The organism is Hydrogenophaga soli, assembly GCF_054777695.1.
Map to the genome: position 1 here is coordinate 226693 of NZ_BAAHAK010000003.1, position 224006 is coordinate 450698.

218 protein-coding genes, 2 tRNA genes and 1 other RNA gene (2 of these 221 only partly in view) are annotated in these 224006 nt (G+C 66.0%); 100 read left to right on the plus strand and 121 right to left on the minus strand.

The window, feature by feature from the left end; all coding sequences use genetic code 11:
• A protein-coding gene (locus tag ACYVB7_RS06890) for a glycosyl hydrolase 2 galactose-binding domain-containing protein (protein WP_460505966.1) crosses the window boundary here: on the plus strand, window positions 1-1609 show its 3' portion. 944 nt of this gene lie to the left of the window's left edge; 1609 of the gene's 2553 nt are visible here — the last part of the coding sequence; the start codon falls outside the window, past its left edge; its stop codon occupies window positions 1607-1609.
• The gene (locus ACYVB7_RS06895; RefSeq protein ID WP_460505968.1) at window positions 1606-3399 is read left to right on the plus strand and encodes an alpha/beta hydrolase family protein; all 1794 of its coding nucleotides are present in this window, start codon (window positions 1606-1608) and stop codon (window positions 3397-3399) included. Before ACYVB7_RS06890 ends, ACYVB7_RS06895 begins: the two co-directional genes overlap by 4 nt.
• 25 nt (window positions 3400-3424) lie before the next feature.
• On the opposite strand, the gene ACYVB7_RS06900 is transcribed toward ACYVB7_RS06895, so the two are convergent.
• The 8 genes from ACYVB7_RS06900 to ACYVB7_RS06935 form a co-directional block, all read right to left on the minus strand.
• The gene (locus ACYVB7_RS06900) at window positions 3425-3922 is read right to left on the minus strand and encodes a cupin domain-containing protein (protein WP_460505969.1); all 498 of its coding nucleotides are present in this window, start codon (window positions 3920-3922) and stop codon (window positions 3425-3427) included.
• Between the two features lie 425 nt (window positions 3923-4347).
• On the minus strand, window positions 4348-5163 hold the full coding sequence (locus tag ACYVB7_RS06905) for a DUF7281 domain-containing protein (RefSeq protein ID WP_460505970.1): 816 nt from the start codon (window positions 5161-5163) through the stop codon (window positions 4348-4350).
• Entirely contained in the window at window positions 5160-6425 is a 1266-nt protein-coding gene (locus tag ACYVB7_RS06910; RefSeq protein ID WP_460505971.1) for a hypothetical protein, read from the minus strand. Before ACYVB7_RS06910 ends, ACYVB7_RS06905 begins: the two co-directional genes overlap by 4 nt.
• The gene (locus ACYVB7_RS06915) at window positions 6422-7111 is read right to left on the minus strand and encodes a condensin complex protein MksE (RefSeq protein WP_460505972.1); all 690 of its coding nucleotides are present in this window, start codon (window positions 7109-7111) and stop codon (window positions 6422-6424) included. Before ACYVB7_RS06915 ends, ACYVB7_RS06910 begins: the two co-directional genes overlap by 4 nt.
• Window positions 7101-10811, minus strand: a complete 3711-nt coding sequence (locus ACYVB7_RS06920; RefSeq protein ID WP_460505974.1) for an ATP-binding protein — start codon at window positions 10809-10811, stop codon at window positions 7101-7103. Before ACYVB7_RS06920 ends, ACYVB7_RS06915 begins: the two co-directional genes overlap by 11 nt.
• 666 nt (window positions 10812-11477) lie before the next feature.
• Window positions 11478-13436, minus strand: coding sequence for an Hsp90 family chaperone protein (gene htpG, locus ACYVB7_RS06925; RefSeq protein WP_460505975.1), 1959 nt, complete (start codon window positions 13434-13436; stop codon window positions 11478-11480).
• Window positions 13437-13550: 114 nt separating this feature from the next.
• Window positions 13551-14705: a PGAP1-like alpha/beta domain-containing protein gene (locus ACYVB7_RS06930; RefSeq protein ID WP_460505976.1), complete on the minus strand. Its 1155-nt coding sequence runs from the start codon at window positions 14703-14705 to the stop codon at window positions 13551-13553.
• Entirely contained in the window at window positions 14692-15873 is a 1182-nt protein-coding gene (locus ACYVB7_RS06935) for a pseudouridine synthase (protein ID WP_460505977.1), read from the minus strand. The genes ACYVB7_RS06930 and ACYVB7_RS06935 overlap by 14 nt, the downstream gene beginning before the upstream one ends.
• Before the next feature lie 89 nt (window positions 15874-15962).
• Here ACYVB7_RS06935 and ACYVB7_RS06940 point away from each other — a divergent pair, with 89 nt between their 5' ends.
• Genes ACYVB7_RS06940 through ACYVB7_RS06950 form a run of 3 tightly spaced genes read left to right on the plus strand, consistent with a single transcriptional unit; the run spans window position 15963 to window position 19090 of the window.
• Complete coding sequence (locus ACYVB7_RS06940) at window positions 15963-17120, plus strand: GNAT family N-acetyltransferase (protein ID WP_460505979.1); 1158 nt, start codon at window positions 15963-15965, stop codon at window positions 17118-17120.
• A gap of 18 nt (window positions 17121-17138) precedes the next feature.
• Window positions 17139-18248, plus strand: a complete 1110-nt coding sequence (locus ACYVB7_RS06945; protein ID WP_460505980.1) for a GNAT family N-acetyltransferase — start codon at window positions 17139-17141, stop codon at window positions 18246-18248.
• Window positions 18245-19090 (plus strand): proline dehydrogenase family protein, encoded by an 846-nt coding sequence (locus tag ACYVB7_RS06950; protein ID WP_460505981.1) that lies wholly within the window; start codon window positions 18245-18247, stop codon window positions 19088-19090. The genes ACYVB7_RS06945 and ACYVB7_RS06950 overlap by 4 nt, the downstream gene beginning before the upstream one ends.
• Window positions 19091-19115: 25 nt before the next feature.
• On the opposite strand, the gene ACYVB7_RS06955 is transcribed toward ACYVB7_RS06950, so the two are convergent.
• Window positions 19116-19832 carry a Crp/Fnr family transcriptional regulator gene (locus ACYVB7_RS06955; RefSeq protein WP_460505983.1) on the minus strand — a complete coding sequence of 239 codons (717 nt, stop codon included), beginning with the start codon at window positions 19830-19832 and terminating at the stop codon, window positions 19116-19118.
• 155 nt (window positions 19833-19987) lie between these two features.
• On the opposite strand from ACYVB7_RS06955, the gene ACYVB7_RS06960 reads away from it, so the two are divergent.
• From ACYVB7_RS06960 to ACYVB7_RS07000, 9 genes are all read left to right on the plus strand, one after another.
• Window positions 19988-21934 (plus strand): AMP-dependent synthetase/ligase, encoded by a 1947-nt coding sequence (locus tag ACYVB7_RS06960; RefSeq protein WP_460505985.1) that lies wholly within the window; start codon window positions 19988-19990, stop codon window positions 21932-21934.
• Window positions 21931-22713, plus strand: a complete 783-nt coding sequence (locus tag ACYVB7_RS06965; protein WP_460505986.1) for an ABC transporter ATP-binding protein — start codon at window positions 21931-21933, stop codon at window positions 22711-22713. Before ACYVB7_RS06960 ends, ACYVB7_RS06965 begins: the two co-directional genes overlap by 4 nt.
• A gap of 14 nt (window positions 22714-22727) precedes the next feature.
• Window positions 22728-23657: a branched-chain amino acid ABC transporter permease gene (locus tag ACYVB7_RS06970; RefSeq protein WP_460505988.1), complete on the plus strand. Its 930-nt coding sequence runs from the start codon at window positions 22728-22730 to the stop codon at window positions 23655-23657.
• A 22-nt stretch (window positions 23658-23679) separates the two neighbouring features.
• Entirely contained in the window at window positions 23680-24756 is a 1077-nt protein-coding gene (locus ACYVB7_RS06975) for a branched-chain amino acid ABC transporter permease (protein WP_460505989.1), read from the plus strand.
• Between the two features lie 105 nt (window positions 24757-24861).
• The gene (locus ACYVB7_RS06980; protein ID WP_460505991.1) at window positions 24862-26199 is read left to right on the plus strand and encodes an ABC transporter substrate-binding protein; all 1338 of its coding nucleotides are present in this window, start codon (window positions 24862-24864) and stop codon (window positions 26197-26199) included.
• A 59-nt stretch (window positions 26200-26258) separates the two neighbouring features.
• The gene (locus ACYVB7_RS06985) at window positions 26259-27068 is read left to right on the plus strand and encodes an ABC transporter ATP-binding protein (protein WP_460505992.1); all 810 of its coding nucleotides are present in this window, start codon (window positions 26259-26261) and stop codon (window positions 27066-27068) included.
• 93 nt (window positions 27069-27161) lie between these two features.
• Window positions 27162-28409 carry a phenylacetate--CoA ligase family protein gene (locus tag ACYVB7_RS06990; RefSeq protein WP_460505993.1) on the plus strand — a complete coding sequence of 416 codons (1248 nt, stop codon included), beginning with the start codon at window positions 27162-27164 and terminating at the stop codon, window positions 28407-28409.
• A gap of 109 nt (window positions 28410-28518) precedes the next feature.
• Window positions 28519-29514, plus strand: a complete 996-nt coding sequence (locus tag ACYVB7_RS06995; RefSeq protein ID WP_460505994.1) for a type 2 periplasmic-binding domain-containing protein — start codon at window positions 28519-28521, stop codon at window positions 29512-29514.
• A 130-nt stretch (window positions 29515-29644) separates the two neighbouring features.
• A complete protein-coding gene (locus ACYVB7_RS07000; RefSeq protein ID WP_460505995.1) occupies window positions 29645-31195 on the plus strand; it encodes a methyl-accepting chemotaxis protein in 1551 nt (516 codons plus the stop codon).
• Between the two features lie 28 nt (window positions 31196-31223).
• Here ACYVB7_RS07000 and hisD read toward each other — a convergent pair whose 3' ends face one another.
• From hisD to aroB, 21 genes are all read right to left on the minus strand, one after another.
• Entirely contained in the window at window positions 31224-32561 is a 1338-nt protein-coding gene (hisD, locus tag ACYVB7_RS07005) for a histidinol dehydrogenase (protein ID WP_460505997.1), read from the minus strand.
• A 15-nt stretch (window positions 32562-32576) separates the two neighbouring features.
• Window positions 32577-33233 carry an ATP phosphoribosyltransferase gene (gene hisG / locus ACYVB7_RS07010; RefSeq protein WP_460505998.1) on the minus strand — a complete coding sequence of 219 codons (657 nt, stop codon included), beginning with the start codon at window positions 33231-33233 and terminating at the stop codon, window positions 32577-32579.
• A gap of 6 nt (window positions 33234-33239) precedes the next feature.
• The gene (locus tag ACYVB7_RS07015; protein WP_460505999.1) at window positions 33240-33563 is read right to left on the minus strand and encodes an NIPSNAP family protein; all 324 of its coding nucleotides are present in this window, start codon (window positions 33561-33563) and stop codon (window positions 33240-33242) included.
• A gap of 18 nt (window positions 33564-33581) precedes the next feature.
• Window positions 33582-34880: a UDP-N-acetylglucosamine 1-carboxyvinyltransferase gene (murA, locus tag ACYVB7_RS07020; protein WP_460506000.1), complete on the minus strand. Its 1299-nt coding sequence runs from the start codon at window positions 34878-34880 to the stop codon at window positions 33582-33584.
• 4 nt (window positions 34881-34884) lie between these two features.
• The gene (locus ACYVB7_RS07025; RefSeq protein WP_460506001.1) at window positions 34885-35133 is read right to left on the minus strand and encodes a BolA family protein; all 249 of its coding nucleotides are present in this window, start codon (window positions 35131-35133) and stop codon (window positions 34885-34887) included.
• Window positions 35134-35199: 66 nt separating this feature from the next.
• Window positions 35200-35955 (minus strand): ABC-2 transporter permease, encoded by a 756-nt coding sequence (locus tag ACYVB7_RS07030; protein WP_460506002.1) that lies wholly within the window; start codon window positions 35953-35955, stop codon window positions 35200-35202.
• A complete protein-coding gene (locus ACYVB7_RS07035; protein WP_460506003.1) occupies window positions 35952-36983 on the minus strand; it encodes an ABC transporter ATP-binding protein in 1032 nt (343 codons plus the stop codon). The genes ACYVB7_RS07030 and ACYVB7_RS07035 overlap by 4 nt, the downstream gene beginning before the upstream one ends.
• A 42-nt stretch (window positions 36984-37025) precedes the next feature.
• A complete protein-coding gene (locus tag ACYVB7_RS07040; protein WP_460506004.1) occupies window positions 37026-37298 on the minus strand; it encodes an STAS domain-containing protein in 273 nt (90 codons plus the stop codon).
• 17 nt (window positions 37299-37315) lie between these two features.
• Window positions 37316-37975, minus strand: coding sequence for an MlaC/ttg2D family ABC transporter substrate-binding protein (locus ACYVB7_RS07045; RefSeq protein ID WP_460506005.1), 660 nt, complete (start codon window positions 37973-37975; stop codon window positions 37316-37318).
• A gap of 44 nt (window positions 37976-38019) precedes the next feature.
• Complete coding sequence (locus ACYVB7_RS07050; protein WP_460506006.1) at window positions 38020-38757, minus strand: MlaA family lipoprotein; 738 nt, start codon at window positions 38755-38757, stop codon at window positions 38020-38022.
• Window positions 38758-38792: 35 nt separating this feature from the next.
• Complete coding sequence (gene mlaD, locus ACYVB7_RS07055; protein WP_460506008.1) at window positions 38793-39320, minus strand: outer membrane lipid asymmetry maintenance protein MlaD; 528 nt, start codon at window positions 39318-39320, stop codon at window positions 38793-38795.
• Window positions 39321-39365: 45 nt separating this feature from the next.
• On the minus strand, window positions 39366-40139 hold the full coding sequence (mlaE, locus tag ACYVB7_RS07060; protein ID WP_460506009.1) for a lipid asymmetry maintenance ABC transporter permease subunit MlaE: 774 nt from the start codon (window positions 40137-40139) through the stop codon (window positions 39366-39368).
• Complete coding sequence (locus ACYVB7_RS07065; protein ID WP_460506011.1) at window positions 40136-40966, minus strand: ABC transporter ATP-binding protein; 831 nt, start codon at window positions 40964-40966, stop codon at window positions 40136-40138. Before ACYVB7_RS07065 ends, mlaE begins: the two co-directional genes overlap by 4 nt.
• A gap of 138 nt (window positions 40967-41104) precedes the next feature.
• Window positions 41105-42598 carry a glutamate synthase subunit beta gene (locus ACYVB7_RS07070; RefSeq protein ID WP_460506012.1) on the minus strand — a complete coding sequence of 498 codons (1494 nt, stop codon included), beginning with the start codon at window positions 42596-42598 and terminating at the stop codon, window positions 41105-41107.
• Between the two features lie 37 nt (window positions 42599-42635).
• The gene (locus ACYVB7_RS07075) at window positions 42636-47363 is read right to left on the minus strand and encodes a glutamate synthase-related protein (protein ID WP_460506266.1); all 4728 of its coding nucleotides are present in this window, start codon (window positions 47361-47363) and stop codon (window positions 42636-42638) included.
• Between the two features lie 206 nt (window positions 47364-47569).
• The gene (locus ACYVB7_RS07080; protein ID WP_460506014.1) at window positions 47570-48274 is read right to left on the minus strand and encodes a transposase; all 705 of its coding nucleotides are present in this window, start codon (window positions 48272-48274) and stop codon (window positions 47570-47572) included.
• Window positions 48275-48280: 6 nt separating this feature from the next.
• Window positions 48281-48931, minus strand: a complete 651-nt coding sequence (locus tag ACYVB7_RS07085; protein WP_460506015.1) for a hypothetical protein — start codon at window positions 48929-48931, stop codon at window positions 48281-48283.
• An 11-nt stretch (window positions 48932-48942) separates the two neighbouring features.
• On the minus strand, window positions 48943-50082 hold the full coding sequence (locus tag ACYVB7_RS07090; protein ID WP_460506017.1) for a deoxyguanosinetriphosphate triphosphohydrolase family protein: 1140 nt from the start codon (window positions 50080-50082) through the stop codon (window positions 48943-48945).
• A 2-nt stretch (window positions 50083-50084) separates the two neighbouring features.
• Window positions 50085-52691: an EAL domain-containing protein gene (locus ACYVB7_RS07095; protein WP_460506019.1), complete on the minus strand. Its 2607-nt coding sequence runs from the start codon at window positions 52689-52691 to the stop codon at window positions 50085-50087.
• A gap of 238 nt (window positions 52692-52929) precedes the next feature.
• Window positions 52930-55326, minus strand: a complete 2397-nt coding sequence (locus ACYVB7_RS07100) for a Lon protease family protein (protein ID WP_460506020.1) — start codon at window positions 55324-55326, stop codon at window positions 52930-52932.
• Window positions 55327-55401: 75 nt separating this feature from the next.
• Complete coding sequence (aroB, locus tag ACYVB7_RS07105; protein WP_460506267.1) at window positions 55402-56613, minus strand: 3-dehydroquinate synthase family protein; 1212 nt, start codon at window positions 56611-56613, stop codon at window positions 55402-55404.
• A 104-nt stretch (window positions 56614-56717) separates the two neighbouring features.
• Here aroB and ACYVB7_RS07110 point away from each other — a divergent pair, with 104 nt between their 5' ends.
• The 8 genes from ACYVB7_RS07110 to ACYVB7_RS07145 all read left to right on the plus strand — a co-directional run bounded on the left by ACYVB7_RS07110 (window position 56718) and on the right by ACYVB7_RS07145 (window position 63972).
• Window positions 56718-57164, plus strand: a complete 447-nt coding sequence (locus ACYVB7_RS07110; RefSeq protein ID WP_460506021.1) for an RNA-binding S4 domain-containing protein — start codon at window positions 56718-56720, stop codon at window positions 57162-57164.
• A 36-nt stretch (window positions 57165-57200) separates the two neighbouring features.
• Window positions 57201-58382: an HDOD domain-containing protein gene (locus ACYVB7_RS07115; RefSeq protein WP_460506022.1), complete on the plus strand. Its 1182-nt coding sequence runs from the start codon at window positions 57201-57203 to the stop codon at window positions 58380-58382.
• Between the two features lie 11 nt (window positions 58383-58393).
• Window positions 58394-59200, plus strand: coding sequence for a type 1 glutamine amidotransferase family protein (locus tag ACYVB7_RS07120; protein WP_460506023.1), 807 nt, complete (start codon window positions 58394-58396; stop codon window positions 59198-59200).
• 55 nt (window positions 59201-59255) lie between these two features.
• Window positions 59256-60455 carry a DNA polymerase IV gene (gene dinB / locus ACYVB7_RS07125; protein ID WP_460506268.1) on the plus strand — a complete coding sequence of 400 codons (1200 nt, stop codon included), beginning with the start codon at window positions 59256-59258 and terminating at the stop codon, window positions 60453-60455.
• A gap of 101 nt (window positions 60456-60556) precedes the next feature.
• A complete protein-coding gene (locus ACYVB7_RS07130) occupies window positions 60557-61807 on the plus strand; it encodes an RES domain-containing protein (RefSeq protein ID WP_460506024.1) in 1251 nt (416 codons plus the stop codon).
• A 72-nt stretch (window positions 61808-61879) separates the two neighbouring features.
• Complete coding sequence (locus ACYVB7_RS07135; protein ID WP_460506025.1) at window positions 61880-63166, plus strand: AAA family ATPase; 1287 nt, start codon at window positions 61880-61882, stop codon at window positions 63164-63166.
• A gap of 88 nt (window positions 63167-63254) precedes the next feature.
• The gene (locus tag ACYVB7_RS07140; protein WP_460506269.1) at window positions 63255-63842 is read left to right on the plus strand and encodes an RloB family protein; all 588 of its coding nucleotides are present in this window, start codon (window positions 63255-63257) and stop codon (window positions 63840-63842) included.
• On the plus strand, window positions 63820-63972 hold the full coding sequence (locus ACYVB7_RS07145) for a hypothetical protein (RefSeq protein ID WP_460506027.1): 153 nt from the start codon (window positions 63820-63822) through the stop codon (window positions 63970-63972). Before ACYVB7_RS07140 ends, ACYVB7_RS07145 begins: the two co-directional genes overlap by 23 nt.
• Before the next feature lie 16 nt (window positions 63973-63988).
• On the opposite strand, the gene ACYVB7_RS07150 is transcribed toward ACYVB7_RS07145, so the two are convergent.
• The 9 genes from ACYVB7_RS07150 to nifV all read right to left on the minus strand — a co-directional run bounded on the left by ACYVB7_RS07150 (window position 63989) and on the right by nifV (window position 70823).
• The gene (locus ACYVB7_RS07150) at window positions 63989-64402 is read right to left on the minus strand and encodes a hypothetical protein (protein ID WP_460506028.1); all 414 of its coding nucleotides are present in this window, start codon (window positions 64400-64402) and stop codon (window positions 63989-63991) included.
• A gap of 74 nt (window positions 64403-64476) precedes the next feature.
• Window positions 64477-64800: a (2Fe-2S) ferredoxin domain-containing protein gene (locus tag ACYVB7_RS07155; protein WP_460506029.1), complete on the minus strand. Its 324-nt coding sequence runs from the start codon at window positions 64798-64800 to the stop codon at window positions 64477-64479.
• Window positions 64801-64813: 13 nt separating this feature from the next.
• Complete coding sequence (locus ACYVB7_RS07160) at window positions 64814-65107, minus strand: ferredoxin family protein (protein ID WP_460506030.1); 294 nt, start codon at window positions 65105-65107, stop codon at window positions 64814-64816.
• Window positions 65104-66414, minus strand: coding sequence for an FAD-dependent monooxygenase (locus ACYVB7_RS07165; protein WP_460506031.1), 1311 nt, complete (start codon window positions 66412-66414; stop codon window positions 65104-65106). The genes ACYVB7_RS07160 and ACYVB7_RS07165 overlap by 4 nt, the downstream gene beginning before the upstream one ends.
• 25 nt (window positions 66415-66439) lie before the next feature.
• Entirely contained in the window at window positions 66440-67585 is a 1146-nt protein-coding gene (locus tag ACYVB7_RS07170; RefSeq protein ID WP_460506032.1) for an electron transfer flavoprotein subunit alpha/FixB family protein, read from the minus strand.
• Window positions 67582-68430, minus strand: coding sequence for an electron transfer flavoprotein subunit beta/FixA family protein (locus ACYVB7_RS07175; protein WP_460506033.1), 849 nt, complete (start codon window positions 68428-68430; stop codon window positions 67582-67584). The genes ACYVB7_RS07170 and ACYVB7_RS07175 overlap by 4 nt, the downstream gene beginning before the upstream one ends.
• Before the next feature lie 52 nt (window positions 68431-68482).
• Entirely contained in the window at window positions 68483-68821 is a 339-nt protein-coding gene (gene nifW / locus ACYVB7_RS07180; protein ID WP_460506035.1) for a nitrogenase-stabilizing/protective protein NifW, read from the minus strand.
• Window positions 68821-69621: a serine O-acetyltransferase gene (cysE, locus tag ACYVB7_RS07185; protein ID WP_460506037.1), complete on the minus strand. Its 801-nt coding sequence runs from the start codon at window positions 69619-69621 to the stop codon at window positions 68821-68823. The genes nifW and cysE overlap by 1 nt, the downstream gene beginning before the upstream one ends.
• Window positions 69622-69638: 17 nt before the next feature.
• Complete coding sequence (nifV, locus tag ACYVB7_RS07190; RefSeq protein WP_460506039.1) at window positions 69639-70823, minus strand: homocitrate synthase; 1185 nt, start codon at window positions 70821-70823, stop codon at window positions 69639-69641.
• A gap of 868 nt (window positions 70824-71691) precedes the next feature.
• On the opposite strand from nifV, the gene ACYVB7_RS07195 reads away from it, so the two are divergent.
• Window positions 71692-72738, plus strand: a complete 1047-nt coding sequence (locus ACYVB7_RS07195; RefSeq protein ID WP_460506040.1) for a hypothetical protein — start codon at window positions 71692-71694, stop codon at window positions 72736-72738.
• Window positions 72739-73019: 281 nt separating this feature from the next.
• Here ACYVB7_RS07195 and fdx read toward each other — a convergent pair whose 3' ends face one another.
• From fdx to ACYVB7_RS07225, 6 genes are read right to left on the minus strand one after another with little or no spacing between them, the layout of a single operon-like run.
• The gene (gene fdx, locus ACYVB7_RS07200; protein ID WP_460506042.1) at window positions 73020-73355 is read right to left on the minus strand and encodes a 2Fe-2S iron-sulfur cluster-binding family protein; all 336 of its coding nucleotides are present in this window, start codon (window positions 73353-73355) and stop codon (window positions 73020-73022) included.
• 24 nt (window positions 73356-73379) lie between these two features.
• On the minus strand, window positions 73380-75254 hold the full coding sequence (gene hscA / locus ACYVB7_RS07205; protein ID WP_460506043.1) for a molecular chaperone HscA: 1875 nt from the start codon (window positions 75252-75254) through the stop codon (window positions 73380-73382).
• 2 nt (window positions 75255-75256) lie between these two features.
• Window positions 75257-75580 (minus strand): HesB/IscA family protein, encoded by a 324-nt coding sequence (gene iscA, locus ACYVB7_RS07210; RefSeq protein ID WP_460506044.1) that lies wholly within the window; start codon window positions 75578-75580, stop codon window positions 75257-75259.
• 27 nt (window positions 75581-75607) lie between these two features.
• Window positions 75608-75994, minus strand: a complete 387-nt coding sequence (erpA, locus tag ACYVB7_RS07215) for an iron-sulfur cluster insertion protein ErpA (RefSeq protein WP_460506045.1) — start codon at window positions 75992-75994, stop codon at window positions 75608-75610.
• Window positions 75995-76046: 52 nt separating this feature from the next.
• The gene (gene iscU / locus ACYVB7_RS07220) at window positions 76047-76481 is read right to left on the minus strand and encodes an iron-sulfur cluster assembly scaffold protein (protein WP_460506046.1); all 435 of its coding nucleotides are present in this window, start codon (window positions 76479-76481) and stop codon (window positions 76047-76049) included.
• A gap of 46 nt (window positions 76482-76527) precedes the next feature.
• Window positions 76528-77772 carry an IscS subfamily cysteine desulfurase gene (locus tag ACYVB7_RS07225; protein ID WP_460506047.1) on the minus strand — a complete coding sequence of 415 codons (1245 nt, stop codon included), beginning with the start codon at window positions 77770-77772 and terminating at the stop codon, window positions 76528-76530.
• Between the two features lie 1038 nt (window positions 77773-78810).
• Between ACYVB7_RS07225 and nifA the strand changes: the two genes are divergently transcribed.
• On the plus strand, window positions 78811-80529 hold the full coding sequence (gene nifA, locus ACYVB7_RS07230) for a nif-specific transcriptional activator NifA (RefSeq protein WP_460506049.1): 1719 nt from the start codon (window positions 78811-78813) through the stop codon (window positions 80527-80529).
• Between the two features lie 29 nt (window positions 80530-80558).
• Here the strand turns inward: nifA and ACYVB7_RS07235 are convergent, their stop codons facing one another.
• A complete protein-coding gene (locus ACYVB7_RS07235; RefSeq protein WP_460506050.1) occupies window positions 80559-81671 on the minus strand; it encodes an SMP-30/gluconolactonase/LRE family protein in 1113 nt (370 codons plus the stop codon).
• 86 nt (window positions 81672-81757) lie between these two features.
• Complete coding sequence (locus tag ACYVB7_RS07240) at window positions 81758-83692, minus strand: trypsin-like peptidase domain-containing protein (RefSeq protein ID WP_460506051.1); 1935 nt, start codon at window positions 83690-83692, stop codon at window positions 81758-81760.
• Window positions 83693-83982: 290 nt separating this feature from the next.
• Between ACYVB7_RS07240 and nifB the strand changes: the two genes are divergently transcribed.
• From nifB to ACYVB7_RS07315, 15 genes are all read left to right on the plus strand, one after another.
• Window positions 83983-85593: a nitrogenase cofactor biosynthesis protein NifB gene (gene nifB / locus ACYVB7_RS07245; RefSeq protein ID WP_460506052.1), complete on the plus strand. Its 1611-nt coding sequence runs from the start codon at window positions 83983-83985 to the stop codon at window positions 85591-85593.
• A 60-nt stretch (window positions 85594-85653) separates the two neighbouring features.
• Complete coding sequence (locus tag ACYVB7_RS07250) at window positions 85654-85848, plus strand: 4Fe-4S binding protein (protein ID WP_291489219.1); 195 nt, start codon at window positions 85654-85656, stop codon at window positions 85846-85848.
• Between the two features lie 11 nt (window positions 85849-85859).
• Window positions 85860-86273, plus strand: a complete 414-nt coding sequence (locus ACYVB7_RS07255) for a HesB/IscA family protein (protein WP_460506053.1) — start codon at window positions 85860-85862, stop codon at window positions 86271-86273.
• 13 nt (window positions 86274-86286) lie between these two features.
• Window positions 86287-87012 (plus strand): 4Fe4S-binding leucine-rich repeat protein, encoded by a 726-nt coding sequence (locus ACYVB7_RS07260; RefSeq protein ID WP_460506054.1) that lies wholly within the window; start codon window positions 86287-86289, stop codon window positions 87010-87012.
• A 3-nt stretch (window positions 87013-87015) separates the two neighbouring features.
• Window positions 87016-87387 carry a nitrogen fixation protein NifZ gene (locus ACYVB7_RS07265; protein ID WP_460506055.1) on the plus strand — a complete coding sequence of 124 codons (372 nt, stop codon included), beginning with the start codon at window positions 87016-87018 and terminating at the stop codon, window positions 87385-87387.
• A complete protein-coding gene (locus ACYVB7_RS07270; RefSeq protein ID WP_460506057.1) occupies window positions 87384-87659 on the plus strand; it encodes a nitrogen fixation protein NifZ in 276 nt (91 codons plus the stop codon). The genes ACYVB7_RS07265 and ACYVB7_RS07270 overlap by 4 nt, the downstream gene beginning before the upstream one ends.
• Window positions 87656-88033: a DUF3024 domain-containing protein gene (locus ACYVB7_RS07275; RefSeq protein WP_460506058.1), complete on the plus strand. Its 378-nt coding sequence runs from the start codon at window positions 87656-87658 to the stop codon at window positions 88031-88033. The genes ACYVB7_RS07270 and ACYVB7_RS07275 overlap by 4 nt, the downstream gene beginning before the upstream one ends.
• Window positions 88030-89208 (plus strand): cysteine desulfurase family protein, encoded by a 1179-nt coding sequence (locus tag ACYVB7_RS07280; RefSeq protein WP_460506060.1) that lies wholly within the window; start codon window positions 88030-88032, stop codon window positions 89206-89208. The genes ACYVB7_RS07275 and ACYVB7_RS07280 overlap by 4 nt, the downstream gene beginning before the upstream one ends.
• A gap of 24 nt (window positions 89209-89232) precedes the next feature.
• A complete protein-coding gene (gene nifT, locus ACYVB7_RS07285; protein ID WP_460506062.1) occupies window positions 89233-89445 on the plus strand; it encodes a NifT/FixU family protein in 213 nt (70 codons plus the stop codon).
• Window positions 89446-89460: 15 nt separating this feature from the next.
• The gene (locus ACYVB7_RS07290) at window positions 89461-89721 is read left to right on the plus strand and encodes a hypothetical protein (RefSeq protein ID WP_460506063.1); all 261 of its coding nucleotides are present in this window, start codon (window positions 89461-89463) and stop codon (window positions 89719-89721) included.
• Between the two features lie 5 nt (window positions 89722-89726).
• Entirely contained in the window at window positions 89727-90890 is a 1164-nt protein-coding gene (locus ACYVB7_RS07295) for a DegT/DnrJ/EryC1/StrS family aminotransferase (RefSeq protein WP_460506064.1), read from the plus strand.
• Window positions 90891-90892: 2 nt separating this feature from the next.
• Window positions 90893-91747, plus strand: a complete 855-nt coding sequence (locus ACYVB7_RS07300; RefSeq protein WP_460506066.1) for an SIR2 family NAD-dependent protein deacylase — start codon at window positions 90893-90895, stop codon at window positions 91745-91747.
• Between the two features lie 40 nt (window positions 91748-91787).
• Window positions 91788-92084 carry a 2Fe-2S iron-sulfur cluster-binding protein gene (locus ACYVB7_RS07305; RefSeq protein ID WP_460506067.1) on the plus strand — a complete coding sequence of 99 codons (297 nt, stop codon included), beginning with the start codon at window positions 91788-91790 and terminating at the stop codon, window positions 92082-92084.
• Window positions 92085-92632: 548 nt separating this feature from the next.
• A complete protein-coding gene (locus tag ACYVB7_RS07310; protein ID WP_460506068.1) occupies window positions 92633-92932 on the plus strand; it encodes a helix-turn-helix domain-containing protein in 300 nt (99 codons plus the stop codon).
• Window positions 92933-94243: a type II toxin-antitoxin system HipA family toxin gene (locus ACYVB7_RS07315; protein ID WP_460506069.1), complete on the plus strand. Its 1311-nt coding sequence runs from the start codon at window positions 92933-92935 to the stop codon at window positions 94241-94243.
• Window positions 94244-94701: 458 nt separating this feature from the next.
• Here ACYVB7_RS07315 and ACYVB7_RS07320 read toward each other — a convergent pair whose 3' ends face one another.
• The 15 genes from ACYVB7_RS07320 to ACYVB7_RS07390 all read right to left on the minus strand — a co-directional run bounded on the left by ACYVB7_RS07320 (window position 94702) and on the right by ACYVB7_RS07390 (window position 106923).
• On the minus strand, window positions 94702-94956 hold the full coding sequence (locus ACYVB7_RS07320; RefSeq protein WP_460506070.1) for a hypothetical protein: 255 nt from the start codon (window positions 94954-94956) through the stop codon (window positions 94702-94704).
• Window positions 94957-95109: 153 nt separating this feature from the next.
• Entirely contained in the window at window positions 95110-95856 is a 747-nt protein-coding gene (locus ACYVB7_RS07325; protein WP_460506071.1) for an AAA family ATPase, read from the minus strand.
• A gap of 541 nt (window positions 95857-96397) precedes the next feature.
• On the minus strand, window positions 96398-96973 hold the full coding sequence (locus ACYVB7_RS07330) for a GNAT family N-acetyltransferase (protein ID WP_460506072.1): 576 nt from the start codon (window positions 96971-96973) through the stop codon (window positions 96398-96400).
• A complete protein-coding gene (locus ACYVB7_RS07335) occupies window positions 96966-97328 on the minus strand; it encodes a DUF6404 family protein (RefSeq protein ID WP_460506074.1) in 363 nt (120 codons plus the stop codon). Before ACYVB7_RS07335 ends, ACYVB7_RS07330 begins: the two co-directional genes overlap by 8 nt.
• Before the next feature lie 135 nt (window positions 97329-97463).
• Window positions 97464-97685 (minus strand): type IV pilus assembly protein FimV, encoded by a 222-nt coding sequence (locus tag ACYVB7_RS07340; RefSeq protein WP_460506075.1) that lies wholly within the window; start codon window positions 97683-97685, stop codon window positions 97464-97466.
• A 121-nt stretch (window positions 97686-97806) separates the two neighbouring features.
• Window positions 97807-98667 (minus strand): toll/interleukin-1 receptor domain-containing protein, encoded by an 861-nt coding sequence (locus ACYVB7_RS07345; RefSeq protein ID WP_460506076.1) that lies wholly within the window; start codon window positions 98665-98667, stop codon window positions 97807-97809.
• Between the two features lie 956 nt (window positions 98668-99623).
• Window positions 99624-100415, minus strand: a complete 792-nt coding sequence (locus ACYVB7_RS07350) for a TOBE domain-containing protein (protein ID WP_460506077.1) — start codon at window positions 100413-100415, stop codon at window positions 99624-99626.
• Window positions 100408-101514 (minus strand): molybdenum ABC transporter ATP-binding protein, encoded by a 1107-nt coding sequence (gene modC / locus ACYVB7_RS07355; RefSeq protein WP_460506079.1) that lies wholly within the window; start codon window positions 101512-101514, stop codon window positions 100408-100410. Before modC ends, ACYVB7_RS07350 begins: the two co-directional genes overlap by 8 nt.
• Entirely contained in the window at window positions 101511-102194 is a 684-nt protein-coding gene (modB, locus tag ACYVB7_RS07360; protein ID WP_460506081.1) for a molybdate ABC transporter permease subunit, read from the minus strand. Before modB ends, modC begins: the two co-directional genes overlap by 4 nt.
• Before the next feature lie 15 nt (window positions 102195-102209).
• Window positions 102210-102992, minus strand: a complete 783-nt coding sequence (gene modA / locus ACYVB7_RS07365) for a molybdate ABC transporter substrate-binding protein (protein WP_460506082.1) — start codon at window positions 102990-102992, stop codon at window positions 102210-102212.
• 836 nt (window positions 102993-103828) lie between these two features.
• Window positions 103829-104080: an FmdB family zinc ribbon protein gene (locus tag ACYVB7_RS07370; protein WP_460506083.1), complete on the minus strand. Its 252-nt coding sequence runs from the start codon at window positions 104078-104080 to the stop codon at window positions 103829-103831.
• Window positions 104081-104097: 17 nt separating this feature from the next.
• Window positions 104098-104529, minus strand: coding sequence for a thioredoxin domain-containing protein (locus tag ACYVB7_RS07375; RefSeq protein WP_460506084.1), 432 nt, complete (start codon window positions 104527-104529; stop codon window positions 104098-104100).
• Complete coding sequence (gene draG, locus ACYVB7_RS07380) at window positions 104526-105455, minus strand: ADP-ribosyl-[dinitrogen reductase] hydrolase (RefSeq protein WP_460506086.1); 930 nt, start codon at window positions 105453-105455, stop codon at window positions 104526-104528. The genes ACYVB7_RS07375 and draG overlap by 4 nt, the downstream gene beginning before the upstream one ends.
• Window positions 105448-106299 carry an NAD(+)--dinitrogen-reductase ADP-D-ribosyltransferase gene (locus ACYVB7_RS07385; protein WP_460506088.1) on the minus strand — a complete coding sequence of 284 codons (852 nt, stop codon included), beginning with the start codon at window positions 106297-106299 and terminating at the stop codon, window positions 105448-105450. Before ACYVB7_RS07385 ends, draG begins: the two co-directional genes overlap by 8 nt.
• Window positions 106300-106314: 15 nt before the next feature.
• A complete protein-coding gene (locus ACYVB7_RS07390; protein ID WP_460506089.1) occupies window positions 106315-106923 on the minus strand; it encodes a hypothetical protein in 609 nt (202 codons plus the stop codon).
• Window positions 106924-107328: 405 nt separating this feature from the next.
• On the opposite strand from ACYVB7_RS07390, the gene nifH reads away from it, so the two are divergent.
• The 5 genes from nifH to ACYVB7_RS07415 all read left to right on the plus strand — a co-directional run bounded on the left by nifH (window position 107329) and on the right by ACYVB7_RS07415 (window position 112097).
• Complete coding sequence (gene nifH / locus ACYVB7_RS07395; RefSeq protein WP_460506090.1) at window positions 107329-108210, plus strand: nitrogenase iron protein; 882 nt, start codon at window positions 107329-107331, stop codon at window positions 108208-108210.
• 90 nt (window positions 108211-108300) lie between these two features.
• Entirely contained in the window at window positions 108301-109761 is a 1461-nt protein-coding gene (gene nifD / locus ACYVB7_RS07400) for a nitrogenase molybdenum-iron protein alpha chain (RefSeq protein WP_460506091.1), read from the plus strand.
• 44 nt (window positions 109762-109805) lie between these two features.
• Window positions 109806-111362 (plus strand): nitrogenase molybdenum-iron protein subunit beta, encoded by a 1557-nt coding sequence (nifK, locus tag ACYVB7_RS07405; protein WP_460506092.1) that lies wholly within the window; start codon window positions 109806-109808, stop codon window positions 111360-111362.
• 49 nt (window positions 111363-111411) lie between these two features.
• Window positions 111412-111771 carry a ribonuclease HepT family protein gene (locus tag ACYVB7_RS07410; protein WP_460506093.1) on the plus strand — a complete coding sequence of 120 codons (360 nt, stop codon included), beginning with the start codon at window positions 111412-111414 and terminating at the stop codon, window positions 111769-111771.
• A gap of 14 nt (window positions 111772-111785) precedes the next feature.
• Window positions 111786-112097, plus strand: coding sequence for a 2Fe-2S iron-sulfur cluster-binding protein (locus ACYVB7_RS07415; RefSeq protein ID WP_460506095.1), 312 nt, complete (start codon window positions 111786-111788; stop codon window positions 112095-112097).
• On the opposite strand, the gene ACYVB7_RS07420 is transcribed toward ACYVB7_RS07415, so the two are convergent.
• Window positions 112052-112573, minus strand: coding sequence for a group II truncated hemoglobin (locus tag ACYVB7_RS07420; RefSeq protein WP_460506096.1), 522 nt, complete (start codon window positions 112571-112573; stop codon window positions 112052-112054). The two genes, ACYVB7_RS07415 and ACYVB7_RS07420, sit on opposite strands and share 46 nt — an antisense overlap.
• A gap of 952 nt (window positions 112574-113525) precedes the next feature.
• On the opposite strand from ACYVB7_RS07420, the gene nifE reads away from it, so the two are divergent.
• The 11 genes from nifE (at window position 113526) to ACYVB7_RS07475 (ending at window position 122259) form a co-directional block, all read left to right on the plus strand.
• Window positions 113526-115004, plus strand: a complete 1479-nt coding sequence (nifE, locus tag ACYVB7_RS07425) for a nitrogenase iron-molybdenum cofactor biosynthesis protein NifE (RefSeq protein ID WP_460506097.1) — start codon at window positions 113526-113528, stop codon at window positions 115002-115004.
• A 37-nt stretch (window positions 115005-115041) separates the two neighbouring features.
• Window positions 115042-116439 carry a nitrogenase component 1 family protein gene (gene nifN, locus ACYVB7_RS07430; protein WP_460506098.1) on the plus strand — a complete coding sequence of 466 codons (1398 nt, stop codon included), beginning with the start codon at window positions 115042-115044 and terminating at the stop codon, window positions 116437-116439.
• Between the two features lie 25 nt (window positions 116440-116464).
• Entirely contained in the window at window positions 116465-116881 is a 417-nt protein-coding gene (gene nifX, locus ACYVB7_RS07435) for a nitrogen fixation protein NifX (protein WP_460506099.1), read from the plus strand.
• A complete protein-coding gene (locus ACYVB7_RS07440) occupies window positions 116874-117371 on the plus strand; it encodes a NifX-associated nitrogen fixation protein (RefSeq protein WP_460506100.1) in 498 nt (165 codons plus the stop codon). Before nifX ends, ACYVB7_RS07440 begins: the two co-directional genes overlap by 8 nt.
• Before the next feature lie 3 nt (window positions 117372-117374).
• A complete protein-coding gene (locus tag ACYVB7_RS07445; protein WP_460506101.1) occupies window positions 117375-117584 on the plus strand; it encodes a CCE_0567 family metalloprotein in 210 nt (69 codons plus the stop codon).
• An 18-nt stretch (window positions 117585-117602) separates the two neighbouring features.
• Window positions 117603-117911, plus strand: a complete 309-nt coding sequence (gene fdxB / locus ACYVB7_RS07450; protein ID WP_460506102.1) for a nif-specific ferredoxin III — start codon at window positions 117603-117605, stop codon at window positions 117909-117911.
• Window positions 117881-118567, plus strand: a complete 687-nt coding sequence (locus tag ACYVB7_RS07455) for a nitrogen fixation protein NifQ (RefSeq protein WP_460506103.1) — start codon at window positions 117881-117883, stop codon at window positions 118565-118567. Before fdxB ends, ACYVB7_RS07455 begins: the two co-directional genes overlap by 31 nt.
• Window positions 118557-119279: a YkgJ family cysteine cluster protein gene (locus ACYVB7_RS07460; protein WP_460506104.1), complete on the plus strand. Its 723-nt coding sequence runs from the start codon at window positions 118557-118559 to the stop codon at window positions 119277-119279. Before ACYVB7_RS07455 ends, ACYVB7_RS07460 begins: the two co-directional genes overlap by 11 nt.
• A gap of 16 nt (window positions 119280-119295) precedes the next feature.
• Window positions 119296-119529 (plus strand): FmdB family zinc ribbon protein, encoded by a 234-nt coding sequence (locus tag ACYVB7_RS07465; protein ID WP_460506105.1) that lies wholly within the window; start codon window positions 119296-119298, stop codon window positions 119527-119529.
• A 755-nt stretch (window positions 119530-120284) separates the two neighbouring features.
• The gene (locus tag ACYVB7_RS07470; protein WP_460506106.1) at window positions 120285-121145 is read left to right on the plus strand and encodes a Clp protease/crotonase-like domain-containing protein; all 861 of its coding nucleotides are present in this window, start codon (window positions 120285-120287) and stop codon (window positions 121143-121145) included.
• A gap of 16 nt (window positions 121146-121161) precedes the next feature.
• Complete coding sequence (locus ACYVB7_RS07475; RefSeq protein WP_460506107.1) at window positions 121162-122259, plus strand: histone deacetylase family protein; 1098 nt, start codon at window positions 121162-121164, stop codon at window positions 122257-122259.
• Here ACYVB7_RS07475 and ACYVB7_RS07480 read toward each other — a convergent pair.
• Window positions 122246-123487 carry a GGDEF domain-containing protein gene (locus ACYVB7_RS07480; protein ID WP_460506108.1) on the minus strand — a complete coding sequence of 414 codons (1242 nt, stop codon included), beginning with the start codon at window positions 123485-123487 and terminating at the stop codon, window positions 122246-122248. The genes ACYVB7_RS07475 and ACYVB7_RS07480 overlap by 14 nt on opposite strands.
• A 322-nt stretch (window positions 123488-123809) precedes the next feature.
• Here ACYVB7_RS07480 and ACYVB7_RS07485 point away from each other — a divergent pair, with 322 nt between their 5' ends.
• From ACYVB7_RS07485 to ACYVB7_RS07495, 3 genes are all read left to right on the plus strand, one after another.
• Window positions 123810-124055: a helix-turn-helix domain-containing protein gene (locus tag ACYVB7_RS07485; protein WP_460506109.1), complete on the plus strand. Its 246-nt coding sequence runs from the start codon at window positions 123810-123812 to the stop codon at window positions 124053-124055.
• Window positions 124056-124163: 108 nt separating this feature from the next.
• Window positions 124164-125705: a methyl-accepting chemotaxis protein gene (locus tag ACYVB7_RS07490; RefSeq protein WP_460506110.1), complete on the plus strand. Its 1542-nt coding sequence runs from the start codon at window positions 124164-124166 to the stop codon at window positions 125703-125705.
• A 193-nt stretch (window positions 125706-125898) separates the two neighbouring features.
• Entirely contained in the window at window positions 125899-127440 is a 1542-nt protein-coding gene (locus ACYVB7_RS07495) for a methyl-accepting chemotaxis protein (protein WP_460506111.1), read from the plus strand.
• Window positions 127441-127513: 73 nt separating this feature from the next.
• Here ACYVB7_RS07495 and queF read toward each other — a convergent pair whose 3' ends face one another.
• From queF to yaaA, 4 genes are read right to left on the minus strand one after another with little or no spacing between them, the layout of a single operon-like run.
• On the minus strand, window positions 127514-128368 hold the full coding sequence (gene queF, locus ACYVB7_RS07500) for an NADPH-dependent 7-cyano-7-deazaguanine reductase QueF (protein WP_460506113.1): 855 nt from the start codon (window positions 128366-128368) through the stop codon (window positions 127514-127516).
• Between the two features lie 7 nt (window positions 128369-128375).
• The gene (locus ACYVB7_RS07505; protein ID WP_460506114.1) at window positions 128376-129278 is read right to left on the minus strand and encodes an alpha/beta fold hydrolase; all 903 of its coding nucleotides are present in this window, start codon (window positions 129276-129278) and stop codon (window positions 128376-128378) included.
• 52 nt (window positions 129279-129330) lie between these two features.
• Complete coding sequence (locus tag ACYVB7_RS07510) at window positions 129331-130293, minus strand: prolyl 4-hydroxylase family protein (RefSeq protein ID WP_460506115.1); 963 nt, start codon at window positions 130291-130293, stop codon at window positions 129331-129333.
• 42 nt (window positions 130294-130335) lie between these two features.
• Entirely contained in the window at window positions 130336-131118 is a 783-nt protein-coding gene (yaaA, locus tag ACYVB7_RS07515; RefSeq protein WP_460506116.1) for a YaaA family protein, read from the minus strand.
• Window positions 131119-131217: 99 nt separating this feature from the next.
• On the opposite strand from yaaA, the gene ACYVB7_RS07520 reads away from it, so the two are divergent.
• Genes ACYVB7_RS07520 through ACYVB7_RS07535 form a run of 4 tightly spaced genes read left to right on the plus strand, consistent with a single transcriptional unit; the run spans window position 131218 to window position 133519 of the window.
• On the plus strand, window positions 131218-131706 hold the full coding sequence (locus tag ACYVB7_RS07520) for a MarR family winged helix-turn-helix transcriptional regulator (RefSeq protein ID WP_460506117.1): 489 nt from the start codon (window positions 131218-131220) through the stop codon (window positions 131704-131706).
• Window positions 131703-132059: a DUF1304 domain-containing protein gene (locus ACYVB7_RS07525; RefSeq protein WP_460506118.1), complete on the plus strand. Its 357-nt coding sequence runs from the start codon at window positions 131703-131705 to the stop codon at window positions 132057-132059. Before ACYVB7_RS07520 ends, ACYVB7_RS07525 begins: the two co-directional genes overlap by 4 nt.
• Window positions 132060-132094: 35 nt before the next feature.
• Complete coding sequence (locus ACYVB7_RS07530) at window positions 132095-132523, plus strand: organic hydroperoxide resistance protein (RefSeq protein ID WP_460506119.1); 429 nt, start codon at window positions 132095-132097, stop codon at window positions 132521-132523.
• A 12-nt stretch (window positions 132524-132535) separates the two neighbouring features.
• Window positions 132536-133519, plus strand: coding sequence for a catalase family protein (locus tag ACYVB7_RS07535; RefSeq protein WP_460506120.1), 984 nt, complete (start codon window positions 132536-132538; stop codon window positions 133517-133519).
• Window positions 133520-133531: 12 nt separating this feature from the next.
• On the opposite strand, the gene ACYVB7_RS07540 is transcribed toward ACYVB7_RS07535, so the two are convergent.
• The 5 genes from ACYVB7_RS07540 to ACYVB7_RS07560 all read right to left on the minus strand — a co-directional run bounded on the left by ACYVB7_RS07540 (window position 133532) and on the right by ACYVB7_RS07560 (window position 137456).
• Complete coding sequence (locus tag ACYVB7_RS07540) at window positions 133532-134788, minus strand: RNA polymerase sigma factor (RefSeq protein WP_460506121.1); 1257 nt, start codon at window positions 134786-134788, stop codon at window positions 133532-133534.
• Complete coding sequence (locus tag ACYVB7_RS07545) at window positions 134785-135138, minus strand: YciI family protein (protein WP_460506122.1); 354 nt, start codon at window positions 135136-135138, stop codon at window positions 134785-134787. Before ACYVB7_RS07545 ends, ACYVB7_RS07540 begins: the two co-directional genes overlap by 4 nt.
• A 103-nt stretch (window positions 135139-135241) precedes the next feature.
• On the minus strand, window positions 135242-135724 hold the full coding sequence (locus ACYVB7_RS07550) for an SRPBCC family protein (protein WP_460506123.1): 483 nt from the start codon (window positions 135722-135724) through the stop codon (window positions 135242-135244).
• 9 nt (window positions 135725-135733) lie between these two features.
• Entirely contained in the window at window positions 135734-136066 is a 333-nt protein-coding gene (locus ACYVB7_RS07555; RefSeq protein WP_460506124.1) for an ArsR/SmtB family transcription factor, read from the minus strand.
• A gap of 256 nt (window positions 136067-136322) precedes the next feature.
• Entirely contained in the window at window positions 136323-137456 is a 1134-nt protein-coding gene (locus ACYVB7_RS07560) for an SMP-30/gluconolactonase/LRE family protein (RefSeq protein ID WP_460506125.1), read from the minus strand.
• 178 nt (window positions 137457-137634) lie between these two features.
• Between ACYVB7_RS07560 and ACYVB7_RS07565 the strand changes: the two genes are divergently transcribed.
• Entirely contained in the window at window positions 137635-140628 is a 2994-nt protein-coding gene (locus ACYVB7_RS07565) for a valine--tRNA ligase (protein ID WP_460506126.1), read from the plus strand.
• A 55-nt stretch (window positions 140629-140683) separates the two neighbouring features.
• Here ACYVB7_RS07565 and ACYVB7_RS07570 read toward each other — a convergent pair whose 3' ends face one another.
• From ACYVB7_RS07570 to cysM, 3 genes are read right to left on the minus strand one after another with little or no spacing between them, the layout of a single operon-like run.
• Entirely contained in the window at window positions 140684-140911 is a 228-nt protein-coding gene (locus ACYVB7_RS07570) for a sulfurtransferase TusA family protein (RefSeq protein WP_460506127.1), read from the minus strand.
• Between the two features lie 40 nt (window positions 140912-140951).
• Entirely contained in the window at window positions 140952-141482 is a 531-nt protein-coding gene (locus tag ACYVB7_RS07575) for an NUDIX domain-containing protein (protein WP_460506128.1), read from the minus strand.
• Window positions 141479-142399: a cysteine synthase CysM gene (cysM, locus tag ACYVB7_RS07580; protein WP_460506129.1), complete on the minus strand. Its 921-nt coding sequence runs from the start codon at window positions 142397-142399 to the stop codon at window positions 141479-141481. Before cysM ends, ACYVB7_RS07575 begins: the two co-directional genes overlap by 4 nt.
• A 63-nt stretch (window positions 142400-142462) precedes the next feature.
• On the opposite strand from cysM, the gene ACYVB7_RS07585 reads away from it, so the two are divergent.
• Together ACYVB7_RS07585 and dmeF are read left to right on the plus strand one after the other, a co-directional pair.
• Window positions 142463-142550: transfer RNA gene (locus ACYVB7_RS07585), tRNA-Leu, on the plus strand.
• Window positions 142551-142613: 63 nt separating this feature from the next.
• On the plus strand, window positions 142614-143597 hold the full coding sequence (gene dmeF / locus ACYVB7_RS07590; protein WP_460506130.1) for a cation diffusion facilitator family transporter: 984 nt from the start codon (window positions 142614-142616) through the stop codon (window positions 143595-143597).
• A gap of 12 nt (window positions 143598-143609) precedes the next feature.
• On the opposite strand, the gene ACYVB7_RS07595 is transcribed toward dmeF, so the two are convergent.
• On the minus strand, window positions 143610-144530 hold the full coding sequence (locus ACYVB7_RS07595) for an SDR family oxidoreductase (RefSeq protein WP_460506131.1): 921 nt from the start codon (window positions 144528-144530) through the stop codon (window positions 143610-143612).
• 55 nt (window positions 144531-144585) lie between these two features.
• On the opposite strand from ACYVB7_RS07595, the gene ACYVB7_RS07600 reads away from it, so the two are divergent.
• Entirely contained in the window at window positions 144586-145626 is a 1041-nt protein-coding gene (locus ACYVB7_RS07600) for a CDP-6-deoxy-delta-3,4-glucoseen reductase (RefSeq protein WP_460506133.1), read from the plus strand.
• On the plus strand, window positions 145623-146618 hold the full coding sequence (locus ACYVB7_RS07605; RefSeq protein ID WP_460506134.1) for a Bug family tripartite tricarboxylate transporter substrate binding protein: 996 nt from the start codon (window positions 145623-145625) through the stop codon (window positions 146616-146618). The genes ACYVB7_RS07600 and ACYVB7_RS07605 overlap by 4 nt, the downstream gene beginning before the upstream one ends.
• A 10-nt stretch (window positions 146619-146628) precedes the next feature.
• On the opposite strand, the gene ACYVB7_RS07610 is transcribed toward ACYVB7_RS07605, so the two are convergent.
• Genes ACYVB7_RS07610 through ACYVB7_RS07630 form a run of 5 tightly spaced genes read right to left on the minus strand, consistent with a single transcriptional unit; the run spans window position 146629 to window position 150770 of the window.
• Window positions 146629-147240 carry an SCO family protein gene (locus ACYVB7_RS07610; RefSeq protein ID WP_460506135.1) on the minus strand — a complete coding sequence of 204 codons (612 nt, stop codon included), beginning with the start codon at window positions 147238-147240 and terminating at the stop codon, window positions 146629-146631.
• Window positions 147241-147261: 21 nt separating this feature from the next.
• Window positions 147262-148182 carry a protoheme IX farnesyltransferase gene (gene cyoE / locus ACYVB7_RS07615; protein WP_460506136.1) on the minus strand — a complete coding sequence of 307 codons (921 nt, stop codon included), beginning with the start codon at window positions 148180-148182 and terminating at the stop codon, window positions 147262-147264.
• Window positions 148179-149315, minus strand: coding sequence for a COX15/CtaA family protein (locus ACYVB7_RS07620; protein ID WP_460506138.1), 1137 nt, complete (start codon window positions 149313-149315; stop codon window positions 148179-148181). Before ACYVB7_RS07620 ends, cyoE begins: the two co-directional genes overlap by 4 nt.
• Window positions 149312-150037: an SCO family protein gene (locus ACYVB7_RS07625; protein ID WP_460506139.1), complete on the minus strand. Its 726-nt coding sequence runs from the start codon at window positions 150035-150037 to the stop codon at window positions 149312-149314. The genes ACYVB7_RS07620 and ACYVB7_RS07625 overlap by 4 nt, the downstream gene beginning before the upstream one ends.
• Window positions 149994-150770, minus strand: a complete 777-nt coding sequence (locus ACYVB7_RS07630) for an SURF1 family protein (RefSeq protein ID WP_460506140.1) — start codon at window positions 150768-150770, stop codon at window positions 149994-149996. The genes ACYVB7_RS07625 and ACYVB7_RS07630 overlap by 44 nt, the downstream gene beginning before the upstream one ends.
• A gap of 18 nt (window positions 150771-150788) precedes the next feature.
• Here ACYVB7_RS07630 and ACYVB7_RS07635 point away from each other — a divergent pair, with 18 nt between their 5' ends.
• Entirely contained in the window at window positions 150789-151049 is a 261-nt protein-coding gene (locus tag ACYVB7_RS07635; protein ID WP_460506141.1) for a DUF2909 domain-containing protein, read from the plus strand.
• 89 nt (window positions 151050-151138) lie between these two features.
• Here ACYVB7_RS07635 and ACYVB7_RS07640 read toward each other — a convergent pair whose 3' ends face one another.
• From ACYVB7_RS07640 to ACYVB7_RS07670, 7 genes are all read right to left on the minus strand, one after another.
• A complete protein-coding gene (locus ACYVB7_RS07640) occupies window positions 151139-152017 on the minus strand; it encodes a cytochrome c oxidase subunit 3 (protein WP_460506142.1) in 879 nt (292 codons plus the stop codon).
• Window positions 152018-152063: 46 nt separating this feature from the next.
• On the minus strand, window positions 152064-152273 hold the full coding sequence (locus ACYVB7_RS07645) for a DUF2970 domain-containing protein (protein ID WP_460506143.1): 210 nt from the start codon (window positions 152271-152273) through the stop codon (window positions 152064-152066).
• Window positions 152270-152857, minus strand: a complete 588-nt coding sequence (locus tag ACYVB7_RS07650; RefSeq protein WP_460506270.1) for a cytochrome c oxidase assembly protein — start codon at window positions 152855-152857, stop codon at window positions 152270-152272. Before ACYVB7_RS07650 ends, ACYVB7_RS07645 begins: the two co-directional genes overlap by 4 nt.
• Window positions 152858-152896: 39 nt before the next feature.
• Window positions 152897-153010 carry a cytochrome oxidase small assembly protein gene (locus ACYVB7_RS07655; RefSeq protein ID WP_460506144.1) on the minus strand — a complete coding sequence of 38 codons (114 nt, stop codon included), beginning with the start codon at window positions 153008-153010 and terminating at the stop codon, window positions 152897-152899.
• A 29-nt stretch (window positions 153011-153039) separates the two neighbouring features.
• A complete protein-coding gene (ctaD, locus tag ACYVB7_RS07660) occupies window positions 153040-154662 on the minus strand; it encodes a cytochrome c oxidase subunit I (protein WP_460506145.1) in 1623 nt (540 codons plus the stop codon).
• Window positions 154663-154707: 45 nt separating this feature from the next.
• Window positions 154708-155901 (minus strand): cytochrome c oxidase subunit II, encoded by a 1194-nt coding sequence (gene coxB, locus ACYVB7_RS07665; RefSeq protein WP_460506271.1) that lies wholly within the window; start codon window positions 155899-155901, stop codon window positions 154708-154710.
• A gap of 350 nt (window positions 155902-156251) precedes the next feature.
• On the minus strand, window positions 156252-157187 hold the full coding sequence (locus tag ACYVB7_RS07670; protein ID WP_460506146.1) for a biotin synthase: 936 nt from the start codon (window positions 157185-157187) through the stop codon (window positions 156252-156254).
• Between the two features lie 74 nt (window positions 157188-157261).
• Here ACYVB7_RS07670 and ACYVB7_RS07675 point away from each other — a divergent pair, with 74 nt between their 5' ends.
• Both ACYVB7_RS07675 and trmL read left to right on the plus strand, forming a co-directional pair.
• Complete coding sequence (locus ACYVB7_RS07675; protein WP_460506147.1) at window positions 157262-158035, plus strand: ComF family protein; 774 nt, start codon at window positions 157262-157264, stop codon at window positions 158033-158035.
• A 53-nt stretch (window positions 158036-158088) separates the two neighbouring features.
• Entirely contained in the window at window positions 158089-158583 is a 495-nt protein-coding gene (gene trmL, locus ACYVB7_RS07680) for a tRNA (cytidine(34)-2'-O)-methyltransferase (protein WP_460506148.1), read from the plus strand.
• Here trmL and ACYVB7_RS07685 read toward each other — a convergent pair.
• Both ACYVB7_RS07685 and ACYVB7_RS07690 read right to left on the minus strand, forming a co-directional pair.
• A complete protein-coding gene (locus ACYVB7_RS07685) occupies window positions 158574-159029 on the minus strand; it encodes a MaoC family dehydratase (protein ID WP_460506149.1) in 456 nt (151 codons plus the stop codon). The genes trmL and ACYVB7_RS07685 overlap by 10 nt on opposite strands.
• Complete coding sequence (locus tag ACYVB7_RS07690; protein WP_460506151.1) at window positions 159026-159655, minus strand: nucleotide-binding protein; 630 nt, start codon at window positions 159653-159655, stop codon at window positions 159026-159028. Before ACYVB7_RS07690 ends, ACYVB7_RS07685 begins: the two co-directional genes overlap by 4 nt.
• Before the next feature lie 186 nt (window positions 159656-159841).
• Here ACYVB7_RS07690 and ACYVB7_RS07695 point away from each other — a divergent pair, with 186 nt between their 5' ends.
• Window positions 159842-160279 (plus strand): DUF1841 family protein, encoded by a 438-nt coding sequence (locus ACYVB7_RS07695; RefSeq protein WP_460506152.1) that lies wholly within the window; start codon window positions 159842-159844, stop codon window positions 160277-160279.
• Between the two features lie 12 nt (window positions 160280-160291).
• On the opposite strand, the gene ACYVB7_RS07700 is transcribed toward ACYVB7_RS07695, so the two are convergent.
• The 7 genes from ACYVB7_RS07700 to ACYVB7_RS07730 form a co-directional block, all read right to left on the minus strand.
• Entirely contained in the window at window positions 160292-160732 is a 441-nt protein-coding gene (locus tag ACYVB7_RS07700) for a DsrE family protein (RefSeq protein WP_460506153.1), read from the minus strand.
• 110 nt (window positions 160733-160842) lie between these two features.
• On the minus strand, window positions 160843-161919 hold the full coding sequence (locus ACYVB7_RS07705) for a tyrosine recombinase XerC (RefSeq protein WP_460506155.1): 1077 nt from the start codon (window positions 161917-161919) through the stop codon (window positions 160843-160845).
• Window positions 161920-161941: 22 nt separating this feature from the next.
• The gene (locus ACYVB7_RS07710; RefSeq protein ID WP_460506156.1) at window positions 161942-162628 is read right to left on the minus strand and encodes a DUF484 family protein; all 687 of its coding nucleotides are present in this window, start codon (window positions 162626-162628) and stop codon (window positions 161942-161944) included.
• A complete protein-coding gene (dapF, locus tag ACYVB7_RS07715; protein WP_460506157.1) occupies window positions 162625-163509 on the minus strand; it encodes a diaminopimelate epimerase in 885 nt (294 codons plus the stop codon). Before dapF ends, ACYVB7_RS07710 begins: the two co-directional genes overlap by 4 nt.
• A 13-nt stretch (window positions 163510-163522) precedes the next feature.
• Window positions 163523-164539, minus strand: a complete 1017-nt coding sequence (locus tag ACYVB7_RS07720; RefSeq protein ID WP_460506159.1) for a sensor domain-containing diguanylate cyclase — start codon at window positions 164537-164539, stop codon at window positions 163523-163525.
• Entirely contained in the window at window positions 164536-165138 is a 603-nt protein-coding gene (locus tag ACYVB7_RS07725; RefSeq protein ID WP_460506161.1) for a chemotaxis protein CheC, read from the minus strand. Before ACYVB7_RS07725 ends, ACYVB7_RS07720 begins: the two co-directional genes overlap by 4 nt.
• Window positions 165135-165503, minus strand: coding sequence for a response regulator (locus tag ACYVB7_RS07730; protein WP_460506162.1), 369 nt, complete (start codon window positions 165501-165503; stop codon window positions 165135-165137). Before ACYVB7_RS07730 ends, ACYVB7_RS07725 begins: the two co-directional genes overlap by 4 nt.
• Window positions 165504-165569: 66 nt before the next feature.
• On the opposite strand from ACYVB7_RS07730, the gene ACYVB7_RS07735 reads away from it, so the two are divergent.
• Genes ACYVB7_RS07735 through ACYVB7_RS07745 form a run of 3 tightly spaced genes read left to right on the plus strand, consistent with a single transcriptional unit; the run spans window position 165570 to window position 170015 of the window.
• Complete coding sequence (locus ACYVB7_RS07735) at window positions 165570-167225, plus strand: MBL fold metallo-hydrolase (RefSeq protein WP_460506272.1); 1656 nt, start codon at window positions 165570-165572, stop codon at window positions 167223-167225.
• Window positions 167222-168115, plus strand: coding sequence for an RNA pseudouridine synthase (locus ACYVB7_RS07740; protein ID WP_460506163.1), 894 nt, complete (start codon window positions 167222-167224; stop codon window positions 168113-168115). The genes ACYVB7_RS07735 and ACYVB7_RS07740 overlap by 4 nt, the downstream gene beginning before the upstream one ends.
• 16 nt (window positions 168116-168131) lie before the next feature.
• Complete coding sequence (locus tag ACYVB7_RS07745) at window positions 168132-170015, plus strand: M48 family metalloprotease (protein ID WP_460506164.1); 1884 nt, start codon at window positions 168132-168134, stop codon at window positions 170013-170015.
• A 4-nt stretch (window positions 170016-170019) separates the two neighbouring features.
• Here the strand turns inward: ACYVB7_RS07745 and ACYVB7_RS07750 are convergent, their stop codons facing one another.
• The 5 genes from ACYVB7_RS07750 to eat all read right to left on the minus strand — a co-directional run bounded on the left by ACYVB7_RS07750 (window position 170020) and on the right by eat (window position 174605).
• A complete protein-coding gene (locus ACYVB7_RS07750; RefSeq protein WP_460506165.1) occupies window positions 170020-170487 on the minus strand; it encodes a GNAT family N-acetyltransferase in 468 nt (155 codons plus the stop codon).
• 21 nt (window positions 170488-170508) lie between these two features.
• An RNA gene (rnpB, locus tag ACYVB7_RS07755) (RNase P RNA component class A) lies at window positions 170509-170890 on the minus strand.
• Window positions 170891-170900: 10 nt separating this feature from the next.
• The gene (eutC, locus tag ACYVB7_RS07760) at window positions 170901-171791 is read right to left on the minus strand and encodes an ethanolamine ammonia-lyase subunit EutC (RefSeq protein ID WP_460506166.1); all 891 of its coding nucleotides are present in this window, start codon (window positions 171789-171791) and stop codon (window positions 170901-170903) included.
• A 10-nt stretch (window positions 171792-171801) separates the two neighbouring features.
• Window positions 171802-173202: an ethanolamine ammonia-lyase subunit EutB gene (locus ACYVB7_RS07765; RefSeq protein ID WP_460506168.1), complete on the minus strand. Its 1401-nt coding sequence runs from the start codon at window positions 173200-173202 to the stop codon at window positions 171802-171804.
• Between the two features lie 35 nt (window positions 173203-173237).
• The gene (gene eat / locus ACYVB7_RS07770) at window positions 173238-174605 is read right to left on the minus strand and encodes a permease (protein ID WP_460506273.1); all 1368 of its coding nucleotides are present in this window, start codon (window positions 174603-174605) and stop codon (window positions 173238-173240) included.
• A 184-nt stretch (window positions 174606-174789) separates the two neighbouring features.
• Between eat and ACYVB7_RS07775 the strand changes: the two genes are divergently transcribed.
• The 3 genes from ACYVB7_RS07775 (at window position 174790) to ACYVB7_RS07785 (ending at window position 178548) form a co-directional block, all read left to right on the plus strand.
• Window positions 174790-175809 carry a helix-turn-helix domain-containing protein gene (locus ACYVB7_RS07775; RefSeq protein ID WP_460506169.1) on the plus strand — a complete coding sequence of 340 codons (1020 nt, stop codon included), beginning with the start codon at window positions 174790-174792 and terminating at the stop codon, window positions 175807-175809.
• A gap of 86 nt (window positions 175810-175895) precedes the next feature.
• Window positions 175896-177812, plus strand: a complete 1917-nt coding sequence (locus ACYVB7_RS07780; RefSeq protein WP_460506170.1) for an NAD(P)/FAD-dependent oxidoreductase — start codon at window positions 175896-175898, stop codon at window positions 177810-177812.
• Window positions 177813-177834: 22 nt separating this feature from the next.
• Window positions 177835-178548 (plus strand): glycine zipper 2TM domain-containing protein, encoded by a 714-nt coding sequence (locus ACYVB7_RS07785; protein WP_460506171.1) that lies wholly within the window; start codon window positions 177835-177837, stop codon window positions 178546-178548.
• A 12-nt stretch (window positions 178549-178560) separates the two neighbouring features.
• On the opposite strand, the gene ACYVB7_RS07790 is transcribed toward ACYVB7_RS07785, so the two are convergent.
• The 3 genes from ACYVB7_RS07790 to ACYVB7_RS07800 form a co-directional block, all read right to left on the minus strand.
• Entirely contained in the window at window positions 178561-179151 is a 591-nt protein-coding gene (locus ACYVB7_RS07790) for an AidA/PixA family protein (RefSeq protein ID WP_460506172.1), read from the minus strand.
• A gap of 79 nt (window positions 179152-179230) precedes the next feature.
• Window positions 179231-179782: an inclusion body family protein gene (locus tag ACYVB7_RS07795; protein ID WP_460506173.1), complete on the minus strand. Its 552-nt coding sequence runs from the start codon at window positions 179780-179782 to the stop codon at window positions 179231-179233.
• A 227-nt stretch (window positions 179783-180009) separates the two neighbouring features.
• A complete protein-coding gene (locus tag ACYVB7_RS07800) occupies window positions 180010-180780 on the minus strand; it encodes a hypothetical protein (RefSeq protein ID WP_460506174.1) in 771 nt (256 codons plus the stop codon).
• Window positions 180781-181029: 249 nt separating this feature from the next.
• Here ACYVB7_RS07800 and ACYVB7_RS07805 point away from each other — a divergent pair, with 249 nt between their 5' ends.
• Together ACYVB7_RS07805 and ACYVB7_RS07810 are read left to right on the plus strand one after the other, a co-directional pair.
• A complete protein-coding gene (locus ACYVB7_RS07805; protein WP_460506175.1) occupies window positions 181030-182004 on the plus strand; it encodes a fatty acid desaturase family protein in 975 nt (324 codons plus the stop codon).
• A 2-nt stretch (window positions 182005-182006) separates the two neighbouring features.
• On the plus strand, window positions 182007-183302 hold the full coding sequence (locus ACYVB7_RS07810) for an SLC5/6 family protein (protein WP_460506176.1): 1296 nt from the start codon (window positions 182007-182009) through the stop codon (window positions 183300-183302).
• On the opposite strand, the gene argP is transcribed toward ACYVB7_RS07810, so the two are convergent.
• From argP to ACYVB7_RS07840, 6 genes are all read right to left on the minus strand, one after another.
• A complete protein-coding gene (gene argP, locus ACYVB7_RS07815) occupies window positions 183262-184161 on the minus strand; it encodes an HTH-type transcriptional regulator ArgP (protein ID WP_460506177.1) in 900 nt (299 codons plus the stop codon). The two genes, ACYVB7_RS07810 and argP, sit on opposite strands and share 41 nt — an antisense overlap.
• Window positions 184162-184166: 5 nt before the next feature.
• Window positions 184167-185042, minus strand: coding sequence for a heat shock protein HtpX (htpX, locus tag ACYVB7_RS07820; protein WP_460506179.1), 876 nt, complete (start codon window positions 185040-185042; stop codon window positions 184167-184169).
• A gap of 122 nt (window positions 185043-185164) precedes the next feature.
• A complete protein-coding gene (locus ACYVB7_RS07825) occupies window positions 185165-185959 on the minus strand; it encodes a DUF3025 domain-containing protein (protein ID WP_460506180.1) in 795 nt (264 codons plus the stop codon).
• Window positions 185960-185978: 19 nt separating this feature from the next.
• Window positions 185979-187031: a dihydroorotase gene (gene pyrC, locus ACYVB7_RS07830; RefSeq protein ID WP_460506181.1), complete on the minus strand. Its 1053-nt coding sequence runs from the start codon at window positions 187029-187031 to the stop codon at window positions 185979-185981.
• A 49-nt stretch (window positions 187032-187080) separates the two neighbouring features.
• The gene (locus tag ACYVB7_RS07835) at window positions 187081-187971 is read right to left on the minus strand and encodes an amino acid ABC transporter substrate-binding protein (RefSeq protein ID WP_460506182.1); all 891 of its coding nucleotides are present in this window, start codon (window positions 187969-187971) and stop codon (window positions 187081-187083) included.
• A 30-nt stretch (window positions 187972-188001) separates the two neighbouring features.
• The gene (locus tag ACYVB7_RS07840; RefSeq protein WP_460506183.1) at window positions 188002-188928 is read right to left on the minus strand and encodes a LysR substrate-binding domain-containing protein; all 927 of its coding nucleotides are present in this window, start codon (window positions 188926-188928) and stop codon (window positions 188002-188004) included.
• Between the two features lie 135 nt (window positions 188929-189063).
• Between ACYVB7_RS07840 and ACYVB7_RS07845 the strand changes: the two genes are divergently transcribed.
• Together ACYVB7_RS07845 and ACYVB7_RS07850 are read left to right on the plus strand one after the other, a co-directional pair.
• Window positions 189064-191271: a carotenoid biosynthesis protein gene (locus ACYVB7_RS07845; RefSeq protein WP_460506184.1), complete on the plus strand. Its 2208-nt coding sequence runs from the start codon at window positions 189064-189066 to the stop codon at window positions 191269-191271.
• 37 nt (window positions 191272-191308) lie between these two features.
• Window positions 191309-193075 (plus strand): diguanylate cyclase domain-containing protein, encoded by a 1767-nt coding sequence (locus tag ACYVB7_RS07850; RefSeq protein WP_460506185.1) that lies wholly within the window; start codon window positions 191309-191311, stop codon window positions 193073-193075.
• On the opposite strand, the gene ACYVB7_RS07855 is transcribed toward ACYVB7_RS07850, so the two are convergent.
• On the minus strand, window positions 193033-194976 hold the full coding sequence (locus tag ACYVB7_RS07855; protein ID WP_460506186.1) for an ABCB family ABC transporter ATP-binding protein/permease: 1944 nt from the start codon (window positions 194974-194976) through the stop codon (window positions 193033-193035). The two genes, ACYVB7_RS07850 and ACYVB7_RS07855, sit on opposite strands and share 43 nt — an antisense overlap.
• Window positions 194977-195018: 42 nt before the next feature.
• Here ACYVB7_RS07855 and ACYVB7_RS07860 point away from each other — a divergent pair, with 42 nt between their 5' ends.
• Window positions 195019-195483 carry an acyl-CoA thioesterase gene (locus ACYVB7_RS07860; protein ID WP_460506187.1) on the plus strand — a complete coding sequence of 155 codons (465 nt, stop codon included), beginning with the start codon at window positions 195019-195021 and terminating at the stop codon, window positions 195481-195483.
• 27 nt (window positions 195484-195510) lie between these two features.
• Here the strand turns inward: ACYVB7_RS07860 and ACYVB7_RS07865 are convergent, their stop codons facing one another.
• The 4 genes from ACYVB7_RS07865 to ACYVB7_RS07880 all read right to left on the minus strand — a co-directional run bounded on the left by ACYVB7_RS07865 (window position 195511) and on the right by ACYVB7_RS07880 (window position 198972).
• Window positions 195511-196257, minus strand: a complete 747-nt coding sequence (locus ACYVB7_RS07865) for a DUF3047 domain-containing protein (protein WP_460506188.1) — start codon at window positions 196255-196257, stop codon at window positions 195511-195513.
• A 95-nt stretch (window positions 196258-196352) separates the two neighbouring features.
• On the minus strand, window positions 196353-197615 hold the full coding sequence (gene ubiM, locus ACYVB7_RS07870; RefSeq protein ID WP_460506189.1) for a UbiH/UbiF/VisC/COQ6 family ubiquinone biosynthesis hydroxylase: 1263 nt from the start codon (window positions 197613-197615) through the stop codon (window positions 196353-196355).
• Between the two features lie 78 nt (window positions 197616-197693).
• Complete coding sequence (locus tag ACYVB7_RS07875) at window positions 197694-198188, minus strand: thioesterase family protein (RefSeq protein ID WP_460506191.1); 495 nt, start codon at window positions 198186-198188, stop codon at window positions 197694-197696.
• Between the two features lie 19 nt (window positions 198189-198207).
• Window positions 198208-198972 carry an enoyl-CoA hydratase gene (locus ACYVB7_RS07880; RefSeq protein ID WP_460506192.1) on the minus strand — a complete coding sequence of 255 codons (765 nt, stop codon included), beginning with the start codon at window positions 198970-198972 and terminating at the stop codon, window positions 198208-198210.
• A gap of 133 nt (window positions 198973-199105) precedes the next feature.
• Here ACYVB7_RS07880 and ACYVB7_RS07885 point away from each other — a divergent pair, with 133 nt between their 5' ends.
• A complete protein-coding gene (locus ACYVB7_RS07885; RefSeq protein WP_460506193.1) occupies window positions 199106-201433 on the plus strand; it encodes a patatin-like phospholipase family protein in 2328 nt (775 codons plus the stop codon).
• A 25-nt stretch (window positions 201434-201458) separates the two neighbouring features.
• Here the strand turns inward: ACYVB7_RS07885 and ACYVB7_RS07890 are convergent, their stop codons facing one another.
• Window positions 201459-202133: a c-type cytochrome gene (locus ACYVB7_RS07890; RefSeq protein WP_460506194.1), complete on the minus strand. Its 675-nt coding sequence runs from the start codon at window positions 202131-202133 to the stop codon at window positions 201459-201461.
• Between the two features lie 118 nt (window positions 202134-202251).
• Here ACYVB7_RS07890 and ACYVB7_RS07895 point away from each other — a divergent pair, with 118 nt between their 5' ends.
• The 11 genes from ACYVB7_RS07895 to ACYVB7_RS07945 all read left to right on the plus strand — a co-directional run bounded on the left by ACYVB7_RS07895 (window position 202252) and on the right by ACYVB7_RS07945 (window position 213740).
• Entirely contained in the window at window positions 202252-203094 is an 843-nt protein-coding gene (locus ACYVB7_RS07895; protein WP_460506195.1) for an AAA family ATPase, read from the plus strand.
• A 10-nt stretch (window positions 203095-203104) separates the two neighbouring features.
• A complete protein-coding gene (locus ACYVB7_RS07900; protein ID WP_460506196.1) occupies window positions 203105-203341 on the plus strand; it encodes a hypothetical protein in 237 nt (78 codons plus the stop codon).
• Window positions 203342-203348: 7 nt separating this feature from the next.
• Entirely contained in the window at window positions 203349-203951 is a 603-nt protein-coding gene (locus ACYVB7_RS07905) for a GNAT family N-acetyltransferase (protein WP_460506197.1), read from the plus strand.
• A gap of 31 nt (window positions 203952-203982) precedes the next feature.
• Window positions 203983-204507, plus strand: coding sequence for a DinB family protein (locus tag ACYVB7_RS07910; RefSeq protein WP_460506198.1), 525 nt, complete (start codon window positions 203983-203985; stop codon window positions 204505-204507).
• Window positions 204508-204675: 168 nt separating this feature from the next.
• Window positions 204676-204906, plus strand: coding sequence for an antitoxin (locus tag ACYVB7_RS07915; RefSeq protein ID WP_460506199.1), 231 nt, complete (start codon window positions 204676-204678; stop codon window positions 204904-204906).
• Between the two features lie 5 nt (window positions 204907-204911).
• The gene (locus ACYVB7_RS07920) at window positions 204912-205313 is read left to right on the plus strand and encodes a PIN domain-containing protein (protein WP_460506200.1); all 402 of its coding nucleotides are present in this window, start codon (window positions 204912-204914) and stop codon (window positions 205311-205313) included.
• Window positions 205310-206206 (plus strand): putative phage abortive infection protein, encoded by an 897-nt coding sequence (locus tag ACYVB7_RS07925; protein ID WP_460506201.1) that lies wholly within the window; start codon window positions 205310-205312, stop codon window positions 206204-206206. The genes ACYVB7_RS07920 and ACYVB7_RS07925 overlap by 4 nt, the downstream gene beginning before the upstream one ends.
• A gap of 116 nt (window positions 206207-206322) precedes the next feature.
• Entirely contained in the window at window positions 206323-206622 is a 300-nt protein-coding gene (locus ACYVB7_RS07930) for a Fic family protein (RefSeq protein WP_460506202.1), read from the plus strand.
• A gap of 67 nt (window positions 206623-206689) precedes the next feature.
• A complete protein-coding gene (locus tag ACYVB7_RS07935) occupies window positions 206690-207877 on the plus strand; it encodes a vWA domain-containing protein (RefSeq protein ID WP_460506203.1) in 1188 nt (395 codons plus the stop codon).
• 38 nt (window positions 207878-207915) lie between these two features.
• Window positions 207916-209772: an autotransporter assembly complex protein TamA gene (locus ACYVB7_RS07940; protein ID WP_460506205.1), complete on the plus strand. Its 1857-nt coding sequence runs from the start codon at window positions 207916-207918 to the stop codon at window positions 209770-209772.
• A complete protein-coding gene (locus ACYVB7_RS07945) occupies window positions 209769-213740 on the plus strand; it encodes a translocation/assembly module TamB domain-containing protein (RefSeq protein ID WP_460506206.1) in 3972 nt (1323 codons plus the stop codon). Before ACYVB7_RS07940 ends, ACYVB7_RS07945 begins: the two co-directional genes overlap by 4 nt.
• Here ACYVB7_RS07945 and ACYVB7_RS07950 read toward each other — a convergent pair.
• Window positions 213663-214337, minus strand: a complete 675-nt coding sequence (locus ACYVB7_RS07950; RefSeq protein ID WP_460506207.1) for a TetR/AcrR family transcriptional regulator — start codon at window positions 214335-214337, stop codon at window positions 213663-213665. The two genes, ACYVB7_RS07945 and ACYVB7_RS07950, sit on opposite strands and share 78 nt — an antisense overlap.
• Before the next feature lie 190 nt (window positions 214338-214527).
• On the opposite strand from ACYVB7_RS07950, the gene ACYVB7_RS07955 reads away from it, so the two are divergent.
• The gene (locus ACYVB7_RS07955) at window positions 214528-214953 is read left to right on the plus strand and encodes a hypothetical protein (RefSeq protein WP_460506208.1); all 426 of its coding nucleotides are present in this window, start codon (window positions 214528-214530) and stop codon (window positions 214951-214953) included.
• A gap of 43 nt (window positions 214954-214996) precedes the next feature.
• Window positions 214997-215071, plus strand: a tRNA-Arg gene (locus ACYVB7_RS07960).
• Between the two features lie 21 nt (window positions 215072-215092).
• Here ACYVB7_RS07960 and ACYVB7_RS07965 read toward each other — a convergent pair.
• Both ACYVB7_RS07965 and ACYVB7_RS07970 read right to left on the minus strand, forming a co-directional pair.
• Entirely contained in the window at window positions 215093-217426 is a 2334-nt protein-coding gene (locus tag ACYVB7_RS07965; RefSeq protein ID WP_460506209.1) for a methyl-accepting chemotaxis protein, read from the minus strand.
• Window positions 217427-217551: 125 nt separating this feature from the next.
• Window positions 217552-219177 carry an ABC transporter permease gene (locus tag ACYVB7_RS07970; RefSeq protein ID WP_460506210.1) on the minus strand — a complete coding sequence of 542 codons (1626 nt, stop codon included), beginning with the start codon at window positions 219175-219177 and terminating at the stop codon, window positions 217552-217554.
• Between the two features lie 110 nt (window positions 219178-219287).
• On the opposite strand from ACYVB7_RS07970, the gene ACYVB7_RS07975 reads away from it, so the two are divergent.
• The 4 genes from ACYVB7_RS07975 to ACYVB7_RS07990 form a co-directional block, all read left to right on the plus strand.
• The gene (locus ACYVB7_RS07975) at window positions 219288-220379 is read left to right on the plus strand and encodes an ABC transporter ATP-binding protein (protein ID WP_460506211.1); all 1092 of its coding nucleotides are present in this window, start codon (window positions 219288-219290) and stop codon (window positions 220377-220379) included.
• Window positions 220380-220593: 214 nt separating this feature from the next.
• On the plus strand, window positions 220594-222597 hold the full coding sequence (locus tag ACYVB7_RS07980) for a proton-conducting transporter transmembrane domain-containing protein (protein WP_460506212.1): 2004 nt from the start codon (window positions 220594-220596) through the stop codon (window positions 222595-222597).
• Complete coding sequence (locus tag ACYVB7_RS07985) at window positions 222594-223562, plus strand: respiratory chain complex I subunit 1 family protein (protein ID WP_460506213.1); 969 nt, start codon at window positions 222594-222596, stop codon at window positions 223560-223562. Before ACYVB7_RS07980 ends, ACYVB7_RS07985 begins: the two co-directional genes overlap by 4 nt.
• Window positions 223559-224006, plus strand: the 5' portion of a protein-coding gene (locus tag ACYVB7_RS07990; protein ID WP_460506214.1) for a hypothetical protein. Its footprint extends 140 nt past the window's final position; 448 of the gene's 588 nt are visible here — the first part of the coding sequence; it begins with the start codon at window positions 223559-223561; its stop codon lies off the right edge, out of view. Before ACYVB7_RS07985 ends, ACYVB7_RS07990 begins: the two co-directional genes overlap by 4 nt.

A 224006-nucleotide genomic window follows, 5' to 3' on the forward strand; every position in this document is an offset into this window, starting at 1 on the left:
GGACCGCCAGGCCGATGGCAAAGGTTTTCAGCTTCGGGTCAACGGCGTGGCGGTGTTTGCCCGCGGCGCGGTGTTCACCCCCGCCCACCTGCTGGACCCCGCCCACGACGCCGCCAACCAGGCGCAGTTGCACACCCTGGCCCACCTGGGGGTGAACATGGTGCGCCTGCCCGGGCCGCTGAGCTACATGGGGCCGGGCTTTTTCGACACCTGCGACACCCTGGGCCTGATGGTCTGGCAAGACCTGATGCTGGCCAACTTCGACTACCCCTGGGCCGACCCCGGCTTTGCCGCCGACCTGCTGCAGGAACTGGACGCCCAGGTGGCCACCCGGGCCGGACACCCCAGCCTGGTGGTGGTGTGCGGCGGCAGCGAGATTCACCAACAGGCCGCCATGCTGGGCCTGCCCGAGGCCAAGCGCCGCATCCCCTTTTTGGAAGACACCCTGCCCGCCTGGTGCGCCACCCACTGCCCGGGCCGCGTGGTGCTGCCCAGCACCCCGTGGGGCGGCGCGTTGCCGTTCTCGGTGCGCGAAGGCGTGTCGCACTGCTTTGGCGTGGGCGCCTACGAGCGCGACCTGGGCGACGCCCGCCGCACCGCCCCCCGCTTTGCCGCCGAATGCCTGGCCCTGGCCCACGTGCCCGAACCCGTGTCGCTGCACGCCCTGGGCGTGCCCGCCGTGCACCACCCCGACTGGAAGGCCGGCGTGCCCCGCGACCGCCACGCCAGCTGGGACTTTGAAGACACCCGCGACCACTACCTGCAACGCCTGTTCCAGGTGGACCCCCAGGCACTGCGCCGCACCGACGCGCAGCGCTACCTGGCGCTGTCGCGCGCCGTGTCGGCCCACGTGCTGCACCAAACGCTGGCCGAATGGCGGCACCCCGGCTCGCCCACCGCAGGGGCGCTGGTGTTCACCTCCACCGACCTGCGCACCGGCGCAGGCTGGGGCCTGCTGGCCGTGGACGGCGAACCCAAGGCCGCGGCCCAGGGTTTTGCCCAGGCCGCCCAGCCCCTGGCCCTGCTGCTGACCGACGAGGGCAACGACGGGCTGGACATCCACCTCGTCAACGACCACCCCCACGCCCACGCCTTCACCCTGCACGTGGCGCTGCTGCGCCAGGGCCGTCAGCCGGTGGCCGAAGGCAGCCTGCCCGTGCAGGTGCCTGCGCATGGGCACCTCAGCCTCAACGCCACCGAGGTGCTGGGCGCGTTTGCCGACGTGACCTACGCTTACCGCTTCGGCCCGCCCGCGCACGACGCCGTGGTGGTGACCGCCACCCCCGAGGCTTCCGAACCCTCCGAGCCCCTGCAGGCCGTGCACTTCCCCCTGGGGCTGAACACCGACCGCACCGAGCTGGGCCTGAGCGCCCACCTGGTGTCCACCCCCCAAGGCTGGTGCCTGGAACTCAGCACCACCACGCTGGCCCGGTTTGTCCACATCCAGGACGACAGCCACCGCCCGCGGCACAACCACTTCCACCTGGTGCCCGGCCACCCGCGCCGGGTGCCCCTGCACCCCCGCCCCGGCAGTACCCCCACCCCGCCCCAAGGCACCGTGCACGCGCTCAACGGCCTTCAGGCCGTGGCCTATGGTGGCGCGCCATGACGCCCACCACCCTGCACGCCGTGGCCTGGGGCCGCAGCCGGGGCTGGCTGCACCGCCCCGCGGCTGAAACCCCACGGCAAGAACCGGTGCTGATGTTCGGCCCCCACGGGGCTGAAGACCTGTGCGCCCGCCACAGCCTGGCCTGCCTGGCCGACCAACTGGCCCACCAAGGCCACTGGGTGCTGCGCGTGGACCTGCCAGGCACGACAGACGCCCTGGGCAGCCTCACCGACCCCGCGCTGTGGCCCGAGTGGATAGACGCGGGCGTGGACGCCCTGCGCCTGCTGCTGGCCCAGGCCCAAACCCCCACCGCCTGTGTGCTGGGCCACCGCCTGGGTGCCCTGGTGGCCCTGGCCTGCGTGGAACAGGCCAGCCAGCAAGGCTTGACCGTGCCCCGCCTGGCCCTGCTGGCCCCGGTGCTCCAAGGCCGCCAACACCTGCGCGAGCTGCGCACCCTGGCCGACCCGGGCGCCACCGGCCTGCAAGTGACCGGCATCGCCTGGGGCGACGAGCTGCAAAGTGCCCTGTCTGCGGTGGACGCCACCACCCGCCCGCCCCCACCCGGCGTGGCCCAGGTGCTGGTGGGCCTGGCCCAACGCTCCAAGGCCTGGACCCAGTTTGAAGCCCTGTGGGCCCCCGCCACCCAGCTCACCACCGTGCCCTACGACGACCTGGACCAGCACATCGGCAACCCCTTGTTCAGCCGCCCGCCCGTGGCGCTGTGGCAGGCCTTGGCCGAGTGGCTGCACCAGCCCCACCCGGCCCTCGACGCGCCCGCCAACACCCATGGCACCTGCGCAACGGCACCGCCCCTGCCCCTGCCCAGCGCCCGCTTGGCCGACACCGGCTTTGTGGAAACCGGCCTGCTCATCCCGGGCGAAGCGCCCATGGCCGCGGTGCTGTGCGAAGCCACGGCCAGCCCCGCCCACCCGGCGGCAGGGCCGCGCCCCGTGGTCATCCTGTGCAACACCGGGCGCAACCCCCACCACGGGTGGTCGCGCAGCTGGGTGGACCTGGCCCGCACCCTGGCGCAGAACGGCTGCCACAGCCTGCGCTTTGACCTGCCCGGCGTGGGCGACAGCCTGCCGCTGCCCCAGCCCCCGCAAGAGCTGCTGTACAACGACCAGATGCTGCCCCACCTCCAGCGCGTGGTGGACCACCTCAGCCACACCCACCCCAGCCACCCGCTGGTGCTGGTGGGCACGTGCAGCGGGGGTTACCTGGCCTTTCACCACGCCCGCACCGACCCGCGCATCCGCCACCTGCTGCTGGTCAACGTGCAAAAGTTCGTGTGGGTGCCGGGCACCTCGCTCGAAGCGGTGATGCGCAGCACCACCCGCTCGGCCCACGCCTACGGCCAACTGGCCTTGCAAGCCGACACCTGGAAACGGCTGCTCCAGGGGCAGGTGAACTGGCAAGGCATTGCCGCCAAATTCGGCCACATGGCCTGGGCACGGCTGCAAACCCTGGGCCGCCGCCTGCGCCGTGCCACCCTGCGGTGGCTGCACGCCCCCCAGGCCGACACCTGGCCCACCGACCCCCACGAACGGGTGCTGGAAGGCTTTGCCCGCATGGCCCAACGCGGCACCCGGGTCACCGTGGTTTACAGCGAAGACGACGGCGGGCGTGACGAATTCGCCCACTACTTCGGCCCGCAGGGCCAGCGCTTCACCCGCCTGCCCCACACCCGAATGACCCTGGTAGCGGGGGCCGACCACCTGCTCACCGCCCCCGACGCCCGGCGGGTGATGCACGCCGAGGTGCTGCAAGCCTGCCGTGCGCTGATGTGAGGCGGCCCCCCCGCCGCTCAGCCGCTCAGCCCACCCAGCGCCGCCACAGGCGCACCAGCAGCGGCGGGTGGTGCAGGGTGTACGACTTTTTCACACGCTCGGGCACATGCCACACCGCGCTGTTGCCCTGGTGGAACACCGCCGTTTCCCCGGGGTGGATGGTGAACTGCTGGCCGCGGTAGGTCACCTGCACCTCGCCCTCCAGCAGGTAGACCACCTCGTCGGCCTCGAAATGCCATTCGAAGGTGCTGGGGCCGTCACACGCCCAGATGCCGCTGCCGGAATGCCGCCCCGGCGAATCGGTGTAATGCGCCGCCCGAAACGCAGGCCGCCCCGCCTGCACCGTGGCCGGGGCATCGGCCAGCGGCTGCAAAGGCATGGGCTGGGCCACCGCAGGCGTTTGCAGGGGCAAGGCCCGCACATAACGCGCCGCATCCAACACCTGCGTGCCCGCCACGGTGAGCACGCCGCCCACAGCCATGGCCATCACCCAGCGCCCCATAGACCCGATTTGATTTGACATGTGTTGGTATCCAATCAATAGCAAACTTTTCTTATACAGAAAGCGGTAGGTAGCAAAAAAGTATCAAAAACTAAGCACACCAGTGGGCTTGCACTGTGCGCTGAGAAAACACGGGAAAACACCGCCGTCTGCCCGCCGCCCCCCGATTCCATGGACCCATCTACCGCAGCTCAACGCCTCACCTCAGACCGCCTGGGCCTGCCCCATGAAAGGATCGGATGGCGGCTTTGCACGATCTCACCTGACTCGTTAGGAAGGTGATTCATAAACTTCGGCTTCCTCGCCAAATTCCAAAACTGCCGCCGTTCGAACAAGTGCAGGATATGCGAACCAGTACTGAACCGCCCCGAGGCGGTTCAAGCACTGACCTGCCGCCCATCTGATTACATGGTTAACTCCTTGCCTGCAATTGCACAAAAGCGGCCTCAGAGCAAGTCCATGAGCTCCTGCGCCAATCCAACCCTCAGCTTTCGCAGAAGAGCCCAAGGGCGTTGAATCTTCGAGCGACCGTCTGACGAGAGGACGCTTCCCCATTGGTCGAGTTGGTCGGCATACAGATGGACCTGATTCGCCTTGCGCACCGCGCTCACAAGCACCACTTCGTCGGGCAAGAGGACTCGCTGCAGCCGTGGCAGCTTGGCAGCCATGCCCAGTCCTGCGGGGTCGAAGTCGAAGTAGGCCCAAACCGGTGCGCTGCTAGCTTCCAGCAGACGTGACACTAGATCTGCCCTGAAGACCCCATCACCCCGAAAGATGGCCAGCACATCCAGCTCCTGGTATTCGATCCAGAGGTTGCGCTCCAAAAACCGAAGGCTCTCGAGGTTCTCGACCACGAGAAGTACGTCGGCGCGAATCTCGCATACCTGTTCCAGGGTGAGCACTTGGTAGCCCACTGACGGCACGGGGTCGCCCTTGTATTCACAGCGACCGTGGGCTGCTTTGACGGCGATAGAGTCTTGGTGGGGTGGTAGGGTGCCAGCTTTCTCCTGCGACGGGTTGTTCAATCCCGCCTGCGATCGCCGTAGCGCCTGCGCAGCAGGCTCAATGGCAATGCCGGCAATCGTCAACATCTGACGCGCACGATCGGCATCAGCTTGGCAGAACTCGAAACGGCTCCCAATGTGCTGGCCCATGCCAAAGTGACGACAGAAGTGCTGAGACGCCTGGGAAGCTCCCTTTTGTCCGGCCCCCTTGGCTACCAAGTCTTGCAGAAATGCAATATCGCGTGAAGAAAGGCTCATGAGTTCAATCCATCCGATCGAGAGTCCTGTCGACAAGCGTGGGCATCCGTAAACATGTCGTTGTACTCCCCTGGTGTACGCGGACGGGCCACCACCTCAACTTGTAGTCCGGTAGAGGCCATCTGAGCGCAGGCGTAGAGCAGCCACTCCTCGTCTGTGACAGTTCGCTCCAAGCCGAAGGTTTCTCCAAAACGTTCTCGCCACTCCAGTAATGATGCGGGTTGTTCGTTGTCGTGATGATCGAGGCTTCGGATGTGCACAACGTAAGCATCGATGAGTTCGTCTATCGGATCGACCTCAGGCTCGACAACTGCCTGGGTAGTGTTGAGCACCTCTGGTGACTCGATAGGATCAGGTTTGGGCGTGATGGTGATGGGCGGAAGGCGCTTGGCCCCAGCAAGGATCCCTTGAGTGACAGCAATGTCGTTGTCGGAGACATCCACGTTCCAGGTGGCCACCAGCCCGACCGGTGTGACCATGCGCTCTGCAGCTTCGGGCGTGACGTCCAGCTCAAAGCCGTCGCTCATCCTGTTCTTCGACAGCCATAGCGCCACGTTGGCAAGGTTGCGCTGGCGCTGCTCGATCTGGCGCAGCGCGAACAGGTTCTTGGAGACAACGCGCTGGATGTCACCAATGCGGGCGGTCCAGTCGGTCAGGCGGGAGAGGATTCGGACATTGAGCAGTCGGCGCACCTCGGGCAGTTGCAGTCCGACAGCCTCTTGCTCCATTTCCTGGACCTTCGCGTTCAGACTCACGATCTGACGGCTGAAGCGGCGCACCTCCGCGACGTAAAACTTGTTTTCGCGAATCTTGCCCGCCACGGAATCCACGTCACCGAAGTTTGTCGTGACCTTTGCACTGAGCATCTGCAGGTTCTGGTCCATGAAGAACCCGATCCTCACGACCGCCTCGTCCAGCCTGTCCATCGCCCTATCTGCATCGCGTACTGAGCCCTCCCGGCGAAACTCGCGCAGGTTGTCGAACTCCAGCCGCAGTTGCCGGATCGGCATGTCCAGCTGGGCCAACTGACGAAAAGCGCCGTAGCTGACAACGTAGTCCCCGATGAACTCGCGTAGCAGGGGATTGAGGTAGTACGTGTCCTCGTCAACGGGCATAAGTGCACGCATGCGGATGAGTGCGTCCACACCCTTGTTGCGCTTGCCGCCAGTGGATACGGGCCCCTTGATGGCCTCGCTCACCAAGTCGCTGTGATCCGCCAGCGCCTTGAGCAGCTGCTGGATCAGGTTCGGCGCCTCAATCACCCACGGCTCCCAGGATCAGCTTCGTGATCGCTGTTTGCTGCACGAAGGAGGTCACTTTGCGGATCTGAGGCTTCGTCCTCGGCAAGGTCCGCATCGGCCAGTGCGTGGTCCGTGAGCTCCGGAACGTTTTCCACCAGGTACTGCATGACGGCATGCAGATGGTCAACTTTCCCTGTTATCTGGTAGGTCTCTGTCGAGGAATTGGATAGGACAAGGTAGCCATCGGTTCGCAGCCGCTCAAGCATCTTGCGCAGCAGCTCGTTGTTCGAGAGTCGGGCGTCTGCCCCTGGAATACGAAGTTCGCGAAGTCGGCTCACCAGGGTGGTGTCCTCGTTGACCTTGATGAGGATGTCGGCCAGCTGGACGTAGTCGCCTGGAACACCGCGGAAGCCCTCTTTGGCCAGACGCACCAGATTGAGCATCTCCACCAGCAGACCATAAACGTCGCGGAACCGCGCAAGGTCTGCCTTGACCTTGTTGACCTGTTCGTTCGTGTGCACCTGCAAGGGCGCCACAAAGAAAGCTCCATCAGCGCCCAGTCGAGACAGGCGTCGGTCGATGTTCTGCAACCATTGGTCGACCCGCTCAGGCTCACCGGCATCACTCAGGTCTGCGTAGGCTTCGGGGAAGGCGTATTGACATACGAAGTGGCCAGCGAGCAATGTGTTGAGGGTCTCAGGCTTCATGGGCAACTCCTGAAGACATCTCAACACCTTGATGCTGTGGCTCCGCGTGAGCCCGTTTTCCTGACCTGGCCTGCGGCGCAAACATTCCGATAGAGCCGCGGTCTTTGAAGACGTAGCGGCGGGCAAAGTGGCGGAACTCGGCATGGGTGAGGGTGGGCGAGGCGGTTACCGGATCTATTCGGTTCTCGCGCAGCGTGTCCATGAGACCCTTGAAGTTGCCCGGGTCGAACTTGCCGACCTCGTCGCTGATCCAGGGGATGTAGATGTCGTTGTCGCCCCGGATCATGTTGAGCATGCCCACGAGGAGGCTGATCAGGATGATCGCGTTGATGCCGGTGGAAGAGATGTGCTCGAGATCAGCCGGCCGACTGAAATGACGGGTTTGGCCGTTGACCGTCACGCTGCCCTTGAGGTCCACGTGCGCAGCAAGGTCCAGCTCCACCGTGGAGTCCTGGCGCAACAGCTGCAGGAACTTGGTCAAAGCGCTCGCCGTCTGGGCGTCTGGCAACTGGGCTCGATCATTGACCGCCGAGCTCGTCTCGTGTGCCCGGGCGACTTTGTCGATTTCATCGATCTCCCGCATGAGCGAGAGCTCGGCGAAGTTGGAGACGATCGCGACCTTGAGGCTCTCGATGCGGTGGAACTGGGCCACGTTCAGGCCGCGCTGCAGCTCCTTGTTGAAATGGTTGACCTCGCTCTCGAAACGGGTGATCACCCCTCGGAACTGCCGAACCTGATTCAAGATCGTGGTCACGTCGTTGATGACGTTGGGCAGCACCTGTCGCTTCAGGCCATCGTAGATGGCGCACAGCTCGGCGGCCTTGCCCACGAGCGACATCTCGCCGGGCAAAGCGTCCAGGCTGCGCTGGACATAGTCGGCCACAGAGCTTGTTTGACCAGTGAGTTGATCGCGGATAGGCGCATGCCGCCTACGGATCAGTGCTTCGCTGCCCTCGACCTGCGATCTTGCGCGGTTCAGACGTGCACGCAGATCTTCCAGGCTCTGCTCAGGATCCACGTCTCGCCAAGTCACCTCGCTCAATCCGCACTCGTCGAGCATGCCCTTGACGACGCTGATCTCTTCGATGAGCTTGCGCTCAAGCGACTCCAGTTTTTCCACCTCTTGCGTCAGCCGCTCCAGCTCCCGCTTTGCCTTTGCTTCGCACTCGGTGTACGCAGTTCGGGCTTTTTGATGTTCACTTTGCGCGCTGCTGGCGGTCGAGTTGAGCTTGACCAGGATCTGATCGCCACCCTCGTTGAGCCACTGCCGCCACAGATCCACCGTAGGGCGGCGAGCGGTGATGGTGCGTATCTCGTTCCTGAGGTCGTTCGCCTGCTTACGAATCTCAGCGAGCCGGACGGGATCAACGCCTGCAGCGTTCAGACTCGCATCGCGGTCGGCTTCAAGGGACTTGACGGAAGTCTCGCCTTTGGCTTCTGCATCTCGCGCCTCTTGCTCGATGGAATCGATGGCTTGGTTCATCGCATCCCTATGCTGGCGAAGCTCTTCGTCGAGCGATGCGGCGACCTCACTTCGAGCAGTTCTGAGTTGGCTCGCCCCATTGGTCAACTGGCTGCGAAGTTCACGTAGCTGATCGGCGAGCTCTTGTGCCCGCTGGGTCCCGTTCCGCTTCAGCTCTGCGACCTCAATGCGGCATTGTTCGTCAGCGTCCGCTTCCTGTTTACGCGCGCTGTCTTGGCGCGACACAGCGATCGAATGCTCGGCTTGAGCCTCATCCAACGACGTCTTTTTCTTCCGAGCGTTCTCTGCGGCTTGCTGAAGCAGCTCTTTATCCTCAACCAGGCGACCTCTGGCTGCAGCGAGCGTGCTCTCGGCTTGGGCGAGCGCCTGGCGCAACTGCGCATCGTCCGACCAGATGGGCTGAGAGATGGCCGTGGTGCCCATCTGCCAGCCGAATGCCGTACCAGGATCGGCATTGGGGTGGTGCGTCGGGGATAGATCGGTGCGTGAGAGCAACGAGGGATCCAGGATCTTGGCGAGATCCGCTTTCCAGGCTTCGTCAGGGTGTGAGCGAAGAGCGCTCAGCAGGGTCCCGTCGGCGGGGTTCAGGCGGGACTGAGCCTCAACCACGTCCGACTGAGCGCCTTTGATTCGTTGTTCGGCTCTTTCGACTACGCCGTCAGCATCGCCTTGCTCGCGGACTGCGCGCTCCCACGCCGACCTTGCTCTAGCGAGAGTATCCGTGGCTTCGAGCAAGCGTTGATCGGCCGCTCGAACCAATACTCGTGCGTCCGCTTGGGCATCAGAAGCCGTGCGGCTGGGTTGAGCTGCCTCGATCTGTGCATCAAGCTTGGCCTTGCCTTCGACCAGATGGTCGATCTGTAGCTTGAGATCGGCTTCAATGGCTGCGAATTCTGCCGTCAAGCCTTCCTCCTGCACCTTCGATGCCTTGCGAAGGGCATCCTCCGCATCCTTTGCGCGGGACCGGATGTCGTCCTTCGACGCCCGAAGCCGGCTGGCAGCGTCCCTCGCTGCGTGTCGGGCGTCGTTGACGAGATTGGTAAATCGAACTTCAATGTCGGCTGACTTGCCGGACATCGCCTCTGCACTGGAGTCGAGGCCCTGAAGCGTGACCTGCATCTGATCCAGTCGATCGAGGGCGCGAGCCCATTCCTGGACCTCCGATAGATGAAGCGCCCCCCGGCGTGCATCTTCTTCGCGCACTTTGTTGGCGCAGGCATCCTTGTGGTTGGCTGCCCTCTCGACATCTGCTTGCAACGTCTCTAACGTTTGCTGGGACTGAACATTGTGTGCATTCATGTCGCTGCGCGCTTGTTTGAGCGAGTCTTGGGCCGCAGCCAACCGCTCACGGCGCAGCTTGAGTGCGGGAGCAACCTCCAAGCGGACGGCGCGAAATGCCATCTCTGCTTGGTTGTGTTGTTCGAGTCCATCGCGAAGCAGCCCGACATCCTTGGCCATGCCGAAGGCGAGGTCCAAGGCACTGCGATCGCGCAGCCAACGAGTGATCTGATCTTTGCTCTGGCGCAGTGTGACTTTCTGTCGACTGGGGGCATCGCCATGCGTGTTCAGACGCTCTTGGACGATAGTGATGGCCAAGCGAACAAAGTCCTTGAAGTCCAGCCGTTCCTTGGCAACCGCTGCGATCAAACGATCCAAGTTGGTGAGGCGTGTTCCGAAGCCATAGACCACGCTCATGCGACGCAAAGCCTTGGCGTCTTGCGTTCTTGCCTCAGTCCCCAGGATCACCGCCCGGTACTCAGCAATATCGAGTTGGCGAGAACATTCGACCCCCATGGAGAAATAGGCGTCCACCATCTGCTTGTCATCACAGAAGATCTGACGTCCTTGCTCATCGGAACGCAGGAAAGCCTCCTCTCGAAAGCCTCCGTTGATGAAGCGGTAAACCGGTCTGTGATCGTTGTCGGTGCGACGCAAGACGGTGCAGCGCAAGTCGTGTGCTTCATCTGCGCCGCACTGGTACTCGTAGACGATCGCGCTGTAGGGCATGGGCAGTACGAACTTGAGCATTGGCTCACGCCCGCCGACGGCCTCTGTGATCTGGCTTGGAAGAGTGCCAAAAAAAAGTGGGAAGAGCTCGAGCGTCGTGGTCTTGCCAACCGCGTTCTCACCAGTAATGGAAGCACCGCCTCGCGGATCGATCTCATTGATGCTGGCCGAAGTGAAGTTGCCACTCGTGCGCGTGTTCACCAGCAACATTCGTCGAAGTCGAGAAGTCAATTGCTTTATCTCCTACCTGTCATTTCGAAATGAATGGACGCCGTGCCGCATCGCATGGATCTGGGGACACGATCAGAACAAGAGCAAACACCAGTTCAGAATAGCCAAAAAAGCAGCCAGTACGAGCCATCGCCTTGTGAATGAGAGCGCCAGTCAGTTGACGTTGATTCACTCGGGTTCGAGCAGAGATCCGTTTCACGTTTCGCCCCAACTCAATGCATCCCGCAGAACCTGCGGAATCGAACGGACGGTGTGGAATGTTCTGGTCACGATTTCCTCCTGAAAGTGTCGCCCTGCACGTTCTCCGGCGCAGTTCTTTTGGCCCCACCAATGTAAAGGCTGCCACGGCCACGGCCACGGCCCCGGCGCTGGGGCTGATTGCCACCGCACCAGCCAAAACCTCATACCAAAAGTGCACCTAGCTCTTGATACACAAGTGCAAGCAGCTACAAAAAGTGAACCATCCTCCCAGCCCCACTGTGTACCGCTCACCACACCCGCGGCGCTGACATGCACGCACACCGAGGTGTGAACAGCCCCCAAAAACACAAACGCCCTGGAACCCAGGGCGTTTGCATTCACTCTCGTTTTAATAGCTGCCTACGCTTTATTTAAAAGCGCAAGAGGCCAAAAACATTCACAACATCACACCAGCAGCGCGTTCACGCGGCGCACGTAGGCGGCGGGGTCTTCGGGCAGGCCGCCTTCGGCCAGCAGGGCCTGGTCGAACAGGATGTGGGCCAGGTCGTCGAAGTGGCTGGAGCCGTCCAGCTTTTTCACCAGCGCGTGTTCGGCGTTCACTTCCAGAATGGGCTTGCTGTCCGGGGCCTTTTGCCCAGCGGACTTGAGCAGGCGCGCCAGCTGGTTGGACATGTCGTGGTCTTCCACCACCAGGCAGGCGGGGGAGTCCACCAGGCGGGTGGTCACGCGCACGTCCTTGGCCTTGTCCTTGAGGGACTCCTTCAGCTTGTCCAGCACGGGTTTGAAGGTTTCGGCGGCGGCTTCGGCGGCCTTTTTCTCTTCTTCGTCTTGCAGCTTGCCCAGGTCCACCGCGCCCTTGGCCACGCTTTGCAGCGGGGTGCCGTCGAAGTCGTGCACGTAGGACAGGGCCCACTCGTCCACGCGGTCGGTCATCAGCAGGACTTCAATGCCCTTTTTCTTGAACACTTCCAGCTGCGGGCTGTTCTTGGCGGCGGCCAGGCTGTCGGCGGTGATGTAGTAAATGGCCTCTTGGCCTTCCTTCATGCGGGCCTTGTAGTCGGCAAAACCCACGCTCACCGTGTCGGTGCTGGTGGAGGCAAAGCGCAGCAGCTTGGCGATCTTGTCGCGGTTGGCAAAGTCTTCGCCCAGGCCTTCCTTCAGCACGGCGCCGAATTCGGCGTAGAAGCGGCTGTACTTGCCGGCCTCTTTCTCGGCGGCGGCCTTGTCTTCGGCGCTCAGCACGTCGACAACATCGTTGCTTTGGCCGTCGGCCCCTTCAGCGCTGGGCAGTTGGTCTTTCTTGGCCAGGTCTTCCAGCATGGACAACACGCGGCGGGTGTTGCCTTCGCGGATGGCCTTCACGTCGCGGCTTTCCTGCAGCAGCTCGCGGCTGACGTTCAGCGGCAGGTCAGCCGAATCGACCACGCCCTTGACCCAGCGCAGGTAGGAGGGCATGAGGGCCTCGGCGTCGTCCATGATGAACACGCGCTTCACGTACAGCTTGAGGCCGCCCTTCTTGTCGCGGTTCCACAGGTCGAACGGGGCCTTGGCCGGGATGTACAGCAGCTGGGTGTACTCGGTGCTGCCTTCCACGCGGTTGTGTGTCCAGGCCAGCGGGGCCTCCTGGTCGTGGCTGATGTTCTTGTAGAAGTCGGCGTACTGCTCTTCCGAAATGTCTTTCTTGGCGCGGGTCCACAGGGCGCTGGCGGAGTTGACGGCTTCCCACTCGTCTTTCTGCACGTACTCGCTTTTCTCCTGGTCCCACTCTTCCTTTTGCATGAGGATGGGCAGGCTGATGTGGTCGGAGTACTTGCCGACGATGGATTTCAGCTTCCAGTGGCTGAGGTACTCAGATGCATCCTCACGCAGGTGCAGGATGACGCTGGTGCCGCGGGCGGCGCGGGTGATGGTTTCCACCTCGAAGTCGCCGGTGCCACCGCTGATCCAGCGCACGCCTTCTTCGGCCTTCAGACCGGCGCGGCGGCTTTCCACGGTGATCTTGTCGGCCACGATGAAGCCGGAGTAAAAGCCCACACCGAACTGGCCGATGAGCTGGGCGTCCTTCTTCTGGTCGCCGCTCAGGCGGCTCATGAAGTCCTTGGTGCCGCTCTTGGCGATGGTGCCCAGGTGGTCGATGGCCTCCTGCGCGCTCATGCCAATGCCGTTGTCGGTGATGGTGAGGGTCTTGGCCTCTTTGTCGAAGGCCAGGCGCACTTCCAGGTTGGGCGCGTCTTCGTACAGGGCGTTGTTGTTGAGGGCCTCAAAGCGCAGCTTGTCGCAGGCATCGGAGGCGTTGGAGACCAGCTCGCGCAAAAAGATTTCCTTGTTGGAATACAGCGCGTGGGTCACAAGGTGCAGCAGCTGGGCCACTTCGGCCTGGAAGTTCAGGGTCTGTTTGCTCATGGTGTCGTTCAACAAAAAAAACGGCGAAATCGGGCAGTGGCAGGGCCACCGGGTGGCGGCGGCCACAGGGGCCTGTGCCGCCAAGGCGCTGAAGTGGGGACGGTCAGGCCGGTTTCAAGCCCTGGCGGTGGGTGGCGTGGCCAGCCAGGTGCGCAGCTGCTGCGCCACCGCTGGGCTGCTCAGCAAGCCCAGGTGGCCCAGCTTGTGAAACACCCGCTGGTGCCCCGCCCCGAAGGCCAGCATGCGGCGCGGGTCGGTGTGCTGGCCCAGCGCGCTGCGCAGCGGCACCAGGCCGTCGCCCACCAGCCGGTCGGCCAGCAGGCCGCGTTGCGGGGCCAGCGTGGCCGCCACGGCAAAACAGGCCACGCCCGGCGGCAAGGGCACCTGTTGGCCGGAGGCGGTCACCCGCCCGTGGCGCAAGTCGGTGATGCCCGCGCTGCGCACCCGGCCCAGCGCCGCAAACGGCGCGGTGAAGCGGGACAGCCCGGGCGCCTGGGCCAGAAAGGTGTCCACCCAGGCCCCGGCCTGCTCCAGCGGCGAACCGTGGTGCGGCGTGCCCAGACACACCAGGTGGCTGAGGTGGGGCAACCATGCGGCCCCGGCCTGCTCTGCCACTTGGCAGGCGCTGCGGGCCACCAGCCCGCCCATGCTGTGGGCCACGATGCGCAGGCTTTGCACCGGCATCGGCCAGTGCGCCACCAAATCCTGCAACACCTCGGACAGGCGCTGGCCGTTGTCGGCCACATGCAGGCCGGTGTTGTAGCGCAGGTACAGCGGGGTGCAGCCCAGCGCCTGGGCCAGCACCGCGCCATGGTCGTGCCCGTGGCGCAGCCACTGGTGGTCATTCATGCACAGGCCGTGGATCAGCACCAGCAGGTGGGGCGAGGGGTTGGCCACGGGCAAGGCCAGTCCCCCTGGGCCCTGCACCGTCATGTCCAACGCCAGCGGGTTGTGGGTGGCGGCCAGGTGGTCGCCCAGCACCCCGTTCAGGATGGCGATGACCTGTTGGCGCTCGGAGCCGTCGGGCTGGGCGGTGGCGTCGGGGGGCAACAGGGCTTGCAACACCCGGTCCAGCCCCAGGCCCACCAACAGGCTGGTGTTGCGGATGCTGCGGTACACCAGCCCGGTGAGCCCGGTGGTGCGCCCCGGGGCGGTGGGCAGGCCCATGCTGCGGTGCACCGCGTGGTGCACGCCCTCGGTGATGTTGACCACGCCTTGCGTGGCCGCAGACGCCAGCTGAACCGCCGCCCGCAGGTCAGAAGGTTTCATGGGCACCCAGGTAGCGCCACTGCCCGGCGGGCAGGTTGCCCAACACCACGTTGCCCATGCGGATGCGTTTGAGGCCCACCACCTTCAGGCCCACCTGCTCGCACATGCGGCGGATTTGCCGCTTCTTGCCCTGGCGCAGCACAAAGCGCAACTGCTCGGGGTTTTGCCACTCCACCTGGGCGGGTTTGAGGGCTTCGCCGTCCAGGCTGAGGCCATGGCGCAGCAAGGCCAGTTGCTCCTTGGGGAAGATGGCCTGCACGTCGGTGCTCACCTCGCCCTGCACGGTGGCGTAGGTCACGCGCACCAGGTATTCCTTTTCGGTGTCGGAGTCTTCACCGATGAGCTGGCGGGCCACCCGCCCGTCTTGCGTCAGCACCAGCAGGCCCACGGAGTCGATGTCCAGCCGCCCCGCCGGGGCCAGCCCCTTGAGCTGATGGGCGTTGAAGCGGATGCGGCTGGTGTCGCCCGACCAATGGGTGCGCGGGTTGATGAGGGTGACCGCCGGGGGGTGGCCGTCCTCGGCCTGCGCCGACACAAAACCCACCGGCTTGTGCAACAGGATGGTGACCTGCTGCGCCTGCTCGCCCTTGGCCTGGGGCGCAATGTCGATGCGGTCCAGCGGCTGCACCAGCTGGCCCATGACGGCCACCTCGCCATTGACGGTGACCCAGCCTTTTTCAATCCAGGCATCGCCCTCGCGGCGCGAGCACAGGCCCAGCTCGGCCATGCGTTTGTTGAGGCGGATGCCCTCGGCAGCGCCGGTGACCCGCACCGCCTGGCCCGACGCGGCGGGCACACGGACAGCCGCGGGCGCGGGTGCTGGCGCGGCTCTTGGAACCGGGGCGGTGGCCGCAGCGGCCACGGGGAAACGGGCAGGCTGTTGGGGCCGCCGGGCATCAGGCCGTGCAGGCTGCGGGCGCTGGGGTGGCTGCGGCCTGCCCCGGGCAGGGCCAGCACCAGGACCCGAGCGGGGGCCGGCGCTGGGGCCAGAGCGGGGGCCGGTGCCGGGGCCAGGGCGCGCAGCGGCGGGTGGGGCCTTGGGCCATTCGGCAGCGGGGGGAGGTGCGGATTCGCTCTTGGCGGCCTGCAGGCGTTGCAGGGCCTGTTGGCGCTGTTGACGCAGCTTTTGCTGCTCAGGGCCCAGGCCCAGGGGTTTGCGTTCGGTCATGGGGGGATTGTCGGGGCAATGGGCCCCGTTGCCCTCTGCTATCCTGTCCCGCCCCCCCGAATCCCCCACTCCCTGCGCCCGGTCACCGTGTGAGCCTTGCCCAAGTTCCTTCATCCGACACTGCTCAGCCCCTTCGGGTGGAGGAGTGCCTGGGCGTGGACGCTTTCCGGGCCGTGCAGACCGACTGGAACACCCTGCTGCACCGCCTGCCCGGCCCCCTGCCCTTCCAGACACCCGCCTGGGCACAGGCCTGGATCAGCAGCTTTGGTGTGCGCCGCCTGTTGCGCCAGGACGAACCGCTGCTGTTGCGGGTGACCCAAGGCCCGCGGCTGGTGGCCCTGGCCCCCATGGTGCGCACCCGCTACCGGCTGTGGCCGCTGGGCCCCGCACTGGTGTTTGACCGCCCGGTGGGGGCCGACCCCAACCTGACCGAGCTCAGGGCCCCCCTGATCGAACCCGGCTGCGAGGCCGCGGTGGCCCAGGCGCTGCTGGCACGCGCCCGCCGGGTGTGGGGCTGGCACAAGCTGGAGCTGCCCGCCGCAGCGCTGGAGGCCACCCTGGCCCCGCTGGACCCCGCCCGTGTGCACCGCCACCGCCTGACGCCCATGTTCTGGCTGACGCTGCCCGACAGCTGGGAGGTCTTTCGCACGGGGCTGAAGCGCAACATCAAGGAGTCCCTGCGGCGCTGCTACAACTCGCTGGCCCGCGAGGGCAAGACCCCCCGGCTGGAGGTGGTGAGCGGTGCCGCCGCCATCGAGGGCCTGCTGCCCCTGTTCTGGCAACTGCACAGCCAGCGCTCCCAGCGGCCCGACACCGTGCCCCACCCCGACTATTTCGCACAGCCCCAGCACCGTGAGTTTCTGCGGGCGCTGCTGCAACAGGCCGAGGCCGAGACCGATGCCACCCTGCAACCGCTGATGTTTGTGCTGTGGGTGGACCAGGAGCGCGTGGCCCTGCGCCTGGGGTTTCGCACGCCGGGCAGCCTGTACCTGTACTACTCGGGCTACGAACACCGTTGGGCGCCCTACAGCGTCATGACCACGCTGGTGGCCGAGGTGCTGCAATGGGCCCTGGGCCAGGGGCTGCGCCACGTCAACCTGTCGGTGGGGCGGGACGTCTCCAAAACCCGCTGGTCCCCCCAGGAGCTGGACTATGCCGAGGTGCTGCTGACCGGCGGCAGCGGCCTCAAGGCCACGCTGCTGCGGCACGCCACCGCACTGGCCTGCCGCCTGACCCGCCACCCCTGAGCGGCCCCTGACCTGCCCATGCACTTGCCCCACCTGCCCGACGGCGTCCACTTTCTGGGTGCCCACGACCTGCCCCTGCTGACCCCCGCCTGGACGGCGCTGGCCGAAGCCCAGGCCGCCAACCCCATGGCCCGCCCGGAGTGGACGCAGGCCTACCTGGACAGCTACGCCCGCCAACGGCCCCACACCGTGTGCCTGGCCGTGTTGGTGCGGGCGGGCGAACTGCACGCGGTGCTGCCGCTGGTGCGCAAACGCACCTGGGGCCTGCCCTGCCTGGAGCTGCTGTCGTCCAGCGAGCTGTACGAACCCACCGAGCTGCTGTACCGCACCCCAGCCGCGTTGGCCGAGCTGCTGGACGCCACCCTGCGCCAGCAGGGCTGCCCTGTGGTGCTGGAGCGGCACCCGGGGCATGCCGAATCGCTGGACACGCTGGCCCGCGGCCTCACCGCCGCCGCGGCCTGCCGCCGACGCCCGCGCCCCGGCTCGCCCCGGGTGCTGCTGGATGGCAACCCCGACCATGTGCTGAACGCCGGGCGGCGCTCCGACCTGCGGCGCATGCTGCGCCGCGCCGAAAAACACGGCCCCGCACACTTTGCCGTGCTCACCCCCACCGAGGCCGAACTGCCCGCCCTGCTGGCCGAAGCCTTCCGGGTGGAGGCCGCCGGGTGGAAAGGCGCACAGCAATCGGCCTTGATGCAAGACCACGCGGCCAAGGCCTTTTTTGAGCGTTATGCCACGCTGGCCTGCCGTGCGGGCGTGTTGCGCGTGGCGACGATGACGCTGGGTGGGCAGACCGTGGCGGTTCAGCTGGACGTGGTGTGCGGCGGGGCCATCTGGCTGCTGAAAATCGGCTACGACGAGGCATTTGCCGACTGTTCCCCCGGCAACCTGCTGATGATGGAAGTGCTGCGGTATGCCTGCCAGCAGGGCCTGGGCGCGTGTGAATTCCTGGGGCTGGCCGCCCGGTGGACGCGGATGTGGACCGAGCTGGAATACCCCACCGAAAGCGTGACGCTCTACCCCCACCGCTGGGCCCAAGGCTGGCATGTGGGCGCCTTGGCGCTGCGCCGCGCCGCCACCCTGCTGCGCCGCCCCGCGGCGACGCATTTTGAAAGGACCCCCTCATGATCCGAGCGCTGGCCTCCCAGTCCATGCAACGGCTGCTGGCCCAGGTGGCCAAACGGTATGTGGCCGGCCCCACGCTGGACGACGCCCGCCGGGTGGCGCAGCGTTACCAGGCCCAGGGCATGGCGACCACGCTGGGCTACTGGGACCAGGAGGGCGAGCCGCCCGAGCAGGTGCAGCGCGAATGCCTGCAGGCCACGGCGGTGCTGACGCCGCCGCACTACGTGTCCATCAAACTCACGGCGCTGGAGGGCCCTGGCGGCTCGGGCCAATCACAAGCGCTGCTGGAACCCCTGGCCGCGCTGGCACTGCAACGCGGGGTGCGCCTGCACTTTGACGCCATGGGGCCGGAATCCGCCGCACCCACCCGCGCCGCGGTGGAACGCCTGGTGGCCCGGCATGGCAGCGCCTTGCAGGTGGGCTACACCCTGCCCGGGCGCTGGAAGCGCAGCGTGGACGATGCCGCCTGGGCCTCCGAGCTGGGCCTGGCGGTGCGCATCGTCAAAGGCCAGTTCCCCGACGCCGACGCCCTGGACCCCTTTGCGGGCTACCTGGCGGTGGCCCGCGCCCTGGCGGGCCGCCAAGCCCCCGTGGGCGTGGCCACCCACAACCCCGCGCTGTGCGACCAGGCCACCCGCTGCCTGTTGGACGCGGGCACGCCCATCAGCCTGGAACAGCTGCACGGCCTGCCCATGCGCCGCCAACGGACACTGGCCCAGGCGCGGCAGCTGCCCACCACCGTGTACGTGGCGTATGGCCAGGCCTACCTGCCTTACGTGGTGTCCAGCGTGATGCGCAACCCCCTGCGCCTGCTGCCCCTGGCGCGGCAGCTGCTGCCGTTCTGAGCGTTCCCGGGGCAAGCGCCGACGATCAGCGCTTGAGCGGGGCGCTGGCGCGCAGTGCCGCCAGGTCCAGCACCCGCAGGCCGCCGTATTCCACCTGGATCATGCCCTGCGCCTGCAGGGACGACAGCGCCTCGTTCACCCGCTGGCGCGACAGCCCCACCAGGTAGGCCAGCTCCTGCTGGGTGATGCGCAGCAGCTCACCCACGTTGGGGTACAGCACCGGGTTGACCAGCGTGGCCAGGCTGCGGGCCACGCGCAGATCGGGGTCGTTCAGGCGGTCAATTTCGCGCGCTGCAATGAACTGCCCCAGCCGCTCGTTGAGCTGAAGCATGACGAAGCGGTTGAAGCCCAGCGAGTGTTCGATGAGCCAGTGGAAGGTGTCCGACGGCAGGCCCGCCACCCGGCTCTTGCGCAAGGCCTGGATGTTGTAGCGGTACACCTCGCGCTTGAGCACCGTGCCCTCGCCAAACCAGCCGCCCGGGGCCACGCCGGTGAAGGTGATGACGGGGCCCTGCGAGTCGTCGTTGCTCATCTTCAGCAGGCCGTCGATCAAGCCGAACCAGTAGTTGGCGGGTTTGCCGATGCGGCAAATGGTGTCGCCGGGGCGGGTTTCGGACACGATGAGTGCATCCACCGCTCGCTCGCGCTCGGGCTCGGTCAACGCGGACAACCAGGCCACCGAGGCGAGTTCGTCCGGGGTCAGGGGCCGCGCCCGCTGTCGGAGCAAAGGAATCGTCGTCATGGCGAGAAATCGGAATTTTCCGGGTGGAATCTAGGGAAAGTCCTAGGAGGGCAGACCCTAGATTGTCGTCACAACGACAACATGGCGTCAAACCGACTCCTACCATGCGCTTCAACCACGGGCCAAGGCAAGCCCACAGAACACCAGGAGACGTCATGCGGACCACCTTCCCCCAATTGCTGATGGCGCACGCGGCCCAGCGACCGGATGCGGCGGCCATGCGCGAGAAGGAATACGGCATCTGGCAAACCACCACCTGGGGCGGCATGCTCAGCCTGGTGCAACACCTGGCCTGTGGCCTGCACCAGGCGGGCCTGCACCGGGGCGAGCACCTGGTGGTGATCGGGGCCAACCGCCCCCGCCTGTACGCCACCATGCTGGCCGCCCAGGCGCTGGGGGCCATTCCGGTGCCGCTGTACCAGGACGCCGTGGCCCATGAATGCGTGTTCCCCATCAACAACGCCGAAGTGCGGTTTGCCGTGGTGGAGGACCAGGAGCAGGTGGACAAGATGCTCGACATCCGCGAGCAGTGCCCCCAGCTCACCCACGTGTATTACGACGACCCGCGCGGCCTGCGCCACTACGACCAGGAGGGCCTGGCCGCACTGGACGAGCTGGCCGCCTCGGGTCAGGCCTTTGCCGGGGTGCACCCCCAGTTTTTTGCCGACGAGGTGCAAAAGGCCCAGCCCGATGACGTGGCCGCCATGTTCTTCACCTCGGGCACCACGGGCAACCCCAAGGGCGTGGTGCACACCCACTTCAGCCTGCTCAACCGCGCCGACGTGGGGGCCAAGTTCGACAAGCTGGGCCCCAGCGACGAGGTGCTGGCCTACCTGCCCCCGGCCTGGATCGGCCAGAACATCTTCAGCTACGCCCAGTGGTTGGCGGCGGGCTACGTGGTCAACTGTCCCGAGTCGGGCAGCACGGTCAACATCGACCTGAAGGAAGTGGGCCCCACCTACTACTTTGCGCCGCCCCGGGTGTTTGAAGGCCTGCTGACCAGCGTGATGATCCGCATGGAAGACGCCGGTGCCCTCAAGCGCAAGATGTTCCACACCTTCATGGACGTGGCCCGCCGGGTCGGCCCGCGCAAGATGGACGGCCAGGACGTGGGCCTGGTCGACAACCTCATGTACGCGCTGGGCAACCTGCTGGTGTACGGCCCGCTGCGAAACACCCTGGGCTTTTCCCGGGTGCGGGTGGCCTACACCGCGGGCGAGGCCATCGGGCCGGACCTGTTCAGCTTCTACCGCAGCATTGGCATCAACCTCAAGCAGCTCTACGGCTCCACCGAGACGGCGGTGTTTGTGTGCCTGCAACCCGACCACGAGGCCCGCGCCGACACCGTGGGCGTGCCCTGCGAGGGCGTGGAAATCAAACTGGCCGACAACGGCGAGCTGCTGGTGAAGTCGCCCGGCCTGCTCAAGGGCTACTACAAGAACGACAAGGCCACCGCCGAGGTGCTCACGCCCGACGGTTGGTACCACACCAGCGACGCGGGCTTCATCGACGCCCAGGGCCACCTGAAGATCATCGACCGCGTGAAGGACGTGGGCCGCATCCTGGGCGGGGCCAACGACGGGGCCATGTTTGCGCCCAAGTACGTGGAGAACAAGCTCAAGTTCTTCAGCCACATCAAGGAGGTGGTGGCCTTTGGCGACCAGCGCGACCGGGTGTGCGTGATGGTCAACATCGACTTCGATGCCGTGGGCAACTGGGCCGAGCGCCGCAACCTGCCCTATGCGGGCTACACCGATCTGGCGCAAAAGCCCGAGGTGTACCAGCTCATCAAGGAGTGCATTGAAAAGGTCAATGCCGACCTGGCGCAGGACAGCCTGCTGGCGGGCAGCCAGATCAGCCGCTTTCTGGTGCTGCACAAGGAGCTGGACGCCGACGACGGCGAGCTGACCCGCACCAACAAAGTCCGCCGCGGCTTCATTGGCGACAAGTACAAGGTGCTGGTCGATGCGCTGTACGAGGGCAAGACCGAGCAGTTCATCGAAACCGCCGTGAAGTTTGAAGACGGCCGCACCGGCAGCGTCAGCGCCACGCTGAAGCTGATGGACACCCAGACCTTTGCCCCCGTGAAAGCCGCAGCATGAGCAAGAAAATCGGTGAAGTCATCTTGGACGTCAAGAACATCAGCCTGCGCTTTGGTGGCGTGAAGGCGCTGACCGACATCAGCTTCAACGTGAAGGAGCACGAGATCCGCGCCATCATCGGCCCCAACGGCGCGGGCAAAAGCTCGATGCTCAACTGCATCAACGGCGTGTACACGCCCACCGAAGGCTCCATCACCTTCCGCGGCCAGACGTTCAAACACATGAACAGCCGCCAGGTGGCCGAGATGGGCATTGCCCGCACCTTCCAGAACCTGGCGCTGTTCAAGGGCATGAGCGTGATCGACAACCTCATGACCGGACGCAACCTGCGCATCAAGAGCAACATCCTGATGCAGGCCCTGCGCCTGGGCCCCGCCGAGCGCGAGGAGGTGGCCCACCGCGAGAAGGTGGAACACATCATCGACTTCCTGGAGATCCAGGCTTTTCGCAAGACGCCCGTGGGCCAGCTGCCCTACGGCCTGCAAAAGCGGGTGGACCTGGGCCGCGCCCTGGCCATGGAGCCGCAGGTGCTGCTGCTGGACGAGCCCATGGCGGGCATGAACGTGGAGGAAAAGCAGGACATGTGCCGCTTCATCCTCGACATCAACGACGAATTCGGCACCACGGTCGTGCTGATCGAGCACGACATGGGCGTGGTGATGGACATCTCCGACCGCGTGGTGGTGCTGGACTACGGCAAGAAGATCGGCGACGGCACCCCCGACGAGGTGCGCAACAACGAAGACGTGATCCGGGCCTACCTGGGCACCTCACACTGAACGCGAGGCACACCATGGCATTTTTCCTCGAAACCCTGTTTGGCGGCCTGATGGCGGGCATGCTGTATTCGCTGGTGGCGCTGGGCTTTGTGCTCATCTTCAAGGCCTCGGGCGTGTTCAACTTTGCCCAAGGGGCCATGGTGCTGTTCGCAGCGCTGTCCATGGCCCGCTTTTCGGACTGGATTCCCAAGTGGCTGGGCACCGACAGCCTGCTGCTGGCCAACCTGTTGGCGTTTGCGGTGGCTGCGGCCATCATGTTTGCCGTGGCCTGGCTGATCGAGCGGCTGGTGCTGCGCCACCTGGTCAACCAGGAAGGGGCCACGCTGCTGATGGCCACGCTGGGCATCACCTACTTCCTGGACGGCGCGGGCCAGACGATTTTTGGCAGCGACATCTACCAGATCAACATCGGCATGCCCAAGGACCCCATCTTTGTGCTGGAGTCGGTGTTCGAGGGCGGCATCCTCATCAACAAGGAAGACCTGATCGCCGCCGGCATTGCCGCCGCGCTGGTGGTGGCGCTGTCGCTGTTCTTCCAGAAGACCAGCACCGGGCGTGCCCTGCGGGCCGTGGCCGATGACCACCAGGCCGCCCAGTCCATCGGCATTCCGCTCAACCGCATCTGGGTCATCGTGTGGTGCGTGGCCGGGGTGGTGGCGCTGGTGGCCGGGATGATCTGGGGCTCCAAGCTGGGGGTGCAGTTTTCGCTGACCACGGTGGCGCTGCGTGCCCTGCCCGTCATCATTTTGGGCGGGCTCACTTCGGTGCCCGGCGCCATCATCGGCGGGCTGATCATCGGTGTGGGCGAGAAGCTGTCCGAGGTGTACATCGGCCCCATGGTGGGCGGTGGCATCGAAATCTGGTTTGCCTACGTGCTGGCCCTGGTGTTCCTGCTGTTCCGGCCCCAAGGGCTGTTCGGCGAAAAGATCATCGACCGGGTATGAATTTGTTTTAAAGGGCCACACCATGTTCTACCGCGAAAACGGCCAGTTCAAGACCAGCTACCGGGCTGACCAGCAGATCTTCCCCATTGCCCAGGACCGCTGGGCCATCCTGGCGCTGGTGGCGTTTGCCGCCGTGGGCGTGCCGCTGCTGTTCGACGAGTACATGTTCCGCGCCATCTTCATCCCCTTCCTGATCCTGGCGCTGGCCGCCGTGGGGGTGAACATCCTGGTGGGCTACTGCGGGCAGATTTCGCTGGGCTCCGGGGCCTTCATGGCGGTGGGGGCCTACATGGCCTACAACACCTTCGTGCGGGTGGAGGGCATGCCACTGGTGGTGGCCATCCTGTCGGGGGGTTTCTTTGCCACGCTGGTGGGCATGTTCTTCGGCATCCCCAGCTTGCGGGTCAAGGGCCTGTACCTCGCGGTGGCCACGCTGGCGGCGCAGTTCTTCTGCGACTGGGCGTTTTTGCGCATCGGCTGGTTCACCAACAACAACTCGTCGGGCTCGGTGTCGGTGTCCAACCTGCAGGTGTTCGGCCTGCCCATCGAAACCCCGGTGCAGAAGTACCTGTTCTGCCTGGCCTTCCTGGTGGTGTTTGCGCTGCTGGCCAAGAACCTGGTGCGCGGGGCCATTGGCCGCGAATGGATGGCCATCCGCGACATGGACGTGGCCGCCGCGGTCATCGGCATCCGCCCCATGTACGCCAAGCTCAGCGCCTTTGCCGTCAGCTCCTTCATCGTGGGCGTGGCGGGTGCACTGTGGGGCTTTGTGCACCTGGGCTCGTGGGAACCGGCGGCCTTCTCGGTGGACCGCTCGTTCTCGCTGCTGTTCATGGTGATCATCGGCGGCATGGGCTCCATCATGGGCAGCCTGTTCGGCGCGGCCTTCATCGTGGTGCTGCCCATCTTCCTCAACCAGTTCCTGCCGCTGCTGGGCGGTGTGGTGGGGGTGGAGATTTCCACCGCCGCGGTGTCGCACACCGAGTACATGGTGTTCGGTGCCCTGATCGTGTGGTTCCTGATCGTCGAGCCCCACGGCCTGGCCAAGCTGTGGAGCGTGGCCAAGCAGAAGCTGCGGCTGTGGCCCTTCCCGCATTGAGGTTTCAGTGTCTGCCTGTGCAGCTGGCGCACTTGCACAGCAATTTTTGCCCCTTGCGCTTGTGTGTGTTGATCTGAGTGCTTTCTTTTCGATAGGAGACAAACCATGAAAATCCGTCAATTGGCCCTCGCCGTGGGCCTGGTCGCCACCGGCCTGACCAGTGCCCTCGTCACCACGCAAGCCGTGGCCCAGACCAAGGAGCAGTTCTTCCCCGTGCTGGTGTACCGCACCGGGGCCTACGCGCCCAACGGCGTGCCCTTTGCCAACGGCTACGTGGACTACCTCAAGCTGGTCAACGAGCGCGGCGGGCTCAATGGCGTGAAGCTCAGCTTTGAAGAGTGCGAAACCGGCTACGCCACCGACCGCGGCGTGGAGTGTTACGAGCGCCTGAAGGGCAAGAACGGCGGGGCCACCGTGTTCCAGCCGCTGTCCACCGGCATCACCTTTGCGCTGACCGAAAAGGCGCCGTCCGACAAGATTCCGCTGGTCACCGCGGGTTATGGCCGTTCCGAAAGCCAGGACGGTGGGGTGTTCAAGTGGAACTTCCCGCTGGCGGGCACCTACTGGGTGGCGGCTGACGTGATCCTGCAGGACATTGCCAAGAACCTGGGCGGCTGGGACAAGCTCAAGGGCAAGAAGATCACCCTCATCTACCACGACAGCCCGTTTGGCAAGGAGCCCATTCCGGTGCTGCAAGAGCATGCGGCCACCCACGGCTTCCAGCTGAGCCTGCTGCCGGTCACCCACCCCGGTGTCGAACAAAAGGCCACCTGGTTGCAGATCCGCCAGAACCGGCCCGACTACGTCATCAACTGGGGCTGGGGCGTGATGAACTCCACCGCCCTGAAGGAAGCCCAGGCCACCGGCTACCCGCGCGACAAGATGTACGGCGTGTGGTGGGCCGGTGCCGAGCCCGACGTGAAGGACGTGGGCCAGGGTGCCAAGGGCTACAAGGCGGTGATGATGCAGCACGGGGCCGAAAAGGGTGCCGATTTCGTCAAGGAAATCCTGACCAAGGTCCACGGCAAGAACCAGGGCACCGGCCCCAAGGACGAAGTGGGTGACGTGTTGTACGTGCGCGGGGCCATGAGCGCCATGCTGGCCGTGGAAGGCGTGCGTGCCGCCCAAGAGCGCTTCGGCAAGGGCAAGGTCATGACGGGTGAACAGGTCCGCTGGGGCCTGGAGAACCTGAACCTGACCCAGGCCAAGCTGGATGCGCTGGGCTTCAAGGGCGTGATGCGCCCCATCTCCACCAGCTGTCAGGACCACATGGGCTCCGCCTGGGCCCGCGTGCACACCTGGGACGGGGCCAAGTTCAACTGGTCGTCCGACTGGTACCAGGCCGATGAGCAGATCCTCAAGCCCATGGTCAAGACCGCGGCCGACAAGTACGCCGCCGAGAAGAAGCTGACCCGCCGGGACGCCAAAGACTGCCAGTCCTGATCGCATCCGCCCGACCGCCCCTGCCCGGGGGTGGTCGGGCCCCCTTCCAAGGTCGCACCATGAGCACCCCCCACACCGTCCTCAACGTCAACGGCATCGAAGTCATCTACAACCACGTCATCCTGGTGCTCAAGGGCGTCTCGCTGACCGTGAACGAAGGCCAGATTGCGGCCATCCTGGGTGGCAACGGCGCGGGCAAGACCACCACACTGCGCGCCATCTCCAACCTGCTCAAGGCCGAGCGGGGTGAAGTCACCAAGGGCAGCATCGAACTGCGGGGCGAACGCATCGAAAACCTCTCGCCCGCCGAACTGGTCAAACGCGGGGTGGTGCAGGTCATGGAAGGGCGGCATTGTTTTGCCCACCTGACCATCGAAGAAAACCTGATGACCGGCAGCTACACCCGCACCAGCAAGGCCGAGGTGGAGGCCAACCTGGACAAGGTCTACACCTATTTCCCCCGTCTGAAGACGCGCCGCACCAGCCAGGCGGCCTACACCTCGGGCGGCGAGCAGCAGATGTGCGCCATTGGCCGCGCCCTGATGGCCAACCCCAACGTGGTGCTGCTGGACGAGCCCTCCATGGGCCTGGCGCCGCAAATCGTGGAGGAGGTGTTCGAGATCGTCAAAGACCTCAACACCAAGGAAAAGGTCACCTTCCTCATTGCCGAGCAGAACACCAACATGGCCCTGAAGTACGCCGACTACGGCTACATCATGGAGTCGGGCCGCATCATGATGGACGGCACCGCCGAAGACCTGCGCAACAACGAAGACGTCAAGGAGTTCTACCTGGGCGTGGGCGGTGGCGAGCGCAAGAGCTTCAAGGACGTGAAAAGCTACAAGCGCCGCAAGCGCTGGCTGGCCTGATCCGTCGCCTCCTCGCCCCAGCCTTTCTCCTGCCGTTCCCCCGCCTGTTCCCCCTCTTTCCGCCGCCCCCTGGCCCGCCCAAGGAGTCTTGCCATGTCCGCTTTTTTTGACGCGCTTGAAACCCGTTCCCCTGCCGAGCGCGAATCGGCCCTGATGGCGGCCCTGCCCGGCGTGGTGGCCCACGCCCAGCAGGCCACCCCCGCCTTTGCCAGCCTGCTGGCCGAGGTGGATGCCGCCCGCATCACCAGCCGCGAGGCCCTGGCCCAGCTGCCCGTCATCCGCAAACACGAGCTGCTGGAGCGTCAGAAAGCCGGTCGTGCAGCCAACGCCTTTGGCGGTTTCAGTGCCGTGGGCTTCGGCCCCGCCATGCGCCGGGTGTTTGCCAGCCCCGGCACCCTGTACGAACCCGAGGGCACCCGCCCCGACTACTGGCGCATTGCCCGCGCCCTGTTTGCCGCCGGGTTCCGCCAGGGCGACCTGGTGCACAACGGCTTCAGCTACCACTTCACCCCAGCAGGTTCCATGATGGAAACCGGTGCCCACGCCCTGGGCTGCACCGTGTTCCCCGGCGGCACCGGCCAGACCGAGCAGCAGGTGGGTGCCATGGCCGAACTGCGGCCCGCCGGGTATGCGGGAACGCCCAGCTTCCTGAAGATCATCCTGGAAAAAGCCGCCGAAACCGGCGTGGCCCTGCCCAGCCTGACCAAGGCCCTGGTGTCGGGCGAGGCCTTCCCGCCCAGCCTGCGCCACTGGTTCACCGAGCGCGGCGTGAACGCCTACCAGTGCTACGCCACGGCGGACATCGGCCTCATCGCCTACGAAACCGAAGCGCGTGAGGGCCTCGTGCTGGACGAACGCGTCATTGTCGAGATCGTGCGCCCCGGCACCGGCGAGCCCGTGCCCGATGGCGATGTGGGCGAACTGGTCATCACCACCCTCAACCCCGACTACCCCCTCATCCGCTTCGGCACCGGCGACCTGTCGGCCATCCTGCCGGGCCCCTGCCCCACGGGGCGCACCGCCCCCCGCATCAAGGGCTGGATGGGCCGGGCCGACCAGACCACCAAGGTGCGCGGCATGTTCGTGCACCCGGGCCAAGTCAACGAGGTGCTCAAGCGCTTCCCCCAGCTGGGCAAGGGCCGCCTGGTGGTGACCGGAGAAATGGCCAACGACCAGATGACCCTGAACGTGGAATGCGCGGCCCTGGACGAGGCCACCCAGGCCGCCATCGGGGCCGCCGTACGCGACGTGACCAAGCTGCGCGCCGAGGTGGTGCGGGTGGACCCGGGCCGCCTGCCCAACGACGGCAAGGTGATTGAAGACGCCCGCCGTTATGAGTGAGCCCCTTCACCTCGGGGTAATCCCTAGCCCCCCGTTACGTAGTAGCCGCGATGCCCCGGGCAAGACAAAAGCCCTAGCATGGCGATTGCAACCATCTCAAGGAGTCACCATGAAACGTCGCACCGCTTTGGCCCTGGCCACTCTCGCGCTGGCCAGCAACACCGCCGCACTGGCCCAGGACTTCCCTGGCAGCAAGCCCATCAGCATCGTGGTGCCGTTTGCCGCTGGTGGCCCCACCGACCGTGTGGCCCGCGACCTGGCCGAAGCCATGCGCAAACCTTTGGGCAACGTCAGCATCACCGTGGAAAACGCCGCGGGTGCGGGCGGCACCATCGGCGCCAACAAGGTGGCCAAGGCCAAACCCGACGGTTACACCCTGCTGCTGTGGCACATCGGCATGGCGGCCACCCCGGCGCTGTACCGCAAGCTGCCCTACAAGCCCATGGAAGACTTCGAGTTCCTGGGCATCGTCAACGACGTGCCCATGACCCTGCTGGGCAAGCCCCAGCTGCCCGCCAACACCTACCGCGACTTTGAAAACTACATCAAGGCCAACGCCGGCAAGCTCAACATTGCGCACGCGGGCCTGGGCTCGGCCTCGCACATTTGCGGCCTGATGTGGCAACACGCGGTCAAGCTGACCGACTCCATGACCACCATCCCCTTCGGTGGCACGGCCCCGGCCATGACCAACCTGATTGGCGGCCAAGTGGACGTGATGTGTGACCAGACCACCAACACCGTGGGCCAGATCGAAGCCGGCCGGGTGAAGGCCTTTGCCGTCACCACCGCCAAACCCCTGAGCACCCACAAGCTGCTGAAGGACTACCCCAGCCTGCAGGAAATGGGCTTGAAGGGCTTTGAGCTGACCATCTGGCACGGCCTGTACGCCCCCAAGGGCACGCCCGAAGCCGTGTTGAAGAAGATCAACGACGCCCTGAAAGTGGCCCTGAAAGACCCCGACTTCATCAAGAAGGAAGAGGGCCTGGGTGCCATCGTCGCCACCGACAAGCGCATCGAACGCGAAGGCCACAAGGCGTTTGTGGCCGCTGAAATCGCCAAGCTCAAGCCGGTGATCGAGGGCGCGGGCAAGTTCGCCGACTGACCCGCCACCGGACCTTGGACATGGAAAGGGCTGCCTGAGGCAGCCCATTTTTTTTGCGAGTGTCATACCGGCGCATTTGCATGGATGTATGCTGGAATAGCATGACCAATCCCACTGCCCGCCCACTGCCATGATCCATTTGCCCGACATCTCCATCGCCAAACGCCTCACACTGGGTTTTGCACTGGTGCTGGTGTTGTCCGCGGTGGTCATTTGCCTCAGCATCTTCCAGCTCAACGCGGTGGCCGACGCCACCGAAAAGATGATGACCGAGCCCATCGCCACCGAGCGCACCATGAGCGACTGGTTTCGCAACGTGAGGGCGTCCATCACCCGGGCCACCGCCATTGCCCGCAGCAGCGATCCGGGCCTGGTGGACTTTTTTGCCGAGGAACAAAAGCTGTCGACCCAGACCTCGGGCGAGTACTACAAACGCATCCAAGACCAGATGGACACGGCGGAAGAAAAGGCCGCCATCGAAAAGATCGATGGGCACCGCAACGCCTACCTGGATGCCCGCAATGCCATCCTCAAGCTGAAGAAGGAGGGCCAAGCCGACCAGGCCAGCCAGATCCTGGAACAGAAGCTGGTCCCCACCTCCAAGTTGTATGTGCAGAGCATTGAAGACCTGCTGCAAATCCAGCGCAACCAGGTGGACAAGCTCTCCAAGGACATCCAGGCCACCCGTCGGTTTGCCAACCAGATGCTGGTGATGCTGGGGGTGGTCAGCCTGGCACTGGCGGTGCTGGTGGTGTGGATGATCGCCAAGTCCATCACGGCCCCTTTGAACCACGCCACCAAAATCGCCCATCAGGTGGCCGCGGGCGACCTCACCGCCAAAGTGCCCGCCCACAGCAAGGACGAGGTGGGCCGCCTGCTGGAGGCCCTGCAGGCCATGCAAACCGGCCTGATGAACGTGGTCACCGCCGTGCGCCACGGCTCGGAATCGGTGGCCACGGCCAGCGCGGAAATTGCCCAGGGCAACAACGACCTGTCCCTGCGGACCGAACACCAGGCCAGCGCCCTGGAAGAAACCGCCGCGTCCATGGAAGAACTGGGCTCCACCGTGCAGCGCAACGCCGAGTCCGCCACCCACGCCAACCAGTTGGCCATTGCCGCGTCTCGGGTGGCGGTGTCAGGCGGTCAGGTGGTGGCCGAGGTGGTGGACACCATGAAGGGCATCAGCGACTCCAGCCGCAAGATCGGCGACATCATCAGCGTGATCGACGGCATTGCCTTCCAGACCAACATCCTGGCGCTCAATGCCGCGGTGGAAGCCGCCCGCGCCGGTGAGCAGGGCCGGGGATTTGCCGTGGTGGCTTCGGAAGTCCGCAACCTGGCCAGCCGCAGTGCGGCTGCAGCCAAGGAGATCAAGGAACTGATCGTCACCAGCGTGGACCGGGTGGAGCAAGGCACGGTGCTGGTGGACAAGGCGGGCCAGACCATGGACCAGGTGGTCAGTTCTGTGCAGGAGGTGACCCGCATCATGGGCGAGATCAGCGCCGCCAGTGCCGAACAAAGCACCGGCGTGGCGCAGGTGGGCGAAGCCATCACCCAAATGGACCAGGCCACGCAGCAGAACGCTGCGCTGGTGGAGGAAATGGCCGCCGCCGCGGCCAGCCTGAAAAACCAGGCCCACGACCTGGTTCAGGTGGTGGCGGTGTTCAAGACCACGGGCTGAGGCCCGCACCGCAGGCCCCGGCGCACCCTCACCCCCGCATGGGCGGCACGTTCTCCAGCCGGAACTCCGCGGCCCGTGCGTGGGCCTGCAAACCCTCGCCATAAGCCAGTTCGGCGGCAATGGGGCCCAGGCTCTGGGCGCCCTGGGCGCTCACTTCAATCAGGCTGCTGCGCTTTTGGAAGTCGTACACCCCCAGCGGGCTGGAAAAGCGTGCCGTGCCGCTGGTGGGCAGCACGTGGTTGGGGCCGGCGCAGTAGTCGCCCAGGCTTTCGCTGGTGTAGGCCCCCAGGAAAATGGCCCCGGCGTGGCGCAGCAGGGGCTCCCAGCGGTGCGGATCGCGGCTGCTCACTTCCAGGTGTTCCGGGGCGATGCGGTTGCTCAGCTCGCAGGCCTCTTCCATGCTGCGGGTGAGGATCATGGCCCCCCGGTCACTCAGGCTCTTGGCGATGATGGCCGCACGCGGCATGGTGGGCAGCAGGCGGTCGATTTCCGCTTGCACCGCGGCGATGTAGGCCGCGTCCGGGCACAGCAGGATGCTTTGCGCCAACTCGTCGTGTTCGGCCTGTGAAAACAGGTCCATGGCCACCCACTCGGGCGGGGTGGTGCCGTCGGCCAGCACCAGAATCTCGCTGGGGCCGGCGATCATGTCGATGCCCACGGTGCCGAACACGCGCTTCTTGGCGCTGGCCACGTAGGCATTGCCCGGGCCGGTGATCTTGTCCACCTTGGGCACGGTGGCCGTGCCGTAGGCCAGCGCGGCCACGGCCTGCGCACCGCCGATGGTGAAGGCGCGGCTCACGCCCGCCACGTGGGCGGCGGCCAGCACCAGGGGGTTCTTCTCGCCCTTGGGCGTAGGCACCACCATGACGATGTCGGGCACCCCGGCCACATGGGCGGGGATGGCGTTCATCAGCACGCTGCTGGGGTAGGCGGCCTTGCCGCCGGGCACGTAGATGCCCACGCGGTCCAGCGGCGTGACCTTCTGGCCCAGCAGGGTGCCGTCTTCGTCGCGGTAGCTCCAACTCTCACCGCTGGCCTTCTTTTGCGCCTCGTGGTAGCTGCGCACCCGGCGGGCGGCGGCTTCCAGGGCCTGGCGCTGGGCGGCGGGCAGGCCGTCGAACGCGGCCTTCAGTTCGGCGGCGGTCAGCTCCAGGGCGGCCACGCGGTCGGCCTGCAGGCCGTCGAACCGGGCGGTGTAGTCCAGCACGGCGGCGTCGCCCCGGGCCTGCACGTCGGCCAGGATGTCGGCCACGCGCTGCTCGATGGCCGCGTCGGTGTCGGCCGACCAGTGCAGGCGGGCCTTGAATTGAGCCTCAAAATTGGCCTCAGCGCTTACCAGATAAGCGGGAGCAGCTACAAAAGTCATGGCAATCTCCGGCACTCAGGCAGGGACATTCACCGCCTGGGCAAAGGCGTCGAGGATGGGCCGCAGCGCGGCCTGCTTGACCTTGAGCGCGGCCTGGTTGACCACCAGGCGCGAGCTGATGTCCATGATGTGCTCCACCTCCACCAGGTGGTTGGCCTTGAGGGTGTTGCCGGTGGACACCAGGTCCACGATGGCGTCGGCCAGCCCGGTCAGCGGGGCCAGTTCCATGCTGCCGTAGAGCTTGATCAGGTCCACGTGCACGCCCTTGCTGGCGAAGAACTCGCGGGCAATGGCGGTGTACTTGGTGGCCACGGCCAGCCGGGCGCCCTGGCGCACGGCGTGGGCGTAGTCAAAGTCGGCCCGCACGGCCACGCTCATGCGGCAGCGGGCAATGTTCAGGTCCAGCGGCTGGTACAGGCCATGGGTGCCCCAGCTGGCTTCGTGCTCAATCAGCGTGTCCTTGCCGCACACGCCCAGGTCGGCACCGCCGTACTCCACGTAGGTGGGCACGTCGGAGGCACGCACCAGCACCACCTGCACGTCGGGCCGGTTGGTGGGCAGGATGAGCTTGCGCGACTTTTCCGGGTCTTCCAGCACCGTGATGCCAGCGGCAGCCAGCAGGGGCAGGGTTTCTTCAAAAATGCGTCCTTTGGACAGGGCCAGGGTGATCACGTCAACTTACTCCCGGCCTGTGGCCATGGAAAAAACAGGTCGCATGAAGTTGCGACTCACCGAGCGCACACACCGTGTCTGCTCGGCGTATTCAAAGGCAGCCCGACAGGCGTCGTCGGACTGGATGTTCAGCCGGTATTGCTCGTAAGCCGCCAGGCTGTCAAAACTGAACAGGCAATACGCCACATGGTTGGCCCCTTCATGGGGCAGGAAATAGCCATGATGCACGCCACCCCATTTCTCCACCAACGGAATCCACATGCGGGCATAGGTTTCGAATTCAGACACCTTGAACGGGTCGATGTCGTAGGTGACATGCACGGTGATCATCGGTCTTCCAAGCAGGGGTCAGCGGATGCGTTCGATGCGGGCACCCAGGGCGGCCAGCTTGGCCTCCATGCGGTCGTAGCCCCGGTCCAGGTGGTAGATGCGGTCCACCACGGTCTCGCCCTCGGCCACCAGCCCGGCAATGACCAGGCTGGCCGAGGCCCGCAGGTCGGTGGCCATGACGGTGGCGCCGGACAGGCGGCCATCGGGTCCCAGGCCTTCGGTGACGGCCAGGCGGCCATCCACCCGGATGCGTGCACCCAGGCGTTGCAGTTCCTGCACGTGCATGTAGCGGTTTTCGAAAATGGTTTCGGTCACCGAGCTGGGGCCGTGCGCCACCGTGTTGAAGGCCATGAACTGGGCCTGCATGTCGGTGGGAAAACCCGGGTATTCGGTGGTGCGGAAACTCTGCGCCTTGAGCGCCGCCGCACCGGCTGAGGCCACGCGGATGCCGGGGGCGCTGGTTTCGGTGGCGGCCATGGCTTCCACGGTCACACCGGCGTCGCGCAGCTTGTCGATGACGGCGTCCAGGTGGTCGGCCCGGGCGTGTTGCAGCAGGGCCTCGCCCCCCGCAGCGGCCACGGCACACAGGAAGGTGCCGGCTTCGATGCGGTCGGGCACCACGGTGTGGGTGCAGCCGTGCAGGCGATCCACGCCTTGGATGCGGATGCGGCTGCTGCCCTGCCCTTCGATGCGTGCCCCCATGGCGATGAGCATCTCGGCCAGGTCAACAATCTCCGGCTCCTGGGCGGCGTTTTCCAGCACGGTTTCGCCCTCGGCCAGGGCGGCGGCCATCAGGAAGTTCTCGGTCCCGGTGACGGTCACCATGTCGGTGGAGATGCGGGCGCCTTTCAGCCGGGTCTGACCGTCGGGCAGGCGGGCTTCGATGTAGCCGTGCACCACCTCGATCTGCGCACCCATGGCCACCAGGCCCTTGATGTGCTGGTCCACCGGGCGCGAACCGATGGCGCAGCCCCCGGGCAGCGACACGCGGGCGCGGCCAAAGCGAGCCAGCAGCGGCCCCAGCGCCAGGATGGAGGCGCGCATGGTCTTGACCAGCTCGTAGGGGGCCTCGGGGGTCAGGGTGTCCGGGGCGTGCAGGGCCACGCGGTCGTCGGGCAGGCGCTCGGCACGGCAGCCCATGTGGGCCACCAGCTTTTTCATGGTGAGCACGTCGTGCAGGTGCGGCACGTTGAGCAGCGTGACCGGGTCGGCGGTGAGCAAGGCGGCGCACAGCTCGGGCAAGGCGGCGTTCTTGGCCCCGGAAATGGGCACCACGCCGTGGAGGGCCAGCCCCCCCTGGATGCGGAGTTTGTCCATGGTGTCAGCCCTTGGCCTGCAAGGCGGCCCATTCGGCCGGGGTGTGCGTCTTCATGGACAGGGCATGCACCTCGTCGGTGGCCATGCGCTGGCCCAGCGTGGCGTACACCCGCTGGTGGCGAGCGATGGGGCGCTTGCCCTCGAACTCGGCCGACACGATGACCGCCGCCCAATGGCGACCATCCCCCGTGACTTCGACGTGATCGCACGGCAGACCGGCGGCAATGATTTCGCGGAGTTGGTCGGCGTTCATGGTATGAAATTGATAGCTGTTTACGCTTGATATGAAAGCGGTAGATGCCAAAAAGACTTGTGATTTTCAGTGGCGAATCTTGTAGCCCGTGCGCAGCAGGTGCACGGCCACGGCACTCACCGCCAGGAAGGCGGCCACCACCACGCCCAGGCTGAGCCAGGGCGACACGTCGCTCACCCCGAAAAAGCCGTGGCGAAACCCATCGATCATGTAGAAAAACGGGTTGAGGTGGCTCACCTGCTGCCAGAACGCCGGCAGCGAGTGGATGGAATAGAACACGCCCGACAAGAACGTCATGGGCATGATGATGAAGTTCTGGAACGCGGCCAGCTGGTCGAACTTTTCGGCCCACAGCCCGGCAATCAGCCCCAGCGCGCCCAGCATGGCCGCCCCCAGCACGGCAAACACCAGCACCCACAGCGGCTGGGCCATGCCCGGGTGGCCAAACCACCAGGTGACGGCCAGCACACCCGTGCCCACGGCCAGCCCACGCGCCACCGACGACGCCACATAGGCCACAAACCACGCCCAGTGCGACATGGGGGTGAGCAGCATGAACACCAGGTTGCCCATGATCTTGCTCTGGATGAGCGAGGACGAGCTGTTGGCAAAGGCGTTTTGCAGCACGCTCATCATCACCAGGCCGGGCACCAGGAAGGCGGTGTAGCCGATGCTGTCGTACACCTTGACGTGGTCTTCCAGCACGTGGCCGAAGATCATCATGTACAGCACCGCGGTGAGCACGGGCGCGGCAATGGTCTGGAAGCTGACCTTCCAGAAGCGCAGCACCTCTTTGTAGAACAGGGTTTGCCAGCCGATCATGATGAACTTGCCCCCACGCTCTGGCCCTGCGGGCCTTCGCTGCCCCCCGAGGGGGCGCTCGCCAGCTTGGGGCGGCCCGGCGCTGGCTCAGTGCCCCCCATCACGTCGAGGAACACGTCTTCCAGGTCGGCTTTGCGGATTTCCATGTCTTCCACCACCCCACCCGCCTGGCGCACCGCGGCGAGGATGTGCTCCACCTCCAGCGCGTTGTGGGCGGGCAGTTGCACCACGCGGCCGGTGACGCGGGCCTGGGCGGCCAGTTCGGGCGGCAGCGGGGTGTCGGTCTTGAAGCGCAGCACGTTGCTGGAGGCGCGGGCCAGCAGGGCGGAGGTGCTGTCCAGCGCCACCACCTGGCCTTTCTTGATCATGGCGATGCGGCTGCACAGCGCCTCGGCCTCTTCCAGGTAGTGGGTGGTCAGCAGCACGGTGCAGCCTTCTTCGCGGTTGAGTCGGGCGATGAACTGCCACAGCGTCTGGCGCAGTTCCACGTCCACCCCGGCGGTGGGTTCGTCCAGCACGATGACGCGCGGCTTGTGCACCAGGGCCTGCGCCACCATCACCCGGCGCTTCATGCCGCCCGAGAGTTGGCGCATGTTGGCCTGAGCCTTGTCGGTCAGGCCCAGGCTGTGCAGCAGCTCGTCGATCCAGGCGTCGTTGTGGCGAATGCCGAAGTAGCCCGACTGGATGCGCAGCGCCTCGCGCACGTTGAAAAACGGGTCGAACACCAGCTCCTGCGGCACCACGCCCAGCGCCCGGCGGGCCTGGGCCATGTCGGTCACCACGTCGTGGCCGTGCACCGCCACGCGGCCCCGGCTGGCGCGGTTGAGCCCGGCCAGGATGCTGATGAGGGTGGTCTTGCCCGCGCCGTTGGGGCCGAGCAGGCCGAACATCTCGCCGGGCTGGACCGCGAAGCTGACGCCGTCCAGGGCCTTGAAGTCGCCTTTGGCACCGGTGTAGGTTTTGCAAACATCCTGGAACAGGATGGCGGGCGCGGCCGCTGAAGCGGAAGAAGGGGAGGAGCTGGACATGGGTGGGGGGCAGAGAACCCCCGATTTTAGGTGGCCGACCGCTCAGGCCGGGCTGGAGACCAGCAATTCATCCACGCCGTACAAGGCCGCCAGCTCCAGCAACCGCGCCGGGGGAGACAACAGCTCCAGCGTGCGACCCTGGGCCAGGGCCTGACGGCGCAGGTCCAGCACCACGGCCAGGGCCGATGAATCAAAGCGGTTCAACGCCGAGGCATCCACCAGCACCGGCCCGTCCCCCAACGGCCATTGCCCCCGCCATTGGCGCAGGCAGGGGGCCACGTGGTCGTGGGTGAGCTGGGCTGGCAGTTTGAGCATGGGCGGCGTCGGGAGGATCAGCTGGCCTTGGCGGCCTTGGCGCTGTTGGACTTGTTGCGGGCCACCAGCGAAGCAATCAGGCCGTCGATGCCCTTGGTCTGCGCTTCCTGGGCAAACTGGGTGCGGTAGGTTTCCACCAGCCACACGCCCAGCACGTTCAGGTCGTAGATCTTCCAACCGGCGTCGGTCTTTTCCAGGCGGTAGTCGAGCTGGATGGGGTCGCCACGGCCACGCACCTCGGTGCGCACCACCACCTCGGTGTCGGTCGGGGCTGCACGCAGGGGCCGAAAGCTCAACGTCTGGTCCTTCACCTGGGTGAGGGCCCCGGCATAGGTGCGCACCAGCAGGGTCTTGAACTCGTCCTGCAGCTGCTTTTGCTGCTCGGGCGTGGCCTGACGCCAGAAACGCCCCACGGCCATGGCGGTCATGCGGGTGAAGTTGACGTTGGGGATGATCTTGGCATCCACCAGGGCCATGACCTTGTTCAGGTCACCGCCCTGGATGGCCGCATCGGCCTTGACGGTGTCCATCACCTCGGTGCCCACGCGCTTGATGAGAACGTCTGGCGCTTCGTCCGACGCTTGGGCTGCCAGGGGCAGGCACAAGGCCATGACCACCACGGACGACAACGAGGCCAGGGTTTTGGCCCCACGGGCCAGCCAGGATCGACGGTTCATGTTCAGCATTCCTTTTCGGGCACGGTGCCCGCGGGTTGGAGAGGTCATTCGGCTTCGCGGTTCCGCTGCGAGTCGATGATGCTTTGGCGGCGCTGCAGGAACACCTCTCGGGTGAAGCTGTATTTGTCCAGCGCCGCCTCGTCCAGCACCGACGACGCACGCAGCAGGTTGGTGCGTTCTTCCAGCAGGCGCAGGCCCAGCAGGCTGTTGCGGCTGGGAATGTGGTCCACCCCCCACACCCGGTCACCGCGGGTTTCCACGCCACGGCCCAGGGTGTCACGCAGGGTGGACGGGCCCAACACCGGCAACACCATGTAGGGCCCGGGGGGCACGCCCCAGCGGCCCAGGGTCTGGCCGAAATCGGCCGGGCTGCGGTACAGGTTCATTTCAGAGGCCACATCCACCAGTCCACCAAAACCAAAGAAGGTGTTGAACCCCACCCGCATGGCGTTGATGATGGTGTCTTCCCCCCGCAGCTGCAACGCGGTGTTCAGGGTGGACCAGATGTCGCTGAGGTTGCCAAAGAAGTTGCCCACCGCGGTGCGCACCGGGTAGGGGGTGACGTCGCGGTAGACGATGGCCACCGGCTTGACCACGGCCTCGTCCACCTTGGTGTTGAGGTCATACATGCTGCGGTTGAAGGGCTCCAGCGGGTCACGCGGGTCACGGGCCGGACCCGACGCACAACCCGCCAACACCGCGCTGAGCACCAGCAGCAGCACGCCCGCCCAGCGCGTCAGGGCGCTGCGGCGCGGGCCTGCAGGGAACAAGGTGGCTGACATGGATGAACTCTCCCTGGTTTGAATGAGGTCGCCCCTCACTGGGCCGCAGGCACGGCACCCTGCGCCGGGGCGGGCGGTGCCGGTGTGGCCGCTGGCGCCGACTTGTCGCCGTCGGCGGCCTTGCTGTAGAGGAACTGGCTGATCAGGTTTTCCAGCACCACAGCCGACTGGGTCTGCGTCACCACCGCCCCCGCGGCCAGGTTCTGCGTGTCGCCGCCCGGCTCGATGCCAATGTACTGTTCCCCCAACAACCCTGCCGTGAGGATTTTCAAGGAACTGTCCTTGGGAAAGGCGTAGCGCGACTCCATGTCCAGCGCCACGCTGGCCTGGAAGGTCTTGTCGTCGAAGCTGATGGACGCCACCCGGCCCACCACCACCCCGGCGCTTTTGACCGCCGCCCGGGGCTTGAGGCCGCCGATGTTGTCGAACCGCGCCACCACCCGGTAGGTGGACTGGAAGTTGAGCTGCAACAGGTTGGCCGACTTCAGCGCCAGGAACAGCAGCGCCAGCGCACCCAGCACGACGAACAGGCCGACCCAGACGTCATTTTTGGATTTTTTCATGCCTCACCGCTTGTTTCAATTGGGTTGTTTGCTATCAAAATAGGTTCAGATGCTGAACATCCAGGCCGTCAGCACGAAGTCCAGCGCCAGCACCAGCAGCGACGCCATCACCACCGTTCGTGTGGTGGCGTGCGACACACCTTCGGGCGTGGGGTGCGCCATGTAACCCTGGTACAGCGCCACAAAGGTCACCGTCACGCCGAACACCAGGCTCTTGACCACACCGTTGCCCACGTCCTGCCACACCTCGACCCCGCTTTGCATCTGGCTCCAGAACGAACCAGCGTCCACGCCAATCATCACCACGCCCACGCCCCAGCCCCCGATGATGCCCACGGCACTGAAAACGGCGGCCAGCAGGGGCATGGCGATCAGCCCGCCCCAGAAGCGCGGCCCCAGCACCCGGCGCACCGGGTCCACGGCCATCATTTCCATGGCGGCCAGTTGCTCGCCCGCCTTCATCAGCCCGATTTCGGCGGTGAGCGCCGTGCCCGCCCGCCCGGCAAACAGCAGCGCGGTGACCACCGGCCCCAGCTCGCGCACCAGGCTCAAGGCCACCAGCAGGCCCAGGGCCTCGGCCGAGCCGTAACGCTGCAAGGTGTAGTAACCCTGCAGGCCCAGCACAAAGCCCACAAACAAACCCGACACCGCGATGATGGCCAGCGACAGGTTGCCCAAAAAGAAAATCTGGTCGCGCACCAGCCCAAAGCGGCGCAGCACCTCGGGCGACAGCGCACACAGGCGCACGAACAGCCGCGTCGCCTCGCCCAGGTGGGCCAGTTGGCGGCGCACGGCAAACCCCACGGTGGCCAGTGTCATGCCTGCCCCCGGATGCCGAAGTCCTCGGCCACGGTGGGGCCGGGGTAATGGAAATGCACCGGGCCGTCGGCCTCGGCGTTGACAAACTGGCGCACCAGCGGGTCGGTGGACTGGCGCACCTCGTCGGGCGTGCCCTGGGCGGCAATGCGCCCGTTGGCCAGGATGATGACCTGATCGGCGATGCGGAAGGTTTCTTCCAGGTCGTGCGACACGATGATGCTGGTGATGCCCAGCGCGTCGTTCAGGCGGCGGATGAGCTGGGCCGCCGTGCCCAGCGAAATCGGGTCCAGCCCGGCAAAGGGTTCGTCGTACATCACCAGTTCGGGGTCCAGCGCGATGGCCCGGGCCAGCGCCACGCGGCGCGCCATGCCACCGGAAATGGCGCTGGGCATGAGGTCGCGGGCACCGCGCAGGCCCACGGCGTTGAGCTTCATGAGCACGATGTCGCGCACCATGGCCTCAGACAGGTCGGTGTGCTCACGCAGGGGAAACGCCACGTTGTCGAACACGCTGAGGTCGGTGAACAGCGCCCCGAACTGGAACAGCATGCCCAGGCGGCGGCGCATGGCCTGCAGGGCATCACGACCCAGATGGCCCACGTCCTGCCCGTCGAACAGCACCTGGCCCGAGGTGGCCACCTGCTGCCCGCCAATGAGGCGCAGCACGGTGGTCTTGCCGCCGCCCGACGCGCCCATGAGCGCCGTGACCTGCCCGCGGCGCACGGTGAAGCTCACGCCATCGAGGATGCGCCGCCCCCCGTCCCCGCCGTCGTAGGCAAAAGAGACGTTCTGAAACTGGACCAGTGGGGCAGCGGTGGCAGAACTCAAGTGGGGCGCTTGGAAAAAGGGAGGGGGATTGAAAACACCAGCGCCGACGCGAAGGTCGGCGCTTGCGGGGCACTGATGATAAAGGGTTTACCCCAAACCCTGCTGCGCAAGGGCTGGGGTAGCCCGTTGCAGGCTGTTTCAGCGGGGCAGGTCGGACGCGCCCATCAGGAACTCGTCCACCGCGCGGGCGGCCTGGCGGCCTTCGCGGATGGCCCACACCACCAGGCTCTGGCCGCGGCGCATGTCCCCGGCGGCAAACACCTTGTTCACGCTGGTGGCGTAGCCACCGGTGAAGGCGTCGGAGGCCTTGGCGTTGCCGCGGGCGTCCTTGTCCACACCAAAGGCGTCCAGCACGGTGGCCACCGGGTTCACAAAACCCATGGCCAGCAGCACCAGGTCGGCCTTCCATTCCTTTTCGGAGCCGGGGATTTCCACCAGCTTGCCGTCCTTGAACTCGACGTTCACGGTCTTCAAGCCGGTGACCTTGCCACTGTCCTTCCCTTTTCCGCCGATGAATGCCTTGGTGGAAATGGCGTATTCCCGCTTGAGGATTCCCACTTCGGCGCTCTCGTCGTGGCTGGAGCTGGTGCGCAGCTTCAGCGGCCAGTACGGCCACACCAGGGGTTTGTTTTCCTTTTCGGGCGGCTGGGGCATCACCTCGAACTGGGTGACGCTGGCCGCGCCGTGGCGGGTGCTGGTGCCCACGCAGTCGGAGCCGGTGTCGCCACCGCCAATGACGATGACGTGTTTGCCCTCGGCGCGCAGTTGACCCTTGAGCTTGTCGCCCGCGTTGACCTTGTTCTGCTGCGGCAAAAACTCCATGGCGAAATGCACGCCGTCCAGCTCGCGGCCGGGCACGGGCAGGTCGCGGCTTTGCTCGGAGCCGCCGGTCAGCAGCACGGCGTCAAAGTCCTTTTGCAACTGCTCGGCGCTGACCACGGTCTTGGCGTCGTTGGTCACCTTGGAGCCTTCGGGCATGGCCCCCACCAAGGTGCTGGTCTTGAACACCACACCCTCGGCTTCCATCTGGGCCACGCGGCGGTCGATGTGCGACTTCTCGAACTTGAAGTCGGGGATGCCGTAGCGCAGCAGGCCGCCGATGCGGCTGTTCTTCTCGAACACCGTCACGCTGTGGCCGACGCGGGCCAGTTGCTGGGCCGCGGCCAGCCCGGCAGGGCCGGAGCCGACCACGGCCACCTTCTTGCCGGTTTTCACGGCGGCGGGCTGGGGCTGGACCCAGCCGTTTGCCCAGGCCTTGTCGATGATGGCGTGCTCCAGGGACTTGATGCCCACGGCGTCGCCGTTCACGTTGACCACGCAGGCCGCCTCGCAGGGTGCGGGGCAGATGCGGCCGGTGAACTCCGGAAAGTTGTTGGTGCTGGAGAGCACGGCAAAGGCGTTCTGCCATTGGCCGGTGTACACCAGGTCATTGAAGTCCGGGATGATGTTGTTGATGGGGCAGCCGTTGGTGCAGAACGGCGTGCCGCAGTCCATGCAACGCGCGCCCTGGACCTTGGCCTGCGCATCGTCCAGGCCCACCACGAACTCTTTGTAGTGCTTCAGGCGCTCGGCAACGGGCTTGTAGCCCTCTTCGATGCGCTCATATTCCATGAAGCCGGTGACTTTTCCCATGATGTGGATTCCTTAAAGCTCAGTTCTGGCCGATGGCTCACTTGGCAGTTGCTGCCTTTTTAGGAGCTGCTTTCGCTTGCTCTGAAAGCGCAACAGCCTCTTTTTTGCCATTGATTTCCGCCAAGGCACGCTTGTACTCGTTGGGGAAGACCTTGACGAACTTGGCGCGGGCGGTGGCCCAGTCGTCCAGCAGTTCGCGGGCGCGGCGGCTGCCGGTCCAGCGCAGTTGGTCTTCCAGCAGCTTCTTCAGCAAGGCTTCGTCGGTGGTGTCGCGGTGCCAGATGGCGCGGGGCACGGTGGCCTCTTGCTCGGCGGCGGGCAGCACCTTCTCCAGGCTCACCATGGCGGTGTTGCAGCGCTGGGCGAACTTGCCGTCCTCGTCGTACACATAGGCCACGCCACCGCTCATGCCGGCGGCGAAGTTGCGCCCGGTCTTGCCCAGCACGGCCACGGTGCCGCCGGTCATGTACTCGCAACCGTGGTCGCCCGTGCCTTCCACCACCGCGGTGGCACCCGACAAGCGCACCGCAAAGCGTTCACCGGCCACACCGGCAAAGAAGGCTTCGCCGCTGGTGGCACCGATCATCACGGTGTTGCCCACGATGATGTTCTGCGAGGCCACGCCACGGAAGTCCAGGCTGGGGCGCACCACCACGCGGCCACCCGACAGGCCCTTGCCGGTGTAGTCGTTGGCTTCACCGATCAGGTACAGCGTGATGCCGTTGCACAGGAACGCACCGAACGACTGGCCGCCCGTGCCTTCCAGCTGGATGTGGATGGTGTCGTCGGGCAGGCCCTCGGGGTGCACCTTGGTCACCGCGCCCGACAACATGGCCCCCACGGTGCGGTTGACGTTGCGGGCGGCCTCCATGAAGCGCACCTTCTCGCCCTTGTCGATGGCGGGGCGGCTCTTGGCAATCAGCACGTTGTCCAGGCTCTTTTCCAGCCCGTGTTCCTGCGACTCGGTGTGGTAGCGCTGGGCAGCGGACTCGACGGCGGGCACGGCGAACAGGCGGCTGAAGTCCAGGCCCTGGGCCTTCCAGTGCGACAGGCCTTGCTTGATGTCGAGCAGGTCGGCACGGCCCACCAGGTCGTCGAACTTGCGGATGCCCAGCTGCGCCATGATCTGGCGGGCTTCCTCGGCCACGAAGAAGAAGTAGTTGATGACGTGCTCGGGCTTGCCGCTGAACTTGGCGCGCAGCTCGGGGTCTTGCGTGGCCACACCCACCGGGCAGGTGTTGAGGTGGCACTTGCGCATCATGATGCAGCCTTCCACCACCAGCGGGGCGGTGGCAAAGCCGAACTCGTCGGCGCCCAGCAGGGCCCCGATGACCACGTCGCGCCCGGTCTTGATCTGGCCGTCGGTCTGCACGCGGATGCGGCTGCGCAGGCCGTTGAGCACCAGGGTCTGCTGGGTTTCGGCCAGGCCGATTTCCCAGGGCGAACCGGCGTGCTTGATGGACGACCAGGGCGACGCGCCCGTGCCACCGTCGTGCCCGGCGATCACCAGGTGATCGGCCTTGCACTTGGCCACGCCCGCGGCGATGGTGCCCACCCCGATTTCGGACACCAGCTTGACGGAGATGTCGGCGTGCGGGGCCACGTTCTTCAGGTCGTGGATGAGCTGGGCCAGGTCTTCGATGGAGTAGATGTCGTGGTGCGGCGGCGGGCTGATGAGGCCCACGCCGGGCACGCTGTGGCGCAGCTTGCCGATGTACTCGGACACCTTGCCGCCGGGCAGCTGGCCGCCCTCGCCGGGCTTGGCCCCCTGGGCCATCTTGATCTGGATCTGGTCGGCGCTGGACAGGTACTCGGCCGTCACCCCGAAGCGGCCGGAGGCCACCTGCTTGATGCGGCTGCGCAGGCTGTCGCCGTCTTGCAGCGGCAGGTCCACTTCCACCACGTCTTCACCGATGACGGAGGCCAGGGTTTCGCCCTTCTTGATGGGGATGCCCTTGAGCTCGTTGCGGTAGCGGGCGGCGTCCTCACCGCCTTCGCCGGTGTTGCTCTTGCCGCCGATGCGGTTCATGGCCACGGCCAGCGTGGCATGCGCTTCGGTGGAGATGGAGCCCAGCGACATGGCACCGGTGGCAAACCGCTTGACGATTTCCTTGGCGGGTTCCACCTCGTCCAGCGGGATGGCCTTGGCCGGGTCCACCTTGAACTCGAACAGACCGCGCAGCGTCATGTGGCGACGGCTCTGGTCGTTGATGATCTGGGCGTATTCCTTGTAGGTGTTGAAGTTGTTGGCCCGGGTGCTGTGCTGCAGCTTGGCAATGGCGTCGGGCGTCCACATGTGCTCTTCGCCACGGGCACGCCAGGCGTACTCGCCACCGGTGTCCAGCATGGTGGCCAGCACCGGGTCGTTGCCGAAGGCGGCTTTGTGCATGCGGATGGCTTCCTCGGCCATCTCGAACACGCCAATGCCCTCCACCTTGCTGGGCGTGCGGGTGAAGTACTTGGCGATGGTTTCGCTGTTGATGCCGATGGCCTCGAACAGCTGCGCACCGCAGTAGCTCATGTAGGTGCTCACGCCCATCTTGGACATGATCTTGGACAGACCCTTGCCGATGGCCTTGACGTAGTTGTAGATGGCCTTGTCGGCACTCAGGTCGCCCGGCAGGTCCTTGTGCAGGTCCACCAGGGTTTCCATGGCCAGGTAGGGGTGCACGGCTTCGGCACCGTAACCCGCCAGCACGGCGAAGTGGTGCACCTCGCGGGCGGTGCCGGTCTCCACCACCAGGCCGGTGGCGGTGCGCAGCCCGGTGCGCACCAGGTGCTGGTGGATGGCCGACAGCGCCAGCAGCGCCGGGATGGCCACCTGGGTGGGGCTGACGCCGCGGTCGCTCACGATCAGGATGTTCTTGCCACCTTGGATGGCGTCCACCGCCTCGGCGCACAGCGAGGCCAGCTTGGCCTCCACGCCTTCGCGGCCCCAGCTCACGGGGTAGGTGATGTCCAGCGTGGCGCTCTTGAACTTGCCCTGGGTGTACTGCTCGATGTGGCGCAGCTTGGCCATGTCGGCAAAGTCCAGCACCGGCTGCGACACCTCCAGGCGCAACGGCGGGTTGACCTGGTTGATGTCCAGCAGGTTGGGCTTGGGGCCGATGAAGCTGACCAGCGACATCACGATGGCTTCGCGGATCGGGTCGATGGGCGGGTTGGTCACCTGCGCGAACAGCTGCTTGAAGTAGTTGTACAGCGGCTTGTTCTTGCTGGAGAGCACGGCCAGCGGGCTGTCGTTGCCCATGGAGCCAATGGCTTCCTCACCGGCCTGGGCCATGGGGGCCAGCAGGAACTTGATGTCTTCCTGGGTGGTGCCAAAGGCCTGCTGCAGGTCCAGCAGCGAGGCGGTGGCGGGCGCGTCCACCGGGGTGGCGGGGCCTTGCACGTCGTCCAGGCGGATGCGCAGGTTCTCGATCCACTGCTTGTAGGGCTTGCTGTGCGCGAGGTTGGCCTTGAGCTCCTCGTCGTTGATCATGCGGCCCTGCTCCAGGTCGATCAGGAACATCTTGCCGGGCTGCAGGCGCCACTTGCTGACGATCTTGCTTTCGGGCACCGGCAGCACGCCGGCTTCCGAGCCCATGATGACCATGTCGTCGTCGGTGATGCAGTAACGCGAGGGGCGCAGGCCGTTGCGGTCCAGCGTGGCACCGATCTGGCGACCGTCGGTGAACACGATGGAGGCGGGGCCGTCCCACGGCTCCATCATGGCGGCGTGGTACTCGTAGAACGCCTTGCGACGCTCGTCCATCAGGGTGTGCTGTTCCCAGGGCTCGGGGATCATCATCATCACCGCCTGCGCCATGGGGTAGCCCGCCATGGTCAGCAGTTCCAGGCAGTTGTCGAAGGTGGCGGTGTCGGACTGGTCGGGGAAGCTCAGGGGGTAGAGCTTCTTCAGGTCCTCGCCCAGCACGGGCGAGGTCATGACGCCTTCGCGGGCCCGCATCCAGTTGTAGTTGCCGCGCACGGTGTTGATTTCACCGTTGTGCGCCACATAGCGGTAGGGGTGGGCCAGCGGCCACTCGGGGAAGGTGTTGGTGGAGAAGCGCTGGTGCACCAGGCCCAGGGCCGACACGCAACGCGGGTCTTGCAGGTCCAGGTAGTAGGTGCCCACCTGGTCAGCCAGCAGCAGGCCCTTGTAGATGATGGTGCGGCTGCTCATGCTGGGCACGTAGTACTCCTTGGAGTGCTTCAGCCCCAGCTTGGAAATGGCCTTGCTGGCCTTCTTGCGGATGACGTACAGCTTGCGCTCCAGCGCATCCTGCACGATCACGTCGTTGCCACGGCCAATGAACACCTGGCGGATGATGGGTTCCTTGGCGCGCACGCGGGGCGACATGGGCATCTCGGTGTTGACCGGCACGTCGCGCCAGCCCAGCAGCACCTGGCCTTCGGCCTTGATGGCGCGCTCCATCTCCTGCTCGCAGGCCAGGCGGCTGGCGTGCTCCTTGGGCAGGAAGATCATGCCCACGCCGTATTCACCGGCGGGGGGCAGGTTGACGCCCTGCTGGGCCATGTCCTCGCGGTAGAGCGCGTCGGGCAGCTGGATGAGGATGCCCGCGCCGTCGCCCATGAGCTTGTCGGCACCCACGGCACCGCGGTGGTCCAGGTTTTCGAGGATCTTGAGGGCCTGACCCACGATGGCGTGGCTCTTGACGCCCTTGATGTGGGCCACAAAGCCGACGCCACACGCGTCGTGCTCGTTGGCGGGGTCGTACAGGCCTTCTTGTTGCAGTTGTGCCTGCGCGGACTGGATGCTCATGGGGTCGGTCACACCAAACTCCTCAAAAAAATGCGGACAAGTCAAGAGGATATTCCATTGCAACCCGCATGCCAAGGCTTTTAAACGGTGTCTGACCCCATTTAAATAACGACAAATTCAGTCAAATATAAATTGGGGACACATTGAATTCAGTAGCAACAATGCCACTCATGGAAAGCGCCAGAGCACGATTTTTGTCGTGAAATTCAGGCCGTGGATTCAGCCATTCGGGGCGGACGCCCCGGGCGACCCGGCTGCAAACGGCGGGGGGTGCCACTTTGCAGGGCCGCCACAAACGCCTCGGAACCCAGCACCCAGCCCTTGAGCGCGGCCTGCGCCAGCGCCTGGACGTGCGCGGGTGCACAGCCTTGCTCCAGCAAGGTGCGGTAGGCCGCCTCGCGGGCGAAGGGCGTGTTGCCCAGCGCCCAATACTGGGGCGGCACCGTCAGCAGCCGGTGGCTGCTCTGCCCCAGGTAATGCGCGGCGCTCACCCACGGGTGTGCGCCCGCCCCATCGGCCACGGCACCGCTGCGCTGGGGGTGGGTGTCCATCCACACCATGGCCCGCAGCAGCCAAGGGTCGGACTCCAGCACGGTGGAGCGATAGCGCCCCTCCCACAGCGTGCCGCGCCGTGCATGGCGGCGGTTGAACGTCTGCACATGCCGCCGCCCCAAGGCTTGCATGCCAGCACTCAGGCCAACGGCGTCCTGTGGGGTGAGCAGCAGGTGAATGTGGTCGGGCATCAAGGCCCAGGCGTGAATGGCCAGCCGGTGCTGGGCGGCCACCTGGGCCAGGTGGTCCAGGAAGGCGGCACGGTCTTCGTCGTCGGCAAACACCACCTGCCCCGAAGCCCCACGCCACAACACATGGTGCAGCTGACCGGGGATGCACAGCCGAGGCAGGCGGGCCATGGCGGGTCAGAGGAACACGTCAAGGTCGCCGACGATGGCGCGCGCCAGGTCGTCCAGCCGTTCGGTGCTCACCTCGTGGGCGGCCAGCACCAGCGTCTGGACCTGAAAGCCCACCACCCCTTGCAGGCGCAGGTGCACGCGGCCCTGGTCGTGCTCGGGGGTGAACACCACGCTGCCGCGGGCGGCCATGTCGTGTTCGAAGCGCACGGCCAGCAGCTTGTTGGTGTCGGGGTTGCGCTCTTCCACGCGGTTGAAACGCACCTGCCCGGCGGCCAGCCGGGCCTCCACCCGCGCCAGGTCGGGCGGGAAGTTGACGCTCACCTCCGATTGGGGCGGGCACGCCGGGTCCACCGGCACCACCCGCCAGCCCATGGCGAGGTGTTCGAACACCTCGCGCGAGCGCAGGATCTTGCGCCGGGCGTCAAAGCGGAAATCGGCCAGGCGCATCGCGGGCCAGGGGGCACGGGCGTCCAAGGCCAGCGGGCGGGCCGACGGCTGGAGGATGTTGAGCTGGGCCGCCAGCTCACTCAGGTACTGCCAAACGCGCTGGCAGGCGGCCTCGGTGTGGGTGAGTTGTTCGTCCAGGTCGCGGCTGGCCTGACCTTGCCGGGCCTGCACATCGGTGGCCCGGTCTTTGAGCTGCTGCAAAAAGCCCATGTTCGAAATCGTCAATAAGGATCGAACAGCGATTGTCCACTCCATTGGCGGTGGGCTGACAGCGCAAAGCGGTCGGTCATGCCCGCGATGTAGTCGGCCACGGCCCGGTACGGGCTGTCGCCGTGCTGCGGGCTGAGGTTGGCGGGCGGGTGTTCCAGGTACAGGGCAAACAGCTCGTGCACCACCCGGCGGGCGCGGTCCATGCTGTCGGTGACGGTGGGGTGGCGGTAGAGCTGCTGGAACAAAAAACGCTTGAGCGCGGTGGACTGCGCCCGCATGTCCGCCGAAAACCGCAGCAGCACCCCGGCGTGGCGGGCTTCTTCGGGGGTGTTCACCCCGGCATCGGCCACGGCGGCCTGGGTGGCGGCGATCACGTCGTACACCTGCTCGCTGAGCATGCGGCGTATGGTCTCGAACAACAGGCGGCGGCCCTGGAGCCGGGGGTGTTCGGCCAGGGTCTCGCGCAGGAAGCGCTGGACCAGCGGCACCTCGGCCACCTGCTCCAGCGTGATGAGGCCGGAGCGCACGCCGTCGTCCACGTCGTGGGCGTTGTAGGCGATTTCATCGGCCAGGTTGCACAGCTGGGCTTCCAGCGAGGGGGCGTGGCCATCGAGGAAGCGGCGGGCCACGCCGTGGGGCTCCTGCGCCTCCAGCGCCTCGGCATGGGCGCGGCTGCAGTGTTTGAGGATGCCTTCGCGGGTTTCAAAACACAGGTTGAGCCCGTCGAACGCGGGATACCGCTCTTCCAACCGGTCCACCACCCGCAGGCTTTGCAGGTTGTGCTCGAAGCCGCCGTGCTCGCGCATGCAGTCGTGCAGGGCGTCCTGCCCGGCGTGGCCGAAGGGGGTGTGGCCCAGGTCATGGGCCAGCGAGATGGCTTCCACCAGGTCTTCGTCCAGCCCCAGGCTGCGGGCGATGCTGCGACCCAGCTGGGCCACCTCCAGGCTGTGGGTCAGGCGGGTGCGGAACAGGTCGCCCTCGTGGTTGAGGAAGACCTGCGTCTTGTAGACCAGCCGCCGAAACGCCGTGCTGTGCACGATGCGGTCGCGGTCGCGCTGGAACGGGTTGCGCGTGGGTGCGGGCGGCTCGGCATGCCGCCGCCCACGGGTGGCGTGGGGCTGGCAAGCCAGGTGGTGCAGCGGCGCGGCCATGCTCAGGTGACGTGGGCGCCGTCTGGCGAGGCGGCCTGGCGCAGGTGCTCGGTCATGGCGGCTTCCTCCAGCGGGCGGCTGAACAGGTAGCCCTGCCCGTGGTCGCACCCCAAGGTGGCCAGGAAGTCGCGCTGCAACGGGGTTTCCACGCCCTCGGCCACCACACGCAAATGCAGGTTGTGGCCCAGGGCCACCACGGTTTCCACGATGGCGGTGTCGTCGGCGTCCACGCCAATGTCCACCACAAAGCTGCGGTCGATCTTGAGGGTGTGGATGGGCAGGCGCTTGAGGTAGGCCAGGCTGGAGTAGCCAGTGCCGAAGTCGTCGATGGCCAGGTGGGCTCCCATGGCCTGCAACTCCAGCAGGGTGCGCTGCACGTCTTCGGTCTGGCGCATCAGGCAGCCTTCGGTGATCTCGAACTCCAGGCCATCGCCGCGCACCCCGGTCTCGTCCAGGATGTCTTGCAGCCGGGTGATCAGGCTGCCCTGTTGCACCTGGAGGGCCGACAGGTTGATGGCCACCCGCGGCACGTCCAGCCCCGCGTCGAGCCAGCGGCGGATTTGCTGGCAGGCGTGCAGGATGACCCAATCCCCCAGCGCCACGATCTGCCCGGTGGCCTCGGCCAGGGGAATGAAGTCGGCCGGTGACACCGCCCCGCGTTGCGGGTGCTGCCAGCGCAACAGCGCCTCCATGGCCGTCATGCGGCCATCGGCCAGGTTCACGATGGGCTGGTACACCAACCGCAATTCGCCCCGGTCGGCGGCGCGGCGCAGTTCGGCCCCCAGCGTGTAGCGTTCGAACGCCGATTGGTCCAGGCTGGACGATGCGTAGGCCACCCGACCACGCCCACCCTCCTTGGCCTGGTACATGGCCGCGTCGCTGCGTTTGAGCAGGGCATCAACGTCGGCTCCGTCTTCGGGGAACACCGCCACCCCGATGCTGCCGCCCACGTACAACTCGCGGCCATCGATGACCACCGGCAGCGACAACACCCGCTGGAGCTTTTCGGCCAGAACGCCCGCATCGTCGGGCTTGGAGATGCTGGGCAGGAACACGATGAACTCGTCCCCACCCTGCCGCGCCACGGTGTCCTCGCTGCGCACACAGCCCCGCAGGCGATGGGCCACCTCCACCAGCAGGCGGTCGCCCATGTCGTGCCCGAACGAGTCGTTGACGGCCTTGAAGTGATCGAGGTCGATGAACAGCAGCGCGGCATGCTCCCCCATCCGGCGGTCGTGCGCCAGCGCCTGTTGCATGCGGTCACGCAACAGGCCGCGGTTGGCCAGCCCGGTGAGGCCGTCGGTGGTGGCCAGGCGCAGCATTTCCTGCTCGGCCCGCTTGCGTTCGGTGATGTCGATGCGAATGGACACGTAACGCACGATCTCGCCGCGCCCGTCCTTGAGCGGCACGATGGCCGAATCCACCCAGTACAGGTCCCCGCCCTTGGTGCGGTTGCAGATGACGCCCCGCCACACTTGGCCAGAGGCCAGGGTCTTCCACATCTGCGTGAAGAACCCCTTGTCGTGGGTGCCCGAGTTCAGAAGGCGGTGGTCCTGCCCCAGCAACTCCTCGCGGGTGAAGCCGCTGACCTCCACCAGCCGGTCATTGACCTGGACGATGCGCCCATCCCGCTCGGCCACCGACACGATGGCGTGCTGGTCGATGGCCTGCATGTAGGTGGAGAGTTCGGCAAACGCCTGCTCGACGCCTTCCTTGGCCTCCAGCAGGTCGCGGGCGGTGCGGGCCACCAGTTCGGAGCGGGCCAGTTGCGCCTCGGTCTCGTGCAGGCTTCGCTCCTGCCGAGTCAGGCGCAGGTTGTACCAGAACACCGCCGCGAAGCTGCCCCCCAGGATGGCAAAGATGAACAGCGAACTCTTGCCCACCTGGGTGCCCGCCAGGGCTTCGGCCCGGTCCAGCGGGATGGTGACGGACAGCGCCCCCATCAGCTCGTGCAACGTCCACTGCTTGCCGGGCATCACCCCTGCCGCCACGCGCTGGCGTTGGATGTCGGGCTGCTGTTCGTAGCTGTTGTGGCAGGCCACACAGCCCATTTGCGAGGCCGGATCGGCCACCAGCAGCCGCAACACGCGCTGCCCGTTGTGCTCTTCAAAGCGGGACACGGGCGTCCACTGGCGAACCCCTGGCGGCTGCGCCGCCTCCTGGCTTTCCAACTGGGGCCAGGCCCAGCGCAGGAAGTCGTCGGACAAGCCCTGCGACGGCTCCAGGTTCCATTTGCTCACCGGGCGGTACTCGTAGAGTTTGTCGGCCCGCTCCGAACTGGCGCGCCCCACCAGCTTGAGGAACTGCGCCGGAATGGGCACATGGCCCAGGCGCTGGTCCGAATGGGCGTCGGCCCCCAACCCATCGCGGGCCAGCTTGGCCACCACTTCCTTGTTGTAGACCGAACGGGCCACCACCGCCTGCTGCGCCACGATCTCGGCCACCGCCAGCGCCTGCTGTTCCACCGTGCGGGTGACCGCGTCGCGCACCAGCAGCACCCCACCCACAAACGTCAGGACAAACACCACCCCCAACACCACCCAGGGGCGTGAGCGCATGCGACCCTGGGTCGACGAATCGGCAAAAAAGACGCTGGGACTGGTGGACATGGAACGTGGAGACAGACAACACCCTCACGGCAACCTCGGGGGTCGCCCGAAAGTGTCATTATTTATTCATACAAACAACCGCAGCGTACACCCTCCACGAAGGGTTCAGGGCAGGGAAAACGACAGGATACCCCCGAAGGTCGTTGGACGTGCGGACAGGGCCACCGCTATCAAAACAGAAGCCTCTTACGCTTTCATTAAAAGCGCCAGAGGCACTTTTTTATTGCAATTTTTCCCGTCAACGCCGCGGGCGGACCACCGCGCGGCGGAAATCCCGCAGCCGGGCCTGGGCGCGGCCCAGCACGGTGTTCTCGGGGTAGCGGCCCGTGGTGGCGTCCAGCTCGCCCACCGTCTGACCGGTGAGCCAGGCCAGCCCCTCGTGGGCGTGCTGCTGGGTGTGGATGTGAAAGCGCCCCTCGGCCACGGCCTCGCGCACCTGGGCCGACAGCACCAGGTGGCGGCGGTTGCGTGCCGGCATCAGCACACCCTGCTGCCCGTCCAGCCCCAGCACCTGGCAGACGCGGAAGTAACCTTCGATCTTCTCGTTCAGCCCGCCCACCGGCAGCACCTCGCCAAACTGGTTGACCGCCCCGGTGACGGCCACGCCCTGGCGCAGCGCCACGCCCGACAGCGAGGACAGCAGCGCGTACAGCTCGGCGCACGAGGCCGAATCGCCCTCCACCCCGTGGTATTCCTGCTCGAACACCAGCGACGCCGTCATGGCCAGCGGTGCCAGGTGGGCGAACAGCGCACCCAGGTGGCTTTGCAGGATGAGCACGCCCTTGTCGTGGATGGGGCCGGACATTTCCACCTCGCGCTCGATGTTGAGCACCCCCCGCGTGCCGGCAAAGGTGCGTGCTGTCAGCCGCACCGGCATGCCAAAGCGGTGGTCGCCCAGGTCGAGCTGGGTCAGCCCGTTGAGCTGGCCCACGCGCTCGCCGTGCACGGTGATGAGGCGCTCGCCATCGGCCACCGTGGCCAGCAGCTCCTCCTCCAGGTGGTTGTGGCGGGCGATGCGGGCGCGCAGCGCCTGCTCCACGTCGGCGGCGTCGATCAGCCGCCCCCCGCGCTGGCGGGCCAGGGCCGCGCTTTCGAACACGCGCGCCTCGGTGGCCGAGAACTGGGCGCTTTGGCGGGCCTGGTCGTCGGCGTCGCGGTGCGAGGCCTCCAGCAGCCGCGCCACCGCCCCCGCGGTGCAGTGCGGCAGGCCGCGCTGCTGGCACAGGTGGGCCACGAACACGGCGAACGAGCGCTGCGTGTCGGGCGTGCTGACGAAGGTGTCGGCAAACTCCACCTTCACCTGGAAGTGGCGGGCAAACTCCGGGTCGCCCTCGCGCACGGCGTGGTACTGCTCCACGGTGCCGATGAGGATGACCTTGACCTGGATGTCCACCGCCTCCGGCTCCAGCGACACCGCGGGCAGCGCCGCCAGCAGCGGCATGGGCTCTTCGATCTGCACCCGGCCATTGCGCATGACGCGGCGCAGCCGCTCCCACACCTCTTCGTCGGCGATCAGGTCACGCAGGTGCAGCACCAGGAAACCGCCGTGCGCCTTGAGCAGGCTGCCCGCGCGGATGCGGGTGAAGTCGGTTTGCAGCACGTCTTCTTCCGACTGGTATTCGATGCTGCCAAACAGCGCCCGGTGCACCGGGTTGGCCTCCACGATGACCGGAGCCCCCTCGCGGCCCGCGTTGTCCACCACCAGGTTGATTCGATAGCGCTGCAGCAGGGCTTCCAGGGCCTCCTGGCGGCCCTCTTCGTCTTCCTCGAACGGCTGGAACAGCTCCAGGTGGTCCAGCACGTCCTGGGCCACGCGGTCGAGGTGTTTGCCCAGCTTGACGGTGTCCTTGATCTGTTTTTTCAGCGCCACGCGGATGGCTTGCAACTCGTGCTCCAGCAGCGGCTTGATGGCCTGCTGGTGCAGCACGGTCAGGGCGTCGCGGGTCTGGCGCTCCAGCGCGCCCGCCAGTTCCAGAAAACGCTGGATCTCGTCGCGCAGGGCCTGCTCCAGCGCGTCCACGCGGGCGCGTTCGGCGGCGGGCAGCTTGGCGGCCTCCAGCTCGGTCAGGGGTTGGTCACCCTCGCCCACGTAGGTGAAGACCAGCCGCCCCTCGTCCTTGTGCAGCGAGAAGTGGTGGGCCTCGGCGTGGGTGACCAGGCGCTGGTAGGCCTCGCCCTCCTGCTGCTCGTAGGTCTGGCGGGCCCGGGCCTCGTCGGCCTTGACCTCGGGGCGGGCCAGCCGCTTGGGGATGTCGGTTTGCAGCGTCTTGACCAGCGCCGCCATCTGCTGGCGCAGCTCGCGCCCCTGGCCTGCGGGCATGCGCAGCGCCAGCGGGTGTTCGGGCGTGTCGAAGTTGTGCAGGTAACACAGGTCGGGCGGCACCGGGCGGGTGGCGGCCACCTGCTGCGCCGCCTGCTTCAGCAGCGACGAGCGGCCACAGCCGGGCTCGCCCAGCACAAACAGGTTGTAGTCGGGCTCGGCCATGGCCAGGCCGAAGCGGGCGGCGTCGTGCGCCCGCTCCTGCCCCACCCAGGGCAGGGTGTCGTGGATCAGGGCCGAGGTGTCGGCAAACCCCAAGGTCTCGGGGGCCAGGGCCACCGACAACTCGGAGGCTTGAAGGGCGGTGACGGCCATGGTCAGCCTCGTTTCAAATTTCACATTAAAAAAGGCCATAGCGCTTTGTTTGAAAGCGCTGACTGCTCTCAAAAACTAAGCAGCCTGCACACAAGCCGCCAGCACCTCGGTCACCACCGCATCGGGGGCCTTGGCGGTGGTGGCGCAGCCGGGGCCGGTGCCGCCCTGGGCCAGCGGGACGTTGCCGATCAGCACGAACTGGATGGTGCCGCCCTCGCTCTTCTTGTCCACGCGCATCAGCTCCAGGTAACGCTGGGCGCCCAGGTCAGGGCCCACGGTGGGCAGGCCTGCGGCCTTCACCAGGCGGGTGAGGCGCTGCACAAAGGCTTCATCCACCCAACCCAGGCGCTGGCTGAGGTGGGCCGCCATGACCATGCCGCAGCCCACGGCCTCGCCGTGCAGCCACTCGCCATAACCCAGCCCGGCCTCGATGGCGTGGCCGAAGGTGTGGCCGAAGTTGAGGATGGCGCGCAGCCCGCTTTCCTTCTCGTCCTGCCCCACCACCCAGGCCTTGATTTCGCAACTGCGGCGCACCGCGGTGGCCAGCAGCGCCGGGTCGCGGGCCAGCAGCCCGTCCAGGTGGGTGTCGATCCAGTCGAAAAACGCCATGTCGGCTATGGGGCCGTATTTGATGACCTCGGCCAGCCCGGCGCTGAACTCGCGCGCAGGCAGGGTGTGGAGCACATCCAGGTCGGCCACCACCCGCTGCGGCTGGTAGAAGGCCCCGATCATGTTCTTGCCCAGCGGGTGGTTGATGGCGGTTTTGCCACCCACGCTGCTGTCCACCTGCGCCAGCAGGGTGGTGGGCACCTGCACAAAGGGCACGCCGCGCATGTAGCAGGCGGCGGCAAAGCCGGTCATGTCGCCCACCACGCCGCCGCCCAGGGCGTACAGCACGGTCTTGCGGTCGGCACCGCTGCCCAGCAGCTGGTCGTAGATGAGGTTGAGGGTGGCGGCGTCCTTGAACTGCTCGCCATCCGGCAGGGCCAGCACATCCACCGCCTGGTACAGCGGCGGCTGCTGTGCCAGCAGCGCGGCCTTGAGGGCCTGGGCGTACAGCGGCGCCACGGTGGTGTTGCTGACGATCAGCGCCCGCGCCGCGCGGGGGCAGCCCGCGTAGGTGGCCGCCTGGCCCAGCAGGCCGGGGCCGATGGCAATGTCGTAACTCCGGTCGCCCAGCGCAATGGGCACCTGCTGCACGGCCCCCTGCCCTCCCGCTGACACGAAAGGGGGCAGGGTCAAGGCGGGTTGCGCAATGGAAGCGGGCTGGGGCGAGGTCACGGGCATGGCGGTGAATGCAGGCAAGGGCAAAAGCAAAGGCCCGAGTGTAGGTGGCGGCATCCACGCGTCACGATTTGATCGCATACTTGGCACCCTCTTCCTGCGCACCCATGGACAAACTCCGCATCGACAAATGGCTGTGGGCCGCCCGGTTCCACAAGACCCGCTCGCTGGCCGCCGACGAAATCGGCAAGGGCCGGGTGGAGGTCAATGGCCAGGTGGCCAAACCCTCGCGTGAGGTGCAGGCGGGCGACCTGGTCACCCTGAAGCAAGGCTGGGATGTGCGCACCGTGGAGGTGCTGGGCATCAGCGCCCAACGCGGCCCGGCCCCCGTGGCCCAGGCCCTGTACCAGGAAACCGCCGACAGCGTGGCCCGGCGCGAAGCCGCCGCCCAGGCCCGCCGCCTGGCCCCCGAACCTGCCCTGGCCCAGCCGCTGGGCCGCCCCACCAAACGCGACCGCCGCCAACTGCAACAGTGGCAGGACGGATCGGCCTCCGGCGGCCCCTCCGGCAGCCCGGACAGCGGCTGGGGCGACCGCTGGAGCGCCAGCCTCTGAGTCCGCCCCGTCCACCCGCCACCGCCCACACACCCCATGTTCCAGTGGATCCAGAAGCTCGTCGGGCATGCGCCCGCCCCGGCCCCGGCCGAACCGGACGGTGCCCCCACCACGCGGGCACCGCAGGCCAGCGGCTTCGGCCCGTCGCGGCTGCACCCGCCCTCGGTGCTGCCCACCCCGCAGCCCGCGCCCACCGTGGCCCCTGCCCCGGCTGAAGGCTTTGTGCCCGTGGTGGAGGAACCCGCCCACCCCATGACCGCCTTCAACGTGCAGACCGAGGCGCTGCACTGGGTGTACAGCGTGCCCCGGGGTGGCCGCATCGGGCCCAACGGCCTCACCCTGAGCCATGTGGCCGACCTGGTGGAGCGCATGAGCCTGGACGCCAGCCGCGCCGCCGACTGGGTGCCCCGCGTGCCCGCGGTGCTGCCCGGCCTGTTGCGCACCCTGCGCGACGAGAACAGCTCGGCCCACGACCTGGCCTCGCTCATCGAACAAGACGTGTCGCTGCTGGCCGAAGCCCTGAAAGAGGCCAACAGCGCCCTCTACCAGCGCAGCACCCCCATCACCCAGACCGAAGACGCCGTGCGCCTGCTGGGCAGCCAGGGCCTGCGCCTGCTGATTGCCCGCGTGGCCTTCCGCCCCGTGCTGGGCTCCGACGCCGGGCCGCTGACCCAGATGGGCGCCAACCGGGTGTGGGCACTGGGGGAAGCCTGCGCCCAGGCCTGCCGCGCCCTGGCCCCCGAGCGGGGCGTGGACCCGTTTGAAGCCTTCCTGAGCGGCCTGGCCCTGCACGTGGGCCTGCTGGTCAGCCTGCGCATGACCGACCGCGTGGCCCACCTGGCCCGCCCCGACCCCCACGGCCTGGGCCCGCGGCGGGTGCTGGTAGACGAAGACACCCCCACCCCCGCCAACCAGAACCAGACCGCCCAGGACCTGATGCACCTGGTGGCCCTGCTGTCCCACCGCGTGGCCGCCCGCTGGGAGCTGCCCGACAACGTGGTGGGCACCCTCACCGGCCTGGCCGACCCGCTGGCCCGTGGGCGCTGGCAGGCGGCATGCGAATTGCTGGAGGTGGCCCAGGAGGCCGCCCGGCTGGCGGTGCTGGCCGATGCGGGCTGGCTGCCCGCCCCCCTGCCCGAGTGCTGGGGCCACCTGCCACCCGACGCCCAGCACTGGCTGGAACACCACGCCCACCCTGCCCCCGGCACCGACGACTGACCCCGCTGTCCATGACCACCCCCACGCGACTGCTCATCCTCAAACTGGGCGACACCCTGCCCGCCCTCAAGGCCACCCACGGCGACTTCGAAGACTGGATCGCCCAGGGCCTGTCCGCCAGCGAACACCCGGTCACCGTGTCGGTGCTCGACCCACGCCGCGGCGACGCCCTGCCCCGCCTGACGCTGCAAAACGGTGCGCCCCAGGCCTTTGACGGCGTGGTGCTCACCGGCTCCCACGCCATGGTGACCCACCGCGAAGCCTGGAGCGAACACACCGCCGCCTGGCTGCGCGACGCCGTGCACACCAGCCTGCCGGTGCTGGGCATCTGCTACGGCCACCAGCTGCTGGCCCACGCGCTGGGCGGCACCGTGGACGACCACCCCGGTGGCCTGGAGAGCGGCACCACCCTCATCTGGCGCCAACCCGAGGCCGACCACGACCCCCTGTTTGCCGACCTGCCCAGCCACTGGAACGCCCAGGTCTCGCACCGCCAGACCGTGAGCCAGCTGCCCCATGGGGCCGTGCTGCTGGCGCACAACCGGTTCGAGCCGCACCATGCCTTCCGCTTTGGTGCCTGCGCCTGGGGCGTGCAGTTCCACCCCGAATTCATGCCCGAAGCCACCCGCACCTACCTGCTGCACCAGACCGTGGCCCTCACCGAACAAGGCCTGGACCCCCAGCGCATGCAGACCGAGGTGCAACCCACCCCCGAGGCCGCCAGCCTGCTGGGCCGCTTTGCCACCTGGGTGGCCACCCACCGCAACACCGCGGTGCGCCCCGCGGCCACCGCCGCGCCTGCGCCCGTCCCCGCCTGAACCGGAGCCGCCCGTGAACCCGCCAGCACGGGTGCGGCGCATCGCCCACCTGGACATGGACGCGTTCTACGCGTCCGTGGAGCTGCTGCGCTACCCCCAGCTCAAAGGACTGCCGGTGGTCATTGGCGGCGGACGGCGGCGCGAAGACGACGCGCTGCTGACCCAACACCCCCCCACCGACGCCGACGCCCCCGGCCAGCACCTGCACCGCATCCCGGTGGACGCTTTCCCGCGCCTGCGCAGCTACACCGGGCGCGGCGTCATCACCACCGCCACCTACGCCGCGCGGCAGTTTGGCGTGGGCTCGGCCATGGGCCTGATGAAAGCCGCCAAGCTCTGCCCCGACGCCATCCTGCTGCCGGTGGACTTTGACGAGATCCGCCGTTACTCCCGCACCTTCAAGGCCATCGTGACCGACATCGCGCCGCTGATGGAAGACCGCGGGGTGGACGAGGTGTACATCGACTTCACCGACGTGCCCGGCGGCCAGCGCGAGGGCGGGCGGGTGCTGGCGCGGCTGATCCAGAAGTGCATCTTCGACGCCACCGGCCTCACCTGCTCGGTGGGCGTGGCCCCCAACAAGCTGCTGGCCAAGATGGCCAGCGAGTTCAACAAGCCCAATGGCATCAGCGTGCTGCACGAGGCCGACCTGCAAAGCCTGATCTGGCCGCTGCCGGTGCGCAAGGTCAACGGCATCGGCCCCAAGGCCGAGGAAAAGCTGGCCGCCCTGGGCGTGCACACCATCGCCGACCTGGCCGCCCAAGACCCGCAGCAGCTGCGCGAACACTTTGGCCCCGCCTACGGGGCCTGGTTGCACGACGCCGCCTGGGGCCGCGACGACCGCCCGGTGGTGACGCACAGCGAGCCGGTGAGCATCAGCCGCGAAACCACCTTCGAGCGCGACCTGCACGCCGTGCGCGACAAGGCGGAGCTGGGGGCCATCTTCACCCGGCTGTGTGAACAGGTGGCCGACGACCTGGCCCGCAAGGGCTACGCGGGGCAGACGGTGGGCATCAAGCTGCGGTTTGCCGATTTCAAGATCGTCACCCGCGACCACACCCTGCCCCACCCCGTGCGCACCGCCGCCGAGCTGCGCCAGGCCGCGGGCCAGGCCCTCAAGCGCGCCCCGCTGGCCCGCCCGCTGCGCCTGCTGGGCGTGCGCGTGGGCAAACTGGTGCAGGGCGACGGAAATTTTGAAGAAAAAACGCCTTTGGCGCTTTCAGAACAAGCGCAAGGTGCTCTGTTTTTTGAGTAACCGGAAGCAATCCAGAATCACCAAACCATTGCCCGCCCACTGTTTCATCGCCACGGCGAATCGGCTGCGGATACAGGGCTCTCGACGCAAAAGGGAAAAGCATGGGATTCGCCAAACGCCAATGGGAAGAAGTCCAAGACCGCGGGTGGACCACACCCGATGGTTTTGTATGTGAAGAGTGCGTTGACGACGACCACTTGAAAGAGCTGGTCCGGGCCAACCTTGAAGCCACCGCGTGTTCGTGCTGTGGAAAGAAGCGGCACAAGCCATTGGCAGCCCGGATGGAAGTGCTCATGCCATCGATTGCAGGGGCCGTGTATCGACGCTTTTCCGACCCTTCCAGCGCAGGTGTACCTTGGGATGACGGCCCAGTGGATGAAGGAACCGACACCCTCGACATGCTGTTCTCGCTCCCGCTTGAAGGCCACCACAAGTTGATTGAGGCGGTGTCAGAGTCGTTCCACAACTCCATGTGGGTGAGCGGCCACAACGGCTTCTGGTTGGCCCCCAGTCGCCATGAGGTGCTGACAGACTCGTGGCATCGTTTTGTTCACACCGTTCAGCATCGGACACGGTTTTTCTTTCACCTGGACGAGACCCAGCATCAAAGCCATCCCCTGGACCACGCAGAAACACCCGCTCGGTTGCTTCAGCAGGTTGGGGAATTGGCAGAGGTACAGGGTTTGATCAAACCCATTCTCCAAGCCACCTCCGTCTACAGGGCTCGAGTTAGAACAAGCCAATCGTGGAGCCCTGATGCCGCGACCATGGGCGCTCCGCCTCCACGGCTCGCTGGCTCAGGACGCATGAATCCAGCAGGAATCAGTTACCTGTACACAGCCCTTGACGAAGGCACAGCACTGGCAGAAATCGCATCGGCGCCACCCCTGGACGTGGCTGTCGCTGGTTTTCAAACCACGCGCCCACTGTGGGTGCTTGATCTGTGTGAGTTGCCTCTCGTCCCGTCAATGTTCGACCTTGAACAGCAACCCCATCGAGACTCCATCATGTTCTTGCATCAGTTTGTGGAGGAAATCAGCCAACCAGTCAGCAAACATCAAGACGAACCCATTGCCTATGTTCCCACCCAGGTGGTCTGCGAATGGTTTGCCCAGGTGTTCCAGCCAAACGGTTCAGACTGCAGACTCGATGGACTCATCTATCCCAGTGCTGTTCGACAAGGGGGCAAGAACCTGGTGTTGTTCCCTCGTGAACTCCCGTGGGATGAAACCGTGACCTTTGTGAATGCCAAGGAACTCCAGCTGAAGGACTGGGAAGCTCTCACCCGCCAGCTTGCCATGCCATCCCAGGCAGCCAAACACTCCACAAGCCGGGCCAGACAAACCTCATAAAACCCATTAAATTCATGCTTTCATTTGATTTTTTGTTTGTATGATGCAGAAATTCAAATGAAAACATGAATCATGCTGGTCGAATTCACCGTTTCGAACTACCGCAGCATCCATGAACCCCAAACATGGAGCATGGTGGCCGCCCCGGCTTTGAAGGAATGGGAAGACCGCAACACCTTCCCGGCGCCGCCCCCTGCCAAAAACATGCGGCTGCTGCGTTCCGCCGCGCTGTATGGACCCAACGCCGCAGGCAAGAGCACACTGATCCAAGCCCTGGGTTTCATGCGGAATCAGGTGATCAATTCCGCCCGCGAGTCTCAACAGGGCGACTTGATTCCGGTGGTGCCCTTCAAGCTGACGGCTGCCGCTCGCGCCGCGGACTCCGAGTTTTCTGCACAGTTCATCGAATCGGGCGTGCGGTATGAGTACGGATTTCGGTGCAATGCCGTGCGCTTCACCGAGGAGTGGCTGTACGCCTACCCCACCTCTCGGGCACAAAAATGGTTTCACCGGGTGTACGACCCCCAAACGGACAAGGACGCATACGCCCCGTTCTCAGAGCACTTTTTGGGCGGGCAACAGCGACATGTGTGGGCCAGAGAAACCCGGGGCAACGCCTTGTTCCTGTCGCGCTGCATGCAAAGCAACAACACCCAGTTGAAACCAGTGTTCGAATGGTTCAGCCAGCGTTTGCAGGTGCTGAACAAACCCGGCGAGCTGGAGGGCAGCTTCACCATGGACCAGTGCGAGGACCCCGCCATGCAAGCCCAGGTCCTGAGCTTCCTCAACGCAGCCGATTTGTCGATTGATGGCATCCGCGTTGAGCACCGCCCCTTCAGTGCGGACATGCTCCCGCCCCACCTCCCTGACGCCATGCGGCAGGAAGTCATCTCCCGACTCAAGGGCGCAGATCTGGCTCGCATCAAGTTCCAACGGCGTGACGCCCTCACAGGCGACATGGTGGAATTTGGCGAAGAGGAAGAATCAGACGGCACCCGCGCCCTGTTTGCGTTTGCAGGTCCGTGGCTGGACGTGATCAAAAACAACTTGGTGCTGGTGGTCGACGAGCTGGATTCCAGCTTGCACCCCTTGGTGGTCCGCCACTTGGTGGCCATGCTGCATCAGGCGGGCACACAGGCGCAGTTGCTGTTCACCACCCACGACACCACGCTGTTGAGCCAAAAGCTGCTGCGGCGCGATCAGGTGTGGTTTGTCGAGAAAAACGAACAACGCAAGGCCAGGCTGTACCCGCTGTCCGATTTCAGCCCTCGCGAGAACGAGGCCATCGAACGGGGTTACCTCAATGGCCGCTACGGCGGCATCCCCCACCTGGACGACCTGGACTTTTATGGCAGCTGAAGACCGATTCAACCAGCGCCAGCCAGGCAACCCCAAGGGCACCCGGCGTCCTGCCCAGGTTCGAACCCCGGCACCGCGCCTGCTGTTGGTGTGCGAAGGAGAAAAGACAGAGCCCAAGTACTTCCAAGAGCTGGTGAAGGCATGGGGTTTGAACCATCAGGTCAAGGTCGGGAAAAACGATGGTTCCTCCCCAGACCGGGTGGTGGCACGTGCACAGGAGCTGCAAGAGCAAGCCTCACGCGAGGGTGATGCCTTTGACGAGGTGTATTGCGTGTTCGACCGCGATGCCCACGAGCGCTTCGCCGATGCCGTGGCGCAGTTGAAGGCGCTGCAAGCCAAGGGCCGACCTTTCAAGGGCACGGTGTCGGTGCCCTGCTTTGAATTTTGGTTGCTGCTGCATTTTGGCTATTCCGACAGGCCATATGCACGCAAAGGCAAGAAGTCGGTGGGCGATGCGGTGGTGTCCGACCTCAAAACCCAACCCGGATTCGCCAAGTACGGTAAGGGCATGGACGGTGTCTTTACGCAGCTGAGCCCCAGACTGGACGATGCCCTCAGGCACGCAAAGACCTTGGCTGAACATTCCGCGGACGACAGCGAACATCCCAACCCCTCCACGCAAGTGCACGAGTTGGTCCTCCGCCTGAAAGCGATTGCAGCAGCGAGGCGCGGCTGACTCGACCGCGCAGGCCCAACGCCTGCTGGGCGTGCGCGTGGGCAAGCTGGTGCAGGGCGATGGAAATTTGGAAGAAAAACTGCCTCTGTCGCTTTCAGAACAAGCGCAAGGTGCTCTGTTTTTTGAGTGATGGCACACCCAAAGCCCTACCCTTCGCGGTGCCAGCGCCACGCGCTCCAGGTGCCCCAGGCGCCCAAGGTGTGGTGGGTGAGGTCCAGCGCGGTGTGCAGGCCCAGCGGCTCGCCACCCAGCACATGGACCACCTGATGCAGCAGGAAAAACAGCGCATACGCCGCCGTCAACCCCACAGTGGCCAACCGAAAGCCCGGGGACGAAAAGGTGCGCGTGGCCACCTGCATGAGCCCATTCAGGCACACCAGGCCCACCAACACGCGCAGGCCCCACACGCCCGGGTCGTGCGCCAGCGACTGGGCCAGACCCGCGTAGTCGCCTTGCATGGCAAAACGCTCCAAGTCCACCAGGAACATCATGAACAGCAGGGCCAGCATGCCCGCCCAGGCCTGGGCGGTGATGGATTGAAAGCGGGAGGGTGCGGTCATGGCGGAATCATAGCCAAAACCACCTCCAACGCTTTCAAATCAAGCGCAAGAAGCTATCAATTTGATTGCACCCTTCACCACACCGACGCCGAAGCCGCCAGGCGTGTGACCACCTCGCCGCCCAGCAGGTGCTTCTCGACAATTTCCGGCACGTCTTCGGGTTTGACGCGGCTGTACAGCACGCTGTCGGGGAACACCACCACGTTCACCCCGCCGCTGCACGGGCCCAGGCAGCCGCTGTAGGTCACGCCCACCTGCTCGTGGGCGTTGCGGTTTTGCACCTCTTGCCAAAAGGCCTGCAACACCGCCTGGCCGCCCTGGGCGGCACAACTGCCGCGGGGGTGGCCGGGCGGGCGCTGCTGCGAGCAGACGAACACACTGCGTTCGGGTCGGGACATGGTGTGAGCCCCCTCAACCAAACTTGAACAGGATGCCGTGGCCGCCGCGGGGGTATTCCCAGTTCACGTTGGCGTGCTCGGTGCAGATGATGCGGCAGCTGCCGCACTCCAGGCAGCCATCGGTGATGAGGGTGACCGCCCCGTTGCCCTCGGCCTTGTAGCAGGAGGCCGGGCAGACGTGGGTGCAGGATTTGTCCTGGCAGTCGTTGGCGCAGACCTCGGGCTTCTTGATCTGGATGTGGGGCCGGCCGGCGTCCACCCGGTAGCGGTTCTGGAACAGCTTTTCTTCGACGTTGACGGGGATCATCGGATGGCCCTCCAGAGTTTGACGGCGTCACCCACCAGGCCGGTGAGCGAACGGGTTTGGCGGAAGCTGGCGAAGATTTCGCGCTCCTTGGTCTTCTTGTCCACGCCGTCCACGGTGAGCATGGTGCGGGCGGCCTTGGAGACCAGGTCGGGGTAGGTGGTGAAGAACTGGTTGTTCTCGTGGAAGACCTGCGGCATGTCGCGGTACTTCTTCAGGTCCTTCATCACGAAGCTCTCGTCCAACGCCTTCTTGTAGGCCTTGAGCGTGTCGGCCCGGTAGCCCTTGCCCCCGGCCTTGGCGGCAATGGCGGTTTCGGCGGCCAGGCGGCCGGTGGTCATGGCCAGGTTGGAGCCCTCGCGGTGCACGGCGTTCACAAAGCCGCCCGAGTCCCCCACGATCATCCAGCCGTTGCCGTACACCTGGGGCACGGCGTAAAAGCCCCCTTCAGGGATGAGGTGGGCGGCGTACTCCTTCATCTCGCCGCCCTCGATCAGCGGGGCGATGGAGGGGTGGCGCTTCATCTGCTCCAGCAGCGCGTAGGGCGAGGTTTTGTTGGGGTTGGCCTTGAAGTCGCCCAGCATGCAGCCCACGCCAATGGTCAGCGACTCCTTGTTGGTGTAGAGGAAGCCGGTGCCCATCATGCCGTCGGTGATCTTGCCCAGCATCTCGATGACCACGCCCTCTTCCTCGCCAATGTTGAAGCGCTGGCGGATGGTGTCTTCGGGCAGGAACAGAATTTCCTTGACCGCCAGGGCCACGTTGCTGGCCTTGATTTCGCCATGGAACCCCGCCTTGCGCGCCAGCGTGGAGTTGACGCCGTCGGCCAGGATGACCACGTCGGCGTACACGTCGCCTGCCTCGCGGTCGCACTGCACGCCCACCACCTGGTCACCGTCCATGATGAGGTGGTTGACCGTGGTCTCGCAGATCACCAGCGCCCCGGCCTCGCGCACCTTGGAACTGAACCACTTGTCGAACTGCGCCCGGATGATGGTGTAGCGGTTGTAGGGCGGCTTGTTGTAGTCGTCGCTGCGGTAGTGGGTGCCGACAAAGCTGTTGTCGTCCAGCACCCACATGCGCTGCTCGATGATGTGGCGCTCCAGCGGGGCGTCCTCGCGGAAGTCGGGGATGATTTTTTCCAGCGCATCGCTGTACAGGATCGCGCCCTGAACGTTCTTGCTGCCGGGGTATTCGCCGCGCTCGATCTGCAGCACCTTCAGGCCGGCCTTGGCCAGGGTGTAGGCCGCCGCGTTGCCCGAGGGGCCGGCGCCGACCACGATGGCGTCGAACTGGGATGGTTTTTTCATGGGGTTTCTCCTGAAGGACCGCCGCTCACGCCACCTGCCGCAAACGCTGCGACAAATGGGCCGAAAACGCCTGGGTCAGCGCGGGCAGCACCTGCATGGCGTTGCCCACGATGCCGTAGTGCGCAAACTCGAAGATGGGCGCGTTGGGGTCGGTGTTGATGGCCACGATCACGTCGGACGACTCCATGCCCACCCGGTGCTGAATGGCCCCGGAAATGCCCGCGGCAATGTAGAGCTTGGGCCGCACGGTCTTGCCGGTCTGGCCCACCTGGCGCTCGGCCTCCACCCAACCGGCCTGCACCACCGGGCGGGTGGCCCCCACCTCGGCCCCCAGCACGCGGGCCAGCTCGAACACCAGCTTGAAGTTCTCGGGGTTCTTCAGGCCCTTGCCGCCGCTGACGATGACATCGGCATACGGCAGGTTGATGTTGTTGCTCTGCGCGTCGGGGATGAAGTCCAGCAGCTTGGTGACGATGCTGGTCTCCACCATGCCCAGGGTGTCGCGGGTGATGTCGCCGGTGCGGCTGGCGTCGGCCCGGGGCATGGCCATCACCCGCGGGCGCACCGTGGCCATTTGCGGGCGGTAGGCCAGGGTCATGATGGTGCACAGCAGCGAACCGCCAAAGGTGGGCCGGGTGGCGGCCAGGGCCTTGGAGACGGGGTCGATGCGCAGCTCGGTGCAGTCGGCGGTCAGGCCGGTGAGCAAGGTGGTGGCCACCGATCCGGCCAGGTCGCGTCCCATGGAGGTGGCGCCCAGCAGCAGGATTTCGGGTTGGTACTTGTTGACCAGGTCGGTCAGCCCCTTGGTGAAGGGCTCGTTGCGGTAGCCCTTGAGCACCGGGTCGGCCACGATGTAGGCCTTGTCGGCCCCGAAGGTGAAGGCTTCGGCGGCAAACTTGTCCAGCGGCTCGTCCTCGCCACCCAGGATGACGGCGCTGACCGTGCTGCCCAGGGTGTCGGCCAGCTTGCGGGCCTCGCCCACCAACTCCCACGACACGCTGTGCACATGGCCGCGGTCGTGTTCGATGAACACCCACACGCCCTTGTAGGCCTTGAGGTGTTCGGGCAGTTCGGTGTTGCGACCGGCCCGCCCGGCGGGGCGTTTGGCGGGCGCAGTGGCGGCAGCTGGGGCGGCTGGGGCCGCTGCGTTGGGGGTGGGGGCGTCGCTCATGAGGGCTCCTTCATCAGCAGGTCGGCTTCCAGCGTCGGGTGGCGCGTGAAGATCTTTTGCAACAGGTTGAGGGAAACGTCGCGCAGGCTGGAGGTTTCCACGTCCAGCATCTCGGCCTTCTCGGTGCGCGGCGTGGGGCCAAACACCTTGCTCACCACGGTGGGCGAACCCTTCAGGCCGATCTTGTCCAGGTCCTCGATGGCGGCCTGCTCCTTGCTCCACTTGCGCACGGGGTAGGCGGCGGCGTGGATCATGGCGGGCATGGACGCAAAGCGCAGCACGTTGGTGTTCTCCAGCATGGTGATGAGCACCGGCAGCTGGGTCTTGAGCACCTGCACCCCGCCCTCGGCCCGGCGCTCCACGGTGATGGTGCGGGCCTCCAGGTCGGTTTCGACGATGCGCGACACATAGGTCAGCAGTTGCAGGCCCAGGCGCTTGGCAATGCCGGGGCCCACCTGGGCGGTGTCGCCGTCGATGGTCTGCTTGCCGGTGAACACCATGTCCACCGCCTGCTCGCGGGCAATCTGGCGGATGCCCGCGGCCAGGGCATAGGAGGTGGCCAGGGTGTCGGCCCCGGCAAAGGCGCGGTCGGTCACCAGCACCGCGTCGTCGGCCCCAAAGCTGATGCACTTGCGCAAAGCCTCTTCGGCCTGTGGTGGCCCCATGCACAGCACCGTGACGCGCCCGCCGAACTGGTCCTTGAGGCGCAGCGCCTCTTCCAGCGAGAACAGGTCGTAGGGGTTGACGATGGCCGGCACCCCCTGACGCATGATGGTGTTGGTGACCGGGTGGACGCGGATCTGCGCCGAGTCCGGCACCTGCTTGATGCAGACGACGATGTGCATGGCAACTCCTTGGGCTGGCAGGCGGTGGGTGGGGTGGGAAACGCGAGTGGGCTCAGGCGGTGGCCCGCAGGGCCATGGAGGCTCGCAGGTTGTCCAGCGACACGTGCTGCTTGCCTTCGGTGTCCTGGAACACCTTGAACACCTTTTCCCGCGCCGGGGTGGACTTGACGAAGTCGCCATAGGCCTGCGTCAAGAAGCCCCGGTACACGGTGAACATCTCCAGCTCGCTGGTGTCGGCCTTCAGGTTGGCCTGGCGGATGTACTGGAAGAAGCGTTTGAGGATGTGCAGGCGGCTGACGTTGACCACGGCCTGGTCGAACGGCACCCCGAAGAAGTTCAGGAAGTCCTCGGCAGAAGACAGGCTTTTGAGGCGGTGGAGCAGGTTTTCCATCACAAGGTCTCCTCGGTGGGGGTGGGTTGGGGGGAAGCGGGGGCAAACACGGGCACGGCGCAGCTGTCGTCACACGTCCCGCAGGCGGCTGCGGCACCGGGGGGCGTGGGTTCGTGGTCGTTCAGCAGGGCGTGACCACGCTCCAGGTGGGCCACACGGTCCAGCAGGCAGGTGATGGCCTTGCCCACGGGGTCTGGAATCAGGTGGTGGTTCAGGTCAAAACCGTGGGTGCGCCGCCGCTGCGGGGCCACCACCCGGCCCGGGATGCCCACCACCGTGGCCCCGGGGGGCACGTCTTCAATCACCACCGAGTTGGCCGCCACCCGGGCCCCCTGGCCCACGGTGACCGGCCCCAGAATCTTGGCCCCCGCGCCCACCACCACCTGGTGGCCCAGCGTGGGGTGGCGCTTGCCCACCCGCCAGGTGGTGCCGCCCAGGGTGACGCCGTGGTACACGGTCACGTCGTCACCCACCTCAGCGGTTTCGCCAATGACCACCCCGGCCCCGTGGTCGATGAAAAAGCGCGCCCCGATGGTGGCCCCGGGGTGAATGTCCACCTGCGTCCACCACCGCGCCCAGAACGACAGCCAGCGCGGCAGGTAGCGCCAGCCCCGCACCCACAGCGCATGGGCCAGGCGGTACCAGGCCACGGCCTGCACGCCGGGGTAGATGGTCCACACCTCCAGCAGGTTGCGGGCGGCGGGGTCGCGGGCCAGCACGCAATGCACGTCTTCGCGCACCAGCGCCCACCACGAGGGGCGGCGCGGGTCCGAGGGGGAGGCCAGGGCTTGGGTGTTCATGGCGTCACCTTGATCGGTCATGCCGCCAGCGACTGGCCCGCCACCGCGGGCCAGTGCGCCTCCTGCCAAAAGCGCAGCAGGTCGTGTGCGCTGGGTTCCTGTTTGGTGGCGGTGGCGTGCACGCGGATGCGGCCCAGCAGGTGCGCCACCAGCCCGTCGTCGTGCAGCGGCAGCCCCAGTGCGCCATAGGCGTGCCGCACCGACTGCGAGCCCGAGTGTTTGCCCAGCACCGTGCGGCGCTGCCGCCCCACCTCGGAGGGGTCAAAGCCCTCGTAGGTGGCGGCGTTTTTCAGCAGCCCGTCCACATGGATGCCCGACTCGTGCGTGAACACCGCCTCACCCACGATGCTTTTGTTGAACGCCACCTTGCGGCCCGAGGCCCGCTCCACCAGCTGCGAAATGGCGGGCAGCGCCCGGGTGTCGATGCCGGCGTCGGCCTGGTGGACGTGGCGCAGCGCCATGACCACCTCTTCCAGCGCGGCATTGCCCGCACGCTCGCCCAGGCCATTGACGGTGGTGTTGGCGTGGGTGGCCCCGCCGCGAAAGGCGGCCAGGGTGTTGGCGGTGGCCAGGCCCAGGTCGTTGTGGGTGTGGATTTCAATGCCCATGCGGTCCGCGCCCGCGCCGTCCAGCGCGTCGCGCAAGCGGGCCACGGCGTCGTGGGTGGCAAACGGGTCCAGCACCCCCAGGGTGTCGGCAAAACGCACGCGGCTGGCCCCGTTGGCATGGGCCCGCAGGGCCACCTGGGCCAAATAGGCGGGGTCGGCCCGCGAGGCATCTTCCGCGCCCAGCGACACCTCGCGCCCGGTGACCGCGGCGGCGGCCAGCACCCGCTCCACCTGGGCCAGCACCCAGGCGCGGCTTTGGCGCAGCTTGTGCTGCAGGTGGATGTCCGACACCGGGATGGACAGGTGGACGATGTGCGCGTCGCAGCACAGCGCGGCGGCCAGGTCGGCATCGGTCAAACGGCCCCACACCATCAGGCGGGTGGGCAGGTGCAAGGCGGCCAGTTGGGCGGCGATGACGTTGATGCAGTCCACCTCGTCATGGCCCATGGCGGGGATGCCGATTTCCATCTCGGGCACCCCAGCCTCGGCCAGCTGGCGGGCGATGGCGCATTTTTCGTCCACCGTGAACGCCACGCCAGCGGTCTGTTCGCCGTCGCGCAAGGTGGTGTCGTTGATGAGGAGGGTGTGGGCCATGGTGGGTGTCCTTGACCCCCTCTTCGCAATCTGCGTGCCATGGCTTGGGGCGGTGTTTTGGTTGCGGTTTCGGTCCGGTTTCGGCGGGTTTGTCGCTTGGGGGTGGGGGCTTTGCGGTGGCTTGGACAGGGGCGGCTGTCGGTGTTGCGACAAAGCGCACATGACCCGTTTGGTGGCGTGCCAACGGGGTGGGCGGCGTGGTGGGGCGGGTGGGCTGTGCGGTGGGTGCCTCGCCGGGGTCCGCGTTGCGGACTGCGCTGCGGTGCTCGACCGTGGGGCGCGTCGCGGAACTCACTGCGTTTTGCCCTGGGCAAAACTCCGTTCAAACAGCCGCGACGAGTCAGAGGTTGAGGGTGCGCTGCCGCGCACCCCGCCCCGCGGTCTGTGCGCCTTGCCACCGGCGAAGGCACCCAACGCACAGCCCACCCGCCCCACCACGCTGAGGGGCTGCTGGTTCACCACCGAGAGTGAACCCAGGGCTTGGGTGCGTGCCGCAGGCCGCAGGCTGAACGACGCTTCTGTTTTTATAGCTGCTTGCGCTTACACAAAAAGCGCTAGATGCCAATTTTCATTGAAATACAAAGCCGCCTCGCGCTGTGGCCGCACCGTGGCGGCCTGGGCTTGCGTTTACATTGTGAATGCCGCATGAACTGCACCGCCGAATGTGCAGACCTGAAACCTCGCGGTAACGGGAGAACGATTTGAACGCTTTGAGCCACCTTTGCGCGTTGCGCTGTGCACACCCTCTGGACACCCAGGGGCTGGACGCACGGCGGTGCGGGGGTTGGGTGCGCCCGATCGCCTCTCGGCACCGCACGCCCTTCCTTCCTGCAAGCGCCCCATGACCACAAACACCCTTGAGACCCTGTTGAGATACGTGCAACCGCTGACGTTGCTGATCTTCTTCGGCATCTTGCTTTTCGTATGGCACAAGTCCAAACAACTCAAAAAGACGCAGGAGCAGCTGATCGAGTCCATCGACAAGAACAGCGCCAGCCACTGGATTCGCGTCAACATTGCCAGCGCCCAGCGCTTCAAGACGTGGTTGAAGTTCGTGCCCTTCGATGCCAAGGGCATCGTCATCAACCACCCGGAGCACATTCAAATCCAGGGCCAGCGCATCGCGGGCAAAAAGATCAGCCGGACCATCGACAAGCGTGACTTGCGCATGGACTGGATCGGCAACCCCAACCTGGCCAGCTCCAACATGCACTGGATTCGCATCCGGGTGGGGGAGCAGTCCGTGTACCTGTCGGCAGACACGGGCATGAATGCCCTGCAATCGCGCGAGGCCACCGCGGACTTGTGCCGCATGATCAACCCCCACTTCAAGCTGCCCGCCACGGCCCTGAACGAATTTGCGCTGGAAAAAAACCCCGCGTCCCTTGCCGCAGTGCTGGTGTTCTTTGCGTTGGTGGCGTTTTCCATCGTGGACGGGCTGATCCTGAACAGCCTGGAACTGCTGGAACTCGGCTGTACCGCTTGGGCCATGCCTGTGGCCGCCCTGTTGGCCCTGCCAGCCTATGCACTGCTGACCCGCCAGAAGGTGCCGTCGCGCGAGTCGCTCGTCCTCACCACCTTCCTGAGCATGGCATTGACCCTGTCGGTGATTCCCATGCTCAAACGGGTGGACCAACTGCTGGCCACCGATGGGATGGTGTCCACGGCCTATCGCCTCGAAAAAGGCACCCACTTGAAACCCGTGACCGAAGGCCCCCCCACCCTGAACTTCCGCCACCAGGAGGAGTACTGGGCGCAGTTCGAAGAAGGCTCGGTCCACCACTTTGACCTGACCCATGGCCCGCTGGGTTTGTGGCAACTCGACCACGCCAAGCTGGACCAGCCGGTGCGGGACTTTTACAAGAACCTCGACAACGACAAGAACAAGGACAAGGGCAAGGGCAAGACCTTGTGATGACCTGCCACATCCACCTCGCCCCCCGCCATCCCTGGCAGGGGTGGGGTCGGTGGGGGCTTGTGGTGCGCAGCCTTGGCGGGCCGTCCAGGGGCCGGGCGGGCGCAGCCCGCTTCCACATCTGACTGGCTGCGGTTGTTTGAACGGAGCGCCCGCAGGGCGCGAAGTGAGTTCCGCAGCCCCGGCCCCTGGGCGGCCCGGCAAGGGAACCCCGACCGCAGGGCGGGGCCAGCATTCAAGCCCTCACCGACCCCACCCCTGCCGGGGATGGCCGCGCCCCCTCACCCCTCCCGCGCATGGTTGCGGCTGTGCCGCGGCAGCTCCACGGTGAGGTCGGCCTGGCCCAGCCGCACGCAGCAGGCCAGGCGCGATTGGGCGTCCAGGCCCCAGGCGTGGTCGAGCTGGTCGTTTTCGTCGTCGTCCGGCTCGGCCAGCGAGGCCCCGCCCTCGCGCACATGCACATGGCAGGTGGCGCAGGCGGCCACGCCGTCGCAGGCGTGTTCGATGGCCACGCCTTCGGCCAGCATGCGGTCGCACAGCGAGGCCCCGGGCCGCGCCTGGAACGTGGCCCCCTCGGGGCACACGGTGGGGTGGGGAAGGATGCGAACGGTGGGCATGGGCTGGGCAGCGGAGGGTGAGATTCAGGCCAGGCTTTCCAGCGCCTTGCCCGCCAGGGCGTTGCGGATGGAGGCGTTCATGCGGCGGGCCGCAAACTCGGTGGTGGCGGCAGACAGCGCAGCGGACACGCGGCGCACCTCGTCCACGCCCTGCTCGGTTTCCAGCGCATCGGCCACGTGGAACATGGCCTGGCGAACGGCGGCCTGTTCCGTGGCCGACAGCAGAGCGCCGTCTTGCGCCAGCGCGGCCTCGGTGGCGTCGAGCAGGCGGCGGGCGTCCAGCTGCGCTTCGCGCAGCGAGCGCAGCGCCATGTCGGCCTTGGACGAGCCGATGGCGTCTTGCAGCATGGTGCTGATCTGCGAATCGTCCAGGCCGTAGGTGGGCTTGACCTCCACATGCGCCTCCACCCCGGTGGTGAGCTCCCGGGCCGAGACGGACAGCAGGCCATCGGCGTCGATCTGGAACGTCACCCGCACCCGGGCCGCCCCAGCCACCGCGGGCGGTATGCCCTTGAGCTGAAAACGCGCCAGCGAACGGCAGGCGGACACGGCCTCGCGTTCGCCCTGCACCACATGCACGGCCATGGCGGTCTGCCCGTCCTTGAAGGTGGTGAACTCCTGCGCCCGCGCCACCGGCAGGGTGGAGTTGCGGGGGATGATTTTTTCCACCAGCCCGCCCATGGTTTCCAGGCCCAGCGACAGCGGGCACACGTCCAGCAGCAGCCACTGGTCGCCGCTGCCGTTGCCCACCAGCACGTTGGCCTGCAAGGCCGCGCCGATGGCCACCACCTGGTCGGGGTCGATGTCGGCCAGCGGCTCGCGGCCAAAGAAGTCGCGCACGGCGTCGCGGGCAATGGGCATGCGGGTGGAGCCACCCACCAGCACCACGCCGGTGATGTCGTCGCGGTCCAGCCCCGCGTCGCGCAGGGCGCGGCGGGTGGCCGACAGGGTGCGGGCCATCAGCGGTGCGCCCAGCTCGGCAAACTGTGCCCGCGACAGGATGGCCTGCAAGGCCTGGCCGCACGCACCTTGCAGGGCCACGGGCGCGGTGTCGTGGTCGGACAGGCGCTCCTTGGCCGCCCGGGCCGCCGCCAGCAGGCTGCGCTGCGCAGCGGGCGCCAGCGCGGCCAGCCCGGCCACGCCGTGCTGGGCACAAAACCACTGGGCAATGGCGTGGTCGAAATCGTCGCCGCCCAGGGCCGAATCGCCCCCGGTGGCCAGCACCTCGAACACGCCCTGGCTCAGGCGCAGGATGGAAATGTCAAACGTGCCGCCGCCCAGGTCGTACACCGCAAACGTGCCTTCGGCGGCCTTGTCCAGCCCGTAGGCAATGGCGGCGGCGGTGGGTTCGTTCAGCAGGCGCAGCACGTTCAGCCCGGCCAGGCGGGCGGCGTCCTTGGTGGCCTGGCGCTGGGCGTCGTCAAAGTAGGCGGGCACGGTGATGACCACGCCGCTCAACGGTCCGCCCAGCGTGAACTCGGCCCGCTCGCGCAGCGAGGTGAGGATGTCGGCCGACACCTGCACGGGCGAGCGTTCACCCGCCACGGTGGCAATGCCCACCATGCCCGGTGCGTCGGTGAAGCGGTAGGGCAGCCCGGCGGCTTCCTTCAGGTCGGCCAGGGTGCGGCCCATGAAGCGTTTGACCGAAACGATGGTGTTCTGCGGGTCCTCGGCCTGGGCCTGCTGCGCCTCGCGCCCCACCACCAGGCCGTTGCCGGGCAAGTAGCGCACCACCGAGGGCAGCAGCAACGCACCATCCTCATCGGGCAAGGCCCGGGCCACGGCGCTTTGCACGGTGGCAATCAGCGAATTGGTGGTGCCCAGGTCGATGCCCGCGGCCAGCTTGTGCTGGTGCGGTACCGCGCTCTGGCCGGGTTCGGCAATTTGCAGCAAAGCCATGTTCAGACCGCGAAGCTCTCACCGCAGCCGCAGTTGGCCTTGGCGTTGGGGTTGTTGAACTTGAAGCCTTCGTTCAGGCCCTCGCGCACAAAGTCCAGCTCGGTGCCGTCCAGCATGCCCAGGCTGCGGGGGTCCACCACCACCTGCACGCCGTGGGATTCAAAGCACTGGTCGTCGGGGTTGGGCGTGTCCACAAACTCCAGCGCGTAGGCAAAGCCCGAGCAGCCGCTGGTCTTGACCGCCAGGCGCAGGCCCACGCCGCCGCCGCGTTTGGCCAGGGACTTGGACACGTGCCGCGCAGCGGCGGGGGTGAGGGTCACGGTCATGGGGTGCCGCCTTTCCTGCAAAAACGCTCAGACCGAAAACGAGCTGCCGCAGCCGCAGGTGGTCTGGGCGTTGGGGTTGTGGATGACAAAACGCTCGCCCTCCAGCCCGGCCTCGAAGTCCACACGGGCCCCGAACAGGTACTGCTGGCTCATGGCATCCACCACCAGGGCCACGCCTTCGGTGACGATGAGGGTGTCGTCCTCGGCCACCTGGTCGTCAAACGCAAAGCCGTACTGGAAGCCCGAGCAGCCCCCGCCGGTGACGTACAGGCGCAGCTTGAGCTCGGGGTTGCCCTCTTCCTGGATCAGCTCGGCCACCCGGGCCGCGGCCTGGGGGGTGAACTCCAGCAGCTGGGGCATGGCACCCATGGCGGGGGCGTTGGAAGCGGGGGTGGCGTCGGAGGCGGTCTGCATGGTGGGCTCCTGGGGGTGGGGAATGGGGGGCCAGCGGTTGAGGGCTGTCGCCTCAATGGCCTGTGGGGGTGCAGGCGGGCTGTTCGGACAGGCCCGCAGCGCCGGTGCCGGGGTGGCGGGCGCGGTAGTCGGCCACGGCGGCCTTGATGGCCTCTTCGGCCAGGATGGAGCAGTGGATCTTGACCGGGGGCAGCGCCAGTTCTTCGGCAATGTCGGCGTTCTTGATGGCCAGGGCGTCGTCCAGCGTGCGCCCGCGCACCCACTCGGTCACCAGCGAGCTGGAGGCAATGGCCGAGCCGCAGCCGTAGGTCTTGAACTTGGCGTCTTCGATCACACCCTGGGCGTTGACGCGGATTTGCAGCCGCATCACGTCGCCGCAGGCGGGGGCGCCCACCATGCCGGTGCCCACGTTGGGGTCGTCACCCTCGAACGCGCCCACGTTGCGGGGGTTTTCGTAGTGGTCGATGACTTGGTCGCTGTAGGCCATGGCGGGGCTCCGGGGAGGTTGAAGAAGGCGGTGCGGGCAAGGCGCGTCAGTGCGCCGCCCACTGGATGGTGTTGAGGTCGATGCCGGCCTGCACCATGTCCCACAGCGGGCTCATGGCGCGCAGGCGGTTGACCACGTCGGTCACCACGCGGACGGTGGAATCCACCTCCTCCACCGTGGTGAAGCGGCCCAGCGAAAAGCGCACCGAGCTGTGGGCCAGCTCGTCACTGCGGCCCATGGCGCGCAGCACGTAGCTGGGCTCCAGGCTGGCACTGGTGCAGGCCGAGCCAGAGGACACGGCCACCTCTTTCATGCCCATCAGCAGCGACTCGCCTTCCACGTAGTTGAAGCTGACGTTCAGGTACTGCGGGGCGCGGCGCTCCAGGTCGCCGTTGAGGGCCACTTCCTTCAGGCCCGCAAACCCGGCCCACAGGCGGTCGCGCAGGCTGCGGATGCGGGCGTTGTCGGCCTCCATGGTCTCGCGGGCCAGCCAGAAGGCTTCGCCCATGCCCACGATCTGGTGGGTGGGCAGCGTGCCCGAGCGCATGCCGCGCTCGTGGCCACCGCCGTGCATTTGCGCCTCGATGCGCACGCGGGGCTTGCGCCGCACGTACAGCGCGCCAATGCCCTTGGGGCCGTAGATCTTGTGGGCCGAGAGCGAGAGCAGGTCGATGGGCAGTTGCTCCAGGTCAATGGCCACCTTGCCCGCCGCCTGGGCGGCATCCACATGGAACAACACGCCCTTGCGGCGGCAGATGGCGCCCAGCGCGGCCACGTCCTGGATGACGCCGGTTTCGTTGTTGACCATCATCACCGAGGCCAGCACGGTGTCGGGGCGCAGGGCGGCGGCAAACACGTCCAGGTCCAGCAGGCCGCTGGGCAGCACGGGCAGCACGGTCACCTCAAAGCCCTGGCGCTCCAGCTCGCGCATGCTGTCCAGCACGGCCTTGTGTTCGGTGGCCACGGTCACCAGGTGGCGGCCCTTGCCCTTGTGGAACTGCGCCGCGCCCTTGATGGCAAGGTTGTTGGATTCGGTGGCCCCGCTGGTCCAGACGATTTCGCGTGGGTCGGCGTTGATGAGGGCACACACCTGTTCGCGGGCCAGCTCCACCGCCTCTTCCGCGGCCCAGCCGTAGGCGTGCGAGCGGCTGGCGGGGTTGCCGTACATCTCGGTGAGGTAGGGCCACATTTTCTGGGCCACACGGCGGTCCACCGGAGTGGTGGCGGCGTAGTCCAGGTACACGAGCGGGGCGGCACTGGCGGGGTGGAGGGGTGGGCTGCGATCCGGCATGTTGCGCTCCTGTCAGGGGGTGACGGGGTGGCCTTTTGCAACTTCGGTGCCATGGGGTCTAACGGCGTTTTGCGGGCTTGGTTTGTTGGCTTTGTGGGGAAGGCGTCTGTGTGGGGGGATGGAGGCTTGTCGGGTTTGTCGGGAATGTGGTGGTGGGTCGGGCGGCTGCAGGCGGTGGGGGCGCGGGGCGCTGCGGTGGGGTGTGGGGGCTTGAATGCTGGCCCCTTCGGGGTGCCCTGCCGAAATGACAGCCCCCACGCTCCCTGCGGTCGCTGCCCCCCAAGGGGGCGTTCACCGCCTTGGGAACGGCCCTGCGGCGGTTCAGGCCATGGGGCCGGTGCGGCGGAACTCGCTGCGTTTTGCCTTCTGGCAAAACTCCGCTCAAACAGCCGCCGCAAGTCAGAGGAGGAAGCGGGCTGCGCCCGCTGCGGCCCCCTGGCTGCGCTTCTCGGCTGCGCATGTGCGCCCCCACACCCCACCGCAGCGCCCCGCGCCCCCACCGCCTGCGGCCACCCTTGGGTTGCGTGGGACATCTCAAGCAAAAAGTGCCTCTGTCGCTTTCAAATAAAGCGCAAGCAGCTACTAAAAGCATAGTGGTGTGCAGCGCGCGGCCAAACCCTGGGTTTGCCTCCGGTGGTGAACCAACAGCACCTCAGCGGGGTGGGGCGGGTGGGCTGTGGGGTGGGTGCCTTCGCCGGGGGCGAGGCGCACAGACCGTGGGGCGGGGTGCGCGTCAGCGCACCCTCCACTTCTGACTTGTCGCGGCTGTTTGAACGGAGTTTTGCCTGAAGGCAAAACGCAGTGAGTTCCGCGACGCCGCCCCACGGTCGAGCACCGCAGCGCAGTCCGCAAAGCGGACCCCCGGCGAGGCACCCACCCCACAGCCCACCCGTCCCACCGCGCCGCGAGGACTTGCCCCGCCCCGAGGACGAGCACCCACAACGCGAGGACACAAGCCACACCCAACACACCGGCCCACTTTTTGCATGGAACCAGCACCCAGCATGCAGCGGTCCAAGGTGGGAACAGGGGTGCCTCATGGTCAACACGCACACGAACAAAGCCAAACGCGAGCTCGACGCCATCTACGAAGTCAGCAAAACGCTGTCTGCGTCGCTGGACGTGGGCAAAACCTTCCGCGAGGCGCTCAACTACCTGCTGCACGCTTTTGATTGGCGACGCACCTTTGTGGTGGTCAACGAACCCGGCGGCAAGCTGCGCGGCCTGTGCGCCGTGGGCCTGTCGCAGGACGAACAGCGGCGGCTGCAATTCCTGTCGGGCGAAGGCATCGTGGGCCGCGTCTACGCCACGGGCGTGCCCACCTTCGTGCCCGACCTGCGGGCCGAACCCCTGTTCCTCAACCGCACCGGCGGGGCCGACCAGTCGCCCGACACCCGCATCGCCCTGCTGGCCGCCCCCATCCGCGCCGACCGCCAGACCCTGGGCGTGCTGGTGGCCGACTGCGAGGACCCCGACCACCCCGACCACCCCACGACCTCCCGCCGCGTGTCCTCCGACGACCTGCGCCTGCTGAAGATGGTGGCTTCGCTCATGGGACAAACGTTGCTGCTCAACCGCAGCGTGTCCGCCGCGCACGACACCATGCAGGACGAGGTGCGGCGCATGCACAAAGCCATCAAGTCGGGCCACCAGATCGACGAGGTGGTGGGCGTGTCGCCCCCCATGCAGGAGGTGTTTTCGCAGGTGCACCAGGTGGCGCAGTCGCGCACCACGGTGCTGCTGCGCGGCGAAAGCGGCACCGGCAAGGAGGTGATTGCCCGCGCCATCCACCGCCTGTCACCGCGCAAAGCGGCCCCGTTTGTGGGCGTGAACTGCGCGGCCCTGACCGAGTCGCTGCTGGAGAGTGAACTGTTCGGCCACGAAAAAGGCGCGTTCACCGGGGCACAGGGCCAGCGCAAGGGCCGCTTTGAAATGGCGCACGGCGGCACGCTGTTCCTGGACGAGATTGGCGACATTTCCGCCTCGTTCCAGGCCAAGCTGCTGCGCGTGCTGCAAGAGCGCGAGTTCGAGCGCGTGGGCGGCGGCTCGGCGGTGAAGGTGGACGTGCGCCTCATCCTGGCCACCAACCGCAACCTGGAGCGCATGGTGCAGGCGGGCGAGTTCCGGGCCGATCTGTACTACCGCATCAACGTGGTCAGCATCCAGTTGCCGCCGCTGCGCGAGCGGCGTGAAGACATTCCGGCCATGGCGCTGCACTTCCTCAGCCGCTTCAACCGCGAAAACGGTCGCGTCACCCGCTTCAGCCCCGAGGCCATGCGGGTGCTGACCCAGTGTTACTGGCCCGGCAACGTGCGCGAGCTGGAAAACTGCGTGGAACGCACCGCCACCATGGCGCATGGCGACGTGATTTCAGACTTGGCCTTCCCCTGCCGCGACAACCGCTGCCTGACGCAGGTGCTGCACCACATTGAACGCGAGGACGCCGTGCGGCCCTCGCGGCTGGCCGACATCCCCATCAAGGAAGTGGCCGGCCCTCCCCTGCCGCCCACGGTGCCAGCGGTGCCTGCCGTGCCCGCCACGGCTGAGGCCGCGTCGGCTCCGGCACCGGACCCCGAGGACCTGCCCACGCCCAGCAGCAGCGAGGGCGACAAGCCCGACGGCGAACGCGACCGCCTGATCTGGGCCATGGAAAAGTGCGGCTGGGTCCAGGCCAAGGCCGCACGCCTGCTGAAAATCTCCCCCCGCCAGATGGGCTACGCCCTGCGCAAACACGACATCGAGGTGCGCAAGTTCTGAGGGGGGGCGTTCAGCAGGCAGCGCTGGGGTCAGGACGGGAGTTCAATGCGCAGCAGCGCGCCACCTGAAGCACCGAATTTGCGCACCATCCACAGTGCACCATCGGGCGCAAACGCCATGCTCAACCACCACCCCGGTTTGCTCACCTCAGGCAGGTTGCGCCCCTCCAAGGTGAATAGATCCACCTGACGAACCTGGCCGTCGGGTTGAAGCAGCATCATCCAAGGCAAGCCGCCGTTCTGTTGCGTTACCACAGACCTGTCAAAACGCAACACGACCTGACCGCGTTTTGCTGCGTACTGCTTATTAAAAACCCTCTCGCCAGCTGGTGCGGCAATGTTCGCAATGTGATTCAAACCCACCGAATCCCACAGCAAAACCTTGAAATAGTCCTCAGAAACACCGTTTTGGCCGACCCTGTTACAGAGCTGAACCACATAAACCCCACTGGGAGCAGGCAACAGATCTATCTGATAGCGAGAATTTCGAGCGTTGTAGCCCGGGATGGCAGGAACCAATTGAACCAGCGGGGTCACCCCCTTCCCCACTTGCCAGCGCATCAGATAGCCGCTGAGGCCGTCATAAAACGCCAGCGACCCATCGGGCAGTAAGGCCATGCCGTCAGGCAACACCAGCGTGCCAGCTCGATCGGACACGGACGACACCACCGATCCGGTCGGGCTGACCTGAAACACGTTCCCTGAGTCATAGTGGGGGCCCGATGCGTAACTCACACCCTCCAAACGCCACTCAGCACAGTAAACGTTGCCTGATGGGTCAAGCGCAACCGGTACCGTGTCATTTAAAACCAGCCTTTGGTTCGAGTCAGACAGCATGTACGGTATCGCCACTCCTGCCTCCAGGTTCACTGAGCCATCCCGAACCGGATACCGCAGGATGGCCTTGCCGGTGTCCACCACCAAACCACCGGTTGCAGGGTCAAACGCCATGCTCCCAATTTGCCCGATGGCCTGTTCCACCGGCCCCGTTCCCGAGGCCGAGCCCGCCGCCACTGTGATGCGGCCTGCGCTTGCGCCTGACGCGCCGCCCCCGCCACATGCACTCAAAACCGCAGCACCCGCAAAACCCAACACCTGCCGCCGCGACAAACCCGCAACAGCGTCCAACAACGCGTGTTTCATCTCGATTTCCCTGAATTTGTATTGAAATAGCCAAAGCAAGCCCGCCCGGCCCTCGGGCCGAGCGGGTCAACAGACGCGTTGCCCCGTCACTGCGTTGGCCAGACGTAATACGCCACACCCTCATAGTGATAGTTCTTCAGCGTGGCCACGACGTAATCCTTCTCGGAGGCGTTCGTGGTGTAGAAGTGGGAGCCGGTGTCCACGTTGTAGAAGCGGTACAAGGGCGTGTTGGCCGCGTCTGAGACCGTGCTGGCATACCAAGCAGAACCTTCATACTTGTAGCTGGAGAGGTTGCCAACAACGTAGTCTTTCTCCGCCTCGCTGATGGTGTAAAAGTGCGCTCCAGCCGCAGCGTTGTAGAAGCGGTAGACGGGGCTGTAACTGCCCGTGGCACTGGCGTAGGTATAAAACGCCACGCCCTCATAGGTGTAAGAGGGCAAGGACGCCATCACATAGTCCCGCTCGGCGGCACTGCCCGTGAAAAAGTGGGTTCCTTTGGCCGTGTTGTAGAACCGGTAAACCGGTGCCCGCGCCACCGTGGTCGTGGCGGGGCTCAACCATTTCGACAACCCGGCGCTGAAGGCCGTGTCAAACCGCCCGTAAATGCCCACCCCAATCTCGGTGGAAGACGTGGTGCACTTGCCATTACCCCCTTTGAGCTGCCCCACCACATAGTGGCTGCCTCCCATGTTGAGGAACAGTGCAGAGCCACTGCTGCCGGGCTCGGTGGTGCCCTCGCTATAGCCCACCACATGGAATTTGGCCACGGACACGTCAGCCCCCGTGGTACAGGTGAAGTCGGAGGTTGACCCCGCATCGTCAGCGCAAGTGGCGTACGTGGCATTGATCCCGCTGCTGATTTTCTTCAAGTCGCCATGCGGGTGGTGAATGCCAAACACCGTGTTGGACAACCCCACTTGCCGCGAATACCAACCCGCCCAAATGGCCGCACTGGGCGCACTCTGGTTCAGGCGCAGCAGCGTGGTATCGGTGTCGGCACTGGTGTAGAGCAACGAGCCCCCACCCGACACCGAGACGAGGCTGTTGCTGGGAACGTCCACCCCACACACGGCCGCCTGGTAGAACCAGTAGGTCTGGAGCGTGGACGCCTCGGCCTGCGTGGAAATGCAATGGTGGGCCGTGAGGAAGTAGGGAGCCCAATCCTGCTGGGTGTTGTTCAGCAACGTGCCCGTGCAGGTGTACGAGGAACCGGTGGACGGGTCGGTGAACACCATGCGCGCCACGCTTTTGCCCGTGGTTTGTTCGGCGGTGGAGCCACACGCAATGCTCTTTTCGCACGCCAACGATGCGGCCTGCGGCTGCAAGCGTTCAGCCAACGGCGACACCGTCAGGTGCGACACCCACTCCACGCCAAAAGACAAGCCATTGGCACCCACCTGCGCGGGCACGGTGAACTGGATGGACAGGCTCTCGCCCAACGCCACGGGCGAGACCCAGTGGTATGCCTGGGTGCTGCCCACCCTGATGCCACCGGCTTGGGCCACCTGGTCGATGACATCGGCCCCGGTGAACACGCCCAGGTGGGTCTGTGCCTTGTCCGACACCGCCAGGCGAACCCGGGGGTCCAGCTTGTCGAACACCAAGGCCAGGCGCAGGCCCTGCGCCGCAGGTGAGGCCACCTGCAATGTGGCCACCCGATCGCCATTGGGTTGCACGGTCCAGTTCAGGTGCTGCGCCACGTAGGCGGCTTGCTTCAGCTCGCCCGTCTGGCGGGCAAAACCGATCTGCGGCACTTCACCACCTGAACGAGGGGCAGCGCTACGGCCTCGTTCCCGTTCGGTCTCGCTGGCCTCGGGCAGGCGGTAGACAAAGGTGTGGGTGTCCACGGCAAAACCCGCGCGGGTTTCTTGCTTGACCTCACGCGCAGGAATTGAGAGCGCCTCCACCTTGTCCACCACGCCATCGGCAGCCCAAGAAGTTCCTTGCGCCCAAAGCATGGCCGCCATGGCCACGCCCAGCGTGCCCCGAATCAACGGGTTGCGTACAGAAAACAGCTTCACGATGTCCCTTCAAACAAAAAAATGCTGGGCATAGTACGCCGCCTGGCCGCCCCAGCCACTCCCCCATTTGAGGGAGTTGACATTTCATTGTTTTTAAATTCTGCGGCCAGCCACCCCATTCCCCCTGTGTCGTAAGCCCGACAACCCACCCCCACAAACCGCGGTTTTGTGGCATGTCCGACACCCGACAAAAACAGCAAGTGCTTGATTTTCAATGACAAACGCCGTGGCATGAAATTGGCTTAGGCAGGAACCAAGCAACCAACGCCGGTTGCAAGGAAAGGTTCCCCATGCCAGCTCACGCGCCTGTCGGCACCGCCCCCAGCCCCACCTATGTGAGCCTGGGCAAGATCCAACGCCTGGGCGAGCCCATCGCCCCGCCCCAGCCCGCGGCCAGCGGCTGCGGCACCAGCGGCGGTTCGGGCAAGGCCAGCTGCGGCTCGTCCGCCGGGCCTGACGACATGCCCGCCGAGATCTGGGACAAGGTCAAGAACCACCCCTGCTACTCGGAAGAAGCCCACCACCACTACGCCCGCATGCATGTGGCCGTGGCCCCGGCCTGCAACATCCAGTGCAACTACTGCAACCGCAAGTACGACTGCTCCAACGAAAGCCGCCCCGGCGTGGTGTCGCAAAAGCTCACGCCCGATCAGGCCGTGAAGAAGGTGCTGGCCGTGGCCAGCGAAATCCCGCAGATGACGGTGCTGGGCGTGGCCGGCCCGGGCGACAGCCTGGCCAACCCGGCCAAGACCTTTGAAACCTTCCGCCAGCTGCAGGAAACCGCGCCCGACATCAAGCTGTGCCTGTCCACCAACGGCCTGGCCCTGCCCGATTACGTGGACGAGATCGTCAAGTACAACGTGGACCACGTCACCATCACCATCAACATGGTGGACCCGGAAGTGGGCGCAAAGATCTACCCCTGGATCTTCTTCAACCACAAGCGCTACCACGGCGTGGAGGCCGCCCGCATCCTGCACGAGCGCCAGATGCTGGGCCTGGAGATGCTGACCGCCCGCGGCGTGCTGACCAAGATCAACTCGGTCCTCATCCCCGGCATCAACGACGAGCACCTGATCGAGGTCAACCGCGAGGTGAAGAAGCGCGGGGCCTTCCTGCACAACATCATGCCCCTCATCTCCGAGGCCGAGCATGGCACCGTGTTCGGCCTGACCGGCCAGCGCGGCCCCACCGCCCAGGAGCTGAAGACCGTGCAGGACGCCTGCGCGGGCGGTGCCAACCTCATGCGCCACTGCCGCCAGTGCCGGGCCGACGCCGTGGGCCTGCTGGGCGAAGACCGCAGCGAAGAGTTCACCCAGGACAAGGTGGACCAGATGGAGATCACCTACGACCTGGAACGCCGCCGTGTGTACCAGGAACAGGTGGAAACCGAACGCCAGGCCCAACACGCCGCCAAGCAGGAGGCGCTGGCCTCGTCCACCGCGCTGGACGCCGCGGCCGACCTGAAGGTGCTGGTGGCCGTGGCCACGCAGGGCGGGGGCCGGGTGAATGAGCACTTTGGCCATGTGACCGAGTTCCAGATTTTTGAAGTGTCTGCGGCCCAGGCCCTGTTCGTGGGTCACCGTCGGGTGGACCAGTACTGCCAAGGCGGGTATGGCGACGACGAGCAGTTGCCCTCGGTGGTGCGCGCCATCAACGACTGCCACGCCGTGCTGGTGGCCAAGATCGGTGCCTGTCCCAAGGACGAGCTGCGAGACGCCGGCATCGAGCCCGTGGACCAGTACGTGGGCGAGTTCATCGAAAAAGCCGCCCTCGACTGGTTTGCCGACTACCGCACCCGCGTGGCCAGCGGGGCCACCGTGCACCAGGCCCGGGGCGACGCCCAGATTCGCCAAGGGGCCTTCACCCAGGGCACCGACGGCCTGGCCCAGGCCGCCTGAACACCTGCTGCGCCACCGCACACACCGCATTTCCCCTCAACCCACCCAAGGAGCAACGCCATGGCCCTGAAGATCATCTCCTCCACCTGCACCGCCTGCTCGGCCTGCGAACCCGAGTGCCCCAACGTCGCCATCCGCGAAAAAGGCGGCACCTACGTGATCGACCCCAAGAAGTGCACCGAGTGCGCCGACCAGTACGACTCGCCCCAGTGCCAGGCCGTGTGCCCGGTGGACGGCTGCATCGTCAAGGCCTGAGGTCACGCACCATGCTGCCCAACCTCACCATCCTGCCTGCCGCAGAGAAGTTCATCCGTCGCATGGTGCGCTTTTCCGGCCTGCCGCCCACGGCGGGTTTTCACCTGACGGTGAGCGCGGGCGGCTGCTCCGGCTACAACGCCGAATTCAACGTCGAAGCCCAACCCCGCCCTGGTGACGAGGTGATGGAACTGGGCGACGTGCGCCTGTTCCTGCCCGCCGAAAGCCGCCTGCTGCTCGACGGGGTGACCATGGACTTTGCCGACACGCCCACCAAGTCGGGGCTGACCTTCGTCAACCCCAACCAGGCCGCCTGTGCGTGCAGCAGCGCCGACGCCGCCGCAGCGCCCCCCGGCGTGGCCAAGGTCAGCATCGCCACCATTGGCCGCGGCGGACGGCCCGTGGTGGCCCCCGCCGGGTCTTGACGGGGCACGCGCCATGGACAACGTCGGCGAACCACGCCACAGGGTGACCCATGGCGACATCTCCTGCACCCACTGGCAAGGTGGCGCGGTGGACTGCACTGCGTGCCCCCACCATGCCCTGCGCAGCCTGCCCATGCCGCTGGGCTGCGAGCCCGGGCACGCCTGCGTGCAAGACGCGTATGCCCGCCGCATCGACCGGTTTTTCCACTGGCACCGCGACCTGGCCAACGACCACCTGAACCACCCCTACTTTGAGGTGCGGGCCATTGCCGCGCGGTATGCCAGCGTGTTCCGCCTGTCGGCCCTGATGGACGACCCCGACGAAACCGTGCGCCTGCAAGTGGCCCTGCGCCTGCCCCAGACGCTGCTGACCCGCATGCTGGCCGACCCGCACCGCGAGGTGCGCATCCGCGTGGCCCAGCGCATCGACCTGGCCGAACTGCCCACGCTGATGAACGACCCCGACTACGGCGTGCGCGAAGTGGTGGCCCTGCGCCTGCCCCAAAGCCTGCTGCCCGCCCTGGCCCAGGACCCCGACCGCAGCGTGCGCACCCGCGTGGCCCAGCGCCTGGACATGCCCGCCCTGCTGGCCCTGGCCACAGACCCCGAGGCCGACGTGCGCCGCATCGTCGCCCGCCGCCTGCCCCCGGCCCTGCTGGACCGCCTGGCCCACGACGACGACTGCCGCGTGCGCTGGGAGGTGGAAGAACGGCTGGGCACCCCCCACCCCGGAGCCTGAACCATGTCCGACATCAACCGCGACGACGACGAACTGGAAGTGGCCTACCCCCCGCGCTTTCGCCATGGCGAACGCGTGGCCGCCCGCTCGGTGGTGCGCAACGACGGCACCTATGGCGGCAAGGACATTGGCGACGTGCTGGTGCACCGCGGCGACATCGGCTACGTGGTGCACATCAACACCTTTTTGCAGCAGTTCTACATCTACGCCGTGGACTTTGTGGACAGCGGCCACCGCGTGGGCATGCGCGCCAAGGAACTCTGCACCCTGGACCACCTGCCCGACGAGGTGCTGGCCCAACTGGGCGACAAGGCCCAGGCCCTGCAACACCTGGGCAGCCACCGCCCCCCACCCCCACAGGAGCCCACCGCATGACCCCCTTTGCCGAACCCCGCACTGCCGAATACCCCTGGGGCCTGCGCGTCATTGCGCTGGACGACCTGTTCAACGACGGCAGCCACCCCGGGCAGCCTGAAGGGGCCCTGCTGGCCCCCCAGGGCGCGGTGGGCGAAATTGTCAACATCGGGCATTCCACCGAAACCAACGAGCCGGTGTACCTGGTGGAATTCGGCCCCGAGCACGGGCGCTGCGTGGTGGGCTGCCTGGAAGAGGAAATTGCTCCCGCCCCCGCCGGACTGATCCCATGACCACCACCGCTGATCTGGCGTGCGCAACCCCGGTGCTGAGCTTCATGCAGCACCGGCTGGTGCTCGCGTTGGAACAGCGGGCCCGCTACAAGTACGTCAAACCCCGCGTGCTGCCGCATGGCGAGGGCTACCGGGTGGAAAGCCCCTGCTGCTCGCGCAACGTGGACCCCAGCGGCGGCGTGATCGACATCGCGCTGCTGCTCCCCCCCGGCGGCCAGGCCCCCGACGCCCAGCCGCCCGCCACCGCCCAGGGCTGGAACCTGTTCTCCCGCAACCACGCCGCACACCAGTGGCAATGGCAGGCCGCCAACCCGCGCCTGGCCGACCTGCTGGACCAACTGTGCGTGGACGCGCAACGGGTGTTCTGGCCATGACCTACCTGGACCACAACGCCACCACCCCCCCTGCCCCCGAGGTGGTGACCGCCATGCTCGCCACGCTGGAGCAGCACTGGGCCAACGCCTCGTCCCAACACGGGCCGGGGCAGCAGGCCAAACGCGTGCTGGGCGCGGCCCGTGCCGACGTGGCCCGGGCCCTGGGCTGCAAACCCAACGAGGTGGTGTTCACCAGCGGGGCCACCGAGGCCAACCACCTGGCCCTGCGCGGGCTGATGGCCGCCGCCCCCCCCGATGCCCACGCCCAGCCCCCCCGCCTGCTGGTGAGCGCGGTGGAACACGCCGGGCTGCTGCGCCTGGCCAAGGCCATGGCGCACGAAGGCACGGTGGTGGACTTCATTCCCGTGCGGCCCGATGGCGCGTTGGACCTGGCCAGCGCCCGCGCCCTGCTGGCCCCGGGTGCCGCGGCGCAAGGCCGGGTGGCCGTGGTGTCGGTCCAGGCCGCCAACAACGAAACCGGTGTGCTCATGCCCGTGGCCGAACTGGCCGCGCTGGCCCACGAGGCCGGTGCCCTGCTGCATGTGGACGCCACGCAATGGGTGGGCAAGCTGCCGTTCGACTTTTCCGCGCCGCCCTTTGCCGGGGTGCATGCGGTGTCGCTGTCGGCCCACAAATTCCACGGCCCCAAGGGCGTGGGGGCCTTGCTGCTGCGCAGCGGCACCACCCTCAGCCCCCAGGTGCCCGGCAGCCAGGAGCGGGGCCGCCGCGGGGGCACCGAGAACCTGCCCGCCATCGTGGGCATGGCCCAAGCGCTGGCGCTGCTGGGCACCACGCCCCCGCTGCCCGACCGCATCCGGCACACCACCGCCCTGCGCGACGCGCTGGAACATGGGCTGGCCCAGGCCCTGCCCGGCGTGCACGTGTGGGGCCAGACCCTGCCCCGCCTGCCCGGCACCAGCTTCCTGCGTTTTGACGAGTTGCATGCCGACGTGGTGCTGCAACGGCTGGACCGGCTGGGCGTGGCCGCCTCGTCGGGTGCGGCCTGCTCGTCGGGCGGCAGTGCCCCCTCCCACGTGCTGGCCGCCATGGGCGTGCCACCGGAACAAGCCCTGTGCGCCGTGCGCCTGTCGCTGGGCCACACCCACACCCTGGACGACGTGAACCACGTGGTCCGCGGCCTGACCGAGATGCTCGGCCCCCTGCTCGCCCCCTGAAACCCACACCCTCTGGAGCCGACGATGAAAGTGATGATCCGCAAAGACAGCAAAGGCACCCTGACCGCCTACGTGCCCAAGAAAGACCTGGAAGAACCCATCGTCTCCATGGCCCAGCCCGACCTGTGGGGCGGCATCGTCACCCTGGCCAACGGCTGGCAGCTGGACCTGCCCGCCATGCCCGCCGACACCCCGCTGCCCATCACCGTGGAAGCCCGCCGCCTGGCCGGCGACTGAAGGAAAGGCCCCGCCATGTCCCTCACCGCCGAACACCTGCAAACCGCCCGCGAGGTGGTGGGCTGGGCCCCCTCGCTGCGCGACGCCGCCGCGCTGTGGCGCGCCCGCTACCCCGCCATCCGTGCCCTGCCCATGGACGCTTTGGACATGCGCGACGAAACCCCCACCCTGCGCCTGGGCGCACGGCGCATCTACCTGGCCGCCTCGCAGGGGCACTGCTGGCGCATCACCCAGCAGCCCGAAGAAGCCACCGCCCTCATCCTCACGCAGGAGTAAGCCCCATGTCTTACGACACCATTGCCCTGTCCGAGCCCGCGTACAGCCCTGACGACCTGGCCCTGATCGACGCGGTGCTGCAATCGGGCCGCTGGAGCGACGGGCCGCTGCTGGAGTCCTTTGAACAAGGCTTTGCCCGCTGGGTGGGCCGCCGCCATGCGGTGGCCGTGGCCAGCGGCACCCTGGGCACCCTCATCACGCTGCGGGCCATGGGCATAGGCGCTGGCGACGAGGTGATTTGCGCCGCCCACGCCTGGCACCAGGTGGCCCACGCCATCACCCTGGCCGGGGCCACGCCGGTGTTTGCCGACATCAACTACTGGACTGGCAGCCTCAGCCCGGAAAAAGCTGCCCTCAAGGTCACGCCGCGCACCAAGGCCATCCTGGCGGGCAACACCAACGGCCACCCCGCGGCCTGGGGCCCGCTGCGCGAGCTGGCCACGCAACACGGCATCCGCCTCATCGAAGACAGCACCGAGGCCCTGGGCTCGCGCTACCAGGGCCAGACCGTGGGCACCTTTGGCGACGTGGCGGTGTTCGACTTCTCGCAACCCTCGGTGCTGTGCACCGGCGAGGGCGGCATGCTGCTCACCGACGACGAGGCCCTGGCCCACGAGCTGCGCTACCTGCGCCAGCGCCGCCTGGCCGACCGACTCTCGGTGTCGCTGGGCTCGCGTGTGCCCTTGCAGGCTGGCATCAGCGAAATGACCGCCGCCCTGGGCCTGGCCCAGCTGTCCCACCTGGACGAACGCCTGATGGCGCGCAAGCAGGTGGAGGTGTGGTACCAGCAGCAGATGCAAAGCTTCGAGGGCGTCAAACCGCCCTACCTGGGCGAACATGTGGACGAGGTGCACTGGATGCTGTACGTGGTGCACCTGGGCAAACGCTTCACCGCCAGCGCCCGCGCCCAGATGGTGGAAGACCTGGCCGCCTGCGGCATCGAAACCGCCGCCTACAGCCACCCACTGCACCAGCAGTTCCACTACCAAAGCGCCGCCGACGCCATTGGCCGCCAGCGCGGCCTGCTGCCCGACACCGACCGCATTGGCGACCGCGCCCTGGCCCTGCCGCTGCACACCCACCTCACGGCGGAACAGGTCAAGTACATCGTCAAAACGCTCAAGGACACCGCCACCAACGTGGGGGCCGGGGCCGCCATCTACCTCTGAACATGACCCACCACACCCTGTCCACCCTGGCCCGGCAACTGGACGCCGGGCAGCTCATCCCCTACCTGGGGCCCGACCTGCTGGCCCTGTGTACCGACGTGCAAGTGCCCGCCACGCCGCTGGTGCTGGCCGAGTTCATGACCGGCAAGGTGTCGGTGCCGCACAAGATCCGCAAGCGCCTGACGCAGGCGGCCCAGTTCATCGAGAACTTCAAACACCGCAAATCGCTGGTGGCGCTGATGGACGAGGCCTTTGCCACCGTGCCCACGCCCTCGCCCCTGCACCTGGCTTTGGCCGCCAGTAACGCCCCGCTGTGGGTGGACACCTGGTACGACGACACCCTGGCCCAGGCCTTGGCCAACACCCGCGCCCCCGGCAACTGGCAACAGGTGCAGGGCTTGTCGCAATCGGAACATTTCGGCCAATGGACCCAGACCTACGGCAGCAACGGTCAGCCCCTGCCTGCCGATGCCCCGCCCCCACCGGGCCAGCCCCTGCTCTACAAACCCCTGGGGGGCCGCCAGCCCGCCAGCAACTACCTGGTGAGCGACAGCGACCATGTGGAGGTGTTGACCGAAATCGACATCCAGACCCCCATCCCCGCCGCCGTGCAGGCGCTGCGCACGGGCCGCAGCTTTCTGTTTGTGGGCTGCCGGTTTGACGACCAGCTGACCCGCAGCTTTGCCCGCCAGATCATGAAGCGCTCCAGCGACCAGCACTGGGCCGTGCTGCCCGCCGAGCCCACCCGCATGGAAGCCCGCTTCCTGGAAGAACAGGGCATCACCCGCATCGCCCTGCCGCTGCCCGAGTTTGCCCACGCCTTCACCGCCGCGCTGCAACCCGCGCTGGCGGCCTGAGCCCTTGTTTTTGTTCACCCCTTTTTTGGAGTTTTGAGCCATGCCCGCTTTGACCGTTCTCCCCTCTGGCCGCACCCTTGACGTGGAGGCAGGCACCCCCCTGCTGGCCGCCCTGCAGGCCGCGGGCGAGCCCATTGCCCACAAGTGCAACGGCCAGGCCAAATGCGGCGGCTGCCACCTGTTTGTGCAGGAAGGGCGCAAAACCCTGTCCAAACTGCAAAAGCTGGAAAACGAACTGCTGGACACCCTGGTGGGCGTGAGCAGCAAGTCGCGCCTGGCCTGCCAGACGCTGATGGGCACCGAACCCGCCACGGTGGAACTGCTCAGCTTCGTCTGATGCCGGAACCGGAACCCTCGCGCTGGGCCACCTCGGCCCTGTTGGCACTGATCGACGCCAGCGGGCAGGCGGTGCTAACCCTCACCGAGGGCCTGACCGCCCTCGACCTGGCCCGCTCCCTGCCGCTCCCTGCCGTGGCGTGGCGGGTGGGCTGTGGGTGGGGTTCCTTGCCGGTGGTCCGCTGGCGCGGACTGCGCTGCGGTGCTCGGCCCCGGGGCGGCGTCGCGGAACTCACGCCGCTTTGCTGCGCAAAGCTCTGTTCAAACAACCGCGACGCAGTCAGAGGTTGAAGTGCGCTGCCGCGCACCCGCCCCGGCGCCTGCGCGCCTCGCCACCGGCAAAGTCACCCCACCCACAGCCCACCCGCCACGCCACGGCAGGGAGCGGGAACAGCAATGGTTTTGATAGCTGCTTGCGCTTGATATGAAAGCGGTAGAGGCTGATTTTCCTTAAAACCATGACCGTTCATCATGATTCCTGAGTCATGTTTTAAAAAAATGACTCAGTTGTCATAAAGTAGCGCCATTGCTTCATCCCGTGACCGGACCATGGACTACCCCATTCAGCTTGCCGCTCAACTCGCCCAGCAGTTGCCGGCCTTTCGCAAGGCTTGTGGCCTCAGCCAAGCGGCGCTGGGGGCCAGGTTGAACCTGAGCCAGTCGCGCGTGGCGTACATCGAACGCAACCCCGCTGCCATCAGCGTGCAGCAGCTGTTCGACATCCTTCAGGTGCTGGGCGTTCAGCTGCTGTTGCGCACCCCGCTGACGCCCGGTGTCCGCCCGGATGCAGACACGCCCCCTCCGGCCCAGGCCGCGTTCAACGCCGAGCCGCCCCAGGGAGAGTGGTGAGTGCGCGCGCTGTGGGTGTGGATGAACGGGGTGCGCGTGGGCACCTGGCGGGTGGGTCCCACGGGGCTTCACCGCTTTGAGTACGCCCCAAGCTGGTTGCACAGCCCTCGGGCACGGCCTTTGTCGCTGTCGCTCCCGCTCAGCGCCGGGGCCCTGCAAGGCCCGGTGGTGGCCCACTTCTTTGACAACCTGCTGCCCGACAGCGAGGCCATTCGGCAGCGCATCCGCACCCGAAGGCGGCTGCCCGGGGCCGACGTGTTCTCGCTGCTGCAAGCCATTGGGCGCGATTGCGTGGGCGCCGTCCAACTGCTCCCGCCCGATGCGCCACCCCAGGGCTTCGACACCCTGACCTTTGAGCCCCTCAGCCACGCCGACATTGAGGGCATGCTGACCCAGCTGAGGCCAACCACCACCCCGACAGCGCCGGGCACCGCAGACGACAGGGACATTCGCCTGTCAATTGCCGGGGCGCAGGAAAAAACCGCATTGCTGCGCGTCAACGGCCAATGGGCTCGCCCACTGGGGGCCACGCCCACCACCCACATCTTGAAGCCCGCCATTGGCATCGTGCCGGGCACGGGCCTGGACATGCGCCAGTCGGTGGAGAACGAGTGGCTGTGTCGGCAAATCGTCGATGCCGTGGGCCTGCCCGCCGCGCCCTGCACCATGGAAACCTTTGGGAGCCAGCGGGTGCTGGTGGTGGAGCGGTTTGACCGGGCGTGGCAACCCGGTGGCTGGATTGCCCGTCTGCCCCAGGAAGACCTGTGCCAGGCCACCGGCGTGGCCAGCCACACCAAATACGAAAGCGATGGCGGCCCGGGCCTGACCCGCTGCCTGGGCATCCTCCGCGCCTCGGAAAACTACGAGCGCGACGGCTTGCGCTTTCTGCTGGCCCAGTTGCTGTTCTGGTTTCTGGCGGCCATTGACGGCCATGCCAAGAACTTCTCTGTGTTCCTGCTGCCCGGTGGCGGCTACCGGCTGACGCCGTTGTACGACGTGCTGTCGGCCTGGCCAGTGATTGGACGCAAAGGCCACGAAATCCCTTACCCCAACGCCAAGCTGGCCATGGCCCTGCGGGCCAAGTCAGCGCACTACCACCTGGCCACCCTGCAACGCAGGCATTGGGAACAACTGGCCCAGGACAGCGGCATTCCCCACGCATGGCGCGAAATGCAGGCCCTTGCCGACCGACTGCCGGGGGCCATGGATGCGGTGCTGTCCACCCTGCCCGCAGACTTTCCCACAGCATTGGCAGAGCGAATGGGTGCCGGGGTGCAAAAGCACTTGAATCGGTTCAAGGCGCAGGGGTAGGAGAGGGGCTCGCTCCCTGCCGTGGCGTGGCGGGTGGGCTGTGGGCGGGGTTCCTTGCCGGTGGTCCGCTGGCGCGGACTGCGCTGCGATGCTCGGCCCCGGCGCCTGTGCGCCTTGCCACCGGCAAAGTCACCCCACCCACAGCCCACCCGCCACGCCACGGCAGAGAGCGGGTTGGTGCGCGGGCCGGGCGAATGCGGGGAATGCAATGGTTTTGATAGCTGCTTGCGCTTGATATGAAAGCGCTAGAGGCTGATTTTTATTGAAATCTTCAGCAAAAACGAATTCAGCGTTTCGTTTTTGATCTGCAAACCCCCTCCGCCCTCCGAATCGAAACCTGCGCTTAGATTCGTCATGCCCATTCACCGCATCAACACCGTTTCAGACCTTGGCGAAGCCGTTTGGGCCGTTCGCAAGGCCAGCAAGGTTTGAGATAGCGCTGCCGAACAGGCACTGGACTACTTTCCTTCCAACGCGGCCTTACGACGACTCGCCCTGATGTGGCGTAGCACATGGTAGGCAGGCATACCCACGAAGCCAACGAACATGCCAACGAAGACTGGGAACCCGAAGACGCCAGATGTCTTGATGTCGTGCCATGTGATGCGGTACCACCACGCCGCTGAGACAGCAATAGCAGCAGCAAAGATGACTGACGCCAGCAGTGCCACTAGATCAATAGAACGATCGTTTCTTGTGTTCATGGTGTTCATTGGCAAAAAGGAGTTTCCTCTTGATTGTCAGCAGAGCAGGGGTGAATTCAGGCGCTCTACCATTTGAGGTAACCGGCCGCTGGAGTGCGATGCGCGGAGGGAACCTGCAAGCGTAGCTTGCGGGCGGTCCGGTTGACCGATGGATTGGGCGTCTTAGCGATCAAGCAAAACACGGAGCATTCGCTCTGGGTTGGATAGAAAGTCATGGGTTACTTGATAGTGCTCAGTGGAATAGTAGTCGATGCGGTCCAAGCCTGAACCTGAGCACGAATATATCCAAGCATCAGGATACGCCATGAGAATAGGCGAATGAGTCGCAATGATGAACTGCGAGTTCAGTCTTACAAGGTCGTGAATCCGCGAGAGGACTGCAAGCTGTCGTTGAGGGGATAGCGCGGCCTCCGGTTCATCGAGTACGTAAATGCCATTCCCACGAAAGCGATTCATCAATAGTGCCATGAACGACTCACCATGAGACTGCTCATGCAAGGACCGACCACCATAGGCGTCAATGATAGGTGGGCCACCTGGCTCTTCATCAAGGCGCTCAATTTCCGTTGCCACATTGAAGAAACTCTCTGCCCGAAGAAAGTAGCCATCTTTGGGGTGTTTTACCCCCTTGGCGATTCTGAGGAATTGGTGGAGCTCTGAGTGTGATGTTCTTGTTCCGAAGGAAAAGTTCTTCGATCCTCCCTCGGGGTTGAAGCCCAAGGAGACGGCAATTGCTTCAAGTAGGGTGGATTTTCCCGATCCATTCTCGCCGACGAAGAACGTTACCTTTGGGTGTAATTCGATCAAGGCCAGCGAACGTATGGCGGGCAAATTGAATGGGTAGCGGTCGAATGACTCAACCCCATCTCGATTGAGCGTAACCCTGCTTGCGAACTGGGACGAGATCAAGACGCCCAACCCAATGCGTCACACAAAACCTGCAGGATAAAACAGACATTGCGGGATATTCTGGCCATGACTCCTCCTGAAAGTGACTGGCCGCCGGGTTTGCTGTGACAAGAAACCCGGTAACCCGTTTTCACACCCCGGACGTTGAAACCGCTCGTGGAGTGCACTGGTTGCCCCGCACATTCTCCGGTGCAGTTCTTTTGGCCCCTTCAATGTAAAGGGAGCCGCTGCCGTGGCGCAGGGGTTGGATGCCGCATATGGCGCTCAAAACCACAAGCGAAAAGTGGCTCTAGCGCTTGATTTGAAAGCGCAAGCAGCTACAAAAAGTGATACACCGTCCTTACCTCGCTGTGTGCTGCGCACCACACTTCTGGGATTGACGTACACCTGCCTCTCACGGTTGCTGTGCGTTTCCATGCGCCACAGTCACTTAAGTTTCAATAGCTGCTTACGCTTGATATGAAAGCAGTAGAGGCTGATTTTTATTGAAATTTCGCCCACACAGCCCGCAAGGTGAAGCACCGCGCCGGCTGAGTGGGCTTCAGGTGGCCCGTGCGTAGAAGCAGGTGTTCAAGCTGGAACCATCCGGTGCTGCGCTGGGGACAGGCCGGATCTGCTCCAGCACAAAACCCGCACGTTCGGCCACGGCGCGGCTGGCCGTGTTCTGGGCGTCTGTGCGGCATTCCAGGCGGCGCATTTGCAGGTGGGTGTGTGCGTATTGGATGAGGCCGGTCACCGCCTCGGTGATGAAACCGCGATGCCGACAAGCGCTGCGCACCCAGTAACCCACCTCCCCCTGCGGCACCGCCCAGTCCAGACGGTGCAAGCCCGTGGCCCCCACCAGAACGTGAGCGCCTTTGAGGAAGATGAGCATGGGCATGTCGGAGCCTTCCTGGAAGGTGCGGTGCCCGTTCAGGCAAAACGCCTCCGATGCGCTGGGCGATGGCTCTTGTACCGCCCAAGGCAGGGACGCAGGCCACGCCCTCAAATCGGCCAACGATTCGGCCACCGCCGCAAACACCGCCGCGCCATCTCCCGGGCGGGGCGATCGGACGCACAAACGCGGCGTCTCAAACCCCTCGGGGATGCTGGTGAGGCTCAACCGTGCCTCAGTCATGGGTGCCGAGACTGTTCCATGGGGGAAGGTGGTGCTTCATACGCCCATGGGCGTAGTACGTTGCCATGCACAGGCCAAAGAACACACCGACGAGGGTGCTGCCCCAGAACGCCACAGACAGCGGAACGTTCATGGCACGCCACTGGAGCAGCCACATCGCAGCGCCCCAGCCGACGCCCACGAACACACCCGCAGCCCCGGCCACGCGGGCAAAACTCATAAAGTTCGGCGGCGGAACCCGAAACCCCAAACGCCACATCAGGCGCAAGATGGGCGGGCGGTAATTGGATTCACGAATGCCTGTGGCCATCAAAAGGCGAAGGGCTTCGGCTCGTTTGGATTCGAATGGATCCATGATCTCCGTGGAAATGCAGTAAAATTAAACAGACGCGGCGAAAGCTCCTGAACACGGCATTCAAAAAACCGAATCTTTGCACCATCCCTTTCTGCGATGCAATTCCATCTAAACCTCTCATTAAAAAATCCACCACTAGAAACCAGAACGCAGTTCATCCAACTTCTCTCGAATATCAGATCGCTCCGGGAATTTCCGAAATCCATCTTCAAGGACTTTAACGGCCTGCTCGCTTCTCCCGTAAGCCAAATACACTTCCGCCTCAGCCAATGGATCAGCAATTAACTTAGCATGGGCGAAAAATTTCGCAACAAAATATACTATCGCCACACCTATAAAAATACCAAGGTAACTCATATCCACTCTTGCCATCTCCTTCTTTGTTTAATGTAAATTCATTACACCATAAATCCTCCAACTTATCCAAACTTGCAAGACACCTCAGCAACCGGATATTGCGCATTAACCAGAATGTCATTTAGAAGGGCAACGCATCATCTGGCGCAAGCGTCAGACCCTTTATGCGCGCATCTAGAATTTCCATTAATTTGGTAACTTGCGCCCAATACTTTGGAAAATTTTTTACAGATTTAATTTTTGGAATTATGAAGTTTGCCGTTAACCGCAAGTATGCCTGCAATAAATTAAGCTGATCCAGAACGACAACTTGCTCAGATTTATCCGTTATCTTTAGCGTATTATTTCCATAATCTATTGCATTCTGCAGAAACACAAGCCAGTGATTAACTGACTCTTCATCTATTGATGAAGAGGAATGAAAGGAGATGGAACGCACAATGCTTAATGTTTCCTCGACCATATCCTCGAGGCTCCGAGGAACAGGGGTTAGATCTGGGGATTGCGAGCTAAGGACGCTCTGAATTTTCTCATCAAGCTCATCCCAGCATCGATCAAAGGCTCTCTTTAATTTCACCTCATCCAATGGACTGACAGTTTCTGCATTCACTGCCTTCATGAACTTGAATACCTCATCTCTTGAGTATGGTGTAGCCTGAAATTGCAATAATGGACCAGCCAGTTGCGCTGAATCAACACCAAAAAGTAGAGGGCAAACCTTTCCATTGCGACTATCCTTTGATACTGCGCCTGCTTCAAACAGCAACCATGGCGCGGTGAGATTGTCATCGGTAAGGCAGAATAAGCCAAACTGGCTGTTGTGTAGATTTTCCGCAATCTCTGCTGCCCAACGTTGACCTTTTGTCACATCATCGGGAGTAAAGTAAGGTCGTACCGATTGAATTACTTCAGGCAACCAATTTCTGAACGCCTCACCAATCAGCCTACTTTTTTCACCAGACCAAGAGATAAATATTTTCATTTTCCAAACTTTAAGTATTTTACCAACAAAATGCCGCTTCGAATTTCTAGATTAACGATAGCCTTCACAACCCCTGAAATCACGAAAGTTGCCGTGTAATTCATTGATTTCCACAGGATTAACTTTCTGACTTGAGATTATGCAATATTCCCTAACTCAATGTATCCCGCAAAACCTGCAGGATAGAACGGACAGTGCGGGATATTCTGGTCACAGTTTCCTCCTGAAAGTGACGTGCCGCCGGGTTTGCTGTGACAAGAAACCCGGCAACCTGTTTTCACACCCCGGCGGTTAAAACCGCTCGTGGAGTGCTTTGGTTGCCCCGCACATTCTCCGGTGCAGTTCTTTTGGCCCCACCAATGTAAAGGCTGCCGCAGCCCTGGTGCAGGGGTTGAAGGGCGCATGCAGCAGCCAAAACCACAAGCAAAAAATGCCTCTAGCGCTTTGTTTAAAAGCGCAAGCAGCTACAAAAAGTGATGCACCGCCCCTGCCCCGCTGTGTGCCGCGCACCACACCCCCAGGGCTGGTTGGCTCTCGCATCAGGGCGACGCGCTCCGCACACCGGCATGCAAAGACACTACCAATTCAATAGCTGCTCACGCTTTCAAACAAAGCGGTAGAGGCATTTTTTCCTCACAACCCACAAACCCCGCAATCCGGCCCGGGCAGCGGCGGGCTGGGCGCTCTGCGGTGGGGAGGGGGCGCACATGCGCAGCCGAGAAGCGCAGGGTGGCGGGAGGCACGCGCAGCGTGCTTCGTCATCTGACTCGTCGCGGTTGTTTGAACAGAGCTTTGCGCAGCAAAGCGGCGTGAGTTCCGCGACGCTCCCGCCGCCCGAGCATCGCAGGGAACCCCGCCCGCCAGCGGGCGGGGCCAGCATTTAAGCCCCACCCCACCGCAGAGCGCCCAGCCCGCCGCTGCCCGGTCCGGGTTGCCACCCATGCGGCAAAGAAGACTCAGCCCGCCACCGCCAACATCACCGAATACGCCTTGAACACCGCAGTGGCCGCCTGCCCCACGCTCAGGTCCAGCGCGGCCACGGCGTCGTTGGTCACGCTGGCGGTCACGGTGGAGCCGCCGGGCAGCGTCAGCACCACCAGCGACGACACCGCGCCCTTGTCGATGCGCGACAACGTGCCCGCCAGCTGGTTGCGGGCCGAGAGCTGGTAGCCGGCAAAGTCGGTCACCAGCACCACGGCGGACGATTTGATGAGCGCAATGGCCTCCTTGCCCACCGCCAGCTTCAGGCGCTGGGCGGCGGTGGCCGTCATGGAGGCAACGATTTCCTGCCCGTTGGGCAGCCCCACGGTCACCTGGCAGGTGACGGGGCCGGTTTCCACGGCGGTGATGCGGCCTGCAAATTGGTTGCGTGCGGTGGTTTTCATGGACATGCGCCTCAAAAGTCCGGCCAAGGCCGGTTGTTGAATGATCCAGTCCTCCTGCTCGCGCAGGAAGGCTTGGTTGGCTTGCTTCAACGTGGCCCAGGCGGCCAGCAGTTCGTGCGCCGCGGGGGTGAGTTGGGTGCCGCCACCGCCTTTGCCGCCGGTGGCGCTTTCAATCAGCGGGGTGCTGGCCAGGGTGGCGGCGGTGTCCAGCAGCAGCCACGCGCCCTTGTAGCTGTAGCCCGCGGTGCGGGCGGCGCGGTTGATGGATCCGGTGGCGTCAATGGCCGACAGCAGCGCAAAGAAGCGGGCGTCCAGCCGTCCGGCCAGCTTGAGGTCGCTGGTGAGCAGGGTAGCGTCAGGCATGGGGGGCTCCGGTGGGGGTGGGCGGGGTCTGTTCCAGCAGGGCCACCGACTTGACCTGCACCCACAGCGTTTGCCCTTCGGTCACACCCAGCAAGGTGGCCGAACGGCGGGTGAGGCGGGCCACCAGGGCCGATGCCCCCAGGCGCAAGCGCACCAGCATCAGGCCCGGGTGGGCGTCGTCGGCCAGGGCTTCCACCCGGCCTTGCAGCACGTTCTGGATGCTGCTTTGCAGCGGTTGCTCGCGGGCCAGGCTGACGTCGCGGGCCAGCACCCGCACGCGCACACGCCGCCCCACGGGCAGGCCGGGGTCGCGGGTCCAGAGGCTGCCGCCGTCAAAGTCCACGCGCAGCAGGTGCCAGGGGGCGTCCACCGCGCCCACGGTGCCGTCGATGACGGCACCCAGGTCTTCGCCCAGCTGGATGGGCAGGTCCAGCCGGGCCAGGGTGTCGGCCAGCGGGCCGTTGGCGCGGGCGCGGCCCGCGTCCATCACCACCAGGTGGTCGGCCAGGCGGGCCACTTCGTCGGGGGCGTGGCTGACGTAGAACACGGGGATGTCCAGCTCCTCGTGCAGGCGCTCCAGGTAGGGCAGGATTTCCTGCTTGCGCGGCAGGTCCAGGGCGGCCAGGGGTTCGTCCATCAGCAGCAGGCGCGGGCGCATGGCCAGGGCGCGGGCCATGCCCACGCGCTGGCGTTCCCCGCCCGACAGACCCTGGGGCTTGCGGTCCAGCAGGTGGGCGATGCCCAGCAGTTCAATGGCCTGGTCCAGCCCGTCGCTGGGCACACCGGGGCAGCGCCGCAGGCCGTAGCGCAGGTTGCCCAGCACCGTGAGATGGTTGAAGAGGCTGGCTTCCTGGAACACGTAGCCCAGGGGGCGGCGGTGGGTGGGCAGCCAGTGGGTGGCGTCTTGCCACACCTCGCCCGCCACCACCAGGCGGCCCTGGGGTGCGCGTTCCAGCCCGGCCAGGCAACGCAGCAGCGTGGTTTTGCCCGAGCCCGAGTGGCCAAACAGCGCGGTGATGCCGCGCCCGGGCAGGCGCAGGTCCACGTCCAGCGAGAAGCCGGGCCAGTCCACGCGGAAGCGGGCTTCGATGTCGCTCATGCCGCCCCCCCTCGGCGCGACTGGGGCCGCCAGGCGTACAGCGCCAGCAGCACCAGGAAGGAGAACACCAGCATCACCGCGGCCAGGCGGTGGGCCTGGGCGTACTCCAGGGCCTCCACATGGTCGTAGATCTGCACCGAAACGACCCGGGTCACGCCGGGCAGGTTGCCGCCGATCATCAGCACCACGCCGAACTCGCCCACGGTGTGGGCAAAGGTGAGGATGGACGCGGTGAGGAAGCCCGGGGCCGCCAGCGGCACGGCCACGCTGAAAAACGCATCCAGGGGCGAGGCGCGCAGCGTGGCGGCCACCTCCAGCGGGCGGTCGCCCACGGCTTCAAAGGCGGTTTGCAGGGGCTGGACCATGAAGGGCAGCGAATAGAACACCGAAGCCACCACCAGCCCCCAGAACGTGAAGGGCAGCGCCCCCAGGCCCAGCGCCTGCGTGAGCTGCCCCACCGGCCCTTGAGGGCCCATGGCCAGCAGCAGGTAAAAGCCCAGCACCGACGGCGGCAACACCAGCGGCAGCGCCACCACCGCGCCCACGGGGCCTTTCCACCAGGCGCGGGAGCGGGCCAGCCACCAGGCGATGGGGGTGCCCACCAGCAGCAGGATGAGCGTCACCACCGCGGCCAGGCGCACGGTCAGCCACAGGGCTTGGAGGTCACTGGGGGACAACATGGGGGGGCTCCGGGTTCACTTGGCCGCCTGTTCGCCGGGCAGCACAAAGCCGTATTGGGTCATGACCGCACGGGCGGCGGGGCTGCCCATGTGGGTGGCAAAGCGCTGGGCCAGGGCGCTGCCACCCGCTGGGTTGGCACGCTGGATGACGATGAAGCCTTGCTCCAACGGCTGGTGCAGGTGGTCGGGCACCAGCGCGTAACCGCCCTTTTGCGCCAGCTCCGGGTTGACCGCCAGGGCCAGGGCGATCAGGCCCACCTGGGCGTTGCCGGTCTGCACAAACTGGGCGGTGTGGGCGATGTTCTCGCCGTACACCAGCTTGGGCTCCACCTGGGCCCACAGCCCGGCGGCGCGCAGCGCCTCTTCGGCGCGTTTGCCGTAGGGCGCGTGTTTGGGGTTGGCGATGGCGATGCGGGTGATTTTGGGATCGGCCAGGCTGGCCAGCGTCATCTTGCTGGCATCCAGGCTGGCACTCCACAACACGAGGCGGCCCACGGCATAGGGCTTGACCTCGGACGCGGCCAGACCGGCCTTGGCCAGCTCGCGCACAAAACCGATGTCGGCTGAAAAGAACAGGTCATACGGCGCACCCTGCTGAATCTGGGTGTGGAACTTGCCCGACGAGCCGTACACCACGTCCACCTGGTCTGCGGGGTTGGCTTTTTTGAACGCGGCCACGATGTCGTCCATGGCGAACTTGAGGTCGGCTGCCGCCGCCACGGTGATTTTGTCGGCGTGGGCGGCCAGGCTGGACAACAGCAGCGCACAGGCCAGCCAGAAACGGAAAAAGGCTCTCATGGGAAGCTCCTTGGGAAGGCTTATGGTAGTGAACTACATAACGCAAAGGGCGTGCCAGGGACTGTTGTGCCTTTTTGGGGGCGGGTTCAGGGGTAGAGGGTGCCTTTTGCTGTGCGCTTGTGTCGGGTGTGGGACGTTGTGTGTCGGGAATGGGACACGTCCTCGCGGCGGGGTGGGACGGGTGGGCTGTAGGGTGGGTGCCTCGCCGGGGGTCCGCTTTGCGGACTGCGCTGCGGTGCTCGACCGTGGGGCGGTGTCGCGGAACTCACTGCGTTTTGCCCTCGGGCAAAACTCCGTTCAAACAGCCGCGACAAGTCAGAAGTGGAGGGTGCGCTGGTGCGCACCCCGCCCCGCGGTCTGTGCGCCTCGCCACCGGCGAAGGCACCCACCCCACAGCCCACCCGCCCCACCCCGCTGAGGTGCTGTTGGTTCACCACCGGAGGCGAAACCAGGGCCTGAGCTTGCGCTGCACACCACTATGCTTTTGATAGCTACTTGCGCTTTATTTGAAAGCGCAAGAGGCACTTTTTGCTTGAGATGTCCCACGCAACCCACGGGTGGCCGCAGGCGGTGGGGGCGCGGGGCGCTGGGCCCTTGGGTGGGGGGTGCATGCGCAGCCGAGAAGCGCAGCCAGGGGGCCGCAGCGGGCGCAGCCCGCTTCCACCACTGACTTGCGGCGGCTGTTTGAGCGGAGTTTTGCCTTCAGGCAAAACGCAGCGAGTTCCGCCGCACCGGCCCCCTGGCGAGCATCGCAGGGAACCCCGCAGGGGCCAGCATCCACCTCCCACCCAAGGGCCCAGCGCCCCGCGCCCCCACCGCCTGCGGCCACCCGGCCCTCAAATGCCTTTCTTCCCCGCCAACAACTTCGCCTGATCCGACTTGCTGTAGTGGCTCAACTCCCCCGCCGCATGCGCCGCCCGGCGGTTGGACATGCGGATGGCTTCGATCTTGCCCGCCGGGGCGATGGCGGACACCACCTTGTCCAGCTCGGCGCTGGCGCACTGGGGGCAGGTGGGCACGTCGCCGCTGCGCACCAGCTTCTCGAAGCCGTGGCCGCACTGGCGGCAGTGGTACTCGTACAAGGGCATGGCGGTTCTCCAGCAGGTCAATCCGATGGGGTGGCACAGGCATGGGAGCTGGCAGACACACAGCCCTCCAGCGCCTGGGGCAGCGCGGCGTCGTTCAGCCCCACCCAGGCGTGCACGGTGGCGGGGTCAAAACCCACCAGGCGGCTGCCGGTGTCGGCCCGCTGCATGAGCGGGCGGCGGATCAGCAGCGGCTCGGCCAGCAGCAGGGCCAGGGCGGTGTCGCGGTCCAGGGCGTCGGGGTTCACCTCGCCCGATTTGACGCGGGGCGCAGCGCGGTTGAACCAATCGGCCACGGGCAAACCGTCGAGGAAGGGGCTGAGGCTTTGTGCCGTCCAGCGTTGGGTGAGCAGGTCGCGCCGCTCCAGCGTGTGCCCGGCGGCGTGCAGCGCGGCCCGCTGGCGGGCGTTGCCGCCGCAACCGGGTTTTTCGAAGAAAACGATGTGGGTCATGGTGCGGGCGGGGCAAGCAGACCTTGTGCCAGGGCCAACAGGCCGCTGGTCTGGTCGGTGATGGCGTGCACCACGTCGGGCTGCAAACGGTCCAGCCACCGGCGGGGCAAGGCCGATGCGCCGCAGCGGGCCCCGGCCAGCATGCCCACCAGGGCACCGGTGGTGTCGGCGTCGTCACCCTGGTTGACGGTGGCCACCAGGGCGTCTTCAAAGTCGTCGTGGGCCAGCAGGAAGTGCAGCACGGTCTGCACGGTGTCGCGCACGTAGCCGCTGGCGTGGCCTTTGTAGGGGGTGAAGGCAAAGGCCGGGTGTTCGGCCACCCAGGCGTGCACCTGGGCGTGGCATTGCGCGGCATCGGCCCCTTGCAGCAGGCTGGCCAGCAGGCGGCCCACACCCAGCACGGCCTGGTCGGACAAGGGGTGGTGGTGGGTGAGGCGGCCCTGGGCGATGGACAGGGCCTCCAACGCCGGGACATGGCCCAGCGTGGCCAGCACGGCGGGCAGGTTGCGCATGAGGGCACCGTTGCCCGCGTCGCCCTCGTTGGGCGGGCCTTGCAGGCTGCCGTCGTGCATGAAGCGCATGATGCCGCGGCGGCAGGTGTTGCCGCAGTCCACCGGCTTGCCGCGCCACCAGCGCACGTAGGCGTGGCCAATGCGCTGGGGCAGCGCGGTGTCGCCTTGCAAAAAGGCATTCAGCTCGGGCAGGCCGCCTTGCAGCAGGGCGTCGCCCAGGGCCAGGCACAGGGTGGTGTCGTCGGTGACCTGGCCGCGGGCCAGCTTGAGCCAGCCGCCGCCCACCATGTCGCGGTGCACGCCGTAACGAACGCGGATTTCCTGCGGGCGCATGAATTCCACCGTGGCCCCCAGCGCGTCGCCGATGGCCAGGCCCAGGTAGGCGCCCAGGGCGCGGTCGAGCAGGCTACGCATAACGGGCCACCACGGCGTAGTCGCCGCCCAGGGCCAGCACTTCCTGCTCGCCTTGCAGCAGGTGGCCGGGCAGCAGGCCGGGGAACACCAGCACCTTGCTGGCGGGCACCAGGGCTTCAAACACCCAGTCGCCAAAACAGCTGGCTTCTTCGCGCGACAGGCTGAACGACACCACGTTGTTCAGCCGCACGGTGCAGTGGCGGCTGAGCAGGTTGCCGCTCACCAGCTGTTCTTCGCAGCGGGTGCTGCCGCGCCACAGGCGCAGGTGGCGGGCGGGTTGGCCTGCGGGTTCGGCCCCCGGGGGTGGGTGGCGTTGCAAGGCCCATTGGCAGAACTCGTACAACAGGTCCAGCTGCTGGTGGATGCTGTTGTTGTGGAAACGGCTGGAGGCTTTTTCTTCCAGATAGGCCACCCACGCGGCAGAGGGGAAGCGGCGCAGCGCGGCCTTGTGGAAGCCGGGTACCAGGCCAAAGCGGCTTTCGGCCCAGCCTTTGAGCACGGCCCCGGCGGGGCCGTTGGCGTCCATGCCCCAGCCTTGCAGCAGCTTGCGCCAGCTGCTGCGCCAGCGGCGCTGCTCGGCGGCGCTCCAGCGGGCGCTTTCGGCGGGTGGGGGGCGGCAAAGGCCAAACGCTATGTCCAGGTAGTGCACAAACACCTCGGCGGCTTCGGCCAGGCTGGGGCTGCGCGCCAGCAGGGCAAACAGGCCCGGGTGGGCCTCACGGGTGCCGGCAATGGACAGCGGCACCGGGTTGGCGTTGAACGCCTCGCTGGCCAGCACCGGCGCGGGCACGCCCACCAGGTTGGTGGTGTACCAGTGCCGGGGCTGTTCGGTGTCGTCGTCCACAGGCCGGGGGAAGGCTCAGACGGGGCGGTTTTCGTTGGGGTTGCGCACGGGGCCCATGAGCTTCAGGCCCTCTTCGTAGCTGAGGGGCTCGAATTGGCCGCTGAACTTGAGGGCGGCATCGGCCACGGCGTCGAGCTTGCCCGCGGTGTCCTTCTTCTTCAGGTCGCCCTTTTCCAGGTAGAGCAGTTCCAGCATCTCGTTGTAGACGGTGTTTTCCAGGATGGGCAGCACGTAGAAGGTGGCCCCGCCGTAGGTGACCTGGTATTTCTTGCTCAGGTCGATGTTGTCGCAGTAAAGAAAGTACTTGCCCTGGGGGCTGAGGGTGTCGCCCAGGGCTTCGGCCACGTCTTTCAGGTACTCGAAGGACAGCAGCCAGCCGCAGAAGAAGGGCAGGTGTTTCTCGCCTTCCTGCCCGATGGCCATGACCTGGTCGCAGGTGAGTTCGGGGGGGCGGGCTTCGTCGGCCAGCTTGGCGGCAAAACGCAGCGCCAGTTCACCGCGGAAACCCACGCGACCCGGCTTGTGGGTGGCGGCCTTGAGCACGGGGTTGAGCAGGCGGCCTTCCTGTTCCAGGCGGGCAAACGCGGTGTCCGACAGGGCGGTGCGTTCCAGAGTGGCGGTCATGTTCGGTCCTTTGAAGGGGTGGTGGAAAGACGCCCTCCTTCTGCAATGAACGTACCAACCCCGACAAGGCCCACACGGCGCAGCAAATGCGACACAAACCCGCCCCGCGGCCCCACGGCGTGTGGGTTTTGGCGGCGCGCCTGGCCCGCTTTGTCGGGAAGCAAACAAAGCGCCAAAACGCCCTTTTCAACCCCGCACAAAGCCATTTTTCCTTTTGAAAACAACCAGTTAACACGCACACAAAGGCGGTTGGCACGACATGGCACGGAAGCTGCGAAAGGGGGCCTGCGCGGACTCAAGTCCTGCCGATGCGTGAACCGAATAAGAAGACCAACGGGCACGTCAGGCTGACACGGTCGCGGCTTCGCAACCTTGTTTCTCAACCTTCCTGAATGGAGCACTGAAATGGCCAAACTTCGGCAAATCGCCTTCTACGGCAAAGGTGGCATCGGCAAGTCCACCACCTCGCAAAACACCCTGGCCGCGCTGGCGGAAATGGGTCAGAAGATCCTCATCGTCGGCTGCGACCCCAAGGCCGACTCCACCCGCCTGATCCTGCACGCCAAGGCACAGGACACCATCCTGTCTCTGGCCGCTGAAGCCGGCAGCGTGGAGGACCTGGAGCTGGAAGACGTGATGAAGATCGGCTACCGCGACATCCGTTGCGTGGAGTCCGGTGGCCCGGAACCCGGCGTGGGCTGCGCGGGTCGCGGGGTGATCACCTCCATCAACTTCCTGGAAGAAAACGGCGCTTACGACGGCGTGGACTACGTCAGCTACGACGTGCTGGGTGACGTGGTGTGCGGCGGCTTTGCCATGCCCATCCGCGAGAACAAGGCGCAGGAAATCTACATCGTCATGTCCGGCGAAATGATGGCCATGTACGCCGCCAACAACATCAGCAAGGGCATCTTGAAGTACGCCAACAGCGGTGGCGTGCGCCTGGGCGGCCTGGTGTGCAACGAGCGCCAGACCGACAAGGAACTGGAGCTGGCCGACTCCCTGGCCAAGATGCTGGGCTCCAAGCTCATCCACTTTGTGCCGCGCGACAACATCGTGCAACACGCCGAGCTGCGCCGCATGACCGTGCTGGAGTACGCCCCCGACTCCAAGCAGGCCCAGGAATACCGCACGCTGGCGCAGAAAGTGCACGGCAATGCGGGCAACGGCACCATCCCCACCCCCATCACCATGGACCAGCTGGAAGACCTGCTGATGGAGCACGGGATCATGAAGCAGATCGACGAGTCCGAAGTCGGCAAGACCGCCGCCGAGCTGGCCGCCTGACACCCAGCCTCAGGGCCAGGGCCGCGCAGCACCCGCCTGCGCGGCCCTGCGGCCCGGCCCACGCATCCCCTTACCTCACGGAGTTTTCCCATGACCGCCACCGTTGAAGAGCGCAAGGCCGCCAACAAGGCCCTGATCGATGAAGTGCTGAAGGCTTATCCCGAGAAGATGGCCAAGCGGCGCGCCAAGCACCTGAACACGTTTGAAGAAGGCAAGCCCGACTGCGGCGTGAAGTCCAACATCAAGTCGCTGCCCGGCGTCATGACCATCCGCGGCTGCGCCTACGCAGGCTCCAAGGGGGTGGTGTGGGGTCCCATCAAGGACATGGTGCACATCAGCCACGGCCCCGTGGGCTGCGGCCAGTACAGCTGGGCCGCCCGTCGCAACTACTACATCGGCACCACGGGTGTGGACAGCTTCGTGACCATGCAGTTCACCAGCGACTTCCAGGAAAAAGACATCGTCTTCGGCGGTGACAAGAAGCTGGACAAGATCATTGACGAAATCCAGGAGCTGTTCCCCCTGAACAAGGGCATCAGCATCCAGTCTGAATGCCCCATCGGCCTGATCGGTGACGACATCGAGGCCGTGTCCAAGAAAAAGAGCAAGGAGTACGAAGGCAAGACCATCGTGCCCGTGCGCTGCGAGGGTTTCCGCGGCGTGAGCCAGTCACTGGGCCACCACCTGGCCAACGACGCCATCCGCGATTGGGTGTTCGACAAGAACGACCCCAACAAACACGAGTTTGTGTCCACGCCCTACGACGTGGCCATCATCGGTGACTACAACATCGGCGGCGACGCCTGGAGCAGCCGCATCCTGCTGGAAGAGCTGGGCCTGCGCGTCATTGCCCAGTGGTCGGGCGACGGCTCCATTGCCGAGCTGGAAAACACCCCCAAGGCCAAGCTGAACGTGCTGCACTGCTACCGCTCGATGAACTACATCAGCCGGCACATGGAAGAGAAGTACGGCATTCCATGGGTGGAATACAACTTCTTCGGCCCCAGCCAGATTGAAAAGAGCCTGCGCGAAATCGCCAGCCACTTCGACGACACCATCAAGGCCAATGCCGAGAAGGTGATTGCCAAGTACCGCCCGCTGGTGGATGCCGTCATCGCCAAGTACAAGCCCCGCCTGGAAGGCAAGAAGGTCATGCTGTACGTGGGTGGCCTGCGCCCCCGCCACGTCATGGACGCCTACCACGACCTGGGCATGGAGGTGGTGGGCACGGGCTACGAGTTTGCCCACAACGACGACTACCAGCGCACCACCCACTACATCAACGACAGCACGCTGATCTACGACGACGTGACCGGCTACGAGTTCGAGAAGTTCGTGGAAGGCATCAAGCCCGACCTGGTGGGCTCGGGCATCAAGGAAAAGTACGTGTTCCAGAAGATGGGCGTGCCCTTCCGCCAGATGCACAGCTGGGACTACAGCGGTCCCTACCACGGCTACGACGGCTTTGCCATCTTCGCCCGTGACATGGACATGGCCATCTCCAGCCCGATCTGGGGCCTGACACAGGCCCCCTGGAAAAAAGCCGCCTGAGGCTGACGAAGCCCCGCGCCCCACCCCATTTTTTGGAGTTCATCATGCCCCAATCAGCCGATAAAACCCTGGACCACGAACTGCTGTTCCGCGAGCCCGAATACCAGGCCATGCTGGCCAACAAGAAGCAGTTCGAGTTCGGCCACTCGCCCGAGGCCGTCAAGCAGGTCATCGAGTGGACCAAGACCGAGGACTACAAGCAAAAGAACTTTGCCCGCGACTCGCTCACCGTCAACCCTGCCAAGGCCTGCCAGCCCCTGGGCGCGGTGTACGTGGCCAACGGCTTTGCCAAGACCCTGAGCTTTGTGCACGGCAGCCAGGGCTGCGTGGCCTACTACCGCAGCCACTTCAGCCGCCACTTCAAGGAGCCCACCTCCTGCGTGTCGTCGTCCATGACAGAAGACGCCGCCGTGTTCGGCGGCCTGAACAACATGGTGGACGGCCTGGCCAACGCCTACAGCCTGTACAAGCCCGACATGATCGCGGTGTCCACCACCTGCATGGCCGAGGTGATCGGTGACGACCTGAACGCCTTCATCAAGACCGCCAAGGAAAAAGGCAGCGTGCCCGCCGAATACGACGTGCCCTTTGCCCACACCCCGGCCTTTGTGGGCAGCCACATCACCGGTTACGACAACGCCCTGGCCGGTGTGCTGTCCCACTTCTGGGACGGCAAGTCGGGCACGGCCGAGCCGCTCAAGCGCGTGCCGGACGACAGCATCAACTTCATCGGCGGCTTCGACGGTTTCGTCGTGGGCAACATGAAGGAAATCCGCCGCATCTTCAGCCTGTTTGGCGTGAAGGTGAACGTGCTGTGCGACCCCTCCGGCAACTGGAGCACCCCCACCGACGGCGAGTTCCGCATGTACGAAGGCGGCACCACCAAGGAAGAGGTGGAGGCCGCCCTGCACGCCAAGGCCACCATCGTGTTCCAGGAGTTCTGCGCCGAGAAAACCGCCAAGCTCATCGCCGAGCACGGCCAGGAGGTGGTGGTGCTCAACGCCCCCGTGGGCGTGGCCGGGACCGATCAGTTCCTGATGGAAATTGCCCGCCTCACCGGCAAGCCCATCCCCGCCGAACTGGAACTGGAACGCGGCCAGCTGGTGGACGCCATGGCCGACAGCCAGGCCCACCTGCACGCCAAGCGTTTTGCGCTGTACGGCGACCCCGACCAACTGCTGGGCTACACCCAGTTCCTGCTGGAGCTGGGGGCCGAGCCCGCCCATGTGCTGTCCACCAACGGCAACGACACCTGGGCCGCCAAGGTGCAAAAGCTGTTCGACTCGTCGCCCTACGGCGCCGGCTGCAAGGTCTACCCCAAACGCGACCTGTGGCACCTGCGCTCGCTGCTGTTCACCGAGCCGGTGGACTTTGTCATCGGCAACACCTACGGCAAGTACCTGGAGCGTGACACCCAAACGCCGCTGGTGCGCCTGGTGTTCCCCATCTTCGACCGACACCACCACCACCGCTACCCCACCTGGGGCTACGAGGGTGCCCACCGCATCCTGGTGACGCTGCTGGACGAGTTCTTCGAAGCGCTCGACGCCAACACCATCGAGACCGCCAAGACCGACTACAGCTACGACATCATCCGCTGATGAAAAGGTGGGGGCGGGCGGGTCCACGGGGGCCTGCCCGCCCCATGCCATGTACCACCGTTCGCTGTACGACATCGTGATGGACACGGGCCGCGCCATCACCACGCTGACCCAGGAAATGCAGCACGAGGACGAGCTGTTTGCCAGCCCACTCACGCTGCGGGCGGTGGAGGCCCAACTGCTCATCATGGCCCACACGTTGGGCAACGTCACCCCCCTGCTGCACCAGAACCTGCCCCATGTCGATTGGGTGGGCTGGCAGGCCCTGCACGACAAGCTGCGCCGCGGCGTGCAGCCCCGGCGCGAGGAAACCTGGTACGCCATCAACGGCCTGGTGCCGCAAACCCTGGCGCTGCTGCAAGAATTGCGGCGACGCCAACCCAGCCTGTTCGAGTGGGGGTTGGGCTGACGCACCGACCCTCCATGAAACTGCTGATCCAACCCCTGGGCTCCTGCGTGCCGGTGCATCCCGGCCAGACCCTGCTGCAAGCCGCAGAAGCGGCTGGGGTGGTGCTGCCCAGTTCATGCCGCAACGGCACCTGCCGGGCCTGCCTGGCGCAGTTGACCGCCGGGCAGGTGCGCCACTTGGTGCCCTGGCCCGGCCTGTCCGCCGAAGAAAAGGCAGCGGGCTGGGTGCTGCCTTGCGTGGCGGTGCCCGAGGGGGACGTGGCGCTGTTTCAACCCGAGGCTCAACCCGAGGTTCCACCCGACGCGTGTGTGGGCGGCACGGCCTGAGGGTTGACCTCCATGGGCCGACCGGGGTGGGGCCGCCAGTGGCCCCCGGCATCGGTGTTGCGGATGAAGTCGGCCACCTTGGCAAACGCCGCCTCCAGCTGGGTGCGCAGCTCGGCATCGGCACAGGTTTCGGCCAGGGCCTGGCGCATGCAGGCCATCCAGGCATCCCGCGCGGCGGCGTCGATCTTGAACGGGTGGTGGCGTCGGCGCAGCATGGGCGAGCCCCGCTCGGCGCTGTAGGCCTTGGGGCCCCCCAACCATTCGCTCAGGTACAAGACCAGCACGCGTTGTGTGTCGGTCAGGTCGTCGGCGTGCATGGCGCGCAGGGTGGTGGCATCGGGCCGGGTGTCCATGGCGCGGTAGAAGGCATTCACCAGGCGCACCACCGCGTCGTGTCCGCCCAGGCGTTGCCAGTGCGGGTTGGCGGTTGGCACGGGCGGGGCGATGGGCAGGTCGGGGTGGGGCGTGGGGTTCATGACACGGGGCTCCTTGGTGGCGGGTGTGTGCAAGGGGCGTACCAGCTTGGCTTTTGCGTTCGTTGCGTGGTGAGTCGTTGGGGCTTTAAGGGCAAGTCCTCGCGGCGGGGTGGGGCGGGTGGGCTGTGCGGTGGGTGCCTCGCCGGTGATCGGCTTTCAGCCGATTCCGCTGCGGTGCTCGACCGGGGGGCGTCGTCGCGGAACTCACTGCGTTTTGCCTTTGGCAAAACTCCGTTCAAACAGCCGCGACGAGTCAGAAGTTGAGGGTGCGCTGCCGCGCACCCCGCCCCGCGGTCTGTGCGCCTCGCCACCGGCGAAGGCATCCACCGCACAGCCCACCCGCCCCACCCCGCTGAGGTGCTGCTGGCGTGCCCAGATTGAAGGCCCCGGGCCTGAGCGTGCGTCGCACGTCACTTCATTTTCGATAGCTGCTTACGCTTTATTTGAAAGCGCCAGAGGCACTTTTTGCTTGAGATGTCCCACGCAACCCACGGGTGGCCCCAGGGGGCGGAAGCGCGCCGTGCCTGGCGTTGGGGGTGGGGGCGCACATGCGCAGCCGAGAAGCGCAGCCATGGGGCCGCAGCGGGCGCAGCCCGCTTCCACCTCTGACTTGCGGCGGCTGTTTGAGCGGAGTTTTGCCTTCAGGCAAAACGCAGCGAGTTCCGCCGCACCGGCCCCATGGCGAGCATCGCAGGGCACCCCGAAGGGGCAAGCATCCCAGCCCCCACCCCCAACGCCAGGCACGGCGCGCTCCCGCCCCCTGGGGCCGCCCGCCCCTCCCACCCCAAGCCCTTTGTCGCAATCCCTTCAAACCCGCCAAACCGCACCCGCCAAGCCGCGACACACACGCCACCCACCGCGCCAAAACCCGCAAAAACACCCCACCCAAACACCTGCACAGCGTTGGCATCAAACCTGCAAAGGGGGCCTTGTCCACCGACCGGAGCCCGCCATGTCCACACCGCTCAAGATCAAGATTGCCGAAGTGTTCGACGAGCCGGGTTGCGACAAGAACCAGGCCAAAAGCACCAAGGAACGCAAGAAGGGCTGCACCAAACAGCTCTCGCCCGGGGCTGCCGCGGGCGGCTGCGCGTTTGACGGGGCCAAGATCGCCCTGCAACCCGTGGCCGACGTGGCCCACCTGGTGCACGGCCCCATTGCCTGCGAGGGCAACAGCTGGGACAACCGGCACAGCGCGTCGTCGGGCCCGCAGATCTACCGCACCGGTTTCACCACCGACATCAACGAGCTGGACGTGATCTACGGCGGCGAAAAGCGGCTGTTCAAGGCCATCCGCGAAATCATCGACAAACACCACCCGCCCGCCGTGTTCGTGTACCAGACCTGCGTGACCGCGCTGGTGGGCGACGACATCGAGGCCGTGTGCAAACGCGCCGCAGAGAAGTTCGGCACCCCGGTCATCCCCGTCAACGCGCCGGGTTTTGCCGGGCCCAAGAACCTGGGCAACAAGCTGGGGGCCGAGGCGTTGCTGGATTACGTGATCGGCACCCGCGAACCCGAGTTCACCACGCCCTACGACGTCAACATCATTGGCGAATACAACCTGGTGGGCGAGCTGTGGCAGGTCAAGCCGCTGCTGGAGGCGCTGGGCATCCGCGTGTTGTCGTGCATTGCGGGCGATGGCCGCTACAACGAGATTGCCAGCGCCCACCGCGCCAAGGTGAACATGATGGTGTGCTCCAAGTCGATGATCAACATCGCCACCAAGATGGAGCAGCGCTACGGCATTCCGTACTTCGAAGGCTCGTTCTACGGCATTGGCGACATGAGCGACACGCTGCGCCAAATGGCCCGGCTGCTGGTGCAGCAGGGTGCTCCCGCCGACCTGCTGGAACGCACCGAGCGGCTGATCGAGGTGGAAGAAGCCCGCGCCTGGAAGCGCATTGCCAGCTACCGCCAGCGCCTGGCGGGCAAGCGGGTGTTGCTGATCACCGGGGGCGTGAAGTCCTGGTCGGTGGTGGCCGCCTTGCAAGAAGGCGGCATGGAGGTGGTGGGCACCAGCGTGAAGAAGAGCACCAAGGAAGACAAGGACAAGATCCGCGAGCTGCTGGGGCTGGACGGCAATGCCGACGCCCACATGATCGACGACATGACCCCGCGCGAGATGTACGCCATGCTGCGCGACGCGCGGGCCGACATCATGCTGTCGGGCGGGCGCAGCCAGTTCGTGGCCCTCAAGGCCCGCATGCCCTGGCTGGACATCAACCAGGAACGCTACCACCCCTACGCCGGTTACGAGGGCATGGTGCGGCTGGTGCACGAGATCGACCGCAGCCTGTCCAACCCCGTGTGGCAGCAGGTGCGCATTGCCGCGCCGTGGGACGAACAGGGCACGCCCTCCCCCACCGCCTTCCTGGCCGACGTGGCCGCCCGCGCCATGGGGCTGGAGCAGGAAGAAGTTCCCGCCTGAACCCGCTGCCCCCACCCTCCACCGGAAAGCTTGCACCATGGCCCGCGTTGTCGAATCCAAGAAAGCCTGTGCGGTCAACCCGCTCAAGATGAGCCAACCCCTGGGGGCCAGCCTGGCCTTTCTGGGGCTGGACCGTTGCATGCCCGTCATGCACGGCTCGCAGGGCTGCACCTCCTTCGGGCTGGTGCTGCTGGTGCGCCACTTCAAAGAGGCCATTCCGCTGCAAACCACGGCCATGAACGAGGTGACCACCATCCTGGGCGGTTACGAAAACGTGGAGGCCGCGCTGGTCAACATCCACAAGCGGGCTGCGCCCCAGGTCATTGCCATCTGCACCACCGGCCTGACCGAGACCAAGGGCGACGACATGGACGGCTTCATCGCCACCGCCCGCCAGCGCAAGCCCGAACTGGCCGGCACCGAGATCGTCTGGGTGTCCACCCCCGACTACAGCGGCGCGTTTGAAGACGGGTACAAACACGCCCTGACCGCCATCGTGCGCACCCTGGTCAAACCCCTGCCCCGGGTGGCCCACCAGGTGACGCTGCTGCCCGGCAGCCACCTGAGCCCGGCGGACATTGACGAGCTGCGCGACATCGTCCACGCCTTTGGCCTCACGGCCAAGGTGTTGCCCGACATCTCGGGCTCGCTGGACGGCCACATCCCGCCCGACTGGCGCGGCACCACGCTGGGCGGCACCACGCTGGACGACATCCGCGCTGCCGGGGCGTCGGCCCTCACCCTGGCCGTGGGGGAACAAACCCGCGAGGCCGCCCAGGCCCTGCAAGACCTGACCGGCACCCCGTTCGAGGTGTTCGAACGCCTGACCGGCGTGGCCGCCAACGACCAGTTTCTGCACACCTTGTCGCGCCTGTCGGGCCAGCCCGTGCCCGCCCGCTACCGCCGCCAGCGCAGCCAGCTGCTGGACGCCATGCTGGACGGGCACTTCTACATCGGCGGCATCAAGGTGGCGCTGGCCGCCGAGCCCGACCTGCTGCTGGCCGTGGGCGGCCTGCTGCACGAAATGGGCGCTGAATTGCGCTGCTGCATCAGCACCACCCAATCTGCCGCGCACGCCCTGCTGCCCGCCGACGAGGTGCTGCTGGGCGACCTGGAAGACCTGGAAACCGGCGCCGCCGAGTGCGACCTGATCGTCACCCACGCCCATGGCCGTCAGGCCGCCGAACGGCTGAACAAACCGCTGCTGCGCGTGGGCTTTCCGGTGTTCGACCGCATTGGCAACGCCCACCGCTGCCAGGTGGGCTACCGCGGCAGCATGGCCCTGATTTTCGAGGTGGCCAACACCCTGATCGAGCGCATCCACCACCACCACGCCGACGACTGGCCCCTGCCCCCGCAGGCCGTGCGTGCGGCTGCCCCGGCAGCAGCCCCAGAGCCCCCTCCCCTGTCCCCGCTGGCCCAGGCCAGCGCCTGAGCCCCTTCAACCCCAGGAGCGCCCCATGAAAGTCGCCTTCACCACCCAGGACAAGGTCAGCGTCAACGCCCACTTTGGCTGGGCCAAAAGCATCGTGGTCTACGAGGTCACGCCCCAGGGCCACCAACTGGTGGACAGCTTCGAGTTTGGCGACAAGCTGGAAGAAGACGGCGACGAGGACAAGCTGGCCCCCAAGCTGGAGGCCATCAAAGACTGCGCCATCGTCTACGTGGCGGCCATTGGCGGCTCGGGCGCGGCCCGGGTGGTGGCGCTGAAGATCCACCCCATCAAGGTGCCACAGCCCGAGGCCATTGCCGACATCCTGGACAAGCTGCAAGCGGTGCTGCAAGGCACCCCGCCCCCGTGGCTGCGCAAGGCCCTGGCCAAAGACCAGGAACGCACGTTCGACTTTGAAGACGAAGGAGAAGCCCAGCATGGCTGAGACTGACACCGCCGTGGCCCCCGCCACCGACACCCCGACCGACGACGCCCTGCTGGCCACGCCCTTTGTGCAGCAGCTCGTCAAGCAACTGCGTGCCCAGGACACCCACGGCACCTGGGACAGCAAGAGCGACCTGCAAATCCTCAAGCCCTACCTGCACACGCCGGAAGAGCGGCGGGCCATCCCCATCATGGGAGACCCCGACCCCGAAACCCTGTGGCACCTGGAGATCTTCTACAACGCCATTGCCGTGGCCATCGAGCGCGAAACCAGCCAGATGGTCTCGCCCATGATGAAGATGAGCCACGAAGGCTTTGGCCGCATGGTGCTCATTGCCGGACGGCTGGTGGTGGTGAACAAACAGCTGCGCGACGTGCACCGCTTCGGCTTCACCTCGCTGGCCAAGCTGGCCGAAGCGGGCGGCAAGTTCCTGGACGAGGCCATCACCATGATCCGCACCTACCCCGACGTCGCAAACTACGGAAACTGACCCATGAGCACCGACGCCGACGAACTCAAAACCAAGCTGCGCAAGCTCAACGCCCAGGCCACCCAGGCCAAGATGGACCTGCACGACCTGTCCGAAGAGCTGCCCACGAACTGGGAAAACATCCTGGCCGTGGCCCAACGCTGCCACGACGCCCACGCCGCGCTGATGGAGGCCCGCAAGGCCGCCGCGGCAGCCGCCACAGCCGCCTCCTGAGCCCCAAGGACCCCCACCATGAGCACCCATTTCGAAGTCACCCTGCCCAGCGGGGCCACCTGGACACCCACCTTCGTCTCGTCGCTCGACCAGGAAAAATGCATTGGCTGTGGCCGCTGCTACAAGGTCTGCCCCCGCGGCGTGCTGGAACTGATGGGCGTGAACGAAGACGGCGAATTCATTCACGTGGACGAAGACGACGATGACGACGACGAATACGAGCGCAAGGTCATGACCCTGGCCCACCAGGAGTTGTGCATCGGCTGCACCGCCTGTTCCCGCATCTGCCCCAAAAAGTGCTACACCCACGCCGCAGCCCCGGCCTGAACCTGCCGCGCACCGGGGCCGACCTGTCCCGTGCGCTGCTGGCCTGCGCCCGCCACCCCACCGACCCCGCCACCCAGGCCCTGGCCGGGGTGCTCAGCACCCGCTTCGAGCGCCACGGCCTGCACCAGTTGCCCCTGCCCGGGCGCGATGTCGCCCACACCCAAGCCCTGCTGGCCCGCTGGTTCCCCGGGGCAGGCGCCGTGCTGGGACTGGACTGGGAGGCCCTGGCCGCAGCCCCCAGCACCGAAGCCCGCGCCGACGAGATTGACGACCTGGTGGCCCTGCTGACCGCCCACACCCGCCCGGCCACCAGCAGCCCCATTCACACGCCCCATGCGACCCACGCCCACGCCGAAGACCTGGCCTGGGCGCTGGCCTTCGCCTGCCTGGAGCCCAACCACCTGTGGCAGGACCTGCACCTGCCCTCCCGCGCCGAACTCAGCCAGTTGATGCACGACTGGTTCCCCACGCTGGCGGCGCGCAACGTGGCCCACATGAAGTGGAAGAAATTCCTCTACAAACAGCTGTGCGAGCGGGAAAACCTGTTCATCTGCAAGTCGCCCAGCTGCCAGACCTGTTCCGACCACCCCCTGTGCTTCGGGCCGGAAACCGCCCAAACCACGCCGTGGACCGCCACCTCGCACCATGACCGCTGAACCGCCCCTCGGCCCCGAAGCGCTGTGCCGCGACCTCAAGTCCGCCTTCCGCCACACCCTGCGCACCGCGGGCGACCCCACACCCGTGCTGGTGCAGGCCTGGGACAGTTTTGAGGGCAACGTGGCCATCCAGGCCGAAGGCCAGGCCCCCATTGCCTGCCGCAAGGGCTGCCCCAGCTGCTGCACCCTGCGGGTCAGCGCCAGCACGCCCGAGGTGCTGGTGATCGCCCACTACCTGCGAACCACCCACGCCGCCTGGCAAGCGCACGGCATCGACCTGATTGCCGCCCTGCGCCAGGCCGACACCACCACCCGCGGCCTGGACGAAGCCCAGCGCGTGGCCCAGCGCACGCGCTGCCCGTTCATCCTCGACGGGGTGTGCGCCATCCACCGCGTGCGCCCGCTGGCCTGCCGGGGCCATGCCTCCCACGACCGCAGCGCCTGCGAATCCGCCGCGGCGGGCCAGCGCGTCAGCATCCCCTTCTCGGGGCCGCACCGGGCGGTGAGGCTGGTGGTGCAGTCGGCCTTGTTGGCGGCGCTGCGGGCCGAGGGACTGGCCTGGGGCTCGCACGAGCTCAACCACGCCACGGTGCTGGCCCTGGACCAAGCCGAGGCCGCCCCACGCTGGCTGCAGGGTGAAGACCCCCTGTCGGCATCGGCCATCGATGACGAACAACGCCCCGCCATGGCACAGTGGCTGAACGCGCTGTGATCGCTTTCCATCCAACATGCCCATTTACGAATACGCCTGTGCCGCTTGCGGCCACGAGTTTGAAGCCCTGGTCCGCTCGGACACCGTGCCCGAGTGCCCGCAATGCCACGCCACCACCTTGAACAAGCTGTTGTCGGTGCCCGCCAAACCCAGTGACAGCACCGGCCCCATGGCCCTGCCCGCGTCGCCTTGCGGGGGGTGTGCGGCACCGGGTTCGCATGGGGGGTGTCCGTTCAGCGGGGCGGGCTGACGGGCGCGCTCGTCCTCGCGGCGGGGTGGGGCGGGTGGGCTGTGGGGTGGGTGCCTCGCCGGGGTCCGCTTTGCGGACTTCGCTGCGGTGCTCGACCGTGGGGCGGTGTCGCGGAACTCACTGCGTTTTGCCCTGGGCAAAACTCCGTTCAAACAGCCGCGACCAGTCAGAGGTGGAAGGTGCGCTGGCGCGCACCCCGCCCCACGGTCTGTGCGCCTCGCCCCCGGCGAAGGCCCCCACCCCACAGCCCACCCACCCCACCCCGCTGAAGTGCTGTTGGTTCACCACCAGGGGCAAACCCAGGGCTTGGCCGCGTGGTGCACGCCACTACGCTTTTGATAGCTTCTTGCGCTTTCATATAAAGCGCCAGAGGCACTTTTTGCTTGAGATGTCCCACGCAACCCACGGGTGGCCCCAGGGGGCGGGAGCGCGGGGCCCGGCGGTGGGGCGTGGGGGCTCACATGCGCAGCCGAGAAGCGCAGGGGGGCGGGAGGCACGCGCAGCGTGCTTCGTCATCTGACTCGTCGCGGTTGTTTGAACAGAGCTTTGCGCAGCAAAGCGGCGTGAGTTCCGCGACGCTCCCGCCACCCGAGCATCACAGGGAACCCCGCCCACCGGGCGGGGCAAGCATTCAAGCCCCCAAGCCCCACCGCCGAGCCCCGCGCTCCCGCCCCCTGGGGCCGCCCGACCCCCTACCTGCCCACTGCGCGACACCCACCCCTTGCCAGCCCGCTCCGCCGCGGCATGATGCCGCCATGACCCCACCCACCCGCACCTGCTTCACCCTGGACGACGCCCGCGCCGACAACCACCACGTGGCCCACCTGGTGCTGAACCGTCCCGATGCCCTCAACACCATGCACCCCACCTTCTGGCGCGAGCTGGACGAGGTGCTCACCCACCTGCACCGCGCGGGCCAGGCGCGGGCGCTGGTCATCAGCAGCACGGGCAAACACTTCAGTGCGGGCATGGCGCTGGAGACGTTTTCCGGTGCCGTTCAGATGGGCGACGACCGTGCCGAAGGCCGCGCCGCCATCTTCGACCTGCTGACCGACATGCAGGCCACCTTCTCCCAGCTGGAGGCCCTGCGCATCCCGGTGATCTGCGCCATCCAGGGCGGCTGCATCGGTGGCGCGGTGGACATGGTCACCGCCGCCTGCATCCGCTACGCGTCGGCCGAGGCGTTCTTCTGCATCCAGGAAATCAACATCGGCATGGTGGCCGACGTGGGCACGCTGCAACGCCTGCCCAAGCTCATGCCGTTGGCGGTGGTGAAGGAGCTGGCCTACACCGGCCGCCGCCTGCCCGCGGCCCAGGCCCAGGCGCACGGGCTGGTGAACCAAGTGTTCGACACCCCCCAGGCCACGCTGGAAGCGGCCTTGCAATGCGCCCGAGAGATTGCCAGCAAGCCGCCCGTGGCCATCTGGGGCACCAAGCAGGCCCTGCACTACGCCCGCGACCACTCGGTGGAAGACAGCCTGCGCCAGATGGGCTGGCTGCAGGGCGCGGTGTGGAGCAACGCCAACGTGCGCGAGTCCATCACCGCCCTGCAGGCCAAGCGGGCCGGGCAGTTCCCGCCGCTGGACCCGCTGCAGCGCTTCACCGAGCTGGGCTGATGCGACACTCCCGCCCATGCACGCCTTTCACAACCCCCTGCACGCCCAGCATGTCGGGCATGAAGAAATGTTCCGCGGCCGCATGGTGCCGTGCCACGAGGTCCCTGACCGCCTGAACTTTGTGCTGGACGAGTGGCAGCGCCGCCCCCAAGGCCCGCTGGCCACCCCGCCGCTGGACGACGCGGCCTTTGACGCCCGCTTGCAGCAGGTGCTGGGCCGCATCCACGCGCCGGACTACCTGGCCTTCCTGGCCGGGGCCTGGGACGAATGGGTGGCCATGGACCCCACCAACGCCCAGCGCGACGCCCTGCCCTCGGTCTGGCCCCTGCCCGCCCGCCACGGCTTTCGAACCGACCGCCTGCCGCAGAACTTTGCCGCCCGCCTGGGGCGCTACGCCTTCGACTCGGGCACCCCACTGATGGCGGGCAGCTGGGCCGCCGCCCGTGCCGGTGCCGCCTGTGCGCTGGCCGCCACCGAATCGGTGTTGTCCCGCACCGGGCAAGAGGCCCAGCCCAGCGCCCTGGCTCTGACCCGCCCACCCGGCCACCACGCGGGGCCGGATTTCATGGGGGGCTATTGCTTCCTCAACAACGCCGCGGTGGCGGCACAGGCGCTGCGCGACGGCGGTGCCCAGCGGGTGGCGGTGCTGGACATCGACTACCACCACGGCAACGGCACACAAACCATCTTCTACGAGCGGGCCGACGTGTTCACCGTGTCCGTGCACGGCGACCCGGCCACCGAATACCCCTTCTTCCTGGGCCATGCCGACGAAACCGGGGCGGGTGAAGGCACGGGCTTCAACCTCAACCTGCCCTTGCCCCGCGGCACCGATTTCGCCACCTGGCGTGCCGCGCTGGCGCAAGCGCTGGAGCGGGTGCGGGCGTTCGACGCCCAGGCGCTGGTGGTGCCCATGGGCCTGGACACCTTTGTGGGCGACCCGATTTCCGGCTTCCGCCTGACCAGCGCCAACTTCGTGGCCGTGGGGCAGGCCCTGGCCAGCCTGGGGCTGCCCACGGTGTTCACCTTCGAGGGCGGCTACGCGGTGGCCGAGGTGGGCGTGAACGCCCTCAACGTGCTGGAAGGTTTCGGCAGCGCCGTCAGGACGCGCTGAACGCGTTCGCGCTGGCCGGGATGGCCTGCTGCGGTGGCGGGCGCACCGGCTCCTGCACCACCACCTGGTTGCGCCCCCCTTCCTTGGCCAGGTACATGGCCCCGTCGGCGCGGGCAAAAAATTCCAGCACCGACTCACCTTCCACATACTGCGTGACCCCGATGGACACGGTGACCGCCCGGTTCAGCTGGCGGTCCCACCCATGGGCCTCCACCTGCTCGCGGATGCGTTCACACACGTTCAAGGCCGGCAGCAGCGGTGACATGGGGAAAATCAGCAGGAATTCTTCGCCGCCATAACGCCCCAGCACTTCTTCGGTGCGGACATTCCGAGCGGCAATGCGACCGAAGTCCCGCAGCACCTGGTCGCCCCCCAGGTGGCCCAGGGTGTCGTTGATGTGTTTGAAGTGGTCGATGTCCAGCACCGCCAGGCACAGGGGGTAACCCAATTCGTCGGCCAACAGCTTCTGCTCTTCCAGCGCGGCCAGCACGTGCTGGCGGTTGAAGCAGCCGGTCAGCGGATCGCGCTGGGCTTCTTCCTGGATGTTCTTCATCTTGCGCCGCGTGCGGTAGAGGCTGCGGTACACGTCCTGCACCCGCCCCATCTGCAAGATGAACAGCGGCAGCGTGACCAGCAGCGCCAGCACATGCATGCCTTGCAGCATGACCAGGGCCTGGTTGCCCGATTTCAGGTACTCCACCCCGGCCAACACCGCATACGCCAGCAGAAACACCGCCGTGACTTGCAGCAAGGGCCGACGGCTGGCCGTGAAAATGCCTTGGGTCAACGCCAGAAAGGCGAAGGGACCCATCAGGATCTGGGTGATCGGCGCCAGGTGGCAACCCAGCAGCATGACGGCGAGCATGCAGCCCACCATGGGGGCACCCAGCAACCGGTCTTGCACCGACGCAGCGCTGTAGCTGGCCACCAGCATCAATCCCCCACACACCCCCAGCACCGCCAGTGCGATGGCGCCCCAGGTGACCAGGCTCATGAGCCCCAGGCCCCAGAACACCCCCAACGCCCCCACGTAGAGCGCCGCCATGCGGGCCAGCGCTTTGAGACGTTTGGCGTCCTTGGACATGGCTTTGCCGCCGGCCACGTCGCCCACCCGGCGACCCACCTGCATGGAGGAGAGCTGCTGAGAGGACTCACCGAAATCGGGGATGCCTTCCGAGGCGGGAAAAGTGTCCAACGCTTCGGCGTTGGTGTTTCGTCCAAAGATCATGGCTGCGCGCTTCATTCACTTGGGCAGCAAATCAGAGCATGACCCCTGTGCACACCTGTGGGCTGAAAAACCCCTCTCTCGACACAGAACCTCGACATGCAACGTCCCCCGCCAGCAGCTGCCCTCGTGTCTGAACCGAAAAGCAGCATCCCACAACGACCAACGATTGCGTATTGTAGGAGTCGGTTTTGCAACACGTCATTCAAACCGGGCATCAGCCACGGCACTTCCGTGCGGACCTCAGCGCCATGTCACCAAACCTTGACTCAGCGCAAGCCCACCCAGAAACACCAAAATACGATAAAACTGATATATTTGCTAAATGCAGAAATCACTTTCAACCTCAATCGCCCCGGCGGAACCCCTGTCCACGCGTCAGGTGGCGCACATGCTGGGGGTCACGGTGCGGACGGTGCAACTGATGGTGGACCGCGGCGACCTGCAAGCGTGGAAGACCCCTGGGGGGCACCGGCGGATCTCGCCCGATTCGGTCCAGGCGTGGATGTCCAGCACCTCCCCCCGGGCCCTGGCCCAACGGCGAGCGCACGACGCACAAAAGCGCGGCTGACCCCACACCCCGCCGGTGACTGCACCCATTTGTTGACCCGCATCAGTGCGCGCTTGCGCCCATCGGGTGTCTGATCGGACTCTGAGGCCGCACAACACCGGAGGCACCATGCGCAACAACCAGCCCGTCACGCAGCAGGAGCACGACTACCCTGCCCATGAAATGCTGGTCTCCAGCACAGACACCAAAGGCCACATCACCCACTGCAACCACGCGTTTGTCGAGGTCAGTGGCTACACCTACGACGAACTCATCGGCCAGCCGCACAACCTGATCCGCCACCCGGACATGCCCGCCGAAGCCTTCCGTGACCTGTGGCGCACCATCGGCAACGGCCACCCCTGGACCGGCCTGGTCAAGAACCGCCGCAAGAACGGCGACCACTACTGGGTGCAGGCCAACGTCACCCCCATCATGGACAACGGCAAACCCACGGGCTACCTGTCGGTGCGCACCAAACCCACGCGCCAGCAGGTCCAGGCGGCCGAAGCCTTGTACGCCCGCATCAACCAGGGGGAATCCGGGCTGGGCCTTCACCGGGGCCACATCCAGCGCAGCGGATGGGCGGGCGCGTGGGATCGGTGGCAGCACAGCTCCGCCGACCTCAGGTTGGGTCTGCTGCTGACGGTGGTGTTGCTGGTGGGCCATGTGCCCAGCCTGATCGGACACGGTCCCTGGGCGGGGGCCTTGGAGTGGGCACTTCAGCTGCTGGGGGCAGTGGCCGTCATGTTCTGGTTTCGCGCCAGCGTGTCCGGGCCTTTGCGCCACGCAGACCAACGCGCCCGCGACGTGGCCGCCTGCAACCTCACCCAAGGCATTCAGGTGGCCGGCCCCGAACCGCTGGCCAGCCTGATGCGCAGCCTGTCGCAAATCCAGGTCAACCTGCGCGCCGTCATCAGCGACGTGCGCACCGAGGTGGACGGCTTTTCACGCTCCGCCCACGACATCGCCAATGCCAGCCAGGACCTGAGCGAGCGCACCGAAACCCAGGCCAGCAGCCTGGAGGAAACGGCGGCGTCCATGGAAGAGATCACGGCCACGGTTCAGCAGACATCGGCCAACGCCCAGGCCATGGCCCACCAGACCCAGCGCAGCACCCAGGTGGCGGCCAGCGGCCAGCGCGCCATCCGCGACGTGGAGAACGCCATGACCGGCATCGAACGCTCTTCGTCCCGCATGAGCGAAATCATTGCCACCATTGAAGGCATTGCGTTCCAGACCAACATCCTGGCCCTCAACGCCGCCGTGGAAGCCGCCCGCGCCGGGGACCAAGGCCGTGGGTTTGCGGTGGTGGCCAGCGAAGTCCGGGGGCTGGCGCAACGCAGCGCCAGCGCGGCCAAGGAAATCAGGGAGCTCATCCAGACCTCGGTCCACCAAGTCAGCGATGGGGTGCGCCAAATGCAAGGGGCCAGCCACACCATCGACGACGTGGTGCACGAGGTGCAGGCCGTCTCGACCCTGGTGGAGGAAATCCAGCACGCGGCCCAGGAACAGTCGGAAGGGCTGTCCCAGATCAACAGCGCAGTGGATCAGCTGGACCATGTGACCCAACAAAACGCCGCCATGGTGGAGCAAACCAACGATGCTGCCCATGCCTTGAGCACGGGCAGCGAAAGCCTGCGCCGTTCGGTGGCAGTGTTCAAGCTGTGAGCCCGAATGTGCGGCCTCATACCCTCCACCTGTACCCATTTCGCAACAAAACCTCAATTCTGCCGAGAGATTCAAAAAAAATGAATGACCTTTAATTTAGATCAAGAAGAATGCGGCACTTCGATGTAGCCGCCCCTTCTTCAGAGCCAGAGCACGGCGCATCGGAGGTTTCAAACAACTGAGGGATGCATCGTTGCGCAACAACCAACCCGTGACTCAGCAGGAGTATGACTACCCTGCCCATGAAATGCTGGTGTCCAGCACGGACACCAAAGGCCACATCACCCACTGCAACCGGGCCTTCATTGAAACCAGCGGCTACACCCAGGCCGAACTCATCGGCCAGCCGCACAACCTGGTTCGCCACCCGGACATGCCCGCCGAGGCCTTCCGCGACCTGTGGCGCACCATCGGCAACGGCCACCCCTGGACTGGCCTGGTCAAGAACCGCCGCAAGAACGGCGACCACTACTGGGTGCAGGCCAACGTCACGCCCATCATCGAAAACGGCAAGCCCACGGGTTACCTGTCGGTGCGCACCAAGCCCACACGCCAGCAGGTCCAGGCGGCCGAGGCCTTGTACGCCCGCATGAACCAAGGCCAGTCAGGCATTGTGCTGCGCCGTGGGCAGGTGCAGCGGCACGGCCTGCCAGGGCTGCTGGACCGCTGGAACCTGCTCCGTGCCGACACCCGGATGGCACTGCTGCTGGTGCTGACCGCGCTGGTGAGCCAGTCCCATCGCCTGATGGCCGCGGGTCCGCTGGCCACCGCGGTGGAGCTGGGCGGTCTGGCGCTGGGGCTGATGGGGGTGATGGCCTGGTTCCGCGCCTCCGTGACCCTGCCGCTGCAGGAGGCCACCCAGGTGGCCCGCAACCTGGCGGCCTGCAACCTCACGCAAGGGGTGACCGTCAGTGGTGCCGAGCCGGTGGCCAGCCTGATGCGCAACCTGAGCCAGATCCAGGTGAACCTGCGCGCCGTCATCAGCGACGTGCGCACCGAGGTGGATGGTTTTTCGTTCGGAGCACACGAGATTGCCGCCGCCAGCCTGGACCTGAGCGAGCGCACCGAATCCCAGGCCAGCAGCCTGCAGGAAACCGCCGCGTCCATGGAACAGATGACGGCCACCGTGCACCACACCTCGGCCAACGCCACCACCATGGCCAACCAGACGCACCACAGCACCGAGGTGGCCGCCAGTGGGCAGCACGCCATCCATGAGGTGGAGGGCGCCATGAAGGCCATTGCCCAGTCGTCCAACCGCATGAGCGAAATCATCGAGGTCATCGAAGGCATTGCCTTCCAGACCAACATCCTGGCCCTCAACGCCGCCGTGGAAGCGGCGCGGGCGGGAGAACATGGGCGCGGGTTTGCGGTGGTGGCGGGAGAGGTGCGAGCCCTGGCGCAGCGCAGCGCGTCTGCAGCCGGGGAAATCCGCGACCTCATCCAGACCTCGGTGCAGCAGGTGGACGGCGGGGTGAAACAAATGCAGGGCGCCAGCCGCACCATCGATGACGTGGTGAAGGAGGTGCGCACCGTGGCCACGCTGGTTGATGAAATCCGCACCGCCGCCGCCGAACAGTCGGAAGGCCTGGCCCAGATCAACATGGCCATTGACCAGCTCGACCAGGTGACGCAGCAAAACGCCGCCATGGTGGAGCAGGCCACGGCCTCGGCTCAGAGCTTGAGCGAAGGCAGCGAATCGCTGCGTCAGTCGGTGTCGTTGTTCAAGCTCTGACCGCCCTCCCAGGCAGCCCACCCGTCGCACAGGCACGGGCACGGGTGCCCGCTGCACCTCACCCCGCGGCACCTCACTGGCGGGCGGTGCGGATGTGCGGGGGCACGGGCTGCGGGTGGCTGGTGCGCCAGGGGCTGATGTCCAGCCCACCCCGGCGGGTGTAGCGGGCGTACACCGTCAGTTTGGTGGGTTTGCAGCGGTTCCAGATGTCCACAAACATGCGTTCCACACACTGCTCGTGGAACTCGTTGTGGTTGCGAAAACTCACGATGTACTGCAACAGCCCGGCCTGGTCGATCTGCGGGCCGCTGTAGCTGATCTGCACGCTGCCCCAGTCGGGCTGGCCGGTCACCAGGCAGTTGCTTTTGAGCAGGTGGCTGGTGAGGGTTTCGGTCACCGGCTGCTCGTCAAACGCCGCGGTCAGCAGCTCGGGCGCGGGGGTGTAGCGGCTGCATTCCACGTCCAGCCGGTCCAGGCTCAGGCCGTCCAGCTCATGGATGGGTTGCTGGTCGAACTGCTCGGGCAGCAGCAGTTGCACCCCCACGCTGGCCATCACGGCAGGGGCGCCGCGCCAGGCGGCTTCGGTGAGGTCGGTGCGCAGGGTGTGGCGCACCGCGTCGGCGTCGGCAAACACGGTGTTGTTGAAGCTGTTGAGGTAGAGCTTGAAGCTCTTGCTCTCGATGATGTGGGGCGTTTCCGCCGGCACCGTGAACAGCGCAATGGCCACCTGCGGCTTGCCCTTGGGGTTGAGCCAACTCAGCTCGTAACCCATCCACAAATCAGCGCCCAGAAACGGCAGGCTGCCGTGGATGCCCACCTCTTCGCGCTTGGGTGCGCGGGGCAGCGGAAACAGCAGGCTGGGGTTGTAGCGGTCGGCGTAGGCACTGGTCTTGCCCAGCTGCGACTGTTCGGGGGTGGGGTGGTTCATGCGAGGCTCAGGCATTGGCCAGGTGCGGCAGGATCAGGTCCAGCCATTGGGGGATGAGGGCAGGCGGCCAGTCGTGCCCCATGCCGGCAATGGCATGGAAACGCGCCCCGGGAATGCGCGGGGCCGTGTCTTCACCACAGGCCATGGGCACCAGCGGATCGGCCGTGCCGTGGATGACCAGCGTGGGGCAGGTGATGCGGGGCAGCAGCGTGTGGCGATCGGTGTCGGCCACCACCGCCAGCGTCTGGCGCACCACACCTTGGGGGTGGTAGCTGCGCAGCACCCCGGCCAGCAGGCGCTCGCGCAGGTGGGCGGCGTCTTGCGGGTAAGCGGGGCTGCCAATCACGCGGAACAGGGCCAGGGTTTGGGCGACGATGTCTTGCGGGTCCAGGCTGGCGGGGCGTTGCAGCATGGCCTTGGACACGGCGGCGGTGGGGCCAGGCAGACCCGGTGCACCGCTGCTGCTCATCACGCTGGTCAGGCTGCGCACGCGCTGCGGCGCGGTGGCGGCCATGCGCTGGGAAATCATGCCGCCCATGCTCACGCCGATCAGGTGGGCGCGGTCCACGCCCAGTGCGTCGAGGATGCCCAGCGCATCCTGCGCCATGTCCTGCAGGGTGTAGGGGTGGGTGGGGGTGAAACCCAGCTTGTGCTTGACGAACTGCCAGGGCATGTTGGGCTGGCCCAGGTCGTCCAGGTGGGACGACAGGCCGATGTCCCGGTTGTCGTATCGCACCACCCGGTGGCCTGCGCGGCGCAAGGCGTCCACAAACGGCTCGGGCCAGGCCACCCATTGCATCCCCAGGCCCATGGTGAGCAGCACGGTGGACGCTTGCCCGGGCGCGGACGGCGTGGGCAGTGGCTCGTCCACCTGCACGTCGAACTGCAAGCCATTTGCTCTTATTTTCATAGCAGACAGTTCAACCAGAAAAAGCGCTGGATGCCATTTTTCCTTAAAGCCATCAGGCGAACTCGCGCTCGCGCATCCACTTGGTGGCCACCCACTTTTCGCCGGCAATGACCGGCGCGCCGCCATGCAAGGTCTGGCTGGAGGGGTGGGCGCGTTCGTAGCTGAAGAACACCGCATGGCCCTTCTGAGGACAGACCTCCAGGCCCGCGTCGGGGAAGGTGGTTCCGCCGCCCTGCTCGGGGTTGTTGAGGTACATGACCAGCGTGCCCACGCGCTGCCCACCCCGCTTGAGGATGGTGGGGGTGCCGGGGGCGGCGGGGTCGAAGTAGTCGTAGTGCGGCTTGTACTCCGCCCCCACCTTGTAGTTGAGCACCTGCACGCCCTCGCCGTTTTCCACCGGCCAGTGGGTCAGGCGGGCGATGCGGGCTTCGATGCGGGTGATCAGCTCGGACTCGCCCCGGCGAAAGAACATGCCGTTGCTGGTGCGGTCGGCGTTGACGGCTTCGCCCCCCGTGTTGTTTTCCACCGTGAGGGAACGGGCCATGCGGGGCCGCGCCAGGGCAATCAGGCCATCGCACTCTTCAGCGCTGAGGAAGTTGCCGAACACCACCACCCGGGGGCGGGCCACCGACAGCAGCACGTCCACCACGCGGTCACCCAGGTCGATCTGGCGGGGTGAGCCGCTGAGGTTGGGCTCCGGAACCCGCTTGTGGGCGCGTGCCATGTGCCGCCCGGCGTCGCTGGGGTGTGGGTCTGCGGCGGCCACCTGTGGCTGGGCGGGCACCTGGGCCACCGCGGCCTGAACCTCGTCCAGCGTCTGGGCCGCCAGCACGGCATCGACGTTCACGCCCTGCTGCTTCAGGTGGTTGGTGAGGGTGGTTTCCAGCGCCAGCAGGGCCACGCTCTCCTGCCAGCCCGCGTCGCGCATGGATTGCAGCACCGATTCGGGACTGCACCCCGCCTGCACTTGGTCAACGATCCACTGGCGCAACTCGGGGGTGATGGTCTGGGCCATGGCTGGGCTCCTGGGCAGGGTGAGGAATAGAAACGGAAACGGTCAGGTGCCGACGCGGTCGCGACGGAACACCAGGGTGTCGGGCGTGGAGAGTGCGGGCTGGTGGGCGTAGCCTTCCAGGTCAAAACCCAGCAGGTCCTCAGGGCGCTGCGCCCGGTGCTGCACGGCGTAACGCACCATCAGCCCCCGGGCCCGCTTGGCCATGAAGCTGATCACCTTGTACTGCCCGCCGCCGCGGTGTTCTTCGAACACACAGTTCACCACCCGGGGTTGCAGCACCTTGCGGTCCACCGACTTGAAGTACTCCTCGCTGGCCAGGTTGATGACCACTGGTGTGGCATCGGCGCGGGCGCGCTCGTTCAGGTACTGCGCAATGCGCTCGCCCCAGAACTGGTACAGGTTCTTGCCCCGCGCCGTCGCCAGCCGGGTGCCCATTTCCAGGCGGTAGGGCTGCATCAGGTCCAGCGGGCGCAGCACGCCGTACAGGCCACTGAGGATGCACAGGTGCGCCTGCGCCCAGGCCAGATCGGCCTCGGGCAGGGTCTTGGCGTCCAGCCCTTCGTACACGTCGCCATTGAAGGCGAGCACCGCCTGCTTGGCGTTGGCCGGGGTGAAGCGGGGTTGCCACGCCTGGTAGCGCCCCACGTTGAGACCGGCCAGCGCATCGCTCAGGCCCATGAGGCTGGCAATGTCCTGCGGGCTCTTTTGCCGCAGCACCTCGATCAGCTCGGCCGCCTGCGGCACGAACAGCGGCTGCGTGTGCGTGGCCGTGACGGGCGGGGTGTCGTAGTCCAGGGCCTTGGCGGGGGAGATCAGGAACAGCATGCGCGGATTTTGTCACGCACCTGCACACCGCCTTTCCGCCATCCACGGGGCTGCTTGAAATTTATATTGCACGCAATTGAATTGCGTATAATTCAGACCATGCCCACCGATGCCACCCCCGCCCTTCGCCTGGAACACCAGCTGTGTTTTGCCGCGTACTCGGCATCCCTGGCCATGACCAAGGCCTACAAGCCGGTGCTGGGTGAACTGGGCTTGACCTACCCCCAGTACCTGGTGCTGCTGGTGTTGTGGGAGCGTGACGACCTGCCCGTGTCCGAGCTGGGCGAACGCCTGTTCCTGGACAGCGGCACCCTCACCCCCCTGCTCAAGCGCATGGAAGCCGCGGGTTGGGTGCAGCGCCAGCGCAGCACCGAAGACGAGCGGCGGGTGCACATCGTCCTCACGCCCGAAGGGCATGCCCTGAAACAAAAAGCCGCCTGCATCCCGGGCCGCATGCTGAAAACCATTGCGTGCAGCGCCAGCGAACTGGTTCGCCTGACCCAGGACCTGCACGCCCTGCGCGACCGCCTGCTGGCAGCACAGGCCAGCCAACCATTTCAACCCACCCACCCAGGAGACGCTTCATGACCCTTGTGGCCAACATCCTCACCGCCTTGATGGCGGCCCTGCACCTGTACATCCTGGTGCTGGAAATGTTCTGGTGGGACACGCCCAAAGGCCACAAGGCCTTCGGCCTCGCGCCCGAATTCGCCAAGGCCACCAAGGTGCTGGCCGCCAACCAGGGCCTGTACAACGGGTTTCTGGCGGCGGGCCTGATCTGGGGCTTGGCCCTGGGCCCGGCGGGCACGGCCATCAAGCTGTTCTTCCTGGGCTGCATCGTGGTGGCCGGTGTGTACGGTGCCGCCACCTCCAGCAAAAAAATCCTGTTCATCCAAGGCATTCCCGGCCTCATCACCCTGGCCGCCGTGCTGCTGGCCTGAGCGTTTTCCACCCCCTGACCTTCCAAGGACTCACCATGCCCACCTCTCTCGACAAAGTGCTCTACACCGCCGTGGCCACCAGCACCGGAGGCCGCGACGGCCGCTCGGTGTCCAGCGACGGCCTGCTGGACGTCAAGCTGTCCCCCCCCAAGGAACTGGGCGGCCCCGGCGGTGCCACCAACCCCGAGCAGCTGTTTGCCGCCGGTTACTCCGCCTGCTTCATCGGCGCCATGAAACACGTGGCCGCCATGCAAAAGCTGCCGTTGCCCGCCGACACCGCCATCACCGCCTCGGTGGGCATCGGCCCCATCCCCCAGGGCTTTGGCATCAATGCCAAGCTGGTGGTCAGCGTGCCCGGCATGGACCGTGCTGTGGCCCAGAAGCTGGTGGACACCGCCCACCAGGTGTGTCCCTATTCCAACGCCACCCGTGGCAACATTGACGTGGTGATCGAACTCGCCTGATCGAGGCCCCCCATGCAAGCCCCAACCCCCAGCACCCAATGGACCGAAGTGGTCAGCCCTGACGAAGCCCAACGCTTCGCAGGTTACGCCCAGCGCTTTGCCGAGTTGCAGCAGCGCAAATCGGCCAAACAGGGTGAGGGGCGGGCCTTGCACCGCAAACAGGTGCTGGCCATCGAAGGCCTGCTCAGCGTGGCCGACAACCTGCCCGACTTTGCCCGCCACGGCCTGTTTGCCCAACCCAACACCTACCGCACGGTGGTGCGCCTGTCCAACGGCGGCATGGACCGCGCCCCCGACCGCAAGCCCGACATCCGGGGCTTTTCGCTGGCGGTGCACGGCGTGCACGGCGACAGCGCCCTGGGCCACGGCCCCACCAACGTGCAGTGTTTTGCGCTCATCAACCGCTCCAACTTCGGCTTTGCCACCAGCGTGGAGTTTGTGGACGTGGTCATGGCCGCCACCCAGGGGCCTGCGGCCCTGCTCAAGCACCTGATCCGCCACCACGGCTTTCTGGCGGGCACCGCCCGCATGCTGGGCCTCATCAAGAGCATGGGCCAGCCGTTTGCGGGTTTTGCGCACCAGGCGTTTTACAGCGCCGCCCCCATCGCCTGCGGCCCCTACGCCGTGCGGGTGCGGCTGCGCCCCACCGGCGACCACGGCGCCCCCGACACCGACGCCCAAAGCTGGGGCCTGGACATGGCCAAACGCCTGGCCACCCGCCCCTTGTACTACGCGCTGGACTTGCAGCCTTACCTGAACGACAAGCTCACGCCGATTGAGGACGCCAGCATCGAATGGCTGTCGCCCTACACCGAGGTGGCCACCCTGACCCTGCCGCGGCAGGTGGCCAGCCCCGACACCGAACTGGCCAAAACCGTCGAAGCCGCCGTGTTCGACCCCTGGGCCGCCCTGGCCGCCCACCGCCCCCTGGGCGAGGTGATGCGGGCCCGCAAGGTGGTGTATTTCCAGAGCCAGAAGGGGCGTGGGGCGGCCTGACCCGCCCGGCTGTCACCCCTGGCTGCGAGCCTCCAGGTAGGCACGGACGCGAGCATCTGCGCTGAGGGCCATGGCCCGCTCGTAAGCCTGACGGGCTTGGGCAGGACGATGAAGCCGCCGAAGCAGCTCCGCCTGGAGTGCCCAATACGGCTGGTGGCTGACCAACCGGGAGGACAGACCCGAGGCCTCCATGCGGGCCAGGGCCTTGGCGGCCCCCTCCTGGTCGGCCACAGCCGCCCAATGCGCCAGCGTGGCCCCCACCGAGGGGGCGACCACCGCCAGCCCCTCGTACAAGGCCAACAACTCGGGACTGCTTGACCGCCCCTGCAAACGAAGGTGCACATGGGTTTGCTGGATGGCCGCTTCCAGTTGGTAGCGGCCCAAAGTGCCCAGCGACGCGGCATGCCGCAGCACCCGATCCGCCTGCGTCAGCAGCGCCGTGTCCCACCGTTGCACATCCTGCTCATTCAGCGGCACAAAGCGGTCGCCCGACGCCCCCCACCGGGCAGGTGCCCGGGCGTGGATGCACAGCAGCAAGGCCCACAGCCCAGCCGCCTCGGCCTGGTGAGGCAAGGTGGCACTCACCATGGCCGCCAGCTCCAGGGCCTGGGTTTCCAGCGATGGTCCGGGCTCGTCGGTGGGCAGCGCATCCCACCCGCACGCAAAGGCTGCGTAAATGGCATCCAGCACCGGCGGCAGGCGCTCGGGCAATGCCGCCGCGGGCGGCACTTCAAACACCATGCCGCTGTCCCGAATCCTGGCCTTGGCGCGCACGAGCCGCTGGGCCAGCGCCGCCGGGCTGGTCAGGAACACCGCAGCCATCTGCGCCACATCCACCCCCAGCACCACCTGAAGCATCAAGGGCGTGCGCATGGAAGCGTCGATGGCGGGATGGGCGCACACAAACAGCAGCTTGATCCGCTCGTCCACAAACGACGCCTGTCCCATCCCCGGGTCCGATGGGGTGGGGGCCAAGGTCAGCAGCGTGGCTTCGGCCTCGGTGCACACCTGGTCGTGGCGTTGCGCATCCAGAACCTGCCGCCGCGCCACCGTCAACAGCCACGCCTCGGGGTTGTCCGGCAGCGACGCATCGGTCCAGGTTTGCAACGCCTTGAGCACGGCACCGCTCAACGCATCTTCCGCGGCGGCCACGTCGCGCGTGCGCACAGCCAGCAACGCCACCAGGCGGCGTGACGACCGCCTGACGGTGGCCTCGACCACCCGGGCCACAGGGCCGAGGATGCGGGCATCCGAGCGCGGGACGCTCATTCGGTGGGCAGGTTCGGGCGCACTTCCACCACCACGTCGGGGCGCGCCGGAAAGCGGGAGGCCCATTGCAAGGCCGCATCCAGGTCTGGCACGTTGATGATGAAGTAGCCCCCCAACTGCTCTTTGGTGGCCACGAACGGCCCATCCTCCACCGTCAGGGTGTGGCCCTGGCGTTTGAGGATGGTGGCGGTTTCGGGGGGTTGAAGACCCGCGCCACCCACCCACACCCCTGCGTCTTTGAGGGCCTGGAGGTAGTGCAAGGTGCCCGACCAGTAGTCCGCCTGCCGCTGTGGGTCGGTGCGGGCGGAAAAGCCGTCTTCGGTTTCGTGAATGAGCAACGTGTATTGCATGTGCAACTCCTGTCAGGGCTGAAAAGAAGGGCAGCACCACACCGCGCGGCACCGTCCACCCCCATGACGTCTCAGCCGGCCGCCCATCGACATCCGGGGTCGATCAGGCGTTGACCACCACGTCGGCATAGTGATCCAGCATGCCGGGCCAGCCGTTGGGCGACCCCAATGTGTCGCGCATGAGCTGGGCATCGGCACCGTAGGCCTCCAGACCGCGGTGCTCCAAGGTCACCTGGGTGGTCTGAGCGTCCAACGCCTTGAATTGGACCTCGACTTCGGTCATCAGCGTGGGGGCAAAAGCCCAGCGGCTGGTGAGTTGCCACGCCAGCACCACCCGCTCGGGCGGCGCCCAGGTCAACACCCGCCCCCAGTCGCATTCCACGCCGTCGGTGCCACGCTCGAACCAGCGGCCACCCGCCCGCGGCTCCACCACCACATGGGCACAGGGTGCCTGCCCTATTTTGTGGGTGGCCATGGGCCACCAGGTCTCCATGCGGGCGGTGAACACGTCAAACGCCTTGGCCTGCGGGGCTTTGACGGTGAGGGTTTTGCGAACCACAACAGGCTCTGCGAAGGATCGGTTCATGGGGGTCTTTCAGGGCTGGGGTTTGGCGGCCGCCTCGGCTGCTGACTGGAAGCGGGCCAGGCCCACATCCCAGAGGCTGCCCAGGAAGTCTCGCATCGACGCGACGGTGTCGCTGTTGGGGCGGTAGACGTTGCGGGTTCCCACGGCGTCGAACGTCACCAGCCCCACGTCGGACAGCACCTTGAGGTGCTGCGACACCGCCGGGCGGCTGACGGGCAGCTGCAACGCCAGCTCGGCCACCGACAACGGGGTGCGCGAGAGCCGATGGAAGACCTCCAGCCGGGTGGGGTCGCCCAACGCGGCAAAGCGGCGGGCCTGCAGGGAGGGGGAAACATCGACCATGGGTTAGCAATCAATTACCGTAAGCGAATGATTACCAAAAGGCCCCCATCCGTCAAGCCCAGGTGCCGTTCAGGCACTTCTCGGACACCTCAGGGCCGGACCATGCGCCCTGAAAAAACAAAACAAAATGGCATCAAGCGCTTTATATGAAAGCGCAAACAGCTACAAAATAAATAGCACCCCATCCCCATCCCCATCCCCATCCCCATCCCCATCCCCATCCCCATCCCCACCCGCACCGCTGGGGGCGCGCCCCTCAGGGCGCAGCCAGCACCGTCCGGGGCAACCAACCCAGGGTGTGGGCGTGCAGGCTTTGCACGTAAAGCCGGTCGGGGGTTTCGGTGATGGCCGTGGTTTCGGGGTAATTGCCCGCCGGGTCTTGCAGGTCGGCCACCACCTGCCCTTGCTCGTTGAACGCCACCACATGCCCGTAAGCCTTGGGAATGGGCCACCACGCCCGGGGCAGGCGCAGCGTCAGCTCGCGCAGCCAGGGCTTGGTGGCCATGCCGTCGATCACCGGGTTGCGGGGCTTGGCAAAGCCCATCCAGATGCGCCCGTCCAGGCCGCGCATCAGGTTGTCGGGGTAGCCTGGCAGGTTGTCCAGCAGCACCTGGGCACCGCCGCTGGGGCCCTGGCTGAGGTCCAGCCCGCGGGCCGATGCCGGGATGGCCCACACCCGGTAGCGCCCGGTCTCGGCCACGTACAGCGTGGACTCGTCCGCCGACAGCGCCACGCCATTGGCAAACGACAGGCCGCGGGCCACCACCTCGGTGCGCCCGGTGGCGGGGTCGTGCACCAGCACCCGTCCGGTGGCCGATTGCTCCAGGATGTCGAGCACGCTGGCCTCGAAGGTGCCACCCCATTCGCGGGGCGCAAACCGGGCCGAGGCGTCTGAAAAGTAGAAACGCTCCGGCTGTTGCGCCTGCCGGGTGACCACCACCGAGTTGGCGTACCGGATGGGGTCGCCGTCCACCGCGTCCACCAGCAGCGTCACGCCACCTTGGGGGGAAACACGCAGCAGACCGCGCAGGGCGTCGGCGGCAATCAGCTGGCCCTGGCGGTCCAGGTCGAAGCCCAGCACCCGGCCCTGGGTGTCAGCCACCACCCGGCGCTGCTGTCCGTCGGCCGACAGCCACAGCAGCTTGCCGCTGGCCACCGTGGTGTACACCCCGCCTTCGGGGGCGGCCACCACGTGCTCAGGCCCCACCTCGTCGCCCAGCGACAGGTGCTGCAGCCCCTGCAACCGGGTGTTGGCGGCGTGCGCCCCCTGGTAGCCCGGGGCCACGGGTGCGGTCCAGGCCACGGCCTGGATGCGCACGGGCCAGGTCAGCAGGTAGGCCGCCGTCACCCCCACAGCCGTCAACACGGCCAAACTTGCACGAAGCCACATGGTGTTTCTCCCTTTCTGTCGATGCGGCTGCCCAACGGGGGCACGCCAGCGGACGATTGTGCCGCCCCGTAAAATCAACGGCTCTTTTGTGTGCCTCCGAGGCTGCCCCCCTTCTCCCGCCGACCACCCGCTGCTGGCGGGGCGCAAGGTGCGGTGGCCCCAGCTTGACCCCATCACCATGTCCGACACCGTTGCCCAGCCGGGCTTGAACAGCCTGTCCAAATCGTTTGAACCTGCCGCCCTCGAAGCCCATTGGGGCCCCGAATGGGAACGCCGCGGCTACGGCGTCGCGGGCTTTCGCGGCACGGGCCAGGCCAATGCCGACGCCGCTGCGGCGGGCCGCAACTTCTGCATCCAGCTGCCCCCGCCCAACGTGACCGGCACGCTGCACATGGGCCATGCGTTCAACCAGACCATCATGGACAGCCTGACCCGCTACCACCGCATGGCCGGGTTCAACACCGCCTGGATTCCCGGCACCGACCACGCGGGCATTGCCACCCAGATCGTGGTGGAACGCCAGCTGCAAGGCCAGGGCAAGAGCCGCCACGACATGGGCCCCACCCCCGCCGAAGCCCGCAAGAACTTCGTCTCCAAGGTGTGGGAGTGGAAAGAGCAGAGCGGCAACACCATCACCACCCAGATGCGCCGCATGGGCGACAGCGTGGACTGGAGCCGCGAGTACTTCACCATGGACGACAAGCTCAGCGCCGTGGTGACCGACACCTTCGTGAAGCTGTACGAGCAGGGCCTGATCTACCGCGGCAAGCGCCTGGTCAACTGGGACCCGGTGCTGAAAAGCGCGGTGTCCGACCTGGAAGTGGAAAGCACCGAGGCCGAGGGCAAGCTGTGGCACATCCGCTACCCGCTGGCCGATGGGTCCGACACCGTGGTGGTGGCCACCACCCGCCCCGAAACCATGCTGGGCGACACCGCCGTGATGGTGCACCCCGAGGACGAGCGCTACCGCCACATGGTGGGCCAGCAGGTGCGCCTGCCGCTCACCGGCCGCCTGATCCCGGTGATTGCCGACGCCCATGTGGACAAGGAATTCGGCACCGGCGTGGTGAAGGTCACCCCGGCGCACGACTTCAACGACTACCAGGTGGGCCTGCGGCACAACCTGCCCATGATCACCATCTTCACGCTGGACGCCAAGGTCAACGACCAGGCGCCCGCGGCCTACCAGGGGCAGGACCGCTTCGACGCCCGCAAGGCCGTGCTGGCCGACCTGGAAGCCCAGGGCCTGCTGGTGGAGATCAAGCCCCACAAGCTCATGCTGCCCATCTGCGCCCGCACCGGCCAGGTGGTGGAGCCCATGCTGACCGACCAGTGGTTTGTGGCCATGAACAAGGTGGGCGCAGGCGACGCCACCGGCAAGAGCATTGCGCAAAAAGCCATCGACGCCGTGCAGAGCGGCCAGGTGAGTTTTGTGCCCGAGAACTGGGTCAACACCTACAACCAGTGGATGAACAACATCCAGGACTGGTGCATCAGCCGCCAGCTGTGGTGGGGCCACCAGATCCCCGCCTGGTACGGCAGCAATGGTGAAGTTTTTGTAGCAACCAGCGCAGAAGCAGCAAGCGACAAGGCCCAAAAAGCCGGATACACCGGCCCGCTGACCCGCGACGAAGACGTGCTGGACACCTGGTACTCCAGCGCCCTGGTGCCCTTCTCCAGCCTGAGAACCGAGGCCCCCACGCTTGGCGCTGATGCGCCTGCGCTGCCCCCCGAGGGGGCGCAACCCGCCTTGGGGCGGCCCGGCGGCGGGTTGGACGCCGGTTCAGCACTGTCTGATCTCGACCTGTACCTGCCCAGCAGCGTGCTGGTGACGGGCTACGACATCATCTTCTTCTGGGTGGCCCGGATGATCATGATGACCACCCACTTCACCGGCAAGGTGCCGTTCAAACACGTCTACATCCACGGCCTGGTGCGCGACGCCCAGGGCCAGAAGATGAGCAAGTCCGAAGGCAACGTGCTCGACCCCGTGGACCTGATCGACGGCATTGCCTTGGGCCCGCTGCTGGACAAGCGCACCACCGGCCTGCGCAAGCCCGAAACCGCGCCCAAGGTGCGCAAGCAGACCGAAAAGGAATTCCCCGACGGCATCCCCGCCTATGGCGCCGATGCCCTGCGCTTCACGTTTGCCGCCCTGGCCAGCCTGGGCCGCAGCATCAACTTCGACAGCAAGCGCTGCGAGGGCTACCGCAACTTCTGCAACAAGCTGTGGAACGCCACCCGCTTCGTGCTGATGAACTGCGAAGGCCAGGACTGCGGATTGAGCGACCACGCTACCGACGCCTGCGTGCCCGGCGGCGGCTACCTGGCGTTCAGCCAGCCCGACCGCTGGATCGTCTCCGCCCTGCAGCGCGTGGAGGCCGAAGTGGCCAAGGGCTTTGCCGAATACCGGCTGGACAACGTGGCCAACGCCATCTACGACTTTGTGTGGAACGAGTTCTGCGACTGGTACCTGGAAATTGCCAAGGTGCAGATCCAGACCGGCAACGCCGAAACCCAGCGCGGCACCCGCCGCACGCTGATCCGCACGCTGGAAACCATCCTGCGCCTGGCCCACCCCATCATCCCCTTCATCACCGAAGAGCTGTGGCAGAAGGTGGCCCCCGTGGCCGGACGCGCAGGCGACTCGGTCAGCGTGGCCGCCTACCCCGTCAGCCAGCCCGAGCGCATCGACACCGCCGCCGAGGCCCATGTGGCCAAGCTGAAGTCGGTGGTGGACGCCTGCCGCAACCTGCGCGGCGAAATGAACGTGTCCCCCGCCACCCGCCTGCCGCTGTTCGTGGTGGGTGACACCGCCTTCATGACCGCCACCGCCCCGGTGCTGCAGGCCCTGGCCAAGCTGAGCGAGGTGAAGGTGTTTGCCGACGAGGCCGCCTGGGCCGCCGCCGCGCAGTCCGCGCCCGTGGCCGTGGTCGGCGAGGCACGCCTGTGCCTGTTCATGGAAGTGGACGTGGCCGCCGAAAAGGCCCGCCTGGCCAAGGAAGCCACGCGCCTGGAAACCGAGATCGGCAAGGCCAATGGCAAGCTGGGCAACGAGGCCTTTGTGGCCAAGGCCCCGCCCGCCGTGATCGAGCAAGAGAAGAAACGGGTGGCCGACTTCACGGCCATGCTGGCCAAGGTGAAAGACCAGCTGACCCGCCTGGGCGCCTGACGCTCGCGCCCCGCTGGCCGCTGAGGGAGTGGTCAGCGGCAGTCGTCAGCGGAGGTCAGCGGCGGCGCAACACCGTGATGTGTTCGCCGTTGACGGTTTCCTGGTGCAGCATTTCATTGCCCGTCTGGCGGGCAAAGGCTTGAAAGTCCCGCACCGAGCCTGCATCGGTGGCCACGATCTTCAAGGTCTGGCCACTCTCCAGCTCGGCCAACGCTTTTTTGGCCCGCAGGATGGGCAGCGGGCAGTTCAGTCCCCGGGCGTCGAGTTCTTTGTCGGCGTTCATGTGTGTCCTCGTTGTGGGCAGCGATTGTAGGAGGGGCGGCTCAGGTCGGGATGTCCATGAACGACGGCTCCAACCCCTGGCTGCGCAGCCATTGGGCCAGCGCCAAGCCCGTCCCGGCACGCCAGCAGCGGATGTCCTGGGGGGCAAACAGCTTGTACTCGGCCAGCTCGGGCGACAGCCGCACCTCGCCATGGCAGCGGGCGTGGTAGGTGATGATGACCTGGTTCATGCGCAGGAATTCGTGCACACCGATGAGTTGCAGGGCATCCACGGTCAGCCCGGTTTCCTCGTTCACCTCACGGGCAATGCCTTCTTCGGGGGTTTCACCCGCCTCCATGAAGCCGGTGATGAGTGCGAACATGCGGTGCGTCCACGCGGCATTGCGCGCCAGCAGCACCCGGCCATCGGGCAACTGGACAATGGCCGCCAGCACTGGCGTGGGGTTGTTCCAGTGGGTCCACCCGCAGGCCGGGCAGCGCAAACGGGACTTCAGGCCACCGTCTTCCAGCGCCTCCACCGTGGCCAGGCCCGTGGCGCACTGTGGACAGTAACGGTAGGCGGGCGAGGTCATGCGGGGAACACGCCGGTGGACAGGTAGCGGTCACCCCGGTCGCACACGATGAAGACGATGGTGGCGTCCTGCACCGTGCGGGCCAGGTTCAAGGCCACCTGACAGGCCCCGGCGGCGGAAATGCCCGCAAAAATGCCCTCTTCCCGCGCCAGACGGCGGCACATGTCCTCGGCATCGGATTGACTCACCAGGGCCAGCTCGTCCACCCCGCTGGGGTCGTAAATCTTGGGCAGGTATTCCTGCGGCCACTTGCGAATGCCCGGGATGCGCGAGCCTTCGCTGGGCTGTGCGCCAATGACACGCACCGCTGCGTTTTGCTGCTTCAAGAAACGGGACACGCCGGTGATGGTGCCCGTGGTGCCCATGGCGCTCACGAAGTGGGTCACCCGCCCATGGGTCTGCTGCCAGATTTCGGGGCCGGTGGTCTCGAAATGCACCCGCGGGTTGTCGGCGTTGGCAAACTGGTCCAGCACCCGGCCCTTGCCCTGGGCCACCATCTGGTCGGCCAGGTCACGGGCGTATTCCATGCCACCGCTCTTGGGGGTGAGGATGAGTTCAGCCCCAAACGCCTTCATGGTCTGGGCGCGCTCGATGCTCAGGTCCTCCGGCATGATGAGGATCATGCGGTAGCCCTTGATGGCCGCGGCCATGGCCAGCGCAATGCCGGTGTTGCCCGAGGTGGCTTCGATGAGGGTGTCACCCGGGCGAATCTCGCCCCGCTCCTCGGCCCGACGGATCATGGACAGCGCAGGCCGGTCCTTGACCGAGCCCGCCGGGTTGTTGCCCTCCAGCTTGCCCAGGATGACGTTGCGGTTGGCCGCACACACCTCGGCACCGATGCGGCGCAGGGCCACCAGGGGGGTGTGGCCAATCACATCTTCGATGGTGGGGTACACGGGATGGGCAGGAGAGGTCATGTGAACGTGGCTTGGTTTTCAAACGGTGCCAAACACTGTGCCATAATCCAGGGCTTCCCCGCTGCCGGAGTGGCGAAATTGGTAGACGCAGCAGATTCAAAATCTGCCGGTGCTAAACACCGTGTCGGTTCGAGTCCGACCCCCGGCACCACTGACAAGGCCCGCATGGTTTTCGCCATCCGGGCTTTTTTGTTGTTTGTCCAGGTGACCGTCCATGCACACCCACAACCTGACCGAATGGCAGCACGCCCACACCTTTGACACCGGCAACGCCGCCGCCGAAAAAGGCACGCGGCTGGTGATGTGGATCACCCTGCTCACCATGGGGGTGGAAATCGCTGCGGGGTGGTACTACAACTCCATGGCCTTGCTGGCCGACGGCTGGCACATGAGCAGCCACGCCGTGGCCATTGGCCTGAGCACCTACGCCTACGCTGCCGCCCGCCAACACGCCCAGGACACGCGGTTTGCATTCGGCACCTGGAAAATCGAAGTGCTGGGCGGCTTTGCCAGCGCCATCGTGCTGTTGGGGGTGGCCGCGCTGATGGTGTTCGGCTCGGTCGAACGCCTGCTCCAACCCCAGGCCATCCATTACCCCGAGGCCCTGGCCGTGGGGGTGCTGGGACTGGTGGTCAACCTGGTCTGCGCCGCCATCCTGGGGCAGGCCCACCACCACGGCCACGGGCATGACCATGGACACGGGCATGGGCATCACCCTGAACACGGGCACCCGCACGACCACCACCACGACCTCAACCTGAAATCCGCTTACCTGCACGTCATCGCCGATGCGGCCACCTCCGTTGCCGCTTTGGCGGCGCTTCTGGGCGGCTGGTGGCTGGGCTGGTCGTGGCTTGACCCGCTGATGGGCCTGGTGGGCGCGGTGCTGGTGGCCGTGTGGGCGAAGGGCCTGCTGACCGATACCGGCAAGGTGCTGCTGGACCGCGAAATGGACCACCCGGTGGTGGACGAAATCCGCGAGGTCATTGCCGAACAAGGTTCAGCCGGTGACACCGTGATCGCCGACCTGCACGTGTGGCGGGTGGGCAAGGCCACCTACGCCTGCGCCCTGAGCCTGGTCACCCACGATGCGGCGCTGACCCCGAGGCAGGTGCGCGACTGGCTGTCGGTGCACGAGGAAATCGTCCACACGACCATTGAAATTCACCAGTGCACCACCGGGGCGCACACCCACTGAGTCGCCTTCGGCTCAGCGCCGACTCTGCAAACCCTCCGCCGGGGTGGCATACCGCAACACCAGGCCCAATTCGGTCTTCATGCGGGTGTTGTCCAGCCGCCGCGACTCGCTCATGAAACTCAGCAGCGACACCGGCAGGACGGCCTGGGCCTCGGACCGGGACACCCGGGGCGGGCGGGGCAGGCCGTAGAGGTCGGCGGCCAGGTCGAAGTAGTCGCCCATCTTCAGTTCGCTGTCGTCACAGACGTTGATGGCGCGCCAGCGCCCTCCTCGCCACAGCGCCAGTTGGCAGGCACGGGCCAGGTCGTCGGCATGGATGTGGTTGGTGTACACGTCGTCGGGGGCCTGCAGCACCGGTGTGCCGCGCAGCAGGCGCTCGCGGGGGGTGCCGCCTTCGCGGTCGGGGGCGTAGATGCCCGGAATGCGCAGCACCACCGCGGGCACGCCCGTTTGCCGGGACCAGGCACGCACGGTGCGCTCGGCGTGCACCCGCCGCTGCCCCCGCGGCGTGTGGGGCTGGAGCGGGCGATGCTCGTGCACCCACTCGCCGCCACAGTCGCCGTACACACCGCTGGTGGAGCCGTACACCAACACTGCAGGACGCTGACGGCGAACCAAGGCCCGGGTCAGAGCCTGGGTGCGCGGGTCGGTCTGCCAGACCCGGCGAACCTCGGTGGGCGGCGGGGCCAGGTGCAGCACCCGGGTGGCCACGCCCGCCAGGCGGGCCAGCGTGTCAGGCCGGTCCAGGTTGCCCACCAGCGGTTGGCACCCGGCCTGCCGCAACGCGGGGGCCCGCTCGGGCGACGAGGTGAGCGCCATCAGCCGCACCTTGCCGCGCAGGGCACGCGCCACGCGCAGCCCCACGTCACCACACCCCACCACCAGCACCCGCTCACGCCGAAAGCGTGCGGGCAGCGCACCCATGCCTGCCATGTTGTTGATGTCCTGACTTGCGAGACAATTTCCGTTTTTCAGCTTGCGTGCCAGTATGACATTCACCATCAGTGTCCAACCCAGCGGCCGACAGTTCCAGGCCACCCCCGACGAAACCCTGCTGACCGCCGCCATCCGACAGGGCGTGGGCCTGCCCTACGGCTGCAAGGACGGTGCCTGCGGTTCGTGCAAATGCAAAAAGATCAGCGGCACGGTGACCCACGCCACCTTCCAGGCCAAGGCACTCACCCCCGAGGAAGAAGCCGCCGGCCTGGTGCTGACCTGCCGCGCCACCGCCCAGACCGACGTGGTGCTGGAGTCGCGCCAGGTGACCGAGGAAGGGGCCTTCCCCGTCAAGAAAATGCCCGTGCGCGTCAGCACCCTGGAGCGCCTGTCGCCCGACGTGATGAAGCTGCGCCTGCAACTGCCCGCCGCCGAGCCCTTCCAGTACCACGCGGGCCAGTACATCGACTTCCTGCTGCGCGACGGCGACCGCCGCAGCTACTCCATGGCCAATGCCCCGCACAACCAGGGCTCGCCCGCGCACCTCGAGCTGCACCTGCGCCACATGCCCGGTGGCAAGTTCACCGACGTGGTGTTCAGCACCCTGAAGGAAAAGGACATCCAGCGCATTGAAGGCCCCTACGGCAGCTTCTACCTGCGCGAAGACAGCGCCCTGCCCCTGGTGTTCCTCGCCTCGGGCACGGGCTTTGCCCCCATCAAGGCGCTGATCGAACGGCTGCAGCACCTGGGCAGCACCCGCCCCGTCACCGTGTACTGGGGCGGACGCCGCCCCGCCGACCTCTACATGGACGCGTGGATGCGCGAACAGGCCTCCGCCATGCCACACCTGAGCTACGTGCCCGTGGTGTCCGACGCCCTGCCCGAAGACGGCTGGACCGGCCGCACCGGCTTCGTCCACCACGCGGTCATGCATGACTGGCCTGACCTCAGCGGCCATCAGGTGTACGCTTGCGGAGCCCCGGTGGTGGTGAATTCGGCCCGTGCCGACTTCGTGGCGCAATGCCGCCTGCCGGAAGAGTCCTTCTTTGCCGACTCGTTCACCTCGGCCGCCGACACAGGAGCCCCCCGATGAAACGCCGCACTGCCCAGCACGGGCTCTTGAGCCTGTTGGCCCTGTCCAGCCTGGCGCTGTCCACCGCTTTCTCCCCCGCCACAGCCCAAACCCAAGGCAAGGTGATCCGCTTCATCGTGCCTTACGGGGCGGGTGGTCCGCTGGACATCACCTCGCGCATCCTGGCCGACAAGGTCAAGGACAGCCTGGGCACGGTCATCATCGAGAACAAGCCCGGTGCGGGCGGCAACATCGGGGCCGACCTGGTGGCCAAGGCCGCCCCGGACGGCCACACCGTGGGCCTGGCCGCCGTGGCCACCCACGCCATCAACCCCTGGCTGTTCGGCAAGATGCCCTACGACGCGGGCAAGGACTTCACCCCCATCACCCAGCTGGTGCGAGTGCCCAACGTGCTGGTGATGAACACCGACACCGCGCAACGCCTGCACATCCGCACGCTGGCCGACCTGGTGGCCTACGCCAAGGCCAACCCCGCCAAGCTGAACTACGGCTCGGGCGGCAACGGCAGCGCGGGGCACCTGGCCGGGGAGTTGTTCAAGAAGCAAGCCGACATCTTTGCCCTGCACATCCCCTACAACGGCGGCAACCCGGCCCAACTGGCGCTGCTGAGCGGACAGGTGGATTTCAACTTCGACAACCTGGCCACCGCCGCGGCCAACATCAAGTCGGGCAAGCTCAAGGCGCTGGCCGTGACCACCCTGCAACGCAGCCCCGCCCTGCCCGACGTGCCCAGCGTGGCCGAAACCTACCCCGGCTTTGCCGTGGACACCTGGTGGGGCCTGGTGGCCCCCGCGGGCACCCCCAAGGACGTGGTGGCCAAGCTCCACAAGGCCTACACCGACGCCCTCAACCAGCCCGACGTGAAGGCCCGGTTTGCCACCCTCATGGCCGAACCCGTGCCCAGCACGCCCGAGCAGTTCGGCGACTTCATGGTCAAGGAACGCGCCAAGTACGAGCCGGTGGTGAAAAGCAGCGGGGCGCGGGTGGATTGAACGGAAGGCCTCAGCCTTTTTCCGCCAGCAGGATCTTGAGGTCTGCCGCCAGCGCCGCAGCGCCGCTGCCGTAGCGGTGGTACACGCGCAAGCGGCCTTTGGGGTCGTAGACGTAGCTGCCGGCCGAGTGGTCCATGGTGTAGCTGGTGGGTGTCTTGCCGTCCACCTTCTTGTAATAGACCTTGAAGTCCGCCGCCAGTGCTTTGAGGGTGGCCGGGTCGGCCAGCAGGGCCAGGAAGCTGGGGTCGAAGCTGGCCATGTAGGCCTTCATCAGCTCGGGCGTGTCGCGCTCGGGGTCCACGCTCACAAACAGGCCTTGCAGGCGCTCGCCGTCGGGGCCCAGCAGGCGCTTGGCCTCGGCCAGTTCGGTCAGCGAGGTGGGGCACACGTCCGGGCACTGGGTGTAACCGAAGAACACCACCACGGCCATGCCCGCAAAGTCCGCCAGCGTGCGCACCTGGCCGTTTTGGTCGGGCAGCTGAAAGCCCTTGGCGTAGTCGGCCCCGGTGAGGTCGATGCCCGCAAAGGTGGGCTTGGCGTCAGAGCAAGCAGAAAATAGGGCTCCACCGCTTGTCAATACTGAAGTTTTAGCTATCAATTCGATGAATCGGCGGCGTTCCATGGCAGGCTTTCAAAGGGGCGTTCAACCCAGCAGGTAGTGGTCCAGCAACAAGGCGGCAAACAGCACCGACAGGTGGATGAGCGAAAAGCGGAAGGTCTTGCGGGCCAGGGCATCGGAATAGTCGCGCCACAGCCGCCAGGCATAGACACAAAACCCCACCGACAGCCCCAGCGCCACCACCAGGTACAGCCAGCCGCTCATGCCGTAGACGAAGGGCATGAGGCAAGCCGCCAGCAAAATGAAGGTGTACAGCAGGATTTGCAGCCGGGTGAATTCCGACCCGTGCGTGACCGGCAGCATGGGCAGGCCGGACTTGCGATAGTCTTCCACCCGGTACAGCGCCAGCGCCCAGAAGTGCGGCGGCGTCCACAGGAAAATGATGAGGAACAGGATGGCCGCCTCCGGCCCCACATCACCCGTCATGGCGGCCCAGCCCAGCACCGGGGGCATGGCCCCCGAGGCCCCGCCGATGACGATGTTCTGCGGCGTCAGCGGCTTGAGCACCACGGTGTAGATGACGGCATACCCCACGAAGGTGGCAAAGGTCAACCACATGGTGAGCGGGTTGACTGCCAGGTACAGCAACGCCGAGCCCGCAGCGCACAGCGCGGCGGAGAAGCCCAGGGTCTGGGTGTTGGTCAGCTCGCCCTTGGCGGTGGGCCGCCAGGCGGTGCGTTTCATCTTGGCGTCGATGCCTTGTTCCACCACGCAGTTGAAGGCCGCGGCGGCCCCGGCCACCAGCCAGATGCCCAGGCAGGCCAGCGCCCCTTGCGCCACCTGCCCCCAGCTGGGCAGGCCCGGCACGGCCAGCACCATGCCGATGAGGGCGCAGAACACGATGAGCTGCACCACCCGCGGTTTGGTCAGCGCATAAAACTGTCGCCAGGTGGAGCCCATGGGCGCAGACACCGGAGCGGAAGACGGGGGAGACGCAGAACTCATGCGCGCGCACCTTGAGAAACAGAACCATCCACAGAATCACAGGCCGTGCGGCCCACCCCGGTCAACACCAGGATGAGCGCCGCCGCCCCGCCGGTGTGCGCCACCGCACCCAGCAAAGGCCAGCCCAACAGCACGTTGGACAAACCGGTGAGCAACTGCCACGCGGCCAGCACCGCCAGCCAACGGGCCGTGCGCTGCTGCCCCGGCACACCCCACAACGACCACGCCAAGCCCAACACCCCGGTCAGCACCGCATAGGCGGCCAGGCGGTGGGTGTAGTGGATGGCGGTCAGGGCGTTGAATGGCAAGGCCTCGCCAGCGCCGGTCTGGCCCAGGGCACGCCACAACTCAAAGCCGTGGAGAAAGGACATGTCAGGCCACCACTGGCCTTGGCAAGTGGGAAAGTCGGAGCACGCCATCACCGCGTAGTTGGTGCTGACCCAGCCGCCCAGCGCCACTTGCAGCCACACCAGCGCAAACACGCCACGCCACAGCCACGCCACCCTGGCGGGCAGCCCTTGCCCCCCCGATGTCGGTGCGTGGGCGGCATACCCCAGCGCCTGCCGACGCAGCAGCCACAGCAGCACCAAACCACCCAGCAGGTGCAGGGTGACGATGGCGGGAAACAGCTTCATGGTCACGGTCAGGGCACCGAACGCGCCTTGCAGGCACACCCAGACCAGGGTGGCTGTGGGCCACCAGGGCGACAGCTGGACTTGGCGACGGGCCCACCAGGTCCAGCCCGCCAGGATGAGGATCAAGGCCCCCACGCCGCTGGCCAGGTAGCGGTGCACCATTTCCACCCAGGCCTTGCCCGCCGTCACCGGGCCGGTGGGCATGGCGGCCTGCGCCTGCTCGATGTGGGCCGACGCGCCCACCGGGCTGGCGTGGCCGTAGCAGCCCGGCCAGTCGGGGCAGCCCAGGCCGGAATCCGTCAGCCGGGTGAAGGCTCCGAACAGCACCAGGTCGAAGGTGAGGAACAGGGTGACCACCGTCAGCGTGTGCAAACGCCCGGCCGTGTGCTGGCCACGGCTTTTCCACAGCACCCAGGCCAGCGGCGGCACGGCCACCAGTGCGCCCAGCACCAGCAACTGGCCCAGCGGGCTGAGGTTGTAGAGGTCCGTGGGGGTCATGAAGGACGCCCAGGCTGGTCCCACGAGCTGGAGGCCCGCAACAGCCGCTCCAGGTCGCGCCGCGCTTTGGCCGGGTCCACCTCGGCGGGGAAACGCATCATCCAATTGCCCAAGGGGTCGACCAGGTAGAGGTGGTCGGCCAGCGCGTGGCCGGGGGCAGGCTCCAGCCACTGGGCCAGGGCCGCTTCATCCAGCTGCACCACCTGGGCGGTGGCCAATGCGGCCTTCAGCGCCGGGGTCGGCTCGGTGCTGCCGGTGCGCAGCCACACCCAGTCGAGCCGGTCCTTGTCCTTGCCCAGGCTTTCACGCAACTGGCGGCTGAGGTAGAGGTTCTTTTCACAACGGGTGTCGCAGGCGCTGTCGGCCACCGTCACCAGCAGCCACTGGTGGCGCAGGCTTTGCAGGACCACGGGCTGACCGCCCAGGCCCACCCCTTGGAGTTCGGGCAGGGGGCGCTGGGGTTGGATCAACTCGCCGTAATTGCGCCGACCTTCAGGGCGAATGACGTAGTAGGTGAAGTACGAGGCAATGACCGGAGAGGCCGCCACCAGAAACAGCAACAGCAGCTTGATGCGCGACGAGCGGGTGCGCGCCACCTCGTCCAGCGTCTGGGCGTCCAGGCTGGGCAGGCTGTGCACCGTGAGGCCCAGTGGCTGGTCGCGGGAAGCGGCCTGGGAATCAGCGGGCGCGGCGGCGGGGGAGGATGATTTGGAACCAGACATACAACACAACAATCAGGGTGGACAGGCCAAACCATTGCAAGGCATAGCCGTGGTGCTTGTGCACGTCCGGGAAGGTGATGGGCCAAGACCGGGTGAGGCCGTCGGGGTCTGCGCCGTCGGCCCCGCCGGATTCGGGTGACTGCATGAGTGACAGGGGCAGCACCTGGGCCTTGAGCTCGGCGCTCAGCCGGGGCAGGTCCAGATTCTGCCGGATGCGCCCGGCCTGCTCGGCCCCCAGCTCGTACATCCGGGACGGGGGTGGGGCCAGCCGCCCCAGCACCGTCACCCGCCCCGTGGGCGTGGGCAGCTCGGGCACCCGCGTGCGGTCGGTGGCATCGCGCGGCAGCCAGCCCCGCTGAATGGGCAATACACGCCCATCGGGCTCCAAGCGGAACGGCGTGACCACGATGAAACCCGCACGCCCGTCCAGCGGGCGGTTGTCGAGGTACACGGTGGCCTCGGGCACCCACTGGCCTTGCACCGACACCTGGCGATGGTGAATGCTGGCCCAGGCGGCGGCGTCCGCCCCGGCGGCATGCGAGGCCAACTCGGCCTGCCATTGCGGGGGCGACAGCGGCGGCAGGGCCTGACGGGCCACGATGTCGGCCTGGATCTGCTCCTTCTGCGCGGCGCGTGACAACTGCCAGCGGCCCAGCGATGCGGTCACGGCCACGCCGACCACGGCGGCGGCCACGACCAGAAGGCGTCGCAAGCGTTCACGCTGCATGTTCATGACCCGATAATCCCGCACATGACGTATCTGGTGATTGTGGCCTTTGTCGCCATCCTGGGCAGCCTGGCTGCGGCGCTGCTGTTCATGCTGAGGCGGCCCAACGCCACCCAGGATGCCGCGGACCCTGAAGGGGTGGCGGAGGCGAGTGCCGAGCGCAGCCGACGCATGGCGCGGGCACTGGCCTTTCGAGTGGGGTTTTCCATTCTGCTGTTCGCCTTGATCCTGTTCAGCCACTGGATGGGGTGGATCCACCCCACCGGCATCCCCGCCGGGCAGTGAGCAAACCGCCACAAAAAAAGCGCCACACGGCGCTTTTTTTGTGGCCCGGCCCGCGGCGCACACCCAGGTGCGCGGGGCCAGGGGATGGGTCACATCCAATAGACCAGCACGTACAGGCCCAGCCACACCACGTCCACAAAGTGCCAGTACCAGGCAGCCCCTTCAAAACCGAAGTGGCGCTGGGGCGTGAAGTGGCCTTTTTGCAGGCGCAGGGTCACGAACAGCAGCATCAGCATGCCGACAAACACGTGGAAACCGTGAAAACCGGTCAGCATGTAGAAGGTGGAACCGTAGATGCCCGAGGACAGCTTGAGGTTCATCTCGCTCCAGGCATGGGCGTATTCGTAGCCTTGCACACACAGGAAGGTCACGCCCAGCAGCACGGTCAACCACATGAAGGCGATGGTCTTGCTGCGGTTGCCCGCTTGCAGCGCATGGTGGGCAATGGTCAGCGTCACGCCCGAGGTGAGCAGCAGCGCGGTGTTGATGGTGGGCAGCCAGAACGGCGTCATGGTCTGGAAGGGCTCCACAATGCCCGCGGGCGAGGCGGTGCCGCCACCAACGGTGGGCCACACGGCCTGGAAGTTGGGCCAGATCAACGCATTGTCGATGCTGCCCAACTGCGGCACGGCATGCACACGCGCCCACCACAGGGCGGTGAAAAACGCGCCAAAAAACATCACTTCCGAGAAGATGAACCAGCTCATGCTCCAGCGGTAGGACAGGTCGATCTTGTGCCCGTACTGGCCACCTTCGCTCTCGGACACGGCGTCACGGAACCACTGGAAGAGCACCACCGCCCACCAGGTCAAACCAAAAGCCAGCGAGTAGGCACCCCACTGGTGGCCATTGATCCACTGACCGGCCCCCAGGATGAAGAAGAACAGTCCGAAGGCGGCCATCACCGGGTGGCGGGACGGGCCGGGCACAAAGTAGTACGGCGTGGCGCCATGTGTTGCTGCTGACATGCTGACTCCTGTTGTTTTTCAGAATTTCAATGTGTTGAGGGGCTGCTCAGGTCTTGACCACCCAATTGACCAGCAGGATGAGTCCGCCCACGAACATCACCGCCAGCACCACGCCCATGGCCATGAGGTGCAGGGGGTTGAGGCGCTGGACGTCCTTCTCGTAATCGCTGCGCCGCCTCACCCCCAGAAAGGCCCACAACACGGCCTTGAAGGTGTCGAACAGCGCGGGCTTGCGCTCCAGGGGAGGGGTGCTCACACCGCCCCCTTGTCAACGGCGGCGCCGCTGGAGGGGCTCACCAAAGCGTTGGTGGACGGTGCCTGCGGAACCTTGCCGCCCACTTCAAAGAAGGTGTACGACAAGGTGATGGTCTTGACGTCCTTGGGCAGTTTGGGGTCGATGACAAACGCCACAGGCCATTCCTTCTTTTCGCCGGGGGCCAGCGTGTACTGGTTGAAGCAGAAACACTCCAGCTTGTTGAAGTGCGCCTGCGCCTGCTGCGGCGCATAGCTGGGGATGGCCTGGGCGGCCATGGTGCGGTTTTGCACGTTCTGGAACTCGTACATCACCGTGGTGAGTTCACCAGGGTGGACTTGCAACGAACGCACCGCGGGCTTGAACTGCCAGGGCCCGCGGGCATTGGCATCGAATTCAACCGTGATGGTGCGCGAGGCGTCCACCTGGCTGTTGGTCGGCTGGCTGGCTTTCTGACCCGGAATCTCACGCTCGGCCAAGGCCAATACGTTGATACCGGTGGCCTCGCAAATGGCCTTGTAGATGGGCACCAGCGCATAGCCAAACCCGAACATGCCCACGGTGATCACCGTCAGCTTGCCCAGCATGCGCCAGTTGTCGAGCTTCAATGCCACTGTGCCGTCCGTTCACTTGCCCAGGAACACGAACTTGGCCATGAAGCCCAGGAAAAACACCAGGGCCACCGAAGCCAGGATGAGGCCCAGCTTGAGGTTGTTGCGCTTTTGTTCTTCAGGCGTCATGGCGGTCAGGCTCGCAAAGGTCCGGTCACTCAAGCCACGATGCGGGTGGCGGACTCATCCAGCTTGGGCGGGGTTTCAAAGGTGTGGAAGGGGGCCGGGGACGGCACTTCCCATTCCAGACCCTCGGCACCTTCCCAGGGTTTTTGAACGGCCTTTTCACCCTTGCCACGCATGGCGGGCAGCACCACGGCCAGGAAGAAGTACACCTGGGCAAAACCGAACGCGAAGCCACCGATGGAGGCAATGGCGTTGAAGTCGGCAAACTGCATGGGGTAGTCGGCGTAACGACGGGGCATGCCGGCCAGACCCAGGAAGTGCATGGGGAAGAAGGTGATGTTGAAGGAAATCATCGACCACCAGAAGTGGATCTTGCCGCGGGTTTCGCTGTACATCACGCCGGTCCACTTGGGCAGCCAGTAGTAGGCACCCGAGAACATGGCAAACAGCGAGCCGGCCACCAGCACGTAGTGGAAGTGGGCCACCACGTAGTAGGTGTCCTGGAAGTTGATGTCGATGGGGGCCATGGACAGCATGAGGCCGGTGAACCCGCCCATGGTGAACACGAAGATGAAGCCCACCGCCCACATCATGGGGGTCTCGAAGGTCATGGAGCCCTTCCACATGGTGGCGATCCAGTTGAAGATCTTCACGCCCGTGGGCACGGCAATCAGCATGGTGCTGTACATGAAGAACAGCTGGCCGGTCACCGGCATGCCGGTGGTGAACATGTGGTGGGCCCACACCACAAAGCTCAGGATGGCGATGGAGCCGGTGGCATACACCATGGAGGCGTAGCCGAACAGCTTCTTGCGGGCAAACGCTGGCACCACCTGGCTCACGATGCCGAAGGCCGGCAGGATCATGATGTACACCTCGGGGTGACCGAAGAACCAGAAGATGTGCTGGTACATCACCGGGTCACCACCCCCGGCGGGGTTGAAGAAGCTGGTGCCCAGGTGGCGGTCGGTCAGCGTCATGGTGATGGCACCGGCCAGCACGGGCATCACAGCGATCAGCAGGTAGGCGGTGATCAGCCAGGTCCAGCAGAACATGGGCATCTTCATCAGCGTCATGCCGGGTGCGCGCATGTTCAGGATGGTGACGATGATGTTGATCGACCCCATGATGGACGATGCGCCCAGGATGTGCATGGCAAAAATGCCAGCGTCCATGGAGGGGCCCATTTGCAGGGTGAGCGGTGCATACAGCGTCCAACCGGCAGCGGGTGCACCGCCGGGCATGAAGAACGACGACACCAGCATGATGGCCGCCGGAATCATCAGCCAGAAGCTGAAGTTGTTCATGCGGGCAAAGGCCATGTCGGACGCGCCGATTTGCAGCGGAATCATCCAGTTCGCAAAGCCCACAAACGCCGGCATGATGGCCCCGAACACCATGATCAGACCGTGCATGGTGGTGAGCTGGTTGAACAGCTCAGGGTTGACCACTTGCAACCCGGGCTGGAACAGCTCGGCGCGGATCAGCAGGGCCAGCACGCCCCCCACCATCAGCATGGCAAAGCTGAACAGCATGTACAGCGTGCCAATGTCCTTGTGGTTGGTGGCGAACACCCAGCGCCGCCATCCGGTGGGCGCGTGGTGGTCGTCGTGCCCGTGGGCGTGATCGCCGTGATGACCGAGTACAGCACTCATGTTGGATCCTTGGTAACTCTCAAAAACGGTGAATCAGGCGAACGATCACTTGCGGGCAGCCACCACTTCGGCGGGCTGCACGATCTGGTCGGTCTTGTTGGACCAGCTGTTCTTGGTGTAGGTGATCACGGCGGCAATTTCGGTGTCGGACAGCTGCTTCCAGGCAGGCATGGCACCGTTGTTCTGGCCATTGAGCAACACCGCAATCTGCTTGGCCTTGTCGGCATTCAGCACCACAGGGGAGCCATCCAGCGGCTTGATGGGGCCAGCGCCCTTGCCGTTGGGTTGGTGGCAAGCAGCGCAGTTGGCGGCGTACACGGCCTCACCACGCTTGACGAGGTCGGGCAGGGCCCAGACCTTGGCCGGATCATCGGCGGCAGCGGCCATGGCCTTCTTCTTGTCGGCCACCCAGGCGGAATACTCTTCAGCCGTGACCACCTTGACGTGGATGGGCATGTAGGCGTGTTCCTTGCCACACAGCTCAACGCACTGCCCGTAGAAGTCGCCGGTCTTTTCGGCGCGGAACCAGGTGTCGCGCACGAACCCGGGAATGGCATCCTGTTTCACGCCGAAGGCGGGAATCATCCACGAGTGAATCACATCGTTGGCCGTGGTGATCATGCGGATCTTCTTGCCCACCGGCACCACCAGCGGGTTGTCCACCTTCAGCAGGTAGTTGTCGGTGGGGGCGGGCTTGCCACTGTCGGACATGACGCGGTGGCTGTTGTCCAGCGTGGAGATGAAGCCAATGCCCTCCCCTTCACCCTTGAGGTAGTCGTACCCCCACTTCCACTGCATGCCGGTGGTCTTGATGGTGATGTCGGCGTTGGTGGTGTCCTTCTGGGCCACCAGCACCTTGGTGGCGGGCAGCGCCATGCCGATGACGATGAGCAGGGGCACGATGGTCCAGCCCAGCTCCACCCAAATGGGCTCGGCCAGTTCCTGCGCCTTGTGGCCCACGGACTTGCGGTGCTTGATGATGGAATAGAACATCACCCCGAACACCGCCACAAAGATCACCGAACAAATGATCAGCATGAACCAGTGCAACCAGTGCTGCTCTTCGGCAATGCGCGTGGCTGGCGGCGCAAAGTTGAGCTGATTGACCGCGGGGCCACCGGGCAAATCGTTCACCACCGCGGCATGAGCGGCCATGGACATCCAGACCCCGGCAGCCAGGGCTGCATGGGCCAACCGGCCGCCGACTGCCCGCAGAACGGGGGGCGCAGACAAACTCATCTGTTGGGATTTGCTCACTTTTTGTCGCCTCAAAACATAAGCATTGATTTATATCAATGCGAATTACACCAAACTTTTGCAGCTCTTCTGGTGGGGGAAAACCCTTCAGCAGGCAAGGTTGCACCACCCCCACCAAGCCCAGAAACCGCTCGCAATCCCCAATGACAAGATCCACCCAGAGGCCTACAACCTGGAGAATTCAAAGCCCTTCGCAGAAGGGCATCAGCCCGAGTGCCGCCAGCCAAAACGCGTTGGCACTGTCATTGATTTATGTCAATTGTAACGACCCGTTCAGCACCAAAATGAGCTGACCTTGCGATAGGTCAAGCCATTGGATGCGACACCGCGGCTCAGGCGTCGCGCGGATCCGACGGTTTGCGCGTGCTGCCCAGCATCTGGCGCATGTCTTGCAGGGAAACCGCCGTCTGTGCCGCCACCTTGGGGCGGGGTTCGGGGCGGTGGGCGTGGCCGTAAATCACTTCAAACGTCAGTTGCAGCCGACCGTCGGCATCGCGGGGCATGTCCCGCTCCAGGGTGTCCAGCAGGTGCTGGCGCCATGCCCGCCCCCGCGTGATGCGCTGGCGCCGGGCACTGAGGTTGCGCCCCCACCCCCGCAAATCGGCCAGCAGGCGCTCGGCGCTGGAGTAGGTGAGCACCATGCGCTCCACGTCCATCACCGGCTCGGCAAACCCGGTGGCCACCAGCATGTCGCCCCAGTCGTGCATGTCGGTGAAGGCATGGCAAGCCTCCCCCCAGCCCTGCTGGCGGTACACGTCGGACAGCTCGCGCAGGCTGTCCGGCCCCAGGCAGGAGAACATCAGCCAGCCGTGCGTTTGCAAACGCGCCCACCAGGCGGCCATCATGGCCTGGGGCTGGGCGGTGCCGTGCAGCAGCATGTTGGCCCACAGCAGGTCCACCCGGGTGTCCACCCCCGCCACCTGGGGACCCCGGCGGGTCAGCCGTTTCCACCAACCGGCCACACCAGAATCATCAACTTTTGTAGCATCAAACGCTTTCAATGAAAGTGCAGAAGGCAAAAAAACATCGGAATTCTCATAGTGCCTGGCCACCGCATGGCAGGCCGCCCACCCGCCCAGGGCCGGGTGCCAATCCATCCACGCGGCGGGCACCTGGCGAATCCACCCCAGGCGCTCGACCATGCGCCGCCCCACCTCCTCGTGCAACCAGGGGCTGACCGCGGGGTGTTGCGCCATCCAGCGCTGGGCGGCCACCGGGTCCATGGAGGGCACAGCAGCGTCGTGAGACAGGGGTGAAACAGGGAGCATGGGAGGGGGCAGCAGGCAGGGTGGCGGGCAGTATAGGATGGGGTTCCCGCGCCTGCTGAAGCCCCACATCGGCCATGGACACCCCGGTTGACACCCCCCACACCACAGCCCCCACGGGCTGGGGGCGGCTGTGGGCCTCGCGTTGCGCCGTCTGTGGCACCTGGCCCGCGGGACCCACGGGCGATGCGTTGTGCGGCCCCTGCGAGGCCCTGTTTGCCGCCCCACAAACACGTTGCCCCCGTTGCGCCCTGCCCTTGTCCGCAAACGCACCGTGCCCCGCATGCACCCGCCAGCCCCTGGCGCTGGATGCCTGCGCCGCAGCCGTGGACTATGCCCACCCGTGGGCGCACCTGATCCAGCGCTTCAAGCACCACCACGAACCCGCCTGGGCCACGGTGTTTGCCCGCGTGATGGCGGCGCAGCCGGTCATCCGCCAAACGCTGCGGGAAGGCGCGCTGTGGCTGCCCATCCCCATGACGTGCCAACACCTGGGCGAGCGTGGCTACCACCACGCCTGGGTGTTGACCCAAGCCCTGCAACGCCACTTGGCGCGGGCGGGTCACCCGGTGCAGGGCCGCGCGCGGCCCGAGCTGCTGCTCAAACTGACCGACACCCCGGCCCAACACCGTTTGAGCCGACACGAGCGGCTGCACAACCTGCGTCACGCCTTCGGCATTCCGCCTGAAGCGGAGCCCACCCTGCGCGGGCAGCGCGTGGTGCTGGTGGACGATGTGATGACCACCGGGGCCACGCTGCACCAGACGGCACGGTGCCTGCGGGCCGCGGGTGTGGCACACGTTGCCGCGGTGGTGCTGGCACGCACCCCGCCACCAGAGGCCAACGATTGACGCTTGCGGCATCATCGGGCCCCTGCTCCGGTCCCGCACACCCGCTGCCCGCCATGTTTCACATCGTCCTCGTCCACCCCGAAATCCCGCCCAACACCGGCAACGTCATCCGCCTGTGCGCCAACACCGGCTGCCGCCTGCACCTGATCGAGCCCCTGGGTTTTTCGATGGAAGACAAACAGATGCGCCGCGCCGGGCTGGACTACCACGAGTACGCCGAGGTGCGCCGCCATGCCGACTGGGCCACCTTCCTGGCCACCGAGCGCCCCGACCCCGCACGCCTGTTCGCCATGACCACCCGGGCCACACAGTGGGTGCACCACACCGCATTTGCGCCGGGCGACTGGCTGGTGTTCGGCTCGGAAACCAGCGGCCTGCCCACCGACATTCGCGCCGCCATCCCCCAGGGGCAGTGGCTCAAGCTGCCCATGTGCGCCGGGCAGCGCAGCCTCAACCTGTCCAACGCGGTGGCGGTGACCACCTTCGAGGCGTGGCGGCAATGTGGGTTTGGCGGGGCCACCGCCCCGGATGCCATGCCTCAGGCGTAAAGGCGCACCAGCGATTCGGCCACACACACCGGGCGCTCGGCCCCTTCGCGCTCGATGCTGACCGTCCACGTCAGCTGGCAGGCCCCGTCGGCCAGCCGATCGAAAGCCGCCAAACTCAACCGCGCCCGCAGGCGGCTGTCCACCGGCACCGGGGCCATGAAGCGCACCTTGTTCAAGCCGTAGTTGACCCCCATGCGCACCCCGCGAATGTCCAACCCCGCCTCCAGAAAACGCGGCAACAGCGACAGCGTCAGAAACCCGTGGGCAATGGGCGTGCCAAACGGCCCTTGCGCCGCCCGCACCGGGTCCACGTGGATCCACTGGTGGTCCCCCGTGGCCTGCGCAAACAGGTCAATGGCCTTCTGGTCCACCGTCACCCAGTCGGTCACCGTCACCTCGGTGCCCACCAGGGGTTCCAGGTCGGTCAGCTGCTCGAACACCTTCATGCCTTGTCCTCTCGGTTCAACCACTCACAAATGCCTTGCCATTGCTCCAGGTCACGCGCCACCCGCCCCGGGGCCACATCGAACAGGGTGAGCCCGGCCGCGGCCAGGTGCACGTAGTTCTGGGTGTCGCGCAGGTACCCCAGCACCGGCAGGCCCAGGCTCTCCACAAACTCGCGCAAGCGCTCGGCGGCAATGGTGCGGGGCTGCACCCGCATGCCCACAATGCCCACATCCAACTCCCCCAGCTTGCGCTTGTCGGCCAGCGTGTCCAGAAAGTCTTTGGTGGCGTCCATGTCAAACACACTGGCCTGCAGGGGCACCAGCAGCTTGGTGGCCATGCGCATCACGTCGTTGAGCCGCCAGCCATGCAACCCGGCGGGGGTGTCGAGCACCACATGGGTGGTGCCTTTGGGCGGCTTGACGATGAGGTCGGGCGACACCTCCCAGGTGCTGATGGGCCGCGCCGTCTCGGGCCGCAAGCCCAGCCACAGGCGGGACGACTGCTGCCGGTCGGTGTCACCCAGCATGACGGCATGCCCCTGGCTGGCCATGTAACCCGCCATCTGGGTGGCCAGGGTGGACTTGCCCACCCCGCCTTTGGGATTGGCGACAACAACTACGGGCATGGCTCACCTCCAGGGACTGTGTTTGTGGTGAAACCATGATAGTGCCGCACCCCGGGTCAGGGCGCTGTCACCCAGGTGGTGCCGCAGACCCGGTTGCACACCACGCGGTTAAGCTTTGCATCTGCCCGGGTTCCCACGGAACCGCCTTTTCCGATTGCCGACTGGCCGCACCGCGGCCCACCCACCATGTTCAATCCCAGCCAGGAAGATGTGCGCCGCTTCTTTTGCGACGTGTACCGCAAGCAACGCAGCGGCGAACCCATGGAAGCCATTGAAGTGCTCAGCGGCCAGTGGATGGACGAGCACCCCGAATACCACGCCGACTTTGCCGACCTCGACGCCGCACTGCGGCGACTGCAGGACCCCACCGACACCGGGCGCACCAACCCGTTTCTGCACCTGAGCATGCACCTGAGCATCAGCGAGCAATGCTCCATCGACCAGCCCCCCGGCGTGCGCCAGGCGGTGGAGCTGCTGGCGGCGCGGCTGGACTCGCTGCATGAGGCCCACCACGTGGCCATGGACTGCCTGGGCCGCATGGTGTGGGAAAGCCAGCGCAGTGGCCGCCCGCCCGATGGACTGGCCTACCTGGACGAACTGCGCCGCCAGGCCACCCGGGACTGACCCACGGCACCCTCAGGGGCGCAGGTACACAAACCCCTCTTTGGCTTGCAGCCGGGCCGTTTCGGCCACACCCGAAGGCACGATCTTGGCCTCCATCACCAGCCGGTTGGGATCGATCTTGCGGGCCTGCAAGGTGTTGTTGCACACCCGGAACTCCACCCCCTTGGACGCCAGATCGCCAATGGCACCGGCAAAGGGTTGCTCCATCTGGTTGGTGGCCCCTTCCAGCAGGAAGTCGATGCCCAGGCCATGCGTCACCACCACGATCTTGACGGTGGGGTCCGCCGCCAGATGGTTGCGGATGTTGGCCATGGCGCGGGACGCTTGCGGAATGCCCTCGCTCATGTGGTAGACCACCTTCACGGGGTCACTGCCTGCGGCCACAGACCACAAGGGCAAGGACAACAACGCGCCGGCCAACACCAGCTTCAACGATTCACGGCGAGACGACATGAACAACTCCAACGATACGGACGGGGGTAAAAGAGACGAGGCCGTCGCATCATGGCCTTGCCATGAATCAAGGCCCACCAGACGCCCCCAAAACCCCACTGGGTTCGAGGTCACCGCCGGGTGTCGGGGTCGGTTGCGGTGCGGGGGGCCACCTGGGCAGGGGGTGCGGCGTCCGGGGAGGCGTCGGCACTGACCTGGCGTGCCCGCGGGTGCGCCGCGTCATACGCCTTGGCCAGGTGCTGGAAGTCCAGCCGCGTGTACACCTGCGTGGTGGCAATGTGTGCGTGGCCCAGCAACTCCTGCACCGCCCGCAAGTCACCGCTGGACTGCAACAGGTGGCTGGCGAACGAGTGGCGCAGCATGTGCGGGTGCACCGGCGTGACCAGCCCGGCCTGGGCCGACCGCTGGCGCAGCGCCTGCCGGGCTTGCTGCGGTGACAGCCGGGTGCCCCGGCGGTTGATGAACAGGGCTCGGTCCCCATCGGCATGCCGTTCTGACCCCGCCACCAGCGCAGCAGCGGGTGCCCACTGGTCACGCACGGCCAGCCAGTCGGCCAAGGCGCGCAGCGCCGCCCGCCCCACCGGCACCGTGCGCCGTTTGGAGCCCTTGCCCAGCACATGCACCTCCGCCGCCTGGGCATCCACCCAGCCCACCGCGGGGGGGGCACCGGTCACGTCCAGGCCCAACAGTTCACCCAGGCGCAGGCCCGAGCCGTACAGCAGTTCCACCATGCAGCGGTCCCGGGCGTGCTCCACAGGGTCGTCCACGGGGGTGTCGCCCAATGACTCGGCCAGGCGCACCGCGTCGTCCACCCCCAGGGCCTTGGGCAGCGGCTTGGCGGCTTTGGGGGCGCGGACATCGGCCACGGGGTTGAGGGCCACCAGGCCCTGCCGACCCAGCCAGTGGTAAAAGCCCCGCCAGCCCGAGAGGATGAGGGCAATGCCGCGCGGGCTGCGCCCGCCCGCGTGCATCTGGGCCACCCAGCGGCGCACATGGTGGGTTTGCACCTCGGTCAGGCCCACACCGGCCTGGCGGGCCGACTGGCCCAGCTTGTCCAGGTCCAGCGTGTAAAGGGCTTGGGTGCGTTCGGCCAGCCGCTTTTCCACCCGCACATGGGTCAGGTAGCGGGCCACCAGCTCGGCGTCCTGGGCGCTCCAGGGAGACGGGGGCTGGCCGTCGGCGGTCATGGCAAGGACCGGGAGGGCGCGGTCAGCGCAGACGCTTCAGCGCCGCACTGGCCAGCTCGCCAATGCGTTCCAGGAAGTCGGTGCCCATGTCGCTGGTGAAACGGTGCACATCGTCCGACGCCAGCACCAGCATGCCAAAGGCGGGCGCACCCGGCTCTTCGCGCAGCGCAATCAGGGTGAGGGAACGGGCCTCAGTGGGGCGGGGCAGCCATTCCACGGCCTCCACCCCGGGGTTGGAGCCGCAGTAGGGCGCCACCAGGGAACTGGCAAAGGCCACCACGTCTTCGCTGCACCCCGTGGCAAAGGGTTGGTTCTGCCAGGCGGGGGCCACGCCCCACACCCGGATGGCGGCCTGGGGCACGGCAAAACACAGCTCCAAGTCGCGCACGATGACGCCTGGCAGGTGCAGCGGGTCGGCGGTTTTCAGCAGGCCAAAGGTCCAGCCTTGCAGCTTGTCGCCAATGCCCATGTTCTCGTGCCCATGGCGGATCAGCTCGGCCGCCTTGTGCTCCAGGGCGCGGATCTTGTCGCGCAGCATTTCGGCCTGGCGCTCTTGCAGGCTGACGGCTCGGCCACCGTGGGGGCTGGCCAGTTGCACCGTGGCCAGCACCTCGGCATGGCGCTCGAAGAAATCGGGCGTTTGCAGCAGGTAGTTGGCGATGTCGTCTTCGGTGATGGGCGACAGGGTCTGGGTGTCGGGAGGGGTCATGTCAGGTCGGGAAGGTCGATGTCGCCGGTGAACACCGTGGTGGCCGGGCCGGTCATGCGCACCGAGCGGTCGAGCGCGGGGGTGCAGGTCCAGTCAATGGTGAGGCGTCCGCCATGGGTGTCCACGTCCACCGGGCCGTCGAGCAGGCCCAGGCGCACACCGGCCACCACCGCGGCGCAGGCCCCGGTGCCACAGGCCAGGGTTTCGCCCGCGCCGCGCTCGTACACACGCAGGCGGATGTGCTGGCGCGACACCACCTGCATGAACCCGGCGTTGACGTGGTTGGGGAAGGCCGCATGCTGCTGCACCAGCGGTCCGATGGCGGCCACGGGGTAGGCCTCCACATCGTCCACCACCGCCACCGCGTGGGGGTTGCCCATGGACAGAACTGCTACATCCAATGTAGCTAAACCACTTACATGATCAAGCGGCAGAGCCCATTTTTGCCACTCATTTTGAGGCTCGGGGGTCAAGCCCACCGGGTTGAAGGGCACGCGGGCCAGGTCGAAGATGGGCGGCCCCATGTCCACGGTGACGCGGCCATCGGCGTTCATGCGCAGCTCGATGACGCCGTGTTTGACCTGCACCCGCACCACGTCCTTGGTGGTCAGCCCCTGTTCGCGCACAAACCGCACAAAACAGCGCGCCCCGTTGCCACAGTGCTCCACCTCGCCGCCGTCGGCGTTGTGGATGACGTAGGCAAAGTCCACCCCAGGCTGGGTGGACGGGCGCACGGTCAGGATTTGGTCGGCCCCCACGCCAAAGTGGCGATCGGCCAGAAAACGGTACTGCGCCGCCGTGAGCCCGTGGCTCTGGCGGGTTTCATCGAGCACGACAAAGTCATTGCCGGCCCCTTGCATTTTGGTGAACGAGAGACGCATGGAAAAACCCCGGTCAGGCCAGGCTGGAAGCAATGGAGCGGTGGTGGCACAGGCGGTCACGCCCACCCGCCTTGGCCTCGTAGAGGGCTTGGTCGGCCTGGGTCAGCAGCACCGAGGCGTCGTCAAGCTGGGTGGGGTACAGGGCGGTGGCGCCCACGCTCACCGTCACCACGTCGCCATGGGGGCGGGCCGCGTGCGGCAAGCCCAGTTGGCGCACCTGGTTGACCACGTCGCGCCCAACGTCCAGCACCCCTTCCATGGGGGTGCCGGGCAGCAGGATGGCAAATTCCTCTCCGCCGTAGCGGGCCAGGCGGTCACGCGGGCGGCGGATGACCCGCTGCAACAGCGCCGCCACCTCGCGCAGGCACTGGTCGCCCGCGGGGTGGCCGTAATGGTCGTTGTAGAGCTTGAAGTGGTCGATGTCCAGCATCAGCAGCCCCAGAGGGCCCTGCGCCCGGATGGCGGCACGCACTTCCGATTCCAGCGATTCGGTGAACGCCCGCCGGTTGCCAATGCCCGTGAGGGGGTCGATGCGGGCCATCAGGTGCATCTGGTCCACCCGGGTGCGCAGCAACGACTCGCGGCGCACCGTGGGGGTGACGTCAGTCGCCTGAATGAGGGTATAGCCCTCACCCTGGGCCGTGCGCCGCCCCATGGGCACGATGTGCACCGTCTGGCTGAGGACGGCGGGCGGGTGACCCACCAGATGAGGCATGTACAGTGGCAGCGGGGGCGAATGCAGGCTGTGCGACAGCATGGCGGGAAAGCCCGTGGTCTGCGCCAGCGACAGCCGCTTGAAGAAGTTGGGGGTGGCCTCACACACGTCCACCAGCCGCCGCTGGAGCATGTCGTTGGCCTGGTAACCACTGCGCTGGAGGAACCAGTCGTTCACGAACACCACCCGGTCGGCACCATCAAGCACGATGATGCCCACCTGAAGCTGCGCCAGCACCCAGGGTGCCCACACCGGGGGCGCACCAGGGGGCGCGGACCGCTCGGCCTCGCAAGACATGGCAAGGGTTTGGGTCATACGCCGGAGAGGAAGCGGGCCATCAGACCCTCCAGGGCCTCTTCCGAGGCCACGTCCAGCAGGAAGGCCAGCAGGCCCTTGACCTCGCGGGAAGCCACTTCAAACTGGATGTCGATGAGCAACACCGCGCCCTTGAGGTCGGAGTCGGGTCGGATGATGTGCCCCACCTCGCTGGTCTGGACCGTGGGCAGCGAGCCGTCCAGGTGGATCTGCAAGGCATCGGCCACGCTGGCCATGACGGAGTTGAGCAGGATGTTGCCGATTTCGGACAGGGCTTCCTGCTCCATTTCGGCCAGCTGGTCCAGCGGCAGCTCGCCCCCCACCATCATCTGCACCAGTTGCAGGCTTTGCTCGGCGGGGAACATCAGGATGGCCTCGGAGTGGATGGCCCCCGAATACCGTTGGCGCACCGCGCTGACCGCCGAGCCATCGCCCCCCGTCAGCTCGGGCGTGAGTTCGGCAGGGGTGACCATGCGGATGCGCGGCACGGTCAGCAGCACCGTGTCACCGGCAATCTGGCTGAACGCATGCGCCGCCTGCCCCACCCCGAGATTGAAAATCTCGGTCAGGGCATCCATGGCCAGGTCGTCCAGCGTCATGCCGCCGCCAGGAAATGGTCCAGCACTTCCTTGATGCTGGCGTCGGTGATGGGCTTGCGCACGAACTTCAGGCCCATGGCCTGCGCCCGCACATGGCTGCTTTCCTGGATGTTGGCGGTGAGCATCACCATGCAGACCGACGGGGCCTTGGTGGCCACCTGCTCGGCGGCGTCAAAACCATTGAGGCCGGGCATGTTCATGTCCATGGTGAGGAAGTCGGGCACCGAGGTGTCCAGCAGGGTCAGGGCTTCATCGCCCGAGCCCGCTTCCAGAAATTCCCAATCCGGGTGCAAGGCTTGCATGCGAGCCTTGATCATCATGCGAGACACCCGGCTGTCATCCACAATCAATACACGTTTGACCACTGCACACACTCCTGCGAAGTATCAGAGTGTAGCGGCATGCCCGTTGCTCAGGGTTACCATGGCCCCATGGTCAGGCCCTCCCAACTCCTTCACGCCCCCAAGCCCCCGGTCACGCCCCGCCCTGCCGCCACCGTGCTGCTGATGCGCGACACGCCCCAAGGCCCCCAGGTGCTGATGACCCGGCGCAGCGCCACCGCCAGCTTTGCCCCCAACGCCTACGTGTTCCCGGGTGGGGCCATCGACCCCGCCGATGCCCAGGCCCACCCCCTGTCCACCCGCCGCCCCGGCCAGAGCGACGACGCCCTGACCCAGGCCCTGGCCGCCCTGCGCGAAAGTTTTGAAGAACTGGGCGTGCTGCTGGCCCGCGACGCGCAAGGCCAATGGGTGGCCCCCGCCACAGTGCAGGCCCTGGACCGCCACGGCGACTGGCTGCCCCAACTCCACGCCCACGGCCTCACCCTGTGCGGGGCCGAGGTGTTTCCCCTGGCCCACTGGATCACCGACCGCGACCTGCCCAAGCGTTTTGACGTGCCCTTTCTGGTGGCGCGCATGCCGCCGGGGCAGGAACCCGTGCCCGACAACCGCGAGCAGTTCGAACCCGTGTGGGTGCACCCGGCCACCGCCCTGACGGAACACGAGGCGGGGCGCTTTTTCATGATCTTCCCCACCGTGCGCACCCTGCAGCGCCTGGTGGCCTTCCCCAGTGTGCAGGCCGTGCTGGACACCTGCGCCAGCGAGCGCCCCTTGTTCACCAGCTGCCCCCGCGGGGGCTGGCTGAAGGGGCAGGAAGTCCGCTTTATGGAGCACGAAGCCCCTTATGGCGAGCTGGAACTGGTCTGCCCCGACGGCCAGATGCAACACACCCTGGACTGGGACCCCACCCGCGCCGTGCCGCTGCTGCGCCATGTGCAGCGCATCACCGCGCCCAACCCCGGCATGATGACCGGCCCCGGCACCAACACCTATGTGGTGGGGGACGCGGCCACGGGCCATGTGGTCATCGACCCCGGCCCGGACGATGCCAGCCACCTGCAGCGTGTGTTCGACGCGGCGGGGGGCGACATCTGCGCCATCGTCTGCACCCATTCACACGCCGACCATTCCCCCGGTGCCCGCCCGCTGCAGACCCTGTGCGCCACCGCTGGCCACCCCCGCCCCGAGGTGCTGGGCCTGGCCAGCGCCCCCACCGCCCGGGCCGACAGCACCTTCACCCCCGACCGAGAACTACAAAATCAGGAGCTGCTCACGCTTACAAATAAAGCGCTAGGTGCCGATTTTTCTCACAATTTATTGATCCTCCACACCCCGGGCCACGCCGCCAACCACCTGTGCCTGGTGCTGATGGAAGACGGTTTGCTGTTCAGTGGCGACCATGTGCTCAACGGCAGCACCACCGTCATCAACCCGCCGGATGGGCACATGGGCCAGTACCTGCGCTCGCTGGACCAACTCATGGCCGCCTGCGACACGCACGCCATCACCCACATCCTGCCCGCCCACGGCCATGTGCTGGGGCAGGCCAAGAACACCCTGGCCCAGCTCAAGCAACACCGGCTGGCCCGTGAAGCCAAGGTGCTGGCCGCCCTGCGTGCCCAGCCCCAGGGCACCCCCGCCGACTGGGTGCAGCAGGCTTACGCCGACACCCCGTCCACCCTTTGGCCATTGGCCCAACGCTCGCTGCTGGCCCATGTCCAGCACCTCCAAGAACAAGGCCTGGCATGACACCCCGTCCCCCCTCCTCCGCACGCACGCCTGCTCGCGCCCCCACCCCGGCCCGTGCCCCACACGACGCCGCCGCCGCCCCCTCGGTGGGGCGCAAACCACCCCGCCCGCCCGTGCGCCCCGTCCGCAGCAACGTGGCCCCGTCTCCCGCCGTGCCCACCGACGAAGGTGTGCGCCTGTCCAAGCGGGTGATGGCCGAAATCGGCTGCTCCCGCGCCGAGGCCGAACGGCTGATTGAAGAAGGGCGCGTCCAGGTCAACGGCAAGGTGGTGCGCGAAATCCCCCGCCGCGTGCATGCCCACCAGCGCGTGGAGGCAGACACCACGCTGCCCACGGCCTTGCGGGCCCCCGTCACCCTGCTGCTGCACAAGCCCGCGCAGGTGGCCCTGGCCGACCTGGGCACCCTGCTGCTCGACGAGCAACGCTGGCCCCAGGACCGCTCCGGCCTGGTGGTGACGCCCCGCCAGCAAAGCCAGCTGCGCGACATCACCCCCCTGGAAGACGCCGCCAGCGGGCTGATGGTGTGGACCCAGTCCCCCGCCGTGGTGCGCAAGCTGGTGGACGAGGGCAGCCTGATCGAACACGAGCTGATGGCCGACGTGCGCGGCCCCGTCTCGCCCGAGCAACTGCAACTGATCAACCGCGCCCAGCCCCAGGCCGACAACCCGCACGCCCCCGTTCGCGTGCAGGCCAGCATCGGCCACCAGCACGGCGACGTGACCCGGCTGCGCCTGGCCGTCAAAGGCTACTGGCCCGGCCTGGCCTTGGCGGTGTGCGACGCCGCAGGGCTGACGCTGGTGGGCCTCAAACGCATCCGCATCGGCCGCCTGTCGCTCAAAGACCTGCCCGAAGGGCAATGGCGGGGGTTGATGGGTTACGAGCGGTTCTGAAACGCGGGTTGCGCCCATGGAACGCGCCGACCATTTGCACCTGATCCGCCGCTGCGAGCTGGAAGCCCAAGAGCACCCCACCCGCTACCGCTGGGAAACCGGACTGTTTGCCGCGCTGGGCTACCTGTACACCCTGGGCTCGGCCACCCTGGGCCTGGGACTGCTCATGTTCGCTTGGGACGCCTGGCACCGCGGACGCCATGTCCAGGCCCTGTGGATGGCCGCCAGCGGTGCCACCGTGGCATGGATGGCCCTGTCGGCCCTGTGGCACCCCCGGGTGGAAACACAGGGCGTGACCATCACCCGTGACCAGGCCCCAGACTTGTTCAAGGTGTTGGACAAGATGCGCAAGCGACTCAAAGGCCCACCCATCCACCGCATCCAGGTGGACGACGACTACAACGCCTCCATCACCCAGTTGCGGCGCTGGGGGCTTTGGGGTCGATCGGAAAACGTGCTCACCTTGGGACTGCCGTTGTTGCTCAGCACCAGTCGGCAGCGCCTGCTGGGGGTCTTGGCCCACGAATACGCCCACCTGCGTGGCGGCGATGGACACATGAGCGCCTGGCTGTACCGCACACGCCTGTCGTGGAACCGCTTGGCCGACCATGCCTACAACCGCGAAGGCGACAACCTGTTTGCCTGGGTGTCGCGCCATTTCCTGAACTGGTATGTGCCCCGACTGATGGCCCGCAGCTTTGCACTGGCGCGCCACGAGGAATACACCGCCGACCGCTGGGCGGGGCGCGTGGTCGGGAGTGAACACGTGGCCCAGGCCCTGATGGAAATCCACCTCAAGGCCCCGCACCTCCTGCGCACCCGCTGGCAACAGTATTGGAAGCTGGCGTGGAAACACCCCAGCCCACCGGAACAGCCCTACCAGTGGTTGGCCCGGGGGGCGCTGCGCCCCCTCAACGACGACGAGCTGCAACAGGGTTGGCACCATCTCAAGACCGAGATTGGCGATCCCTCAGACACCCACCCCACCACCGCCGAGCGGGTGCAGGCCCTGTCTCACCCCTTGCAGCAGCCCACCCTGACCAGCCACCACGCGGGCAGCTTGCTGGGAACCGCCCTGGAGCCTGTGCTGACCCATTTTGACCAACGCTGGTGGGCCGACTGCAAAGCCGATTGGGCGCACGCCCACCGCCAAGCCCAACACGACCACGCCCGCATGCAAACACTGGCCCCCAAGGTCCGCGAACTGGATGCGGCGGAGACCGCTGCCCTGGCCAGGCTGTTCGACCGCTACGACCGTCCCGAGCAGGCCCAGGCGCTGTATGCCCGGGCCCTGCAACTGAACCCCATGCACACCGACGCCCGCTGGGCCATCGCCCTGTGGCACGTCCAGCGTGGCCAGGTTCAAGCCCTTGAGCACCTGGAGTGGCTGGCCACCCAACAAGCACACGAAGGCCATGCTGCATCCCGCGTCGCCTTGGATTTGCTGGACCGCCAGCCCTTCTCCGACGACATCCCTGCCCTGCGCCAGCGATGGAAAGAGCGGCTGAACCATTTTGCCGCCCTTGAAGCCGAGGCTGATGCCGAAACACAAGGTGATGCCCTGCTGGAGCAATTGGCTGCCCATGACCTGTCCAACGCAGAACTGACCACGTTTGCCCAAGCCCTGCGAGCCATTCCCCAGGTCGCCCGCGCCTGGGTGATGCGCCGACCGTTGCGGGTGTTTCCCTACCGGCGGCAATACGTGGTGGTGGTCGCCGGACGAGAGACCGGCAACCTTCCGGGGGTGAGCCTGGACACCGTGGCCCAGAAATTGGATCTGCCCGGCCCCTGCTGGGTGGTTCCTTCAGAGTGGCTGCCTCAGGGTGGACCCAACGGTCGGCATGCGCCCTTGGGCGAAGACGTTCTGGCGTGGCTGCGCCAGCAACACACCAACGCCTGAAGCCTCAGCGCAGCTTGAGCCGATGAAACAGCTGGTGGCCACCCCAGCGCGGCGAATGCGACTGAAAACCCAGCGACCGGTAGATGCGTTGGGACGCCACGTTGTGTTCGTTGGTGTCCAGCGCCATGGACGTGCACCCGCGGGCTGTCGCCCGCTGAAGCGCAAACTCCACCAACGCACGTCCCACGCCGCCCTGGCGGGTGGTGGGGTGGACAAACAGGTCTTCCAGCGTGGCGTCGGTGCCCGAGGCCCAGAGGGAATGGCGAAACCGCAGCAGCACATACCCCACGGCCACGCCGTCTTGCAGGCACAGGTCGAATTCCGCCTCGGGCGAGGCCAGCAGTTGGTGAACGCTGGCCAACAGCGACGCATCGGTGGGCTCGGTTCGCTGCAGGTGGTTGCGGAATGCGATGGCCAGGACGGCGATGTGTTCGGCGTCGTCGGGGGTGGCCACCCGGAGGGTGTTGCTCAAGAACATCTCCCAACAAGAAAAGTGTGAAGCGGGCCGATAAGCCGGATTCTGTGCACGGTGGGCAAGCCCACCGCGTGACCGCCATTCATCTGGGCCGGGGGTCGCCCACCCGGCTCGGTGCCACCTACCCGCCAGCTCCGCGGAACCACGTCAACGCTGGCCTACTTGGTGTTGCTGCGCGCAGAGATTGCCCGTTTCACCCGGACTGAACCGGCTCGTCTCTGTTGCTCTGATCCTCACCTTCTCTCCCCTTGCGGGGCCTTCGGTGGAGAGGTGTTACCTCCTGCGCTGTCCTGTGCAGTCCGGACGTTCCTCCAGTGCGGCCTTTCGGCCCGGGGGCATGGGCCTTGCGACACATGCCCCGCCCTTTCGGGATCGCACCAGCGGCGGTCTGGCCCGCTTCACACCCGGGATTATCGCGTGAGAAAGAACCCGCTCCCTGAGTCAGCCTGATCGACCCCCACAGCCAGGGGCTGGGCCTCGGTGTCGTCCTTCAATTCCACGCCCGACAGGCGGCGCAGCCGGGCCTGCGACAGCAGGTGGTGCAGCTTGGCCGCCGCCAGGTCGTAACCCAGCCCGGCGGGGCGCACGTTGGAGATGCAGTTGCGGCTGGCGTCGGTCAGGCCGATGCGGGGCATCCACGTCAGGTACAGGCCCATGCTGTCGGGTGAGCTGAGGCCGGGGCGTTCGCCGATCAGCACCACCACGGCCCGGGCACCCAGGCGCTGGCCCACGTCGTCGCCCACGGCCACGCGGCCCTGGCTGACGAGAGTGATGGGGGCCACGGTCCACGCTTCGGCCAGCAGGCGCTGGCGCAGGGCCTGCACAAAGGGCACGGCGTTTTGCGCCATGGCGCGGGCCGACAGGCCATCGGCCACCACCAGTGCCAGGTCAAAGGGGCGGCTGTCCGCATCGTCGGCGTACACCTGCCCGGGTGGCGCGGGCGGGTTCAGGGCTTGCAAGGTCTGCACCGAGGCGGCGTTCAGCCGCCGCCCCAGGTCGGGCCGCTGAAGGTACTGGGCGCGGTGGGCGGCGGCGCTGTGCAGGCACAGCGGTGCGGGCAGTTCGGGCCACGCCTGGGCCAACTCGTGCGCCAGCGTGGGCACGTCCAGGCCCACGTGCACGGCGTCGCGGGCCTGGGCATGGGCCAGTTGAAAGGCCAGGTGGGCCTGGGTGGGCAGGCTCACCCCGGCGCGGCCCAGGGCAATGCGGGCGTCGGTGAAGGCACGCAACCCGGCCCAGGGGTTGGGGGTGACGGGGTCCTGCGGCAGGGCGTTGTCGGCGGGTTTGAGGGCGTCGGACATGGCGGCTCCCTCACACGGCGGCCAGCAAGGCCCGCAGGAAGGCTGGGGGCAGTTGCAGGTGGAGGCTGAGGCCCTGCGGGCCGCTGCGGGCAATCTGCATGCGCTCCAACCAGGCTTCGAACTCCGGCGCGGGCCGCAGGCCCAGCAGGCGACGGGCGAACAGCGCGTCGTGGAAGGAGGTGGTCTGGTAGTTAAGCATGATGTCGTCCGAGCCCGGAATGCCCATCACAAAGGTGCAGCCCGCGGCGCCGAGCAGGGTGAGCAGCACGTCCATGTCGTTCTGGTCGGCCTCGGCATGGTTGGTGTAGCAGATGTCGCAGCCCATGGGCAGGCCCAGCAGCTTGCCGCAAAAGTGGTCTTCCAGCCCGGCGCGGATGATCTGCTTGCCGTCGAACAGATACTCCGGCCCGATGAAGCCCACCACGGTGTTGACCAGCAGCGGCTTGAAGTGCCGTGCCACCGCGTAGGCGCGGGCCTCGCAGGTCTGCTGGTCCAGGCCGTGGTGGCCGTTGGCCGACAGGGCGCTGCCTTGGCCCGTCTCGAAGTACATGACGTTGTCACCCACCGTGCCGCGCTTCAGTGACAGCGCTGCCGCCCGCGCCTCGGCCAGCACCGCCAAGTCGATGCCGAAGCTGCGGTTGGTGGCCTCGGTGCCGCCAATGGACTGGAACACCAGATCCACCGGCGCCCCGCGTTCGATGGCCTGCAAGGTGTTGGTCACATGCGTGAGCACGCACGATTGGGTGGGGATGCCGTAATGGTCAATGACCTCGGCCATCATCTGCACCAGGCGCATCACCTGGGCCACGTTGTCGGTGGCGGGGTTGATGCCAATGACCGCGTCTCCGCTGCCGTACAGCAGGCCGTCGAGCAGGCTGGCGGCAATGCCGGTGGCGTCGTCGGTGGGGTGGTTGGGCTGGAGGCGGGTGCTCAAGCGCCCCTCCAGCCCGATGGTGTTGCGAAACGCCGTGACCACGCGGCACTTGTGCGCCACCAGCATCAGGTCCTGGTTGCGCATGACCTTGCTGACCGCGGCCACCATTTCCGGCGTCAGCCCCGGGGCCAGGGCGGCCAGCACCTCGGGCGTGGCGGCATCGCTCAGCAGCCAGTTGCGAAAGTCGCCCACCGTGAGGTGCGCCACCGGGGCAAAGGCCGCGGCGTCGTGCGTGTCCATGATGAGGCGGGTGACCTCATCGGCCTCGTAGGGCACCAGCGCCTCGTTCAAGAAGGCCTTGAGCGGCACGTCGGCCAAGGCCATCTGCGCGGCGGCGCGTTCCTGGGCGCTGTCGGCGGCCACCCCGGCCAGTTGGTCACCCGAACGGGCGGGGGTGGCTTTGGCCATCAGGTCTTTGAGGTCGGCAAACCCGTGGGTGACGACCCCCACGGAACAGGCATAACGCGATGCGGACACAGGCTTCCTCAGGAGTCAGGACACGGTTTTCAGGCTCAGGCCGGTTTGAGGGCCTCGCGCTGGCTTGAGGTGAGCATGAAGTAACCATACCCCACCACCACGAAGCCCAGGAACATGGCCGCGATCAGCGGGTTGTAGTAGGTCATGGTGACCAGGCACACCAGGGCTGCACCCAGGGCAAACGCGGGAAAGAACGGGAACAGCGGGGCCTTGAAGGGCCGGGTCAGTCCGGGCTCGGTCTTGCGCAGCTGGAACAGGCTGGCCATGCTGACGATGTACATGACGATGGCACCGAACACGCTCATGGTGACGATGTTGGCGGTGAGCGACTGGCCGCCGATCTGGATGAACTCGTCGCTGAAGATGGCGGCAATGCCCACCACACCTCCGGCCAGAATGGCCCGGTGCGGTGTTTTGAACTTGGGGTGCACCTTGCTCAAAAAGGCGGGCAGGTAGCCCTCGCGGGACAGCGCAAAGATCTGGCGCGAATAGCCCAGGATGATGCCGTGGAACGACGCGACCAGCCCAAACAGGCCCAACCACACCAGCATGTGCAGCCAGCCGCTGTTCTCGCCCACGATCAGCTTCATGGCCTGGGGCAGCGGGTCGTTGATGTTGGACAGCTGGGTCCAGTCGCCCGCACCACCGGCAAACACCATCACGCCCACGGCCAGCACCACCAGCGTCAGGATGCCCGCAATGTAGGCAATGGGGATGGAGCGCTTGGGGTCCTTGGCCTCTTCCGCCGCCATGGCCACGCCTTCAATGGCCAGGAAGAACCAGATGGCAAAGGGAATGGCCGCAAACATGCCGCCAATGGCCGCCAGGCTGAAGCTGTCCTGTCCGGCCCAACCGCCCTTGGTGAAGTTGACCATGGAGAAGCCCGGCGACACCACGCCCATGAACACCAGCAGCTCGAAAATGGCCAGGATGGTCACGAACAGCTCGAAGGTGGCCGCGATGTGCACCCCCACGATGTTGAGCGCCATGAACACCACATACGCCCCCACCGCGGCCATCTTCGGGTCCAGCGACGGGAACTGCACGTTCAAATAGGCCCCGATGGCCAGCGCAATGGCCGGGGGCGCAAACACAAACTCCACCAGCGTGGCCACCCCGGCCAGATAGCCACCCACCGGGCCGAAGGCGCGCTTGCTGTAGGCAAACGGCCCGCCCGCGTGGGGGATGGAGGTGGTCAGCTCGGTGAAGCTGAAGATGAAGGTGGTGTACATGGCGGCAATGAACAGCGCCGTGACCGTGAAGCCCAGCGTGCCCGCCGATGCCCAGCCAAAACTCCACCCGAAGTACTCGCCCGAAATCACCAAACCCACCGCAATGCCCCACAGTTGCAGGGTGCTGAGCACCGGCTTGAGCGCCGATCCTCCTGACACAGATGTACCCATCGACATGAACGTTCTCCTTGAGGAACAGACAAAACACACACCTTGAAAACCCCGTCGCGGCCTGAAACGGCAGCGGCACGGGCCTTGCATGGATGCGGACTCTAGGCAGCACCGGGGCTGGCGCGGTATCGAAATTCGGCAAAGTTGACGCCCCCGCCCGCGGTGCACCGTTTCGGAGGGCTCCATGCACCAGATCCGTTCCATTCAGGCCTTCGACGCCGACGAACACGCCCACAACCTCACCAATTGGGAGCAGTGTTACGACCAGACCACGCCCGGGGCTTTCAGCGGTTCGCTGCACGAACTGCAACTGCCCGGCATGCAGGTGTTCAAGGAGCACACCAGCCAGGGCATGCGCCAGAGTTGCTGCGTGTGGCCCGACGCGCTGTGGTTTGGCCTGCCCCAACGCCCCGTCCCCGGCACCTCGTCCGCTGGAGGGCGCATCAACGGGCGCAGCACCGAGGGCGACACCGTCATGGTCCGCCCCGGCAGCCAGGAATTCGAGCTGCTGACCCCGGCGGACTACGGCATCTACGGCATCGTGGTGCGCCAGGAACGCCTGCGCGAAGCCGCCGACGCCCAGGGCTACAGCCTGGACTGGTCGCGCCTGACCCGCCACGAACTGCTGCATGTGGACAGTCAGGCCCACGCCCGCTGCCTCCACACGCTGGACCGGCTGCTGCACAAGTCCACCAGCGAGCACGCCCTGCCCGCCACCCCACTGGCGGCGACCGACCCGGCGGAACAGCTGATGGAAGCCCTGCTGCCCCTGCTGGACGGCGCGCGGGACCCGGCCCAGGTGAGCAGCAGCTTTGCCCGCCACCAGCGGGTGGTGGCCAAGGCCCGCGCCTGCCTGCTGGCCCACCCCGACCAGCCGCTGGACGTGCCCGAGCTGTGCGAGCAGCTCCATGTCAGCCGCCGCACGCTGCAGTACTGCTTTGAACATGTGCTGGGCCTCACGCCCATGCAGTACCTGCGCATCCTGCGCCTCAACGGGGCGCGGCGCAGCCTGCGCCAGCAGGGGCCCGGAGCTTCGGTGCAGGACGTGGCCGCCCGCTGGGGGTTCTGGCACCTGAGCCAGTTCGCCACCGATTTCCGCAAGCTGTTCGGGCACACGCCTTCCCAGACCCATGGGGCGGCGAACACGCCAACGCCCACCCACATGTCGTCCCCCTTCCCTGGCACGCTGCCCACGCTGCACTGACGCGCCCACCGTCATGGGGCGGCGGCCCCTGCCGCTTTATCATCCCAGTCCCCTGCTTGATGGACACAAGCCCTGGAAGGACACGGATGATCCGACTCTCCGAACTCAAACTCCCCCTGTCGGCCCTGCCGGTGCTCGAACGCCTGCCCACCGACGCCACCGACCCCACCAAAGAATTTGCCCAGGCCCCCGAACGGGTGCACCCCATGGCCGAACTGCGCCAGCTGGCCGCCCAGGTGCTGGGCATTGCGCCCGACGGCATCGGTGAGCTGACGGTGTTCAAACGCAGTTTCGATGCCCGCAAGGCCGAGCTGCTGGCGGTCTTCATCGTGGACCTGAGCCTGACCGACCCGGCGCAAGAGGCCGCGCTGCTGCACCGGCACGCCAGCCACCCCCACATCCAGCCCACGCCCGACATGCGTTGGGTGGCCCCCGGCCACGCCCCCGCCGACTGGCCGCGCACCGAGGCCGACCGCCCGGTGGTGGTGGGCATGGGCCCTTGCGGCCTGTTTGCCGCGCTGACGCTGGCCGAAATGGGGCTGCGCCCCATCGTGCTGGAGCGCGGCCAATCGGTGCGCCAGCGCACCAAGGACACCTGGGGCCTGTGGCGCAAGCGCCAACTCACGCCCGAGAGCAACGTGCAGTTTGGCGAGGGCGGCGCGGGCCTGTTCTCCGACGGCAAGCTGTACAGCCAGATCAAAGACCCCCGCCACCTGGGCCGCAAGGTCATGCAGGCCTTTGTGGACGCCGGGGCACCGCCCGAAATCCTGTACGCCGCCCACCCGCACGTGGGCACCTTCAAGCTGGTGAAGGTGGTGGAAGCACTGCGCGAGCGCATCACCGCGCTGGGTGGCGACATCCGCTTTGGCCAGCGGGTGGTGGATGTGGTGCTGGCACCCAATTCTCAAGCTTTTTTGGCCTCTGGCGCTTTTAAAGAAAGCGCAAACAGCTATCAAAAACAGAGCATTCAAGCCCTGCAGGTGATGGACCTGTCCACCGGCACCGTGAGCACGCTGCCCACGCGGGCAGCGGTGCTGGCCCTGGGCCACAGCTCACGCGACACCTTTGCCATGCTGTGGGACCGGGGCGTGTTCATGGAGGCCAAGCCCTTCTCCATTGGCGTGCGCATCGAACACCCGCAAAGCGTGATCGACCGTGCCCGCTGGGGCCGCCACGCCGGTCACCCGCTGCTGGGCGCAGCCGACTACAAGCTGGTGCACCACGCCGCCAATGGCCGGGCGGTCTACAGCTTTTGCATGTGCCCGGGGGGCACGGTCGTGGCGGCCACCAGCGAAGCCGGGCGCGTGGTCACCAATGGCATGAGCCAGTATTCGCGCAACGAGCGCAACGCCAATTCGGGCCTGGTGGTCAACGTGGACCCGCCCGACTACCCGCAGGACGACGCCAGCTGGGTGGCCGCCTTTGGTGCCGACGATGGCCCGCGTTACGCCGCCCAGTCGCGCGCGCTGGTGCAACCTGCCGTGCACCCGCTGGCCGGGGTGGTGTTGCAACGCCAGTTGGAAAGCCGGGCCTTCGAGGTGGGCGGCGGCAACTACGAGGCCCCGGCCCAGCGCGTGGGCGACTTCCTGGCCGCCCAGCCCTCCACCCGCCTGGGCGGTGTGGTGCCGTCGTACAAACCCGGCGTGCTGCCCACCGACCTGGCCCGGGTGCTGCCCGAGTTTGTGGTGACCGCCATGCGCGAGGCCCTGCCCGCCTTTGGCCGCAAGATCAAGGGTTACGACATGGCCGACGCGGTGCTGACGGGCGTGGAGACCCGCACCTCCTCGCCGCTGCGCATCACCCGCGGCGAGGACTTCCAAAGCCTCAACACCCATGGCCTGTTCCCGGCGGGTGAAGGTGCGGGTTATGCCGGCGGCATCCTGTCGGCGGGGGTGGATGGCATCAAGGTGGCCGAGGCCGTGGCGCGGGAACTGCTGGGCCTGTCACAGACTCTTACAAGCGCATCACCTGCGCTTGACAATGACCTGCCATGCTCGGCGTGACGATTCTCCCAAGAGGTCTCTCATGAGCACACTGAACCGCATTTCCGGCATCGCCCCCTCCTCTCGCCTGCCCGCCACCTTGGCGCTGACGGGCATGGCCTTGGTGACCAGCGCATGCGCCTTTGCCCAAAACGCCGACGGCACCGACATGGCCCGCGTCATCCAGACCGTGCCGGTCATGCAGCAAGTGGCGGTGCCCCGACAAATCTGCACCAACGAGGTGGTGACCGTGCCGGGCCAGAAGTCGGGCGCGGGCGCGGTGATGGGCGGCATTGCCGGTGGTGCCATCGGCAACCAGATCGGGCAAGGCAATGGGCGGGCCGCGGCGACGGTCATCGGCCTGATTGGCGGCGCCGTGCTGGGCGACAAGATCGAAGGCGGTGGCACCCCCAGCACCCAGAACGTGCAGCGCTGCTCCACCCAAACCGTGTACGAAACCCGGCCCACGGCTTACAACGTGACCTACGAATACGCGGGCAGACAGTACACCGTGCAAATGCCGCAAGACCCCGGCCAGTGGGTGCGGGTGCAAATCAGCCCGGTGGTGCCAGGTGGCGGCGGCTATTCACCCTCGTCGTATTACCCGTCGTCCACCACCATCACCAACGAAACCACCTACATCACCCCCTACGGCAGCTACGTGCAGCCGTCTGTGACCACGGTGCGCCCCTCGGTTTGGGTGGATGTGCCGCCACCCCACTGGCGCCACCACCGGGATGACCGCGATTGGCGTTGAACGGGCGTTGAATCAGCCCGCGGCCTTCACATCCGGAAGGACTGAAGGGTTTTCGCGCTGCAAGCGAAACACCCAACGAAAGTAGCCGTGCAGCTGTTGGCTGTGGCCATCCGGTGCCAGCGTGTACAAGCCAAAATCGGCAGTCAACAGCCTGGGGGCCATGACGACGGCACTGGAGTTCAGGCTGCTGAAGTTCATTTCAACAGCCAAAGGCGGTATTCCCCCATCGGGGGAATCGGGATCGGGCTGAACGGCTGCGTCCAGCGTCACCACCACCGGATTGAACGGCGTGGCAACCAGGTTGTCTGCGCTGCTGCGGGTGCGCACCGCGTACACGATCACCGCATCATCAGCGTTGTTGGACCCCGAAACCGCACGCAACACCATCTGGCGTCCCGCACCGACCGTGATGCAGGACAAGTCGGTCACCGGGTCTTTGGTGACCTCATGCTCCCCAGAACAAAACATGAACACCCCACGGGCATCCACCTGCGTGGGGTGGCTGGGGTCTTGACTCGGGCGCATGCACGTTGACTTCACCCACCCGGTGTCAATGACGGCAAGCAGGTTGATCAATGTGCCGTTTGGCGACGTGGAATCCACAAAAGCACCTTGTCCTTTTTGAACGGTCCGCGCACTGCAGCCCTTTCACAGGGCCAAAGCGCACGGACCACCATGCCGCTCAGCCTTGAACCGTGACGGACGGATCCCAGTAGAAGTAACCAAACAGGTTTTGGGTCTGGCCGTCAGACCCCAGCGTGTACACGGCAATGTAAACGTAGAAGTTCTCCGTGCCCGACTTGCCCACCTTGGAATCCAGGCTGCTGAAGTTCTGCACCGTCTGGATGGGGGGGATGCCGCCGCCAGACACCTTGGTGGGGTCAGGCTGCACCGCACGGTTGCGCGTGATCACGTTGGGTGTGAAGGCGTTGAACACCTGGGTGCCACTCCAGAAATTGATGCCGTAAACGATCACGGCGTCGTCTGAGTTGGCATAGATGGACGTGCCGGTGAACGACGCGTAGTCCCCCACATTGAGCTTGAACGACAGGTCTGCCGTGCCCTGGCCGCTGATGATGCCCCGCGTGCCGGTGGCAATCATGAATTGACTGTTGTGGTTGATGCCCGTGGGTTTGGTCGGGTCCTTGCTGGGGTTGGGATAGTTGGCCTTGATGTACTCGGTGTCAATGACAACCAGGATGTTGGCGGTTTGACTCGAAGCTTTGAGTTCCATTGCAATAACCCTCGAAATGAACGTTTATAAATTGGCAAATTAAAAACTTGCACCACCCTTGAATGAAAAAATTAAGCAATGAAACCATTGCTAATTCCTCCATGACTCGCCCATCAGCACAAGAACATAAGCCCATGCACACCCGAACAAGACAGGACAAACATTAATCCAGAAAACAAGAATAAAACAGTAACTTTACAGTAAATTCATTCGATGTTACGGCAACATCAAACCACCGATGCAATCATGAACTTTTGCAATGAATCACAAATGGAAGATGCCAAATTTTCTTGCAATGCAAGACCCAGGTCACCTTGTAAACTGAATTGCTCAGAAAGCGCCACATGGCAAGAAGGCTCATCCACCAACCGAATGAATGCCTTGATGTTTTCTGCGTCCATCTGAATGCTGCCTTCCAACCGCTGGTTCACGCCGCCCACAGAATCCTCGATCGGCACCAGCTCGGGCCTGGCCACAACAACGTCGCCAAACGTTTTGTAAAGCCGATGCATCAGCTCCTCGTGAAGTCCCTGCACAAAGATGACCCCACGGCCATGGAACGAAATGCATTTAAAGGGCAGCACCGCAAGCTGCGAGAGCTTGCGCATGGATGCCGCCACAACATCGGGGCGCTCAAAGGTTGGCATGTAGCTCCCCACGGGAATACAAATCCTGATTTTTGCGCCCCGCCCTTCCTTGGCGTAATACATCTTGAGCTTGTGACGCAACCGCCCCACCTGGACCCGCACAATCGGATCTTCACAGGTGTAGTACTTGGCCGGATCGCGATTGAACACTGCAATGCCAATCGCATGTTCAGTCGTTTCATGAACAGCACCCGTCACTGCCTTTTCCACCAAGAACCGCAACAAACGACTCAGCCGCGGAGATTGGCAAAAAAGCTCACTGGAGAGAATCAAATCGCATGCAGACCAAATGCCACAAGACGACGATGATTCCGAATCAATGGCACCATTCATTTTGCCTTGCATGACCATGAAGCCCCCAAAAGTGACATCAGATCAAAAAATACACATACACAAAAACCAACTGCATCAAACAAAACAAAACACAAACTAATTAAAACCAGCAAAATGATGCCACACCACACTCAGAAATGGCGTCAAAAATCAAATTGGCAATATTTCTAACGCCGGGTTAGTTTTTCTAACCTCGCGCCACGATAGCAGCCTCGACTCATAGCATGCACGCCCACCCTTGCTTCTGCAGTTCAGCGACAGCACCCCATGAGTCCGATCACCCCCGTTGCGCCACATTCGCCCACCACCGCCAGCACATCGTCTGGGTTTGAACAGCTGGTCATCAAAGACCTGCGGCAAATCAGGTCCGCGTTGGAGCAATCCGCCTTCGATCAAACACCCCTGCTCCAGACCTCTTTGCTGCGCTCACTCCTGCACCTGACATGGGATGTTTTTTGTTTGACTGCCGCCGTGTGGGCGGTCATTCAGTACGGTGCGTGGGCCGTGGCACCGTCACTGCTGATCTTGGGCAACAGGCAGCGCGCATTGGGTAACGTGCTTCACGACTTGAGTCACCGCAATGTGAGTCGTCGCGCCGAAGTGAACGACCTCATCGCACGTGGTTTGGTCGCGCCGTTGCTGTTCGCCGATTTTGATCACTACCGCAAAGCCCATTTGGCACACCACATGCATCTCGGGCACCCCCAGAACGACCCCGATTTCATGCCTTCCGCAGGCGCCGACCGATCCTGCTGGCGTGAAACCTTTGTGGCCAATTTGTTCAACCCCCAACTGTGGTTTGGCACCCTCGCGGGTGACTTTGCCAAACCCCTGCGCGGCTTCAGGCGGCTGTACATGGCTCTTTGGTGGCTCGGGCTGCTGACCTGCATCGGTGCAGCAGGTGGGTGGTACGCAGCCGCCGCCTTCCTGGCTCTGTGGTTGACGGCCAGAGCCAGTGTGTTCTTTCTGATCACCCTTTTTCGCGAAATGTGCGATCACTTTGGACGAGAGCCTGGTGGGATTTTCCAGTTTTCACGAGACATCACGGCCGGAGGTGTCCTGGGTTGGCTGATCCACCCCAAGAACAACGGGTATCACCTGACGCACCACCTGCTGCCAACCGTCCCCTACTATCACCTGCCCGCCGCCCACCAAATCTTGCTGAAACTGCCCCAGTTTCAGCAACAGGCACGCGTGTGCAGCAGCTACCTGCGGGGACCCCAAGCCGTTGTGCACGCCTGACCATGGACCCAACCGCAGTGAACCCCTCGTCCCCACCCCGGTTGAGCGCATGGCAAGTGGCCACGTTGCTGGTATCAGCCAGCTACGGCATCGGTTTTCTGTTTGGCAGCGGTGAAGTGGCCCTGGCGTGGGGCATGGCCGGCAGCCTGTATGCCATGGTCACCGCACTGGGCATTGCATGGCTTGCGTTCACCGCCCCCGCACTGTGGCGCAAGGGCATGCAGATTTGGCAGGTGCTGGGCGCAGCGTACGGAGCCAAGGTCAGCACGTTGGTGGCCATGCTGTCGGTGGTGTGGATGAGTGGCGTCTTGGCCGCCCAAATCCACGGTGGAGTGGCCGTGGTCACGCTGATGGGTTTGCCCACACTCCCCGCATATGCCCTGATGCTGAGCCTGATATTTGTGGCGTCCAGGCTGGCCCTGGCACACGCCGCAAGAGTCTTTGCCATGTGCCTTGCCGCCAGCAGCCTGCTGCTGCTGTATGCCCTGCTATCGGTCGATGGCCTGCCGGTGCTGATGCGGGCCCTGCCCTTGTTTGCCAGCGATTTGCCACGCGTGCCCGGCGTGAGGCTGTGGGCCGTTTTCTTGGCCATCGCCCCGCTGGTGGTCACCGGTGCAGACTACCAGCAGTTTGTGATGGAGGCCAAAAGTTCGCGTGCCGCGGTGGCAGGTTGTTTGATGGCGGCCGGTTTTTTGTTCTTGTTTGGCTTTGTCCCCGCTGCGGTGGTGGTGGCGTATCAGAACAGCCCTGGGGCAATGCAGCCGAACGTGGGCAACCAGATCATGCCATTCATCATGTCGGGCGTTGCCCAAAAGCTGGCCGCCGGGTACGGGTGGGTGGTCTTGGCGGTCTTGCTGACCGCTGCATTGGGCTCGGCAGCCGCCATCGTTCGGGCCATGACCTCTGCAATGCAAAGTGCCTTGGGCCGCGAACGCCCATCGGTTGCCATCCACCTGTCCATGGTGCTGCTGGGCGGGATGATCGCCTCGCGGGGACAAGCGATTGTGGACACCATGGTGGCTTTGAACATGGTGTACCTGGGCGCAATCGGCGTGGTGTTTGTGGCCCTGTTCACCCCGTGGCACATCCCGCCCCGGTGCGCATGGTGGGCCATGCAGGCGGGTTGGACAGCATCCACCGTGGCTTACCTGTTCGGTTGGGCCGGGCTCACCGCCTGGGATGCCGATGTGTTGTCGCTCGTGGCCGGCGTGCTGGCCTCCCTCGTGACCCTCTTGGGGTACACCGCCGCCAACGGGCTCAGTGCAATGGGCTCAAGGCCCGGTGTGCGTGTGCCGTGATGATCTGCGTCATGGCCTGGGCCAGGGGAAGTTCCATCTTCCAATGGTGCCAATACAGGGGCACGGTGACCTTGCATCCAGGGGTGAGTTCCTCCAACTGTCCACTGGCCAGCAAAGGTGACACATTCAACTCAGCCGCCATGGCATAACCCAGCCCTGCTGAAATGCCATTCAGCAAGATGGAAGCCGACGGGAAGTGATGGCGGGGATACTGCACCCCCTTGACCCCAAACAGCAGGGCCAAGTACTGATCGTGCAACGCGTCCTTGCGGTCAAACAGCAAGGCCGGTGCATTCAGCACCGCCGCCAGCGACACGCCTTTCGGAAAGTGCTTCTGCTTGAACGCCGGGGTGGCCACACACACATAGTGCATGGCCCCCAGGGGCACCGACTCAAACCCTTGGACCGCACCAGGCGCACTGGACACACACCCCACCACATCGCCCTTGGTCAATCGCGCAAAGGTGTGGTCCTGGTCGTCGGCGATGATTTCGAGGGCAATGTTCAACCGCCCCAACAGTTGCACCACCAACGGGGCAAACCAAGTGGCCAACGAATCGGCATTCACGGCAATGGCCATGGGCACTGGCGTCCGATCACGCTGTGCAGGCAACAGGGCACACAGGGTGTCGTCCTCCATGGCCCGCAATGTCCTGACGTGACGCAGCAGGATTTCCCCTTTTTGGGTGGCCACCACGGGCTTGTTGCGGGTCACCAGCAGGGTGGACATGGCCTCTTCCAGGGCTTTGACGCGCTGCGACACCGCCCCGCGTGTCACATGCAACGCTTGGGCCGCCCGCTCAAAGCTGCCGTGCTGCACCACGGCAAAAAAGGCCTCCAGTTGGGCGCGATCAAACATGGCGTTCAAGCGGCGTTGCGCAACGCCTCGATGCGTTCTTCAATGGGCGGGTGGGTGGAAAACAGTTTGCCCAACCCACCGGTGATGCCCATGGCCGCCATGTTCTGCGGCAGGACGCCCGGCTCCAGCCCACCCAGGCGGGCCAGGGCGTTGATCATGGGCTGTTTGCGCCCCATCAGCTCGGCGGCACCAGCGTCGGCGCGGAACTCGCGCTGGCGACTGAACCAGGCCACCACCATGCCCGCCAGGAAGCCCAGCACCAGTTCCAGCACAAAGCTGGTGATCATGTAGCCAATGCCGGGGCCGTGGCTTTCCTCGTCGTTGCGGCGCAGGAAACTGTCCACCGCGTAGCCGATCACGCGGCTGAGGAACACCACAAAGGTGTTCATCACGCCCTGGATGAGGGTCATGGTGACCATGTCACCGTTGGCCACGTGGGCCACCTCGTGGCCAATGACGGCCTCCACCTCTTCGCGGGTCATGCCCCGCAGCAAGCCGGTCGACACGGCCACCAGCGCAGCGTTTTTGTTGGCCCCGGTGGCAAACGCATTGGGTTCGCCTTCGTAAACGCCGACCTCGGGCATGCCAATACCCGCCTTCTGGGCAAAACCCTGCACGGTGCTGACGATCCAGGCCTCGTCGGCGTTGCGGGGCTGGTTGATGATTTCCAAGCCCGGGGTGGACCACTTGGCAATCTGCTTGCTCATCAGCAGCGAAATGGTGGCGCCACCAAAGCCCATGATGAGCGAAAACACGGCCAGCGCCCCCAGGTTGAGCCCGTTGGCCGTGAGGTAGCGATCCACCCCCAGCAGGCGGGTCGTGACCAGCAGCACGGCCATCACCGCAAAGTTGGTGAGCACGAACAAGAGGATGCGTTTCATGGACAGGACTCCATCAAGGTTGAACAGACCAGGGCGATCATATGAGGCCGAGACCGCTGGACTTCAACCGGCCGCCAAGCCCCTTCACCCCACCACGGTAACCCTGCGCCGGGCCACGCCCCTCAAACGGACGAACGCCGGGGCCGGAACACCTGGGTGTCGGCATAAAAGTCAGGGGCCTGGTTGGCAGGCCACCACCCCGGCACGCCCAACACCGGCAAGGGGGTGAAAGGCTTCTGGCGCAAGTGGTCAGCGGTCAAGCGCTCGGCCAGGGCAGCATCCAGATTAACTTCATTATTAATAGCAAACTGTTCAATCAGAACATGCGCAGTGATGCTTTTTCTTGGGTATACCAGTTGCTCCATCAGGGCATGCCCGAACAGCACCAGCCGGGCCTGTGCCCAAAGCGGGCGCAGTGTCACAAACAGCTGCACCCAATCTCGGGCCAACAGGGCATCCCACAGGGCGGCAGGGGCCAGCAGCACTGCGCCGTTTTCATCGAACAGGGTGGCTGCGTCGCGCACGGGGCCACGCACGGCCCCCACACCATTAGCAGAAATTTCCGCACGATGCAAGCGGTTCAACGCCGCTTTTGACTGAGGAAATGTCTGCCAAACCAAGCCATTGAACAGGTCGTGCAGGTTGTCCCGGGTGGGCACCTGCCCCGTCTCGCTGATGAAACGTTCGTAGGCTTCGCCGTCGGGCAATGCGGTCTGAGGCACAAAACGCACAGGAGCCGGGTCATTGCGCCACGCGGCATTGAGGGCGTCAGCCACCCCCACGCCACGCAGCACTGCATCGTCAACGGTCAGGCCCGCAGGGGCCATGTCGGTCAGCCAGGGGCGGTTCCAATCCAGCGCCGCCCAGGGCCCGACCGTCCCATCCACAGGCAGCGGTGACACGGCATGCAAACACATGGGCGCGCTCCCGGGCGGATCAGGCCAATTTCCAGTTCAAGACCTCGCCGCCACCCAGCGGTTTGACCACCCCTTCGCCAAATGGATAGCTTTCGGGCGGCGTCCAGGTTTCACGCCGCAGGGTGATGGTGCCGGTGTTGCGCGGCAGACCGTAAAAGGCAGGACCGTTGAAGCTGGCAAAGGCTTCCAGCTTGTCCAGGGCACCAGCACGGTCAAAAGCTTCGGCGTACAGCTCCATGGCGGCGTGGGCGGTGTAACACCCCGCGCAGCCGCTGGCGTGCTCTTTCAAGTGGGCCGGATGGGGGGCGCTGTCGGTGCCCAGGAAAAAGCGGGCACTGCCGCTGGTGGCCGCCTGCACCAGGGCCTGGCGGTGGGTTTCGCGCTTGAGCACCGGCAGGCAGTAGTAGTGGGGCCGCACGCCGCCGGTGAAGATGGCGTTGCGGTTGTACAGCAGGTGGTGGGCGGTCAGGGTGGCCGCGGTGTGGGGGCCGCTGGCGGACTCGTCGGCCACGTACTGGGCGGCTTCTTGGGTGGTGATGTGCTCGAACACGATCTTCAACCCGGGAAAGTCGCGGCGCAGCGGGATGAGCTGCTGGTCGATGAACACGGCCTCGCGGTCAAACAGGTCGATGTCGGGGCTGGTGACTTCGCCGTGCACCAGCAACAGCAGGCCGGCGCGTTGCATGGCCTCCAGGGTCTTGTCGGTCTTGCGGATGTCGGTCACACCCGCGTCACTGTTGGTGGTGGCCCCGGCGGGGTAGAGCTTGCAGGCGACCACCCCGGCGTCCTTGGCCCGGGCGATTTCGTCGGGCGGCAGGTTGTCGGTCAGGTACAGCGTCATCAAGGGTTCAAAGTCCACGCCCGCGGGCACCGCGGCGCGGATGCGGTCGCGGTAAGCCACCGCTTGTGCGGCCGTGGTGACCGGGGGCCGGAGGTTGGGCATGACAATGGCCCGGCCAAACTGGGCAGCGGTGTGTGGCACCACGCTGGCCAGTGCGGCTCCGTCGCGCACGTGCAGGTGCCAATCGTCGGGGCGGGTGAGGGTGATGGATTGGGGGGCTGGGGCGTTCATGCCCTGATTGTCCCAAACCCGGCGCCCCATCAGGGCGCAGAGGGCCGCATCAGAACGGCACCTGGTCGGTGGGGTATTTCCAGAAGTCGCGCAACAGGTAGTTGATGGGCAGGTTCAACGCGCGGCCACTGGGCGGGATGGGCTTTTCAAACCAATGCTGGTAGATCTTGAAGGCCTCGCCACTGGTGATGAGGCGGCGCATTTCATCGTCCACCATCTTCTTGAAATCGAGGTCGTCCTTGGACAGCATGATGGCCAGCGGTTCGGTGGTGAGGTAACGCCCGACCACCTTGGCCTGGCTGGGGTCGGGCAAGGCCGCCACCAAGCCGAACAGCAGCACATCGTCCATCACAAAGGCGTCAGCCTCGCCTTTCAACACCATGTCCACACCTTGCGAGTGGTTGGCCGATTCGACGATTTTCAGGTTCAGGCCTCGTTCGGCGTTGAGGCGACGCATCGCGTCCAGCGGGGTGGTGCTTTTGGTGGACACCACGGTTTTGAGTGCCAGCGAATCCACCCGGTCCACCTTGCTGTCGGCCTTGACGAGCATGCGAGCGCCCGTGATGTAGTGGGGGATGGTGAACGCCACCTTTTCACGCCGGGCGGCATTGTTGGTGGTGGAGCCACATTCCAGGTCCGCCTGACCTTTCTGGATGAACTCCAACCGGTTGGCCGAAGTGACCAGGGCGTAGGTCACGTTCAACTTGTCGAGCTTGAGCTGCTTTTGCACCGCCAGCGCGATGCGCTGACACAACTCGACGGCATACCCCACAGGCTTGCCATCCGGCAACACGTAGGAGAACGGCACCGACGTGTCGCGATGGGCAATGACCAGGCGCCCATCCTGCCGGATCCGGTCGAGCACCGGACCGCCCCAGGCACTGCCTGCGCAAGCCAAGGTCACCCACAACGCCGTCAAACCCTTGTTCCAACGATTCATGATGCTTGTGACCCTTTTTGCCGAGAAAAATCAGGACCGAACGGGCCGTATGGAGCGCTCCAGCGCTTCCCAAAAGCGCTGGGCCGCGCCCTTGGGTTTGCTGCCATTCTGAGGCCGTTCGCGGTAAATGCGAACATCCAATACAAGATCCATGCCATCTCCAGCGCGAACCAGCTTGCCCGACTCCAGATCCCGCCGAACCGCGGACAAAGGCAGGAAGGCCACCCCATGTCCCTCACGGGCCATGGCCTTGAGCCCCTCGGCCATGTCGGTTTCATACACCCGCTCCAGGTGCACAGTGGCCTTGGTTTGCTTGATGGCCGCCTCCACCACACGCCCCAGGTAGGCGCCGGGGGCATACGCCAGGTAGGGCACCGGGTGGTTGGCCAAACCAGGCAAGGGGAACAAGGGCTGCCCCTGCTCATTGGCCTTCACACAGGGAGCCAACACCTCGGTGCCCAGGGGCAGCATCTCGTAACGATCGGCGTCGAGCCGGATGGGTTGCAGCGCATGGTGAAAGGCAATCAGCAAATCGGCATGCCCTTCCACCAACCGCAGCACGGCATCGTGCACATTGAGCGCCGTGAGGCGGGTCTTGATCGGCCCGCAACTCTCCCGCAAGCCAGACAGCCATGTTGGGAAAAAGGTGAACGCCAGCGAGTGCGGCACCGCAAACTCGATGGTGTCATCCGCCACCGCGCTGTGCGCCCGCAACATCGCCCGCGTGGACTGCAGGGCCTGCAGTATTTCCAGCGATTGCTCGTACAGGGTCTGACCCGCAGGCGTCAACCGCGTGGGGTAGGAGGACCGATCCACCAAATCGGTCCCCGCCCATGCTTCCAACGATTGGATGCGGCGCGAAAAAGCAGGCTGGGTCACATGACGCAACTGCGCCGACCGACTGAAGCTGCGGGTTTCAGCCAGACTCACAAAGTCCTCAAGCCATTTGGTTTCCATGACACTCCCAACTTTCAATGAACGGAAAAGGGGCAAATTTCCCGTGCACATGCACGGATTGCATGATTAAACGATTGTTCACACTTTGTAACAATAGTTACACCCCATCAACTCCGCGGCCCGCCGCCTTCCTCCATGAACATCCCTTGGAACCGTTGGGCCTATGCCCTGTTTGGTGCGTTCGTGCTGACCATGGCGTGGCGCACACACAACGACACCACCGTGGCCGTGGTGCTCAGTTCGCTGCTGATGTTTGCCACCTGCTGGGCCAATGCAGGTCATCTGCTGGGCATGCGCCGGGCCAGCCTGCTGGTGCTTTTGGGCACCAGCATGGGCTGGTTTGCCGAACAAATGGGTACCACCCGCGGTTGGTTCTTTGGCCAGTACACCTACACCGATGTGCTGGGTTGGACGTTGGGCTCGGTGCCCGCGGTCATTCCGCTGATGTGGTTCTCGCTGGTCTACTGCGGCTACGTGCTGGCCTGCCTGATCGTTTGGCGCACCCCAGCCGTCACGCCCCAAAGTCTGCGGGGCAGGCTGTTTTTGGTGTTCCTCACGGCCATGCTGGTGACGGCGTTCGACCTGGGAGCCGACCCCTATTTCGTCTACACCCTCAAGGCGTGGATCATGGCCAAGACCGATGGCGGATGGTTCGGCGAAACCCTGCAGGGCTTTGCGGGCTGGATGACGGTGTCCATGGCCATCGGTGTGGTGTTCCAGTGGCTCACCCACCGCCGCCCGGTGCAGCCCAACCCCGAGTACACACCCGGCCAGGCCCTGCTGCCGCTGGGCATTTATGGGGGGTTCATGGTGTTCCAGGCCTTGCTGGGCAACCCCATCGAAACCCGGGTCATCGCCTTGTTTGCCATGGGGTTGCCGTTGATCGCCGCCCTGGTGGGCTGGCAGCACTGGAAACAGGTGTGGGCGCAGCCCAAGGTGCCCAGCCCGGTGTCCGACGCCCGCCTGGCCCACATGCGCTACGTGACCGATCCACTGGCCGACGACACGGTGAGCGCCATTGCCGGGCAGGGCGACGCGGCCCAAACCCTGGCACGCATCGAACAAGTCAACAAGCAGTTCAGTCAATGGACCACCAACCAGAGCCTGAACGACTGGAACCCCAGCCCGGAGGCACTGGACCCCGCCATCACCCAGGCCGTGAAACAGTACCTGGCCCAAGGGCAGGTGCTGCCCAGCTGGGCCGATGCGGACAAGATCGGACGGGCCGAGGCCCTGTTTGTGGACAACGGGGTGTTGTCGTGCACCCTGCTGTTCTGCGCCAGCCTGCCGCAGTGTTATGTGCTGCCTGACCTGTCCACCGTGCTGCACCTGTCCGGGCAATTGGAAAAACACACCGAACACCGCATCCGCATGACGGCAGCCATGATCTTCCCGGTCATGTTCAGCGGCGGCTTGACCCAGCCGGAGGGCAGTGGCGTCACCCAAACCCTGAAGGTGAGGCTGATCCACGCCATGATTCGCCACCTGATCCTGCGCCAAAGCCCCGAAGCGGCCATGCAGGCGCTGGGCAATCAGTTGCACGTCCCGGGGGCCGGGCAAGTCCATCCGCTGGGCACGACCGATCCCACCGCCAGCCTGCACCAGGCCTTGTGGGCGCATGGGTGGAACCTGGGACAGGACGGCCTGCCCTGCAACCAGGAAGAGCAGGCCTACACGCTGCTGACCTTCTCCTACGTGTATCTGCAAGGCCTGCGCACCCTGGGACTTGGGCTGTGCGCAGCCGACGAAGAGGCCTACCTGCACACCTGGAACGTGGTGGGACACGTTCTGGGCATCCACGACGACCTGATGGCCCACACCATGGACGACGCACAAGCCCTGTTCGTGCAACTGCAGGCCCGGGGCTTTCTGCCCACACCCGCACCCGACCCCCGCCCCGCACTCGGACAAGCCCTGATGCAGGCCATGGAACGGGCCATCCCCCTTAAACTGCTCAGGTGCGTGCCCCCTCAGCTCACGCGCTACCTCTGCGGTGACGCCTCCGCCCAATGCATTGGCGTGACCCGCAGTTCATCCAACTGGATTCAACGCTTCTTCTTTTGCGCGGGCATGCTGACGATTCGGATCATCGACGGTGTGGTGGGATTCTTCATCCCGGGCTTCTCACTCTCCCGCATGCTCACCCGGGTGCTGGGCTACCACACCATCACCACCCTGCTGATGGACCAGACCCGTCCCCTGCGCCTGCCTGACCATCTGCTCAACCAGATGCACCAAACCGTGGACGGCTGGTCCGACGATCCCAAAGCCCCCCACTGGCTCAACGGTGTGGAAGACCTCCTGACGCGGCAGGGCTCATGGCGCCCTCGACAGACGCCTTGACCCCGTGACGCATCCCCTGTCACCCGTCCCCTTGTCAGTGCTGGCCCCCATTTGGCGCTGGGTCTTGGGGCTTTGCGTGTGGCTGGTGTTGGGCGGACTCGTGGCCGCCCATGCCCAGCCTGCGCTGGAGCTGAACGCGGACATCCAACGCGCAGAGGCATGGCCAGCAGTGCAAATCCTGACAGAGGGCCCCAACCGCCTGGCGATTTCGGAGGTGATGGCATCTCGAGACGCTTTTTCCACGCCCACCACCGCCTACGCCACCCTGGGCCTGAGCCAGGGCCCGGTGTGGGTGCATGTGCCCATCCACGTTCAGCCAGGGGCTGGCGGGCTGTGGATCGTTGACGTCAACTACCCGGTGCTGAACTCGGTGGAGTTCTTCCTGGTTCACCAGGGACAGGTGCTCCAGCACCGAGCGCAAGGCAACATGGCGCCATTTGAGCAGCGGCGCATTCCCACCCCTTCACATGCGTTTGACGTGGAATTGCCCGACGGCGACCGCGTGGACGTGTACCTGCGGGTGTCCCACAACGGGGCGCTGATCCTTCCGATCTCTTTTCAACGCCCGCGGGTGTTTCACCAACTGGTGCAAGGTGAACAAATGCTGCAAGGGCTGTTGACCGGCCTGGCCTTGTGCCTGCTGGTCTACAGCCTGGGACAGTGGTTGATCCTGAAGGACCTGCTGTATGGCAAATACGCGCTGCTGATCACGGGCAGTCTGCTGTTTTCGCTGCTGCACTTTGGCATTGGGGCCCAGTACGTGTGGGGCAAGGTGCCCTGGGTGGAAACCCACATGTCCGGCCTGTCCGCCATGATCGCGTCCACCGGGTCGTTCCTGTTCAACGAACACGCCATGCGCGGGCCGGAACTCAAGCCCTGGCTGGGCCGACTCATGAAGTGGGGTGCCGCCTTCACTGCCTGCACCGGCCTGGCCTTTGCGCTGGACCTCATCACCATCCAGACCGTCACCGCCATCACCAGCACCGTCGGACTGGCCCCGGCACTGTTGGCGGCGCCGTCGGCGCTCACCCGGGCCCGCCGCGGTGACCCCATGGGCGGCTGGTTCTTTGTGGCCTGGATCAGCCATTTTGTGGCCGCGGCCATCCTGGTCGAAGTGATCAAGGGCCGCATCGGCGTGAACCCCTGGACCATGCACTCCTACCAGATCGGGGCCACGGTGGACATGCTGATCTTCCTGCGCATGCTGGGTCTGCGCACCCAGGCCTTGCACAACGCCATGCGCCACGCCTCGCTGGAGCAGGAAACCCTGCGCTCGCTGGCCCACACCGACCCGCTGACCTCCCTGCTCAACCGCCGAGGGCTGCATGCGGGCATGGGGGCGGTGGTGCACTCGGCCAAGCCCGACAACCTGGTGGCGGTGTTCATGCTGGACCTGGATGGGTTCAAACCCATCAACGACCAACACGGCCACGACGTGGGGGACACCCTGTTGGTGGCCGTGGCTGCCCGACTCAAAGGCCTGGTGCGCAACAGCGATGTGGTGGCCCGCCTGGGTGGCGATGAATTCGTGGTGCTGTTCACCAACCTGCCCAATGCCCTTCAAGCGGCCGACATGGGCGACAAACTGCTGCAGGCGTTCTCAGAACCCTTTGTGCTGCCCAACGGCGCGATCTGCCACGTGGGCCTGACCGCGGGTTATGCCGTGGCCCCCGAAGACGGGCTGGACGCCCACACCTTGCTGCGCCAGGCCGACGAAGCCATGTACGCCGGCAAGAGCGGCGGCAAACACTGTGTGAGGCGTTATGGGGCGACCGCCAACGCTTCAGTGCCGGAGACGAACTGATCCGGCGACGGGACGGCCGTCTCGTCCGTGGACGCATCGGCACTTTGCTGCAACGCCCACATGCGGGCATACACCCCACCCAGCGCCAGCAGATCGGCATGGGTGCCTCGCTCCACAATGGTTCCGTGTTCCAGCACCAGGATCTCGTGCGCGTCCACCACGGTGGACAGGCGGTGGGCAATGACCAGCGTGGTCTTGTTGGCCGCGGCCGTTTTCAGTTCGGCCTGGATGGCGCGTTCGTTGGCTGAATCCAATGCACTGGTGGCCTCGTCGAAGATGACGATGGGCGGGTTCTTCAGCAGGGTGCGCGCAATGGCCACCCGCTGCTTTTCACCACCCGACAGCTTCAGCCCCCGCTCGCCCACCGGCGTGGCATAGCCCTGCGGCAGGCTGACGATGAAGTCGTGGATGCGGGCGGCCCTGGCCGCAGCCTCCACCTCCTCGCGGGTGGCGTCCGGCCGACCGTAGCGGATGTTGTATTCGATGGTGTCGTTGAACAGCACCGTGTCCTGCGGCACGATGCCAATGGCCGCGCGCACACTGGCCTGGGTGACATGGCGCACGTCCTGCCCGGCGATTTCGATGCGCCCGCCTTCAGCAGGGTTGCCGACGTCGTAGAAGCGGTACATCAGCCGCGCCAGCGTGGACTTGCCCGACCCCGACGGCCCCACCACCGCCACCGTCTGCCCGGGCGGAATCTCGAAGCCGATGCCATGCAAGATCTCTCGGTCCGGGTGGTACCCAAAGCGCACGTTGACAAAACGCACCGAAGGTTGCGGCCCATTTTTATGAACTAAAAGTGGCCCTGACGCTTTCTCATCGGACACTTCACGCTCTCTTTCCAATAGCGTGAACATCTTGTCCAAGTCGGTCAGGCTTTGCTTGATCTCGCGGTACAGCACGCCCAGAAAGCCCAGCGGGATGTAGAGCTGGATCATGAAGGCGTTGATCATCACCAAGTCGCCCAGCGTCATCTGTCCCAGCGCCACCGCGTGGGTGGCCCGCCAGAGCATGGCCACCAAGGCCCCGGCAATGATGAGCTGTTGCCCGGTGTTCAACAGGCTGAGGGTGCGCTGGCTTTTGATGCGGGCCTTGCGCAACTGGTCCAGGCTGGTGTCGTAGCGCTGGGCCTCAAAGGCTTCGTTGTTGAAGTACTTGACCGTTTCGTAGTTCAGCAGCGAATCGATGGCTTTGCTGTGCGACACCGAGTCCAGCTCGTTCATCTCGCGGCGGAACTGGGTGCGCCACTCGGTCACCACCACCGTGAAGGCCACGTAGCCCACCAACGCCGCCAGGGTGATCCACACATAACCCGCATCGAACCGGGTGCCCAGCAACGTGAGCACCATCACCACCTCGATGAGCGTGGGAAAGATGCTGTAGAGCGAATACGAAATGAGCGACTGCACACCGCGCGTGCCGCGCTCGATGTCGCGCGTCATGCCGCCCGTCTGGCGCTCCAGGTGAAAACGCAGGCTCAACGCATGCAGGTGCTCGAACACCTGCAGGGCAATGCGGCGGGTGGCCCCCTCGGTGGCCTTGGCAAACACCAGCTCGCGCAATTCGGTGAACAGGCTGGTGGAAAACCGCAGCGCCCCGTAGGCCAGCAACAGCCCCAGCGGCACGATGAGCACCTCGGGCACCGGCGGCGACCCCAGCAGCGAGCGCCCGCCCGCCTGCGGCGTCATGGCATCCACCAACTGCTTGAGCAGCAGGGGCACGCCCACGTTGGCCCCTTTGGCCGCCACCATGAAACCCAGTGCCAGCATGACCCGCCACTTGTACGCCCACAGGTACGGAAACAGGCGCTGGAGGGTGGTCCAGTCCGAACGCGCCACCTTGCCCCCCGAAGCGGAGGCAGGAGGGACATCGGCGGGGGAAACGGAGGCGTGGCGGCGCATGGCGGACAATCAAAGCAGTTTTTTCACCAATTGTGCTCTGCCATGAATGCCCCCCTGCCCAGTTCGCCCGCCACCCGTGCTGACGCCGCGCCCCGAAACGCCCCCGCCGTGCCCTTGCCCACGGACAAGGAACTGGTGCTGAAGGTCATTCCCATGCCCGCCGACTGCAACGCCAATGGCGACATTTTTGGCGGCTGGGTCATGGCGCAGGTGGACCTGGCGGGGTCGGTGCTGCCCGCACGCCATGTGCAGGGCCGCATGGCCACGGTGGCGGTCAACCAATTCATCTTCAAGCAGCCCGTGCGCGTGGGCGACATCCTGAGCTTTTTCAGCAAGGTGGGCCGAATCGGCAACACCTCCATCACCGTGGAGGTGGAGGTGTTTGCAGAACGCTTCCGCGACCAAGGCCGGTTTGTCAAAGTGACCGAGGCGTCGTTGACCTACGTGGCCATTGACGAACAAGGCCGTCCGCGCCCCATTCCCCGCGAAGGGGATCAGCCAGCCTGACCCTTGCGCCCTGCTGGCCCCGCGCGGTCAGCGAGGCTGGAGGGACACGGGGCCAAACACCGCCCGCGTGTGGCCACGGGTGTTGTCGGCATCGCTCATCAAGGCCAGGCCCAGGATGGGACCGGGCTCTTCGTCGAACGCCCGGCGGTAGTCGGCGTGCACGTCCCGCGTGTGGTGCACCCAGCGGCGCAGATGGGCCGGGCCTTGCTCCACCACCAAATACCGGATGCGGTCGGTCCGTGGGTCTCGAATGACCGTGCCCACCGGGTGCTCGTCCCCTGCGGCCCACACGTACACCAGCGAGGCATAGGGCAAGGCATCACCCGTGACCAGCAAGGTCAGCTCGGACATCATCCCGAAACGCGCCGACAGCGCAGAACGGTCCCCATCAAACGCCACGGCCAGTTGTACCGGGGCATCGCTGGCTTGGGTGTCGGACAGGTCCGCCCCCTCCACCAGGTCTTGCACCCACCAGGAAAAGTGAACCGTTGACGGCGTTGTGACCGGCGTTTGAAAGCGTGTGCGCAGCAGGCTGAGGGAGGCATCCGTCTGCACCGCCATGCCGGGTGCGCCGTCTTGAATCACCGACTCAAAAGGTTGCCAGCGCTTGCCCAACACCGGGCTGGGCTTCCAGCCGGGAAACAGTTGCTCCAGCGTCGGTGCGCCGGCACCTTGCAAGGTGGCCGGGCTTTGGCAAGCGCTCAGCAACCCCAGGGTCATGCCCATGACCCACCACCGGGCCCAGGCCCGCGTGCTCCAAAAAGTCGATCTCATGTGTGTGTCCGTGACGCTGGCGGGCTCACCGGCCCTGAGCCAAGCCGCGCGATGATACGCAGCCCCGGCGACCGCCACGTGACACCCTGGGGCGATCAAGCCCCGGTGAGCGACGCCGCCACCGCCCGCCGGAACGGGGCAAAACGCTGCCCCAGGCGCAACGCAGCCTGGCGAATGGCCCGGGCGGGCGTGGTTTCGTGGGTGTACAGACGGGTGATCCACTGGGTGGCCATGTAGGTGGGCCGACTGGCCAGCCAATGGGCACGCTCGTAGGCGGCCAGCACCGCCGGATCGGCCAAGGCCCGCCCTTGGCGCTGCCCGCGCTGCAAGGCCTGCGTGAGCGCCTCCACGCTGCGCAGCCCCAAATTGAAGCCATGGGCCGTGACCGGGTGCATGCCACAGGCCGCATCGCCCACACAGGCCAGGCGAGCGCCCACCAGCCGCTTGGGGTAGACGGCCACCAGCGGGTACACATGCCGGGTGCTGACCAGGGTCATGCCCCCCAGCCGTTGGGCAAACCGACGCTGCATGTCGGCGTTGAAGTCGGCTTCTGTCAGGTTCTGCACCTGCTGCATCTCGCTGCTGGGCAGCGTCAACACCACCGACGACCGGTGCCGCCCGGTGTCCGGGCAATCGTTCATGGGCAGCAGAGCCAGGGTCTGCCCGTAGTCAAACCACTCCCAGGCGGCATGGTGGTGAGGCTCGTCATGCGCCATGTTGCACACCAGCATGCTGCGCCCAAAGTCGTGCATGTCAGCCGCCAGCCCCAGGGCACGGCGGGTGCTGGAGTGTCGGCTGTCGGCGGCCACCAGCAACTCGGTGGTGAGCACACGACCATCGTCCAGCGTGACGCAGGCCCGGTCGGGCAGCACCTGCACGGCTTGCACGGCATGCCCGGCAATCAAGGTGCAGGACGAGGGGCTGCCTGAACCCTCAACCATCGGGGCGACGGTCTCAAACAGCGCGCGCCGGATCAGGTGATTGGCCACCAAAAACCCCAGCTCGGAGGGTGTTGCCCCACCCTGGCCCGCGGGGGCGTCTTCATGGCTGATGACCATGGCAAACGGATCGGCCCCATCCATGACGCGGGCGTCGCGCAGCGGGGAAATGTCCTGGGCAGGGATGCGCTCCCAGGCGCCCAGGGCCTTGAGCACCTTCACGCTGTGCTGGGTGAGGGCGATCTCCCGTCCGTCAAACAGGGGCTCCACCAAGGTGCTCAAGGGCGATTGCTCCACCAACGCCACGTTCAAGCCCAAAGGTTTGACGCTTTGGGCCAACGCCAGCCCGGCAGGGCCTGCCCCCACGATGAGCAGATCGAAGTGAGCGGAAGAAGCAGTGGATGAGGTGGCGGCCGACATGGCCGGGCAGCTTAGCCGCCGTCCGCTGCTGCCGCGTTGACCCAGGTCAACGCCCCCGCCAGCGGCAAGCCCATGGGTTCAGGACACGATGTAGGCCGCGCTGCCGCAAGACAACAGCTTGCCGTCGGCCCCCAGGAACTCCATGCGCGTGCTGGCCACGCGGGAGCCCAGGCGCATGACCTCGGCCCGCATGTCGAACACCTCGCCAATGCCGGGGCGCAGGTAGTCGATGCGCAGGTCAATGGTGCCCAGCTTGGCAAAGCGTTGCAGGCGCTGGGCCACGGGTTCGTCCATGTGACGCGCACCAATCGCCGCCATGACCGCCAGCCCGCCCAGGGCGTCCAGGCTGGCGCTGATCACCCCGCCGTGGATGCGGTTGTAGGCAAAGTGCCCCACCAACTCAGGGCGCATCTGGATGCGCCCCATCACCTGCTCGGGCAGGATGGACACGATCTTCATGCCCAGCATCTGGTTGAACACGATGCGGGTTTCGAAAATGTCGGTCAGCGCGGCGGTGAACTCAGGCTCGAACACCACCGGCTCGGTGGCCACGGCAGAACGCGATTTGGGCATGGCGGGTGGGGGGATGGGTTCAGAACTTGGAAAAGTCGGGGCGGCGCTTTTCCAGGAAGGCGCTGAACGCTTCCTTGGCCGCGGGCTCGCGCAGCATGCGCCCGAACACCTCGGCCTCGGTGCGGATTTGCTGGGCCACCAGGGCGGCCTGGCCTTGTTTCATCAGGCGCTTGGACTCGATGAGGCTGCTGGACGACTTGGCGGCCAGCCTGGCGGCCACGGCCTGCGCCAGGTTGTTCGCCTCGGACGGTGGCACCACGCGGTTGACCAGCCCCACCTCCAAAGCGGCCTCGGCCAGGAAGGGCTCCCCCAGCAGCAAGGCTTCGGCCGCACGGTGGTAGCCCAGCATCTGCGGCACCAGCAGGCTGGAAGCCGCCTCCGGGCACAGCCCCAGGTTCACAAACGGCATGGAGAACGCGGCGTTGTCGCCCGCGTACACCAGGTCGCAATGGAACAGCAGGGTGGTGCCAATGCCCACGGCAGGGCCACACACCGCCGCCACCACCGGCTTGGAAAAGCCGCTGATGGCCCGCAGGAAACGGAACACCGGGGCGTCTTCATCGGCCCGCGGGTTGTGGAGGAAGTCGGCCAGGTCGTTGCCTGCGCTGAACACCGTTTCGTGCCCCTGGAACACCACCACGCGCACGGCGGCGTCGGTGGCGGCGGCCTCCAGGCCATCGGCCAGGGCGGCGTACATGTCGCGGGTGATGGAGTTCTTCTTGTCCAGGCGGTTGAACGTGAAGGTGGCAATGCCGTTTTCGGTGTGGATGAGGATGTCTGACATGGATGGAATCTGACCCAAAAAGTGGCGTGCAAATTACCATGAAACCCCCCGTCCGCGTTGAGGGGCCAACTCCAGGGCTGCACCGTGGGCGACAGCAGGCAGAATCGCGCGGTCGCCCGCTGCCACTGCGCCCATGCTCCAAAACCTTCGCTTTGCCGCCCGTCGCTTGTTGATCGGCCCCATCTTGCTGGCCGCTGCCACCGGGTGCACGGCCCTCTGGGCCGCCGATGCGGCCCCTGCTGTGGCTGCAATGCTGAAGCCCACCCCCAGCCCATCGAGCGCCAAGCCTCGCCGACCCGTGGTGGGGTTGGTGTTGTCCGGCGGTGGTGCCCGCGGGTTTGCCCATGTGGGGGTGTTGCGCGCCCTGGAAGAAGCCCATGTGCCCGTGGACCTGGTGGTGGGCACCTCCATGGGGGCCATCGTGGGTGGCCTGTACGCCAGCGGCATGTCACCGCAGGCGCTGCAAGCCGAGTTGCTGTCCATCCCCTGGAACACGCTTTTCGAGCGCCGGGCCCCGCGCCCCACCCTGCCCCAGCACCGCAAGGAGGACGACTTCAACCTGCTGCCCATTGTGGAACTGGGGTTTCGAGATGGGGAATTCCGCGTGCCCACGGGGGCCGTGTCCACCCGCTCGCTGGAATGGCTGCTGCGCCACTTCACGCTGCACACCCGCAAGTTGACCCACTTTGACGCCCTGTCCATTCCTTTCCGCGCGGTGGCCACCGACATGGAAACGGGTGAACCCGTGGTGCTGGACCGTGGAGACCTGGCCGCCGCACTGCGGGCCAGCATGTCGGTGCCCGGCGTGTTCTCGCCGCTGGAAATGGACGGGCGCATCCTGGGCGATGGGGGTCTGGTCAACAACCTGCCGGTGGATGTGGCCCGCGCCATGGGGGCGGACGTGGTGATTGCGGTCAACATCGGCACCCCCCTGGCGGGGCGGGAAACGCTCAACGACGTGCTGGGGGTGAGCCAGCAGATGATCAACATCCTCACCGAGCAGAACGTGCAACGCAGCATCGCCCTGCTCACCGTCAACGACTTGCTGCTGTCGCCTTCGCTGGGCAAGCACAGTTCCGCCGATTTCGACCGTGCGGAAGACATCTCGCGCATCGGGCTGGACTATGGCCAATCGGTGGGCGAAGCCCTGGCCCGTTTTGCCGTCTCGCCCGACGACTACGCCCAATGGCAACTGGGTCGGCAGGCCCACACCGAGCCCCTGCCCGGTGCCTTGGCCTACGTGCGGTTTGAGGGCGTGACACCCCAACAAGCCGCCCAGCTGAACAAGCTGGTGGACACCCAGGCGGGGCAGCCGCTGGACCCCGCCAAACTCAACGGCGACCTGGAACAACTCTCGGCCAGCGGTGACTACGACCAGGTGGACTACCGGCTGGTGCCCGACCCCCACACCCTGCAAGACGGCCTGGTGTTCGAACTCAAGGAGAACGATTGGGGCCCCAACTACCTGCGCGCGGGGCTGGACCTGCACACCAACTTCCGTGGCGACTCGGCCTTCAACCTGCGTCTGGCCCACAGCCGCCATTGGCTCACCGAATCGGGCACCGAATGGCGCAACCAGCTGGGCATTGGGGCCAACACCGAAGCCCGCACCGAGCTGTACCACCCCTGGGGCGGTGACCACGACCGCTACCTGTCGGTTCACGCCACCGCCCGCAGCCAACGCGTGGAACTGTTTGCCCTCGATGGCACGCAACTCGCGCTGTACAACCGCAACACCCATGCCTTGGGCATCGACCACGGGTGGTCGCTGGGTCGTGGGGGTCGCCTTGGCAGTGCGCTCATTGGCCTGTTCGCCAACCGCCGCACCATTGACTCGGTGCTGATCAGCACCCATGCAGCCAGTCAAGTGACCGCGCCTGAAACCAACGCCGCCGACCGCTGGACCGAATCCGGGTTGCGGTTTCGCCTGGTCACCGACCAGCTGGACCAGACCAGTTTCCCCCGCGAAGGCCACCGCATGGTGGCCGATGCTGAATTGGGCCATCGACGCTCCGATGGAACCCGCAAGGGTTTCCACCGGCTGGAATGGACGGGCAACTGGGTGCACAGCTGGAGACACCACACACTCAACAGCCACGCCCGCGTGGCCCGCGCGTCCGACATTCCGGCAGGGGCCATGGACGAGTATTCGTTGGGCGGCTTCCAGCAGCTTTCAGGCTTCAAACCTGGACAGGTGGCGGGCAACTACCTGGGGTTGGTGCGCCTGGGGTACTACCAGCGCCTGGACATCGACCCCGGCATCGCCCGGGGGTTCTACGCCGGGGGCTCCATGGAGTGGGGCAATGCGTGGCGTGACACCAGCGAGATCCGCTGGGGTGGCCTGAAAAAAGCCTACAGCCTGTATGTGGCGGCTGACACGGGGCTGGGGCCCGTGTACCTGGCCTTGGTCAAAGGCCAGGGCCAGTCGCCGGGCGTCTATCTGTTCCTGGGGCGGCCCTGAACGCGGGGGCCGCGGCAAGCGGCCTTCAGCGGAACTTGGACTGGGGAACGGTCTTCAACTCGCCGTCGATGCTGGCCAGGTAGTTGGCCAGCTGCTTCAGCTCAGCCAGCTTGAACTGCTTGGCCACGCCACCCATGATGGGGTTGCCACGGCCGATGACGTTGTTGCCCTCCACCGTGTACGACTTGAGGGCCACGTACAGGTAGTCGCCATGCTGGCCACCAATCTTGGGATAGCTGGGGTCGATGGGCTTGCTGAAGTTGGCCCCGTGGCAGGACACGCAGGCACCTTTTTCCAGCAAGGCCGCCACAGCCGCGGGGGCCGCCTTGGAGGGTGCTTCACCCACGGTGACATTGCCCGCATGACCGCTGTAAAACGCAGCCAGATCGGCCATGTCCTGCTCGGTCAGCGAACCGGCCATGCCCCGCATGGTGGGGTGCTTGCGGTCACCCTTTTTATAGGCCTGCAAAGCTGACATGATGTAGCCTGCCTGCTGACCGGAAATCATGGGGATCTTGTGAACCTCGGGAAACGCGTTCTGGTAACCCGGAATGCCGTGGCAGCCAATGCACATGGCCGCCTTCGACTCCCCCGCCTTGACATCGCCCGTGACCCCTTGTGCCTGAGCGCCGGCAACCGTGAAAAGAAGCGTCGCAGTGGCGACAAAAGCGGTGATCGGCGAGGGCAGCTTCTTGGTCATGTTGGCATCACAATGAAGGTTGATTGATAAAAATCAACGACCGATTATATAGACTGGGTTATCAGCGTTTTCCCTCATTCCTGGCCCTTTTCCGCCTCCTCCCAACCCCCTTCAGCCCATGAAATTCCAAGGTTCCGAGCAGTACGTCGCCACCGCCGATCTCAAACTCGCGGTCAACGCAGCCATTGCGCTCCAGCGCCCCTTGCTGGTCAAGGGTGAACCCGGCACCGGCAAGACCATGCTGGCCGAAGAAGTGGCCCAGGCCCTGGGCATGCCGCTGCTGCAATGGCACATCAAGTCCACCACCAAGGCGCAGCAGGGCCTGTACGAATACGACGCCGTGAGCCGCCTGCGCGACAGCCAGTTGGGCGACGAGAAGGTGAAGGACATCCAGAACTACATCGTCAAGGGCGTGCTGTGGCAAGCCTTCACCGCCGAGCAGCCGGTGGCGCTGCTGATCGACGAAATCGACAAGGCCGACATCGAGTTCCCCAACGACCTGCTGCGCGAACTCGACCGCATGGAGTTCTACTGCTACGAAACCCGCGAGCTGGTCCGCGCCAGACACCGCCCGCTGGTGTTCATCACCTCCAACAACGAGAAAGAGCTGCCCGACGCCTTCTTGCGCCGCTGCTTCTTCCACTACATCAAGTTCCCCGACGCAGCCACCATGCAGCAGATCGTGGACGTGCACTTCCCCGGGCTGAAGAAAGAGCTGCTGACCGCGGCCATGAAGACTTTCTTCGACATCCGCAACCTGCCCGGCCTGAAGAAGAAACCCTCCACCTCCGAGTTGCTGGACTGGCTCAAGCTGCTGATGGCCGAAGACATCCCCCTGGAAGCCCTGCAAAGCGCCGACCAGAAAGTGGCCGTGCCGCCGCTGGTGGGCGCGCTGCTGAAGAACGAGCAGGACATCACCCTGTTCGAAAAACTGGTGTTCATGAACCAACGGAACCGTTGAGGGCTGCGCCATGGACCCGCAAATGAACCGCCTGCTCAAGCAGGGCCTGTCCGACGCCGTGGGCTTTGTCGGCGGTGCCCTGGCCGGCTACTGGCTGGCCTTGGGCATGGGCTGGGAACTGTTCTCCGAAGGCTACGACAGCGCCAGCATCATGGGCATCCTGGCCGTGGGCCTGGGCGGCGGCGCGGGTCTGCACGCCGCGCGCCTGTGGCAAAAGATCAACCTTCCCCCTGACGACAAGAAGTGAGCCCACCATGGCCTTTGTAGAACCTGTCACCCTCAGCGCCCATGGCGTCACCCTGCGCCCCCTCACCCTGGACGACGAAGCCGGCCTGAAAGCCGCCGCCGCCGACGGCGAGCTGTGGAACCTGCGCATCACGTCGGTGCCCGAACCCGAGCACACCCGCAAATACATCGAAGACGCGCTGGCCATGCGCGACGCCGGAAACCGCTTTGCCTTTGCCGTGACCGACACCGCCACTGGCGAGGTGCTGGGCTGCACCAGCTACCACGACATCGTGCCCGCCCTCAAGCGTGTAGAAATCGGCTGGACCTGGTATGCCAAGCGCGTGCAGCGCACCCACGTCAACACCACCGCCAAGCTGCTGCTGCTGACCCACGCCTTCGAGACCCTGGGCTGCCATGTGGTGGGCTGGCGCACCGACAACTTCAACTTTGCGTCCCAACGTGCCATCGAACGCCTGGGTGCCAAGAAGGACGGCGTGATCCGCGGCCACGCCCTGCGCCGCGACGGCACCATCCGCGACACGGTGATGTACAGCATGCGCAGCGGGGAGTGGCCGGAAGCCAAGGCACAGTTGCTCTATTTATTGAAGCAAAAAGGCACCATGGAATAAGCGGTAGAGCACATTTTTACCAACATTATCCATGGACCCCACCCTTCAAGCCACACTGGGCACACTGCTGCGCTACCAAGCGTGGGCTGATGCGGACCTCATGGCCCTGCTGTGCCAGCCCACCCATGCGCTGGACGACGCCGCCCGCGCCGTTCATCACCAGGCCCTGCGGCTGATGAACCACATCCACGTGGTGGACCGCATCTTCATCGCCCACCTCAGCGGCCAGCCCCATTCCTACACCGCCACCAACACGCCGGACACCCCCAGCCCCGAACAACTGTCGTGGGACCTGGCCGATGCCAACGCCTGGCTGCTGGCCCACGCCAGCCACACCACGCCCGACAGCCTGAACGAGCACGTGACCTTCACCTTCACCGACGGCGACACCGGGCGCATGACCCGCCTGGAAATGCTGCTGCACCTGCACGCCCACGGCACCTACCACCGGGGACAGGTCAGCCAGATGCTCAAAGGCATTGGCTGGGTGCCACCCCGCGAACTGCTGACGCGCATGCTGCATGCGCAGGAGCCGGGGCGCAGGGCGGTAGCGTGATGGACCCAGATGGGCTCACCGCGTCTCAGGCACCGCCCCTTGCACCGCATCCAACACTGAAGTCAACCCAACACCCATCTGAAGCAACCCACCGCACAACGATTGCCAACGGAAGGCACTTGGCAAACAATATACAAATCGTATATCCCAGATTCCAGGAGAACAGCCATGCCCCCAGTCAGTGCTGCCGTGTTCATGTCGGGCAACAGTCAGGCCATCCGGCTGCCCAAGAGTTTTCGCATCAACAGCGCACGTGTCACGCTGGAACATGTGGGTGATGCCATCGTGATACGGGAAGCACCGATGACCATGGATGCGTTTCTGGCCAAACTGCCCACCGTGCCAGACTGGCCCGACGCACCGGCAGACGAACCCGAAGACGACACACCCGCCTGGTGAACCGCATGCAGGGCTATCTTCTGGACACCTGCGTATGGAGCCACATCATCCGCCGCACCCCCGAGCCGGTGCTATTTCGGTTCTCCCAACTCAAACCCGCTCAGATTCACCTGTCCCCCGTGGTGCTCGGCGAGCTGACCGTGGGCTTCTACAAGGGAGACCGCAGCGCCACCCGCCGCCGGGTCATTGACCAGATCGTGGCGCACACCCAAGCCCTGGTCATCGACTCAGACATTGCCGAGCGCTATGCGCTGATTCGCGCCACGCTGGAACAGGCGGGCACGCCCATTGGCCGCAACGACACCTGGATTGCGGCTGAAGCCTTGGTGCACGACCTGACCTTGGTCACCGACAACCTGCGGGAGTTTGAGCGGGTGCCGGGACTGAAGGTGGAGAGTTGGTTGTGAAGAAGCTCTTTTCGCCTTGGTGGTTGCTGTTGCTGGCAGTGGCAGGTGCCGCTGCATTGGCATTGGTTTATGCCAATGTTTGGAGCCTGCCCCTCCATGGCAACGGAGACAAACTTGGGCAAATGGGCGATTTCTTCGGCGGCCTGCTCAACCCGCTGGTCTCCCTGTTGACGCTGTTTGTCGCTATCAGCGTTTGGCAGTTACAGCGCGAGGAGTTGAAACTGACCCGCGACGAGCTGGAGCAATCCAGATTGGCCATGGAAGATCAGGCCAAGACGGCAGAGCAGCAGCGCCAGGAACAGCGGTTTTTTGATTTGCTGAATGTGTATCAGCAAACCCTTGGCTCTGTGGTGTTGATCGCACGCATGTCGGCCACCTCAGACGTTCCCGTTCACTACGGGGGCAAGGAGGCGATTGCCCACTTTTTGCGCAGCGAAGGAGCGATTTGGTCAAACTTTGACACGCGTGGAGCAACTGATCCTTTGGACACTTTTTACGATACGCATCGACGACAAGACTCCCGCAATGAGCTCTGTCCAAAGTGGAATACCGATGCCATTCGAGCATTGTTCGACCACTACTTCCGTGTCGTCTTCCGAATCCTCTTGGAGGCCAATAACCTATTGGGGGATCAGGACGAGCGCTACATCAAGCTGTTTCGCGCACAACTCAGCCGAGCAGAACTCACCATCCTCGCATGCAACCTCTGGCTGGATGAGGAAGGGAACAAGATGGTCCCTCTGGCCGAGAAATATCAACTGTTAGAGCACTTGCATCGAGGGTATCTACGAAACGCCTTGGAGCAGGAACTCCCGCCGCTGGTCTTCGGTCGCACCCGCGCTGCTGAACTTGCCACAGCAGCCCCCGCTTCTTCACAGGGTGATGTCCCCTGAACTCACTGCCGCCAAACACCGTGCTTGACACTGTCCTCACCCAACCCGAAGGCAAAACGCTGGGGGCCTGTGCCAACACGTCGGATGGGCGGCTGGTGGTGCGGCTGGCGCAGGCCATGCCCGCGATTCACCAACCAGCGACAAGCACCGAACAAGTAACCGAACAAGTAACCGAGCAAGCTACAACGCAGGTGATGAAGCTGCTCGTGACTTTGGCTGTCGGCCCCCTCGGCACCAAAGCCGCCATGGGCGCAATGGGCCTGAGCCACCGCCCCACATTCATCCAAAACTACCTGCAACCAGCACTGAACACCGGGTGGATTGAGATGACCCAACCGCAGTCGCCCAACAGCCCCACCCAGAAGTACCGTCTGACCGCCTCAGGTAGCAAGCAGCTGAAATTGCAAAAACAATAGCTGAAACACCAATCAATAAAAGCGCTAGACCTGATTTTTATTCACAACATATTCACCCCGCCACCCCATGCTCATCTCCTTCTTCTACGCCCTGCGTGACGCCAAGCTGCCGGTGTCGGTCAAGGAATTCCTGTCGCTGTTGGAGGCGCTGAAGGCGGGGGTGGTTGGCCCCACCAACCCCGAGGCGTGCAGCATGGACGACTTCTACTTCCTGGCCCGCACTGCGTTGGTCAAGGACGAGAAGCACTTCGACAAGTTCGACCGCGCCTTTGCCGCCTACTTCAAGGGCGTGGAAATGGTGGCCGACTTCACCAAACCCATCCCCCAGGACTGGTTGCGCCAGGAGATGGAACGCATCCTGTCCGACGAGCAAAAAGCCAACGCCCCCAAGATGGATTGGGACGAGCTGATGGACACCCTCCAAAAGCGGCTGGAAGAACAGAAGGAGCGGCACGAGGGCGGCAACAAGTGGATCGGCACCGGCGGCACCAGCCCCTTTGGCCACAGCGGCCACAACCCACAGGGCGTGCGCATTGGTGGCAAGGGCGGCGGCAAGAGTGCCGTGAAGGTGTGGGACCAACGCGCCTACCGCGACTACGACGACACGCAAGAGCTGGGCACCCGCAACATCAAGGTGGCGCTGCGGCGGCTGCGCAAGTTCGCCCGCATCGGCGCTGAAGACGAGCTGGACCTGGACGGCACCATCAAGGGCACCGCCGCCAACGCGGGCTGGCTGGACATCAAGATGCGGCCCGAGCGCCACAACCACGTCAAGGTGCTGCTGCTGATGGACGTGGGCGGCACCATGGACGAACACATCCACCGGGTGGAAGAGTTGTTCTCTGCCGTCAAGGCCGAGTTCAAGCACCTGGAGTTCTATTACTTCCACAACTGCGTGTACGACTACATGTGGAAGAACAACCGCCGCCGTTTTGCCGAGAAGTTCCCCACCTGGGACATCATCCGCAAGTACAACAAGGACTACAAACTCATCTTCGTGGGCGACGCCACCATGAGCCCCTACGAAATCCTGCAACCCGGCGGCAGCGTGGAATACAACAACGAGGAGGCGGGCGCAGAATGGCTGCAACGCCTCACGCACGCCTTCCCCAAGTTCGCATGGATCAACCCCGAGCCACCCGGCATGTGGCAGTACCGCCAAAGCATCAGCATCATCCAGCAGCTCATGGGCCAGCGCATGCACCCGCTCACCCTCAAGGGCCTGGAAGACACCATGCGCCTGCTGTCCAAGTGACACGCCCCTGGGCCGCGGCCCAGGGGGGGCGGTGGGCCATGCAGCCCGCATGGAGCCTGATGCTGGTGATGGCGCTGGCTGCGACGGGCGCTGCGGAGGCGGCCCCACCGCTCCCCGAGCCTGCCCCCACCGAAACGGCAACCCCTCCTGCCACATGGGCCTTCCAGGTGGAGGTTCAAGCCCCACCCGAAGTGCGTGCCACGCTGGAGCGCCACCTCGACATCCTGCGCTACCGCGAGCTGCCTGACCTCACCCCCGCCGAGCTGGCCCAACTCAGTGCCGATGTGCCCGCCAACGTGCGTTCGCTGCTGGGCGCACTGGGCCACTTTGCCCCCACCGTGCAGGTGTCAACCTCCCCCGCGGACCACGCCACACCCCCCACCGTGCACATTGCGGTGGACCCCGGCCCGCCCGCCCGCGTGGCCAGCGTGCACCTCACCGTCCATGCCGACCCCGAAGCCGCCCCCCGCCTCACCCAGCAGCTGCAGGCGCAGTGGCCGCTGACCGAAGGTGCCCTGTTCACCCAAGCGGCGTGGGACGACGCCAAATCCCAAACCCTGGCCCGGCTGACGCAGCGCCTGTACCCTGCCGCCCGGCAGGTGGGCAGCCTGGCCGATGTGGACGGCGACCACGCCGCCGTGCACCTGCACCTGGAACTGGACGCCGGCCCCACCCACACCCTGGGTCCCTTGCAGGTGGAGGGCCTGGCGCGCTACGAAGCCGAGTGGGTGCAGCGCATTGCCGCGCAGGCCGGGCTGATCGAGGGCCTGCCCTACGACCTCGCCACCCTGCAAGACGCCCAGCAGCAGCTGGCGCAAAGCGGGTACTTTGAATCGGTGTACGTGCACGTGGACCCAGCAGAGGCCAGCGACACCCCGGGCCAGAACACGCAGGCCAGCCCGGTCCGCATTCAAGTGCGTGAGGCGCGGCGCGGCAAGCTGGTGCTGGGCGTGGGCGGCAGCACCGACAGCGGCACCCGCCTGAGCGCCGAACACACCGTGCTGCGCCTGCCCTGGCTGTGGGACGCCCGGGCCCACAGCCAAATCAAGCTGGAGCGCAACAACCGCATCGCCCAGACCGAACTCAGCCTGCCCCTGGACGCCTCGGGCTGGCGCTGGACCGCCGGGGCCAAGGCCGAGCGGCTGGTGGACACCGGCAAGGTCACCACCAACCAGCAGATCAGCCTGGGCCGCGCCCGCGACACCACCGCGCTGAACCGACGCATCACCCTGCAGCTGGACCAATCCCGCGTCAGCACCCAGGCGCTGCGCATGGCGGGGCTGGACACGCCCGACCTGGCCCTGAGCCTGCACCACCGCTGGCAACGCCGCCAGTACGACACCCTGCCCTTCCCCAACGAAGGCCACACCCTCACCGTGGAAACCGGCCTGGGCTGGGTGCTGCACCCCACACGCCAGCCGTTTGCCCGGGCCGCCGTCCGCTGGCAGGGCCTGTGGCCGCTGGCATCGGCCCGGGAAGGGCGCATCGCCTGGCGGGCCGAGGGTGGGGCCATCGTCGCCAAGGACAGCGCCCGCGTGCCCGAGGCCATGCGCTTCCTCACCGGGGGTGACCAATCCGTGCGCGGCTACGCCCTGCGCAGCATTGGCGTGGCCGCCGCCGACGGCACCGTGACCGCCGGGCGCTGGATGAGCACCGGCAGCCTGGAGTGGCAACGCCCCTGGCCCCACGCCGACGGCAGCCTGAGCCCGTGGGAAAGCACCGTGTTTGCCGACGTGGGCGCGGTGGCCGACCGCGTGGCCAACCTCCAGGCCCACTGGGGCGTGGGCGCCGGGGTGCGCTACCGCACGCCGGTGGGCCCCATCCAGGCCGACCTGGCCTATGGCCTGAAAACCCGCCAGTTCCGCTTGCACCTGTCGGCGGGGTTTGTGTTTTGAACGCCCGGCTCCGCCAGCTCGCCCACGGGGTGCGCACCGTGCTGACCGCCCTGGCCACTGCCGTGGGCGCGGCGCTGCAATGGCTGCCCGGGGCGGTGCTGGCCTGCACCCTGGCCGTGGCGTGGCTGGTGTGGTGGTGGAGCGGTTTGCCCGGCTCACTGCACACCGCGCTGCAATGGGCCCAGCCGTGGGTGGGCGCACTGCAAGCGTTGCAACTGCAAGCGCCCCAGGCCAGCCTGCGCTCGGGCGGCCCCATGGACCACCTGCGGTGGCGGCAAGACGGCCTGAACATCGACGCCCAGGGCTTGAACGTGCAATGGCAGCTGGGCCGCGAGGGCCTGCGCTGGCAAGCCAGCGTGCGCAGCCTGAGCGTGGACGACCAGCGCCCATCCTCCCCCGGTGCCCCCCAGTCCCTGAATGGTCTGGCCCTGCCCCTGGCCGTGGAGGGCACGCTGCACATCGACGCACTGCACCTGCCCGCCCTGCCCCGGGTGACACTGCACGCACTGGACATCCAGCACCGCTACGACACCACCACCCAGCGCCACACCCTCACGGCGCAGGCCCAGTCCCAGGCCCAACCCCAAGCGCCCGCAACAGCACAGGCCACGCCCTACCGGCTCCAAGCCACCTTGGACGCCACTGCGCCCCACACGCTGGACGCCACGCTCTCGCTGCCCCTGCTGGCCGCGCCTGCATCCCCCGCACCCAGCGTGCGCCTCCAGGGCCCGCTGGCGGGTGACGACGCCCGCCTGATCGCCCAGCTGGACATGGCCCAGGCCCAAGCCAACGTCAGCCTCTACCCCTGGCACGCCCAACCCGTGGGCGAGCTGCACGCCACCCTGGACGGCCTGAACCTGGCCACCCTGCTGCCCGGCCTGCCCACCACCCACCTGACGGGGCTGGCCCATGTGAACCCCGTCCCGGCACCGCCGTCCCCCTCCGGCACACCCCCAACAGCCCCCCAGCCGTGGCACCTCCAGGTGCAGCTGCGCAACCCCGAAGCAGGCCCTTGGGACCGCCAACGCCTGCCCCTGGCCGAACTGACGCTGCAAGCCCAGGGCCATGCCCAGGCGGGGCAGTTGTCCCAGTTCAGCGCCCGGCTGGCCGAAGGCCGTGTCAGCGGCCAAGGCCAGTGGGCCGGGCCGGTGTGGCAAGCCCCGTCGTGGCAGGGGCGGTGGCGCCTGGACGGTCTGTCCACCCGCGCCGTGTGGAGCACCTGGCCCGCCCTGGCCTTGAGTGGCGACCTCCAAGCCCTGCGCAGCACCGACACCGCCCCTGACACTCCCCCTGACACCGCGCCCACCTCGCCCCCCCCCGCCCGACGGGCCGTGGCCCCGCCCTCCACAGCCCCCACGCGGCTGACGGTGGACCTGCGGGCCACGCCCAGCGACTCAACAATCAAAAACAATAGCAAAGATACCAATCAAATAAAGCGTGAAGGCCAGATTTTTTCAAACATCCTGTGGTCACCTGAACGCATCAGCCTGAGCCACACCCGCCTGGCCCTGGGCGGTGCCGTGCTGAACCTGAGCGCGCAAGCCCACGCCCCCCAGGTCGGCGTCCCCCACCCGGCAAGCTCCTGGACGGTGGATGGTCAGGCCGACCTGAACCTGCCGGGCCTGAGCGCCCAAGGCCTGTGGCAACAACTGGCCCTGACCCGCCCGTGGAGCGCCCCGGCGGCCAACGCCAGCGGCCAACTCAACGTGCGGGTGTTGCAGGCGGAAGCGGTCCAAGCCTGGTTGCGCCCGTGGCTGAGCCCATGGCAGGCCGAATCCGCCCCCCCGCTGGACCTCCGCGGCCAGGCCGGGCTGGACCTGCGCTGGCAAGGCCCCCAACTGGCTCTGGACCTCCAAAGCCACCTCAGCGGCCAAGGCGTGCAAGGCGACCTGACCCTGGCCGCCGACGGCACCTGGTCCAGCAGCACCTCCACCCCCAACGGCGTTGCCACCGCTGCGGCACCCACCTGGCAAGGCCGGGTGCGGCAGTTGGTGCTGTCGCTCGCCCCAATGGGAGCGGGAGCCAACCCGGCCGCCCCCCCGTCGGGCCGCTGGACCCTGGCCGACGAGGGGCTGACCGTGCAGGCCTCCCCCCAACAGGTGCAACTGGGCGCAGGCCGCTTGCTGTGGCAAGGGTCCAGCACCGCCCCTGCCGCCTCGGTGAGCTGGCAGGGCCTGAACTGGGAAGACGGCCTGCTGTCCACCCAAGGTGCCCTGGCCCACTGGAGCCTGCCGCAACTGCAAGGCCTGCTGCGCCTGGCCCGGGGTGCGGTGCCCGAGGGCGACCCGTTGACCACCGCCAGCGGCGACCTGACCCTGGGTGGCCCGTGGTCGTTGCGCTGGCCCACCGATGGCCGCCTCCGCCCCGACCAGGCCCTGTCGGCCCGCTGGGGGCGCGAATCGGGCGACCTGTGGTGGCCCCAAGGCTCGGGGGCAGGCACGGGCACGGCCCAGGCCGTGGGCTTGCGCACCCTGCAAGCCGCGTTGCAAGGCAACGCCCAAGGCGTCAGCCTGCAAATCAAGGCCGACAGCACCCTGCTGGGCCAACTCGACGCCACGCTGAACACCGACGCCCGCCTGCAGGCCGACAGCCCGCTGGCGGGCCGCGTCACCCTGCAACTGCCCGACCTGAGCCAATGGAGCCACTGGGCCCCGCCCGGGTGGCGGCTGCAAGGTCAGGCCCAGTTGGTCACCCAACTGTCGGGGCGTTTGATGCGCCCCTTGTGGCAGGGCGAGCTGACCGGACAGCAACTGGGCTTGCGGTCAGCCGTGGAAGGGCTGAGCTACAGCAACGGCAGCCTGCGGGCGCAGTTGAACGGGCAGCGGCTCACCCTGCAATCGTTCAGCCTGCAAGGCGCGGGGGGCGAAGCCCGCGGCGGGCGGCTGGACGTGAGCGGCCATGTGGACTGGCCCGACCTCAGCGCCCCGCCCGACATCCGGCTGCAAGCCCAGGCCCATGCCCTCAACGTGTCGGCCCGGGCCGACCAACGCCTGGTGCTCAGCGGCCAGGTGTTGGCCACCTGGCAAGGCCAAGCGCCTGGCATGCCCCCCAACAGCCCCCCGGCCAACAGCAACACCGGCTTGCTGACCGTGCGGGGCCAGCTCAAGGCCGATCAGGTGCAGTTCACCCTGCCCGACGAAACCGCTCCCACCCAGGGCAGCGACGTGGTGGTGCGCCTCAACCACCAGGTGACCACCCCGCCGCCCACACGCCCCGCCTGGCAGACCGACGTGGACTTGGCGCTGGACCTCGGCCCCGCCTGCACGGTGCAGGGGCAGGGCTTGTCCACCCAGCTGGCCGGCCAACTGCAGCTGACCCGAAGCCCTGCGCAACCCAACCTGCGCGTGGTGGGCGAGGTGCGCACCGTGCGGGGCAGCTACCGGGCCTACGGACAGTCGCTGACCATCAGCGAAGGCGCACTGCGCTTCAACGGTCCGCACGACGATCCGGCCCTGGACATCCTGGCCCTGCGCCCGGCCAGCCGCGCCTTTGAGCGCAGTGGCGAATCCGGCCAGCAGGTGGGGGTGAAGATCACCGGCAGCGCACGCCAACCCCGCGTGCAGCTGTACGCCCGACCCGACCTGCCCGACAGCGACAAACTGGCCTGGCTGCTGCTGGGCCGCCCCGCCACCGGCGTGGGGGCCGAGGCCGCGGTGCTGCAACAAGCGGCCATGGCCATGCTGGCGGGCTCAGGGCCGGGGCTGGACGGTCGCCTGGCCCGCACCCTGGGGCTGGACGACGTGACGCTGCGCACCGCCACCACCGCGGCGGACGGCACCACCACCGATGCGTCGCTGCTGCTGGGCAAACGCCTGTCCAACCGCCTGTACGTGGCCTACGAACAAAGCCTGAGCGGCACGCTGAGCGCCATCAGCCTGTTCTACGACGTGTCACGCCGCCTGACCTTGCGCGCCCGTGCGGGGCAGGCCCAGTCCATCGACCTGATCGCCACCCTGCCCCACGACTGACGCCGCCCCCCCGGGCTGCAACAAGGCCAACACCACCGTGACCAGGTGCTGGCGCAGCGCAGGGGTGCCCAGCCAGGGGGACTGCTCAAGCGACGCCGCACGGATGACCCCCATCACCGCCCGAATGGCCACGTACATGGCCACGGCATCGGGTTGGGGTTGGGCTTGTGCATCGGCCTGCTGACTCCACAGGGCGGCGTTGCGCTCGGCGGCATGTTGCAGCGCCGGGGCCAGGGCGTGGTGCGCGTCGGCCAGCCAGGCCAGGCGCAGCAGGGTTTGACGGCCTGGGGTGTCGCCCCCCAGACGGGACAACAGCAAGGCCATGGCCTGGTCCACCGCCTGCGGCAAGGGGTGTCCGGCGTGCACTGCGGCGCTCAGGTCGGCGGTCAGGGCCCGATCCACCTGGACCCGCTCGGTGTGCAGCCAGTGCGCCAGCAGCGCCTCGCGGTCGGCAAAGTACTGGTAGAAGGTGCCGATGGACACGCCCGCCCGGTCCGCAATGGCCTGGGTGGTGAGCCCCGCTTCACCGGCTTGATCCACAACCTGAGCCAATGCCTGATGAAGGGCCGCCACCGTGGCCTGGGAACGCGACTGCACGGGCTGGCGTCGAACACCTGAATTCTTGATTTTTTGATTTGAATTCAATGACTTGTTCACACCATCTGGTGAGCGAACGGCCCGCTTGTTCATTCAACCTCCTGCCCCTTCAGAAACCTGAGGGCAATGCGAATTGTGCACAGCCCACCGATGAGAACAATCAGGGCCTTCAAACCGAAGGGGAAACGTCATGTGGATGTTGCTGCACGTGTGGTGCGCGGGAATGTGGCTGGGCTGCGTGCTGACCGAGGTGGTGTTCGAGCGCACCCTGGCGGATCAATCGGGGCAAGCCAACCTGCCACTGGCGCGTTTGCATTGGAGGGTGGACGTGTGGGTGGAAGGCCCGTTGCTGCTGGCCGTGGGCCTGACCGGGGTGGCGGGCTGGCCCTCCAGTCACGCCACGGCCCCGTTGCACACCATGGCGGTGCTGGGCGGGCTGGCCATCGTGGCCAACCTGTGGTGCATGCGGCTGGTGTGGCTGCGCATGCAAGCGGCGCAAGCTGGCCACCACGAGCTCTACACCCGGCTGGACCACGCGCAGCACCGCTGGGGTGCGGTGGTGCTGCTGGGCTTGCTGGGTGCCGCCAGCGCAGGGGCCTGGCGGCACCTGGGTTGAGGGGCCGGGCCTGCCAAGGCGGAAGCTACAATCCGCCGCCTTGGCCGCCATAGTTCAATGGATAGAACGAGCGCCTCCTAAGCGCTAGATACAGGTTCGATTCCTGTTGGTGGTACCAAACCCAAGCCCTGACACCGCTTCAGGCATCAAACCCCATCCGTTTGGCCACCGACAGCACCTGCACCACGTCACGGGTGGCCTGGGCAAACGGGGTGCCGGGGGCCATGGCTGTTTCCGCCGCAAAAAAACGTTTCTGGTTGATCATTTCTCCCACTTGGCCTGCCACGTGGTGGAACACCTTGTGCCGTTCAATCAGTTGCGTGAAGCTGGCGTTGTGGCCCAGGCGGCTGCCGCCATCACCATAAATCCACTTGCCCAGGGCGCAACAGTCGTCGCGCGACAGCGTGGCGGTGTCCACCGCGGCATGGGTTTCGATGGCGTCGCGCAACTTGACCTTCCACTGGCGGTGGGCGTCGATGATGGCGTCCACGTCAATGCCCTGGACCTTGGACACCTGAGCGGACTTTCCCGGGGTCAGGCGGAACTCGTCCACCATGGCGGCCATGCGCAACGCGGCGTCGCGCTGCGCGGTGGCGGCGGCAGCGGCCTCTTCCACCAGCGCGGCGTTGGCCTGGGTGGTCTGGTCCAGCTCCTGAACGGCCAGGCCGATCTGCGCAATGCCCTGGTTCTGCTCCAGCGCGGCGGTGTTGACCTCGTTCATCAGGCCACGGACCTTGTCGGCGGTGTCCACGATTTCCTTCATGGCTTCGCCAGCCCCGTGCACCACCTGCGTGCCGTGGGTCACTTGCTCCACGCTGCTGTCGATGAGCCCTTTGATCTCCTTGGCCGCCCCCGCACTGCGCTGCGCCAGCGCCCGCACTTCAGAAGCCACCACCGCAAACCCTCGACCGGCTTCGCCTGCGCGGGCCGCTTCCACGGCGGCATTGAGCGCCAGGATGTTGGTCTGGAAGGCAATGCCGTCGATGACGCCGATGATTTCCCCGATCTTGGCCGACGAGGCTTCGATGCGCTCCATGGTGCGCACCACTTCGGCCACCACCTCGCCGCCCCGCGCCGCCACGGTGGCGTTGCTTTGCGCCAGTTCGGTGGCTTTTTTCACCGCGTCCACGGTGTGGCCGGTGGTGGCGGTGGTCTGCTCCAGCGCTGCCGACGATTCTTCCAGTGCGGCTGCGGCTGATTCGGTGCGTGCCGCCAGGTCTCGGGTCCCGGAGGCAATTTCGATGCTGGCGTTGACCACCTCGTTGCTGCTGTGGCGCACCGATCGGATGGTGTCGCGCAAACTGGCCTGCATGTAGGACAGCTCGCGCTGCAACCCGGCCATTTCGTCACGTCCCAGCGGACGGATGTCTTGGCGCATGTCCCCCATGCTCATGGTCAGCATGTCACGCCGCAGCACGGCAAAACCTTGCAACGTGGCACTGTAAAAACCCATGGCGAGGTAGGCCCCAATGCCCATGCACAAAAGCGATACCACCAACGCGATGCCCGTGTGAGAACGCAACCGGGCGTGACGATCCGCCAGCAGCCCGTCCAACAGCTGAAGATTGGCCTGCACCTGTTTGAACTGCGCCGCCTGGGTGCTCCGAATCAGGGCGACCAAAGCCGCCTTGTCAGGCCCCACCGTGGTGTCGCCGGGTTTGATCTGAGCCGACACGGTTTTGACCAACTCCGCCGTGGCGTCCGCCCCCGACAGCACAAGGGTCCGCGCCAACTGAGCGTCGGCCTCTCGGGCTTTGGCCAAGTCCGCCGCGGCCAGGTCGCGCTCGTGCTGAATCACCGCCAGCAAACGCACCAGCCGATTGCACAGTTCCGGATCCAGCTGCCCTGAGGCCAAGACCTCCTCCACCAGAGCACCCACCTCAGCAGTGCGCTCAATCACGATGGGACCCCGCATCAACGCCGCACTCATGACGTAATACGACGCCATTTCAGGGTCCAGCGTCAAACCGGAGTGGTCGGCAACTCCGGCCAGCAAGTCGGCCAGGCTGCGCGACACGGCGGCCATGCGCTCACGCAGGGCGTCAGGGGGCAGCTGTTGCGGATCGGGCATGGCAGAAAGCGCTGATTGGACTTTGCGCCACCCCGCCTCTGTACCCAGCGGTGCGCCTAAGCGCTGGTCCACCAACGCCAACTGCTTCAATGCGGCATCCAACCCCTGGCGAGACGCCGTCAGCGCGGCACCACGGTCACCCGACGCTGCGGCACGGACTTGCGAGTGCCATTGGCCTGCGGCCTCCAGGGCAGGGTAAATGGCTTGCACATACGTCACACCATCGCGCTCCTGGCGCACGGCATCCAGCCCCTGCCACTGCGCGACGATGAAGCTCTGCATCAGCCAGCCCCATGGCAGCAAAAAAGCCAACGCCGTCAAGCCCATCTTGGCCGGGAACGGCATTCGCTGCATCAAACCCACAGCAGGTGCCCACAAGCGCCAACGAATGATGGTGTTCATCCACTTGTTCACAGGTATGTCTCCTCACATTGGTGCGAGACAGCCCCCCAGGGTCATGCCAACGCGTTGGGCGGGCATGATAATCGTCAAGTACTTAACGAAACATTACAAACCGACCGATTCAGTCAACGGCTCCGCAAAGTGCGGCTGAGCAACACCACCGGCAACAACCCCACGGCCACCAGCGCCAGTGCAGGCAGTGCGGCCTCGGCCAGGCGCTCGTCCCGGGCCAGTTGGTAGGTCATGACGGCCAGGGTGTCGCTGTTGAAGGGGCGCAGCACCAGGGTGGCGGGCAATTCCTTCATCACGTCCACAAACACCAGCAGCAAGGCCGCGGCGGTGGAGCGCCGCAGCAGCGGCACATGCACCCGCCAGGCCAGCGCCCAGCCGGTGGTGCCCAGCATGCGGGCCGACTCGTCCAGGCTGCCCGGAATGCGGGCATACCCGCTTTGCACCGACTGCAAGGCCACCGCCACAAACCGCACCAGGTAGGCCCACACCAGGCCCAGCACGGTGGCCGTCATCCAGTAGCCCACCGCACTTTCGGGGGCCACCGACTGCACCCAGCCCACCGGCAGCAACAGGCCCACCACCACCACCGCACCCGGAATGGCATAACCCAGCGAAGCGGCTTGCACCACCCCGCGGGTGCAGGTGGGCACCCAGCCCTGCGCGGCACGTTGGGCCCGCACCGCAAACGCCAGCACCCAGGCCACCGCCACCGCCAGCAGGGCGCTCAGGGCGGCCAGCTTCAGGCTGTTGAACGCCCAACCGGCAAAGGGGGCCACGTTCAAGTCGGCCCAGCCCCCCACCAGCGGGTGCACCATGAAGGCCACCGGGGCCACAAACCCCAGCACCACGGGTGCCGCACACGCCAGCACCGCCGCTGTGGCCTGCAGGCCGTTCAGGCGGACCGGCTGTGCGTCGGCCCCGCCTGCACGCCCGCCCTTGGTCAAGGCAAAGCGCATGCGCGCCTGCGCTTTCTGCTCCAGCCGCAGCAGCACGGCCACCACCAGCAGCAGCACGGTGGCCAGTTGGGCCGCGGCCAGGCGGTTGTCCATGACCAGCCAGGCCTTGTACACCCCCGCAGTGAAGGTCTGGATGCCGAAGTAGCTGGACACGCCGTAGTCCGCCAGCGTTTCCATCAGCGCCAGGGCCACCCCCGCGACCACCGCCGGACGGGCCAGGGGCAGCGCCACCTCGCGGATGCGGCGCGACAGCGGCGCGCCCAGCAAACGGGCTGCCTCCATCAGCTGGCCCGCCCGCTCGCTCAAGGCCGTGCGGGCCAGCAAATACACATAGGGATAGAGCGAAAAGGTGAACACCCAGGCCGCGCCCGCGGTGTTGCGCACCTCAGGGAACACACGGCCCTGCAGCCCCCAGGTGGCACGCACCCAGCCCTGGAACGGCCCTGAGAACTGAAAAAAGTCGGTGTACCCGTACGCCACCACATAGGCGGGCATGGCCAAGGGCAGCAGCAAGGCCCATTCCAGGGTTTTGCGCCCCGGAAAGTCGAACAGCGTGACCAGGCTGGCCGTGAGCAATCCCACCACCGCCACGCCCACGCCCACCGCCATACACAGCAGCAGCGAGGTGCTGGCGTACTGGGGCAGCACGGTGGACGCCATTTCGCCCAGCACCTGGGCCACCTCGGCGTTCCACTGCGCCCACGACAACACCAAGGCCGCCACCGGCAGGATGAGCACCGCGGCCAGCAAGCCAAGCAGCAACAGGGACAGCCAGCGTGGCATGGTGGACTTCAACAAAATGAAGGGTTGCAAACGCTGGCGCACCAGCGGCCTGTGTTTTGAATGAGAATTGTAGTCATCTGCAACAACCTGCACCCTTTTTGCACGCAGCCATGTTCCTCGCCGTTGACCAACTCAGCATCCGCTACCCCGGGGCCGCCAGCGCGGCGGTCGAAGGCGTCAGCCTGGGCCTGGCCGCGGGCGACATCGGGGTGCTCATCGGCCCCTCGGGCTGCGGCAAGACCACCTTGCTGCGGGCGGTGGCCGGGCTGGAGCGGGTGAGCAGTGGGCAGATCAGCGTGGCCAAGACACCGGTCAGCAGCCCCACCCTGCATGTGCCCGCCGAGCAGCGGCGCATGGGCATGGTGTTTCAGGACTACGCGCTGTTCCCCCACCTGGATGTGGGGCGCAACGTGGCCTTTGGCCTGCACGACCTGCCCCGCGCCGAACGCACCCAGCGCGTGGCCGAGGTGCTGGAGCTGGTGGGCCTGGCCCCCCTGCACAACCGCTACCCGCACGAACTGTCGGGCGGCCAGCAGCAGCGCGTGGCGCTGGCCCGAGCCCTGGCCCCCCGTCCGCAACTGCTGTTGCTGGACGAACCGTTTTCCAACCTCGACGTGGACCTGCGCGAACGCCTGGCCCACGAGGTGCGCGGCATCCTGAAGGCCGCGGGGGCCACGGCCCTGTTCGTCACCCACGACCAGTTGGAAGCCTTTGCCATTGGCGACGTGATCGGCGTGATGCGCCAGGGCGTGCTGCACCAGTGGGACGACGCCTATGCGCTCTACCACCGCCCGGCCACGCGTTTTGTGGCCGAGTTCATCGGCCACGGGGTGTTTGCCCCGGCCCGCATCAGCCGTGCGGGCGGCGAGGCGGTGGTGGACACGCCGCTGGGTCCCCTGCTGGACCTGGAGGAATGCCCCCTGCCCAGCGCCTACGAGGACGGCCTGTGCGAGGTGTTGCTGCGGGCCGACGACATCGTGCACGACGACCACGCCCCGGTGAAGGCACAGATCATGCGCAAGGCGTTTCGGGGCTCGGAGTTCCTGTACACCCTGCGGCTGGCCAGTGGCGACGTGGTCATGACCCACGTGCCCTCGCACCACAACCACGCGGTGGGCGAGTGGATCGGCATCCGCCCGCAGGTGGACCACGTGGTCACCTTCCCCCGTGGGGCAGGCCCCCACGCAGCCCCGGCACCCTGAGGCTTAGAATGGCTTCATGACCTCCCCGCTTCATCCCGGCGCACCTTCGCAAGGCTGGCAACAGTCCCGGCGCAAGCGCCTGCATGTGCGGCTGCACCACAGCGGTCCACCCGTTGCACAAATCCCTTGGGTCTTGTGCAATGTCGAGGTGAACCGTGCCACATCTTCTCCCCCCCTTCTCTGATTCCAGGCCCTGGCGGGCCGGGCCACACGCATGACGCCGCTGCTCATTGCCGCGGTGGTGTTGATTGCGGGTGCCACGCTGGCCATGCTGCCGGTGCGCAATGCCGTGCGGGCAGGCCTGGGCATTGGCTCCCAGGTGGCGGCCAGCGGGCTCACCTGGTCGGCCGTCGTGCCGGTGCTGGCCGAAGGGGCCACGCCCCACATGGTGCTGCCCTGGGGCTACCCCATTGGCGCGGTGCATTTCCGGCTGGATGCGCTGGGGGCGTTCTTCCTGGCCTGGTCGCTGCCCATGACGCTGCTGGGGGCGGTGTACGCCGTGGGTTACCTGCGCCCGTACTTCCACACCCCACGCCACGTGGGCGTGCACTTTGCGCTGCTCAACACCATTTCGCTGTCCTTCCTCATGGTGTACACCGGGGAACACACGGTCACCTTCCTCATGGGCTGGGAAATCGCCGCGCTGTCGGCCTGGCTGCTGGTGATCTGGGACTACACCAACCAGAAGGTGCGGTTTGCCGGGTTCAACTACCTGGTGTCCACCCACATCGGGCTGATCTTCTTGGTGGCGGCCTTCATGATCCTCTACACCCAGGCGGGCGGCTGGTACCTGGCCGACTTTGGCCACTGGATGCAGCAGCACCCGGGCACCATCCGCAACACGGTGTTCTTGCTGCTGCTGACCAGCTTCGGGCTGAAGTCGGCGTTTTTCCCGTTCCACTCGTGGCTGCCCCGGGCACACGCCGCGGCACCGGCCAACGTCAGCGCCCTGATGTCGGGCGTGATCCACAAAGCCGGGCTGTTTGCGCTGCTGCATTTCATCCTGATCCTGGGGCGGCCCGAGGCCTGGATGGGCTGGCTGATGATCGCCTTCTCCGCCACCTCTGCCGTGGTGGGCGGTCTGTACACCGTGGGCCAGCGCGACCTGAAACGCCTGCTGGGCTACTCCAGCACCGAAAACGTGGGCATTGCGGGCATCGGCATCGGCATCGGGCTGCTGGGCCTGGCCTGGCAGGTGCCCTCACTGGTGGCGCTGGGCTTTGCCGGGGGCATGCTGCACATCCTGAACCATGCCTTTTTCAAATGCCTGCTGTTCTACGCGGCGGGCAGCGTGTACCAGGCCAAACACAGCGTGGACATGGAGCACTTGGGCGGGCTGGCCAAGCTCATGCCCTTCACCGCCACCTGCTTCCTGGTGGGCGGACTGGCCATTTCGGCGCTGCCGCCGTTCAACGGTTTTGCCAGCGAGTTCCTGATTTACAGCGGCCTGTTCACCGGCGAGCCGCTGGGCGTGTGGGTCAAGCTGTTCCTGGTGGGCGCGGCCACGCTGCTGGCGTTTGTGGGCGCGGTGTCGGCCCTGTCCATCACCCGGGCCTACGGCGTGATGTTCATGGGCAGCGCCCGCGACGACGCCCTGCCCGCCGGGCATGAATGCAGCCGCTGGATGCAGCTGCCGCTGGCCCTGCACGCACTGGGGGTGGTGGCGCTGGGCCTGTTCCCCGCGCTGGGGCTGATGCTGGTGGCCGAGCCCACCCGCCTGTTCCTGCGCACCCTGCCGCAAGCCCAGGCCGAACAAGCACTGAACCAGGTGCAAGGGGCACTGACGCGGGCAGGCTGGGTGTCGCTGGGCGTGGCGGGTTTGATTGTGCTGGTGTGGGTGCTGCGCCGGGTGTGGCGACCGGCCCCGGCCCGCAGCGTCACCTGGGGCTGTGGTTACACCGCCGCCAGCCCACGGCTGCAGTACACGGCGGGCAGCTTCTCGCACGACTTTGCCCAGCACTACCGCGGCGTGATGGTGCTGCTGAACCGCCGCAAGGCCCCGCAAGGTTATTTCCCGGACGACGCCTACCTCATCACCGACTGTGTGGACGCGGTGGAACGGCGGCTGTACAACGTGATTGGCGAAGGCGACCGCACCGCCAGCCTGGTGTCCCGCCTGATGCACGAGGACGACCCCCGCCTGGGCTTTGCGCTGGCCCTGGCGTCGGTGGTGGCCATCGCCGCCCTGGTGGTGCTGGCCGAAGGGGCACTGACATGAACACCCTGCCCCCGCTCGACATGCTCAACCTGCCCGACCTGTGGTGGCCGCTGGCGCTGCTGCACCTGGCCCTGGTGCTCACCGCCCCGTTCTGGCTGATCGGTCTGATCAACCGCACCAAAAGCCGGTGGGTGGGCCGCCGCGGCCCGGGGCTGTGGCAGTCCTGGCACGACCTGCGCCGCCTGCTGCGCAAGCAGCCGGTGGTGAGCCACACGGCCACACCCCTGTTCCGCCTGGGGGCCTGGGGCGTGTGGGTAGCGGCGCTGGCCGTCATGCTGTGTGTGCCGCTGCTGGGCCGGTTTGCACCGCTGTCCTTTGCACACGACTTCGTGGTGGTGGCCTACACCCTGGGGCTGGCGCGCATGCTGCTGATGCTGTCGGCCATGGACGTGGGCAGCCCGTTCGAAGGCATGGGCACCGCCCGCGAAGCCATGTTCGGGGCCTTTGCCGAACCCGCGCTGTTCCTGCTGCTGGGCACGCTGGGCGTGGCCACCGGCCACACCAGCTTTGCCGACCTGCTGGGCGGACTGAAGGACACCGCCCACCACGGCTGGATGCTGCTGCCGCTGACGCTGGCCCTGTTCATCCTGCTGCAAACCGAAGCCTCGCGCGTGCCCGTGGACGACCCGCAGACCCACCTGGAGCTGACCATGGTCCACGAGGTCATGATCCTGGACCACAGCGGCCCCGACCTGGCGGCCATGCAACACGCCGCCGCGCTCAAGCTGACGCTGTACGCCGGGCTGATCGCCAGCCTGCTCAACCCCTTCGACCCCTGGCAGGCCCCCGCGGCGGCGGCCCTCACCTCGGTGGTGCTGATGGCGGCGGTGGCGGTGGTGGTGGGGTGTTTCGAATCGCTCATGGCCCGGCTGCCCCTGCGCTGGGTGCCGCGTTACGTGTGGCTGGCGGGCTGGCTGGTGCTGGCCGCCGCCGCCGTGCTGGGTGTGACGGAGGGCGGCCTGTGAACCTGGCCCACAACCCCACCCTGGCGCTCATCGTGGCGGTGCTGGCCACCGTGGTGCCGGTGTTTTTTGGCCGCCTCAAGCGCACGCCGCCCTTCCTCAGCCTGCAAGCCATGGCGCTGGGTTGGCTCACCCTGCACGCCCACGACACCCTGGACCTGCACGCCGCCGCCGCCGGGCTGGAGGTGCTGCTGATCCGCGCCTGGCTGGTGCCGCGCCTGCTGCAACGCACGCTGCGCCAACACCCGGCGGCCTACCAGGAGGTGTTGCCCTCCAACCTGTTTGCCTGGGGGCTGGCGGTGGGGCTCATCATCCTGGCCTTCCAGTTTGGCGACGGGGCCCGTGCCGACCTGCGTGCCCTGGTGCTGGGCGTGATCGCGGCCACCGTGGTGGTGGCCTTTGTGGTGCTGGCCACCAACGACGAACCCGCCGCCCAACTGGTGGCCC

Excerpts from the sequence above, each read along its gene's own strand:
- nifE (WP_460506097.1), top strand. The coding sequence starts at position 113,526 with ATGTCCACACCGCTCAAGATCAAGATTGCCGAAGTGTTCGACGAGCCG.
- mlaD (WP_460506008.1), bottom strand. The coding sequence starts at position 39,320 with ATGAAAAAATCCAAAAATGACGTCTGGGTCGGCCTGTTCGTCGTGCTG.
- fdx (WP_460506042.1), bottom strand. The coding sequence starts at position 73,355 with ATGCCCACCGTTCGCATCCTTCCCCACCCCACCGTGTGCCCCGAGGGG.
- ACYVB7_RS07700 (WP_460506153.1), bottom strand. The coding sequence starts at position 160,732 with ATGTCGTCTCGCCGTGAATCGTTGAAGCTGGTGTTGGCCGGCGCGTTG.
- modB (WP_460506081.1), bottom strand. The coding sequence starts at position 102,194 with ATGTTGTCCCCCAGTGACCTCCAAGCCCTGTGGCTGACCGTGCGCCTG.
- ACYVB7_RS07225 (WP_460506047.1), bottom strand. The coding sequence starts at position 77,772 with ATGCCGGATCGCAGCCCACCCCTCCACCCCGCCAGTGCCGCCCCGCTC.
- dinB (WP_460506268.1), top strand. The coding sequence starts at position 59,256 with ATGGACGCGTTCTACGCGTCCGTGGAGCTGCTGCGCTACCCCCAGCTC.
- ACYVB7_RS07970 (WP_460506210.1), bottom strand. The coding sequence starts at position 219,177 with ATGCCACGCTGGCTGTCCCTGTTGCTGCTTGGCTTGCTGGCCGCGGTG.
- hisD (WP_460505997.1), bottom strand. The coding sequence starts at position 32,561 with ATGACTTTTGTAGCTGCTCCCGCTTATCTGGTAAGCGCTGAGGCCAAT.
- ACYVB7_RS06920 (WP_460505974.1), bottom strand. The coding sequence starts at position 10,811 with ATGTTGCTGGTGAACACGCGCACGAGTGGCAACTTCACTTCGGCCAGC.
- nifV (WP_460506039.1), bottom strand. The coding sequence starts at position 70,823 with ATGGCCCACACCCTCCTCATCAACGACACCACCTTGCGCGACGGCGAA.
- ACYVB7_RS07300 (WP_460506066.1), top strand. The coding sequence starts at position 90,893 with ATGACCCACCACACCCTGTCCACCCTGGCCCGGCAACTGGACGCCGGG.
- ACYVB7_RS07535 (WP_460506120.1), top strand. The coding sequence starts at position 132,536 with ATGCAAGCCCCAACCCCCAGCACCCAATGGACCGAAGTGGTCAGCCCT.
- ACYVB7_RS07335 (WP_460506074.1), bottom strand. The coding sequence starts at position 97,328 with ATGGATCCATTCGAATCCAAACGAGCCGAAGCCCTTCGCCTTTTGATG.
- ACYVB7_RS07030 (WP_460506002.1), bottom strand. The coding sequence starts at position 35,955 with ATGATCGGCTGGCAAACCCTGTTCTACAAAGAGGTGCTGCGCTTCTGG.
- ACYVB7_RS07510 (WP_460506115.1), bottom strand. The coding sequence starts at position 130,293 with ATGGCCCAGACCATCACCCCCGAGTTGCGCCAGTGGATCGTTGACCAA.
- ACYVB7_RS06895 (WP_460505968.1), top strand. The coding sequence starts at position 1,606 with ATGACGCCCACCACCCTGCACGCCGTGGCCTGGGGCCGCAGCCGGGGC.
- ACYVB7_RS06975 (WP_460505989.1), top strand. The coding sequence starts at position 23,680 with ATGTTCTACCGCGAAAACGGCCAGTTCAAGACCAGCTACCGGGCTGAC.
- ACYVB7_RS07345 (WP_460506076.1), bottom strand. The coding sequence starts at position 98,667 with ATGAAAATATTTATCTCTTGGTCTGGTGAAAAAAGTAGGCTGATTGGT.
- ACYVB7_RS07810 (WP_460506176.1), top strand. The coding sequence starts at position 182,007 with ATGGACCCAACCGCAGTGAACCCCTCGTCCCCACCCCGGTTGAGCGCA.
- ACYVB7_RS07985 (WP_460506213.1), top strand. The coding sequence starts at position 222,594 with ATGAACACCCTGCCCCCGCTCGACATGCTCAACCTGCCCGACCTGTGG.
- argP (WP_460506177.1), bottom strand. The coding sequence starts at position 184,161 with ATGTTTGATCGCGCCCAACTGGAGGCCTTTTTTGCCGTGGTGCAGCAC.
- nifA (WP_460506049.1), top strand. The coding sequence starts at position 78,811 with ATGGTCAACACGCACACGAACAAAGCCAAACGCGAGCTCGACGCCATC.
- ACYVB7_RS07110 (WP_460506021.1), top strand. The coding sequence starts at position 56,718 with ATGGACAAACTCCGCATCGACAAATGGCTGTGGGCCGCCCGGTTCCAC.
- nifW (WP_460506035.1), bottom strand. The coding sequence starts at position 68,821 with ATGGAAAACCTGCTCCACCGCCTCAAAAGCCTGTCTTCTGCCGAGGAC.
- queF (WP_460506113.1), bottom strand. The coding sequence starts at position 128,368 with ATGAACCACCCCACCCCCGAACAGTCGCAGCTGGGCAAGACCAGTGCC.
- ACYVB7_RS07570 (WP_460506127.1), bottom strand. The coding sequence starts at position 140,911 with ATGAACGCCGACAAAGAACTCGACGCCCGGGGACTGAACTGCCCGCTG.
- ACYVB7_RS07130 (WP_460506024.1), top strand. The coding sequence starts at position 60,557 with ATGGGATTCGCCAAACGCCAATGGGAAGAAGTCCAAGACCGCGGGTGG.
- erpA (WP_460506045.1), bottom strand. The coding sequence starts at position 75,994 with ATGCAGACCGCCTCCGACGCCACCCCCGCTTCCAACGCCCCCGCCATG.
- ACYVB7_RS07135 (WP_460506025.1), top strand. The coding sequence starts at position 61,880 with ATGCTGGTCGAATTCACCGTTTCGAACTACCGCAGCATCCATGAACCC.
- ACYVB7_RS07675 (WP_460506147.1), top strand. The coding sequence starts at position 157,262 with ATGGACACCCCGGTTGACACCCCCCACACCACAGCCCCCACGGGCTGG.
- ACYVB7_RS07955 (WP_460506208.1), top strand. The coding sequence starts at position 214,528 with ATGTGGATGTTGCTGCACGTGTGGTGCGCGGGAATGTGGCTGGGCTGC.
- ACYVB7_RS06950 (WP_460505981.1), top strand. The coding sequence starts at position 18,245 with ATGATCCGAGCGCTGGCCTCCCAGTCCATGCAACGGCTGCTGGCCCAG.
- ACYVB7_RS07735 (WP_460506272.1), top strand. The coding sequence starts at position 165,570 with ATGGTCAGGCCCTCCCAACTCCTTCACGCCCCCAAGCCCCCGGTCACG.
- ACYVB7_RS07095 (WP_460506019.1), bottom strand. The coding sequence starts at position 52,691 with ATGTCCACCAGTCCCAGCGTCTTTTTTGCCGATTCGTCGACCCAGGGT.
- ACYVB7_RS07835 (WP_460506182.1), bottom strand. The coding sequence starts at position 187,971 with ATGAATCGTTGGAACAAGGGTTTGACGGCGTTGTGGGTGACCTTGGCT.
- ACYVB7_RS07550 (WP_460506123.1), bottom strand. The coding sequence starts at position 135,724 with ATGAACCGATCCTTCGCAGAGCCTGTTGTGGTTCGCAAAACCCTCACC.
- ACYVB7_RS07885 (WP_460506193.1), top strand. The coding sequence starts at position 199,106 with ATGCTCCAAAACCTTCGCTTTGCCGCCCGTCGCTTGTTGATCGGCCCC.
- yaaA (WP_460506116.1), bottom strand. The coding sequence starts at position 131,118 with ATGCTGTTCCTGATCTCCCCCGCCAAGGCCCTGGACTACGACACCCCG.
- cysM (WP_460506129.1), bottom strand. The coding sequence starts at position 142,399 with ATGACCTCTCCTGCCCATCCCGTGTACCCCACCATCGAAGATGTGATT.
- ACYVB7_RS07280 (WP_460506060.1), top strand. The coding sequence starts at position 88,030 with ATGACCTACCTGGACCACAACGCCACCACCCCCCCTGCCCCCGAGGTG.
- ACYVB7_RS07900 (WP_460506196.1), top strand. The coding sequence starts at position 203,105 with ATGGACCCGCAAATGAACCGCCTGCTCAAGCAGGGCCTGTCCGACGCC.
- ACYVB7_RS07845 (WP_460506184.1), top strand. The coding sequence starts at position 189,064 with ATGAACATCCCTTGGAACCGTTGGGCCTATGCCCTGTTTGGTGCGTTC.
- ACYVB7_RS07160 (WP_460506030.1), bottom strand. The coding sequence starts at position 65,107 with ATGATCCCCGTCAACGTCGAAGAAAAGCTGTTCCAGAACCGCTACCGG.
- ACYVB7_RS07915 (WP_460506199.1), top strand. The coding sequence starts at position 204,676 with ATGCCCCCAGTCAGTGCTGCCGTGTTCATGTCGGGCAACAGTCAGGCC.
- ACYVB7_RS07445 (WP_460506101.1), top strand. The coding sequence starts at position 117,375 with ATGAGCACCGACGCCGACGAACTCAAAACCAAGCTGCGCAAGCTCAAC.
- ACYVB7_RS07745 (WP_460506164.1), top strand. The coding sequence starts at position 168,132 with ATGGAACGCGCCGACCATTTGCACCTGATCCGCCGCTGCGAGCTGGAA.
- ACYVB7_RS07725 (WP_460506161.1), bottom strand. The coding sequence starts at position 165,138 with ATGACGCTGGACGACCTGGCCATGGATGCCCTGACCGAGATTTTCAAT.
- ACYVB7_RS07605 (WP_460506134.1), top strand. The coding sequence starts at position 145,623 with ATGAAACGCCGCACTGCCCAGCACGGGCTCTTGAGCCTGTTGGCCCTG.
- ACYVB7_RS07875 (WP_460506191.1), bottom strand. The coding sequence starts at position 198,188 with ATGCCCAAATCGCGTTCTGCCGTGGCCACCGAGCCGGTGGTGTTCGAG.
- ACYVB7_RS07965 (WP_460506209.1), bottom strand. The coding sequence starts at position 217,426 with ATGAACACCATCATTCGTTGGCGCTTGTGGGCACCTGCTGTGGGTTTG.
- ACYVB7_RS07650 (WP_460506270.1), bottom strand. The coding sequence starts at position 152,857 with ATGCTGGGCAAGCTGACGGTGATCACCGTGGGCATGTTCGGGTTTGGC.
- ACYVB7_RS07630 (WP_460506140.1), bottom strand. The coding sequence starts at position 150,770 with ATGAACATGCAGCGTGAACGCTTGCGACGCCTTCTGGTCGTGGCCGCC.
- aroB (WP_460506267.1), bottom strand. The coding sequence starts at position 56,613 with ATGCCCGTGACCTCGCCCCAGCCCGCTTCCATTGCGCAACCCGCCTTG.
- ACYVB7_RS07260 (WP_460506054.1), top strand. The coding sequence starts at position 86,287 with ATGGACAACGTCGGCGAACCACGCCACAGGGTGACCCATGGCGACATC.
- ACYVB7_RS07890 (WP_460506194.1), bottom strand. The coding sequence starts at position 202,133 with ATGACCAAGAAGCTGCCCTCGCCGATCACCGCTTTTGTCGCCACTGCG.
- ACYVB7_RS07575 (WP_460506128.1), bottom strand. The coding sequence starts at position 141,482 with ATGACCTCGCCCGCCTACCGTTACTGTCCACAGTGCGCCACGGGCCTG.
- ACYVB7_RS07475 (WP_460506107.1), top strand. The coding sequence starts at position 121,162 with ATGCACGCCTTTCACAACCCCCTGCACGCCCAGCATGTCGGGCATGAA.
- ACYVB7_RS07465 (WP_460506105.1), top strand. The coding sequence starts at position 119,296 with ATGCCCATTTACGAATACGCCTGTGCCGCTTGCGGCCACGAGTTTGAA.
- ubiM (WP_460506189.1), bottom strand. The coding sequence starts at position 197,615 with ATGTCGGCCGCCACCTCATCCACTGCTTCTTCCGCTCACTTCGATCTG.
- ACYVB7_RS07640 (WP_460506142.1), bottom strand. The coding sequence starts at position 152,017 with ATGTCAGCAGCAACACATGGCGCCACGCCGTACTACTTTGTGCCCGGC.
- ACYVB7_RS06945 (WP_460505980.1), top strand. The coding sequence starts at position 17,139 with ATGCACTTGCCCCACCTGCCCGACGGCGTCCACTTTCTGGGTGCCCAC.
- ACYVB7_RS07330 (WP_460506072.1), bottom strand. The coding sequence starts at position 96,973 with ATGACTGAGGCACGGTTGAGCCTCACCAGCATCCCCGAGGGGTTTGAG.
- ACYVB7_RS07350 (WP_460506077.1), bottom strand. The coding sequence starts at position 100,415 with ATGCCTGACGCTACCCTGCTCACCAGCGACCTCAAGCTGGCCGGACGG.
- ACYVB7_RS07975 (WP_460506211.1), top strand. The coding sequence starts at position 219,288 with ATGTTCCTCGCCGTTGACCAACTCAGCATCCGCTACCCCGGGGCCGCC.
- ACYVB7_RS07415 (WP_460506095.1), top strand. The coding sequence starts at position 111,786 with ATGAAACTGCTGATCCAACCCCTGGGCTCCTGCGTGCCGGTGCATCCC.
- ACYVB7_RS07320 (WP_460506070.1), bottom strand. The coding sequence starts at position 94,956 with ATGAACACCATGAACACAAGAAACGATCGTTCTATTGATCTAGTGGCA.
- ACYVB7_RS07040 (WP_460506004.1), bottom strand. The coding sequence starts at position 37,298 with ATGCTCAAACTGCCAGCCCAGCTCACCCACGACCACGTGGCCCCCTGC.
- ACYVB7_RS06990 (WP_460505993.1), top strand. The coding sequence starts at position 27,162 with ATGTCCGCTTTTTTTGACGCGCTTGAAACCCGTTCCCCTGCCGAGCGC.
- ACYVB7_RS07785 (WP_460506171.1), top strand. The coding sequence starts at position 177,835 with ATGAGCACACTGAACCGCATTTCCGGCATCGCCCCCTCCTCTCGCCTG.
- trmL (WP_460506148.1), top strand. The coding sequence starts at position 158,089 with ATGTTTCACATCGTCCTCGTCCACCCCGAAATCCCGCCCAACACCGGC.
- ACYVB7_RS06930 (WP_460505976.1), bottom strand. The coding sequence starts at position 14,705 with ATGAAACCTTCTGACCTGCGGGCGGCGGTTCAGCTGGCGTCTGCGGCC.
- ACYVB7_RS07015 (WP_460505999.1), bottom strand. The coding sequence starts at position 33,563 with ATGATCACCGTGCATGTCACCTACGACATCGACCCGTTCAAGGTGTCT.
- nifT (WP_460506062.1), top strand. The coding sequence starts at position 89,233 with ATGAAAGTGATGATCCGCAAAGACAGCAAAGGCACCCTGACCGCCTAC.
- nifD (WP_460506091.1), top strand. The coding sequence starts at position 108,301 with ATGACCGCCACCGTTGAAGAGCGCAAGGCCGCCAACAAGGCCCTGATC.
- ACYVB7_RS07270 (WP_460506057.1), top strand. The coding sequence starts at position 87,384 with ATGACCCCCTTTGCCGAACCCCGCACTGCCGAATACCCCTGGGGCCTG.
- ACYVB7_RS07720 (WP_460506159.1), bottom strand. The coding sequence starts at position 164,539 with ATGACCCAAACCCTTGCCATGTCTTGCGAGGCCGAGCGGTCCGCGCCC.
- ACYVB7_RS07905 (WP_460506197.1), top strand. The coding sequence starts at position 203,349 with ATGGCCTTTGTAGAACCTGTCACCCTCAGCGCCCATGGCGTCACCCTG.
- ACYVB7_RS07115 (WP_460506022.1), top strand. The coding sequence starts at position 57,201 with ATGTTCCAGTGGATCCAGAAGCTCGTCGGGCATGCGCCCGCCCCGGCC.
- ACYVB7_RS07930 (WP_460506202.1), top strand. The coding sequence starts at position 206,323 with ATGCCCGCGATTCACCAACCAGCGACAAGCACCGAACAAGTAACCGAA.
- ACYVB7_RS07175 (WP_460506033.1), bottom strand. The coding sequence starts at position 68,430 with ATGCACATCGTCGTCTGCATCAAGCAGGTGCCGGACTCGGCGCAGATC.
- ACYVB7_RS07460 (WP_460506104.1), top strand. The coding sequence starts at position 118,557 with ATGACCGCTGAACCGCCCCTCGGCCCCGAAGCGCTGTGCCGCGACCTC.
- nifX (WP_460506099.1), top strand. The coding sequence starts at position 116,465 with ATGAAAGTCGCCTTCACCACCCAGGACAAGGTCAGCGTCAACGCCCAC.
- ACYVB7_RS07170 (WP_460506032.1), bottom strand. The coding sequence starts at position 67,585 with ATGAGCGACGCCCCCACCCCCAACGCAGCGGCCCCAGCCGCCCCAGCT.
- pyrC (WP_460506181.1), bottom strand. The coding sequence starts at position 187,031 with ATGAACGCCCCAGCCCCCCAATCCATCACCCTCACCCGCCCCGACGAT.
- ACYVB7_RS07860 (WP_460506187.1), top strand. The coding sequence starts at position 195,019 with ATGAATGCCCCCCTGCCCAGTTCGCCCGCCACCCGTGCTGACGCCGCG.
- ACYVB7_RS07255 (WP_460506053.1), top strand. The coding sequence starts at position 85,860 with ATGCTGCCCAACCTCACCATCCTGCCTGCCGCAGAGAAGTTCATCCGT.
- nifN (WP_460506098.1), top strand. The coding sequence starts at position 115,042 with ATGGCCCGCGTTGTCGAATCCAAGAAAGCCTGTGCGGTCAACCCGCTC.
- ACYVB7_RS07710 (WP_460506156.1), bottom strand. The coding sequence starts at position 162,628 with ATGACCCCTCCCGACACCCAGACCCTGTCGCCCATCACCGAAGACGAC.
- ACYVB7_RS07545 (WP_460506122.1), bottom strand. The coding sequence starts at position 135,138 with ATGCAATACACGTTGCTCATTCACGAAACCGAAGACGGCTTTTCCGCC.
- ACYVB7_RS07085 (WP_460506015.1), bottom strand. The coding sequence starts at position 48,931 with ATGGGCTTTTTGCAGCAGCTCAAAGACCGGGCCACCGATGTGCAGGCC.
- coxB (WP_460506271.1), bottom strand. The coding sequence starts at position 155,901 with ATGAGTTTGTCTGCGCCCCCCGTTCTGCGGGCAGTCGGCGGCCGGTTG.
- ACYVB7_RS07070 (WP_460506012.1), bottom strand. The coding sequence starts at position 42,598 with ATGGGAAAAGTCACCGGCTTCATGGAATATGAGCGCATCGAAGAGGGC.
- ACYVB7_RS07275 (WP_460506058.1), top strand. The coding sequence starts at position 87,656 with ATGACCACCACCGCTGATCTGGCGTGCGCAACCCCGGTGCTGAGCTTC.
- ACYVB7_RS07265 (WP_460506055.1), top strand. The coding sequence starts at position 87,016 with ATGTCCGACATCAACCGCGACGACGACGAACTGGAAGTGGCCTACCCC.
- ACYVB7_RS07560 (WP_460506125.1), bottom strand. The coding sequence starts at position 137,456 with ATGTGGCTTCGTGCAAGTTTGGCCGTGTTGACGGCTGTGGGGGTGACG.
- ctaD (WP_460506145.1), bottom strand. The coding sequence starts at position 154,662 with ATGAGTGCTGTACTCGGTCATCACGGCGATCACGCCCACGGGCACGAC.
- ACYVB7_RS07340 (WP_460506075.1), bottom strand. The coding sequence starts at position 97,685 with ATGAGTTACCTTGGTATTTTTATAGGTGTGGCGATAGTATATTTTGTT.
- ACYVB7_RS07295 (WP_460506064.1), top strand. The coding sequence starts at position 89,727 with ATGTCTTACGACACCATTGCCCTGTCCGAGCCCGCGTACAGCCCTGAC.
- dapF (WP_460506157.1), bottom strand. The coding sequence starts at position 163,509 with ATGCGTCTCTCGTTCACCAAAATGCAAGGGGCCGGCAATGACTTTGTC.
- ACYVB7_RS07540 (WP_460506121.1), bottom strand. The coding sequence starts at position 134,788 with ATGAGCGTCCCGCGCTCGGATGCCCGCATCCTCGGCCCTGTGGCCCGG.
- ACYVB7_RS07620 (WP_460506138.1), bottom strand. The coding sequence starts at position 149,315 with ATGACCCCCACGGACCTCTACAACCTCAGCCCGCTGGGCCAGTTGCTG.
- ACYVB7_RS07235 (WP_460506050.1), bottom strand. The coding sequence starts at position 81,671 with ATGAAACACGCGTTGTTGGACGCTGTTGCGGGTTTGTCGCGGCGGCAG.
- ACYVB7_RS07310 (WP_460506068.1), top strand. The coding sequence starts at position 92,633 with ATGGACTACCCCATTCAGCTTGCCGCTCAACTCGCCCAGCAGTTGCCG.
- ACYVB7_RS07775 (WP_460506169.1), top strand. The coding sequence starts at position 174,790 with ATGCACCAGATCCGTTCCATTCAGGCCTTCGACGCCGACGAACACGCC.
- ACYVB7_RS07025 (WP_460506001.1), bottom strand. The coding sequence starts at position 35,133 with ATGAACGCCGACCAACTCCGCGAAATCATTGCCGCCGGTCTGCCGTGC.
- ACYVB7_RS07880 (WP_460506192.1), bottom strand. The coding sequence starts at position 198,972 with ATGTCAGACATCCTCATCCACACCGAAAACGGCATTGCCACCTTCACG.
- ACYVB7_RS07595 (WP_460506131.1), bottom strand. The coding sequence starts at position 144,530 with ATGGCAGGCATGGGTGCGCTGCCCGCACGCTTTCGGCGTGAGCGGGTG.
- murA (WP_460506000.1), bottom strand. The coding sequence starts at position 34,880 with ATGGACAAACTCCGCATCCAGGGGGGGCTGGCCCTCCACGGCGTGGTG.
- ACYVB7_RS06995 (WP_460505994.1), top strand. The coding sequence starts at position 28,519 with ATGAAACGTCGCACCGCTTTGGCCCTGGCCACTCTCGCGCTGGCCAGC.
- ACYVB7_RS07505 (WP_460506114.1), bottom strand. The coding sequence starts at position 129,278 with ATGAAAATAAGAGCAAATGGCTTGCAGTTCGACGTGCAGGTGGACGAG.
- iscA (WP_460506044.1), bottom strand. The coding sequence starts at position 75,580 with ATGACCGTGACCCTCACCCCCGCCGCTGCGCGGCACGTGTCCAAGTCC.
- ACYVB7_RS06900 (WP_460505969.1), bottom strand. The coding sequence starts at position 3,922 with ATGTCAAATCAAATCGGGTCTATGGGGCGCTGGGTGATGGCCATGGCT.
- ACYVB7_RS06905 (WP_460505970.1), bottom strand. The coding sequence starts at position 5,163 with ATGAGCCTTTCTTCACGCGATATTGCATTTCTGCAAGACTTGGTAGCC.
- ACYVB7_RS07530 (WP_460506119.1), top strand. The coding sequence starts at position 132,095 with ATGCCCACCTCTCTCGACAAAGTGCTCTACACCGCCGTGGCCACCAGC.
- ACYVB7_RS07150 (WP_460506028.1), bottom strand. The coding sequence starts at position 64,402 with ATGACCGCACCCTCCCGCTTTCAATCCATCACCGCCCAGGCCTGGGCG.
- ACYVB7_RS07090 (WP_460506017.1), bottom strand. The coding sequence starts at position 50,082 with ATGGCCGCGCCGCTGCACCACCTGGCTTGCCAGCCCCACGCCACCCGT.
- ACYVB7_RS07940 (WP_460506205.1), top strand. The coding sequence starts at position 207,916 with ATGCAGCCCGCATGGAGCCTGATGCTGGTGATGGCGCTGGCTGCGACG.
- ACYVB7_RS07625 (WP_460506139.1), bottom strand. The coding sequence starts at position 150,037 with ATGTCTGGTTCCAAATCATCCTCCCCCGCCGCCGCGCCCGCTGATTCC.
- modC (WP_460506079.1), bottom strand. The coding sequence starts at position 101,514 with ATGAGCGACATCGAAGCCCGCTTCCGCGTGGACTGGCCCGGCTTCTCG.
- ACYVB7_RS07695 (WP_460506152.1), top strand. The coding sequence starts at position 159,842 with ATGTTCAATCCCAGCCAGGAAGATGTGCGCCGCTTCTTTTGCGACGTG.
- ACYVB7_RS07370 (WP_460506083.1), bottom strand. The coding sequence starts at position 104,080 with ATGCCCTTGTACGAGTACCACTGCCGCCAGTGCGGCCACGGCTTCGAG.
- modA (WP_460506082.1), bottom strand. The coding sequence starts at position 102,992 with ATGAGAGCCTTTTTCCGTTTCTGGCTGGCCTGTGCGCTGCTGTTGTCC.
- ACYVB7_RS07480 (WP_460506108.1), bottom strand. The coding sequence starts at position 123,487 with ATGATCTTTGGACGAAACACCAACGCCGAAGCGTTGGACACTTTTCCC.
- ACYVB7_RS07780 (WP_460506170.1), top strand. The coding sequence starts at position 175,896 with ATGATCCGACTCTCCGAACTCAAACTCCCCCTGTCGGCCCTGCCGGTG.
- ACYVB7_RS07155 (WP_460506029.1), bottom strand. The coding sequence starts at position 64,800 with ATGTCCCGACCCGAACGCAGTGTGTTCGTCTGCTCGCAGCAGCGCCCG.
- ACYVB7_RS07670 (WP_460506146.1), bottom strand. The coding sequence starts at position 157,187 with ATGCTCCCTGTTTCACCCCTGTCTCACGACGCTGCTGTGCCCTCCATG.
- cyoE (WP_460506136.1), bottom strand. The coding sequence starts at position 148,182 with ATGAGTTCTGCGTCTCCCCCGTCTTCCGCTCCGGTGTCTGCGCCCATG.
- fdxB (WP_460506102.1), top strand. The coding sequence starts at position 117,603 with ATGAGCACCCATTTCGAAGTCACCCTGCCCAGCGGGGCCACCTGGACA.
- ACYVB7_RS07800 (WP_460506174.1), bottom strand. The coding sequence starts at position 180,780 with ATGGTCATGCAAGGCAAAATGAATGGTGCCATTGATTCGGAATCATCG.
- ACYVB7_RS07865 (WP_460506188.1), bottom strand. The coding sequence starts at position 196,257 with ATGAGATCGACTTTTTGGAGCACGCGGGCCTGGGCCCGGTGGTGGGTC.
- ACYVB7_RS07390 (WP_460506089.1), bottom strand. The coding sequence starts at position 106,923 with ATGACCGCCACTCTGGAACGCACCGCCCTGTCGGACACCGCGTTTGCC.
- ACYVB7_RS07525 (WP_460506118.1), top strand. The coding sequence starts at position 131,703 with ATGACCCTTGTGGCCAACATCCTCACCGCCTTGATGGCGGCCCTGCAC.
- ACYVB7_RS07100 (WP_460506020.1), bottom strand. The coding sequence starts at position 55,326 with ATGGCCGTCACCGCCCTTCAAGCCTCCGAGTTGTCGGTGGCCCTGGCC.
- ACYVB7_RS07635 (WP_460506141.1), top strand. The coding sequence starts at position 150,789 with ATGACGTATCTGGTGATTGTGGCCTTTGTCGCCATCCTGGGCAGCCTG.
- ACYVB7_RS07420 (WP_460506096.1), bottom strand. The coding sequence starts at position 112,573 with ATGAACCCCACGCCCCACCCCGACCTGCCCATCGCCCCGCCCGTGCCA.
- ACYVB7_RS07120 (WP_460506023.1), top strand. The coding sequence starts at position 58,394 with ATGACCACCCCCACGCGACTGCTCATCCTCAAACTGGGCGACACCCTG.
- ACYVB7_RS07440 (WP_460506100.1), top strand. The coding sequence starts at position 116,874 with ATGGCTGAGACTGACACCGCCGTGGCCCCCGCCACCGACACCCCGACC.
- ACYVB7_RS07490 (WP_460506110.1), top strand. The coding sequence starts at position 124,164 with ATGCGCAACAACCAGCCCGTCACGCAGCAGGAGCACGACTACCCTGCC.
- ACYVB7_RS06955 (WP_460505983.1), bottom strand. The coding sequence starts at position 19,832 with ATGACGACGATTCCTTTGCTCCGACAGCGGGCGCGGCCCCTGACCCCG.
- iscU (WP_460506046.1), bottom strand. The coding sequence starts at position 76,481 with ATGGCCTACAGCGACCAAGTCATCGACCACTACGAAAACCCCCGCAAC.
- ACYVB7_RS07920 (WP_460506200.1), top strand. The coding sequence starts at position 204,912 with ATGCAGGGCTATCTTCTGGACACCTGCGTATGGAGCCACATCATCCGC.
- cysE (WP_460506037.1), bottom strand. The coding sequence starts at position 69,621 with ATGAACACCCAAGCCCTGGCCTCCCCCTCGGACCCGCGCCGCCCCTCG.
- ACYVB7_RS07565 (WP_460506126.1), top strand. The coding sequence starts at position 137,635 with ATGTCCGACACCGTTGCCCAGCCGGGCTTGAACAGCCTGTCCAAATCG.
- eat (WP_460506273.1), bottom strand. The coding sequence starts at position 174,605 with ATGGGTACATCTGTGTCAGGAGGATCGGCGCTCAAGCCGGTGCTCAGC.
- ACYVB7_RS07165 (WP_460506031.1), bottom strand. The coding sequence starts at position 66,414 with ATGAAAAAACCATCCCAGTTCGACGCCATCGTGGTCGGCGCCGGCCCC.
- eutC (WP_460506166.1), bottom strand. The coding sequence starts at position 171,791 with ATGTCCGACGCCCTCAAACCCGCCGACAACGCCCTGCCGCAGGACCCC.
- ACYVB7_RS07855 (WP_460506186.1), bottom strand. The coding sequence starts at position 194,976 with ATGCGCCGCCACGCCTCCGTTTCCCCCGCCGATGTCCCTCCTGCCTCC.
- ACYVB7_RS07050 (WP_460506006.1), bottom strand. The coding sequence starts at position 38,757 with ATGTCAGCCACCTTGTTCCCTGCAGGCCCGCGCCGCAGCGCCCTGACG.
- ACYVB7_RS07470 (WP_460506106.1), top strand. The coding sequence starts at position 120,285 with ATGACCCCACCCACCCGCACCTGCTTCACCCTGGACGACGCCCGCGCC.
- ACYVB7_RS07795 (WP_460506173.1), bottom strand. The coding sequence starts at position 179,782 with ATGGAACTCAAAGCTTCGAGTCAAACCGCCAACATCCTGGTTGTCATT.
- ACYVB7_RS07080 (WP_460506014.1), bottom strand. The coding sequence starts at position 48,274 with ATGGCCCGCCTGCCTCGGCTGTGCATCCCCGGTCAGCTGCACCATGTG.
- ACYVB7_RS07375 (WP_460506084.1), bottom strand. The coding sequence starts at position 104,529 with ATGACCCACATCGTTTTCTTCGAAAAACCCGGTTGCGGCGGCAACGCC.
- ACYVB7_RS07600 (WP_460506133.1), top strand. The coding sequence starts at position 144,586 with ATGACATTCACCATCAGTGTCCAACCCAGCGGCCGACAGTTCCAGGCC.
- nifK (WP_460506092.1), top strand. The coding sequence starts at position 109,806 with ATGCCCCAATCAGCCGATAAAACCCTGGACCACGAACTGCTGTTCCGC.
- ACYVB7_RS07980 (WP_460506212.1), top strand. The coding sequence starts at position 220,594 with ATGACGCCGCTGCTCATTGCCGCGGTGGTGTTGATTGCGGGTGCCACG.
- ACYVB7_RS07075 (WP_460506266.1), bottom strand. The coding sequence starts at position 47,363 with ATGAGCATCCAGTCCGCGCAGGCACAACTGCAACAAGAAGGCCTGTAC.
- ACYVB7_RS07840 (WP_460506183.1), bottom strand. The coding sequence starts at position 188,928 with ATGGAAACCAAATGGCTTGAGGACTTTGTGAGTCTGGCTGAAACCCGC.
- ACYVB7_RS06935 (WP_460505977.1), bottom strand. The coding sequence starts at position 15,873 with ATGACCGAACGCAAACCCCTGGGCCTGGGCCCTGAGCAGCAAAAGCTG.
- ACYVB7_RS06915 (WP_460505972.1), bottom strand. The coding sequence starts at position 7,111 with ATGAAGCCTGAGACCCTCAACACATTGCTCGCTGGCCACTTCGTATGT.
- ACYVB7_RS07000 (WP_460505995.1), top strand. The coding sequence starts at position 29,645 with ATGATCCATTTGCCCGACATCTCCATCGCCAAACGCCTCACACTGGGT.
- hscA (WP_460506043.1), bottom strand. The coding sequence starts at position 75,254 with ATGGCTTTGCTGCAAATTGCCGAACCCGGCCAGAGCGCGGTACCGCAC.
- ACYVB7_RS07045 (WP_460506005.1), bottom strand. The coding sequence starts at position 37,975 with ATGAACCGTCGATCCTGGCTGGCCCGTGGGGCCAAAACCCTGGCCTCG.
- ACYVB7_RS06960 (WP_460505985.1), top strand. The coding sequence starts at position 19,988 with ATGCGGACCACCTTCCCCCAATTGCTGATGGCGCACGCGGCCCAGCGA.
- ACYVB7_RS07805 (WP_460506175.1), top strand. The coding sequence starts at position 181,030 with ATGAGTCCGATCACCCCCGTTGCGCCACATTCGCCCACCACCGCCAGC.
- ACYVB7_RS07305 (WP_460506067.1), top strand. The coding sequence starts at position 91,788 with ATGCCCGCTTTGACCGTTCTCCCCTCTGGCCGCACCCTTGACGTGGAG.
- ACYVB7_RS07610 (WP_460506135.1), bottom strand. The coding sequence starts at position 147,240 with ATGGAACGCCGCCGATTCATCGAATTGATAGCTAAAACTTCAGTATTG.
- ACYVB7_RS07410 (WP_460506093.1), top strand. The coding sequence starts at position 111,412 with ATGTACCACCGTTCGCTGTACGACATCGTGATGGACACGGGCCGCGCC.
- ACYVB7_RS07690 (WP_460506151.1), bottom strand. The coding sequence starts at position 159,655 with ATGCCCGTAGTTGTTGTCGCCAATCCCAAAGGCGGGGTGGGCAAGTCC.
- htpX (WP_460506179.1), bottom strand. The coding sequence starts at position 185,042 with ATGAAACGCATCCTCTTGTTCGTGCTCACCAACTTTGCGGTGATGGCC.
- ACYVB7_RS07655 (WP_460506144.1), bottom strand. The coding sequence starts at position 153,010 with ATGACGCCTGAAGAACAAAAGCGCAACAACCTCAAGCTGGGCCTCATC.
- ACYVB7_RS07485 (WP_460506109.1), top strand. The coding sequence starts at position 123,810 with ATGCAGAAATCACTTTCAACCTCAATCGCCCCGGCGGAACCCCTGTCC.
- htpG (WP_460505975.1), bottom strand. The coding sequence starts at position 13,436 with ATGAGCAAACAGACCCTGAACTTCCAGGCCGAAGTGGCCCAGCTGCTG.
- ACYVB7_RS07290 (WP_460506063.1), top strand. The coding sequence starts at position 89,461 with ATGTCCCTCACCGCCGAACACCTGCAAACCGCCCGCGAGGTGGTGGGC.
- ACYVB7_RS07935 (WP_460506203.1), top strand. The coding sequence starts at position 206,690 with ATGCTCATCTCCTTCTTCTACGCCCTGCGTGACGCCAAGCTGCCGGTG.
- ACYVB7_RS07035 (WP_460506003.1), bottom strand. The coding sequence starts at position 36,983 with ATGTCCAGCTCCTCCCCTTCTTCCGCTTCAGCGGCCGCGCCCGCCATC.
- dmeF (WP_460506130.1), top strand. The coding sequence starts at position 142,614 with ATGCACACCCACAACCTGACCGAATGGCAGCACGCCCACACCTTTGAC.
- ACYVB7_RS07910 (WP_460506198.1), top strand. The coding sequence starts at position 203,983 with ATGGACCCCACCCTTCAAGCCACACTGGGCACACTGCTGCGCTACCAA.
- ACYVB7_RS07705 (WP_460506155.1), bottom strand. The coding sequence starts at position 161,919 with ATGACCGCCGACGGCCAGCCCCCGTCTCCCTGGAGCGCCCAGGACGCC.
- ACYVB7_RS07685 (WP_460506149.1), bottom strand. The coding sequence starts at position 159,029 with ATGAAGGTGTTCGAGCAGCTGACCGACCTGGAACCCCTGGTGGGCACC.
- ACYVB7_RS06985 (WP_460505992.1), top strand. The coding sequence starts at position 26,259 with ATGAGCACCCCCCACACCGTCCTCAACGTCAACGGCATCGAAGTCATC.
- ACYVB7_RS06980 (WP_460505991.1), top strand. The coding sequence starts at position 24,862 with ATGAAAATCCGTCAATTGGCCCTCGCCGTGGGCCTGGTCGCCACCGGC.
- ACYVB7_RS07740 (WP_460506163.1), top strand. The coding sequence starts at position 167,222 with ATGACACCCCGTCCCCCCTCCTCCGCACGCACGCCTGCTCGCGCCCCC.
- ACYVB7_RS07250 (WP_291489219.1), top strand. The coding sequence starts at position 85,654 with ATGGCCCTGAAGATCATCTCCTCCACCTGCACCGCCTGCTCGGCCTGC.
- ACYVB7_RS06970 (WP_460505988.1), top strand. The coding sequence starts at position 22,728 with ATGGCATTTTTCCTCGAAACCCTGTTTGGCGGCCTGATGGCGGGCATG.
- ACYVB7_RS07895 (WP_460506195.1), top strand. The coding sequence starts at position 202,252 with ATGAAATTCCAAGGTTCCGAGCAGTACGTCGCCACCGCCGATCTCAAA.
- ACYVB7_RS06965 (WP_460505986.1), top strand. The coding sequence starts at position 21,931 with ATGAGCAAGAAAATCGGTGAAGTCATCTTGGACGTCAAGAACATCAGC.
- ACYVB7_RS07825 (WP_460506180.1), bottom strand. The coding sequence starts at position 185,959 with ATGTGTTTGCATGCCGTGTCACCGCTGCCTGTGGATGGGACGGTCGGG.
- nifB (WP_460506052.1), top strand. The coding sequence starts at position 83,983 with ATGCCAGCTCACGCGCCTGTCGGCACCGCCCCCAGCCCCACCTATGTG.
- nifH (WP_460506090.1), top strand. The coding sequence starts at position 107,329 with ATGGCCAAACTTCGGCAAATCGCCTTCTACGGCAAAGGTGGCATCGGC.
- mlaE (WP_460506009.1), bottom strand. The coding sequence starts at position 40,139 with ATGACACTGGCCACCGTGGGGTTTGCCGTGCGCCGCCAACTGGCCCAC.
- draG (WP_460506086.1), bottom strand. The coding sequence starts at position 105,455 with ATGCGTAGCCTGCTCGACCGCGCCCTGGGCGCCTACCTGGGCCTGGCC.
- ACYVB7_RS07555 (WP_460506124.1), bottom strand. The coding sequence starts at position 136,066 with ATGGTCGATGTTTCCCCCTCCCTGCAGGCCCGCCGCTTTGCCGCGTTG.
- ACYVB7_RS07520 (WP_460506117.1), top strand. The coding sequence starts at position 131,218 with ATGCCCACCGATGCCACCCCCGCCCTTCGCCTGGAACACCAGCTGTGT.